The sequence below is a fragment of the Stenotrophomonas sp. YJH_SMC_8 genome, from assembly GCF_059371315.1.
Genome location: NZ_JCAFUL010000010.1, coordinates 1 through 210,550, shown reverse-complemented (window position 1 = coordinate 210,550; position 210,550 = coordinate 1). Strand labels below are relative to the sequence as shown.

The following is a 210,550-nucleotide window of genomic DNA, read 5'->3' as shown; positions in this document are numbered from 1 at the left end:
TTCTACCAGTCGCTGCGGGCCCGCGGCAAGGAAGGAAACGTGGCCATCGTGGCGGTGATGCGGAAGATGCTGGTGATTCTCAACGCCCGCGTACGCGACGCCCGAAGCAGACCGATCCCCGCCTAAGGACAGTCGCGGCGTTCCTCCGGAGGCTGCCGGCCAGCGGCCGGCACTACCGTGCCCGCTTGCCGGAGAGATCCAAGCCTCCCCAGCAACACAGTTGCTACAGGGACGTACTTGCGGCGTCCCCCGCGAACCCACCCCGCCCGGCCAAGCAAGGCTTTTGCTTTACACGACCCACCCCACCCACGAGGGGCTGCGCCGTTCGCCGGAAACTACGCCGAAGGCGCAGGCTTCTGCCGAAGCAGGCTGACCGCCAGGCCACCCACCACCAGCACACCCAGTCCCAGCAGCGCCCACAGCAACCACGACTTCCAGTCGTGCTGCGGCTTCAGCGCCGCGTCTCCCGCCAGCGGCTCCGGGCTGCCTTCCAGGCGCGCCAGCGTCGGTTGCCATGACGGGTCATTGCGCTGGCGCAGCTCCTCGATCAGCACACCGATCGGCGCCTCCATCCTGCGGGCAGTGGTGCTGCCCACCGCCAGTGCATAGGGCGCCGCGCCCTGGCTGAGGAACACCAGCACTTCCGGCTGGTAGCCCAGGCGCAGGGACGGCGCAGTCGCCGATTCGGCAGGATTCGCAACCAGCTTCCAGTAGCGGTCGCGATGCACGCCGCCCAGTGCCTGCGCGGCTGACTGCTGGCGCGGGCCCTGTGCGCCCTGCTGCAGCTGGTAGGCAATCCACGGCGCACTGCGGCGCTGCCACTCCGCACTCTCGTCGTCGCGGCTGAACAACGTCCACTGCACCAGGCTGTTGTCGGTGCTGGCCACGTCCGCACGGGCGACCGGGAAACGGCCATCCATCTCGAAGGTGTATTCACCCTTGCCCGTCGAGGTCGGCTCCAGCGACAGCCACTCCCATGGCAGTGTGGCCGGCGCCGGCGGCAGCTCGGCCAGTACGCTGCGCAGCGCCGGCAGGCGTGCATCGCCCTGCGCCAGCACGCGCAGGTAGCGCGCCTCGCCGTCCACCTGCAGGCGGCGCTGCAGCAGGCGCTTGCCAGCACGCTGCAGGTCGACCAGCGGGATATCACGCCCGATCGGACGCCAGTGCTGCAGGTCGTCGCTGGCATCCAGCTGCACCTGTGCCTGCAGCGGCTGTCCGCTGTCAGCCCAATCCAGTACCAGCGCCGCCACCGGCTGCTGGCCGAGCACGCTGGCGTCGATCAGCCAGCCACCCTGCCCGCTCGCCGCCGCACCGCCACTCACGCGTGCCTCGACGCGACGCACGCGGCCATCGGTATCGCGCTCGGTCAGCAACTGCAGATCGTTGCGCTGCGCTTCGGCCAGCGGCGGCAGTGCGAACCAGGGCAGTTCACGCTGCACCGGTGGCTGCGCCAGCGGCTGATCGGGCGCCAGCAAGGCGGACGGCAGCGATTGGCCTGCGGCATTGAACACCTGCAGATCGCTCAGGTCCGCGGTACCGGCGCGACGGTAGATCGCCGGCTCCAGCACGACGCGATAGGCACCGGACTGCGCGCTGGACAAGGTCAGCGGCCACTGTTCGGCGTACTGCGTACGGTAATCGGCGGCTTGTGCCGCGACGGCGGCCAGCAGGCCGAACATCGCCGGCAGCAGCGCCCTGCTCCACGTCTTCATTGTTTTTCCTCCACGGTCGGCGCCGCGCTGGGCGGTGCCGGTGCCAGATAACCCACGACGGTGCACAGCAGGCCGTAGGCGATGAACGATGCGATGCCCAGCAGGTTGCCAAGGTGCTGGCGATCGACAATGACCAGCTTGGCCAGCACCACGCCCATCAGCACGGCACCGACCATCCACAACACACGCTGGCCGCGGCGCGAACCCCATACCCAGGCGATCACGCCGAGCACGCTCCACAGCACGGTCAAGCTGGTCTGCGCCAGGCTGAAGCGCATCATCGACGCGTTCCACGACAGGCCGCCCCACTGGTGCACGCCATGCAGCACCACGCTGGTCAGCGCAACGAACGTTGCCAGTGACAGCAGCGGCATGCGGATACCCAGCAGGGCCTTCGGCGCCTGATCGCTGTACAGCCAGCGCGCGAGCAGCAACAGGCTCAGCCACTGTCCGATCTCGGCCGGGTTCAGCACCGGCAGCCACAGCAGCGGGGAAGCATCGCCCGGCAACAGCTGGCCCAGCAGCCAGCCGATCGACAGCAGGCCGAACAGCACGCACTGCAGCGGCGTGCGCACGCGGTCGAACGCTTCACCCAGCGGCCAGCGCAGCGTATTCCAGCGCCACAGCGACAGCGCCGCCATCAGCAGCCACGGCAGCGTGACCAGCAGCGTCGTCCAACCCTGCGCCAGACCTGCCTCGCCACCGCCCCACAGGGCCAGCAGCGAAAGCAGCGAGGGCCACAGCAGCCACCACAGGAACTGCGCGATGCGCGCCACGCTGTCACCGCCCTGGCGCAGGCACAGCAGTGTGCGCACACCGAGCACGGCGAATACCGCCCAGGCCAACGCGCCGTAGCCGGCGAACGGCTGGTGGTGCGCGTCGCTCTGCATCAGCGCCAGCGGGAAGCCCAGCGCCAGCATCGCCAGCGAGGTCACGCCCAGTGCGCGTGCTGGCTGGTGGCGCTGCGTTTCGGCCGCCAGCCATGCGGTGACCGCAGCCAGCACCAGCAGCGCATCCACTTCGATACGGTACGGGAAGAAGCGGGTGATCTCGTGCACCAGGCCGCCCAGCCACCACAGCAGGCCCCACAGGTAGTAGACCAGTGCGACCTCATGGCGCGGCCGGCGCTGGTAGCTCCAGGCGGAGGCGAAACCTGCCAGCGCCAGCAGCAGCGCGCCGATGGCAGTCGGGTTGAGCAGGAAGCGGGCATCTTCAAGCCAATGATCGGCGCCGGCCACGAAGGCGAACGCGGCGCCCATCTGCAGCAACGCGCCAGACACCTGCGGCAGCCAGCGCTTCTGGCGCAGGCCCAGCCAGGCCAGGCCAGCGCCTTCCAGCGCGAACACGGCACCCGTGGCGCGTGCCGACAGCGCCAGCGGCACTGCCAGCGTGGCAAAGCCCACCGCCAGCACCGCGTGCGACTGTGCCAGCACGGTGTACGACGCACGCCGGATCAACGCCCACGCCAGCACCGCGTAGATCGCGGCCAGGCCCAGCGCGCACAGTGCCAGCGTCATCGGCTGCTCATGCAGCATGCCCGCCTGCAGCGAGAACGCGACCAGCGGCGTACCGAACACCAGGCTGCCATCGACCAGGTCGCGGCGGCCGGCCGGCTGCCGGCGTGCGTACAGCAGCGGGATCAGCAGGTAGAAGGCAAAGAACAGCAGCAGGAACGGTTCGGTACTGCTGAACTTGTCCGGGGCGTACTGCAGCACGCCCCAGAACGTACCGATGCCGAAGGTGAAGGCAAAGCCCAGCAGGTTCAGCGCGCGCCACGGGCGGAACCAGGCGATGGCGAAGATGCCGGCGTTGAGGACCGCGTAGTAGCTGAACAACCCCACGTGGTTGCCGCTGCCGGTGGACAGCCACAACGGCGCCATGAAGCCGGCCAGGATGCCCAGCACCGCCAGGGTGCGCGAGTTCTGTACCACCGCCAGCACGCACAGGCCTGCCACCAGCGCGATCGAGCTGACGAAGGCAAAGCCCGGGGTGACCAGTTCGAATCGCTTGAAGGCGGCGAAGATGGTCAGCAGCAGCACGCCGATGGCACCGCCCTGCAGCGCAAGCGCGAACATGCGCCTGCGTTCGCGCTGGTGCCAGCCGAAGGCCAGCAGCCCCAGCGCGCCCACGGTGACCCCGGCCAGGCGCAGTTCGATCGGCAGCACCAGCCAGCCCTGGTCACTGACGTACTTCAGCAGCGCGGCGACACCGGCCAGCAGCACCAGCATGCCGATCTTGACCGGCACGTTGCCCTCGGTGAACCAGCGCTTGATCGCACCGATGCCGCGTTCGATGAAATTCGGCAACACCGGTTCTGGCGGCAACGGCGGCAGCACCGGCACCGGCGGTGGCGCAGCAGGACGAGGGGCAGGCGCCTCATCAGTGGACGCAGCCTCTCGCACTGGCGGCTGCGGGGGCTCAGGTGAGGGCGGCACAGCCGCAGCGACCGGCCGCAGGAACGGCGGATCGGCGCCGGCCGAGGGCGTGACCACAGGCCGTTCAGGCGCAGGCGCGGCGGCGGCAGGCCTGCCGGTGGCAGGCGCGGCGGCCATTGCGCTTTCCAGTGCGGCCACGCGGCGGCGCAGGCCGGCGATCATCACCAGTGCCACCACCAGCAGCAGCGGGATGGCCAGCAGGACCAGTACGACCAGGGCGATCAGAGCTTCCATTGCGTGCTTCCATTGCGTTCCCGCGCCCCAGCGGCAGCGGTCGACCGGCCCATGCTACGACAGGGCTGGCCCCATAAACGACGAACCCCGGCCAGGCCGGGGTCCGTATGCGATCTTCGCCGGCCTTACTTGGCGGCGATGACCTTGGCCATTTCCAGGCACTTGTTCGAGTAGCCCCACTCGTTGTCGTACCAGGTGACCAGCTTGACGAAGGTGCCGTCCAGGGCGATGCCGGCGTCGGCGTCGAACACCGAGGTGCAGGTCTCGCCGCGGAAATCGGTGGCCACCACCTTGTCTTCGGTGTAGCCCAGGATGCCCTTCAGCGCGCCTTCGCTCTGTGCCTTCACTTCGGCGCAGATCTCGGCGTAGGTGGCTTCCTTTTCCAGCTCGACGGTCAGGTCGACCACCGACACGTCCGAGGTCGGGACGCGGAAGCTCATGCCGGTCAGCTTCTTGTTCAGTTCCGGAATGACCACGCCGACGGCCTTGGCCGCACCGGTGGACGACGGAATGATGTTTTCCAGGATGCCACGGCCACCGCGCCAGTCCTTGTTGGACGGGCCATCGACGGTCTTCTGGGTGGCGGTGGCCGCATGCACGGTGGTCATCAGGCCGCGCTTGATGCCCCACTTGTCATTGATGACCTTGGCCAGCGGCGCCAGGCAGTTGGTGGTGCACGAGGCGTTGGAGATGATCGCCTGGCCGGCGTAGGTCTTGTCGTTCACGCCGTAGACGAACATCGGCGTGTCGTCCTTCGACGGGGCCGACATGATGACCTTCTTCGCGCCCGCATCGATGTGCTTCTGCGCGGTTTCCTTGGTCAGGAACAGGCCGGTGGCTTCCAGCACCACGTCGGCGCCGACTTCATCCCACTTCAGGTTGGCCGGGTCGCGTTCCTGGGTCAGGCGGATCTTCTTGCCGTTGACCAGCAGGTCGTTGCCCTGCACCGCCACGTCGGCCTTGAAGCGGCCGTGCACGGAGTCGTACTTGAGCATGTACGCCAGGTAGTCCGGCTCCAGCAGATCGTTGATGGCCACGATTTCGATGTCGTCGCCGAAGTTCAGCACCGCCGAGCGCAGGACGTTACGCCCGATGCGACCGAAACCGTTGATACCAACCTTGATTGCCATGTTCTCAAGCTCCTGCGGCCGCGACGGGTGCGGCGGGATGGATAGGGCCCACAAGTCTAGCAAACCGGGGCTGGCCACCGTGGGCCAGCCCCCGGGCCAGAGGGCCGGCGGACAGGATTTGATCCGGATCAAAGCGTTAGCGCGGCGTGAGGCCGAGACTGTCGCCATCCACCCAGCAACGAGATCACCCCCATGCGCAAGACCTCCCCCCTGATCCTGGCCGGCCTGGCCGCCGCCCTGTCCCTCGCCGCCACCCCGGCCATGGCCCAGTCCAAGGGTGACTGGACCGTCTCGGCCGGCATCCACCAGGTGGCGCCGAAGTCGAACAACGGCTGGCTGGCCGGCCACACCCTGAAGGTCGACGTCGACAACGACATCAAGCCGACCATCACCGGCGAGTACTTCATCGCCGACAACCTGGGCATCGAAGTACTGGCCGCGCTGCCGTTCAAGCACGACATCAACATCAACGGCCTGGGCCGCGTGGGCAGCACCAAGCAGCTGCCGCCGGTGGTGACCCTGCAGTACCACTTCAACAGCAAGGGCAAGGTCTCGCCGTTCGTCGGCGCAGGCGTGAACTACACGACCTTCTTCAGCGAAGACACCACCGGTGCGCTGGCCGGCAGCAAACTGAAGCTGCAGGATTCGTGGGGCCTGGCCGCGCATGCGGGCATCGACTTCGCGATCGGCGAGAAGGGCGCCCTGCGCGTGGACATGCGCTGGATCGACATCGACAGCAAGGTGAAGCTGAATGGCGAGAAGATCGGCACGGTCAACATCGATCCGCTGGTCTACGGTGCGTCGTACGTCTTCAAGTTCTAAGCGTGTGCTGGGGGCGGGGGCTTCGGCCCCCGCTCGCCCGCCACACGCAATACCCTCGCAGCATGTTGCCCCGGTCATTGCCGGGGCTTTTTTGGGGACGACGCCAGCTGGCTATGGAAATGCCGTGTCAGAACAAATTGACTGCGACCATCGCCTAGAGATGGCACACTCAAACCCCTGAAAAGAACGGACTCGATCATGAAGGGTATCTGGCTCGCACTCGCACTTCTGCTTGGATCACCTGCGGCCCTAGCAACGACCGTTGCAGACGGTACGTTTGTCATGATGTCTGGCGGGGCATGTGATGATTTTTCCCCAGATTGCTATCTGGAAGATCCCGTCATTGCTGAAAATGTGATCAAGCAGCTTGCGGCAGTTGGCGTGACGCGCTTCCTCGTGCCGTCGGCAACCTTGGACCAGCTGAGAGTCATTGCAGCTCCGATCAGTGCACGAGGTCTTGAGTTCTATACGTATGAGCGCTGGACCTTCGAAGCTGCAACCCAGACAGGGAAATTCAACTGCCAAAAATACACAGACGAACGAATTGATCCAGTCTTGGTCAAACTTCGCGCTGAATTTGGCAAGAGCTTTGCAGGACTTCACTTCAAGGACGAACCGCCAGAGATGGACATTTCGCCTCTCGCAGAAATGAGTCAGTGCGTGAAAGCCGAGCCTCGCTTGGCCGGCATGAAGATCTTTATCAATTTGTTCCCACTTCACGCCAATGCCGGCGCTTATGCAGGTTCTGACCATGCGGGCGCCATGCAGCCCACGGAGTATGGCGTCGATTGCACCACAGCAAACATATCTCAGCCAGAAAAAACAGTGAGTATGGTGGCTCGCTATTCCGAGTTTGCACGTCGGCTATCTGATGAAGTGCGCCCAGACTATTTGTCGTTCGACATTTACCCGTTCAGCCCATCACTCAGGAAGTGCCCGACGGCAAGAGATCTCTTGCTCTCCGAAAATATGTCGATTATTTCGAACCTCGCAAGATCCAGGGGCCAGACATCCATCGCCTATCTTCAGAACGTACAGTCTGCCCACCCATCGCTGAGTCAGGATCCGTTTGAATACGCCAGCTTTCACGACCTGAGATGGTTCACAGGCTGGGCTTTTGCGTTCGGGATGAGAGGCTTTTCGAACTTCATCAGCCACGATGCCAGCAATACGACTGGCATGCCAAATGGCGGTAACTTGCTCGGAATGCTCGACAAGCAGAACAATCCGCGAAATCTCTTGTCGGACCAGCAAAGCACTTTTGGCGTGACCAGGCAGGTTCAATCCACATTGAACAGCGTCAGGTACCTTGGCTTTGCGGACAACAAACTGGGAGTCCCATCTGGTCAGATTTCAGGATGGCTGTCCAATCCTTCGTTTCTTGTCGGCGAATACGGGAACGATGATCTTTCAATCGCCTACCTTGTCGTTGCCTCTCGTGCACCCAGACAGACAGCTACCGGGCGTATCGGCCTCAACAAATGGTGGCAGAACGTTGAAAAGCTCGACTTCGAATCAGGTCAGTGGCGACGAGTTGGTACTGGAACAAACGAGATCGGTGTCGCCATAGACACGATACCTCTCGAGCTTTACCGCCTCACCCCGTGAAATCGAGGGTTTCGATATTGGTCAGGGCACATCCACGCATAGCGTGGATCTACTGATCCGGCGCCACTTCCACCCGGTTGCGGCCGCTTTCCTTGGCGCGGTACAGCGCCGCATCGGCACGCGCCAATGCCTGTTCCAGCGTATCGCCACCATCGTCATGCCAGCGTGCCACGCCGATGCTCACGCTCACCACCGGGGCCGCATCCGAATCGGCATGCGCGATCGCCAGCGCCTGCACCTGTTGCCGAAGCTGCTCGAACGGCGCTGATTCCGGTTGCCCCGGCGCCCAGTGCCCCAGCGCCACGAACTCTTCGCCGCCGTAGCGTGCCACCACCGAGTCGCTACCACGCAGCTGAGCAGCCAGGGTCGTCGCCACCGCATGCAGCACGGTGTCACCGGCGGGATGGCCGTGGTGGTCGTTGTAGCGCTTGAAGTAGTCGATATCGATCATGGCGATGCGCAGTGCGCCACGCGCATGCGACGTACGCAGATAGCGCTGGAAGATCTGGTTGGCCTGGCGATCGAAGGCGCGCCGGTTCAGCAGTCCGGTCAGCCCATCATGGTTGGCCAATGCATCCAGGCGCTGCTCGGCCCGCCACGTAGCACGCGCCTGCCGTTCGGAAATGTAGCTGCCGACAATGCCGGCCAGGTTGCTGGCCAGCACGAACATCACGCTCTGCAGCATCTGCGCCCAGTGCCGGCCCACCTGCAGCTCGGCCAGCACGAACGCCAGCGCGATCAGGGTTCCGGTCAGCGTCGCCACCCCGAAACGCAGCCCGCACAGGAAGTAGTTCAGCAACAGGAACAGGCTGATGCCTTCGTAGGGGTAGTTCACGCCGGCACGGTGCGCGGTCCAGATCATGGTCACCAGCGCCAGCCCGCTGACCAGCACGACGCTGCCGCCCAGCCACTGCAGATGGCGCCGCAGCACCGGCACGAAGGTCAGCGCGACGCCCAGCAGCAGTGCCGGCAGCAGAACGCCCAGCCGCCAGCGCAGCACCGGCGCGTGCACGTCCGGCGGCAACCAGTAGGTATCGAGCACGGCAAAGCCCAGCGAGAACGCGCCGGCCACGGCGCAGGCCCAGCGCATGCGCCAGACCACCTGGGCATTGAACGCGTCGGCAAATCCGCCGTCATCCGGATGACCGACCATGATGCGCCTGTCCGTGATCGCCATCAGCCCCTCCCCCGCGTGTGCCCGGGTCACCCTAGCGGCCGATGCATCAAGACCGTGTGGCGAACACCCGGCCCGGTAAAGCCCGTGCCAGCCCCACACCGCTAGAATGTACGCATGAAAGCCCTGCACTCCCTGTTCCTCGCCGCCGCCCTGGCGCCGGCCCTGCTGTCCGCTTCCGCCCCGGCCCATGCCTGGGGCGCACAAGGCCACCGCCTTGTCGCCGAAGTCGCCGACGCCCGCCTCAATCCCACCGCCCGCGCCGAAGTGGACCGCCTGCTGGCCACCGAGCCAGACGCCACCCTGGCCAGTATCGCGCCCTGGGCCGACCAGCTGCGCGCCAAGGACCCCGGCCTGGGCCGTCGCTCGGCCGGTTGGCACTACGTCAACATCGCCGAAGACAACTGCCATTACGAAGCACCGAAGCACTGCAAGAGCGGCAACTGCATTGTCGAGGCGCTGAAAGCACAGAGCGCCATCCTCGGCGACCGCAACCTGACCGACGGCGAGCGCCTGCAGGCGCTGAAGTTCGTCGTGCACCTGGTGGGTGACATCCACCAGCCGATGCACGCCGGCTACGCCCACGACAAGGGCGGCAACGATTTCCAGCTGCAGTTCGGCAACCGCGGCACCAACCTGCACTCGCTGTGGGACAGCGGCATGCTCAACACCCGCAAGCTGGACGATGCCGGCTACCTGCCGCTGCTGCAGAGCCAGCGCGCGCCGAAGCTGGCGCGCCAGTCCAACCCGCAACGCGACCCGCAGACCTGGGCCGAGGCCAGCTGCCGCATTTCCACGCAAGCTGGCGTTTATCCGGCCACGCGTAAAATCGGTGATGAATACACCGAGCGCTACCGGCCGCTGGCCGAAGCGCAGCTGCGACTGGCCGGCGAGAACCTGGCGCAGTTGCTGAACCGCGTGCTCGGCACGCGCTGAGGAGCGTTCCAATGTCAGTCCAGGTGCAGTCGTTCTTCCACCGTGACAGCAATACCTTCAGCTACCTGGCCAGCGACCCGGCCAGCGGCGAGGCGGCGCTGATCGACCCGGTCCTGGACTACGACCCGGACACCGACGCCAGCAGCGAGTCACCGCTGCGCGAAGTGCTGCAGGCCATCGAACAGCAGGGCCTGCAGCTGCGCTGGCTGCTGGAAACCCACGCCCACGCCGACCATGTGTCGGCGGGGCGTCGGCTCAAGCAGCGCTTCCCGCAGGCCACGCTCGCCATCGGCGAAGGCATCCGTGCGGTGCAGGCGACGTTTGCACCGCGCTATGGCCTGCAGCTTCCTGCTGCGGATGAAATCTTCGACCACCTGTTCAGCGATGGCGAAAGCTTTGCCGTTGGCGAGCTGCATGGCCAGGTGATCGCCGTGCCCGGCCACACCAGCGACAGCATCGCCTACCTGATCGGCGATGCACTGTTCACCGGCGACTCGCTGTTCATGCCCGACGGCGGCACCGCCCGCTGCGACTTCCCGGGCGGCGATGCCGCGCAGCTGTACCGTTCGATCCAGCGCCTGCTGGCCCTGCCCGATGCGACCCGCGTATTCGTCTGCCACGACTACGGTCCGGGCGGTCGTGATTTCGCCAACGAAACCACCATCGGCGAACAGCGCGCGCACAACATCCACGTGCATGACGGCGTGGCCGAGGCGGAGTTCGTGAGCGTGCGCCAGGCCCGCGATGCGACGCTGGCCGAGCCGGCGCTGATGCAGCCGGCGGTGAAGGCCAACATCCAGGGCGGGGCGTAAGCCCTCGCCCCGGAGCCGGACATCACCCGCACACTGCAGGGCTGTTCTGTGCAGCAGTGGGCGCAATGCCACTGCGAATGCGCGCAATGACGACGCTGCGGCCGGTTGCCGGCGTGTTCTTCAGCAAGGTGCACACTGCAGGCCCCTGCCTGCGGTAGAGCGTCGCAGCCATCCCGCTGATTTCTTCACTGGCCATGCCATCGGCCACGATCATGAAATCGATCAGTGCCTGCAGCTGCGCCCGCGTCAGTCGACCACCATCGCGTTCCACCATCGCGTGTACGGCAGGGATCACACGGTCTTCGATGAAGGGTTCGTCTGCATTGCGCGCTGTGTCAGCACGCGCGTCGTGGACGGCGATGAACCGGGTTGCGATGACCACCATATCGGCGCCCTGGTCCCGCTCCATGGCCAGGCAAGGCGTCATATGCAGCCCCAGGTACACCAGGACGATGGTACCGAGCGCTCTGATCATTCGTAGATCACCTCGTGATAGACGGTTTCCTGCAGCAGGTCATCCTGCGCCGTGCCCACATACATCTGCCGTGACAGCACGTGCTGCGCATCGAAGCGGATACGCACGTTGTAACTCTCCGACGTGTCGCCGCCCTGCAGGTCCAGCACACCGCCGCCAGCATCCGCCTTCAGGGTTCCGCGATGCAGATCAAAGAGATCGCGGTACACCGAGTACGCCACGGGAACCGGCTGGCCGTCCACGCGCAGTTCCAGATGCGTGACCTCGCGGCAGGGCGAGGTGGTCCCGCCGCACGCAACACCGCTTGCGGCCGGTGCATCGGCCGTGCGCATGGCAAGCGTGGCTTCCACCTGCCTGGTCGGAGACGCGTCCGACAGGCTTACCTTCGACGTCTGCGTCAGTACACGCGAGGAAGGGTCCTTCAGTTCCTGCAAGGCCTGCCGCAGGCGCTGCAGCTGTTCCGCGCACTGCACCGGCGCTTCCGGTGAATCGGCACAGGCCGCCTGCAACTGCAGCGCATCCACCTGTGCAGCGGTGATTTCGCCGCGATCGACCTTCATTGCCACCGCGCCGACCAGAAGCGAAAGATCACCGCGCTCTCCCCCATCGAGGATCGCCTGCCGTGCAATCAGCAGGAAGGCCGGCGGCTGGGCGGCGAGCAGTTCGGCGATGCAGGGCGATCGCGGGCGGACCTGCAGCGCTCCCCGCAGATACGCCGCGCGTGCGGGCTCGCCCAGCGCTGCCAGGTAGCTGCCGGCCGAGCAGGCCGGCGGACCGTTTCGATACGCGTCCAGGTCATGGTTGTCCTGCCCATGCGGCGTGCAACCGGCCAGTACGCAGGAAAGCCCGGCCAGCATGATTGTCCAGATCTTCATCCCCAGCTTCCGTTGCCGTATCGCCCGCACTGTACGCCTGCGCGGGCGACGGCGCCTGCCTGGCCGCGCATGGCCGGGCACTACCGCCCCTGCGTACGCACCACATGCTGGCCCTTCACGACCTCGAAGGTGAAGGCGTACTGCAGGGTGACGGCCACCGGCTCAACCCGCTCGGCGCTGCGGCAGTCGCCGCGATCGGCCGGCACCTTGCCTGCTGCGAAGTGGCAGACCGCGGCGGACGAGTACTTCCACATCGCAATCGCCTCCTGCGCGGCCTGCAGCAAGGGCGCATTCTCCGGCGCGCCACCCGCACTGCATTCGCTGCGGTCGGTCAGCGGCATGCTGCGCTCAACGCGGCCCTGCGCGTCCACCACCACCTGCAGGCAGACCGTGGTCGGCGGCAGCGAGGTGCGTGGATCGCGCCCGCCCACTACCGGGTCCGGTGCCGTATGCAGCTGCGGCATGCGGTAGCCTTCGCTGGCGGCCAGCGCGTAAGGCTGGATCTGGCCGGCGCCTCCTCCTGCATCGGGCCGCAGGCGCTGGTGACCGACATTCTCGCTGCGGGTATCAACGGTGGTCAGGCGATCCTGGGTTGCACACCCCACCAGCAGCGCCGCCATCATCAGCAGCGGCGCCCGCTTCACTTCGCCTCCTCGGTCTCATCCATGGCGTAGGTGATCGGGACGCGTACGGCACCGGCCACCGGCTTGCCGTTCTTCACCGCCGGGCGATAGCTCCAGCTGCGCGCGGCAGCGATGGAGACGGCGTCGAACACCCCCGGATTGGTCGCACTGAGCACCTGCACATCGGTCGGATGGCCCTGTGCATCCACTTCGATGCGCAGATTGACCACGCCTACCTGCCGCTGCTCGACAGCCGACTTCGGATAGGACGGCGGCGGCATCTTGTCCACCTGGATGGGACGGTCCAACCCCGCCCTGGCCGCATCTTCCTGCGCATGTTCGAACGGCTCGACACCGATGCGGGTGCCACCGGCCGCACCGCCCTGGCTGGCCCACGCCACCGCGCCCATTCCCACGCACAACCCGACCACCAGCACCTGCCCCGACACCCACGGCAATGCCTTCCGCTTGGACTGCTTCAACATGGCGATACGCTCCTTCAACACGGGTTGGCTGCGCCAATGGCAGACCGCTGGCGCAACCGGGTGGACCAGCTGCGCCTTCAGCAGCGTGCTGGCATAGAGGCCACGCAGCGCAGGCTGCGGGCCGATGGTGCGGGCATCGCAGGCCAGTTCCTGGTCGCGCAGGAAGCGGCGCGCGGCCCACGGCAGCAGCGGGTGGAACCAGAACACCGCGCGCACCAGCAGCAACGCGCCGTTGGCCCAGTGGTCGCCATGGCGGCGATGGCTGCGCTCGTGCTGCAGGATCAGGTTCTGCTCCTGTGCGGTGAACTGCTGGTCGAATGCCGGGCCGACCACGATGCGCGGCCGCCACAGGCCGACCAGCGCCGGCAGCCCGGGATCGCCACTTGCCTGCCAGCTGCCATCGGCACGCGCACGCAGTGGGCCCATGCTGCGTTCGAAACGGCGCTGCGCACGCAGGTCGCGCAGCAGGCAGATGCCCGTGCCCAGCGCCCATGCCAGCAGCAACAGCAGAGCCCACGGCAGCGACTGCCCGGTCAGTCCATCCACGGCCCCCGGCACCACTTTCAGCGGCACTGTCGGCACGTGCTGCAACACCGCAGCCTGTGGCAATGGCAGCAGCAAGGTCATCAGCAGCAACGGCAGCAGCCACCAGCTGCGATAGGCCAGCCCGGCGCCGCCCAGGCTCACCAGCAGCGGTCGCAGCGCCGCCAGCAGCAGCACGCCCACCGCCAGCCACAGGCTGGCCCGCCACAGTCCGTCGAGCAGCTCAGTCATGGTCCAGCTCCTGGATCAGCTTCTTCAGTTCGGCAATGTCCTCCGCGCTCAGCTGCCCACGTTCGCTGAAGTGCGCCACCAGTGGCGCCACGCGGCCCTCGAAGACGCGTCCGATGAAGTCCTGGCTCTGCGCCTCCACCCAGGTCTGGCGCTGCAGCAGCGGCCGGTACAGGTAGCGCCGTCCATCGCGCTCGGCGGCAATCGCGCCCTTGGTCAGCAGGCGGTTGAGCAGGGTCTTGATGGTCGGCTCGGCCCAGTCGCGATGGGCCAGCGCGGCCACCACGTCATCGGCACTACGTGGCGCCTGCTGCCACAGCACCTCCATCACAACGGCTTCGGCTTCGCTGATCGGGGTCATGGTTTACATCCGTAATCGACGATCTGATTACGCGCGTAATCGACCTGGCTGTCAAGCCCCTCGACTCCGGGTTCATCCCGGCTGCGCCAGCATCGGTTCCTCCCACCCCTGGCATCGGATGAAAGCGCTGCCCAAGAAGGACTTCCCGGTCGAGCAGGCACGCCGCTTCCTCGAACCCGGCCCGATCGTGCTGGTCAGTACCGCGTGGCAGGGCCAGCGCAACCTGATGACGATGGGCTGGCACATGGTGATGGGCTTCTCGCCTTCCCTGGTCGCCACCTACCTGTGGAATGAAAACCACAGCCACGGCCTGGCCGTCGGCAGTGGCGAGTGCGTGATCAACGTACCCGGCGTGGAGCTGCTCGATACCGTGGTGGACATTGGCAACTGCAGCGGCCGCGAGGTCGACAAGTTCGCCCGGTTCAGGCTCGACGCGCTGCCCGCACGCGAGGTCGGCGCGCCGCTGGTCGGGCAATGCCACTCGAACTTCGAATGCCGCTTGTACGACGACAGCCAGGTGGCATCGAACAACCTGTTCATCTGGGAAATCGTGCGCGCACACGTGGCACCACGGCCGAAGCTGCCGCGCACGGTGCACTACCGCGGCGATGGGCAGTTCATGGTGGCCGGCGCCGAAGTCTCGCGTCGACGGCGGTTCAAGCCCGACATGCTGTAATGCCAGCACTCCCCCACACGCAGGACCGCCCCGCATGACCGAACACCTCACCGACCTGGACGCCGCTGTCGACTGGTTGTTTGCGCGCGTGGACGGGCCGTTGCGGATCGGGGCACCGCTGGCGCTGGGCAAGCCGCACCGGCTGCTCAATGCCCTGTATGCGCGCGTCGAGCACGACCCGTCGCGGCCGCTGCAGTTGTATACCGCGCTGTCGTTGAACCCGCCGAAAGCGCGCGGCACCGGCCTGGAGGCGCGCTTCATGGCACCGTTCGCGCAGCGTCACTTCGGCGACGATTTCCCGCGCCTGGCCTATGCCGACGCGATTGCGCGCGACGCGCTGCCGGCACATGTGCAGGTGGAGGAGTTCTACATGCAGTCCGGTGCGCTGCTCGGTTCGCGCCAGGCGCAGTCCAGCTATACCAGCCTGAACTACACCCACGCCGCCGATGCGGTCGCCCAGCGCGCGCCGCAGGTGATCGTGCAGAAGGTGGCGATGCGGCCGGATGATCGCCGGCTGTCGCTGTCGTGCAACAACGACATCACCCAGGACACGCTCGATGCCATCGCAGCCCGTGGCCTGCCGCGCCCCCTGCTGATCGCCGAGATCGACCCGCAGCTGCCCTACCTGGGCGGCTCGGCCACGGTCGATGTGTCGTTCTTCGATCTGGTGATCACCCCGCCGCCGCCGTACCCGGCGCTGTTCGGGCTGCCGCGGCAGCCGGTCGGCGATGCCGACTACGCCATCGGCCTGTATGCCAGCACGCTGGTACGCGACGGCGGCACCCTGCAGATCGGCATCGGCACGCTGGCCGATGCACTGAGCCATGCGCTGGTGCTGCGCCACACCGACAACGCGCGCTACCGCCGCGTGCTGCACGCGCTGGATCCCCAGCTGGCCAGCCACCCGCTGGTGCAGGAGATCGGTGGGCTGGATCCGTTCGAGGTAGGCCTGTATGGCTGCAGCGAAATGCTCAACGAAGGCTTCCGGCGGCTGGTGCAGACCGGGGTGATCAAGCGCAAGGTGCATGACGACCTGGCGCTGATGCAGCGCATCGAGAACGGCAGCACGTTGTCGATCGACCACGCCACCCTGGCGGCCGAGGGCGAGTACCTGCACGGCGCGTTCTACCTGGGCTCGCCGGAGTTCTACGAGTGGCTGCGCACGCTGCCGGAAGACGAGTGCCGCGCGATCGGCATGCGCCGCATCAGCGAGATCAACCAGCTGTACGGCGGCAACGAGACGCTGGAGCGCCTGCAACGCCGCCATGCGCGCTTCTTCAACTCGTGCATGATGGCCACCGCGCTGGGCGCGGCCGTCTCCGATGCGCTGGACGATGGCCGCGTGGTGTCCGGTGTGGGCGGCCAGTACAACTTCGTGGCGATGGCGCATGCCCTGCCCGAAGCGCGCAGCGTGCTGATGTTCCGCGCCGCACGCGATGACAAGGGCCGGCGCGAATCCAACGTGCGCTGGAACTACGGCCACACCACCATCCCGCGCCACCTGCGCGACATCTACCTCAACGAGTACGGCATCGCCGATCTGCGCGGGCTGACCGACGAGGACTGCGTGCAGGCGATGGCCGCGATCACCGAGGCGCCGTTCCAGGGCGGCCTGCTGCAACAGGCGCAGGCTGCACGCAAGCTGTTGAAGAGCACCCAGCCGGATCCCGAGCGCCTGCAGCGAAACACGCCGCAGGCATTGGCCGCCGCACTGGCACCGTTCCGTGCCGATGGCAGCCTGCCCGACTATCCGCTCGGCAGCGATTTCAACGAGATCGAACAGGTGCTGGTGAAGGCGCTGGGTTGGCTGAAGGCCAACACGCAGACCCGTAGCGACAAGCTGCGTACGGTCTGGGCAGCGCTGCGGCAACCGGCCGGCGACGGCGACGCGGTGTACCTGCAGCGCATGGGCCTGCAGGCGCCGAAGGATTTCGCCGAGCGCCTGGACGCGCGCCTGCTGCGGCTGGCGCTGGCGCGTACTGCGTAATCACGCGTGCGGTAGCGCCAGGCCATGCCCGGCGAAAAAGCATCAGTGCCAACCAAGGTTGGCACCTACCAGGGCACGGCGGCACGCTATCCTGTGGCGATGAACGATGATTCCCGTTTCCTGCATGATCTGCAGCAGCGCGAGGCTGCAGGCGAAGACCTGCGTTACCTCTGCTTCTGGGGCCACCAGCCGCCGCGCAGCGGAGTTTCTGCGTCCTGTTTCAGCCAGTGGTATGACGCCGGCTTCGAGATCGATGGCGTGCACTACCGCACCGCCGAGCACTACATGATGGCCGGAAAGGCGCGTCTGTTCGGCGCCACCGAGCTGCTTGAGAAGATCGTCGCCAGCACCACGCCGGACAAGGCCAAGGCTTTCGGCCGCCAGATCGAAGGCTTCGATGAAGCGCGCTGGACGCAGGCCCGCTACGACCTGGTGGTGGAAGGCAACAGGGCCAAGTTCGCGCAGAACCCGGAACTTGGGGCGTTCCTGCGTGCGACCGCAGGCTGGGTGCTGGTCGAAGCCAGCCCGGTGGATTTCATCTGGGGCATCGGCCTGGCCAAGGACCACGCCGACGCACACAACCCGGCGCAGTGGCGCGGATTGAACCTGCTTGGGTTTGCGCTGATGGACGTGCGCGACGCGATGTAACGCTCATCCACGCCTGGCGTGGATCTACTGGCACGGCGGCCGATTCGTTTCGCCCCACAGAAAAAGAGAAAGGCCGGCTTGCGCCGGCCTTTCCTTCATCACGCTGCGATGCTGCTTACAGCGCCTTGGCAGCTTCCACCACGTGCGCGGTGGTGATGCCGAAGTGCTTGTACAGCTGGTCGGCCGGGGCCGAGGCACCGAAGGTGTCGATACCGATCACGGCACCGTCCAGGCCGACGAACTGGCGCCAGAAACCGGTGACGCCGGCTTCCACGGCCACGCGCTTGCGCACGGCGTTCGGCAGCACCGATTCACGGTAGGCCGCATCCTGGCGCAGGAACACGTCGGTGGACGGCATCGAGACCACGCGGGTCTTGAGGCCGGCCGCGTCCAGCTGGGCCTTGGCTTCGGTGGCCAGCGAGACTTCCGAACCGGTGGCGATCAGGATCACGTCCGGGGTACCGGCAGCGTCGGCCAGCACGTAACCACCGCGCTCGATCTGGGCGATCTGCTCGGCGTTGCGCGGCTGGTGCGGCAGATTCTGGCGGCTGAACACCAGGCAGCTCGGGCCGTCCTGGCGGGTGATCGCGGCCTTCCAGCTCACTGCCGACTCGACCGCATCGCACGGGCGCCACACGTCGTTGTTCGGGATGTAGCGCAGCGAGGCCAGGTGCTCCACCGGCTGGTGGGTCGGGCCGTCTTCGCCCAGGCCGATCGAATCGTGGGTGTAGACGTGGATGGCGTGGGCCGGGATCAGCGCGCTCATGCGCACGCCGTTGCGGGCGTAATCGCTGAACACCAGGAAGGTGGCATCGAACGGAATGAAGCCACCGTGCAGGGCCAGGCCATTGGCGATCGCGGTCATGCCGAACTCGCGCACGCCGTAGTACACGTAGTTGGCGTTGGCGTCGTCGCTGGCGACCGACTTGCTGCCCTTCCACAGGGTCAGGTTGGAGTGCGCCAGGTCGGCCGAGCCACCGACGATTTCCGGCAGCAGCGGTGCGTAGGCTTCGATGGCCAGCTGCGAGGCCTTGCGCGAGGCAATCGTCGGGCCTTCAGCGGCGACCTGGGCGATGTAGGCATCGGCCTTGGCCACGAAGTCGGCCGGCAGTTCGCCGTGCGAGCGACGGGTCAGTTCGGCGGCTTCGCCCGGGTACTGGCTGGCGTACTTGTCGAACAGCTGTTCCCACTCGGCCTGGCGCAGGGTGCCGGCGCCATTGGCGCGCCAGCCGTCGTAGATCGCCTGCGGGATCTCGAACGGACCGTATTCCCAGCCCAGCTGCTTGCGGGTGGCTTCCAGTTCGTCCTTGCCCAGCGGGGCACCGTGGCTGGATTCCTTGCCCGCCTTGTTCGGCGAACCAAAACCAATGGTGGTGCGGCAGCAGATCAGGGTCGGCTTGTCGCTCTGCGACAGCGCGGCCTCGATGCCGGCCTTGATGCTTTCCGGGTCATGGCCGTCGACGTCGCGGACCACGTTCCAGCCATAGGCCTCGAAACGCTCCGGGGTGTTGTCGGTGAACCAGCCCTCGACGTTGCCGTCGATGGAGATGTGGTTGTTGTCCCAGAAGCAGACCAGCTTGTGCAGGCCCCAGGTACCGGCCAGCGACGCCGCTTCATGCGACACGCCTTCCATCAGGCAGCCATCGCCCATGAACACCCAGGTGCGGTGGTCGACCACTTCCAGCTCCGGGCGGTTGAAGCGCTGTGCCAGCAGCTTCTCGGCCAGGGCGAAGCCCACGGCATTGGCGAAACCCTGGCCCAGCGGGCCGGTGGTGGTTTCCACGCCCGGGGTCTCGTGGCGTTCCGGGTGACCGGCGGTGTGGCTGCCCAGCTGGCGGAACAGCTTCAGCTGTTCGATCGGCAGGTCGTAACCGCTCAGGTGCAGCAGTGCGTACTGCAGCATCGAACCGTGGCCGTTGGACAGCACGAAACGGTCGCGGTTGAACCAGTGCGGATTGCTCGGGTTATGGCGGAGGTAGTCGTTCCAGAGGACTTCGGCGATGTCGGCCATGCCCATGGGCATGCCGGGGTGGCCGGACTTTGCGGTTTCAACCGCATCGGCGGCAAGGAAGCGGATGGCGTTGGCCAACTGGCGACGGGTAGGCTGCGTCATGGTTCTGTCGGAATCGGGAGGCGGCCGCGGACGTGCGGGCGGCCTATTGTCCCATAGTCGCCGGGCCGGGTCAGGTCGGACCGGAAAACGAAAGGGGTCGGATCCCATTCCATGCGGAATGGGATCCGACCCCGATCAGGTCGCCGGCAGTGGCCTTGGACTCAGTCCTGGTGGGGCGTCAGTGCCGGGCCGTCGTGGGACTCGCCCTTGGCCACCAGGGTGGTCAGGGCCAGGTCGCCGGTCACGTTCAGCGCGGTACGGCACATGTCCAGGAAGTGGTTCACGCCCAGGATCAGGCCGATGCCCAGCGGATTGACGCCGACCATCGCACAGATCATCGCCACCACCGGCAGCGAGCCCGACGGCACGCCGGCGGTACCGATGCCGCCGAGGATGCAGACCGCCATCACCATGATCTGCTGGCCGATGCTCAGGTCCACACCGAAGAACTGGGCCAGGAAGATCACCGTCACGCCCTCGAACAGCGCGGTGCCGTTCTGGTTGGCGGTGGCGCCCACGGTCAGCACGAAGCGCGACACGCGCTGCGGCAGGCCCATCTGGTCGGCCACGCGCAGCGCGGTCGGCAGGGTGGCGTTGCTGGAGGCTGTGGAGAACGCCATCACCGTCGCTTCCTGGGTATCGCGGAAGAACGACAGCGGCGAACGGCCGGACAGCCACACAGCGGTGCCGTAGGTCACGACCATGTGCAGGCCCAGTGCCAGCACCACCACGCCCACGTAGGCACCGAGGCGGATGATCAGCTCGAAGCCGAACAGCGCGGCCAGGTTGAACATGAAGCAGGCCACGGCGTACGGCGCCAGGCGGATGACCAGGTTGATCAGGGTCATCGAGATTTCAAACACGCCTTCGATGGCGCGGCGCAGCGGGGCGACCTTCTCGTTGTCGGTCAGCACCATGCCGATGCCGAACATCAGCGCGAAGAACATCAGCGACAGGATCGCACCGTTGTCCGACGCGGCCTGCAGCACGTTGCTCGGCACGATCGACAGCAGCATGTCCATGCCCTTCGGCGTGCCATGGATGCCGGCAACGATTTCCTTGCTGCGCTCGGCGTTCTCCGAAAGCATCATGGCAGCGACCTGCGGATCGACGCCGGCGCCCGGCTTGAGCAGGTTGACCAGCACCAGGCCGATGCCCACGGCGATGCCGGACAGCAGCACGGTGTAGGCCAGGGTCTTCCAGCCGATGCGGCCGAGGGCGCGGATGTCGCCCATCTCCGACACGCCCATGATCAGCGCCGAGAAGATCAGCGGCACGATCAGCATGAAGATCAGGTTGAGGAACAGGCCCGAGGCCGGGGTGGTGACGTAGTCCATTACCCACTTGGCACCGGCCTGCAGACCATCGACGCTGCCACCCAGGGCGTGCACGATCAGTCCCAGGACCAGGCCGATCGCAAAGCCGATGCCCATCTTCCAATGCAGGGGCAACTTCTTCTTGTCGGCAGCAGCTGCTGTCATACGCGGGTTTCCTCGAAAAATGAATGCACTCTAACAAAGCCCGCAAGCGGCGCCGGTTCAGGTTCGCCGCGGTGGATACAGCGGCGCCAGGCCAGTGTCAGCGGCCCCCGCAGCCGTCGACCAGTGCGGTCCGTCACGGAAGACCTCGCGCAGACGCGCGCGCAGCGATGCCAGATCGCCCTGCCCGCCCCAGCGTGCCTGCTGCAGGTCCTGCAGCACCTGGCGCTGGGCCGGGTCATCCAACCGTGCGATGACCTGCTCGATGCGTTCGACGCCGGCCATCGCGCACAGCTGTGCCTCGACCTGCTCGAACCCTTCGCCATCCAGTGTGCGGCGCAGTTCGGCCAAGCCGGCACGTCCGCTCGCCACAGTCGGCACAGAGGGCGTGCCGGCTACCGGCGCCGCTGCACGCGGGCGGCGGCCACGCTGCCAGCCCCACAACAGGGTCAACAGCCACAGCAGCGCCAGGCCGATGGCCGCCGCCATCCACGGCCACGGACGCTCGGCCAGGCCACCGGCGCGCGGATCGGTCGCGGCGATGCGGCTGTCCTGGCCATTGCTGCCGGGCAGCGCGGCATCGGTGTCGATTGGCGGCAGCGGTGCCGGCGAGGTGTTACCAGCCCCATTGCCCGCCGCAACCGTCAGCGTCAGATCCGGCAGCTTCGCTTCCTGCGCCTTGCCTGCGCGCACATCCCACCATGGCAGGCGCGGCCCCGGCACCACCAGCGGGCCGGGCTGGCGCGGCACGATCGAATAGCGGCGGGTGATCTTCAGCCGCGGCGTGCTGCCATTGAACGATTCTTCGTACTGCGCAGGTTCGGCGAATACCTGCGCATGGGTGCCCAGATCCGGCACCGGCAGGTCGGTGAACTGTGCGCGGGTTGCCCCTTCGGCCGTCGCCTCGACCACTACATTTGCGGCCTCGCCCGTACGGGCGCTGGTCGGCGCACTGGTGTAGCGCAGCTGAAGGCTCTGCAGCGGCAACCATGGCTGCGGCGCCTGTGCCGGTTGCGCCTGCACCTGCAGGGTGCGGTCGGCGCCGGTGGCATTCATGCGGCCGTCCCCACCACCGAAGAAATCATCGAAGAAACCACCGGCGCTGCGGCCGTTGAAGCGCGCACCTGCAAGGCGCAGGGGGCCGCTGCGCTCCGGGATCAGCAGGAAGCGGCGCTCGACCATGTTGTAACGGCGGCCGTTGACCTGGCGCACATCGGTACGGTCATCGCCCACACGCTGCAGTGACGCACCGGCCGGTGTATCCAGCACCAGCTCGCCCGACGCCAGCTGAGATGCGAAGTACAGGCGCACCACCACGCCCACGCTCTGCTGCACATAGGGCGTCTCATCATCGACAACCGTCTCGATGAAGGCCATTGCATTGCTGTCGGGGCCGGCCACGGCAGCCGCGTCCACATGCAGGGTCAGCGGCGCGGTACGTGCACTGCCCACCTGCAGGCCCGGAATCACAAGCGCGCCGCTGCGCCGTGGCGTCAGTGCCACGCCGTACAGATTGCGCTGCTGCATGCTGCCGTTGCTCCACTCCACCTGGCGGCTGCTGGTCTGCCCGCTCAGGTCGAAGTCGTTGCGCAGCAGGGTGAAGTCCGGCGCGCCCTGGTCGCTCTCGACGTTGAGGGTGACCGTATCGCCCATCGCAATGCGGTCACGGTCAAGCCAGGCCCGCGGTTGCGCCCAGGCCAGCAGCGGCAGCCACAACAGCAGCGCCGCCAATACCTGCCGTAGCCAGCGCCCATGCATGTTGATCGCCCGCGTCATCGCCCTTCCCTCTTCCTGCGTTCGTTTTCCAGCTGGAACTTGGCCCGCAGCAGTGCGCCCGGATCGTCCGGAACACGCCGCATCCACGCTTCCACTGCCTGCTGCTCCTCGCGCTGGCGCGGGGTGCGGCCGTCACTGCCCTGCACCGGCTTGCCGTCCTTGTCCGCCCCGCCCTCGCGCGCCTGCTGCATCGCCCGCTGCATGCGCTGGCGCTGCTGCTCGTCGGCCTGTGCCTGGGCCTTGGCATCCTCAACCTGCGGCGGCGCCTGCTGGCCATCGCGGCTGCGCTCGCCGGACTGCGACTTCGATTGCGTGCTGTCGTCACCCGGCCTGGGCTGGCCCTGCTGCGACTGTGGCTGCCCTTGTCCCGGATCCTTCTGGCCCTGCTGCGGCTGCTGGCCTTGCGGGCTCTGCTGGCCCTGCGATGGGTTCTGCTGCTTCTGCTGCCCGTTCTGCTGCGGCTTCTGCTGGTCCTGGCCCTGCCCCCCCGACTGCTTGCGCTTGCGCGCGGCATCGACCACCGCGCGATTGGCCACCGCATCGGGCATGCCGGGATGCAACGCCAGTGCGCGGTCGTAGGCGGCGATGGCTTCATCGTAGCTGCCCTGGCGCGCCAGCGTGTTGGCCAGGTTGTACCAACCGGCATCGTTGTCGATGCCTTCGAACTGCTTGCGCGCGCTGGCGAAGTCGCCATTGCGATAGGCCTGCACTCCTTCCGCCAGTCGCTGGTGCTGCACCTGGTCAGCCCGCTTCCACAGGGTGCCCTGCGGCGGCTGCGAAGCGGGCGCGGCAGGCGCCTGCGCCTGCACATCACTCATCCACGGCAACAGGCCCACCGCCAGCACCGCCGCCAGCACCGCGCGGCGGCGGAAGGCCAGCAGCGCCAGCAGCATCACCGGTGGCAACAGCCAGAAGCCCTCGTCACGCCATTGCTTGCCTTCGCCCGGCCGTTGCGCGGCGCTGCCTTCGCGTGCATCGAGCACGCCCAGCGCACGCAGGTCACTGTCATCGGCGGCAATGCGCGCATAGCGACCGCCACCTGCCGTGGCAACGGCACGCAGGCTGCCCTCATCCAGTGCGGCCTGGCGGATCTGCCCACTGCCATCGCGGTACGCCGCACCCGCCGGTGTACCGAGCCCCAGCACCGACACCTGCAGGCCGAGACCACGTGCCTGCGCGGCTGCCAATGCAGCTTCGCCATCGGCTTGGTCGGTGACCAGCAGGATCTGTCCCTGCGCTGCAGCGATCTGCCGCATCAGTCGCGTGGCCCAGTCGATGCCACGGTCGGCACGCTGGCCATCACGCGGCATCACATCCGGCGACAAGGCATCCAGATACAGCGCGACGTTGCTGCCGTCATCGGTCAACGGCGCCACGGTGTAGGCATCTTCGGCGTACACCACCAGACCGACCTGTCCGCCCTTGCGTGCGCGCAGGAGCTCGCCGACCTTGGCCCGTGCCTGCAGCAGGCGCGACGGTGGCAGGTCGGTGGCAGTGATGCGGCTGGACAGATCCAGCACGACCAGCAGCGGTGCGCTGGGCTGGAACATCGGTTGTGCCTGCTGCCGCCAGCTCGGTCCCGCCATCGCCAGTGATGCCAGCGTCCAGCCCAGCAGCACCGCCAATGGCAGCCGCATGCGACGGCGCGTACCAGCCGCCAGCAGATGCGGCAACAGGTGTGCATCCACCGCCTGCCGCCACGCATCGCTGCGCCGCTGCCGGTACAGCGCCACGGCGAGAATCACCGGCAGCGCCAGCAATGACCACAGCCATTCCGGGCGCAGGAAGTGCAGCGCGTTCCAGTCCGGAAGATGGGAAGCGAACGCGATCATCGGCGACGCTCCGGCCACGCCCAGGCCAATGCGCCCAGCAGCAACGCCAGGCCCAGCGGCCATGCGTAGCGTTCCTCACGCGGGCGCAGGCTCGGTCCCTTCGCCGCGATCGGCTCCAGCCGGTCCAGTTCGGCGTAGATGCCGGCCAGCTGCGCGGTATCGCGTGCGCGGAAGAACTGGCCGCCGGTCAGGCTGGCAATCTTCTTCAACGTCGCCTCGTCGACCGGATCCTGGTCAGCGGAAATCGGAATGCCGAGGAAGCGCATGCTGCCATCGCCACCAAACGCAACGGTGTGGATGCGTACACCTTCGGCCTGCGCGACTTCGGCCGCACGCAGCGGTTCGAGCACGCCGGCATTGCTGACGCCGTCGGTCAGCAGGATCAGTACACGCTGCCCTTCGGGCTGGCTGCGCAGGCGCTTCACCGCCAGGCCGATGGCATCACCGATGGCCGTCTCGCGGCCAGCCAGGCCGACCACGCTGTCGCGCAGCTGGTCGCGCACGCTGGCCAGGTCGGCAGTGAGCGGGGTGAGCGTATAAGCGCGGTCGCCGAAGATCAGCAGGCCGATGCGATCACCGGCGCGACGATCCAGGAAGTCGGCCAGCACGGCCTTGGCCGCGGTGAGGCGATCCACCGCCTGCCCCCCCAGTACCATGTCGCCCTCGCCCATGCTGCCGGATACGTCCATCGCCAGCATCATCTGCCGCCCCTGCTGCGGTGGCGTGATGGCCTCACCTAGCTGCTGCGGGCGCGCGAGCGCGATGCACAGCGCGCACCAGCCCAGCCACAGCAGCAGCGTGCGCAGCCACGACACATCGACGCGGCCACCACCGGACAGCGCTTCCAGTTCACTCGCCGCGTACGGTACGCGCAGTGCCGCGCCCGGGTCGGCGCGGCGCTTCCACCACTGCATCAGCAGTGGCAGCGGCAACGCCAGCAGGGCCAGCGGCCACGCCAGCTGCAGGTCCGGCCACGGCCAGTAACTCGCCAGCAGGTTCATCGGCGGCGCTCCAGCAGCATCGCCAGGTAGCGCTCGCGGGCCCAACTGCGCACGGCCGCAACTTCGCTGGCGTCCACGCGGGGGCGATAGGCACCTTCGGCCAACAGGCTGCGGCGCGCGTCGGGCAACGTGCCCTTCGGATCCACGCGCTGCCACCAGGCATCGTCGCGCAGGGATTCACTGCCCGGCTGTGCCTGCCGCGCGGCGCGGCGCAGCAGGCCGGCGATCACCGCCAGTTCCGCGGTGGCATCGGTGGTGGCGGCCAGCTCCTGGTCGAACGCCTGCAACCAGCGTTGGCGACGGCGGCGGCGTTTCCACCACAGCAGGGCCAGAGCCAGGATCACCAGCAACACCGCGCCGCCGATCATCAGATAGCCGGGGGCCGGCGGCCACCACGACGGTGCCGGCGGCAGCTGTACATCGCGCAGCGGAAGGTTGGCGCTCATGCCGGTACCTCGGTCACCGACGGCGCCAACCAGGCATCGCTGGGCGCATCGGTGGACAACACCTGCACGTCAACGCGGCGTGCGCCGAGCTGGCGGCGCAGCGCCTGCAGCGGTTCGACGAAGTGCGCCTGCCAGTGCGACTGCACTTCGCTGCGCCGCAGATCAAGGCCAATGCGCTGCTGCGCGGTCTGGAACTGCAGGGCCGCCGAGGGTGGTTGCAGCTCGAGGGGATCGACCAGCAGCACCAGGCTGAGGTCATGGTGCTGGGCCAGCGCGCTCCAGCGCACGACGGGAATCTTCGCGGCCTGCTGCGGATCGGCCAGCACCAGCATGCGCGCCCCGGGACGCAGCACGCGGGCGGCATGGTCCAGCGCGCGCTCCAGGCCGAGATCGTCGGCGGGCGGCTGCGCGTACCAGCGGGTGAGTGCGTCGAGCACGCGCAGTACGCCACGCGGCCCACCCGCAGGTGCAATCGGCGCTTCGCGGTCGCTGCCGCGCAGGGCACCCACGCGATCACCGCGACGCTGTGCCGACCACGCGGCGACGGCGCCCGCGCGGGCCGCCTGCACCGACTTGAATCGCACGCGGGTGCCAAAATACAACGCCGGTGAAGTATCGGCCACGATCAGGCTGACCCGCTCGCGTTCGGCCTGGAAAAGCTTGGTATGGGCACGCCCGGTCCGCGCGGTCACGCGCCAGTCGATATGCCGGGCATCATCACCGGCCACGTACTCGCGTGACTCGGCGTACTCCATGCCACGCCCACGCAGCGGCGACGGCGCCTGCCCGGCATTGCCGGCGCGACCACGGCGCGGCGGCGGCGGCCGCTGTGCCAGCCGGCGCAGGGCCACCAGTTCGGACAGGTGCGGGCGCAATCCGTCGCCATCACTGACGGTGGATGCGGCTTCCAGGGATGGATCGGTCATGCGCAGGCTCAGGGTGCCGGCACCCGGGCCAGCAGCTCCTGCACCAGGCGCTCACCATCCCAGCCTTCGGCGGTGGCTTCGTAGCTGGGCAGCACGCGATGGCGCAGCACGTCGGCGGCGACCGCACGCACATCGTCGGGGGTGACGAAGTCGCGACCGGCCAACCAGGCACGTGCACGTGCGCAGCGTTCCAACGCGATCGAGCCACGCGGGCTTGCGCCCCAGGCGATGCGGCGCCCGAGGCCGGCGTCATAGCGCGACGGATCACGCGAGGCCAGCACAAGTTCGACCAGATAGCGTTCCAATGCCGGTGCCATATGCAGGTCCAGCACTTCGCGGCGGGCGTCGAACACATCCTGCATCGGCAGCTTCTCCGGTGCGGGTGCCGCTTCGCCCAGTGCGCCACGGGCACGCTCGCGGGCGAGCCGCAGGATCTCCGATTCGGCCGCCTGGTCCGGGTAGCCGATGCGTACGTGCATCAGGAAACGGTCCAGCTGTGCTTCCGGCAGCGGGAAGGTACCTTCCTGCTCGATCGGGTTCTGCGTGGCCATCACCAGGAACAGCGGCGGCAATGCATAGGTGTGGCGGCCAACGGTGACCTGGCGCTCGCCCATCGCTTCCAGCAAGGCCGACTGCACCTTGGCCGGCGCACGGTTGATTTCATCGGCCAGCAGGATCGGATGGAAGATCGGGCCGGGTACGAATTCGAAGCGCCCTTCCTGCGGGCGCCAGATCTCGGTGCCGGTCAGGTCGGCCGGCAGCAGGTCGGGGGTGAACTGCACGCGGGCGAAATCCGCCTCCAGGCGCGAGGCCAGCGCGCGGATGGCCGTGGTCTTGGCCAGGCCCGGCGCGCCCTCCACCAGCAGGTGGCCATCGGCCAGCAATGCGATCAACAGGCGTTCGACCAGGGCCGCCTGGCCGACGATTTCGGCCGACAGCGCGTCGCGCAGCTGGTTGAAGGCGCCATGCAGGCGGGAGGTGGCCGGCGCGGGCGGCGGCGAGACGGTTTCGGGCATCGGCGGTGGCAGGTTCATGGGGGCCTTTGACCGGCGCGGGACGGCACGGGTTCCCGACATCATCGCAGGGTGCCTTGCGATTGGCATCAAGAACGGCTGAACGGGCATCTCATCCACGCATGGCGTGGATCTACAGGGGCCATCCACGCATGGCGTGGATCTACCGGGTCGTCTGCGGATTACGTCCGGCATGAACGAAGAAGGGCCGCACATGGCGGCCCTTCTTCGTGTCGCGGGTGCGCTGGCTCAGTTCTGCTTGGCCACGCGCAGCACCTTCGGGGTGACGAACACCAGCAGCTCGGCCTTGTCCTTGCTGCGGCCACGCTTCTTGAACAGGTTGCCCAGGAACGGCACATCGCCCAGGAACGGAACCTTGCTGATGCTGTTGCGGTCGGTGAACTCGTACACACCACCGATGACCACGGTCTGCCCGTCCTCGACCAGCACCGCGGTGTTCACTTCGCGGCGGTTGATCGACGGCACGGTGCCATAGCCTTCCAGCTGGATCAGCCGATCCACTTCGTCCTTCTTCACCTGCATGTTGAGGAACACGCGGTTGTCGTTGGTGATGGTCGGGGTGACCTTCAGTTCCAGCACCACTTCCTTGAACTGCACGTTCGGCGTAGCGACACCGCCGGCACCGGCACTGATGGTCACATAGCCGATTTCCTTACCCTGCTTGATCAGGGCCTCGCGCTGGTTGGTGGTGACCACGCGCGGGTTGGAGATCACTTCACCACGCGATTCCTCCTGCATGGCCGACAGCTCCACGTCCAGCAGGTAGCCGGCATTGAGGATCGACAGCGCCAGCGAACCCGCCGGGTTGGTGGACGCCGCCGGCATGGCCCAGTTCAGGCCACGGGTGATCGTCGAACCAACCGGAATCGGCGCCGGGCCGGTGCTGCCGCCCGCCACCCAGTCACGGTACGCCTTGGCGTTGGTCGCATTGGCTTCGACCTGCGAGTCGTGGTTCTTGCCGTTGGCTTCCAGATTGCCGCTGAAGTAGGCATTGTCGCGGCTGCCGCTGATGCCGAACCGCGCACCCAGCTCACGTGCGAACGTATCGGTAGCGATGACGATGCGGCTCTCGATCAGCACCTGGTCGACCGGGCGGTCGATCACGCTGATCAGTTCACGCATGCGCGCGATCTTCTTCGGAATGTCGCTGATCATCAGCGTGTTGGTGCGCTCGTCGGCGACGATGCGGCCACGGCCGGACAGGAAGCCGCTTTCCTCCTGCGACGACCCACCGCCACCGCCACCTGAGCCACCACCGCCACCACCGCCGATGCCCTTGGCTTCGGTCAGGGCTTTGAAGATCTGGGTGGCGCTGTGGTAGTTGATCTGGACGTAATCGGTCACCAGGTCTTCGCGGTTCTCGATGGCGATGCGCGCGTCTTCCTTCTCCTGCTCGAACTTTGCCAGTTCGGCCTGCGGGCCGACCCAGATCACGCTGCCGTCGCGTCGCTTGTCCAGGCCCTTGGCACGCAGCACGATGTCCAGTGCCTGGTCCCACGGCACATTGACCAGACGCAATGTCACATTGCCCTGCACCGAGTCGGAGGCCACCACGTTGAGGTTGGACTCTTCGGCGATCAACTGCAGCACGGTGCGCACCGGCACGTCCTGGAAGTTGAAGGTCACCGGCTTGCCGGTGAAGCCACGCTGGCCGACTGCCTTTGCGGCCTGGGTGACGCTGCCGGCGGTCACTGCACCGACGGCGGCCGGAGCCTGCCGCGCGCTGATCTCGACCACGTATTCGTTGCCGCTCTGGTAGGCCAGCGACTCCACTGCACCGCCGGTGCTCAGCACCAGCTGGGTGCCGGCACCGGACGGCTTGGCGTCGATGCGCTGCACCGGGGTGGCGAAGTCGACGACGTTCAACGGCTTCTGCAGGTTGGCCGGCAGACGGGCATTGCCGACGTCGACCACCACGCTGTTGCCCTGCGTGCGCAGGTCCGGGATCGCGCCCTGGCCGTCAAACTGCACGATCAGGCGGCCCGCGCCATCATCGCCGCGCTTGAAATCGATCTTGGCCACCGACAGGCCGGCGGGTGCCGCGGCCGGTGCGACGGTGGTGCCCACCGGCTTCTCCGCCGGTGCGGCGGCCAGCGCCGGAGCGCAGGCCAGCATCAGCGCGACTCCCAACGCGCTGACACGGTTCAAGGTAGAGCGCCGGATGGGACGCAGCCCCTTGGCTTGGTGAAAGGTCATCGTGCTATCCCCAGTAAACGATCATTGATCTTCAAGCGAGAGCGTTGCCGGCCGTTCCAGCCAGCCACCCGCGCCATCCGGCACCAGTTCGATCAGCTCCACGCGGTCTTCGAAGACCGCAGTGACCCGCCCGTCGCTCTGCCCCAGGTAACCGCCCGGGCGCACCCGGTAGGTCACCTTGTCCGGCCCCATCACCAGCGCGACGGTGCCGCCGCCGGTGCCGATGGTACCGACCATGTCCAGTGCGTCCAGCGGGAAGCCCTCCAGGGGCTCCTTGCGCCGGTTCGGATCCGGCCGCAATCCGCCATTCCCCTGCGGATTGGTCCAGGCATCGGTGAACGGATCACGCAGGCCCTGCGCGGAGTACTCGAAGGTCTCGAACTGCTGCATCACAGGCAACGGTTCCAGCGGCTGCGCCGGCCGGGCACGTTCGCCTTCCACCCACTTCTCGAGATTCGGCGCGTCGCCCGGCGTGCTGGTCACGCCACGGCCGCAGGCGGCCAGCAGCAACACGGCAGCGACCATCCCGCAACGTGCAAAGAAGGAACGGATCACTTGCTGCCCTCCTTGCCGGCTTCAGCCTTCTGCTGTTCCTGCACCTCGGTCTCGTCGAGATACCGGTAGGTCTTGACCGTGCCGGACAACTCCAGCGCACCGGCACGCGAACCACCGCCAGCCTTGTCCGCCGGCTTCAGGTTGATGTCGTGCATGGTCAGGATCACCACACGCGGCAGCGAGGCCACGCCACTGACGAACGCACCGAACTGGTGGTAGCTGCCCACCATCTTCAGCTTGATCGGCTTCTCGGCGTAGAACTCCTTGACCTGCTCCTGTTCCGGTTCGAACAGCTGGCTGGTCAGGCCGCTGGACAGCGCGGTCTGCGAAATGTCGATGATCAGGTCCGGCATTTCGGTCTTGCTGGGCAGCTGCCGCAGCATCTGCTGCAGGACCTGCTCCATCTGCGCCAGCTGCTGCTTCAGCGGCCCCAGGTTCACCGCGCGTTCCTGCTGCTTGGAGAACTCGGTACGCAGATCGCTTTCCTTCGACTCCAGGCTGGCCAGTTCATCGCGCTTGCCGCTGATCAGCAGCATCCACGCAACGAACATGATGACCAGGGCCAGCAACGAACAGAAGACGATCTTGGCCTTCTGCGGCCAGTTGCCGATATCGTTGAAATCCAGGTTCTTCAGATCGATTTTCTGGCTCATGCGCGATCCCCCTGCAGCGGGGCGTAAGAGGCCTGCGGCGGCTGCGCCAGGCGGCTGCCCTCAGGCCTGGCGGCCGGTGCCGGTGCGGCGGGCTGGTTCGGCTTGGCCGGTGCAGGCGCCGGTGCAGGCGCAGTGGCCGGAGCGCTGGCGGGCGCTGCTGCCGGGGTCGCCACCGGTTGGGCCGGAGCCGGAGCCGGTGCTGATGCAGCGGCCGGGGCCGCGGCATCGGGGCCGGCGGCAAGCGGCGCCACGGCGGGCGTCGCAGCCGGCGTGGCCGCCACGCTGCCATCGGCGTTCAAACCGGGAGTGCCGGTCTCTTCACTCTGTGCAGGCAGCTTCACCGTGACCTTGAACATGTACGGCAGCGCCTTGATGTCCGATACCGGGCCGGCTGCACTCTTGTCTCCGGCACTGGCCTGGATGATCGACAGCTCCGGGTTGGTCATCCAGCCGGAGGTTTCCAGGTTGCGCATGTAAGCCGACACGCGGGCATTGGACTGGGTGCGTCCCTCGAGGGTGAGCATGTCCCCTTCCTGCTGCAGGGCGGTCAGCACCACGCCGTCAGGAATCGTGCGCACCAACGCATCGAACAGGTGGACCATCTGCGAGCGCTTGGCCTGCAGTTCCTCGATCACCTTCTTGCGGGCCAGCAGGCGGTCCTTCTGCGCGTCGAGGCGGTCGATCTCCTTGTTCTGTTCCTTGACCTTCTCGATCTCGGCTTCCAGATAGGCGTTGCGGTCCATCTGGCCGCTCACCTGCCGGTCGTAGTAGAACCAGATCAACAGCGACAGCAGCAGGCCACCGATGGCGGCCATGCCCAGCATTGCGTAGAACTCGCGCTGGCGTTGCTTGCGCCGCTCGGCGCGCCAGGGCAATAGATTGATGCGTGCCATCAGTCGAAGCTCCTCAGCGCCAGACCGGTGGCGATCATCAGCGCGGGGGCATCCTGGGCCAGCGCATGCGCGTTCACCTTCGGGCCCAGGGTCATCTGTGCCAGCGGATTGGCGACCACGGTCGGCACGCCCAGCTGTTCTTCGACCATCTCCGGCAGGCCACCCAGCACGGCGCAGCCGCCGGCCAGCACGATGTGGTCGACACGGTTGAACTCGCTGCCGGCATAGAAGAACTGCAGCAGGCGGCTGATCTGCTGGACCGTGGCTTCCTTGAACGGCTCCAGCACTTCCATCTCGTAGCTTTCCGGCAGCCCGCCCTGGCGCTTGGCCAGGCCGGCTTCCTCGTAGCTCAAGCCGTAGCGGCGCATGATCTCGTCGGTCAGCTGCTTGCCACCGAACACCTGTTCGCGGCTGTACAGGCTGCGGCCACCGCGCAGCACATTGAGCGTGGTCATGGTGGCGCCGATGTCGACCAGCGCGACCACGCCGTCGCTGGACACCGGCAGCTCACTGGCGACCAGGGCGTAGGCGTTCTCGACCGCGAAGGCCTCCACGTCCATCACCTTGGCCTGCAGGCCACCCAGTTCCAGCGCGGACTGGCGCAGTTCCACGTTCTCCGAACGCGACGCGGCCAGCAGCACCTGGACCATCTCCGGGTTGTTCGGGATCGCCCCGATCACCTCGAAGTCCAGGTTCACTTCCTCGATCGGGTACGGAATGTAGTTGACCGCTTCCAGCTCGATCTGGGCTTCCATGTCGTTCTCGTCGAGCTCGGCCGGCATCGGGATCACCTTGGTGATCACCGCCGACCCGGCGACGGCGGCAGCGGCCAGCTTGGCCTTGCTGCCTGAACGGTTCATCGCACGGCGGATGGCCTCACCCACGGCCTCCACTTCCACGATGTTCTTCTCTACCACCGCATTCGGCGGAAGAGGTTCCACAGCGTAATGTTCCACACGGAAACGATTGCCGCTGCGGGACAGCTGCAAAAGCTTTACCGCAGTCGAACTGATGTCGACGCCTACAAGCGGCGACTGACTTTTTGGGATGAGCCCCACGGTTTCTCCCCTGCCGACGGGCACTTGGACGCAAGACCTGCGCCCGAGCATTAATAACGTATTCTTAGCAAATGGCAACGGCCCTGCTGTGAAGTTCCTCACGGATTCACGATGCAGCCCCTGACTGTTCCCCTTGCGCTCCCCGGTGCCGACCCCAGCCGCCACCTTGCGTAATCTATACTCTGCGACCACGAAATTCGCAATCGGAATCTGAACCCGATGACTCGACTCCGCCGCTGGCTGCGCTGGATCTTCCTGATTGTCCTGGTCCTGGCGCTGATCGGCGCGGCCGCCGTGGGCGGTCTGTACTACGCTGTGTCCTCCAAGCTTCCCGACGTGCAGACCCTGCGCGACGTGGAAATGCAGGAGCCGATGTACGTCTATGCTGCCGACGGCAAGCTGATGGCGGTGTTCGGCGAGACCCGGCGCACCCCGATCACCATGAAGGACGTGCCGGAAAAGCTGAAGCAGGCGTTCCTGGCCACCGAGGATGCCCGCTTCTACGAGCATGGTGGCGTGGACTACATGGGCATCGGCCGTGCGGTGTGGCTGCTGGCCACCACCAGCGACAAGCGCGTGCCCGGTGGCTCCACCATCACCCAGCAGGTGGCCCGCCAGTTCTTCCTCAGCTCCGAGTACAGCTACACCCGCAAGCTGGCCGAGATCCTGCTGGCGCGGAAGATCGAGTCCGAGCTGAGCAAGGATGAGATCTTCGAGCTGTACCTGAACAAGAGCTTCTTCGGCAACCGCGCCTACGGCGTGGCCGCCGCGGCCGAGTTCTACTACGGCAAGAAGCTGAACGAGCTGGACCTGGACGAAATGGCCTCCCTGGCCGGCATCCCCAAGTTCCCGTCCTCGGGCAACCCGATCTCCAACCCGGAACGTGCCCGCCAGCGCCGCGACAACTATGTGCTGCAGCGCATGGCCGACCTGAAGTTCGTCAGCCAGGCCGAGGCCGACGCGGCCAAGGCCGTGCCGATGCATGCCACCGCGCATGAGCCGCCGGTGCAGGTCGATGCCCCGTACGTGGCCGAGCTGGTACGCCAGGAAATGATCGCCCGCTTCGGCGGTGATGTGGTCAACAAGGGTTACCACGTCACCACCACCATCGACTCCACCCTGCAGACCGCCGCCAACCAGTCGGTGCGCGACGGCCTGCTGCTGTACGACCACCGCCACGGCTGGCACGGTGTGGAGAAGCAGGTCCAGGTGGGTGCCGGCGAAGACGCCGCCGCCCTGGCCGAGCACCTGCGCGGCATGTACGGCCAGGCCGGCCTGCTGCCGGCCATCGTCGCCAGCACCGGCGCCGATGGCAGTGCCACCGTGGTGCTGGCCAACCGCAGCGAGATCGTGCTGCCGGCCGGTGCCGCCAAGTGGACCAACAAGACCCCGGGCAAGCTGGTGCAGCGCGGTGACATCGTGCGCGTGCGCGCCGGTGCCAAGGAAGGTGAGTGGCTGCTGGACCAGATCCCGCGCGGCCAGTCCGCGCTGGTCTCGCTGGACGCCCACAACGGCGCGCTGAAGGCGCTGGTCGGTGGCTTCAGCTTCTCCGGCAACAAGTTCAACCGCGCCACCCAGGCCCGTCGCCAGCCGGGTTCGAGCTTCAAGCCGTTCGTCTATGCGGCCGCCTTCGACAAGGGCTACAACCCGGCCTCGATCGTGCTCGACGCCCCGGTCGTGTTCCGCGACCGCCGCGGCAAGACCTGGGCCCCCCAGAACGATGGCGGCGGCTTCCGCGGCCCGATGCGCCTGCGCGAAGCCCTGGTGCAGTCGCGCAACCTGGTCTCGGTTCGCCTGCTCGACGGCATGGGCGTGGACTACGCGCGCAAGTACATCAGCGAATTTGGTTTCGCCGAATCGGAACTGCCGCCGAACCTGTCGATGTCGCTGGGTACTGCTTCGCTCACCCCGCTGTCGGTGGCCCGTGGCTACGCCGTGTTCGCCAACGGCGGCTCGCGGGTGGATACCTGGTTGATCGACCAGGTGAACGACCGCGACGGCAACCTGGTGTTCAAGGAAAACCCCGCCCTGGCCTGCCGCGACTGTGCCGGCAGCAGCGACCAGCCGGTCAACCAGGTCGTGGACGGCTTCAACTTCGGCGCCCCGGCCCCGAAGGTGGACCCGGCCGCTGCGGCAAAGGCCGAAGCCAAGACCGAAACCCCGGCCACGCCGGCCAACCCCGATGCCCGCACCGCGCCGCGCGCGATCGACGCCCGCACCGCCTACCAGCTGGTATCGATGATGCGCGACGTGGTCCAGCGCGGTACCGGCGTGCAGGCCAAGGTGCTCGGACGCGAGGACGTGGGCGGCAAGACCGGCTCCACCAACGACCACCGCGACGCCTGGTTCTCCGGTTTTGGCGGCCCGTACGTGACCACCGTGTGGGTGGGCCGCGACGACTTCCGCTCGCTGGGCTACCGCGAATACGGTGGCAAGGCCGCCCTGCCGATCTGGATCGACTACATGCGCACCGCGCTGAAGGACACCCCGATCGCCCAGAACGAGCCGCCGAGCGGCATGGTCCAGGCCACGCTCAACGGCGCGACCGAGTGGGTGAAGGTGGAAGACATGGATCGCCTGACCGACTACGACCTGAACCTCAATACGCCGCAGGCCGACGCCGCCGCGTTCGATATCTTCTAAGAGGCAGGTAGGGGTGGGTGACAACCTTGGTTGGTACCGCCTTTGTAGAGCCGAGCCCATGCTCGGCTCCGGGGGCCCGCGATAGAGCAGCCGAGCATGGGCTCGGCTCTACAGGATCAACGGCACCCGCACATACCCACGCAGATGTCACATCCGTGCGCTAGTCTGTAGCCAGGTCGCAACAGGGAGTCATCGCATGCATCGCGCCCGTCAGCATGCTGCCAGCCAGACCCGCGAGCGGCGCCACCGCCTCGCCCACGAAGCCGCCCGCCTGATGGCCGAAGGCGGCATCCGCGACTACCACCAGGCCAAGTTGAAGGCCGCCAGCCGGCTCGGCATCCACGACGATGCCTCCCTGCCCCGCAACACCGAGATCGAAGACGCCCTGCGCGAGTATCAGCGACTGTTCTCCGGGCCCCAGCACGGCAGCGAACTGCAGCGCCGCCGCGAGGCCGCCATGCGTGCGCTCGAGTTCCTGCACGGCTTCGCGCCGCGTCTGGCTGGCCCAGTGCTGGATGGCACCGCCGACGCCAACAGTCCCGTGCAGCTGCACCTGCACAGCGACGACCCGGAAGCTGTACATCGCTTCCTGGACGAGCATGGTATCCCCGCAGAATCGCGGGTACGCCGGCTGCGCATGGACCGCGAGCGCAGCCTGGATGTGCCGGTGTGGGTATTCACTGCCGAGGAACTGACCTTCGACCTGGCCGTGCTGCCGTACGACGCCCTGCGCCAGGCGCCGTTGTCGCCGGTGGATGAGAAGCCGATGCGGCGCGCGTCTGTCGCGCAGTTGCGGCAGGTGCTGGCGGAAGCGGAGATCACCGCGTACATCGGCGGATGACGACGGTAGCGCCGGCTCAAGGCCGGCGAGCGCAGCGTCACCTGCCTTGGGTGGGTTCGGGCTTCATGGATGCCTGAGCGAAGAGCAGCCGAGCGTGGGCTCGGCTCTACAGAATGCATGGATCCTGCCTTTGGTGGGTGCGGACCGTTGGTCCGCACTTTGCCGTGGGCATTGCGGTAGCTGGCCGAAGAGCAGCCGAGCGCGGGCTCGGCTCTACAGTGGCATTCCGGTGCCGCGCGGGGGCTCGGGCCCGCTCATCCACGTGGCCAGCCACGGTGCCGCAGCGCGCCTGGGATATTCCGCCATCATCCGTGCGTGCATGGTCTGCAGATCATTCAACAACCACGTCTGGTGGTAGATGTCGTTGAACGAGTCCGACCAGCCGCTCTTCACCCGCTGCCGGTCGCTGCTTTCCAGGCTCGGTACCAGGTCGCTCGGGCCATCCAGAATCCGCTGCAAGGCCTGGTTGATGCCCGTGTTCTCCGCCGCCGCCTCGCGCAGCAACACGATGCGGTCCTGCACCCGCGCGCAGCGGTAAGGCACACATCCGTTGGTGGCCTCGATGTAATCCGCGATGTCCGCCAGCAGATCCGCTCTCAGGCGCCATGCCACTTCGCCATCCAGCACCTGCCGCACCCGCATCGTGCGCACGGTGCTGGCCCGGATTTCCTGCGCCGTGGTGAACTCCTGCCCCGGCGTACTGCCACCATGGCGCACCAGCACGATGCGGTGGATCGCCTCGTTGGTGATGCCTTCCACCCGCAGGGCTGCGGCCTGAGGATGCATGCGGGGCGGTGGCACAGTGGTGAAGCGCCAGCAATACCAAAGCAGCATGACCGCACCCGAAAGGCACAGCAGACTGGAAAGCGTCCAGGCATCGAGGTGACGGGTGTAGTAGAAATACCGCGCCCGCCACAGGTAGAAGCTGCGATAGCTGATGAATCGGCTCACCCATCGGTACATAGCCATCTCCTCGGCCAGGGCCCCGGCGCGGCGGGGCGGATTACGCGCACCACGCCAGGGCGTCATGGCTTACCAGCCGATGCCCACACCCACGCCCACCGTGCGCTCGCCACTGTTGGTGAACGCGCCATTGAGGCTGAAGGTGGCTGAGCCCTTGTCGTTGAGCACGCGCTGGTAGCCGACCGCCATGGCCGACTCGCCATCGCTGTAGCCCACGCCCGCACCGAGGCGGTTGTAGGTGGCCAGGCCAGCGGTGTTCATCGCCATTGCGCTCTGTGCGCTGCTCATCGCCGCCATGCGGTTGAAGCGCTTGTCCATCTTGTCCAGGCGGCGCTCGAAGTTGCTGATGGCGCCATCGGTGTACTCGTTGGCACGGGCCAGCATCTTCTCCAGTTCAGCCGTATCGACCTGCGGCTTGGGTGCGGGGGTCTCGTCCTGGTTCGCCTTCGGTGCCGGCGCATCGCTTACCGATGCCACCGGCGGTGCCGCATCCACAGGTTCCTCCGCCTGCGGTGCGGGAGCGTTGGCGACCCGCGCCTGCATCTGTGGCTGCCCGTCCAGGCGCTGCTCCAGTCCATCCACGCGCCCATTGAGCTGCTGCTGCATCGCGTGCAGCTGGCCACCATTGACCGCATCGCGGCTGCCGGCGGCAATCGCACCATTGGCTACGTTGCCGAGCACCATGCCCTGCGCCCCGGCCAGCATCAGCTGATTCGCGCCATCGCTTCGGGTGGAAGGCGTGTTCTGGAACACCGAGCGCAGCTGGCCCTCGACACCATCCACTCGTGAGCGGGTGTTGATGACCGCACCGTCCAGCGCCGTCAGTGCGTCGTTCACCGTTGTCTGGGACCCGCCCTGGACGGAGAAGCGCGGTCCAACGATGTTGCCCTGGGCATCCACCTCACCGCCGAGCGCAGAGAGCGCGCCGCGCAGCTGGCCGACGGTGGCGGCGTTGTGGGATGCGGTGCCGTTGGCAACGTTGACTAGACGACGACGCAACGTGTCATTGCCAAAGGACGCCGTGTTGGACTCGCCACTGATCGAGTGAGCTCCCAAAGCGACTCCGTTCTGCGCTCCTTTTGCCACTTGCGAGAACGTACCAAGTGCCAATCCATCCGATTCCAAAACTCCCGAATAGGCCCCCAAAGCGAACCCGTGGGAACTGTCCTGATGGACAGCTGCGCCGCGCCCTAACGCAACAGAGTTCGACCCACCTGCAAAAGCATAGCTACCCACCGCCACGGCGCCGTCCGAGCTTAGTGAGGCGACAGCCGAATCACCTATTGCGATTCCCAAGCGCCCGGCCTGCGGTTGCACACCCTCAATCGAATCACCAAATGCCATGTAACGGGAATTCCTCTCGATCTCGCCAACCCGAAGATTCGTAGCATTCAGCTGACTACCACGTACTACATCAGTGCTTTCAGCAGACAATTCACCTTCAGCCACACCCGTCAGGCGTGCACCACCGAAGTCGATGACAGCGGAACCTGCATTGACCATCGGCTGCGATTGAACGTCGTGCCGTTCCTGCAGCGCATCGATGTCGCCGCGGTTCTTCAAGATTTTCTCTTCAACCTCATGCAACTGGTTACCGGTCACCGCGTCACGGCTTCCGGCGGCAATACGTCCGTCGGCCAGATTGGTCAGCACCATGCCGTTCATGCCAGCCAGGGCGATCTGACTCACGCCGCCGGCCAGCGCGGAGGGTGCGTCCTGGAACACCGAGCGCAGCTGACCTTCTACCTGATCAACGCGCGAACCCGCGGTCGTCACCGCACCATCAAGCGCCATCAGCGCGTCCTCGACGGTGCTGCGTGTTGCGCCCTGGATGGTGTAGGACGGTGCGATCACATTGCCGCTGGCGTCCATACCCGCACCGCCGCCCAGGGTTGCCAGCGCGTCTTTCAGCTGGGATACGGTTGTTGCGTTATGGTCGGCAGTCCCTCGGCCCACGTTGACCAGGCGACGCTTCAGCGAATCGTTGCCAAACGAGGCCGTCCCCGCCTCAGACGCAATCGATCCTGTGCCCACACCAACGGACATGTTTGCACCGGCAAGCACCCAGGCTCCCGCCCCAAGGGCGACACCTCCCGATGCGGCAACCTGCGAGCGCCCACCCAGGGCAAATCCATCTTCAGCACCTTCTTCGACATGCGAGGCACGCCCCAAGGCCACCGAGTTCTTTCCGCTGGCCGTTGCAAATGCGCCGAGCGCCGTAGCCCCTTCATGATTTGGAGAAGCTACCGCACCATCGCCAACCGCAACCCCGAGCAATCCAGCCTCTGCTGCGGCACTCAAGCCATCACTACCAACAACAAAGAAGCGACTCTGCTCCTCAATGCCATCAATCCGGGCATTCGTAGCGAAGAGCTGCCCGCCATTCACGGCTTCGGTACTGGTGGCGGAATTGATGTCACCGGCCGCTACGCCTCGTACGGTTGCGCCGTTGAGATCCACACTGGATTTGTCCGCACTGAACTTGACCATGGCATCCAGGTCCGACTCGATGCTGCCAAATGCATTACGCAGCGCAACGACCTCGTTCCGGTTTTCATTGATGCCCTGGCTTTGGACAAGCAGTTTCCTGGCGTGCTCATCCAGTGTGCTCATGCTCTGCGCCACCCGCTGATCGGTAGCATGCAACTGGCGGCCGGTCACAGCATCGGTACTGCTCGCATTCACAGCACCATCCGCGACGTTGACGATCCTGCGCTTGAGCGTGCTGCTGCCAACAGACACCTGTTCGGCAGCACTGGTCACCGAGCCACGGCCCAGTGCCACCGCTCCTTCGTGACTGGCCGTGCTGTTGGCGCCCAGTGCCATGGCGCCGGTAGCACCCGACGCAACAGCGCCATGGCCGATGGCCATCTGGTCGGCCTGCACACCGGTCTTGGCCTTGGTACCGATGGCAATGCTGTTGGTGGAAGCCGCCGAGCCGATGGCCGCTTCATAGCCGATGGCGACTGCGCCATTGGCGATGGCCTTGGCGAAGCGGCCCACCGCCGTGGCGCCGGTGCCGGTGGCGTTGCTGTTGCTGCCGACAACCAGCGCTCCCAGCCCGCTGGCAGCAGTGACACTGCCGATCGCCACGGCCTTGGTTCCACTGGCGGTGGCGTTCTCGGCGGCGCCGCTGGTGGCGAACAGGTTGCCCATGGCGGTCGCCTTGGTCATCGCGGCGTCTGCCGAGGTCTTGGCCGTGGTTGCAAGCGCACTGGCCGCCGTTGCCGCTTCCTGCGCCTTGGTCACCGTGGTGTTGGTCGCATGCAGCTGCTTGCCGGTCACCGCGTCGGTGCTGCTCGCGTTCACTGCACCGTCGGCGACATTGACGATCTTGCGTTTGAGCGTAGCGTTGCCAACCGAAACCTGGTTTCCGGCATTGGTGGCTGAATTGTGGCCCAGCGCCACCGAACTCGAGTTGGTCGCCTTCGCGTTGGCGCCCAATGCCAGCGAACCGCTCTCGGAGGTCGAGGCTCCCTTGCCGATGGCGATCTGGTTGACGGACTCGGCAACGCTGCTGGTACTTGCGCTGTCGCCGATGGCAATGCTGCCCTCCGTCCTGGCCTTGGCATTGACGCCGAATGCCGTTGCGCCAGCCCCCGTGGCCTGCGCCCGGTTGGTGGAGGTCATGCTCGTGCCAGATGCAGCAAGGTATCCGGCTGTCTCAACCTTCTGATTGGTTGCATACAACTGCTTCCCCGTTACCGCATCGGTGCTGGTGGCGGACAGCGCACCATCGGCCATGTTCACGATCTTGCGCTTGATCGTGTCGCTGCCGATCGACACCTGGTCCCTGGCGTTCGCCACCGAACCGCTGCCCAGGGCCACCGAATTGTTGTACTGGGCCTTGGCGTTGACACCAAGGGCTGTGGCACCTGCTGCGGTGGCCACCGCTTTGTTGGTGGCATTTGCAGCCGTGCCGGAAGCCGCAAGGTTGGCGGCGCTGTCAGCCTTCTGATGGGTTGCGTACAGCTGCCGGCCGGTCACCGCATCAGTGCTGGTGGCCGACAGTGTGCCATCGCCCACGTTGATGATCCTGCGCTTGGTGGTGTCGTTGCCGACCGAAACCTGGTTGGTTCCGGTGGTCACCGAGTGACTGCCCAGCGCCACCGAGCTGCTGTGCTTGGCTTGTGCGGAGGCGCCGAGCGCCATGGCGTTGCTTCCACCCGATGCTGCAGCACTCTTGCCGATCGCGATCTGGTCGGAGTAAGTAGTAGTGCTGGCTCCGTCACCAACGGCAATACTGCCGGCGGTCATCGCCTTGGCATTGATGCCCAGCGCCGTCGCGCCGGTACCACTGGCCTGGGCGCGGTTGCTGGTGGTTGCGGTACTGCCGGAAGCACTCAGGTAGGCCGCAGCCGCACCTGCTGCTGCGTCCCGCTGGGCCTGGATGGCCTTGCTCTCCGCCGTCAGCGCAATCATGCGCGCGTTGCCTGCGAGTTCATTGGTTTCATACAGCTGCTCGCCGGTGACGGCTTCGGTACTGCCCCAAGCGACTTCGCCACGGGCCACGTTGACAATCTTGCGCTGCAGTCGACTATTGCCTACCGAGACCTGGTTGCTGGCAGACGTCTGCGAATCGGTGCCGAGCGCGATGGAGTTCAGATGCTTGGCACTGGTATTCGCCCCCAGGGCCATCGCACCGGTGCCGTCGGCGCGCGAACCACTGCCCATCGCGATGGTGTTCTTTCCGAATGCTTCGCTGTCGTGCCCCAACGCCACGGCACCGAGGCCATGGCTTCGGGCGTAGACACCTACGGCAGTGGAATACCCTCCTGTCGCATTGGCGCGTACGCCCAGGCCCAGCGAGCTGTCGCCCTCCACGTATGCACCGGAACCCAGGACCAGGCCGTCCCTCCCATAGATTGTGGGTGCTGAGTAGTTGGCCGCGGTCGTCCAGGCGGCTTCCATCTGGGCAGCCGCCATCGTGCCGATGTTGCCACCCCCCACTGTCGCCAGCATGCCGACAAACGACTGCTGGGCCCACCACGCCCTCTCCTCCTCGGTCATTTCACTGGCCAGCGCAGATGCGGGTGCCGCCAATGCCAGGATGGCAATTGCGGTGGCAGTGCGGCCCACCGTCTGCGCGCGCTTGCCGCGGGCGGCGGTCAGTTCGCTGGCAACCACCCAGCACTGGCGGGCGTGGGACCACAGGCGTCGATAGATCTTGTTCATGGATTTCTCCTTAACAGGGCAGGCAAAGAGATCCACCGCGATCAATGAAGGCGGCGGATCGGATCAGTTCAGGGAGCGAGGGTGCGGACGTGTTCGCGGTAGCCGTCGCGGGTCAGCCGATAGCGCAGCTGCAGCGAGCTGCCCGGCTGCGGCTGGAATGGAAGCTGCAGCTGCGCGGCGGGGTACAGGCTGCGCGACACTTCATGCGCGGTGCAGGCGCCAGCGCTGGTGCACTCGGCCACGCTGGTGATGCCCAGCCTCAACGTACCCACGTTGTGCAGGGTGTCGCCCTGCAGGCGAACATCGACCACGCCGTCGGCGGGCACCACGTTGACCAGCGCCCCCCACACCAGGCTGACACCGACGTTGGCGCGTGACGCCTCATCACCGCCTTCCAGCACGCCCTCATCCGGGCCGCGCACACCTTCGAAGTAGACGCGGTAGGCGGTCTCCTGCTGCACGGGTTGCAACGGGATCACCCGGATCAGGCGATTGCCTCCGCCCGACAGGGCGAACTTGCCCGGCGTGATCGCGATTGCGGCCTCGCCGACATCAACCTCGCGCTCCTCCTCGCCCTGTGCGGCCGGGTTGACGATGCGCTGCACGCGGGTCTGCACGTACTGCGGCTGCGTGGACTGCGAGTAGACGCGGATCTGCGCACCGCGTTTGGCATCCACCGCCGCACGCATCGGGTGGATGGTCAGGTTGGCATGCGCCGGCGGCACCAGCAGCGCGCCCAGCGGCAGCAGACAGAACAGCAGTTTCTTCATGGCAGTCTCCAGGAATCAGGGTTTGGCCGTGGGCACGCGCAGCTCGACGGTCAGCTCGCCGTCGTAGCGGCCAGGACGCTTGCTGGCGATGGGCGTGGGCGGTGTTTCCAGCGTGAGTGGCGTGGGCACGCAATAGACCGGCTGGCTCATGCCGGGAAGCAGCACCAGCCGCAGCTGCGCACTGTCGATGCCGTGCAGCAGCTGCTCCACGCCGTGCTTCATGGCCAGACGATTGCCGCCGTAGTTCAGGCCGACCTGGTAATCCAGGCGTTGGCTGTCGTCGCTGCCACCGTCGGAATGCCAGACCGCGAAGTCGCTGCCGATGGGTGGCCGCGGCCCGCTGTCGCGCACGGTGACGCCAAGGAACTCGCTCTGCGAGCCCAGACCGTCGTACAGACACATCTGTAGTTCCTTGCGGCCCCCGACGACCTGGCGGATCGGGTCGTAACGCAGGTTCATGTTGACCAGCGGCGCGATGCTGTCGAACTCGGGGAAGTAGATCGAGATCGCGTCGTAGTCGGTAATGGTGAAATCGAGATTGAATACGTACGAACCTAGCGCAGTGCTTCCCGCACCCTGCCGTACATCCAGAATCAGTTGTGCTTTCCAGCGCCCCGCCACCAGTTTTGAGAGCTCAGACGCGCTGATAGACAGCGACACGCCTGTGCCAGAAGCGATGCTGGTAACACAGAGTTCGCTGAAGGTCGTCGAGATCGCGTAGTTTCTCTCGTCCCAGAAATCCAGGTAGCAGCGCCGATCATCGAAGGCGCGCTTCAACGCCCCGACAATCCGAACATCGGTACGCATCCCGCTTCGACGCTCTGCGAAGCTGAGCGGTATCTCAGTAACCGTTACGCCGGTAATTTCGCTACCAACCGTCGGGCAGCGTCCCATCGCCGAATCCGATTCAGACCGGCAGGTCATATGAAGGCGCCCATAGCCCTTGCTCTGATCGGTGTTGAATCCCAGCAACGTCTTTTCTGGAAGCAGGACGATCTCCCCCGGCACCGCAGAGCGGTCCCAGCTCATCACGATGTCCTGGGTGATCACGCCGGTAGGCGGATCGGTATCCGGCGGGCGCTGCGCCCATGCTTTCGGCACGGCCAGCGCCAGGGCGCACAGCTGCACCACAACCCACATCACACGCCGGTTCATGGCGTTCCTCCTGCAGCAGCGGTCTGGGGCGTAGCGGCAATCAGGGCGCGTTCCTGCAGCAGGCGGGTCACCCGGGCCTGCTGGCGGATGTCGGCGGGCAGCTGCGCCACCGCCATCGGCTCGCACTGCACGGCACCCACCAGCAGCACCACGCTGCGGCGCTCGCGCACCTGCAGCGGGCACTGCAGCAGGCGGGTGTCCTGCAGCAGGTACAGCGTCTGCTCGCGACGCGGGAAGTCGGCGACGAAGCCGCCGTTGGCAGCGGTGCCGGGCACCGGTGCATTGAGGATGCGGGCGCCGCCCAGCGGTGCCCCGGCAATGTCCTGCGCGTTGCCGATGAAGGTATAGGTCACCTCGATCGGTACCGGCAGGCGCACCAGCCGGCCCGGCGCCAGGAACAGCGGCCGTGCGCCACCGGCACCACTGACACGGATGGAGGCGATGCTGTCCAGCGTGCTGGCGTCCTGCACTTCGGCACGATGCGACTGGTAGGCCGACAACGGCAGCAACCGCCGCTCACCCAGCTGCAGCCGCTGCCGGCGCAGGCCACCCACCTGCAGTTCTGCGGCGACGCCACGCAGGTCCAGGTCGTCGGTGTCATCCACCTGCACCGCCAGGCCGGCATCGGCGCCATTGCTCCCGCTCCAGTACAGGCCTCGCGCGCCCAGCGCGAACCCCGAGCTGTGCGTGCCGCTGTAGGCCATTTCGCTGCGGCCGCGGTGCTGATAGCCGGAAACGGTGGCGCCGGTGTGGCCGATGCGGTTCTGCACCTGGCCGGACAGCGTGGCGCTGTAGCGCGTGTTGTTGTCGCCACGCAGCTCGCCGGTGATCTCGCGGTACTGGGCGTCCACTTCCTGCCGGAAGCTATGGCCCGCGCTGTAGTTGACGGTGGGTCGCTGATGCTGCGGCTGGCGCACGTCCACCGCGTAACGCCGCTGGCCACTGCCGCTGTCGGTGCGCAGCAGACGGGTCAGGCTGAGATTGAGGTAGATGCCACGGTCGCGACCGTCGGTGCCACGCAGGCTGTCGCGCGTCGTCTGCTGCCACACGCCGACGCGGCTGGACACGCTGAAATCCTGCCAGCGGTGGCTACGGCTGAAGCTGGCCTGCCAGGTGCGGCTGAGCTGCGGTTCCCGGCGAGGCTGCCACGGCGGCGGCGGCAACAACGGGTCCAGTCCGGCCATCGGATCCTCGTCGGCCCCCGTCAACGGCCAGCCGCTGCGCCAGGTCTGGCGTCGGGTGTAGGCCAGGTAGGCGCTGCCGCCGGCAAACGGCAGCGCCATCGATGCGCTCAGCGAATTGGCGCAGCCCAGCTGATCGCGTGCATCGGCCTCGAACTGGCAGGCCTTGCCGCGCATGCGCTGCTGGTACAGATTCCACGATGCCCTGCGGCGGTAGGAGAGCTGGTGCTGCTGGCCGCTGCTGCCATCGCTGCCGCGCAGTCCGCTGATGCTGGCGCGCAGTTCCTGGGTGACGTACAGGCGGCGCAGGTCCACGCGCAGTTCGCCGTAGCTGGCGCCACCGAGATCGGCCAGACCTGCGGTTACCGACACGTCGCGGCCCAGCGGCAGGCGCATGCCAGCCATTGCCACCGATTCGCCATCGAAGCGGTTGCTGCGGCGCTCGTTGCGGCGGCCGCCCTGCACGAACCATTGCCAGCGGCTGTCGGTCCAGTCACCGCCCTTGTCGAACGGCGCTTCTTCGGTGCGCACCAGCACACCGTCTTCGTAGATGCGCATGCGCACGCTGTAGCTGCCGAACGGAAAGTTGCGGGTGTCGATCTGGTTGATGCCGGCCTGCAGGTAGTAGGTCTGCAACAGGCGCTCGCCATCGAACACGTCCACGCGCGCATCGCGCGCCAGCAGCACGGTCAGCGGGGTGGCACGCACGGCTGCGTCGGCATCCACATAGGCCTGGGTGGTTCCCATGCGCAGGCCGTGCAGGCGGTCCAGCGGCAGCATGCTGAAGCCGAACGTGCCGCCCTGCGGGCTGGACAGGTTGCGACGGTCCATGCGCCCGGCCTGCAGGTAATGCTCGCGCCCCAGGTCGTGGCGGTAATAGACGTTGTCGAACTGGAACTCGCTGTCGCCACCGTGCTGGCGGTAGCGCTGGTGGTTGAAGGTCCAGTCCGCGACCGCGTGGCCTCGCTGGAACAGTCCCAGTGCCGCCGCGCCGCGCGCGGACAGCGCCTGGTAGTCGCGGCCACCACTGGCGCTGAGCGTCTGCTCGTGCAGGAACGCATTCTCGGCATTGGCGGTGACACGGTGCAGGCGCTCGGCGGCCGGCTCACCGATGATCCACTGTCGTGCCACATACAGGCGCACCGCACCTTCGCCTTCGTCATACAGTGCGCGCACCGCCTGCGGGTCGTCCGGCGGGTCCAGGTAGCCGCAGCCGGCACTGGCGCCGCCAAACCGGCAGGCCAGATGGCTGTTGCGTGCAAGCGGCTGCTGCAACGCAGGCAGCAGTGCGGCCTGCGCCTCGGCCGACAGCTCCAGCGCCTGCAGCACGCGCGCAGGATCTTCCAGCTGCACGTGCTCCAGCGTCACGCGCACCGGCGACAGCCCGGCCGAGCGACCGAACAGCTGGATGTCGAGTTGTTCGGTCTGGCCTTCGACCAGGTCCTCGAAACCGGCGGGGACGCCGCGTGCCACGGCCCACGGTGAGGCCAACGACAAGGCGAGCGCGACCGCCAGCCGGGTCACGGCGGGTGCGGGTGTTTTCATGGGAGGCAGCCGGATGCGGCCGGCCCGCAATGGCGGGCCGGCCCGGGGATTACGGCGTGGTCGCCTTCTGGTTCATGATGATGTGCAGCAGGCCTTCGTAACGGCCCTTGGCGGTCAGCGGTGCCGGTGTGGTCTGCGCCACGGTCAGCGGCATCGGGATCGACTCGCCAGGCATCGAGCCTGCGCCGGTGAAAAGATCGGCGGCCTTGAACTCCTCAACCGTAGTGCTCAGCGGGCGGTTGTTGAGGCTGACCGTCATCGGCACACGGTTGGCGCCGGTGCCATCGGTCAGCTCGAAGGCGCGGCCCACACGCACTTCGATGTCCGCGTCTTCATCGTTGGAGTGGATGCGCACGCGCTGGGTCGCCGGCAACAGGCCGCGCAGCGGGTCGTGGGTCAGGCTCAGGGTGTCGGGCAGCGCGCTGCCGTCATCACGCAGCAGGGCCAGGGTGGGATCGACGTCGGCATAGACGGTGATCCTGGTATCCACGGCGTGCGCGGACAGCGAAGCGGTGGCCAGCGCTGCAGCGAGCGCGGCCTTCTTGAGAATGGCGTGCATGGGTTGTCTCTCTCGGACAGGGGGAACATGAAAGCCCCCCTCCCCTAAGGAGAAAGGGAGGGAGGCGCCGCCCGCAGAGGTGGTTGCGGGCGACGGAGAGAATGTTAGGAATCCATTGCCATGCAGGCCATTCAAGCATTCCTAAAACGTTGGAGGTTAAGGAGGATTCTTGAAGGCGCTCAATGTTTGAGGGTTATGCAAACTCCCTCACTGCTTGAATGCAATAAACCTCATTGCCTTGGGTTTGTAGAGTCGACTGTTAGTCGACTGCTCTTCCGACACTGCGCGAAGCACACACGCTGCGCGCATGAGTCGAGTACGGCTCGACTCTACAGCGGGTCATCCACGCATGGCGTGGATCTGCTGGATGGCATCAGACCGCCCTTCGGCGGCCTGATGAGACATCGCGTTGGCGCACGATCAGAAGAAGATCGCGTACAGGATCAGCAGCGGAATCGGTACACCCAACAACCAGAGCAGAATCATTTTCATTGCAGGTCTCCTTGCGTGGAAGGCGGGTTACAGATCGCGGCGGTGGCCGCCCCAGGTGGCGCTGAGGCTGGCGAAGAACGCACCGATCAGCAGGGTGATGAACAGCCACAACGCGGCATAGGCGGTCGCCTTTCGGGCATCGTCGGCGGCCTGCTTGGCGGTGTTCCTGGCCTTCTCCAGCGCCGCACGCATGCGCGTCTGCACATCGGTCACGCGCGCCTGCGCTTCGGCCGGGCTCATGCCGGTTTCGCGCGCGATCAGCTGCGCCAGGTACTGGGTGTCGGCCGGATCCAGGCCATCGCCCTGCAGGCTGTTGACGATGATGCGGTTCACTTCGGCACGCACTTCGCGGCGGTCACCCATCGGGCCATTACCCGGCATCGGGCGCGGCGGCAGGCCTACGCGCACATCGCGCGGCCCGACGCTTGCAGCCGGTGGCGGTGGGGCCGGATCTGTCGCCGCCACGCCGGACGCTGCATCAGGCGCGCCCGGGGCCGGCGGCGCGCCTGCAGCTGCCGGACCCGCATCGGTAGCGTTGCGGAACAGTGAATCCACCCAGTAGTTGAGGTCGCCTTCCGGGGCCGCCGCGGCAGTGCTGCCCGCGCCCGCGGCAGCAACGCCGGCCGTGGATGCGGCAACGCCCGCGGCGGCACCGGCCACCTTTGCGCCGGCGCCCAGCACGCCACCGATTGCCGATGTGAGCAAGCCCGCGGTCAGCAGCGTGGCGACGGCCCACGACACGAAGCCATGCGCGGTATCGCGGAAATAGGTTTCATCGCCATGGATCTGCGTCCACTTGATACGCAGGCGGCCCGCCAGATAGCCACCCAGGCCGGACGCGGCCAATGCGGTGAAGGTGAGCCAGATGATGCTGGACCAACCGAAGGTCTCTTTGCTGACGCCTTCGAACGACCATGGCGACACCGACGACAGGCCGAGGCCAACACCGAGGATCAGCAGGATGAGGGAGAGTGCAGCGGCAGCGGTGGCGCCAGCGAAGATCGCGCCCCAGGAAACGGCGCTTTCGCTGGGAGGGGCGATGATCGGGGCGGTGACGACGGCGGCGACGTCAGGGCCGAGCGGTCCGCGCTCGGCTGGGTCGAATCGGGTACTCATCGGGATGGACGCTCCATTTCAGATGCTGCGGATGCAGCTGGCGTCCTGAGGCTGCGCGAGCGCTTGTGAAGCTGGCGAGACCCTTGAATCACACGGTCTTGGCGCGGTGAAGCGCGTGCCAACCAAGGTTGGCACCTACCGAAGGCGGATGCGGTGGTAGATCCACGCCATGCGTGGATGATTTTTCGCGAACGCCGCAGAGCGTGCCAACCAAGGTTGGCACCCACCACAAGCAAAAAAAGACGCCCCGCGGATGCGAGGCGTTTCATCACGAACTACGGCAGGCGATCAGCCCTGGTAGTCGCGCACGTCGCTGCCGGTGTAGACCTGGCGCGGGCGGCCGATCTTCATTTCCGGGTCGACCTGCTGTTCCAGCCAATGCGAGACCCAGCCGGAGGTACGGCCCAGGGCGAACATGACGGTGAACATCTCGGTCGGGATCTGCAGCGCCTTGTAGATGATGCCGCTGTAGAAATCGACGTTCGGGTACAGCTTGCGGGCGACGAAGTACTCGTCCTGCAGCGCGGCCTGTTCCAGCTTCACGGCCACGTCCAGCAGCGGATCCTGCACGCCCAGCTGCTTGAGCACCTTGCTGGTCATCTCGCCGATGACCTTGGCGCGCGGGTCGAAGTTCTTGTAGACGCGGTGGCCGAAGCCCATCAGGCGGAAGCCGGAGGTCTTGTCCTTGGCCTTGACCACGGCGGACTCGACGTTGTCGGCGGTGCCGATCTCTTCCAGCATCTTCAGCACGGCTTCGTTGGCACCGCCGTGGGCCGGACCCCACAGCGCGGTGACGCCAGCGGCGACCGACGCGTACGGGTTGGCACCGGTCGAGCCGACCAGGCGCACGGTCGAGGTCGAGGCGTTCTGCTCGTGGTCGGCGTGCAGGATGAACAGCAGGTCCAGCGCCTTCACCACGTCCGGGTTCAGATCGTACTGGCCGTCAGCCGACTCGAAGGTCTGCTTCAGGAAGCGGCTGACGTAGTCCAGCGAGGTGTCCGGCTTGTTGGCCGGCAGGCCCTTGCCGTGGCGGTAGATCAGCGCCGACAGGGTCGGCACCTTGGCGATCAGGCGCACGGCGGCCTGGCGGCGCTGTTCGGCGTCGGACAGGTCCAGCGAGTCGTGGTAGATGGCCGACAGCTGCGCGATGGCGGCTGCGAGGATCGCCATCGGATGGGCATCCTTGGCGAAGCTGCCGATCAGGGTGTTGATCGAATCGTCGACGTTGGCTTCGGCAGCCAGCTCATCGGTGAAGGCCTTCAGCTGCTCGGCGCTCGGGCGCTCGCCGTTGATCAGCAGGTAGGCCACTTCGACGTAGCTCGACTTTTCCGACAGCTGTTCGATCGGGTAGCCGCGATACAGCAGCACGCCCTTGTCGCCGTCGATGTAGGTGATGGCGGACTTGCAGCTGGCCGTCGCGGTGAAGCCGGAATCGTAGGTGAAATACCCCGTTTCCTTGGTCAGCTTCGCGATGTCGACGCAGTCGTTGCCAAGGGTGGGTTTGATGACGGGCAGAACGACCGACTTATCGCCGGCGTTGAGCGTGACCTGATCAAGATCGGACACTGTGTGCGCTCCTTCATGGGAAGGCGCCTGCCCAAGCGCATTGGTCAGGCACGTGAATGACGTCCTCGGCCTGTGCCGGGGATCAGGTCATTATCGCACAGCAGCATTTGTCGGGTGCTAGACGGAAGTCGTATACGACAGGCGGCCAGACGCCGGCCGTTGAGCGGCCCGGATCGGCAAAAGCGCTGTCACACGAACGCAGTGTTCCGTCCATCCAAACGCCCGTTGGGCAGGCGTTGGGGAAAAACAAACGGCCGCGCAGAGCGCGGCCGTCGGTTCGAAGCTGGATCGACAGATCAGCGCGCGTAGCGCTTCTGGAACTTGTCGATACGGCCCGAGGTGTCGATGACCTTGTGCTTGCCCGTGTAGAACGGGTGCGAAGCCGAGGAAATTTCAACCTTCACCAGCGGGTAGTCGTTGCCGTCTTCCCACTTGATGGTTTCCTTCGTCGCCATGGTCGAGCGGGTCAGGATCTTGAAATCGGAGGTGACGTCATGGAAGACGACGTCGCGGTAGTTCGGATGGATATCGGCCTTCATGGGCTCACACCGTAAATGGGCTGGTGGTCAAGAGCGGCATTATAAGCACCGGTTGCCGCCCGGGGCAACCGGTGCCGGGCAATTGACTTCAGTCCGCGCCAAGGGCCTGGCGCACCAGGGCCTCGAAACGCTGCTGGTCGTAGGCCATCAGCAGATCGCAGTTGTCCGGCTGGCCGGTCTGGCGGTTCCAGTCGACGATGGTGGCACCGCGGCTGAACGTGCCGTTCAGTTCCACGTTCAGCGGACGCGATTCGACCTGCAGCTGCCCTTCCGGGTTCAGCGCCCATGCCATGGCCACCGCATCGGCGGTGTACCAGCGACCACCCTTGGCGTCTTCCGACAGCGCGCGGGTCTTGCGCGAGATCAGCTCGTAGAAGCGGGCGCGATCGGAGTCGGCCTGCAGCCACGTCTCGGCATCTTCCAGCGGCAGACCGTGGGCGACGGTGGCTTCCCAGTCCGACACCAGCAGGTGCTTGAACGAGGTGAACACCACGTGCGCCGCTTCCGGGTCGAAGGCGATGTTGAATTCGGCCGCCGGGGTGATGTTGCCGTGGCAGGTGACCGCGCCGCCCATCACCACGATGCGCTTGATGCGCTGTGGCAGGGTCGGGTCCAGTTTCAGCGCCAGCGCCAGGTTGGTCAGCGGGCCGAGCATCACCAGCATCAGTTCGCCGGCGTGCTCGTGCGACAGGCGCAGGATGGCCAGCGCGGCGTGCTCGGCTTCGGCCTGGCGGCTGGGCGGCGGCAGGTCCACGTCGCCATAGCCGTCACGGCCGTGCACGTGGGCCGCGTCGACGGAGGGATGCAGCAGCGGATCCGGGCTGCCGGCAAACACCGGCACGTCGGTGCGACCAACGATGTCGCAGAGCTTGAGGGCGTTGCGCACGGTGTATTCGAGGCCGACATTGCCGGCGGCGATGGTCAGGGCGACCACGTCGTGCCGTTCATCGGCGAAGGCCATCAGCAGGGCCAGGGCGTCGTCCACACCGGGGTCGGTGTCGATCAACAGCGGGATCTTGTGGGTCATCGTTGCCGTCTTCAGATCGGCAACGAAGTGTGGACCGGGATGATGACCGTTGCAAGTACGGGGTGTTGGGGGTTCGGCAGGGCTGCGCCCTTCACCCGCCGAATCAACAGCAAACGCCAGAGCAACCGCAGAAGCTGGACTACTGAGATTGGCGGGGTGGGTCCGGTTGCGGGGGACGCCGTGAACCCGTCCATGGGGGCTTGGTCGCGGCATCCATGCCGCTCACACCCCCGCAACCGGACCCACCCCGCCTTCGACAGATCGCTACCGCTGTTGGTAGGTGTCGACCTTGGTCGACATATCCGCGAGATGATCGAAAAGGCTGTCTGTAGAGTCGAGCCATGCTCGACTCCCGCGCGCAGCGCGAACGGCAGCCGAGCATGGGCTCGGCTCTACAGTAGATCCACGCCATGCGTGGATGAGCGTGCCGGAAATGGGGTCAGATCCCTTTGCTGCGCAAAGGGATCTGACCCCGTGTCTTACGCCGAGGCGTAACGCACGGCGGTGCCGATCCAGCGCTGTACCACGCGGTCGGCCAGCGCGGGTTGCTGGTCCAGCAGGCGCTCGGCCAGGCCGTGCACGCCGGGCAGCAGGCCGGCGTCGCGGGCCAGATCCGCGATGCGGAAGCCGGCCAGGCCGGTCTGCCGCGTACCCAGCAGTTCGCCGGGACCGCGCAGCTCCAGATCTTTTTCGGCGATGACGAAGCCATCGTTGGTTTCGCGCATGGTCTGCAGGCGTTCGCGCGCCATCTGCGAAAGCGGCGCCTGGTACAGCAGCATGCAGCGCGATACCGCCGAACCGCGGCCAACACGGCCACGCAGCTGGTGCAGCTGGGCCAGGCCCAGGCGCTCGGCGTTCTCGATCACCATCAACGAGGCGTTCGGTACGTCCACGCCCACTTCGATCACGGTGGTGGCCACCAGCAGATCGATGTCGCCCGCCTTGAACGCCACCATCGTCGCCAGCTTCTCGGCGGCTTTCAGGCGGCCATGCACCAGCCCGACGCGTACGCCGGGCAGCAGCGCCTGCAGCGATTCGTAGGTTGCCTGCGCGGGGGTGGCATCCAGCTCTTCGCTTTCCTCGATGAGCGTGCACACCCAGTACACCTGCCGCCCTTCCTGGCAGGCCAGCGCAATGCGCTCGATCAGCTCCGGGCGACGGTCATTGTTCAGTGCGACGGTCTGCACCGGCGTGCGGCCCGGCGGCAGTTCGTCGATGGCCGACACGTCCAGGTCTGCGTACTCGGACATCGCCAGCGTGCGCGGAATCGGCGTGGCGGTCATCACCAGCTGGTGCGGCACGCTGTTGCCGCCCGCCCCCTTGTCGCGCAGCGCCAACCGCTGGTGCACGCCGAAGCGGTGCTGCTCGTCAACGATGGCCAGGGCCAGGTCCTGGAACACCACCGCTTCCTGCATCAGCGCGTGGGTGCCGACCACCACCTGCGCTTCGCCATTGGCGACCTGTTCCATCACCTTGGCGCGCGCCTTGCCGGTGACCTTGCCGGCCAGCCACGCGATGCGCACACCGAGCGGTTCCAGCCAGCCACGCAGGTTGTTGAGGTGCTGCTCGGCCAGCAGTTCGGTGGGGGCGGCCAATGCGACCTGCTTGCCCTGCTCCACCGCCAGCATCGCCGCCAGCGCGGCGACCACGGTCTTGCCTGAGCCGACATCGCCCTGCACCAGCCGCAGCATCGGGCTGGGCCGTGCAAGGTCCTCGCGGATCTGCTTGAACACGCGCGCCTGTGCGCCGGTCAGTGCGAACGGCAACTGCTTGAGCAGCGCCTTGGCCAGCTTGCCCGGACCTGCCAGCGGCGGCGCATGGTGCGCCTGCAACGCGATGCGCTGGCGACGCAGGCTGAGGTGGTGGGCCAGCAGTTCTTCCATCGCCAGGCGGCGCTGGGCTGGATGAGTGCCGGCCGCCAGCGCGGCCAGATCGGCATCCGGCGGCGGCCGGTGCACGGTCAGCAGCGCGCTGCGCAGCGACGGCAGGCCGAGGCCATCGAGCCAACCATTGGGCAGCAGTTCCAGCGTGCTTTCCTCGGGCAGGCGGTCCAGCGCCTGCCCGATCAGCTTGCGCATGGTCATCGGGCCGACGCCTTCGACGGTGGGATACACCGGGTCGAGGCGGTCGCCGAGTTCGGGATCGTCGTTGCGGCCCAGCACCTGGTAGCTGGGGTGGACGATCTCCAGGCCCAGGTGGCCGGGCTTGGGCGTGCCGAAGCAGCGCAGCCGGTTGCCGACCGCGAACTGGCCGACCTGCTGCTGGCGGAAGTGGAAGAAGCGCAGCACCAGGGTGCCCTGCCCTTCGTCTTCCACCGCCACCTTCAGCATCGGCCGGTAGCGCATGCCGCGCTCGACCGCGACCACCCGCCCTTCCACCTGCGCCGGCACGCCGTTGCGCAGGTCTTCGATGCGGGTCAGCCGGGTGCGGTCTTCATAGCGCAGCGGCAGGTGAAGCCAGAGATCCTGCAGGGTGGCCAGGCCACGCGCCTGCAGTTTGGCGGCCACGGCCGGACCGACGCCAGCGAGCATCGCCAGGGATGCTTCGCCGGACGGTGACAGGACCGGGGTGACCGCCGCCTTGCGTGCCACGTGGCGGTCAGTCGATGACCATCACCGCGTCGACCTCGAAGTTGGCGCCCTTCGGCAGGCCGGAGACTTCGATGGTGGAACGGGCCGGGTACGGGGCCTGGAAGTAGTCCTGCATGACCGCGTTGACCTTGGCGAACTCGCCCAGGTCGGTCAGGTACAGGCCCAGGCGCACGACCTTGTCCAGCGAGCCGCCGGCGGCTTCGGCCACGGCCTTGAGGTTGTCGAAGGCGCGGCGGGCCTGTGCCTCGACGTCACCGGCGCCGACGATGTCGCCGGTAGCCGGGTCGAGCGGGATCTGGCCGGAGAAGTACACGGTGTTGCCGGCGCGCACGGCCTGCGAGTACGGGCCGATGGCGGCGGGAGCCTTTTCGGTGTTGATGATCTGGCGGGACATGGGTCGCTCCGGTGCTTGGGGGAAAACAGAGCGGTGATTGTACCGGGTGGGGGCGCATCCACGCATGGCGTGGATCTACCGCGCCGCTTCGGTAGTGCCGGCCGCTGGCCGGCAACCTCATGAACGTCGGAAGCACCGCGAAGTTGCCGGCCAGCGGCCGGCACTACCGGGTTCGCGTTACTGGCGGCGTACCGACTGCACGACCGACAGGCGCCGCAGGCGGCGCATCACTTCGGCCAGGTGGTTGCGGTCGCGTACCTGGATGTTGAACGCCAGCACGGCGGCGTTGAAGTCGCGGTCCAGGTAGTCCACGCGCTCGATGTTGGAGTGGCTCTGGGCGATGGCGGCGGCCAGCTGCGCCAGCACGCCGGTGCCGTTCTCCACTTCCACCACCAGCGAGGTGTCGTAGTCGCCGGACACAGTGGTGTCCCAGCCGATCGGCACCCAGCGCTCGGGCGACTTGCGCAGCTCGGCCAGGTTCGGGCAGTCCATGCGGTGCACCACGATGCCCTTGCCGGCGGTGTGGTAGCCCATGATCTCGTCGCCGGGAATCGGCTGGCAGCAGCCGGCGAAGGTGACCACGCCACGCTCGCTGCCGTTGATCAGGATCTTTTCCTGCGAATGGTGGCGCGAATGCGGACCGCCACGCAGTTCGGCGTAGGCCATCAGTGCCTGCGCGGCCTGGGTCGGCATCCAGTTGCCCAGCGCGACCTCGGCCAGCAGGGCTTCCAGGCGCGGGAAGCGGTGTTCGGTGAGGAACGCATCCAGGCGTCCCTTCGGCAGCCGCTCCAGCGAGGAATCCATCGCTTCCAGCGCGCGGTCCAGCATGCGGTGACCCAGCTGCACGGCGTCCTCGTGTTCCAGCTGCTTGAGCTGGTGGCGGATGGCGGTGCGTGCCTTGCTGGTGACCACGAATTCCAGCCACTGCGGTTTCGGCGTGGCCGAGCGTGCGGTGATGATCTCCACCGACTGGCCCGACACCAGCTTGGTGCGCAGCGGCACCAGTTTCTTGTCCACGCGCGAGGCCACGGCCATGTTGCCGACGTCGGTATGCACGGCGTAGGCGAAATCGAGCGCGGTGGAGTTGCGCGGCAGGGCCAGGATCTTGCCCTTCGGGGTGAACAGGTAGACCTCGTCCGGGAACAGGTCGACCTTGACGTTGTCGAGGAACTCCAGCGAAGAACCGGCGGCGCGCTGCGAATCGATCAGCTCGACGATCCAGGCGTGCGCGCGGCTCTGCGCGCTGTTGGGCGAGTCGCCGCCGAACTTGTAGGTCCAGTGCGCGGCCACGCCGCGTTCGGCGATCAGGTCCATTTCCTCGGTACGGATCTGCACTTCGATCGGCGAGCCGTACGGCCCGAACAGTACGGTGTGCAGCGACTGGTAACCGTTGGCCTTGGGAATGGCGATGAAGTCGCGGAAACGGCCATCCAGCGGCTTGAAGGTGGCGTGCACCGAACCCAGCGCGTGGTAGCAGCTGGGCACGCTGCGCACGACCAGGCGGAACCCGAACACGTCCATCACCTGGTCGAAGGATTTGTTCTCGTCGCGCATCTTGTTGTAGATGCTCCACGGGGTCTTGATGCGGCTGATCAGCCGATGCTCGATACCCTCCTTGGCCAGGCGCTGCGACAGCTGCACTTCCACCTGCGCCATCGCCTCGCGGCGCACCACCGGCTGGCTGCGGATGTGCTTTTCGATGATGGCGTGGCGCCACGGATACAGCGCCTTGAAGCCCAGGTTCTGCAGCTCGCTCTTGACCAGGCTCATGCCCAGGCGCTGGGCGATGGGCGCGTAGATCTCCAGCGTCTCGCGGGCGATGCGGCCACGCGCTTCGCGGCTCTGTGCACCCAGCGTGCGCATGTTGTGCAGGCGGTCGGCCAGCTTGATCATGATCACGCGCAGGTCGCGCGACATCGCCAGCAGCATCTTGCGGAAGCTTTCGGCGGCCGCTTCCTGGCGGTCGCGGAACTTCAGCTTGTCCAGCTTGGTCACGCCGTCGACCAGCTCGGCCACGGCTTCGCCGAACTCGGCAGCCAGTGCCTCACGGGTCAGCGGGGTGTCTTCGATGGTGTCGTGCAGGATCGCGGCGATCAGCGCTTCCACGTCCAGGCCCAGCTCGGCCAGCACCTGCGCCACGGCCACCGGATGGGTGATATAGGGCTCGCCCGACTTGCGCGTCTGCCCAGCGTGCGCGGCGGCGCCGACTTCCCAGGCACGGCGCAGCAGGGGCAGCTGTTCCGGCGGCAGGTAATGGGCGGCGCGTTCAAGCTGGAGGACGTAGTCGGGTACGGCGGCAGCGGGGGCTGCGGCGACCTTGGCAGTGGGGCCTGGGTTCATGCCCGAAGCCTATTCCAGCGCGACGTTTACGGCAAATCCTGAATGCGAAACAGCCCGCACGGGGCGGGCTGCTCGGCGATCCAGCAATGACGTTGATCGATGCGATCAATCGTCGTTCTTGGACATGTCTTCGTCGGCGACCACTTCGGCGGCGGCCCACTCCAGCGCTTCGCGCTCGGCGCGCTCACGCTCGGCCTTCTCGACTTCGTCGATCAGCGCGTTGTCGATCTTGCGGGCGGCGATTTCGCGCAGCGCCAGCACGGTCGGCTTGTCCTCGGTCTCGCTGTTGTCCAGCGTGGCCTGCACGCCGTTGGCGAGCTGGCGGGCACGCTTGGAAGCCATCATGACCAGTTCGAAACGGTTGTTAACGACTTCCAGGCAATCTTCTACGGTGATGCGGGCCATACGGGCTCCCGGCGACCGGTCGGCCGCTCAGTCGAATGAGGGAAAGGGGACGGAGTGTACTGGCAGGGGCTGGACAAAATCAAGCCAACCCCCACCCGATTCTTTTGGAATCAGTCAGTTGCGCCCGGATCGGGGGTCAACAGGGCCTGGATCAGGCCGGCGTGGCGGACCTTCTGGGCCTCCCGGCGCAGGCGGCTGGCGGTGAAGATGGCGCACAGCTCGTCCACCGCGGTGTCGAACACCTCGTTGACGATGACGTAGTCGAACTCGTTGAAGTGCAGCATTTCATCGCGGGCCGCGCCCAGGCGCTGGGCGATGACCGCCTCGCTGTCCTGGCCGCGCTTGCGCATGCGGTCCTGCAGGGCCTGCTTGGACGGCGGCAGGATGAACACGGTGACCGTGCCCGGCACCAGCTGGCGCACCTGCTGCGCGCCCTGCCAGTCGATTTCCAGCAGCACGTCCTGGCCGGCGGCCAGCTGCGGCTCCACCGACTGCCGGGCGGTGCCCTTCCAGTCGCCGTGCACCCAGGCATGCTCGAAGAAGTCGCCGGCGGCGATCATTTCCTCGAACTTTTCCGCAGAGACGAAATGGTAGTGCTGGCCGTTCACTTCACCCGGGCGCATCGCGCGCGAGGTGAAGGAGATCGACAGGGCGATCTGCGGGTCGCGCGCCAGGGTGGCATTGACGATGCTGCTCTTGCCGGCACCGGACGGGGCGGCAACGATGTACAGCGTGCCGCGCGCAACGGCGTCCGACGGCTTCGACGGGGCGCTCATGCGCGGAACCCAACTGGTTGATTTCGCAAAATTTTTCCTCGGTGTTCCAGATCCGGCGCGGAGGATCGCGCCAGGACGGCGGGGGCTGCGCGGAACATCCTGGAACCAGGCCCGGCAGACGCTTCCCCGGGGTGCGGGCACGCAACTTTACCAGAGCGGCCCCTTTCCGCGCCCGTCCTGCGGGCGCCGGCCCTTGTGCCACATGGGCATCCGGGGGCCTGTGCTATAACCGGGCCGTACCTACCGACAGCCGGGTGGTCTGCCTGCCGCCCCGCCATCCAAGGAGAACGGCATGCCCTCGATGAGTCGCCGCCAGTTCCTGAAGGTCACCGGGACAACCCTGGTGGGCTCCAGCCTGGCCCTGATGGGCTTCGCGCCCGGCATCGCGCTCGCGGAGGTCCGGCAATACAAGCTGACCCGCGCGACCGAGACCCGCAACACCTGCACATACTGCTCGGTGGCCTGCGGCATCCTGATGTACAGCCTCGGCGATGGCGCCAAGAACGCCGAGCCGAGCATCTTCCATATCGAGGGCGACCCGGACCATCCGGTGAACCGCGGCACGCTGTGCCCGAAGGGTGCCGGCCTAGCCGACATCATCCACAGCAAATCGCGCCTGCTCTACCCCGAGTACCGCGCACCGGGCTCGAACGAGTGGAAGCGGCTGAGCTGGGACGATGCACTGGACCGCATCGCACGGCTGATGAAGGAAGACCGCGACGCCAACTTCGTGCAGAAGAACGAAGCCGGGCAGACGGTCAACCGCTGGCTGACCACCGGCATGCTGGCGGCCTCGGCCACCAGCAATGAAACCGCGGTACTGACCCACAAGGTCGTCCGCTCCCTCGGCATGCTGGCATTCGACAACCAGGCACGTGTCTGACACGGCCCGACGGTGGCAGGTCTTGCCCCGACGCTAGGCCGTGGTGCGATGACGAATCACTGGGTCGACATCAAGAATGCCGACCTGATCCTGATCATGGGTGGCAATGCCGCCGAGGCGCACCCGTGCGGGTTCAAATGGGTGACCGAGGCCAAGGCACACAACAAGGCACGCCTGATCGTGGTTGATCCGCGCTTCAACCGCTCGGCCGCGGTGGCCGACGTGTACGCGCCGATCCGCACCGGCACCGACATCGTGTTCCTGGGTGGCCTGATCAACTACCTGCTGACCGAGGACCGCATCCAGCACGAGTACGTGCTGAACTACACCGACATGTCGTTCCTGGTGAAGGACGAATTCGCCTTCAAGGACGGCCTGTACTCGGGCTACAACGCCGAGAAGCGCAGCTATGACCGCTCCAGCTGGGACTACGTGTACGGCGATGATGGCTTCGTGCGCAGCGACCCGACGCTGAAGGACCCGCGCTGCGTCTACAACCTGCTCAAGCAGCACTATGCGCGCTACACCGTGGAGATGGTCGAGCGCATCTGCGGTACGCCGGCAGACAGCATCCGCCAGATCTGGGACATGATCGCGTCCACCGCCGGCAAGGACAAGGCGATGACCATCCTGTACGCGCTGGGCTGGACGCAGCACTCCATCGGTGCGCAGAACGTGCGTGCCGGCACCATGGTGCAGCTGCTGCTGGGCAATATCGGCGTGGCCGGTGGCGGCATGAACGCACTGCGCGGGCACTCCAACATCCAGGGCCTGACCGACATCGGCCTGATGTCCGACCTGCTGCCCGGCTACCTGACGTTGCCGAAACAGGATGAGCAGGACTACGACGCGTACATCGCCAAGCGCACGCAGAAGCCGCTGCGCGCCAACCAGATGTCGTTCTGGCAGAACTACCCCAAGTTCCACGTCAGCCTGATGAAGTCGTGGTGGGGTGATGCCGCCACCGCCGACAACAACTGGTGCTTCGACTACCTGCCCAAGCTCGACAAGCCGTACGACATGCTGCAGGCGTACGAGCTGATGAACGAAGGCAAGATCCACGGCTACATCTGCCAGGGCTTCAACCCGCTGGCCTCGGCGCCGAACAAGGGCAAGCTGATCAGCGCATTCTCCAAGCTGAAGTTCATGGTCAGCATGGACCCGCTGGAAACCGAGACCATCGCGTTCTGGCAGAACCACGGTGCGTTGAACGACGTCGATCCCAGCGCGATCCAGACCGAAGTGTTCCGCCTGCCAACCACCTCGTTCGCCGAGGAGAACGGCGCGGTGGTGAATTCCTCGCGCTGGCTGCAATGGCACTGGAAGGGCGCCAATCCGCCGGGCGAAGCGCGCAGCGACATCGAGATCATGTCCGAGCTGTTCCATCGCATCAAGGCGATGTACGAGAAGGACGGCGGCGCCTGGTGGGAGCCCGTGCGCGACCTGGCCTGGAAGTATTCCAACCCCGAGGCACCGACGCCGGAAGAACTGGCGATGGAATACAACGGCAAGGCGCTGGTGGACGTGTTCGATCCGAAGGACCCGACCAAGCTGGTGCGCAAGGCCGGCGAGCAGCTGGCCGCGTTCGGCGACCTGCGCGACGACGGCAGCACGTCCTCCGGCTGCTGGATCTACATCGGCGCCTGGGGCCCGACCGGCAACATGATGGCGCGGCGCGACAACAGCGACCCGACCGGCATCGGCAATACCCTGGGCTGGGCCTGGGCATGGCCGGCCAACCGCCGCGTCATGTACAACCGCGCCTCCTGTGACGTGGCCGGGCAACCGTTCGACCCGCGGCGCACGCTGCTGGCCTGGAACGGCAAGAACTGGGGCAGCGTGGACGTGCCGGACTTCAAGGCCGACGAAGACCCGGCCGGCGGCATGGGCCCGTTCATCATGAACCCGGAAGGCATCGCCCGCTTCTTCGCCAAGGCCGGCATGGCCGAAGGCCCGTTCCCGGAGCACTACGAACCGTTCGATACGCCGCTGCGCAGCAACCCGCTCAGCCCCGGCCAGGTGCAGACGCTGAACAACCCGGCCGCACGCGTATTCGCCAGCGACCGTGCCCAGATCGGCTCGCCGGACGAGTTCCCGCATGTGGCCACCACCTACCGGCTCACCGAGCATTTCCACTTCTGGACCAAGCACGGCAAGCTCAACGCCATCATCCAGCCCGAGCAGTTCGTCGAGATCGGCGCCGCACTGGCCGACGAGCTGGGCATCAACAACGGCAGCCGCGTGCGCGTGAGTTCCAAGCGCGGCCATATCGAAGCCGTGGCAATGGTGACCAAGCGCATCAAGGCCCTGCAGATCGATGGAAAGACCGTGCACCAGGTGGGCATACCGATCCACTGGGGTTTCCTCGGTGCAGCCAAGCCCGGCTACATCGCCAATACGCTGACCAACGCCATCGGTGACGGCAACTCGCAGACGCCCGAATCGAAGTGCATCCTGGTCAAGGTCGAGAAGGTGTAGGAGACACGCCATGTCACTGCAATCGCTGGACATCATCCGCCGCTCGGCCACCACCACGCCTTCACCGGAAGCACGTGGCGCGCATACCGGACAGGTCGCCAAGCTGATCGACGTGAGCAAGTGCATCGGCTGCAAGGCCTGCCAGGTCGCGTGCATGGAGTGGAACGACCTGCGCGACGAAGTCGGCAGCTGCGTCGGCAGCTACGACAATCCGCCGGACCTCAGCGACCAGTCGTGGACGGTGATGAAGTTCCGCGAATACGAGGACGAGAAGGGCAAGCTGGAGTGGCTGATCCGCAAGGAAGGCTGCATGCACTGCAGCGACCCGGGCTGCCTGAAGGCCTGCCCGTCGCCCGGCGCGATCATCCAGTACGCCAACGGCATCGTCGACTTCCAGGAAGAGAACTGCATCGGCTGCGGCTACTGCGTGACCGGCTGCCCGTTCGATGTGCCGCGCATCTCCAAGAAGGACCACAAGGCCTACAAGTGCACGCTGTGCTCGGACCGGGTGGCGGTGGGCCAGGAGCCGGCCTGCGTGAAGACCTGCCCGACCGGCGCGATCACCTTCGGCAGCAAGCAGGCGATGACCGAACATGCCGCCGGCCGCGTCGAAGACCTGAAATCGCGCGGCTACGAGAATGCCGGCCTGTACGACCCGCAGGGCGTCGGTGGCACCCACGTGATGTACGTGCTGCAGCACGTGGACAAGCCCGAGCTGTACGCCGACCTGCCCAAGGACCCGCGGATCAGCCCGATGGTGGAGATCTGGAAGGGCGTGGCCAAGCCCTTGGGCGTGCTGGCGATCGCCGCCACCGCCTTCGCCGGGTTCCTGCATTACATCGGCATCGGCCGCAACACGGTCAATGACGAGGAGGAAGAAGAAGCCGAGCACGAGGCCAAGAAGATCGAAGAGGAGCAGCGGCCATGAAGTACGCACCGCACCCGCGACAGATCATCCGCTACCGCGCGCCGACCCGCATCAACCACTGGATCGTGGCGATCTGCTTCGTACTGACGGCCTTGTCCGGGCTGGCATTGTTCCACCCTGCCCTGTTTCCGCTGACCCAGCTGTTCGGCGGCGGACCGTGGACGCGCATCCTGCACCCGTTCATCGGCCTGGCGATGGTGGTGGGCTTTGCGTTGCTGGCGTTGCGGATGTGGCGCGACAACCTGCCGACCGCCGACGATGGCAAGTGGATGCGCGGCATGCGCGACGTACTGCGCAACGAGGACGAGAAACTGCCGCCCGTGGGCCGCTTCAATGCCGGGCAGAAGCTGCTGTTCTGGGCCATCATCGGATGCCTGTCGGCGCTGCTGCTGACCGGCTTCGTGATCTGGCGGCAGTATTTCAGTCATTTCTTCCCGATCGGGGTGATCCGCTTCTCGGTGCTTGCCCATGCGCTGTTCGGCTGGGTGCTGATCTGCGCGATCGTGGTGCACATCTATGCGGCGATCTGGATCAAGGGGTCGGTGCGGGCGATGACCCAGGGAAAGGTGACCTACGGGTGGGCGTACAAGCACCACCGGCAATGGTTCCGCGACATCCTGCGCGGGCGGCGGGGAGAGGGGTAGCGGCAGGGCCTGCGGCCCTGCACCCGCTTCAAGCCAAGGCAACAGCAACAGCAGTTATCGGTGGGATGGCGGGGCACCGTGGATTTGCGGGGACGCCGTGAACCCGTCCTTGGGGGCTTGGCCGCGGCATCCATGCCGCGGACACCCCGCAAATCCACGGCGCCCCGCCTTCGACAGTTTCCCGCTGCTGTTGGTGGGTGTCGACCTTGGTCGACACGATGAACACGGCAACAACCGATGGGGTCAGATCCGTTTTCCTGTGGAAAACGGATCTGACCCCAACCATTTCAAATGGCCGGCAGCACGCTGGACGCCAGCGCCGACAACGGCGAGGATGGAGCCTGGTTCTTCCGGCTGGCCCTGCATGGCGCAACGCATCCTTGAACCCGGTGAGATCGAGACGCTCGCCTCGCGCGATGTTCCGCGCATCATCTTGCCCGATGTCACTTCCCTGTTCGCCGAGCGCGCGGCGCGGCTACGCAGCCTGGCCGCGCACAGCGCCATCGGCGGCTACCTGCAGCTGCTGGCGGCGTTGGCCGATGCACAGCAGGCAGTGCTGGACGAGCTGACACCGCAGCAGTGCGAGGCGCTGCAAGCGCAGGCGCGCGCGCAGCAATCGAGTGCGGCGGCCAGTGCAGGCATGCCCTTGCGGCCGGCCAATACCCTGCAACTCGATGGCTGCTGGCGCAACTGGCTGCGCACGCTGTGCCAGCACTGTGCCGACGAAGCCGGGCTTCCGGTGGAAACCCGGCAGGAGCTGCAGCGCGTCGCCGCTGCCGACGATGCCTGGCTGGATGCGCAGGCCCATGCCGTGCTGGAGCGTGATGACGCGCCATCGGTGGACGCGGTTGCGGCGCTGCTGGTGATGAACGCACTGCAGGTCTACTGGGCAGTGCTCGCGGCCAGCTTCCGCCCCACCGACCTCAAGCCACTGGCGGATGCGCCGGGGCTGTGCCCGCTGTGTGGCACGCTGCCGGTGGCCAGCGTGGTGCAGGCGCGTCCGCCCTACGCCTCCTATCGCTACCTGTCGTGCTCGCTGTGCGCCTGCCAGTGGCACTACGTGCGCGTGCAGTGCAGCCAGTGTGGTGCCGCCGGCAAGGACATTGCCTATCGCGCCCTGGCCGAGGTGGACGGCGACAGCGGCGAGGCGGTGCGCGAGAGTGCGGTTCGCGCCGAGACCTGCGACCACTGCCACAGCTATCGCAAGATCCTGTATCTGGAGAAAGACCCGTCACTGGAGCCGGTGGCTGATGACCTCGGCACGCTGGCGCTGGATCTGCTGCTGGCCGAGGAAGGCTATGCGCGTGCCAGCCAGAATCCGCTGCTGTGGCAATCCGACAGCGACTGACCGATGGCTGCCATGTCCCCCACCCCGGCATCGGTCGCCGCCCTGCCCTCGCTGGACCGGTTGCTGCACCTGCCTGCACTGGCGGCACTGATCGAACGCCACGGCCGCAGCCGCATCACCCAGCTGCTGCGTTCGCACCTGCAGGGGCTGCGCGACCGTATCGGTGCCGGCCAGCTGTCGACCGCGCAGCTGCAGGAAGCCATCGACGGACCTGCGCTGGCCGCGGCACTCGATGCCGAACTGGCCAGCGACGCACGGCTGGACCTGCAGCCGATGTTCAACCTGACCGGCACCGTGCTGCACACCAACCTCGGGCGCGCCCTGTTGCCCGAGGCCGCGGTGAAGGCAGTGACCCGCGCGATGACCGCGCCGGTCGATCTGGAATTCGACATCTCCCGTGGCCGTCGCGGCGATCGCGATACGCGGGTGCAGGCACTGGTCTGCGAGCTGACCGGCGCCGAAGCCGCCACCGTGGTCAACAACAATGCAGCTGCGGTCCTGCTGCTGCTCAACAGCCTGGCCAATCGCCGTGAGGTGGTGGTGTCGCGCGGCGAGCTGGTGGAGATCGGTGGCGCCTTCCGCATTCCCGATGTGATGCGCAGCGCCGGTGCGCGGCTGCTGGAAGTGGGCACCACCAACCGTACCCATCCCGCCGACTTCACCAATGCCATCGGTGCGCGTACGGCGCTGCTGATGGAGGTGCATGCCAGCAACTACGCGATCACCGGCTTCACTGCCAAGGTCGACACTGCGGCGATGGCGGGCATCGCGCACGAACATGGCCTGCCGTTGGTCGTGGACCTGGGCAGTGGCAGCCTGTGCGACCTGGCGGCCTTCGGGCTGCCGCACGAGCCCACCGTGCAGGAAGCGCTGGCGGCTGGCGCCGATCTGGTTTCGTTCAGTGGCGACAAGCTGCTGGGTGGTCCCCAGGCCGGCATCATCGCCGGCCGCGCCGATCTGATTGCGCGGATCAACCGCAACCCGCTCAAGCGGGCACTGCGCATGGACAAGATGGGACTGGCCGCGCTGGAAGCGGTGCTGGCCCTGTACCGCGAACCGGAGCTGCTGGCACAACGGCTGCCGACCCTGCGTATCCTGTCGCGTACGCACGACGATGCTTCTGCGCAGGCGCAGCGTCTGCTGCCGCCGGTGCGCGCCGGGCTGGCAGCAGACTACAGCGTCGAATGTGCAGCGATGCACAGCCAGATCGGCAGCGGTGCGCAGCCACAGGCCCAGCTGGCCAGTGCCGGGCTGCGCATCACCTGCACGCGCCGCGGCGGGCTGGATCGCCTGGCCAGGCATCTGCGCCAGCTGCCCCAGCCAGTGCTGGGCCGCATCGCCGATGATGCGTTGTGGCTGGACCTGCGCTGCCTGGAACCCGCCGACGAAGCGCGCTTCGTCGACCAGTGGAGCATGCTGCAGGCATGATCGTCGGTACAGCCGGGCATATCGACCATGGCAAGACCAGCGTGGTGCGGGCACTGACCGGCATCGAAACCGATCGCCTGCAGGAAGAGCGTACGCGCGGCATTTCCATCGAACTGGGCTACGCCTATGTTCCGGTGGAAGCCGCGGACGGCGAAGCCCCTGCAACCACGCTGGGCTTCGTTGATGTCCCCGGCCATGAGCGCTTCGTGCACACGATGGTGGCCGGTGCGACGGGCGTCGATGTTGCCCTGCTGGTGATCGCCGCCGACGACGGCGTGATGCCGCAGACCCGTGAGCACCTGGCGATCCTGCAGCTGCTGGGCGTGGACCGCGGTGCGGTGGCCATGACCAAGATCGACCGCGTGGATGCCGCGCGCCTGGCCCGGGTCGAGATCGAGATCGCTGCCCTGCTGGCCGGCACGCCGCTGCAGGATTCCCCTGTATTCACCTGCAACAGCACCGCACCCAACGATGCTGGCATCAACGCACTGCGTGCCCAGCTGCATGCCTGGGCCGCAGCCGATGCCAGCGCGCGCCAGGCCAGACTGCGCGGCGAACTGTTCCGCATGCCGGTGGACCGCGTGTTCTCGCTGGCCGGCCACGGCACGCTGGTGACCGGCGCAGTGCACGGCGGCACCGCCACTGTTGGCGAGCATCTGCAGCTGATGCCAGCCGCCACCGACGTACGCGTGCGAAGCATCCACGCGCAGAACCAGGCCAGCGACCACGCGATGGCCGGGCAACGCTGCGCGTTGAACGTGGCCGCAATCGCCCGCGACGACATCCACCGCGGCGACTGGATCGCCGACCCGCGCGCACTGCTGGCCACCACCCGCGTTGATGTGCGCCTGCGGCTTTCCGCGCTGGCACCACCGCTGCGCGACTGGGCGCCGCTGCATATCCACTGGGGCACGATGCACCGGCAGGCCCATGCAGTGCTGCTGGAAGATCGTGACCACGGCGATGGACAGCTCGTGCAGCTGGTGTTCGACGCGCCGGTCTGCGCGATGTGCGGCGATCGCTTCATTGCCCGCGATTCAGCGGCAACCCGTACGCTGGGCGGCGGTGTGGTACTCGATCCGGATCCGCCACAACGGCGGCGGCGCAGCCCTGCACGCCTGGCGTGGCTGGTGGCGCTGGAACTGCTGGCCACCAGCGCAGATGTTGGCCCGCTGCTTCAGCAGGCGCCCACCGGAGTTTCATTGGCCGCGCTGCAGCGCTACTGCCGGCGCGCCGCCGAACAGATCGATCTTCCTGCAGGCGCGCAGCGCATCGCCACCCGCGACGCCACGGTGGTCATCCTCGCTGCGCACTGGCAGGTGCTGCGCGAACAGGTAGTCGCCTCACTGCGTGGCTGGCATGAACGACGCCCTGACGAACCCGGTGTCGACAGCGGGCGCCTGCAGCGCAGCACCCTGCCTGCGCTGGCAACGAGCCTGTGGAACGCGCTTCTCCAGGAGCTGCTGGACGACGGCAGCGTGCAGCGCGTGGGCGCCTGGTGGCGCCTGCCCGGCCATGACCACGCGCCACCGGAACGCGAGCGCCTGCTGCTCGAACGCGTACTGCCGCAGCTGCATGACGGCGGTTTCGATCCGCCATGGGTGCGCACCCTGGCCGCCGGCTTCGGTCTGGTCGAGGACGAGGTCCGCGCCGCGCTGCGTCGCGCCGCAGCGCGCGGTGAACTGTTCCAGGTAGTACCGGATCTGTTCTATGCGCCGGCCCGCATTGCCGAGCTGGCCGCGATCGTCGCGCAGCTGTCACAGGCCACCGGCACGGTGGATGCGGCCGCTTTCCGCGATGCCATCGGCCTGGGCCGCAAGCGCAGCATCCAGATCTTGGAGTTCTTCAATCGCGTTGGCTACACTCGACGCGTCGGTGACCAGCATCGGCCACGCGGCGACCTGCAGTGGAGCGCAGCCCGCGATTGAGCCCACCGGTACCGCGGTACCTTCGGAAGGCATGCGCATCCGGGCATGCGGCTGGGCTTCAAACCCAGTAGGGGGCGTCGATCGTTCCCTGGTAGGTTCGACTCCTGCTGCCTTCCGCCATTCGTGTTTCCGCAGGAGATGTCGGCATGGCCACGCACGCGCAGTCCCCCGCCCTTTCAACGGCCGATGCCCCGCAACGCCTGACCTCGCTGGCGCATGGCGGCGGCTGCGGCTGCAAGATCGCGCCGGGCGTACTGACGGAACTGCTGCGCGGCGCTCCAGCGCTTCCGGCACCGGCTGAACTGCTGGTCGGCCGCGAGACCAGCGATGACGCAGCGGTGTATCGGCTCGATGATCGCCAGGCGATCGTCGCCACCACCGATTTCTTCATGCCGATTGTCGACGACCCGTTCGACTTCGGCCGCATCGCCGCCACCAATGCGTTGTCGGACCTGTACGCGATGGGCGCACGGCCATTGTTCGCGCTGGCCATCGTCGGCATGCCGATCAACACCCTGCCGCAGGACACCATCCGCGGCATCCTGCAGGGCGGCGAACGTGCCTGCGCCGATGCCGGCATCGTGGTGGCTGGTGGCCACAGCATCGATTCGGTGGAACCCATCTATGGCCTGGCCGCGATCGGCGTGCTCGATCCACAGCGGCTCAAGCGCAATGCCGATGCCCGCACCGGCGATGTGCTGGTGCTGGGCAAGCCATTGGGCGTGGGCGTGTATTCGTCAGCACTGAAAAAAGAAGTGCTGGATGCCGACGGCTACCGGCAGATGATCGAGTCGACCACCCGACTTAACACCGTGGGCGTGCCGCTGGCCGCGCTGGACGGCGTGCATGCGATGACCGACGTGACCGGTTTCGGCCTGCTCGGCCACCTGCTGGAAGTGTGCCGCGCCAGTGGTGTCGCTGCCGAGGTGGACAGTGCACAGGTGCCGCTGCTGCCTCAGGCCCTGCAACTTCTGCAGCGCGGCTGCGTGACCGGCGCGTCCCACCGCAACTGGGCCTCGTATGGCGCCGACGTGCGCTTCGCCGACGGGTTGCCAGCACACTGGCAGCCACTGCTGACCGACCCGCAGACCAGCGGCGGCCTGCTGGTGTCCTGTGCCCCGGAAGCGGTGGATGCGGTGCTGGCCTGTTTCCACGACGCAGGGTTCGGCCAGGCAGCCGTGATCGGCCGCTTGAGCGCTGGAACACCGGGCGTCAGCGTGCGCTGATGCGCGGAAACGACAAGGGCGCCCGAAGGCGCCCTTGTCGTTTCGCTGGGTGCAGCATCACTCGATGTTCTGCACCTGCTCGCGGATCTGGTCGATCAGCACCTTCAGCTCGACCGCGGCATTGGACGTGCGGCTGTCCACCGACTTCGAACCCAGCGTATTGGCTTCGCGGTTGAACTCCTGCAGCAGGAAGTCCAGGCGGCGGCCGACCGGCTCGCGCTGCTTGAGCACGCGGCGGATCTCGACGATGTGGCTGCCGAGGCGGTCCAGTTCTTCATCCACGTCCAGCTTCTGCAGCCACAGCACCAGCTCCTGCTCCGCACGGCCCGGGTCGACCGGGTGCGGCAGGTCAGCCAGGCGTGCGGCCAGCTTGGCGCGCTGGCCGTCGCGAATGGCCGGAATCAGGGTGCGCACTTCGGTGGCGATGCGTTCGATGCCGTCCACCCGCTCGCTGATGGCGGCGGACAGCTTTCCGCCTTCACGCTCGCGGGCCTCGACGAAGCCGTCCAGCACCTGGTCCAGCAGGGCCAGTGCCTCGGCCTGCAGGGCAGCAGCATCGGTGGCCTCGCCACGGGTCACGCCCGGCAGCTGCAGCAGTTCGGTGAAGCTGACCTGCAGGTTGGGGAAATCCGAGGTCAGCCGGTGTGCCAGGCGTCCCAGCTGGCCCAGCAGGGCTTCATCCACCTGCAGGTTGGCCGCCGCTTCCGGCGCGCGCAGGCGCATCACCAGATCCAGCTTGCCGCGGCTCAGGCGCGCGGCGATGCGCTCGCGCAGCTGCGGTTCGAGCGCCCGCAGTTCCTCGGGCAGGCGGGTGCCGACCTCCAGGAAGCGGTGGTTGACCGAGCGCAGCTCGCAGCCCAGCGTGCCCCACGGGGTGACCCGCTCGCCGCCGGCATAGGCGGTCATGCTTCGAATCATGGAATGTGTCCGGTGCGTGCAAAGGGGGAATGGTACCCTAGCGCCCTCACCAGAGCCCCCTTGCCCGCCCCGTGAAGGCCGCGGGCGTGGCGGCGTACTCCCTCGCCATTACGGAACCCGCACCATGTCCGATTCCCGCCCCAGCGGCCGCCAGCCCGACCAGCTCCGCCCGGTCGTCATCCAACGCGGCTTCACCCGCCACGCCGAAGGTTCGGTGCTGGTGTGCTTCGGCGAAACCCGCGTGCTGTGCACCGCCAGTGTCGAGAACCGCGTGCCGGGCTTCCTGCGCGGCAAGGGCGAAGGCTGGGTCACCGCCGAATACGGCATGCTGCCGCGCGCCACCCACACCCGCAGCGACCGTGAAGCGGCCCGCGGCAAGCAGGGCGGCCGCACGCTGGAGATCCAGCGCCTGATCGGCCGCAGCCTGCGTGCCTGCGTAGACCGCAACGCGCTGGGCGAGCGCACCATCACCCTCGACTGCGACGTGCTGCAGGCCGACGGCGGCACCCGCACCGCCGCCATCACCGGCGCCTACGTGGCCCTGGTCGATGCGGTGAACGTGCTGATGAAGCGCGGCGACATCAAGCGCAACCCGATCCTGGGCGCGGTGGCCGCCGTGTCGGTGGGCGTGTACCGCGGCACCCCGGTGCTGGACCTGGACTACGCCGAAGACAGCGACTGCGACACCGACATGAACGTGGTGATGAACGACGGCGGCGGCTTCATCGAGCTGCAGGGCACTGCCGAAGGGCACGCCTTCCGCCGCGATGAACTGGACGCGCTGCTGGGCCTGGCCGAAAAGGGCGTGGGCGAACTGCTGGCCGCACAGCAGGCGGCGCTGTCGGCATGAACCGCCGCATCGCCCTGACCACCCTGGTGGTGGCCGATTACGACGAAGCCATCGCCTGGTACACCGGCAAGCTCGGCTTCGTGCTGCTGGAAGACATCGACCAGGGCCACAAGCGCTGGGTGGTGGTCGGCCCGACCGACGGCAGCGCCGCCGCCCTGCTGCTGGCCCGCGCCAGCAACGAGGAACAGCGCAGCCGCATCGGCAACCAGACCGGTGGCCGCGTCGGCTTCTTCCTCAACACCGACGACTTCCACCGCGACCACGCGGCAATGCTGGCCGCCGGCGTCGAGTTCCTGGAAGCGCCGCGCGAAGAACCCTATGCAACGGTTGCGGTGTTCCGCGATCTGTATGGCAACACCTGGGACCTGCTGGAGCCCCGTCAATGAAGAAACTGGTACTGGCCAGCCACAACGCCGGCAAGCTGGTGGAGATGCAGGAGATCCTTGCCGACCTGCCGCTGCAGATCACCTCGGCCGCCGAACTCGGCCTGGGTGACGTGGAAGAAACCGGCCTGACCTTCGTCGAGAACGCGCTGCTGAAGGCGCGCGCGGCCTGCGAAGCAACCGGCCTGCCGGCGCTGGCCGATGATTCGGGCCTGATCGTCGATGCCCTCGGCGGTGCGCCGGGCCTGTACAGCGCGCGCTATGCCGGCCACCCGACCAACGCGGCGGCCAACAATGCCAAGCTGCTGGACGCGATGGCCGATATTCCCGATGGCCAGCGCAGCGCCCGCTTCTATGCGGTGATCGTGCTGCTGCGCCACGCCACCGACCCGCAGCCGCTGATCTGCGAAGGCCGCTGGGAGGGCCAGATCATCCGCGAGCTGCGCGGCACGAATGGTTTCGGCTACAACCCGGTGTTCCTGGACACCACCCACGGCCTGACCGCCGCGGAAATGGAGCCGGCGCTGAAGAACGCCATCAGCCACCGCGCCCTCGCCCTGCAGCAGCTCAAGCAGCAGCTGGCAACGCTGTACTGACGCCCCACCTGATCGAACCAGGGAAGCCGGCCAGCGGCCGGCACTACCGAAGAAGCCCATGCCGCACGCCCACGACCACTGCAACCACCTGCCCGGCGAAGCCTGCTCCGCTGACCACGACAGCCCACCGCGGCTGGTGCCGCCGCCGCTGTCGCTGTACGTGCACCTGCCGTGGTGCGTGCGCAAATGCCCGTACTGTGATTTCAATTCGCACCAGGCCAAGGGCGAGCTTCCGTTCGATGCCTACATCGACGCGCTGCTGCGCGACCTGGACCAGGACCTGCCGCTGGTCTGGGGCCGGGTGGTGCACAGCGTATTCTTTGGCGGCGGTACACCCAGCCTGTTCCCGCCGGAAGCGATCGACCGCTTCCTGCAGCAGGCCAGCGCGCGCCTGCGCTTCGCGCCCAATGCCGAGATCACCCTGGAAACCAACCCGGGCACCGCCGAGCACGGCCGTTTCGACCGCTACCGCGCGGCCGGCGTGAACCGCCTCAGCTTCGGCATCCAGAGTTTCGACGACGCGATGCTCAAGCGCCTGGGCCGCATCCACGACAGTGGCGAAGCCGAGCGCGCGGTGAAGATGGCGCAGGACGCGGGCTACGACAACTTCAACATCGACCTGATGTACGCGCTGCCGGAACAGACCCTGGCCGGTGCAGAGGCCGACCTGGAGCGCGCCTTCGCGCTGCAGCCGGCGCACATCTCGCATTACCAGCTGACCCTGGAACCGAACACGGTGTTCTTCGCACGGCCGCCGCAGGGCATTCCCGATGAAGACAACGCCTGGGACATGCAGGAACACTGCCAGGCGCTGCTCGCGCAGGCCGGTTTCGGCCAGTACGAAGTCAGCGCCTACGCGCGCCCCGGCCGACAGAGCGCGCACAACCTGAACTACTGGCGCTTCGGCGATTACCTGGGCATCGGTGCCGGTGCGCACGGCAAGATCAGTTCAGGCGCCGAAGAACACGTGCTGCGGCGCTGGAAGCTGAAGCACCCGCAGGCCTACCTGGACAGCGCGGGTACCCCGGCCTCGTTCGGTGGCGACGATGTGATCGCGCCGGAGCGCCTACCGTTCGAGTACATGCTGAACCTGCTGCGCCTGCACGAAGGTTTCAGCCTGCGCGATTTCGAGTCGCGCACCGGTCTGCCGTGCAGCGTGCTGGACGCACCACTGGCCGAGGCCGTACAGCGCGGCTGGCTGCAGCTGGCGGATGGCCATGTGCAGCCGACCGAACTGGGTCGCCGCTTCACCAACGATGTGGTGAGCCTGTTCCTGGAGGATTGATCCTGCCGCCGTGCATGGTCCGGCGGATGCGGTTCACGTTCAGCCTAAAGTAGCGCCGACATCGGCCGACACGGTAGATTCACCAGATCGATCCGCGGGAATCCGGGTACCGCTCGCAGATGTCAGCTGTCTTTTCCCCAACCCCTGCCGACAAAGCCCGCCTGGCTGCAGCCGACCTGCCGCCGCGGGTGCGTGAACTGCTGGGCGCGTTGATCGGCCTCTGCCGGCAGACCCTGGCCGCGCCTCTGATCCTGACCGTTGAAGCGCTGGAACAAGCGCTGCTGCACGACGCGGATCGCGCGCGCAATCCCATGCAGCAGGCGGACCTGATGGCCCAGCGCGGCCAGTTGCACGCCTTCGCCGGCCATTTCCCTGATCGCATGCTCGACGCGGTCGCCGAATCTCTGGCACGCCTGCGTGACCCTGCGGCGGCGGCGCCGGTGCTTTCCACGCCACCACCGCTGCCCGGCATGCTGGGCCTGTCCCTGGTCGCCGAACACGATGTCGATCGCGATCTGCTGCTGACCGAGATGGTGCGGCGTGAAACCCTGCGTTCAACCAACTCGCTGAACCTGCTGGGCCAGCGGTTGGGCGTACTCGCCGCTGCGCCGGCATTCGAGACCGACGCCCTGCCCCTTGCACCGCAGGCCTTGTGTGCAATGGTGCGCAGGCTGGCCGAACAGGACGGCCTCAGCACCGAAGTGCAGTTGGCGCTGTACCGCAGCTTCGAACGCCAGGTACTGGAGCGCCTGGGCGATGTACTCGATCGCGCCAACGCCCTGCTGTCCCAGCAGGGCGTCCTGCCCGGGCTGGTCTACACCCCTTACCTGGCACGTTCGGCAAGCACGCGGCGCATCATCACCCAGTCAGTGGGTGGTGGCCGCGCGACGCAGCCCGCCAAACGTACCGCAGCGCCGCTGACCGGCTGGAACGGGCCGGCTCCCTCCGGCTCGTGGTCGAACCTGCTGCAGGATGCGGTCAGCGACAGTGGTAGCGTCGGCTCGGCCACCCCCGGGCTGACCACCTCCGCCGGCAGCGCCCTGCATGAACTGCTGCAGCAGGCCCGGCAGGCCAGCGCAGCGCCCGCGCAGAGCGTCGCCGTGCCCAGCGCCGCCGTGGATGCCGTACTCGCGCGACTGCAGGCCCAGTCCAGCGCCGCCACCGGCGTTGCCGATCTGCAGGCGGCCGTTGTCGCCCAGCTGCGCAGCGAACATGGCGCACAGGCGCAGCTCGGCAGCCATGACCGTGACAACCTCGACCTGCTGCGCCTGCTGATGCAGCAGGTGCAGCAGCAGCAACGCCCAGACCCGGTGCCGGCGGCCCTGCTGGCACGCCTGCAGGTGCCACTGGCGCGCGCCGCCATGGCTGACCCCGGCTTCTTCGTGCGTGACGAGCACCCCGCCCGCGAACTGCTCAACCAGGTCGCCGAAGCCGGCGCCAGCTGGCTGGGCGATGATGATGTCGATCCGCAGCTGCTGCAGCGCATGGCGCAGAGCGTGCAGGGCCTGCTGGGCCAGGACGTCCGTACCCCGGAAGCCTTCGCCACCGCCAGCGAGGACGTGCAGCAGCACCAGCGTGCGGCAGTTCACCGCGCCGAGCTGGCCGAGCGCCGCCACGTCGAAGCCGCGCGCGGCAAGGAACGCCTGGAACTGGCCCGGCGCCAGGCCAATGCACAGATTGACCAGTGCTGTGATGCGCAGTCACCGCCGCGCTTCGTGCAGACGCTGCTGCGCCAGGCCTGGGCCGATGCCCTCACCCTGACCCGCCTGCGCCACGGCGATGATTCACCGCAATGGCAGGAGCGCCTGCAACAGACCCAGCGCATTGCAGCGGTGACCGCGCAGGCCGTGGATGCCCCCGGTGGCACCGATGCCGCGCTGGCCGCCGATGTGGAAGCCGCGCTGGTGCAGGTGGGCTACCACGCCGAGGAAGCCGCTGCGGTCGCGCGCAGGCTGGCCACGCCCGGCGGCGAGGATGACAGCACCTCGCGTACCGAGCTCAGTGCGCGCCTGAAGGCGCGCGCGCGGCTGGGAGAACAGGCCGGGCCCACCACCACCGCACCGTCCAGCCCGCGCAACGCCGCCGAGGAAGCCGCTTACCAGCAGCTGTCCGCGCTGCCGTTCGGCAGCTGGTTCGACATCGACAATGGCGCTGGCACGCTGCGCCGCCAGCGCCTGTCCTGGTACAGCCTGCTGACCGGCCATGCCCTGTTCGTCAATCCGCGCGGACAGAAGATCGCCGATACCGACCTGGATACGCTGGCCCGGCAGATCAGCGCGGGCCGCGCGCAGCTGGTCACCGAAGACAAGGGGCGGCTGGTTGATCGCGCCTGGCAGGCCAGCCTCGACGCACTGCGTGCACTGGCCGACGGCCACGCCGGGGAGACATCCGCATGAACACCCAACCGCCCCAGGACACCCGCCGCGCGCCACGCCGCCAGGTCTCGGACCTGGTACCGGTCACCGACCAGATGCGCGACTGCGTGGTGGGTCGCCTTGGCAACGTGTCCGAAACCGGCATGCTGATGCTGGCCAGTACGCCATTGCGCGAGGACGCGCTGTACCAGCTGCGTTTCCCATTGCCGATGGGCGACGGCCGCCAGGAGGCCATCGACGTAGGCGTGCACCTGCTGTGGAGCGAGCCTGCGCACGCCCCTGGGCAGAGCTGGACCGGCTTCCGCTTCCTTACCCTGTCGCGCGAACATCGGCAGCTGCTGCGGCAGTGGGTAGGCGAGGACAGCGATGAGGGACCGGTTTCGACGGCCTGAGTGCCGGTTCCGGCACAGCGGTTTTCTGCGGTATGCGGCAGAATCTAGGGCCGTTTTCCGTGTCGAGCCACCGCAATGATCCAGCAAGACCCCGGCGCCCTGTATTCCGACCACCTGGCCGTGCTGTGCCGACGCGCCGAACAGGCGCTGGCCCGCGGCGGCTTCGACCACCTGGTGGTGCCCAGCGGCACCCTGCATTACCAGGTGTTCGATGATCGCGACTACCCCTACGCGGTAAATCCTCAGTTCAAGGCGTGGCTGCCGCTCACCCGCGTGCCCAACAGCTGGATCGTGTTCACCCCGGGCAAGCGCCCAGCGGTGATCTTCCACCAGCCCTTCGACTACTGGCACGTGGTGCCGGACGCGCCCAGCGGCTGGTGGGTGGAGCACTTCGATATCCACATCATCCGCAAGCCCGAAGAGGCGCTGGCCCTGCTGCCGGCCGATCCGGCGCGCTGCGCGATCCTGGGCGAGCCGCAGAGCGCGCTGGGTGCCTTCGTGCCGAACAACCCGGCGCCGGTGGTGAACTACCTGGAATGGCACCGCGGCAGCAAGACGCCGTATGAGATCGCGCTGATGCGCCAGGCGCAGGTGCTGGGCGTGCGCGGCCACCGTGCCGCCGAAGCCGCGTTCCGCAATGGCGCCGACGAATTCAGCATCCACATGGCCTATTGCCAGGCCGTCGGCCAGGATGCCAACGAACTGCCCTACGGCAACATCGTGGCCCTGAACGAGCACGCTGCGGTGCTGCACTACACCGAGCTGGGCCGCAAGGCACCGCAGCCGCTGCGCAGCTTCCTGATCGACGCCGGCGCCAGCGCGCACGGCTATGCCAGTGACATCACCCGCACGTACGCTGCGCACGGCCACGATGAATTCGCCGCGATGATCGCCGCCGTCGACGCCGCCCAGCAGCAGATGTGCGCAGCAGTGCGCCCGGGCTTCGACTACAAACAGCTGCATGTGGATGCACATCTTTCGCTGATGGGCGTGCTGAAGGACTTCGGCGTGATCAAGGTCTCGCCGCAGACTGCGCTGGAAACCGGCGTCAGCGCCGCGTTCTTCCCGCACGGCATCGGTCACCTGATCGGCCTGCAGGTGCATGACGTGGCCGGCTTCGCCGCCAGCGACGAAGGTGGCCGCATCGAGCGCCCGGCCGGTCATCCCTACCTGCGCCTGACCCGCGTGCTGGAGCCGGGCATGGTGGTGACCATCGAACCGGGCCTGTACTTCATCGACATGCTGTTGAACGAAGTGAAGGACGCCGGCCATGGCGACGCGATCAACTGGGAGCGCGTGGACTTCTTCCGCCCGTATGGCGGCATCCGCATCGAAGACGAAGTGCTGTGCACTGATGGCGAGGCTGACAACCTGACCCGGCCGGTGTTTGCTGCAGCGAACGGCTGAGCCCCTCGCGGTTGGCCACACAGGTAGAGTCGACTGTTAGTCGACTGGCATCATGCGTGATGCGCGCTTGGCGGGGCGGGATGGGTTCGCGGGGGACGCCGTGAACCCGTCCATGGGGGCTTGGCCGCGGCATCCATGCCGCGGACACCCCCGCGAACCCACCCCGCCCCACCTCTGACGGTTTCCGTGCGCGTCCAACCACGGAAAAGAAAAAAGAAAAGCAAAAGCGGGTCGCTCGCTGCGCTCGCTCTGTGTCGACCAAGGTCGACACCCACCAACAGCCGCAATTGCAAGTAGATCCACGCCATGCGTGGATGATTCATTCGATATCTGACAGATGTGCCGATCAACGGTCGGCACCCACCAACAGCCGCGTGAACCTATCGAAGGCGGGGCACTGTGGGTTTGCGGGGTGTGAGCCGCATGGATGCGGCGACCAAGCCTCCAGGGATGGATTCACGGCGTCCCCGCAAACCCACAGTGCCCCGCCATCCCACGGATAGCCCGCTGTTGCTGTTGCTGTTGCTCCAGCTGTTGCCTCTGCGGGTGCAGGGCCGCAAGCCCTGCAGAAGAACCCCTCAACCCGCCATCACCGCTTCGATCTCGTCGGCACTGCGCGCCAGGCCTTCGGTCAGCACCCGATGGCCATCATCGGTGATCAGCACATCATCCTCGGTACGGATGCCGATACCGCGCCAGCGCGGTTCCACCGTCGTGTCATCCACGCCGACGTACAGCCCCGGCTCGATGGTGAACGCCATGCCCGGCTCCAGCAGGCGCGAGTCGCCCGCCAGGCGGTAATCGCCCACGTCATGCACGTCCATGCCGATCCAGTGCCCGGTCTTGTGCCGGTAGAAGCGCTGGTACAGGCCTTCGGACAGGTTCTTTTCCAGCGTGCCCTTCAGCAGGCCCAGCCGCAGCAGGCCCTCGGTCAGGGTCTGCACTGCGGCGAGGTGGCCGGCCTCGTACGGCACGCCCGGCTTGGCCTGCGCCAGCGCCGCGGCCTGCGCCTCGCCCACCAGATCGTGCAGCGCGCGCTGCTCGGCACTGAAGCGGCCATTCACCGGGAAGGTGCGGGTGATGTCGCTGGCATAGCCGCGGTACTCGGCACCGGCATCGATCAGCACCAGCTCACCATCGCGCGAACGCGCGTTGTTGTCGCGGTAATGCAGGATGCAGCCGTTGCGGCCGGCGCCGACGATGCTGGAATACGCCGGCACCGCATCGTTGGCGCGGAACACGCGCTCCAGCTCGGCCTGCAGCTCGTATTCGTGGATGCCTGCCTTTGCTGCACGCATCGCCGCCAGGTGCGCACGCACGCTGATCTGCGCGGCGTGATGCATCAGCGCCACCTCCGCGCCGGACTTGAACAGGCGCTGCTCGTGCAGCAGGTGGCCCAGCTCCAGGAACTCGTGTGGCGGCTGCGCACCGTGGCGCACCTGCGAACGCACGCGGTTCACCCAGCCGATCAGCTTCAGGTCGAAGTCGGCATCGCGGCCGAAGTGGTAGTAGACCCGCGAACGACCTTCCAGCAGGCCCGGCAGGATGTCGTCCAGATCGTCGATCGGATAGGCATCGTCCATGCCGTACTGCGCCACCGCCCCTTCCTGCCCGGCACGGCTGCCGTCCCAGGCCTCGCGCTCGGCATCACGCTCGCGGCAGAACAGGATGGCCTCGCCGTGGCGGCGGCCCGGGATCAACACCAGCACCGCTTCCGGCTCCGGGAAGCCGCTCAGGTACTGGAAGTCCGAATCCTGGCGGAACGGATAATGGGTATCGAGGCTGCGCACCTTCTCGGCCGCGGCCGGCAGCACCAGGATCGCGTCCTCGCCGGCCATGTCCATCAGCTGGCGGCGGCGACGCTTGTATTCGCCGGCCGCGATGCCGGTGCGCTGCTTGATATCCATCAGTTCAGGCGCTGCCGATGGCGCGAGGCCAGCACCACGTCGCCGTGCAGCAGGAGCACCGCCACGCGGATGAATTCCTCGATCTCCGACAGAGCTTCGTCGTCATCATCGCCACCGGCCTCGAAATCCTCGCTGGAGGCACGCGCCAGGCTGGCCATGTCGGTCAGCGCTTCCTCGCCCTCTTCGGACAGGGTCGGGCGGCGGCCGCCGCTGCCCAGGCCGAAGCCGCCCAGGAAGGAACGGGTCCAGCTGAACATGGCATCGGCCTGCGCGGATACGTCGTCGCCGTCGGTCAGCAGCAGTTCGAAGGCGAAGTCGCGGTCTTCCAGCTGCTTGATGGTGACCTGCAGCAGCTGCCCCAGCACGCTGTCAGCGGCCACAGGCGGCAGGTTGTCGTCGGCCAGCACGCGCGCCGGCCAGTCGTTGCCGGCGGCGCCGCCAGCGGCCAGCCAGCCGCACAGCGCGCCATGCAGCTCGGCAGCGGTGGCGCCCAGGCCCAGTTCGTGGCTGGCGCGGGTAACGTCGTCGACGGAGGGAAGTTCGGTCATCGTGCGGCTCGTTCGGATAAGGAAACCCGGGACGCGCACGCGCGCGCCCGTGAGACCCGGTAGTGTAGCAACCCGACGGCATCCTCTCCGCAGCTGTCCAGCCTTGCTGCGACAACGCTTGACCGCCCTTACCCGGCTTGCCTATCGTGCCCGCATGGAACCCGCCGATCCCCTTGCCCAGCTGCAGGACTTCGCCGCCCGCGTGGAAGCGTTGCTTGAACGCAACCAGCGCCTGGCCGAGGAGAACCGCAGCCTGCGCCACCAGCAGGAACAGCTGGTGGCCGAGCGCTCGACGCTGCTGGCCAAGAACGAACAGGCGCGTTCGCGGGTGGAAGCGATGATCAGCCGCCTCAAATCCCTGGAGCAGCACACATGAGCGCCGAACCGGTCAGTGTCCGCATCCTCGATCGTGAATACACCGTGGGCGTCGGTGGTGACGAACGCGACAGCCTGATGGCCGCCGCGCGCCTGCTGGATGCGCGCATGCGCGAGATCCGCGGCAGCAACCGCATGGCCGCGGTTGATCGCGTTGCCGTACTGGCCGCGCTGAACCTGGCCCACGAACTGCAGCTGCTGCGCGACGAGAACGCCCGCCAGGCCGTTGCCCTGCAACAGACGCTGGCCGACCTGAACCGGCGCCTGGACCGCGCGATCGACGGCGGCGCCTGAAGATCGTGCAAAACACGTCTTCTCATATCTGAATTGGCACGGACTGTTGCCGACGAACGGCCTATCCAGAATCTGCGCGCTGGCTATAATGGCCACGCGTTCTCTGCGGTACTCGACGGCATGTGCAAACATTCGCCTTGTCCCTTAAGAACGACACCGGGAGCGCGACAGCGCCGGGAGTGCAGGTCCGCCTTGTAGCGGGAAGCCCGATGGTTCTCCAGCGTTCCCACTTGAGCCCCCGGGTTCAAGGTCGTTTCGCATGCATCGACATTGCGGAGAATGCAATATTCCAGCAAGGGCGGCGTCTTCGGGCGTCGCCCTTGTTCTTTGCGGCACAATGACGGCTGTTCCTTGCCGCACGCTGCCATGACCGACCCGCGCCAGGCCCTGCGCCACGACCTGCGGCAACGCCGCCGCGACCTTTCCGCCGCTGAGCGCATCGCCGCCGCCGAATCCCTTGCCGATGCCCTGCTGGCGCTGCCCTTCGCCCCGCGCCAGGGCGCCGTGGCCGGCTACTGGGCGCTGGATGGCGAAATCGCCCTGCACCGCTGGCAGCTGCAGTTGCCCGAAGGCGTTACCTACTGCCTGCCGGTGCTGGCCGGCGACGTGCTGCGCTTCGCGCCGTGGCGGCCGGGGCAGCCGCTGACCAGCAACCGCTATGGCATTCCCGAACCGGACGTGGCGCTGGCAGACACCCTGGAACCGGCACAGATGGCCCTGGTGGTGACCCCGCTGGTGGGCTTCGACCCGCAGTGCCGGCGGCTGGGCATGGGGGGCGGCTGGTATGATCGCAGCTTCGCCTTCCGCCATGATCGGCCGGCGCCGCCCTGGCTGGTCGGTGCGGCGTTCGCGGTGCAGCAGGTCGAGTCCTTGCCGGTGGCGTCGTGGGACGTGCCGGTGGATGCGATCTGCACCGAAGACGGCACCCTGTTCCCCTCCGCTGCCCCCGTGAACGCATGACCGCCCGCAAGCGCTACTGGCTGATGAAGTCCGAACCGGACGCCTTCTCCATCGATGACCTGGCCAAGGTCAAGGTCGAACCCTGGAACGGGGTGCGCAACTACCAGGCGCGCAACTTCATGCGCGATGGCATGCAGGTGGGTGACGGCATCCTGTTCTACCACTCCAATACCAAGGTGCCGGGCATCGTTGGCCTGGCCACCGTGGCCAGCCCGGCCTACCCCGACGACACCCAGTTCGACCCGGCGTCCGACTACCACGATCCCAAGAGCACGCGCGAGAACCCGCGCTGGATGCTGGTGGACGTGGGCTTCGACCGCAAGCTCAAGCAGGTGATCGCGCTGGACGAGATCAAGCTGCACGCTGATGAGCTCGGCGAAGGCTTCCCGCTGGTTGCCAAGGGCAACCGCCTGTCGGTGTTCCCGGTGACCGCTGCGCAGTGGAAGCTGCTGCTGTCGCTGGAAAAGAAATCCTGATTCCCTGCCTGAGAGTTCTTCCCATGTCCGAAGCCAAGCGCCTGGCCGCCGAGAAAGCCATCGAGTACGTTGAAGACGGCATGATCGTCGGTGTCGGCACCGGTTCCACCGTGGCCTATTTCATCGATGCGCTGGCCCGCATCCAGCACCGCATCAAGGGGGCCGTGTCCAGCTCCGAACAGAGCACCGCGCGCCTGAAGCAGCATGGCATCGAGGTGATCGAGCTGAACCACAGCGGCAACCTGTCGCTGTACGTGGACGGCGCCGATGAGTGCGATCCGAACAAGTGCCTGATCAAGGGCGGCGGCGCCGCGCTGACCCGCGAGAAGATCATCGCCGAGGCCAGCGAGCGCTTCATCTGCATCGTCGACCCGAGCAAGCAGGTGCCGGTGCTGGGCAAGTTCCCGCTGCCGGTGGAAGTGATCCCGATGGCGCGCAGCCTGGTCGCCCGCCAGATCCGCGACATGACCGGCGGCCAGCCGACCTGGCGCGAAGGCGTGGTCACCGACAACGGCAACCAGATCCTGGACATCCACAACCTGCAGATCACCGATCCGGAAAAGCTGGAGCGCGAACTCAACCAGCTGCCGGGCGTGGTCTGCGTCGGCCTGTTCGCACGCCGCCGCGCCGATGTGGTGATCGTCGGTGGCGAGCCGCCGGTCGTGCTCTGACCCTTTCGAAGGATCCTGACGATGTCGCTGTTGCGTTCGCTGCTGATGCTTCCGCTGCTGGCCCTGGCCGGCTGTGCCACCGACGCGGCCCGCCATTGGGTCGAACTGGATGGCGCCCGCTACCAGGTCGAGCTGGCCACCAACGATGAAACCCGCGCGCGCGGGCTGATGTTCCGCGACCAGATGGCGGCCGACCACGGCATGCTGTTCATCCACGACCGCGAGGAAATGCAGGCGTACTGGATGAAGAACACCAGGATCGCGCTGGACATCCTGTACTTCGACAGCGAGCGCAGGCTGGTCAGCCAGCAGCGCGACGTTCCGCCGTGCTCGGCCGGCGACATGTGCCCGCCGTATCCCAGCGGTGGTCCGGCCCGGTACGTGCTGGAGCTCAATGCGGGCCAGGCCGAGAAGCTCAAGCTGAAGGACGGCACCGCGCTGACCTTTGGCCCGGGCATCGAAAAATAACGGTAGTGCCGGCCGCTGGCCGGCAATCCGGCAGGGGTCAGATCCCTTTCGCAAGCGAAAGGGATCTGACCCCTGAATTTTTCACGCGACACTGCTTGAAACCGCCTGCAATTGCCGCCAGTCTGTGGTCATGCAGGACCGGATCACACTCCCCGACTGGGATGCACTGGCCGACCTCGAAGACGAGGCGCTGCCCTTGTTGCCGACCGCGCTGCTGATCGCGCGCGATGAATACCCCGATCTGCAGCCGTCCACCTACGACGCGCTGATCCAGAGCCATGTCGACCACCTGCGCTCGGAAGTGGAGAGCATCGACAACAGCCCCTTGAAGATGGCGGCGATCAACCGCCACCTGTTCGACGAGCTGGGCTACAGCGGGGACCACGACGAGTATTACGACCCGCGCAACAGCTACCTCAACCAGGTGTTCGAGCGGCGCCTGGGCAACCCGATCTCGTTGGCGCTTGTGCAGATGGAAGTCGCGCGCCGGCTGGGCATCCCGCTGGATGGCGTGTCCTTCCCCGGCCACTTCCTGGTGCGCCTGCCGGTGGACGACGGCGTGCTGGTGATGGATCCATTCAATGGTGGCCGTCCGTTGGACGTGGACGAGCTGCGCGAGCGGGCCAAATCACACCTGGGCGGGCAGATGCCCGACGACCAGGTGCTGGCGCAGATCCTCGACCCGGCGCCGGCGCGCGCCATCCTCATGCGCATGCTGCGCAACCTGCATGGTGTCTACGCCGAAGCCGGCGAATGGGACCGTGCCGCGCGCAGTGCCGACCGCCTGCTGAAGCTGGCCCCGGAGCAGGACGACGCGCTGCGCGACCGCGGCCTGGCCTACCTGCAGCTGGAGTACCTGGCCGGTGCCCGCCATGACCTGGGGCAGTACCTGAAGCGCAATCCCGAGGCCAGCGATGCGCAGTGGCTGCGCGAAAAGCTGATCGACCTGGGTGGACCGGTGCCGCGGCTGCATTGAAGGAGCCGGTGTGTGGACCAACGGTCCGCACCCACCGGTAGCGCCGGGCCATGCCCGGCGACCCTTGCGATCAGTCGACCTCGACCATCTCGAAATCGGCCTTGGTCACCCCGCAGTCCGGGCAGGTCCAGGTCTCGGGAATGTCCTCCCAACGCGTCCCGGGCGCGATGCCCTCTTCCGGCAAGCCTTCTGCTTCGCTGTAAAGAAAGCCGCAGACCACGCACATCCAGGTTCGCAGGGTGGTGGGGGTGGCGTCGCTCATCGGATAATCGGGGCTGGATTCACGGGCCGCCATTGTCCCATCGCGGCCCACGTACCGGTAGCCATCGATGACTTCTGCTTCCCCGGCGCCCCGCGGCGTCTACCTGATCACCCCGGACGAGCCCGATACCGCACGCCTGCTGGCCCGTACCGCGCCGCTGCTGGCTGCCGGCGCCACCTGGCTGCAGTACCGCAACAAGACCGCCAGCGAGGCGCTGCGGCAGGAGCAGGCGATCGCGCTGCAGGCGCTGTGCGCACACTACGGTGTACCGCTGATCATCAACGACGACCCGGTGCTGGCCCAGGCCGTGGGCGCGGCCGGCGTGCACCTGGGCGGCACCGACGGCGACATTCCCAGCGCGCGCGCCCTGCTCGGCCCTGACGCCATCATCGGCGCCTCCTGCTACGACCAGCTGGCCAATGCCGAGAAGGCCGTCGCGGCCGGCGCCAGCTACGTGGCCTTCGGCGCCTTCTTCCCGACCACCACCAAGGTCACCAGCAGCCGCGCCCACACCGACCTGCTGCGGCAAAGCGCCGCACTGGGCGTGCCGCGGGTGGCGATCGGCGGCCTGACGCCGGACAATGTCGGTCCCATCATCGACGCCGGCGCCGATCTGGTGGCCGTGGTCAGCGGTATCTATGCCGCACCGGACCCGGCCGCGACCCAGCGCGCCTACCTCGCCCAGTTCGCGTAATGCCCAGGAAAGCCCCATGAACCACGACCAGTCCCACGCCCTGTTCTCCCGTGCCCAGCAGCTGCTGCCGGGCGGCGTCAATTCGCCGGTACGTGCGTTCAAGTCGGTCGGCGGCGAGCCGTTCTTCGTCGAGCGCGCCGACGGCGCCTACCTGTACGACGTCGACGGCAACCGCTACATCGATTACGTCGGTTCCTGGGGCCCGATGATCGTCGGCCACAACCACCCGGCCGTGCGCCAGGCGGTGAAGAAGGCGATCGACAACGGCCTGTCGTTCGGCGCGCCGTGCTCCGCCGAAGTGACCATGGCCGAAACCATCACCCGCCTGGTGCCGTCGTGCGAGATGGTGCGCATGGTCAACTCCGGCACCGAAGCCACGCTGTCCGCGATCCGCCTGGCGCGCGGTGCGACCGGCCGCAACCGCATCGTCAAGTTCGAAGGCTGCTACCACGGCCACGGCGACTCGTTCCTGGTCAAGGCCGGCAGCGGCATGCTGACCCTGGGCGTACCGACCTCGCCTGGCGTCCCGGCCGGGCTGAGCGAACTGACCCTGACCCTGCCCTACAACGACTTCGAGGCTGCCACCGCGCTGTTCGAGCAGCAGGGTGACGACATCGCCGGCCTGATCATTGAACCTGTGGTCGGCAACGCCAACTGCATTCCGCCGCGCGACGGCTACCTGCAGCACCTGCGCGAACTGTGCACGAAGCATGGCGCGCTGCTGATCTTCGACGAAGTGATGACCGGATTCCGCGTCGCCCTCGGCGGTGCGCAGGCGCACTACGGCATCACCCCCGACCTGACCACCTTCGGCAAGATCATCGGCGGCGGCATGCCGGTGGGCGCCTACGGCGGTCGCCGCGAGCTGATGCAGCAGATCGCCCCGGCCGGCCCGATCTACCAGGCCGGCACGCTGAGCGGCAACCCGGTGGCGATGGCCGCCGGCCTGGCGATGCTGGAGCTGATCCAGCAGCCGGGCTTCCACGCCGACCTGGCCGAACGCACCGCGCGCCTGTGCGCCGGCCTGGAAGCCGCCGCCGCCGACGCCGGCGTGGCGGTGACCACCACCCGCGTGGGCGCGATGTTCGGCCTGTTCTTCACCCGTGAGAAGGTGGAAACCTATGCGCAGGCCACCGCCTGCGACATCCCGGCATTCAACCGCTTCTTCCACGCCATGCTGGACCAGGGCGTGTTCCTGGCACCGTCGGCGTACGAGGCCGGCTTCCTGTCCAGCGCGCACGACGATGCCGTGATCGAAGCCACGCTGGCCGCTGCGCGCGTCGCCTTCAAGGCTGCCAAGGGCTGAGCCCAGCTCTGGTAGGTGCCAACCTTGGTTGGCACAAAAAGGGGACGGAGGGGATCAAGTCGTTTGTGCACAAACGACTTGATCCCCTCCGTCCCCTTTTCTCATCCACGCATGGCGTGGATCTACCGGTAGAGCCACGCCATGCGTGGCTGCATCAACCGAAGACGAACTTGCCCTTCATCATCGCGAAGTGGCCGGGGAACGAGCAGAAGAAGGTGTAGTCACCCCCCTTCTGCAGGCCCTGGGTGGAGAAGCGCACGCGCGTGGTCTCACCGCCACCGATCACCTTGGTGTGCGCCAGCACGCGCTTGTCGGCCTTCGGCAGGTAGCTGTCGGCCAGGGTCATGCGCATGCCGGCCATCGCCACCGGCTGGTAATCGGCGGTGCGGGTCAGTACCCAGTTGTGGCCCATGGCAGTGGCGGCCAGCTTGCCGGTGTGGCGCAGGGTCAGGTCCACGGCGGTGCAGTCGGCGGCGACCTTGATCTCGCGGCTGCTGAAGCTCATCTGGTCGGTGCTGTCGATGCTCACCGCACACACCCGCGCCATCGCCGACGGCGCCAGCATCAGCGCCCCCAGTCCCACTGCCACCATCCAAGCCTTCATCGTTGCGTCTCCTGCAGGTTCAAGCGCCATTCTAGGCAGGCACCTGCAGCCGTGTCTGCGACCGTCTGTCGCACGCGCACTCCAGGGTTTCCGCACATCGGCCACGATGGCATGCTCGGCCGATGCGGATCGATCTGTTGCTGCTGGATGTGGATGGCGTGCTGGTGAAGTACCAGCGCGCGCAACGCGTGCTGCACCTAGCCCAGGCGCTGCAGGTTCCGGCGCAGGCCGTGCAGGCCGCGCTGTATGACAGCGGACTGGAAGCGGCGCATGACAATGGCACGCTGGATGGCCCGGCCTATCTGGCGCAGCTGGGGGAGCGTCTGGGCACGACTGTCGATGTGGCTGCATGGACAGCAGCGCGGCAAGCCGCCAGCCATCCGCAGCCCGCAGTACTGCAACGGCTGCAGGCCCTGCAGCTGCCGATGGCGGTACTGACCAACAATGGCGCGCTGATGAAGCAGGCGTTGCCTTCCCTGCTGCCGGAGCTGTTCCCTGCCCTGCTGGGGCGCGTGTTCTGCAGCGCCGATTTCGGCCTGCGCAAACCGGCGCCGGAGGTGTTCCTGCGCACGCTGCAGATGCTCGATGCAGCGCCTGCGCACACGCTGTTCGTTGATGACCTGTTCGCCAACGTACGCGGTGCACGCGCCGCCGGCCTGCATGCGGAAACCGTGCGCGATGGCCGGGGACTGGGCAAGGTGTTGAAGCGCTATCGGATCACGTGACGCGCTGTAGAGCCGAGCCCATGCTCGGCTGCTGTTGCCTGACATCGCGATGAGCCGAGCGTAGGCTCGGCTCTACAGATGCCTCTGCCGGCGTCAGCGCGCTGCGATGAACGCAGCAATCGCCGCGCGCAGGCGCTTCAGGCCTTCGGCCACTTCTTCGTCGGTGATGTTCAACGACGGCACGAAGCGAAGCACGTCCGGGCCGGCCTGCAGGGTCAACAGGCCCTGCTCGGCGGCGTGGTCGAGGATCGCGCCAGCCTGGCCGGCAAAGTCCTTGCTCAGCACTGCGCCCAGCATCAGGCCACGGCCACGCACGTCGCTGAACACGCCGAATTCTTCGTTGATGCGCGCAAAGCCATCGCGCAGCGCCTTCGACTGGCGGCTGACATTGGCGGCGATCTCCGCCGAGGCCAGCTTGCGCAGTGCCACGCGGGCGACCGCAGCAGCCAGCGGGTTGCCACCGAAGGTGGTGCCGTGCGCGCCGAACTGCATGGTCTCGGCCACCTTCGGGCCGGCCAGCATCGCGCCGATCGGGAAGCCGCCGCCGAGTGCCTTGGCCAGGGTGACCATGTCCGGCACCACGTCGTCCTGCCAGTGCGCGAACAGCGTGCCGGTGCGGCCCATGCCGGCCTGGATCTCATCCAGCACCAGCAGCGCGTTGTGCTGGTCGCACAGCTCGCGCACGCGCTTGAGGAAACCGGACTTGGCCGGCATCACGCCGCCCTCGCCCTGGATCGGCTCCAGCATCACTGCAGCCACATCGCCGGCGGCCATCGCGGTTTCCAGCTGCACTTCATCGTTGAAATCGATGTAGCGGAAGCCACCGGGCAGCGGCTCGTAGCCTTCCTGGTACTTCGGCTGGGCGGTGGCGGTCACCGCGCCCATGGTGCGGCCGTGGAAGCTGCCGCGGAAGGTGATGATCACCCGCTTGTCGGCCGGGCGGCCCTGGCTGGAGGCCCACTTGCGGACCATCTTGATCGCCACTTCGTTGGCTTCGGCGCCGGAGTTGCACAGGAACACGCGCTCGGCGAAGCGGCTGGCCTTCACCAGCTCCTCGGCCAGGTGCAGCGGCGGCGCGCTGTAGAACACGTTGCTGGTGTGCCAGAGCTTGCCGGCCTGCTCGACCAGCGCGGCCACCAGGTCCGGATCGTTGTGGCCCAGGCCGCACACGGCGATGCCAGCGGCCAGGTCGATGAACTCACGGCCCTGGCTGTCCCACACGCGGGCGCCCTGGCCTCGCTCCAGTACCACCTGGCGGGGCTTGTAGACCGGCAGGTAATAGTGCGAAAGGGAGATCAGCGGATCGGTAGCGGCGGTCATGGCAGTCGGCAGGGTTCAGGAATCCCCATTCTCGCGCCGGAACCCCTGCGGCACAATGCGCCCATGCGACCGTTTTCCGCCCCCCAGCTGAACCCCGCCACCGAGACCGGCTGGCGCCGCCGGTGGTTCGACATCATCTACCGCCATGACTCGCGGCCCTCGCGCAATTTCGACCTGATCCTGGTGGTGGCGATCGTCGCCAGCATCCTGGTGGTGATGATCGACAGCGTGCAGCACCTGCATGCCGAATGGTCCACCGGCCTGTACATCCTGGAATGGGCCTTCACCATCATCTTCACCGCCGAATACCTGCTGCGGCTGGCGGTGGTCAAGCGCCCGCTGCGTTACGCGGTGAGCATCTGGGGCATCATCGACCTGCTGTCGATCCTGCCCGCCTACCTGTCGATGTTCATCCCCGGCGCGCAGAGCCTGCTGGTGGTGCGAGCGCTGCGCATCCTGCGCGTGTTCCGCATCCTCAAGCTGACCCGCTACATCGAGGAAAGCGGCGTCCTGATGACATCGCTGTGGCGCAGCCGGCGCAAGGTGCTGGTGTTCCTGTTCACGGTGATCACCATCACCATCATCGCCGGTGCGCTGATGTACGTGATCGAGGGTCCCGAACACGGCTTCACCAACATCCCGGCCAGCATGTACTGGGCGGTGGTGACCATGGCCACGGTCGGCTTCGGCGACATCGTGCCGCAGACCGTGCTTGGCCGCTTCGTCACCTCGGTGCTGATCCTGATCGGCTACAGCATCATCGCCGTGCCCACCGGCATCTACACCGCCGAACTGGCCAGCACCATGCGCGAAGCCGAGCTGGCCGCGCGCCGTGATGCGCGCGGCTGCCCGCATTGCGGGCTGGAAGGCCACGAACCGGATGCACGGCACTGCCGCAAGTGCGGCGGTGAGCTGCCCGATGCGTTCAACCATTGAGGCACATGCCGGCCAGCGGCCGGCACTGCCGGACCAACCTGGTGCGCGCCGGGCATGGCCCGGCGTGGAACCAGCTCAACGCATGCGGTTGCTGGTGGTCACCAGGTCGTTGTAGGCCGCCAGGATCGTTGACTGTGCCCCTTCCGGGTCGGTCGTAAGCCAACTGCCCGATGCCTTGCGCTCTGCCGCCAGCGCCTCGGCGGTGATCGGCTTGTGCTGCTCCAGGCGCTCGACGCCGCGTCCCGCGGTACGCACCAGCTTGTCCGCCGAACGCTGCACGTGGCCCCACATCGGGTCGTCCTTGCCGACACCGCCGTTCTGGATCTCGGTCACCAATGCCTGGTAGTCGGCGAGCTGCTTTCGCAGGGCCGCTACCTCCGGTGCGTCGTCCTGGAACGCCATGGCCAGCTGCTTGCCATCACCCAGCAAACGAAGGTGGTAGTACGCCAGCGAACGGCCTTCGCTTTGCTCGATCTGCTTCAGCTGTGCGACGCGGCGATCGTTCTCATTCTGTTCCAGCGCCGCGTCCATCGCTTCGCTGGCCTTGAAGAAATCGGCATAGGCCTGCATCAGCGGGGCGTGCTGGCTGCGCATGCCTTCACCGCCATCGCGGCGATGATCTTCGCGGGTGAAGTAGCCGTCGGCGCGCTCGATCAGGGTATTCAATGCCTGGAACGACCGCTGGTAGTCGCGTGCGGGGCCATCCATCGGAAGCGCCGGACTCTTCGCCAGCGCTTCGGTCATCGCTTGGCCGCAGTATTCCACGCGGTGCGACAACACCTTGCCGGGCGAACGCGGCTGCGGTTCCTTGCCGGTCGGGCCGGCATCAGGGTCCTCCATCCATGCCGTGTAGGTCTGGAAGCCTTCGTGGATGGGCTGTTCGACGCCGTTGTAGCACTCGATGTAGGCGTTGACCTTCTCCAGGCCAGGATCGGCCACAGCCAGTCCAGCCGGCTTGCTGCAGCCTGACAGGCCGGTCACAGCGCCAACCAGCAGCAGCGGCGCGATACGCAGAGTGGAAGTCTTCATGGCCTCTCGCGGGGAGACTGATGCGCGGGTCACTGGCGGTTGCTCTGGAAAACGAGCGTGTTGTATTCCTGCATCAGCTTGCTGGCCGAACCGCGCGGTGCCATCGAGGGCGAGTCCAGCATGCGTCGCTCGAAATCGCTGTAGGGCGTCTTGGTACTGACCCGCTGCAGGCGCTCCTTGCCTTCCCGCCGGAAGTTCTCGGCCTCACGCTCGAAGCTGTTCCAGTCCAGCTTGCCCGGCTCCTGATCGGCCACCTTCGCATGCGCTTCGTCGGAAATGCGATTGAACGCATCCAGACGCTCGCGGGCCTTGGCCTGATCGAAATCATCCTCGCTCATCAGGTCCATGATGGCCTTGGCTTCCAGCATCATCGCCAGGCGGTAGTACTCACGCGTGCGACCCTCGGCCTGCTCCAGTGCCTTGAGCTGCTCGCGCTGGGCGGCGTCGTTCTGGCGCTCCAGCTCGGCGTTGAACGTTTCACTGGCAACGGCGAACTCCTTGAAGGCAGCCATCAATGGCCCATGCAGCTGCTTGCCCTTGGCGAACTGGTCGTCTTCGTAATCCTGACGATCGTAGTAGTCGTGCGCGTCCTTGCTGATCGGCACCAGTGCCTTCAGCGCCTGCTGATAACGGCCAGCAGCAGCATCGAGTTCGGCCAGCGCAGGCTTGGCCGCCATCGCCTCGGTCACGGGGCCATCGCACTGCTTCATGTCGTAGTCGCTGATCTCGAACGGACCGTACACCTGTGTCTCGCGACCGGTCGGGCCGGCGGCGACATCCTTGATCCAGCGCGTATAGGACTCGATGCTGCCTTGGGTCTTCGAATCAAGCGCGTTGAAGCACCCGATGTAGGCGTTGAGCTTTGCGGTCAACTGCTGCTGTGCGTCGGACGGCGCCGCGCTGGCGTCCGGCGTGCCGGAGGACGCGGCGCCGCCCGCAGCTGCGGGTGCCTTGGCACCGCAGGCGGTCAGGATCAACGACAGCGAAGCGGCCAGCGCCGCGACGGAAAGAGTACGTGACATGTGCTCACATCCTTGTTGGAAACGATTACAGCCGCGCATTCTAGCGCAGCAGGCCGAGGGCAGCAGCCCTCGGCCTCTTCCAGCGACGCGCGATCAATCCAGGAACAGATCCGGCAGCAACGGCCGCGACGGGTCCACCGCGTAGCCCGAAAGATCGGTGACGCCGGCCTGCGCCAGCACTTCATCATCGATCAGGAACTGGCCATGGAAACCGGCCGCTTCGCGCACCAGCACCGCATGCGCGGCGTCGGCCATGATCTGTGGCGTACGGCAACCGGCCGCATCCACGCCCGGAATCATGTTGATCGCATCGGTGGCGATCACCGTGCGCGGCCACAGCGCGTTCACCGCCACGCCCTGCGGACCGAACTCCGCAGCCAGGCCCAGGGTGACGAAGCTCATGCCCATCTTTGCCAGCGTGTAGCCGGTGTGCGGTGCCCACCACTTCGGCTCCAGGCTCGGCGGTGGCGCCAACGTGAGGATGTGCGGATTCGGCGCCTGCAGCAGGTACGGCAGGCAGGCCTGCGCGCAAAGGAAACTGCCGCGCGCATTGACCTGCTGCATCAGGTCGAAGCGCTTCATCGGCGTATCCAGCGTGCCGCGCAGCCAGATCGCGCTGGCGTTGTTGATCAGGATGTCGATGCCACCGAAGGTGTCGACCGTGGCCGCGACGGCCGCCTGCACCTGCTCTTCCTCGCGGATGTCGCACTTCAGCGCCAGGCCCTGCCCGCCTGCCGCCGTCACCGCTTCGGCGGCGGTGTGGATGGTGCCCGGCAGCTTCGGATTCGGCACCGACGACTTGGCCGCGATGGCCACATTGGCACCGTCACGCGCAGCGCGCAGTGCGATGGCCAGGCCGATGCCACGCGAGGCACCGGTGATGAAAAGCGTTTTGCCCTGCAGACTGCCCACGTTCCACACTCCAGCGTATGCAATGAGCCGCTAGTATGCCGCGCCGACGCGGAGTTCACCCGGCCTTGACGATACTCGGGCCTCCAGCCAACGCACGAGGTTCACGCCATGCGCCGTTCCCGCCTGTTGCTGCCTGCCTTGGGGCTTGCCCTGCTGACTGCCTGCCAGGGCCGTTCGCCGGAACCCGGCAAGGAGCCGCCCGCCGGTGACGCGCCCAGCGCGGAGAAGGCCGCCGCCGACGGAAAGATGCGCTGGAGCGAGGCCGTGGTCTGGGATGGCGATCTGAACGCATGCCGCCAGGGCGAGAATGCGGCCACCCGGGATTGCCTGCGCGATGCAATGCGAGCGGGCGGAGCGAGCGCCGAGGCGATCACCGCCGCCGAGCAACTGTCCAGCGCCGGGGAACTGGCGTACGTCACCGCGTGGCATGAGAACGAGGGGCTGGGCATTGCCACGGTCGAGTATCCCTTCCGGGCCAACACCAACGAAGGCACCCGCCTGGTCGACGCCAGCGGCAAGCGCATCGATGTGGATGCCGTGCAGCTGGACGACACGCTGCGTGCCGACCCGGCCGTGCAGGAACTGCTGAAGGCCAACCCGCAGGCCACGCCGTTCGCGCCTGCGCAGTCGGCCGGAGCGACACCGCTGGAGGGCGGCGGCATCCGCCTGCTGTACCGCACACCGCTGCGCGACTGCCACGCCTGCCCGGACGTGGGCCAGCTGCAGATCGCCTATGACTTCGATGCAAAGCGCAACTTCATCGGCCAGCAGGTGGTGCCGGCGACGCCGTAACGCGGAAGCGCCGCGTGTCGCCGGGCATGGCCCGGCGCTACCGATGCGAAACGTGCCGTCCAGGTAGCGCCGGGCCATGCCCGGCGGACGCAGTGGCGCGTCACCGGTAGGCCTGCACCTGCTTCTGCAGCAGATGCGGCACGATCAACCTGTGCACGGGCGCGACCGGCAGCATGTAGAGGCGCCCGAACGCGTTGTGCGTATGCACCACCGTCGCCACCTCCAGTACATCGCCCTGCCATTGCAGGGCCAGCTGTACCCGCAGGTGGCGATCATCGTCTTCCAGCACGATGGCATCGTCATCCAGCAACTGCAGGGTGAAGATGCCCAGCCGCTGGCCGGGCACCGGATCGACAGTGTCCTGCACCGCCCGCAACGAACCCAGATGCTTCATGCCCAGCAGGCGCATGCCGTGGTTGCGCAGTGCCATCAAGCCATCGAACCAGCCGGGAATGGTCGCCGCCATGTCGCGGTAGGCCTGCAGTGCGGTACGCCCGTCGCGCCGGGTGGTGGCCTGGCAGGCGTGCACGAAATCCGCACCGGGCAGCTGAGTGCGCAGCACGCTGCCCGCGCTCGGCGGGGCGCTCATCACCTGCGATGCACTCACGGCTTCGGTCCCTGCCCCTCGTTGTCTTCCCAGTGCAGGATCCGCCGGGTGACGAAGCGATAGACCGGCTTGCCGGTGGCGAACCACAGCTCACGCACCCACGAGGTACGCTTGAGCACGCGCTTTTCCACCGGAGTGAGCAATTCACGGCAGTACATGCGCTTGTGCTTGAGCAGGTGGCGCAGGTCCTCGCGGGCCAGCAGGCGCATCCAGCGCGAGCGCGGGTTGCCGATCACTGCCAGCTGGAAGTCGATCAGCGCCGGGCGGCCATCCTCGGTGACCAACCAGTTGGCCTCCTTGGCCAGATCGTTGTGGGCCACGCCACGGCGGTGCAGCTGCTGCAGCAGGCGCCGTGCGGAACGGAACCAGGCCACGTCGCCGCGCGGCGGACGCTGGTACATGGCATCGCCGGCCATGAAGCTGCGGTCGAGGTGGCGGCCATCCCAGGCCAGCAGCTGCGGCACATCGGTCATGCCATGGATATGGCGCAGCGCGCGTGCCTCGCGACGTGCAAGCCACCACGCAGGCAACCGCAGCCACAGCGGCGTGGCGCCCAGATCGCGGCGTACGAACGGGCCTTCGGGCCCTTTCACGAGAAGGATCCGGCCGAAGCTGTCGGCCTTCAAAGCATGGTGGGGAGCGTCTGGCGTATGCGGCATGACCCCATTCTAGGCGATGGCGCCGGTTGCAAACGGTCACGAAGCGGCTGGGAACCAGTCACCTTCACGCCCCTATAATCGGGCAATGGACTCTTCATGGATCGACGCCACGCTCGCGTGGATTGCCGCTCACCCCGTGCTGGCGGGTGCCGTTATCTTCCTCATCGCCTTCTGCGATGCGGTGATCATTCTCGGCGCCATCGTGCCGGCCCTGCCATTGCTGTTCGCGGTGGGCGTGTTCATTGGCCTGGGCCAGATCTCCGGGCCGTACGCGGTGGCGGCTGCGGCATTGGGCGCGTTTGCCGGCGACGGCATCAGCTACTGGATCGGCCGCCGCTGGGGCGACCGGCTGCGTGGCGTGTGGCCGTTCAGCCGCTATCCGCAGCTGCTCGACCGTGGCGAGAACCTGTTCCGCCGCAATGCATTCAAGAGCATCCTGGTGGCGCGCTACGTTGGCGCGATCCGCCCGTTCGTGCCGGCCATCGCCGGCATGATGAAGATGCCCGCCAGCCGCTACGTGCAGGCCAGCGGCATCGCCAGCATTTCCTGGGCAGTGCTGTTCCTGGCCCCGGGCTGGATTCTCGGCGAAGCGTATGACGCGGTGGCTGCCGTGGCAGGGCGGCTGGTGGTGGTGGTCGGCCTGCTGGCGGTGATCCTCGGCCTGGTCTGGGCCATCGTGCTGTACGGCTACCGCTGGTCGGCCGCACGCATGGACAACTGGCTGGCACGCTTGCTGGACTGGTCCAACCGCCACCCGACGCTGGGCCGCTACACCGTGGGCGTGCTGGACCCGAAGCGCCGCGAATCGGTGCCGCTGGCGATGCTGGCGTTGATGCTGCTCCTGCTGGGCTGGGGCTGGTTCGCGCTGCTGACCGTGGTGGTCGCACACGGCGAGCCGCTGGCCATCGACCTGCTGGTGCACCAGGCCATGCTGGCGCTGCGTAATCCACTGGCCGACTACCCGATGGCTGCGCTGGCGTCGCTGGGGGCGTGGCAGGTACTGCTGCCCGCCACCGCTGCGGCGATGGGCTATTTGATCTGGCGCCGGCGCTGGATGGCGGCCGCGCACTGGCTGGCCGCCCTCGCCTTCGGCCTGGCACTGACCATGCTGCTGGGCGCCACCGTGGATGTGGTGCGCCCGGTCGATGCCAGCAGTGGCTTCGGCTTCCCGTCGGTGTCGGTGACCATGGCCACCATCACCTTCGGCTTCTTCGCGGTGCTGATCGCACGCGAGATGCCCGGCCGCACCCGCGTCTGGCCATACCTGGTCTCGGGCATCGTGGTCAGCCTGATCGGCTTCTCGCGCCTGTACCTGGGCGCGCATTGGCTGAGCGACGTGATCGGCGGCATGCTGTTCGGCACGTTCTGGCTGCTGGTGCTGGGCATCGCCTATCGCCGCCGCTTCAACCGCTCGTTCTGGGTAAAGCCGGTCGCCTGGCTGTTCTACGGCGTCTTCGCCGTGGCGGCGATGTGGTACGCGCCGCGCCACATTCCGGTGAAGCTGGAACGCTTCGAACCGACCCTGCCGGCACCGCAGGCGATGGACATGCAGGCCTGGTGGCAGCACGACTGGGCGCAGTTGCCGGCACGCCGCAACGAATTCGACGACGATCAGCGCTGGCCGCTGGACGTGCAGGTGGCCGGCCCATTGGCACCGCTGCAGGCGCAGCTGGAAGCACGTGGCTGGAAGCGGCAGGAACAGGCCGGCTGGCAGCAGGCGCTGCTGATGCTGGACAAGAACACCGGTGCCGATGAACTGCCGGTGCTGCCGGCGACGCTGGAAACCCGCGTCGAAGCCCTGCTGATGGTGCGCCAGGGCGCGAAGCCGGATGAGCGCTATGTACTGCGGCTGTGGCCAGCACCGGCCCAGCTGCAGCCGGGCAACACGCCGCTGTGGCTGGGCAGCGCGCAGACCCTGCGTTACGAACGCCACTTCGAGTGGATCGGCATGTGGCACCCGCTGCGGGGTGTCGACCCGGCATTGAATGCCGTGAAGGACGCCGTGCAGGACCTGCCGCAGCGCGAGGATGTGCACAGCGAAACCGGCTTGCCGGTGCTGCGGTTGAAGACCACGCCGTGATGGAACCGCCGGGCATGGCCCGGCGCTACCGGAACACGGACGGGTAGCCCCGGGCCATGCCCGGCGGAAATGAAATCCCGGGTGGTAGCGCCGGGCCATGCCCGGCGGAGGTAGATCCACGCCATGCGTGGATGGCATTCACCGCATGCCCCAGCGTGTGCACCAAGGTGCACACCCACCCGAGGCAGGCTTCTACGGCATCCACCCCAGCAACTGCTGCAACCGCTGGTGCGGGTCATCCAGCTGCAGCAGCTGCAACCGCTGCTGCTCGCTCAGCGGCAGCAGCTCGGCCAGCCGCCAGCCGACCCAGCTGGCCTGGTCCAGCAACGCGGGATTGGCCGGCGCATAGGCCTCACCGGCCTGCTCGATGATGTGCCCCAGCACCGTGGCCAGCAGTGCATGCTGCGGCCGCAGTTCGTCATCGGGGTCTTCCTCGCACCAGCGCACATCGGCCACCACCAGCCCGTTGTCGCGCACGCGGGTGCGCTCGACATGGAAACGGCGGGTGCCGCGCAGGCGCAACTGCAGCACGCCGTCGGCGCCGACATCGAAGTCTTCGATGCGCACCTGCACGCCATAGGCCGCCGGTGTTGCCGGGGCTCCCACTTCCTGGCCGTCGAGGATCAGGCAGACACCGAAGCCTTCGCCACTGCGGCCGCTGTCGCGCACCAGATCAAGGTAGCGCCGCTCGAACACGCGCAGGCCCACCGCTGCACCCGGTACCAGCGTGGTGTGCAGCGGAAACAGCGGCAGTGACGTGTCGCTGCTCATCGGGCCTGCAGCGCGGCAAGGAAGCGGCACGGTGCGCCGTCGAAGCCACCATTGGACATGAACACCACGTGGTCGCCGCTGCGCGCGCTGGACTGCAGCTGCGCCAGCAATGCGTCGGTATCCGGCACCGCGTGCGCTTCACCACGCACCGCGGCGATCACAGCGGCGGCATCCCAGGCCAGTTCCGGGCGGTGCAGGAACACCACTTCATCGGCCAGTGCCAGCGAGGGCGCCAGCGCCTGCGCATGTGCGCCCAGCCGCATCGAATTGCTGCGCGGCTCCATCGCAACCACGATGCGCGCATCGCCGACCTTGGCACGCAGGCCTTCCAGCGTGGTGGCGATCGCGGTCGGGTGATGGGCGAAATCGTCGTACACGGTGATGCAGTCATGGCTGCCGATCACTTCCATGCGGCGCTTGACGCTGCGGAAGCGCGCCAGCGCCGGAATCACCTCGGCTGGTGCCACGCCCACGGCATGCGCGGCGGCCAGCGCGGCCAGGCCGTTGAGCACGTTGTGGCGGCCCAGCAGCGACCACTGCACATCACCCAGCGCCTGCCCGCGGTGGTACACGCGGAACGCGCTGCCATCGGCAACCAGCAGTTCTGCATGCCATTCCAGGGTCGGATCGAAACCGAAGCGCTCGACCGGGGTCCAGCAGCCCATCGCCAGCACCTCGGCCAGGTGCTGATCCTCGCCATTGACGATCAGGCGGCCTCGCGCCGGCACGGTGCGCACCAGATGGTGGAACTGGCGCTGGATCGCGGCCACGTCCGGGAAGATGTCGGCGTGGTCGTATTCAAGGTTGTTGAGGATCGCCACCAGCGGCCGGTAGTGCACGAACTTGCTGCGCTTGTCGAAGAAGGCGGTGTCGTACTCATCGGCTTCGACCACGAATTCGCGGCCCTGGCCCAGGCGCGCGGAAACGCCGAAATCCTCGGCCACGCCGCCGATCAGGAAGCCTGGCGAACGTCCGGCGCTTTCCAGCAGCCAGGTGAGGATGGTGGTGGTGGTGGTCTTGCCATGGGTACCGGCCACGGCCAGGGTGTCGCGGCCCGGCAGTACCTGTTCGGACAGCCACTGCGCACCCGAAATGTAGCGCTGGCCGGCGTCGAGCACAGCCTCCACCGCCGCATTGCCGCGCGAGAGTGCGTTGCCGATCACCACGTCATCGGTTCCGGCCGGCACGCTGTCGGCGCGATAGCCCTGGTCCAGGGTGATGCCCAGCTGTTCCAGCTGGGTCGACATCGGCGGATAGATGGCCTGGTCGCTGCCACTGACCGTATGGCCGAGTTCCCGCGCCAGGGCGGCCACGCCGCCCATGAAGGTGCCGGCGATTGCAAGGATATGTACGCTGCTCATGACCGGGGATTGTGACCGATGACGGCTGTATAGGGCCAATGTCCGCCCCCGGGTAAGACAAGTCCTACACGGGATGTGAGAAAACTCCAATCTTCTGTCAGGGAATTCCCGATAGCGATGTTCTGTGAACCCGGACACAATTCGAACTGCCAGCCGCAGTACCCGAACCGGTCCTACTCCCCAAGAGGCCATCCCCAAGGGAGCTCATGCTGCGGGGCCCTGAGCAAGCCCTCTGCTGGCGCCTATGAAACGACACAGGCCTGATCCTCGCGGACCAGGCCTGTGTTTTTTCGCCCGAAGGGCCGGCAGCAGGTCGGCCCCGCCGGATCAGGCCTTGATCGCCGCCAGGATGCGGGCTTCGATCTCGTCCAGTTCGCCAACGCCGTCGACGCGGGCCAGGGTGCCACGGCCGGCGTAGAAGTCGACCACCGGGGCGGTCTGGTCGTTGTAGACCTGCAGGCGCTGGCGCACCGCTTCCGGATTGTCGTCGGCACGACCCTGTTCCTTGGCGCGACCGGCGATGCGGTCGACCAGCAGCTCGGTGGCCACGTCCAGCTGCACCACGGCATCCAGCGGCTGGCCGATCTTGGCCAGCAGGCCGTCCATCGCATTGGCCTGGGCCACATTGCGCGGATAGCCATCGAGGATGAAGCCCTTGGCGACATCGGCCTGGGTCAGGCGCGACTCCAGCATGCCCAGCAGGATGTCATCCGACACCAGGTTGCCGGCATCCATCACCGTCTTGGCCTGCTTGCCCAGCTCCGTGCCCGCGGCGATTTCCGCGCGCAGCATGTCACCGGTCGAAATGTGGGCGATCCCCAGCTTTTCCTTCAGGCGCGTCGCCTGTGTCCCCTTGCCCGAACCGGGCGGTCCCAACAGAACCAATCGCATTGACCTGACTCCAACGTGTTGAAAACAAAGAAGGTTCGCGTCCCGGACGGACCGGTATCGCTGCACCGCAATAGCGCCACTTTACCGCATCCGGGTAATGTCCCTGCAATGTCCTTTCCCCCCGAGCAGGTAGACGCATGCGCAACGGTACTCTCCTCTACGCCCAATCCGGTGGTGTCACCGCCGTCATCAACGCCACGGCGGCGGCGGTGATCGAGCAGGCCCGGGCCAAGGGCATCAAGGTCCTGGCAGCGCGCAACGGCATCCTCGGCGCGCTGCGCGAGGAGCTGATCGACACCAGCAAGGAGAGCGCCGCCGCCATCCGCGCCCTCGCCCATACCCCGGGCGGCGCGTTCGGCTCGTGCCGGGTCAAGCTGAAATCGCTGGACGCCGACCGCGACCGCTACGACCGCCTGCTGGAGGTGCTGCGTGCCCATGACGTGCGCTGGTTCCTCTACAACGGTGGCAACGACTCGGCCGATACCGCGCTGAAGGTCTCGCAGCTGGCCAAGGCCTCCGGCTACGACCTGACCTGCATCGGCGTGCCCAAGACCATCGACAACGACCTGGCGGTGACCGACACCTGCCCCGGCTTCGGCTCGGCGGCCAAGTACACCGCAGTGTCGGTGCGCGAGGCAGCACTGGACGTGGCGGCGATGGCCGAGACCTCCACCCGCGTCTTCATCTACGAGGCGATGGGCCGCCACGCCGGCTGGCTGGCCGCGGCTGCCGGCCTGGCCGGCAACGGCGATGACGAGGCCCCGCACATCATCCTGCTGCCCGAGCGTGCCTACGACGAGGCGGCGTTCCTGGCCAAGGTAAAGGCGGTGGTCGAGCGCGTCGGCTACTGCGTGGTGGTGGCATCGGAAGGCATCGCCACCGCCGACGGCCGCTTCGTCGCCGACGCTGGCGGCGGCAAGGACTCGTTCGGCCACTCGCAGCTGGGTGGCGTGGCCGCGCACCTGGCCGGCCGGGTCAAGGACCAGCTGGGCCTGAAGGTCCATTGGGCGCTGCCCGATTACCTGCAGCGCTCGGCCCGCCACCTGGCCAGCAAGACCGACTGGGAGCAGGCGCAGGCGGTCGGCAAGGCCGCCGTGCAGCTGGCGCTGAAGGGCCAGAACGGGGTGATGCCGGTGATCGTGCGCAGCAGCGATGCACCCTATCGCTGGAAGATCGAGGCAGCGCCGCTGTCGAAGATCGCCAACCACGAGAAGAAGATGCCGGCCGGCTTCATCCGCCGCGATGGCTTCGGCATCACCGCCAAGGCACGCGCCTACCTGTCGCCGCTGATCAAGGGCGAAGCGCCGCTGCCCTACGGGGCCGATGGACTGCCCAAGTACGTCACCCTGAAGAACGTGGCGGTGAAGCAGAAGCTGCCGGCCTTCGAGGGCTGAGCCGATAAAGGGGACGGAGGGGATTAAGTCACATCTGCCCCTCCGTCATCTCCAACAGCGTCAGCAGTGGGTGGGATACGACTTAATCCCCTCCGTCCCCTTTTAATGGAGGAACACCATGGCACTGCGTGTTGTTCGACTGGGTACGCCGCGCGCCGCTGGCGAGGGGCTGCGTATCGGTACCGTGCGCCGCCCGCCCCGCGGCGTGCCACGCAGCGAGTTCGCCCGGCAGGACTGGTATGACGTCTGGTTCCCGACACTGTCACCCAGCGCGGCACTGGTGAAGCAGGCGCACGAGGCGAAGACGGCCGCCGACTGGAATGCGTTCTTCCGCCACTACAAGGCCGAGATGAGGGCGCCGGATGCGTCCCACGCACTGGACCTGCTGGCTGCGATGTCGCAGCACAGCGACCTCAGCGTGGGGTGCTACTGCGAGGATGAGGCGCACTGCCACCGCAAGGCGCTGCGCGAGCTGCTGATGGCGCACGGGGCGAAGCTGGCGGATTGATTGCAGGGTCGCCGGCCAGCGGCCGGATCTACCCGGTGCCGTGCCCGATGGCCTCAGTAGATCCACGCCATGCGTGGATCCGCACTGCCGGACGTCCTCAATTGCAGGCCTTGCCTTCCATCTGCAACTGCGCGGCAAACATCGTCACCTGCGGAATCTGGCCGGCCGCCGCCTGCCTCTTCGCCTCTTCCAGGTAGATGCGCGACTGGCCCTGCCCGTCCAGCTCGACCTTGTTGCTCGACGGCAGCCGCCACACGCGCACCACCGCCTGCTGCGCCGGGCACGCAGCGCTGGGCACGCGGATCACATCATTGAGCTTCCAGCCCTTGTCGGCACTCGGCTGGGCCTTGGTGTAGTCGACGAAGCGCGCGCGCGGCTGGCATTGTTCGCTGGTGCGCACCGCGGAGAAGCGATACGGCTCGGCAGCCTGGCCGGTGAATGCACCTTCCAGGCGCGCACAGGCCTCGGGGATCTGCCGCAGCGTATGCACCGCGCCTACCGCCTGTGGTGCACCCACGGCGCGCTGCAGTTCCGGGGTTTCCGCCGCGAAGGCCGGCAGCGCCGGGACCAGGGCGGCGAGCATCAACAGGGACAGGCGCATGGGGAATCTCCTTCAGGACTGTGCGCAGGCTTGCAGAGATTGGCTTAACGGGGTGCAAAGGCGCGTGGGTCGAGCAGCCGCTGCGCTCGCCGGGCACGGCCCGGCGCTACCATCCAGGCGCGGGTGCACGCATACTGCGGGCACCAGGGAATGCTGAACACCGCCATACGTCGGACGACCGCCAAGGTCGGTACGGGTTGGTTCCAGGCTGCAGCCCGTCGTCCCCCTCGTGGTGCCGTTCATCGCCACTGGATGCCTACATCCATTCTGCGGAGGGGTCTAATGCTGGAACGTCACGGGCTGTCATTGGCGCTGGGCTGCGCCATCCTCGCAATCCTGTTCGGAATCGTCTCGGCGCGCTGGATCCTGCGCCAACCCACTGGCAATGAACGCATGGTCGCGATCGCCACCGCGATCCAGGAAGGTGCGCGTGCCTATCTCAACCGCCAGTACCTGACCATCGGCGTGGCCGGCGTGGTGCTGTTCGTGCTGGTCGGGGTGTTCCTCAGCTGGTACACCGCGATTGGTTTCGCGGTCGGCGCAGTGCTGTCCGGTGCGGCCGGCTACATCGGCATGAACGTCTCGGTACGCGCCAACGTACGCACCGCCGAGGCCGCACGCCATGGCATCAGTGCGGCGATGGACGTGGCGTTCCGTGGCGGTGCGATCACCGGCATGCTGGTGGTCGGGCTGGGCCTGCTGGGCGTAGCCGGCTACTACGCGCTGCTGCTGCGCATGGGCCTGCCGATGGAACAGGCACTGCATGCGCTGGTCGGCCTGGCCTTCGGTTCGTCACTGATCTCGATCTTCGCGCGGTTGGGCGGTGGCATCTTCACCAAGGGCGCCGACGTCGGCGCCGATCTGGTCGGCAAGGTCGAAGCCGGCATTCCCGAGGATGACCCACGCAACCCGGCAGTGATCGCCGACAACGTCGGTGACAATGTGGGCGACTGCGCCGGCATGGCCGCCGACCTGTTCGAGACCTATGCGGTCACCGTGATCGCAACGATGCTGCTGGGCAGCCTGATGCTGGCCGAAGCCGGTGCCAATGCGGTGCTGTATCCGCTGGTGCTGGGCGGCGTATCGATCATCGCCTCGATCATCGGCGCGCTGTTCGTCAAGGTGAAGCCAGGCGGCTCGATCATGGGCGCGCTGTACAAGGGTGTGATCGTCTCCGGCGTGCTGGCCGCCATCGCCTTCTACCCGATCACCACCGGGTTGATGTCCGACAACGTGCACGGGCCGATGGCGCTGTATGGCTGCGCGTTGATCGGCCTGATGCTGACCGGCCTGATCGTGTGGATCACCGAGTACTACACCGGCACCCAGTACAAGCCGGTGCAGCACGTGGCGCAGGCCTCGACCACCGGCCACGGCACCAACATCATTGCCGGCCTCGGCATCTCGATGAAGTCCACCGCGCTGCCGGTGGTGGCGGTGTGTGCGGCAATCTGGGGCGCATTCGCGCTGGGTGGCCTGTACGGCATCGCCATCGCCGCCACCGCGATGCTGTCGATGGCCGGCATGATCGTCGCCCTGGATGCGTATGGGCCGATCACCGACAACGCCGGCGGCATCGCCGAAATGGCCGAACTGCCCTCGGAGATCCGCGACATCACCGACCCGCTCGATGCCGTGGGCAACACCACCAAGGCGGTGACCAAGGGCTATGCGATCGGCTCAGCGGCGCTGGCGGCACTGGTGCTGTTCGCCGACTACACCCACAACCTGCAGGCCGCACATCCCGGACAGGAATTCCGCTTCGATCTCAGCGACCACACGGTGATCATCGGCCTGCTGATCGGCGGCCTGATTCCGTATCTGTTCGGTGCGATGGCGATGGAAGCAGTCGGCCGCGCCGCCGGTGCGGTGGTGGAAGAAGTGCGTCGCCAGTTCCGCGAGATCCCCGGCATCATGCAGGGCACCGGCAAGCCGCAGTACGACAAGGCGGTGGACATGCTGACCCGCTCGGCGATCCGCGAAATGATCGTGCCCTCGCTGCTACCGGTGGCGGTGCCGGTGGTGGTCGGCCTGCTGCTGGGGCCGCGCGCGCTGGGCGGCCTGCTGATCGGCACCATCGTGACCGGCCTGTTCGTGGCCATTTCGATGACCACCGGCGGCGGCGCCTGGGACAACGCCAAGAAGTACATCGAGGATGGCCATTTCGGCGGCAAGGGCAGCGAAGCGCACAAGGCCGCGGTGACCGGCGATACCGTCGGTGACCCGTACAAGGACACCGCCGGTCCGGCGATCAACCCGCTGATCAAGATCATCAACATCGTCGCGCTGCTGCTGGTACCGCTGCTGTAATCCACGCCACGCGTGGATGGCGGCGCCGAATGGGGTCGGATCCCTTTCCTGCGGAAAGGGATCCGACCCCATCGTCAATCACCGCCCGCGCAGGAAGAACGACACCGGCACCATCACTTCCACCGGGTCGCCGGCCACTTCGGCCGGCGGCGCCGGTACCGGGCTGGCACGCCGCACGGTATCCAGCGTCTCCTGGTCGAGCAACGCGAAGCCACTGCTGCGGCCCAGCGCCAAAGCGGAGACCGCGCCATCTCGCGCCACGGCGAAGCGCACGTACGCCACACCCTGCTGGCGCAGCCGCTCGGCCTGGCGTGGATAGCGGCGATGCTTCTGCAGGTGCCCCAGCAGGCGACCTTCCCAGGTGGCTTCAGCGCGACTGCGCTCACCGGCGGTGGTCTGCGGTGCGGCATAGCGAGCAGCCGCATCGGCAGCGACCTGCGGCGGTGCGCTGGTCTGCGCGACATTGGCGTCGGCAGTATCCGGCGAGGGCGTCGGCTCAGGTGTGCGCGGCGGCGGCAGGTCACCCTGCGGCTGCACCGGCGCCTTCGGCTGCTCGCGTAGCGCCGGCTTCGGCGCCTGCCGCTGCTGTTGCTGCTGCAGGGGTCCGGTTGCCACCTCGCGCGGCGGCACCGGGGGCGCCTGTGCCATCGGCGCCAACTCCAGCATCAACGCTGCGGGCGGCGCTACGGCAGCCACCGCCGGAGCGCGCGCTGCCCACCAGCAGGCCACGCCAATCAGCAGCGCATGCACCAGCAGCACGATCGCCAGGCTGGTCGCCCAGCGCCGCAGTCCACTCATCGCGCGCCCTGCTCCAGTCCAACCAGTGCCACCTTCAGGTAGCCCGCAGCACGCAGCGCATCCAGCGTCGCCATCAGTTCACCGTAAGGCACGCGGGTATCGGCACGCAGGAACAGGCGCTGCGAGGTGTCCCCCTGGGTGGCTACCTGCAGCGCAGCGGCCAGCCCGTCGCGTGCCACCGCCTGCTCACCGACGCGCAATGACAGATCGGCCTGCACGGTCACATACACCGGCGCCTGGTCCGGCGGCGTGGCGCTGGCACTGCTGGCCGGCAGCTGCACCGGCACCGATACGGTGGCCAGCGGGGCCGCCACCATGAAGATGATCAGCAGCACCAGCATCACGTCGATGAACGGCGTGACGTTGATCTCGTGGGCTTCTTCCGGCGTGTCGTCGCGGTCGGACGCGGTCCTGATCGCCATCGTCGCGCCTCAGTGCACCGCGCGCAGCGGCGTCGCTGCGCTGCGCGGAACGGCACGATCAAGATCGCGCGAAACCAGCTGCTGCACCGCCGCCGACAGATCGCCGAGCAGGCCACGCAGGCCGGCCAGCACGCGGCTGAAGTGGTTGTAGACCAGGACCGCGGGAATCGCAGCGACCAGGCCGAGCGCGGTGGCCAGCAAGGCCTCGGCAATGCCCGGCGCGACCACCGCCAGATTGGTGGTGTTGCTGTGGGCAATGCCAATGAAGCTGTTCATGATGCCCCACACCGTGCCGAACAGGCCCACGAACGGCGCCACCGCACCGATGCTGGCGAGCACGCCGATACCACGCCGCTGCACGCGCGCCGTTTCCAGCTCGATGCGATCCAACCGCGACGCCACGCGTTCCTTGATGCCGTCGCGGCTGTCCAGCTCCTGCGACAGGCGCAGTTCGGTGCGTGCGGCGTCCAGCATCGCCAGCGCGGTGCCCTGCTGCAGGCTTGCCGCTTCGCTCTGCGCCGGCAACTGTGCGGACTGCAGCAACAGCGCGCGCGCCGCGCGCAGCTGCCGCGCCTGCCGGGCCAGCTCCCAGCCCTTGGCCAACAGCACGGTCCAGGTCGCGAGCGACGCCAGTGCCAGCGCGATCATCACCGTCTTCACCACCACGTCGGCGGCCAGGTACATGCCCCACGGGGTCAGTGCAGGGGCGGCCACGGGGGCCAGGTCAGCAGGCAGCATCGTCACGGGTTCCATCGCTATCGGGGGCTGCGCCACGGCGGCGGGCCGCGCGCGGATCGTTGGCATCGTCCAGTTCAACCATCGGAGTGGGTTCAATGCGTGGTGCGGGTCGACTGAGCACATAGCCGGCGCTGACCGCAAAGAACAGGCCCACGCCCAGCAGCAGGCGCCACGACGGATGCGCGCCCCAGCAGAACAGGGCAAAGCCCACCGCCATGCCGGCGCTGGCGAACGCCTTGCCCTTGCGCGACACCGCGCCCTGCTCGCGCCACAGCCGCAGCGACGGGCCGTAGCGTGGATGCGCCAGCAGGCGCTGCTCGAACTTCGGCGAGCTGCGCGCGAAGCAGCCCACTGCAAGGATCAGGAAAATGGTAGTCGGCATTACCGGCAGCAATGCACCGATCACGCCGAGGCCGACCATTACCCAGCCCAGCGCGAACCAGAGCCAGCGCATCAGCGCTGCACCCGCGGGCGGCGGGCGTTCATCAGGCGAATTCCACTTCAACGTGGCCGTGCACGCTGCGGAAGGCCGCATCGGCGGCGTCGATCACCTGCTGCTCCTGCTCGGCGCTCAACGGCACCGCGTCCAGCGCAGCGGTGAACTCGCGCCAGTGGCGGGCGGCGCCATCCGGATGGGCGGCCAGGTGGCGGGCGCCGAAGTCACGGTCCAGGCCGAGCTTGGCCGCCATCTTGTACAGCACGGTACCGCCCAGGTTGGAGCCTTCGGCCACGTACAGCCAGCCCAGCGCGGCGGGCAACGCCAGGTCCGACGGCAGCGCGGCGATGTCCGTACCCGGCAGCGTCTGCTCCAGGTCCTGCAGGTCACGTGCCACCTGGGTCAGGCGGCGGCGCTCGCCAAGATCGGGCAGCAATGCGTCCAGTGCAGGGTTGGCGTACAGCGCGTCGATGCTGCGGTGGAAGCGGTACTGCACGCGCAGGAAACGGGCGAAATTGCTGCGGTCGGCGAAGATGTCGCCGGCCATGATGCGCTTGTCCAGGGCGCCGTGGCTGTCGCGGGTGGCGGCCTTGAGCCGCAGGCTGCGGCTGTCTTCAGGAGCAATGTGTGCGTTCATGGGGGAATGCCAGGAGGGTCGTCGTGCTGTAGACGTTCGCCGCGGGGCTTTCCCCAAGCCCGTGTGCGCCGATAATGGGGCATTCCCTACTTCCACCAGGAACCGATGATGATCACCACCGAACCACGCATGACCAACCTGTTCCTGCAGCTGGGCCTGGATGCCAGTGCCGAGGGCATCGCCCGCTTCATCCGCGAGCACCAGCTGGCCACCGATGTGGAAGTGGTCGAGGCCCCCTACTGGAACGATGCCCAGCGCCAGTTCCTGTCTGAATCGCTGCAGGCCGATGCGGCGTGGAGCACCGTTGTGGATGAGCTGAACGAGTCGCTGCACGAAGATGCAGTGAAGGCCGCGACCGGGCTGTAAGCGTTCGCCGGGCATGGCCCGGCGCTACCGATTACGCGGCACGGTAGATCCACGCCATGCGTGGATGGCCGGACCCGATGGGGTCAGAGCCCTTTCCGCAGGAAAGGGATCCGCCCCCCGCAGGCAGGTCGCCCGCCGATCAGTACTTCCAGGTCAGCGCCAGGCGCGCGGTGCGGCCCGGGGCCGGCATCACGCCCAGGGCGAGCGGATCCAGGTAGTAGCGGTCGGTCAGGTTGTCCACGCCCGCTTCCACCGACCACTGGTCGTTGAAGTTCCAGCTGGCAAACAGATCCACCAGCGTGTTCGGCCGGTACAGCTGCTGGATCGCCGACAGGCCAACGTTCCATTCCTTGTCCAGCTTGCTGATCGGGCCGGCGTTGTGGATCACACGGGTACCGAAGGTCAGGCGTTCGTCGAACAGGCGCGAGCCCAGGGTCAGGTTGACCATGTAGCGCGGCGGGTTCTGCGTGTTGGTGTACGAACCCTCGAAGCCGCCATCCACGCAGTCCGGCGTGCCGGCCAGCTCCGCGTTCCTGCGCTGCACGCCATAGGCGCGGCGCTCGGCGGCGATGTCCGGCGCGCAGGTCTTGGCCTTGAAGTAGTAGTGCGCGGACAGATCGGCGAACACCTTGCCGCTGTCATAGCTCGACTGGAACTCCATGCCCGACACCTTGAACTGGTCGACATTGCGGATCAGGCCCGCCGACAGCGTGCGGTAGTCGCGGGTGATCAGATCGTCGATGCGGGTATCGAAGTAGGCCAGCTTCAGCGCCAGGCGATCACCGGCAGTGAACAGGTCGTAGCGGATGGTGCTCGCGCCGATTTCCCAGCTGCGCGCGCGCTCCGGCTTCAGCTCGCCCACCGGCTTGGCGGCAGTGAACAGGCCCAGCGTGGTCTCGAACAGGCTCGGCAGCTTGGTGCCCTCGGCGTACTTCACGTAGACCATGGTGTCTTCGCTGAAGCGGTAGGCGACGCTGGCGGTCGGCGAGAACGCGTTGTCGCGACGGCGGATCGGCTGCGACCAGGTCCAGCTGACCGGTACTTCCAGATCCTGCGGCTTGCCGGAGTCATAGAAGTTCCAGCCCGCGATGTCGGCCACGGTGCCCTTCTTGTACGGCGACGCCAGCAGCGAGGCCTGGGTGAAATTGCCGTTGGCGTCCGGATACCAGTTCAGCAGCGCGATGCGCTTGGCACGCCACGACGGCAGCGCCGGGTTGCCATTGAGCAGTTCGGTATAGCGGTACTGGCCCTGCACCTCGTAGGCATCCGGCGTTGCCAGGCGGTTGCGGTCGTGCACATCCACCCGGTTCCAGCGGCCACCGGCCAGCAGCTCCCAGTGTTCGTCAGGCTGCCACTTCAGCGACGCCACGGCACTGTATTCCTTGCGCTCGGCGTTGCGCAGGAAGCGGTTGTTGACGAGGTCATCGTGCATGGCCGGGCCGGAGCTGCCCGGTGCAATGTCCTCATCGCTGTAGGACAGGCCGTAGTCCAGCGTGAACGCGCCGGCACGGGTGTCGAACTTCGACGTGTTGCTGGCATCCAGGTTCAGGCGCTTCTGCCGCAGCGGGTTGCGATACGCATCCTTGTAACCGGGGTCACCGCTGAAGCTCGGGGCGTCATACCACTCGGTGCGGCGGTCGAAGTACCACGGGGTGATGCCGGTCAGGCTGTTGTACATCACGCTGTCGGTATCGGTGTACGCAGCATTGACACGCAGGTCGACCAGATCGCTGTCCGGGTTGAAGCGGTAGCGCAGGTTGTAGCTGTCCATGTCGACATGGCCCGGGTCCCACTGCGGAATGCGATCGCGGTCGACGCGGATGATCTGCGAGGCCATGATCTCGCCGGCGGTGCCTTCGTAGCGACGGTAACCGGCTTCCAGCGTCTGCGCGTCGTCGATGCGCCAGGTGCCTTTGAGCAGCGCCGACTTAGAGCGCGACGAGGTGTTGAACACTTCGGTACGCGGCGGATTCAGCGGCGCCAGCGTGCGACGGGTCTGCGGGAAATCATCGTAGCCGCGCTTGCCGGAGAAGTAGTTGCCGTTGTCACGGTAGGCATAGGCGGCGACCAGGTCGAAGCGGTCCCAGTGGCCGGCGCCGGCCACGTTGAAGAACTGGCTGCCGGTAGCGCTGCGATCGGTGCGCGGCGCGGCGCTGTAGGCCGGCAGGTTGTTGGCGCTGCCATTGGCCAGGCCGCCACGCACGCGCACGCCGAAGTCGCGCCCCTCGCGCAGCACGTCACCGGTCTTCAGCGTCTCCATCTCGACCACGCCACCGATGCCACCGGAGGCGTTGGCCTGCAGGCTAGGGCCCTTGGTGATGGTCAGGCTGGAGATCAGGTCCGGGTCGAGATAGGTGCGCTGCGACTGGCCGGCATAGCCACGGTAGGTGTCCATGCTGGACTGGCCACCGTCGATGATCACCGGCACGCGGCCCTGGCCCTGGATACCACGGATGTTGACGTCGAACCCGTTGCCCACGCGCGGGTCACCGGCGGTGACACCGGCCACGCCCTTGACGATGTCGCCGTTGGAGGTCCCGCGGAAACGCTCCAGCTGCGTGCGGTTGAGCGTCGTGGTGGAACCCACGCTGCGATAGCTGTCGAGCAGCCGCGCTTCGTCACTGCCTGCGCCGCCGTCGACACGGTCGCCGGCCACGCTGAGCGTATCGGTGACGATCACACCGCTGCCGGCCTGGACCGGCGTTGCCGCTTCCAGGGTCACCGCATCGGCACTGACCCGGCGCATCGCCAGCCCGCTGCCCTGCAGCAGCTGCTGCAGCGCCTCGTTGGCCGACAGGCTGCCGTTGACTGCGCGCGAGGTCACTCCCTGGGCGAGGGTGGCCGGATACACGACCTGCACGCCGGACTGGCGCATGAAGCTGCGCAGTGCTTCGTCCAGCGGCTGCGCGGGGATGTCGAAGCGCTGCACGGCAGCGTGATTGCCGGTGGCGCTCTGTGCCAGCACGGACGGTGCGGCGCTGGCCAGGCCGGCGGCCAGCAGGGCGATGCACAGGCGGGACGGGCGCAGCACGCGGCCCGGGCGGTGGGAGTCGAACATGGGGAACCTGTCAGGTAATCGGTGCCGCAGGCGCGGCGTCATCCGCAACACAGGCGGACACGGCGACGTACGTGGCGGCGGCGGGTACGTTCGCGGGGTAAGACGGGTGGCGCGGCAGGAACCCCAAGAGGGATTTGCGATCGCGGTGGGTGCCGACCGTTGGTCGGCACAATGGGATCACCGCGACGATCATCCACGCATGGCGTGGATCTACTGGACGATGGCGACGCCGAATGGAAGGCGGGTAACCTGCAATCCCGCCGTTGCCGCCAACGCGTCCAGCGCCTGTTCCGGGCGATCGATGCGCAGCGCCGCACTGACCGCCGGCAGCCGCGACAGATCGCCGCGCACGAAGGTCGGGCCGGCGCGGTAACGCCCCACCCATTGCACGGCGTCGGCGACGCTGGCCTGCTCCAGCAGCAGTTCGCCCTGCCGCCACGCGCCGACACTGTCGGCAGCCACGTCCTGCAGGCGCGTCACGCCACTGTGTTCGCCATAGATGGCACGCTGGCCCACCTGCAGATACGTCCAGCCACCGTCAACCGGGCTCGCCACGCGCACCCTGCCCTGTCCGACCTGGGTTTCCACCTGGTCGCTGTCGCGTGCGACGGAAAACGCGGTCGAGATGTCCTCGACCACGCCATTGCCCGCACGCACGCTGAAACGCCGCTGCGCATCCGGGCTGACCTCGAACCAGGCGCGCCCGCGCAGCAGCTCGATCTGGCGTGCATCCGCATCGAACCGCACGGCAATCGCGCTGTCCGCATCCAGCACCGCGCGGCTGCCATCGGGCAGCCGTACGTCCTGCACGGCATGCGTACTACGGTGATCGGCCTGCAGGCGCAGCCAGGCTTCCGGCCATGCCACCAGCATCGCCAGTGCCGCCGCAGTGGCCATTGCCCATCGCAACCGCTTCGGGCGCCGGCGCTCGGTGCGGGCAGACTGCGGACGCGGCCCCACACTGCGCCACAACGCACGCTCGTGCTCGAAGGCGCGACGGTGCCCCGGCTGTTGCAGCCAGTGTTCGAACTCATCCATGCGCACATCGCTGATATCGCCTGCGGCCAGCCACGCGATCCAGCCCCGGGCCTGTTCGGCCAGGGCATCGTCATTGGCGGCGGGCAGCATGTTCGGCGGGCTCATCGGCTGGCAGACAGGCGCATTCAAGCGCGGGCGGGGGAACTAGACCGCATCCTCGGTCCAGTTATCAAGACGTTTCAGCGCGGGCCAGCCCCAAGCCGGGGCGATCATCGGCCGCTGCGCGCCCAGGCCAGGCGTTGCAACGCGGTGCGTACATGGTTCTCGACCGTGGTCACCGACACGCCCAGGCGGCGTGCGATCTCGGCCTGGGTCAGGCCCTGCAGGCGGTTGAGCCGGAAGATGGTGCGGGTCGGCTCCGGCAGGTGCCCCGCCGCGTCGAGCACCCGCTGCAGCTCGTCCTGGGCCATCGCCTGTTCCTCGGTCGAGATCACCTCGTCCGGCCCCCACAGGTAATGGTCGGCCAGCAGGCGGTTGCGCCGGGTCGATTCGCGGCCATGGTCGGTCGCCAGGTTGGCGGCCAGCCGGTAGAGATAGGCGCGCGGATTGTCGATGGCCTGGCTGTCGTCAACACCGCGGGCCTTGAACCACACGGCCTGGATCACGTCCTCGGCGCCATTGTCGCCCCCAAGGATGCGCTGCACCCGGCGCAGCAGCGCAGGGCGCTCGCGGATCAGCAGTTCAGTGAGGGAGGCGGCATTGGAGGACATGCGCGGAACCGGGACGACTGACGGATGGCGCCGCGCATGCTACTCCGTTAATGAGAATCAGTCACGTTCGCATCAGTGGATGCAGCCGGTCAGCCCGTCATAGACGCTCTCCGAGGTGCCGGGCAAGGGATCGTGCAGCGGATTGCGGGCCGCCAACGCCGCATGGAAGTCCTCCACCGGAGTGCCAGGCACCAGCGGCAGCCGGCACAGCCAGGTCGGCTGCCGGGCCACGATCGCCCCGTCATGCCGCGACACGGCCAGGTCACTGGCGGCAAATGCCCAGAGGCACTCATGCACCGTGCCGCGCACCGCGTCCACCGAACACCGCAGGCGCAGCGCACGGATGTCGCTGTACTCACCCTCGCAGAAGGTGTCTCCGCAGATCCTGTCGAAGCCGTGCTGCAGGCGGCCCTCCAGGGCAAAGAAGCGATCCCAGTTGGCTTCCTGCCGCGGGTAATCGATCAGGTCGACGTAGGGGAAAGCCTGTACTGCGGGGGCAATCAGCAGCGCGCAGAACAGGCCGGAAGACAGGGCAGAAAGTCTCATGCGGCAACTCCTCGGGAAGGTGCATCCAGCCTGCGCCCGCATGCCTGCCGGCCCCATCGGTCTACCCCGGCCTGCAGCGTCGGCCCCTGCCTCGACCTGCCGTCAGCCCCCTCCCCTGCACAGCGCCCGGCAAAGGCATAAAATGGGGGGCTATCCGTCTATATCCCCCACCTGGAGCACGACCATGGGTCTGGAACTCGTCTCGCCCGGCAAGAACCCGCCGGAAGAAATCAACGTCATCATCGAGATCCCGAAGGACTCGGAGCCGGTGAAGTACGAAGTGGACAAGGAAACCGGCGCGATCTTCGTCGACCGCATCCTGTCCACCCCGATGCGCTACCCGTGCAACTACGGCTACGTGCCGAGCACCCTGTGCGGCGACGGCGATCCGGCCGACGTGCTGGTGGTGCTGCCGCTGCCGCTGGTGCCGGGCTCGGTCGTGCGTTGCCGTCCGGTCGGCGTGCTGAAGATGAGCGATGAGGCAGGCAGCGACGAGAAGATCCTGGCCGTGCCGGTGTCGAAGATCTTCAGTGGCTACGCCCACGTTGAAGACATCGCCCAGGTCTCGAGCCACTGGCTGGAGCGCATCGGCCACTTCTTCGAGCACTACAAGGACCTGGAGAAGGGCAAGTGGGTCAAGCTCGATGGCTGGGGCGGCGCCGCTGAGGCCAAGCAGATCCTGATCGAGGCGCACCAGCGCCATCTCGACAGCAAGGCCTGAGCCTGAACCGGATCGCTCCGGCATGCCCTGCCGGAGCGATGCGGGTCACGTTTCATGATGACGGCACATCACTCTTGCCGTCGTATTAGGTAAATTGCGTCACTTCACACGTCATCGACATCCACCGTCGAGACAGCCAGGGGAATGTGTCGTGCGTATTCTGCTTGTAGGGGATGCAGCCAGCCTGCCGGCTGAGCTGACCGAATTCATTGCCGATCTTGGGGAAGACTGGCAGCCGCTGACCGCCACCGATGGCCAGGCCGCGATGACCGCGGTTGCCACCCAGGGCGTGGACGCGGTGATTGTCTGCCCGCAGCTGCCGGACCTCAATGCCACCACGCTGCTCGGCCAGATCCGGACCCTGCGTCCGGAAACCATCCGCATCGCGCTGGTGGATGCACAGCATGGCAACCGGCCGCCGCCGGCGCGCCTGATCGGCGTTGCCCATCGCTTCCTGCCGCTGCCACTGGCGCCGGAAGTGCTTCTGGAAGCGCTGACCAGCCTGGAAGAGCTGCGCGAAGTGCTGGACAGCCCGCGCCTGCGCGATGCCATCGGCCGCATCGAGAAACTGCCGTCGCCGCCGCACCTGTACCTGAGCCTGACCCAGGCGCTGGAGCATGACGACGATGCCGACAGCGCCGACGTCGCCAAGCTGGTGGCCGCTGATCCGGCCATCGCCGCCAAGGTGCTGCAGCTGTCGAATTCGGCGTTCTTCAGCCAGGGCCGCACCATCGCCGACCTGCGTACCGCTGTGACCCGGCTGGGCCTGGCAACACTGCGCGACCTGGTACTGGCCAGCGAAGTGTTCTCGGCGCCGACGCTGTCGACCGCCGAACGCAACTCGCTGCAGCAGCGCGCCCTGCTCGCCTCGCGGCTGGCCGCACGCCTGCTGCCCGAATCCAGCGCCGAACTGGGCGCAACCGCAGCACTGCTGGCCGACATCGGCCTGCTGCTGCCCGGCGTACGCAACGAGCGCACCGAGCCGTCGCTGGCTGGTGATACCCGCCCGGGCCATGCCGAAGCCGGCGCCTACCTGTTGGGGCTGTGGGGCCTGCCGATGCCGATCATCGAGGCGGTGGCGTTCCACCTGCAGCCACAGCGCGCCAACACGCGCAGCTTCTGGGTAACCGGTGCGGTGCACGTGGCGCTTGCGCTGGTCAACGGCGATCCGGTGGATGAGGACTACCTGCAGCGCGCGGGCGTGCTCAACAAACTGCCGCAGTGGCGCGATCATGCCAACAGCCTGATGGGGCTTACGCCCAGCGAAGCCTGAGCACACCGGCCATGCATGCGATGAAGGCGCGCCCGCAAGGACGCGCCTTCGTTGCATCAGGGCTGCGCGCAGTGGTCGTACACGCAACGTTCGAAGAGAAGCTGGCAGTACGCCGCATCTTCGCCGGCCTTGATGCAGTCGCTGCGCACTTCGGCGCAATAGCGTCCATTGGCACACACCAGCGGGCCGGCCGACACACTACCGGCCAGGCTCAGGACGGCAAGAACTGCAGCAGCGAACATCCGTGGCATCGCATTTTTCATTTCGCGCTCTCCTTGGTCCGGAATGGACCTCCGCGACCGTACCAGCGGTCCAATTGCGACAAGCGTGACCCCTGTCGCTGAACCGCCCGATTCAGAGTTTCCCGACCCGGCTCTGCCAAACGCAAAGAGGGCGGGCCTTGCGGCCCGCCCTCCTCGTCTTGCCTTCAGGCTTCGATGGATCAGAAGCGCTGGTTGTACTGGATGAACAGGAAGCGGTCGTAATCCAGCATCGGGTCCAGCTGCACGGCACTGGCGTTGGTCACCGCGTAGGTGATCGGCGGGGTCTTGCCGAACACGTTGCGGGCACCGACGGTCACGCTGCCGTTCCACGGGGCCTGCCAGGTGGCCGAGATGTCGTGATAGACGATCGCGCCCTTCTTGTTCGCACCCTTGCCGCCGGTCCAACCGCCGTTCTCGGTCACGTAGCCCGGGTCGTTGCACTCCAGACCTGCCTTCTGGTCATAGCAGAAGTCACGGAAGCCGCCGTAGTAGCGCATGGTCCAGGTGGCCGACAGGTCACCCTTGGTCCAGCTGGTGGCCAGGGTGCCGCGAACGCGCGGATAGTTCCAGTAGCCTGCGTAGTCATCCCATGCAGAACCCTTGGTGGCCTGCTGGCGGAAGCTGGACAGGTAGTTGGTGTCCAGGTTGAACGACAGGGTACCGAAGCTGTATTCCGGCAGGCGGTAACGAACGCCGAAGTTGTAGCCTTCGGTTTCCAGCGAGCCCAGGTTCGCGTTGCCGCGGCTCAGGCTGTTGACCTGGCCGGTGACCGCGTCACGACCGTACTGGCCGCAGAACTGGTCGACGCCATTCTGGTAGCACTGGTTCAGCACGTAGTTCGCATTGACCGCAGTGATCACGTTGTCGACGGTGATCTTGTACCAGTCCAGCGAGACGTTCAGGCCGCTGACGAAGCTCGGGCTCCAGACCAGGCCTGCGGTGCGGGTCTTGCTGGTTTCCGGCTGAAGGCTGTCGTTGCCGACGCCCGACTGGAACGGGGCATTGCCCTGGGTGTCACGCGCAGCAACCGGACGGCCAGCGGCGTCGGTCTGGCGGAAGCCCGGGGACAGGCCTTCGGCGGCACAGCGGGCGGCGACAGCGCCGTTGCTGCGCTGGCCGAACACGGCATCACACGGATCGGTGAAGTTGTCGAAGGTCTGCGAGCCGCCACCGAAGGTGTCGCTCAGGGTCGGGGCACGGAAGCCCTCGCCGTAGGTGGCACGCACCAGCAGGTCGTCGATCGGCTTCCAGGTCACGCTGAACTTGCTGTTGATCGTGTTGCCGAACTTGTCGTAGTCCGAGTAGCGGCTGGCGACATCCAGCGACAGTTCCTTGGCACCCGGCAGGTCACGCAGCAGCGGCACCATCAGTTCCAGGTAGAACTCGTTGGTCTTGTACTTGCCTTCGGTCGGCTGTGCGGCCAGGTCGGTGGTGTAACCGGCGGCCGACAGTGCGTCCGGATGGTCGTAGCCCGACACTTCGCGGTGCTCATAGCCAGCAGCGAAAGCGAACTCGCCCGCATTGCCCGGCATGTCGAACAGCGAACCGGTGATGTTGGCGAAGTACTGCTTGCTCTTGCTCTGGCCGGTCGAGTTCAGCAGGGTGTTGATGTACTTCAGTGCATCCGGGGTCGCGGCGCTGGCGCCGCCCAGCAGATCGAACGGGGTGCAGCGGCCCGGGCCGATGCCCAGGTCGATCGGGTTGGCGGCGGTGCCGCACTGTGCAACACCGTTGCTGTTGATGAACGACGGGCCCAGCGCATTCTTCAGTGCCAGCAGGTTGATGTTGCCGGTGCTGGTCTGGGTCACGTCGTACTGGTTGTAGTTGATGCCCACATCCCAGTCGAACGGACGGTTGTTGAAGTCGAAGTTGCCTTCCAGGGCCGCATCGAAGTGCAGCGACTTCACGTTGTTCTGGGTAACGCGCGGCAGCTCGAAGATGCGGCGGCCCCAGCTGGTGAGATCAACGCCGGCACCCGGGTTGGCCCAGTTGCCCATCGGGTTGTAGATGCTGTCCTTGCTGATCGCGACCGGGAAGGTCGGCTGCGAGGTGCCGGTCAGCGGATAGCCGGCGATCTGGCGCTTGGAATCGCGCTCGGAGTACATCGCCGTCGACTTCAGACGCAGGTTGTCGTTGATGTCGTAGCTGGCCGAGGTGAACATCGACTTCGACTCACCGCCCTGGTTCAGCATCATCTGCTGCGAGGCGTTGTAGTAGTCGTCGGTGTTGATGGGGTGGTAGTTGTCCATGTTGTTGGACGGCTGACCCACGCCCACCGGGGTGTTCCACGAACCGGTGTGGTTGACCACCCAGGTGGTGGGTTCCCAGTCACCATCTTCGTTGTACTCGCCCGCACCCGGGGTACCGGCAGCGCGCGGATCGGTGAAGCGGCCCCACGGGCCGGCCGGGCTCAGGCCGTCCGTCGGATGGCCCTGGCCATAGGTGTAGCGGGTCAGGCCACGGTCCTTGGCCCACACCGGATCTTCCTTGGTGTAGTTGGCGCCGAAGACGATCGAGGAACGCTCGCCGCTGGCACCCAGGGTCAGGCTGTACTGGGTCTTGGCACCGTCGCCGTGGCTGTTCTGGCCGTAATAGGCACTGGCCTCGGCGCCGTCGAAGTTCTTGCGCAGGATGATGTTGACCACGCCGGAGATGGCGTCGGAACCGTAGATCGCCGAGGCGCCGTCCTTCAGGACTTCAATGCGCTCGATCAGCGAGGTCGGGATGGTCGACATGTCGGTGAAGCCGGCCAGGCTGGTGCTCCAGCGCTTGCCGTTGACCAGCACCAGCGTGCGCTGCTCACCCAGGTTGTACAGGCTGACGTACTGGCCGCCCTGTTCCGGGTTGGACGCCAGCACGGCCGCCTTGCTGAAGGTCTGGGTGCCTGCCACGGACAGGTTCTGCAGCAGGTCGCCGACGCTGACCAGGCCCGAACGCTGGATGTCCTCATGGCTTACGGTGAGGACCGGCTGGGAGGTTTCCACATCCACCGAGCGGATGCGGGAGCCGGTGACTTCCAGGCGATCAAGGGTGGTCGGGGCACTGGCTTCCTGTGCGGAAGCAAATGCCGGTGCCAGCGCCAGCGCAATGCCGGCGGGCAGCAGGCCCAGCCGCACGGCAGGGGTGCGAACGTTCATCAATCTCTCCAAGGTACGTGTTAGTAGCGTGTTAAAACGCTCCAGCACGTTACGATTGCGTTGCGATGCTGTATTTGCGCGACCCAACCGGAGACTTTGCAGAGTGTGGCGGGAGCAAGCCGCCGTTTTCCCTGAACCGGGAAGCAGACTGCCCGTAACGGGCGCGGAAGGCCCGGGCGAAGCTGCAGCAGTTGTCGAATCCGCTGGCTGCGGCGACCTCGCCCACCATCATGTCGGTGTCGCGCAGCAGATCGGCGGCCCGTTCCAGGCGCAACCGTGCCGAAAGCGACTGGGGGCTCTCTTCATACAGGCTTTGGAAGGTCTTGGAGAGGTACCAGCTGGAGAAGTTGGTCAGCTCGGCGAGTTCGCCGATCCGCACCACGCGGTGGCTGTTGCCCTCCAGATAGAGACGGGCACGCTGCATGCGGCCGAACACCTGGCGCTTGCGGCTGCGCGAGCGACCGGGGCAGCGCTGCACGTTGTCGGCCAGGTCACGCTGCAGGCCGGCCAGATGCAACAGCAGCGGGCGCAGCGCCTGCGCAGGCAGGCCGCTGTCGAGCGCATCGCGCCACAGGCGCAGGGCAACGCGGGCGTCGCCGCGGCTCATGCGACCACGACCGGCATACAGGCCGCAATCGGCCATCTCGGACAGCACCCGCATCGCCTCCGCATTCAGGCTGAGGCCCACGCACAGTCCGTTACGGCCGGCCTGCACCAGCGGGCGCGACTCCTTCTCGAAGGCGATCCACTCGCCATGGCGCAGGCGGAAACGCCCTTCCTTGGCTTCCACCCAGGAACTGCCCCGGACCTGCAGCCAGACCGTGAAGCTTGACCCTGCCGTCTGCAGGCTGCCGAGCCGGGCCACGCCCATGCAGGTCGGCGCGAGATCGTCGAGCGCCTTGTCGAGGGAGACGGTTTGGCCACGATCGGCCAGCGAGAGTTGACGCATGGGGCACCACGGGTTTGCCTGATACAGGCTTCCGTTTTGCCTAATCAGGCGTCAGCCCGTCAGGAAAATCCGCCGAGATCGCCACGAATTCGCGGCGAGAACTCCACGAAGAAATCACGAAGAGATATTTTTCTTAAGTATCAATGACTTGAGAAACGCGGGAAACAGGACTGGCGTCGACCGGGGCAGCTGCATGACGCCGATGTCGGCACCATCGCTGACGGCCAGGGCGACGTACAGATCCCGGCCATCGGCGCTGGCACTGATGCCGTTGCCCGCGCTGAGCCGCTGCCGGTCCAGGCAGCGCTCGGGGGCTTCGGTCCCGGCCTGGATATGGATCAGGGTCGTACCGCACTCGGTCGAGTTGCCGAGATACCCGATGCCACCGGTGCCTGCCACCGTCCAGGTGCGATAGCGCCATCGGCTGGGCCGGTCTTCACTGACCTGCTGCACGCTGGCCGGCGACAGTGCCGCATCCACCGACCACAAGCCGCCGGACGCCAGGCGGGTGAACAGCACGCGGCCATCGCCCCGATCGAAACGTGCCTGGGAGACGCCGTCGATGCTGGCCAGGCGACGCCAGGGGGTCACGCTGCGATCGAACAGGCTCAACCGGGTGCGCTGCTCTGCATCGCGCTCGACCACCAGCAGCTGTTCCGGGGTTGCCCCGTACAGGGCCTGCAGGGGCTGATCCACCGGAACCGGCAACGGTTGCAGGTGTTCGTCGCGCGGTGCGATCTCGTAGACCACGGTACGCCCATGCTCATCGCGCCCGACCACCAGCAGCTGGCGGCTGTCGGCCGACCAGTCCGGCGCCTGCCGTCCCTCCGGGCGCAGGCCCTCGATCGGCCGCAGTGAATCGGGCCGCTGCATGTCCGCCCACCACAACGCGAAACTGCCGGAACGATCGGAGGTGAAGACCAGCTGGCGACCGTCGGGCGCCGCCATCGGTTGCCCGTCACGGCCGCTGGACGCGAACAGCCGCTCGGCGCTGCCGCCGGCCATCGGCACCTTGAACACGCCGAACTGGGCACGGCGGTGAACGAAGGCCAGCACGTCGCCGTGGCGTGACACCGCAGGCCATTGTGCGTCGTCGAGGCCGGCATCACGCAAGGTGCGGCGCTCAACGTCCAGGTAGTACAACCGCACCTCGCTGTCCACGCGCCGGCCGAACACGATGCTGCGCCCATCGCCCAGCCAGGCCCAGCCACGCTGTTCGGCCGATTCGTTGGTCAACTGCTCCAGCTCACCGCCCCCGGCCGGCATCCGCCACAGGTCACCCATCTGCGGATTGCGCACGAACACCAGCCACTTGCCATCGGGGGAGTAGCGTGGCGCGTAGTCAAAATCATCCTGGTCGACCGCATAGTCCAACGCCCGCCACTGGCCGCTGGCCAGGTCGAGCACACGGATGCCGCGATGGGCATAGCGGCCCACCATGCTGCCAAAGACCAGGCCGCGGCCATCCGGTGTCCAGTCGAAGCTGAGCAGCTCGGTTCCGTCGCAACGGGTCGCCTGGCGCACACCGCCGCCGGTAGCGCTGGCGATCAGCACCTGGCAACCGCCGTCGGCTCCAAAGCGGGCAAACGCGATCTCGCGCCCATCCGGTGACCAGCTCGGGAAGCGGTCACTGGCCCCCTTCGGCGGCAGCGCCAGCTGCCGGGCCGGCGCATTGCCCGAGGTCTGCACCTTGATCGCACCACCACCGGCGCCGTCCTCGTTGGCGCCTTCATAGGCAACCTGGGAGCCATCCGGCGAAAGCGTGGGATAGGTTTCAAAACCACTGGTGGCGGTGATCAGGCGATAGGGACGCTGCGGGCTGCCGATCACCCGCACGCCGTTCTCGACCGCTGCATCCACCGGTGAGCTCGGCTCCGGCCCGCGCCGGAGCAGCAATGTGGCCATGACCAGCAGCGCGGCCAGCATCATCACACCCAGCACCCACAACAGCTGGCGGCGCAGCTGGCGCCAGCCACGCCGGCGTGAAGGCGCTGCCGGCACGGCTGCGAGCGGATGCCCGCTGCCACCGGCCACCGCCGGCATGACCTCTGCGACCACATCGGCGTCCAGCACCGGCTCAAGATCCTCCAGCGCCTGCACCGGTACCAGCAGCCGATAACCGCTCTTGGCGATGGTCTCGATGTAGGCCTGGCCATTGTCGTCGTCGTTGGCGAACGCCTTGCGCAGCTGGGTGACGGCCTGGGTCAGCACGTCATTGGTCGGCAACGTATCGGGCCAGACCTCGGCAAACAGCTCTTCACGGGTGACCACGCGCCCAGGCTGACGCATCAGCACGCGCAGCACGCCCAGCGCTTTCGGCGTCAGCCGCCGCGGACGGCGCGCGCCTTCAACCTCGACCTCACGTGAGGACAAGGTAATGACGCAGTCGCCGACCCGCACGCGGTCGGCCTCAATGGGCGTGAGTTCGCTGCTGTTCATTTTCCGCTATACAGTAGGGACGGGACCTGGGCAGGGCTCACCAGCAATACCGTCCCCACCGTCCCTGGACAGGGTCATCGAAAAGCCAGATTCCGCACAAAGCATCGGCGCATACCGCAAAAACAATAACGCCCCCGGATATTAGCCTAAGCCGGTTACCCCGCCTATGACGGGGTCGACACTCAGGCTCTCTCTCGCCGACGCATTCACATAATCTGCATCACTATTCGCGCCCTTTTGGGCGCGAAATTTTTATCTGGCGTTCATTTTCACATGCGCCGAAGCATGGTCAATCCGACCAGACGCGACACCACCAGGCCGATATACATGACGCCTGCGAACTGTTCGAGCATCACCAGGGCCCGTGCCTGCGGGTGCAGCGGCACGACGTCGCTCAATCCAACACCGGACAACAAGCTGAAGCTCAGATAAAGCAGCTCCATCCAGCTGCGCTCGGGGCCAGCAGTCGTACCCTGGAAACTGCCTGGATACCACTGCTGGCACACCGCGAACGCAAAGGCGAACGCCCAGGCCAGCAGCGTGAAGGTTGCCCCGGCCGCGAACAGCTCGTCGCGGGTCACTCTATGGTCCTGCAGCATGTAGGCGATCAACGCTCCCGCCGTATAGAAGTACAGCAGGCTTTCCAGCAGCTGCGCCGTGGTCAGCAGCGCGCTGCGGTCCAGCAGAGCGCCAGCCAGCGAGAACACCACCGAAGGAATGGCCAGCAGCAATGCCAGCCAGGTTCCCAACGGACTGCGCTGGACCACCCACAGCGCCAGGCCGAGCACCGCCATGCCGAACATGCCCAGCGCCGCCCGGCCAGCGGCGGTGTCATCGAGCGCCGGGTACAACAGCACCGCCAGCAGCTGGGCCCCCAGCAGCCATGCCGAGGGGTGGCGGCGGGCGATTGCCAGCCAGCGGGTGGTCAAGGCAACAGGCATGGCGTCCTTTCCGCGGGGCAATGGCCGGAGCATAACGGGTAGCGCCGGGCCACGCCCGGCGCTTTTCCTGGACCGCTGCGCCCGCCGGGCATGGCCCGGCGCTACCGGTGCGGCATCATCCCTGGTGGTAGACCTCGGCACCGGCAGCACGGAACTCCTGCGACTTCTCCTTCATGCCGGCCTCTGCGTAGTCGCGCACGTCCTGGGTGATCTTCATCGAACAGAAGTGCGGGCCGCACATCGAGCAGAAGTGGGCCAGCTTGTGCGCGTCCTTCGGCAGCGTCTCGTCGTGGAATTCCTTGGCCTTCTCCGGATCCAGCCCGAGATGGAACTGGTCCTCCCAGCGGAACTCGAAGCGCGCCTTGCTCAGCGCGTTGTCGCGCACCTGCGCGCCCGGGTGTCCCTTGGCCAGGTCGGCCGCGTGCGCGGCAATGCGGTAAGCCATGATGCCGTCGCGCACGTCCTGGCGGTTGGGCAGGCCGAGGTGCTCCTTCGGCGTCACGTAGCAGAGCATGGCCGTACCGAACCAGCCGATCATCGCCGCACCGATCGCGCTGGTGATGTGGTCGTAGCCCGGCGCGATGTCGGTCGTCAGCGGCCCCAGCGTGTAGAACGGCGCTTCGCCGCACTCGCGCAGCTGCTTGTCCATGTTCTCCTTGATCAGCTGCATCGGCACGTGGCCGGGGCCTTCGATCATGGTCTGCACGTCGTGCTTCCAGGCAATCTTCGTCAGCTCACCCAGCGTCTCCAGTTCACCGAACTGCGCTGCATCGTTGGCATCGGCGATGCAACCCGGGCGCAGGCCATCGCCCAGCGAGAAGGTCACGTCGTAGGCCTTCATGATTTCGCAGATCTCTTCGAAATGCGTGTAGAGGAAATTCTCCTTGTGGTGCGCCAGGCACCACTTGGCCATGATCGAGCCACCGCGGCTGACGATGCCGGTGACCCGCTTGGCGGTGAGCGGCACATAGCGCAGCAGTACGCCGGCGTGGATGGTGAAGTAGTCCACGCCCTGCTCGGCCTGCTCGATCAGCGTGTCGCGGAAGATTTCCCAGGTGAGCGCCTCGGCACGGCCATCGACCTTTTCCAGCGCCTGGTAGATCGGCACGGTACCAATCGCCACCGGCGAGTTGCGGATGATCCATTCACGGGTTTCGTGGATGTGCTTGCCGGTGGACAGATCCATCACCGTATCGCCGCCCCAGCGGATCGCCCACACCAGCTTCTCCACTTCCTCGGCGATGCCGGAAGACACGGCGCTGTTGCCGATGTTGGCGTTGATCTTGGTAAGGAAGTTGCGGCCGATGATCATCGGCTCGCTTTCCGGATGGTTGATGTTGTTGGGCAGCACCGCACGACCACGGGCGATCTCATCGCGCACGAACTCGGGGGTGATGATCTTCTGGATCGAAGCACCGAACGCTTCGCCCGGGTGCTGCTGCAGCAGGCCGGCATCGCGGATCGCGTCCAGCCGCTGGTTCTCGCGGATGGCGACGAATTCCATTTCCGGGGTGATGATGCCGCGCCGCGCGTAGTGCATCTGGGTGACGTTGGCACCGGCGCGTGCACGGCGCGGCAGGCTGCGTGCGGGGAAACGCACCGCGTCCAGCTTCGGGTCATGTTCGCGGTCGCGGCCGAACGAAGAGCTGAGGCCGTCGAGCTGCTCGGTATCGCCACGTTCGTCCACCCAGCCACGGCGCAGTGCCGGCAGGCCTGCGGACAGATCAATATGCACGTCGGGATCGGTGTAGGGGCCCGACGTGTCATAGACCGTCACCGGCGCATTCTCTTCGCCGCCGAACAGTGTCGGCGTGCGGGTCAGCGCGATCTCGCGCATCGGAACCAGCAGGTCCGGGCGTGAACCGGGCACATGGATCTTGCGCGAGCCGGGAATCGGCCGGGTCACGGATTCGGAGAGTTGCTGGGCCTGTTGCTGCAGGGCGGAGAGCTGTGCGTTCATCGGGCATCGTCCAGGAAGGTCAGGGACGAAGCGGCGGCGCACGGCACCCGCGCACGGACGGTCCTAGGGCGGAGTCCGGGCACGGCTGCATTGCAAAGCTTCCCTACGCCGGTATGAGCCGGATCAGGTTCCAAGGGACTGTCTCAACCGCGGCCACATGGCCCGGTACCCCCGCTTCTTGCTGCGCATTAGAGCATAGACCGCCACCTCCGGGGTCGGATCGTCATTCGTTAACAGAACCGTGACGTCGCGTTCAGTAACGTGCACGCCCAGCGCGTCGCTGAGATCGATGCGTCCCTCGCCGCCTCTGCGGCCCCTGCCCGGTTCGCGCTGCATGCCGCCGGCCCTTCGCTGCAAGCTCTGCTCGCTCCCCTCAATCCCCTTGATCGGAGAAGCTCCTTCATGGTGTTTCGCGTTTCCATCGCACTGGTTCTGCTGCTGGTGCTGCTGGCCGGCATCGCCCCCGGCCCCTTCAATACCGTTGTGCAGTCCATGCTGGCGGAGGTCATCCGCAGTGTCGGCTGGCTGTACCTGCTGGTGGTGTTCCTGGCGCTGGTATTCCTGATGTACCTGGCGTTCGGCCGCTTCGGCAACCTGCGCATCGGCGGCGAGGACGCCGAACCCGAATTCTCGCGCGCCAGCTGGATGTCGATGCTGTTTGCTGCCGGCATGGGCATCGGCCTGGTGTTCTGGGGTGCGGCCGAACCGATCTCGCATTTCAGCAAGCCACCGGAAGGACTGGCGCCGCAAAGCATGGATGCCGCGCGCGCCTCGATGCGCTACGCGTTCTTCCACTGGGGCCTGCACCCGTGGGCGATCTATGCGCTGATCGGCCTGGCGATGGCCTGGTTCCAGTTCAACCGCAATGGCCGCGGCCTGGTCAGTGACATGCTGCAGCCGATCATCGGCCGCCACCATCGCGGCTGGATCGGTCGGGTGGTCAACATCGCCGCCGTGGTCGCTACGGCGATCGGTGTCGCCACCACGCTCGGCTTCGGCACCATCCAGATTGCTGCCGGCATGGAGCGCGTGTTCGGCGTGCATACAGGGCCGCCGCTGCAGCTGGTGATCATCGCGGTGGCGTTCGTGCTGTACATGGCGTCCACGCTCAGCGGCGTCGACCGCGGCGTCAAATGGCTGTCCAACTTCAACCTGGCATTGGCCGCCGTGCTGTTGCTGCTGGTACTGGTGCTCGGACCGACCGGCGCGATCTTCAACACCTTCACCACCACGCTCGGCTCCTACCTCAACCAGCTGGTGACGATGAGCCTGCGCATGTCGCCGTTCTCGTCCAGCACCTGGGTGGCCGACTGGACGATCTTCTACTGGGCGTGGTGGATTTCCTGGGCCCCGTTTGTCGGTTCGTTCATCGCGCGCATCTCGCGCGGGCGCAGCGTGCGCGAGTTCGTCATCGGTGTGGTGCTGGCGCCGACCCTGCTGGGATTCTTCTGGTTCTCGGTGTTCGGTGGTACTGCCATCTGGATGCAGATCTTCGGCCACGCCGATCTGGTGCAGGCGCTGGGCAACGGCTACGAGACGGTGTTGTTCACCCTGTTCGACAGCATGCCGCTGCCGTTGCTGCTGTCGTCCATCGCACTGGTGCTGCTGATGATCTTCTTCGTGACCTCGGCCGATTCGGCGGTGCTGGTGTTGGCCAGCATGTCCACCGATGAGGCGGGTGATCCGCCGCCCAGGCGCAAGCTGGCCTGGGGCGTGGGTGTGGCGCTGATCGCCGGCGCATTGCTGCTGGCCGGCGGGCTGGATGCGCTACAGGGGATGATCACGATCACGGCATTGCCGTTCGCGTTGCTGATGGTGCTGGTGATGGTGTCGCTGTACCGGGTGCTGGACCAGGAATATACGCGCGAGCGGCGGCAGGCGCAGCGCCAGCGGCACATGATCGATGCGTGGATCGCGCGCGAGATGGCGGCGCAGGAAGAGACCCAGGCGGAGGCGGCGCGCGCGCAGGATCGGGATTGAGGGTTGTTTTGCAGCCTGCGGCTGCACCGCCTTTTTCAAGCAACAGCAACGGCAACAGCAAAAGCGGCTCTGGGTTTCTGCTGGCTGGGCGGGGCGGTGTGGGTGGGCAGGACACGCCGTAAACCCGTCCATGGGGGCTCGATGGCGCCATCCATGGCGCCAACGGTCCTGCCCACCCACACCGCCCCACCCCCGACAGATTTCCGGTGACGGTGGTAGATCCACGCCATGCGTGGATGAGGTGTATCGGAAAACAAGATGGGGTCGGATCCGTTTTCCTTCGGAAACCGGATCCGACCCCAACCCACAGCGCGCGGCTGTTGCTGTTGCTGTTGCTGTTGCTTTTGATCTTCTTCTTTCTGTTCCTGCGGTGGCGGCCCCAGGAAACTGTCAGGGGCCGGGCGGGTGGGCTGGGCGGGGGTGTCAGCCGCATGGGCCCGAGGCATGCCTCGGGCGGGTTGGGCAGGACGCCCAACCCCGGTCTTGCCGTGTGCGCAGGACAGCGCACACGAGCAAGCGGCTGCCAAGCCTCCAGGGACGGATTCACGGCGTCCCCCGACCAGCCCACCCGCCCGGCCCAATCACATGATCCCGCTTCCCGGAATCCACCGCAGAGGGGGCTCAGCCCGGTGGCCGGGAAACTCAGTACCCCGCCGCCTGCCCATCCTTGCGGCTCTCCGACGCGCCGTAATACACGCCCGTCTCCGGATCGCGCATGATCGCCTGGTACCCACCATACGGGCCGTCGGCGAACACGATGCGATGCCCCTTGCGCATCAGCGCGCGCACCGTCTCGTACGGGAAGCCGGTTTCCAGATTCACTTCGCCACCGTCGGTCATCGCCGTCGCCTGCCCGGTCGGTTCGGTGGAACCTTCGTGCTGGATGCGCGGTGCGTCACCGGCTTCCTGCAGGTTCATCCCGAAGTCCACCAGGTTCATCACGATCTGCGCATGACCCTGCGGCTGCATCGCACCGCCCATCACGCCGAAGCTGGCGTACGGCTTGCCGCCCTTGGTGATGAACGCCGGGATGATGGTCTGGAACGGACGCTTGCCCGGCGCATAGCCATTGGGATGATTCTTCTGCAGCACGAACATCTCGCCGCGGTCCTGCAGGATGAAACCCAGTCCTGGAGGTGCCATGCCACTGCCCATGCCACGGTAGTTGGACTGGATCAGCGACACCATCATGCCGTCGGCGTCGGCCACGGTCATGTAGATGGTGTCGCCCTCTTCCAGCTGTTTCGGCGTGCCCGGCTGCACTTCCTTCAAGGCCTTGTCCATCGAGATCAGCGCGCGGCGCTGCGCCGCGTACTCCTTGGAGATCAGCTTCTGCACCGGCGCCGGCTGGAACGCCATGTCGGCGTAGAAGCGCGCGCGGTCGGCGAACGCCAGCTTCTTCGCTTCCACGAACAGGTGCACATGCTCCGGTGAACCAAACGGAATCTTCGAGAAATCGTAGCCTTCCAGCACGTTGAGGATCTGCAGCGCGGCGATGCCCTGGCTGTTCGGCGGCAGCTCCCACACGTCGTAGCCGCGGTAGTTGCTGCTGACCGGCTCAACCCATTCGCCGTGGTGGTCGGCCAGGTCCTGGTAGCTCAGGTAGCCGCCGTTGGCCTTGAAGTAATCGCCGATGGTGTGGGCGATCTCGCCCTTGTAGAACGCATCACGACCACCGTCAGCGATCTTCTGCAGGGTGCTGGCCAGGTTCGGGTTCTTCCACATCTCGCCCTTGCGCGGGGCATGGCCGTTGATCGTGAACTGCTCCTTGAAGCCCGGGTACTGCGACAGCTTCGGCACCGAGCGGTCCCAGTAGTAGGCGATCACTTCGGCCACCGGGTGCCCTTCGCGGGCATAGCGAATGGCCGGCGCGAGGTTGTCGGCCATCGGCTTGCGGCCGAAGCGGTCGTGCAGGGCGAACCAGCCATCGACCGCGCCGGGCACCGACACCGGCAGCGGGCCGGTGGCCGGGATGTCCTTCAGGCCGCGGCGCTGGAACTCAGCCAGGGTGAGCGATTTCGGCGAGCGGCCCGAGCCGTTGTAGCCATAGAGCTTCTGCGTCTTCGGGTCCCAGACGATGGCGAACAGGTCGCCGCCGATGCCGTTGCCGGTGGGTTCCATCAGGCCGAGCGCGGCGTTGGCGGCAATCGCCGCGTCCACTGCCGAACCGCCGCCCTTCATCACGTCCAGCGCGATCTGGGTGGCCAGCGGCTGCGAGGTCGCGGCCATCGCGTGCGGGGCGATCACCTCCGAGCGGGTGGCGAAAGTCTGGCCGGTGATGCGGTCGGCGGCGAAAGACAGTGCAGGCACGGCGGCGAGCACGGCGGCGGCGAGCAGGGAACGGGCAAGGCGTCGGGACACGGTCGGGTTCCGATGGAAGGGTGGTTCCCCGATCTTCGCCGCTGTGGCCTTCACGCGGTATCGGGCAGAGGTCATGGGCCAGGCGGGCAATCCGCCAGGCATGGCCCGGCGCTACCCGCACGGGCCCTGGCAGCGCCGGGCCATGCCCGGCGACCGAACCGGTAGAGACGCCCTCATTCCCGCGCAGAAAACGCGCTGAAAAGACTGAATTCCGGTTCACCAAAACACTTTCAGCGGCAACCATCCTTGTGCCGCAAGCGATTGCGCTGGATGCAGCGGAAACCGATAAAAAATCCGTCGCCAGGGTTGACACCGCCGAAACGGCTGTGTTTTTCTCGACCACATGTTGCATCACAACACGCCACCGCGAACCCACATTGAAGCCGCCGACACCGGCGCCGCCTCGCTGCGTTCGATTCTTGTGCTCGTACTTATTACCCAACCAACAGGTGCGGGACGAGCCAGCGTGTAAGCAACAAACACACCGGAACTCATCAAAACCCGCACCCGCCCCGGTGCGGGTTTTTTCATTTCAGGACCTGGTTTCAGACGCAACCACCATGCATACCGCCAACTTCAAAACCCGGACCCACACCACCACGACGCCTCGTGGCGGGTGTTCGCGTGCGATGCATGGCGCCTCCCCCACCGCTTTCCCCTGACCGGCCGGCACGTCACCTCGACGACCGGCCGTTCTTTTTTCTTCCCACCGCAAGGAACCTCCCCCATGAGCACCAACGACCTGCCCCAGACCAAGATCGCCGTCATCGGCTACGGCAGCCAGGGCCGCGCCCACGCACTGAACCTGCGCGAATCCGGCTTCGACGTGGTGGTAGGCCTGCGCCCGGGCGGCCCGACCGAGGTCAAGGCGCAGGCCGATGGCTTCACCGTCAAGGCCCCGGCCGATGCAGTGAAGGACGCCGACCTGGTTGCCGTGCTGACCCCGGACATGGTGCAGAAGAAGCTGTACGACGACGTGCTGGCGCCGAACATGAAGCAGGGTGCGGTGCTGTTGTTCGCGCACGGCCTGAACGTGCACTTCGACATGATCAAGCCGCGTGACGACCTCGACGTGGTGCTGGTCGCACCGAAGGGCCCGGGCGCGCTGGTGCGCCGCGAGTATGAAATCGGCCGCGGCGTGCCGTGCATCTGGGCGGTCTACCAGGACAAGAGCGGCAAGGCCGCCGACTACGCGCTGGCCTATGCCGGTGGCCTCGGCGGCGCCCGCGCCAACCTGATCCAGACCACGTTCAAGGAAGAAACCGAGACCGATCTGTTCGGTGAGCAGGCGGTGCTGTGCGGCGGTGCCTCGGCGCTGGTGCAGGCCGGTTTCGAGACCCTGGTCGAAGCCGGTTATCAGCCGGAAATCGCCTACTACGAAGTGCTGCACGAGCTGAAGCTGATCGTGGACCTGTTCTACGAAGGCGGCATCTCGCGCATGCTGGAATTCATCTCCGAGACCGCGCAGTACGGCGACTACGTCAGCGGCCCGCGCGTGATCGATGCCGGCACCAAGGCACGCATGAAGGAAGTACTGAAGGACATCCAGGACGGCACCTTCACCAAGAACTGGGTGGCCGAGTACGAAGCGGGCCTGCCGAACTACAACAAGTTCAAGCAGGCCGACCTGGAACACCCGATCGAGAAGGTAGGCAAGGAACTGCGCGCCAAGATGGTCTGGTTGCAAGGTCAAGCCGCGTAACAACGCGGCACCCCCACCCGCTCTGCAAGGTTCCCCCATGAACTCTCCCACACACCGCAGCACGCCGCCCAACGGCGCGCGCTGGCTGACCCAGGCGCTGGAGGCCGAGGGCGTCCGCACGCTGTTCGGCTATCCCGGCGGCACCATCATGCCGTTCTACGACGCGCTGGTGGATTCGTCGCTGAAGCACATCCTGGTACGCCATGAGCAGGGTGCGGCGTTGGCGGCCAATGGCTTCGCCCGCGCCAGCGGCCAGGTCGGCGTCTGCGTGGCCACCTCCGGCCCGGGCGCGTCGAACCTGGTCACCGGCATCGCCGACGCGATGCTGGATTCGGTGCCGATGGTCTGCATCACCGGCCAGGTCGGCACGCCGCTGCTGGGCACCGATGCCTTCCAGGAACTGGATGTGTTCGGCCTGACGATGCCGATCGTCAAGCACAGCTGGCTGGTGCGCAGCGTCGATGACCTGCCGCGCGTGGTGGCCGACGCCTTCCGCATCGCCCGCGAGGGCCGCCCCGGCCCGGTGCTGATCGACCTGCCCAAGGACGTGCAGCTGGCCGATGCCAGCCATCTGCCGGTGCACGTGCCGAGCAGCGTCGAACCACCACCGGCACCGGCCGACGCGGCCATCGCCGAGGCCATTGCCGCGCTGGCGGCAGCCGAGAAGCCGGTGGTCTACGCCGGTGGTGGCATCGCGCTGGGTGATGCCGTGCAGGACCTGCGCGACTTCGTTGAAGCCAGCGCGATTCCCACCGTGATGACCCTGCGCGGACTGGGTGCACTGCCGGCCAACCACCCGCAATCGCTGGGCATGCTGGGCATGCATGGCACCCGCGCGGCCAACATGGCGGTGCAGGAAAGCGACCTGCTGCTGGTGCTGGGTGCCCGCTTCGATGACCGCGCCACCGGCAAGCTGGCCGAGTTCGCGCCGTTCGCCCGCGTAGTCCATATCGACGCTGACGCCTACGAGATCTCCAAGCTGCGTAGTGCCGATGTTGCCGTGCCCGGCAATGTCGGCCATGCGATCCGCGCCCTGCGTGCGGCCTTCCCCTCCCCCAAGGCCCACCAGGACGCATGGCGCAGGCGCTGTGCACAGCATCGCGATCGTTTCGCTGCGCGCTACGATGCGCCAGGCCAGCACATCTACGCGCCGGCCATGCTGAAGCGCCTGAGCGAACTGGCCCCGGCCGATGCGGTGATCGCCTGCGACGTTGGCCAGCACCAGATGTGGGTGGCGCAGCACTGCCGCTTCAACCACCCGCGCAACCACCTGACCAGTGGCGCGCTGGGCACCATGGGCTTCGGCCTGCCGGCCGCGATGGGCGCGCAGTTCGCCTGCCCGGACCGCACCGTGGTGCTGGTCTCCGGTGATGGCAGCTTCATGATGAACGTGCAGGAACTGGCCACCATCGCGCGCTGCCGCCTGCCGGTGAAGATCGTGCTGCTGGACAACAGTTCGCTGGGCATGGTGCGGCAGTGGCAGGAGCTGTTCTTCGCCGAGCGTTACAGCGAGATCGATCTGTCCGACAACCCGGACTTCGTGGCATTGGCGCAGGTGTTCGGCATTGCCGCCACCCGCATCGACGCGCGCGACGACGTCGAGGGCGGCCTGGCCGCGCTGCTGGCCGAGCCGGGCCCGGCGCTGCTGCACGTGGCCATCGATGCACGCGCCAACGTGTGGCCGCTGGTGCCACCGAACACCGCCAACAGCACCATGCTGGAAAGCAACCCTGCCCACGCCCGCCAGGAGACCCCCAATGCAATACCGGCTTGACCTGGTGCTGCACCCGGCCGAAGGCGCGCTGCTGCGCGTGATCGGCATGGCCGAGCGTCGCGGCTTCGCGCCGCGCGCGATCAGCGGTGCGCCGGTGGCCGCCGATGACGGCCGCTGGCACCTGCAGCTGGTCGTCGATGGCCAGCGCCCGGCGGAAACGCTGTGCCGGCAGATCGAGAAGATCTACGACTGCGTGTCCGTGCAGGTCACCGCCGTGGAAGGAGTATCGCCATGAACACCCGTACCGTAGCGACCACGGTGCCGGTACGGAGGCGTCTTCTTCGCTGCCCGTGCCCGCATGCGGCGGTCGACCGCACCCCGCTGGTGGCCCATGCCGGCCGCTGATGCCAGCCAGGAAAGCGATGTCGGCGACGTAAGCGTCGCCGACGTCCTGGCCGCGCAGGCCCGCCTGCGCCGCTTCCTGCCGCCCACCCCGCTGCACCATGCCGAGCGCTTCGGTACCTGGCTGAAGCTGGAGAACCTGCAGCGCACCGGTTCCTACAAGGTGCGCGGCGCACTGAATGCTCTGCTGGCCGGCCGCGAGCGCGGCGACACCCGGCCGGTGATCTGCGCCTCGGCCGGCAACCACGCCCAGGGCGTGGCCTGGGCCGCCTACCGCCTGGACGTACCGGCCATCACGGTGATGCCGCATGGCGCGCCCGCCACCAAGATCGCCGGCGTCGCCCATTGGGGTGCGACCGTGCGCCAGCACGGCAACAGCTACGACGAGGCCTACGCCTTCGCGGTCGAGCTGGCGCAGCGCCACGGCTACCGCTTCCTGTCCGCGTTCGATGATGCCGACGTGATCGCCGGCCAGGGCACGGTCGGCATCGAGCTGGCCGCACACGCACCGGACGTGGTGATCGTACCGATCGGTGGTGGTGGACTGGCCTCCGGCGTGGCCCTGGCACTGAAATCACAGGGCGTGCGCGTGGTTGGTGCACAGGTGGAAGGCGTTGACTCGATGGCGCGCGCGATCCGTGGCGATGTCCGCGAGATCGCACCTGTCGCCTCGCTGGCCGATGGCGTGCGGGTGAAGATCCCCGGCTTCCTGACCCGCCGCCTGTGCACCTCGCTGCTGGACGATGTGGTGATCGTGCGCGAAGCCGAACTGCGCGAAACCCTGGTGCGGCTGGCACTGGAAGAACACATCATCGCCGAGGGCGCCGGTGCGCTGGCGCTGGCTGCCGGCCGCCGCGTCGCGGGCCGCCGCAAGTGCGCGGTGGTCTCCGGCGGAAACATCGATGCCGGCGTGCTGGCCGGCCTGCTTACCGACATCCGACCGCGCCCGCCGCGCAAGCCGCGGCGACGGCGCAGCGAAACACCCCGCTCGCCCGCCAAGGCCAGCGCGCCGCCCTCCCCCACCTCTTCCCCTTCCCACCTGCAAGCCGCAACGCCCGCTGTCGAGGAGATTTCCCTGTGACCACCATCGAACGAATTACCACCCCGCGCATCCGCATCTTCGACACCACCCTGCGTGACGGCGAGCAGTCCCCCGGCTGCAGCATGAGCCCGCCGCAGAAGCTGGTGATGGCGCGTGCGCTGGACGAACTGGGCGTGGACATCATCGAGACCGGCTTCCCGGCCAGCTCGCAGTCCGACCGCGAGGCGATGGCACTGATCGGCCGCGAACTGCGCCGCCCGAGCCTGAGCCTGGCGGTGCTGTCACGCTGCCTGCAGGCCGACATCGAAACTTCCGCACGTGCGCTGGAAGCAGCGGCCAATCCGCGCCTGCACGTGTTCCTGTCGACCAGCCCGCTGCACCGCGAGCACAAGCTGCGCATGACCCGCGAGCAGGTACTGGAGTCGGTACGCAAGCACGTAGCGCTGGCGCGTTCCTACATCGACGATGTCGAATTCTCGGCCGAGGATGCCACCCGTACCGAGCTGGATTACCTGATCGAGGTCTCGCGCGTGGCGATCGCCGCTGGCGCCACCACCATCAACCTGCCCGACACCGTCGGCTTCACCACGCCGGAGGAGATCCGCGCGATGTTCCAGCAGGTCATCGCCGGCGTCGCCGACGTGCCCAATGCCGCCAACGTGATCTTCAGCGCGCACTGCCACAACGACCTGGGCCTGGCCGTGGCCAACTCGCTGGCCGCCATCGAAGGGGGCGCGCGCCAGGTCGAATGCACCATCAACGGCATCGGTGAACGCGCCGGCAACTGCTCGCTGGAAGAAATCGCCATGGTGCTGAAGGTGCGCCAGGCCTTCTACGAGCAGGACAGTGCGATCAACACCCCGCGCATCGTCGGCACCTCGCAGCTGCTGCAGCGCCTGGTCGGCATGCCGGTACAGCGCAACAAGGCCATCGTCGGTGCCAATGCCTTCGCCCACGAATCGGGCATCCACCAGCACGGCATGCTGCGCCATCGCGGCACCTACGAAATCATGCGTCCGGAAGACGTGGGCTGGGAGGACTCGCAGATGGTGCTGGGCCGCCACAGTGGCCGCGCCGCTGTTGAAGCACGCCTGCGTGCGCTGGGCTTCTGGCTGGACGAAGACGAACTGAAGCTGGTGTTCGAGCAGTTCAAGGGCCTGTGCGAACAGCAGCGCGTGGTCACCGATGCCGACCTGCAGACGTTGATGCAGGGCGGTTCCAACGCACAGGGCTACCGCCTGGCGTCGATGACCATCAGCGATGTCGGCAGCCGTGCCAACGCGCTGGTTGAACTGTCCGACCCGGATGGCAACCGCGTGGCCGAGACCGCGCAGGGCGACGGCCCGGTCGATGCGCTGTTCGGCGCACTGTCGGCCGCCACCGGCGTGCAGCTGATGCTGGACAGCTACCACGTGCACAGCGTCGGCATCGGCGCCGATGCGCGTGGCGAAGCCAACCTGAGCGTGCGCCACGAGGGCGTGGAGTACGACGGCACCGGCACCAGCAAGGACATCATCGAAGCCTCCGCGCTGGCCTGGCTGGATGTTGCCAACCGCCTGCTGCGCCAACGCCAGGCCGCCGCCCACAGCAGCACCGACGTTGCCACCCCCGCCACCGCCTGAGGAAGCCGAGATGAGCGCCTTCGACACCCCCACCCCGACCAGCACCGCTGGCCAGCAGTGGAACGCCCAGGACTATGCGATCGATGCCGGCTTCGTGCCGCTGCTCGGCGGCGCCGTGGCGCGCCTGCTCGATCCGCGCGCCGGTGAGCGCATCCTCGACCTGGGCTGTGGCGATGGCGTACTCAGCACCGAGCTGGCGCTGAGCGGCGCACGCATCCACGGTGTGGATGCCTCCCCGGAACTGGTGATCGCCGCCCGTGCGCGCGGTGTCGACGCGCAGGTGATGGACGGCCACGCGCTGTCGTTCGACAGCGAGTTCGATGCGGTGTTCAGCAATGCCGCACTGCATTGGATGGGCAACCCCGACCAGGTGCTGGAAGGTGTGCGCCGCGCCCTGCGCCCTGGCGGCCGCTTCGTCGCCGAGTTCGGCGGCCATGGCAACGTGGCCACGATCATCGCCGCAGTACAGGCCGCACGCGTGGCCCACGGCCACGGCGCCAGCGCCTTCCAGTGGTACTTCCCCACGGCCGATGCCTACGCCGACCGCCTGCGCCAGCATGGCTTCCACGTGCAGCTGATCGAATGCACGCCGCGCCCGACCGCGCTGCCGACCGGCGTCGCCGGCTGGTTGCGCGTGTTCGCCGCGCCGCTGCTGGATGACCTGCCCAGCGAGGCCCGCGCCACCGTGCGCGAAGCCGCCGCCGCGCTGCTGGCCGATCTGCCACGCAATGCCGCCGGCCAGCCACTGGCCGACTATGTGCGCCTGCGCGTGCTCGCGCGACGCCGCTGACCTGCCCCTGTTACTTTCCCATTGATGTCCGCTACTTCGTACTCCTGCCAGGCAAACGCATGACTTCCGCACCCCGCACCCTGTACGACAAACTGTGGGACGCCCACGTGGTGGTTCCCGAATCCGACAGCGCGCCCGCCGTGCTGTACATCGACCTGCACCTGATCCACGAGGTCACCTCGCCGCAGGCCTTCACCGAACTGCGCGAGCGCGGCCTGAAGCCGCGCCGCCCGGATCGGACCAAGGCAACGATGGACCATTCCACCCCGACTCTGCCGGCCGGTGCCGACGGCAGGCTGCCCTATGCCAGCGCCGCCTCCGAAGCGCAGGTTGCCACGCTGGCACGCAACTGCGCCGAGCACGGCATCGAGCTGTTCGACATGGCCTCGGACAACCGCGGCATCGTCCACGTGATCGCGCCGGAACAGGGCTTCACCCAGCCGGGCATGACCATCGTCTGCGGCGACAGTCACACCTCCACCCATGGTGCCTTCGGTTCGCTGGCCTTCGGCATCGGCACCAGCGAAGTCGGCCACGTGCTGGCCACGCAGTGCCTGCTGCAGCGCAAGGCGAAGACCTTTGCCATCACCGTCGATGGCCCGCTGGCGCCGGGCGTCGGCGCCAAGGACGTGGTGCTGCACATCATCGGCGTGATCGGCGTCAACGGTGGCACCGGCCACGTCATCGAGTTCCGTGGCAGCACCATCGAAGCGATGGACATGGAACAGCGCATGACTCTGTGCAACATGTCGATCGAGGCCGGCGCGCGTGCCGGCATGGTCGCTCCGGACCAGGTCACCTTCGACTTCGTGGCCAATACCCCGCGTGGCCCCAAGGGTGCCGAGTTCGACGCCGCCGTCGCACGCTGGCAGCAGCTGCGCAGCGATGACGGCGCACGCTTCGACAGCGAAGTACGCATCGACGCCGCCGACATCCGCCCGACCCTGACCTGGGGCACGCATCCGGGTACCGCCATCGCGGTGGATGCGCCGATTCCCGCCGCCAACGATGCGGCCGCACAGAAGGGCCTGGACTACATGCACTTCCAGGCCGGCAAGGCACTGGCCGGTACGCCGGTGGACGTGGTGTTCGTCGGTTCGTGCACCAATGGCCGCCTGAGCGACATGCGCGAAGTCGCGCAGGTGCTGCGCGGCCGCCGCGTCGCCGAGCGGGTACGCATGCTGGTGGTACCGGGCTCGGAGATCGTCAAGCGCGAGGCCGAGGCCGAAGGCATCCACGAGATCGTGCGCGCCGCGGGTGCCGAATGGCGCGAGCCCGGTTGCTCGATGTGCATCGCCATGAACGGCGATCTGGTCGCGCCCGGCCAGCTGGCCGTGAGCACCAGCAACCGCAATTTCGAGGGCCGCCAAGGCCCCGGTTCACGTACGCTGCTGGCCTCGCCGATGAGCGCGGCGTGGGCCGCTGTGAACGGGCACGTTGCCGATACCCGCGAACTGTTCGCACAGGAGGTGGCGTAATGGCCGGTTTCCGTACCCTGACCTCGTCCAGCGTGGTGCTGGCGCAGACCAACATCGACACCGACCAGATCATTCCGGCGCGGTTCCTGTCCACCACCGAACGTGCCGGCCTGGGCCGCAACGCCTTCAATGACTGGCGCTGGCAGGCCGACGGTTCGCCGGTGGCCGACTTCGCCTTCAACCAGCCACACAATGCGGGCCGCAGCATCCTGCTGGCGGGTCGCAACTTCGGCTGTGGTTCCTCGCGCGAGCATGCGCCGTGGGCGCTGACCGACCTCGGCCTGCGCGCCATCGTCAGCAGCGAGATCGCCGACATCTTCCGTGGCAACTCGCTGAAGAACGGCCTGCTGCCGATCGTGCTGGACGAGGCCGATGTGCAGGCGCTGATGCAGCGCCCGGACGATGAGCTGACCATCGATGTGGCCGCGCGCGAACTGCGCACTCCGGATGGCCGCGTCTATTCCTTCCCGCTGGATGGCTTCTCGCAGACCTGCCTGCTGGAAGGTGTCGACCAGTTGGGGTATCTGTTGGGCCGTGTCCCTGAAATCGAACGTTACGAGAGTGAGCATGCACGCTGAAATTGTTGTCCTGCCCGGTGATGGCATCGGCCCGGAAGTGGCCGCCGCCGCGGTTGCCGTCCTGAAGTCCGTCGCCGAACGCTTCAACCACAGCTTCACCTTCAGCGAGCACGATATCGGTGGCATCGCCATCGACCGCCACGGCGAGCCGCTGCCGGCGTCGACCCTGGCCGCCTGCCAGGCCGCCAATGCGGTGCTGCTGGGCGCGGTCGGTGGCCCGAAGTGGTCCGACCCGAATGCCAAGGTGCGTCCGGAACAGGGCCTGCTGGCAATCCGCAAGGCGCTGGGCCTGTATGCCAACCTGCGCCCGGTGCGCACCCATGAAGCCGCGTTGCATGCCTCGCCGATCAAGCCCGAGCTGCTGCAGGGCGTCGACTTCGTGGTGGTGCGTGAACTGACCGGCGGCATCTACTTCGGCGACAAGACCCGCGATGCCGACAGCGCCAGCGATCTGTGCCGCTACACCGTGGCCGAGATCGAGCGTGTGCTGCGCAGCGCCTTCCGCCTGGCCCAGCAGCGTCGCGGCAAGATCACCTCAGTGGACAAGGCCAACGTGCTGGAGACCTCGCGCCTGTGGCGTGACGTGGCCGCGCGCATCGGCCGCGAGGAATTCCCGGACGTTGCGCTGGAGCACCAGCTTGTCGATTCGATGGCCATGCACCTGCTGGCCAAGCCGCGCGAGTACGACGTGATCGTGACCGAGAACATGTTCGGCGACATCCTCACCGACGAAGCCTCGATGCTGGCCGGTTCGCTGGGCCTGCTGCCGTCGGCTTCGCTGGGCGAGCCGGGTGCGGTCGGTATCTACGAACCGATCCATGGTTCGGCACCGGACATCGCCGGCAAGGGCATCGCCAATCCGTACGCGACGATCTTCAGCGCAGCAATGCTGCTGCGCCATTCGCTGGGCCTGGAAGCGGAAGCCGCGGCGGTGGAAGCGGCGGTTCACGCAGTGCTGGATGAAGGCGTATTCACTGCCGATCTGGCCGCCAAGGGCTCGGCAGTGAGCACGGCAGCCGCCACCGACGCGGTGCTGGCAAAGTTGCGCTGACCCATCGGGAAACACCTGTAGAGCCGAGCCATGCTCGGCTCATTCAACAGCAGTCGAGCATGGCTCGACTCTACAGGTAGCCGGCAGCCACGCCATGCGTGGCTTTGCTTACTTGGTGGTGTACCCACCATTGACCAGAATCGTCTGCCCGGTCATCCACCAGCCATCGGTCACCAGGAAGCGGATCCACGGCACGATATCGGCGATGTCGGTCAGGCCGGTGCGGGTGAATGCCGACAGCGCCGCCGCGGTCTTGTGATACGCCTGCGCATCGGCACTCTCGGCCGGGTAGAAGAACGGCGTGTCCATCGGACCGGGGCCGATCGCGGTCACCGAGATGCCGCGCTCACCGAACTCCTTCGACGCCGCGCGGGTGAAGTGCTCGACCGGCGCCTTGGTTCCGGCGTAGCTGGAATAGAACGGCGTGTAGGCACCCAGCAGCGAGGTCACCAGGGTGCAGATGCGGCCACCGTCGTTGACGTGGCGACCGGCTTCCTTGAGGAAGAAGAACGCGACCTTCGCGTTGACCGCACTCATCTCGTCGTACTCCGCTTCGCTGATCTCCAGCAGCGGCTTCTTCAGCACCTTGCCCACCGTGTTGATCGCGATGTCAGGGCGACCGACCGCTGCCACGGCGTCTGCGAACAAGCGCTCCATCGCTGCCGCCGACGTCAGGTCGCCCTGCAGGGCAACGGCTTTGCTGCCGGCGGCCTGCACCGCAGCGACGGTGGCTTCGGCGTCGGCGTGGGTGGCGGCACTGTTGTAGTGAACCACGATGGCCCTGGCACCCTGCGCGGCGAAGTCGCGGGCGATCAGCCCACCCAGGTTCTTGGCGCCACCGGCGATCAGCACGGTCTTGCCCTTGAGGGAATGGTCGGTCATGGCTTCGATCTCGGGAGGGGGCTGCCCGGGGTGGCAACCCTGCCCTGACGACGATATCGTGCAGAAAATGCGGATAAAGCCCGCCACATTGACTTAACTTTCCAGAGCCAGCGAACAATGGACCGGATCGATCGCTTCCGCATCTTCACCCGGGTGGTGGAGTGCGCCAGCTTCACGCGCGCCGCCGACCAGCTCGGCCTGCCGCGCTCCACCGTCTCGGCAGCCATTGCGGAGCTGGAGCAGCGGCTCGGCACCCGCCTGCTTCAGCGCTCCACCCGTCGCGTCTCCACCACCCACGATGGCGACGTGTTCCATGCGCGCTGTCTGCGCCTGATCGCCGAAGTCGAAGACGTCGAAGCCCTGTTCCGCCAGGACGACGCGCAGCCTACGGGCCTGCTGAAGATCGACGTGCCCAGCCGCATCGGCCGCCGCATCATCGCCCCGGCCCTGCCGGATTTCTTCGCGCGGCACCCCCAGGTGGAAGTGGATCTGGGCATGACCGACCGCGCGGTGAACCTGATCGAAGACGGTTGCGATGCGGTACTGCGGGTCGGCCAACTGGGTGATTCCAGCCTGGTGGCGCGCACGCTGGGCCAGCTCGACTTCGTCAACGTCGCCGCGCCGGCGTACCTGCGTGAACACGGCATGCCGCAGCAGCCTGCCGACCTGCAGCAGCACCGTGCAGTGAACTACGCCTCGCCGACCACGGCACGGGTGGAACCGTGGGAATGGCTGGAGGGCGCGCAGCTGCGCACATTGCCGATGCCCGGCTGGGTGCGGGTGAACAGTGCAGAAGCGTCGATCGCGTGCTGCGTGGCCGGGCTGGGGTTGCTGCAGATTCCGCGTTACGACGTGCAGGCGGAACTGCAGTCAGGCGAACTGGTGGAAGTGATGCCGCAGTACGTGGCGCAGCCGTTGCCGGTGACCCTGCTGCAGCCGCATCGGCAACACCGCGCGCAACGCGTGCAGGTATTTCTGGAATGGCTGCTGCCAGTGCTGCGAACGGGTCTGCAATTGCGGTAGATCCACGCCATGCGTGGATGGATGCATCCGTGCCAACCAAGGTTGGCACCCACCACATCATGGATGGGGTCAGATCCCTTTCCCTCCGGGAAAGGGATCTGACCCCGGTCGTGACCCCGGTCGGGCGTTACGCCCCGGATTCGTCCGGCTTGACCCGGAACCACGCCGCGTAGAGCGCCGGCAGGAACACCAGGGTCAGCACGGTGCCCACGATCAGGCCGCCCATGATCGAGATCGCCATCGAGCCGTAGAACGCGCTGCGCGACAGCGGAATCATCGCCAGCACGGCGGCAAGCGCGGTCAGCACGATCGGGCGGAAGCGGCGCACGGTAGCATCGATGATCGAATGCCAGCGGTCATGCCCGGCATCGATGTCCTGCTGGATCTGGTCGATCAGGATCACCGAGTTGCGCATGATCATGCCGGCCAGTGCGATCGTGCCCAGTAGTGCAACGAAGCCGAACGGCGCACGGAACAGCAGCAGGAACAGGGTCGCACCGATGATGCCCAGCGGCGCGGTCACCAGCACCATCGCCGCGCGCGAGAAGCTGCGCAGCTGCAGCATCAGCAGCGTCGCCACCACCACCAGGAACAGCGGCATGCCGGCCTTGATCGAGTTCTGGCCGCGGGCCGAGTCCTCCACCGTACCGCCGGTTTCCAGCAGGTAGCCGCTGGGCAGTTCGGCGCGGATGCCATCCAGCGTCGGCAGGATCTGGTGCACCACGTCCAGTGGCTGCATGCCATCGCTGATGTCGGCGCGCACGGTCACCGTCGGCAGGCGGTTGCGATGCCAGATGATGCCGTCCTCGAAGCCGTACTCCATCGTCGCCACCTGCGACAGCGTGATGCTGCCGCCGTTTGCAGTCGGCATCGACAGGCTCGACAGCAGCTCCAGCTGGTTGCGCTCATCGGCCGGGCCACGCAGCAGCATCTCGATCTGGCGGTTGCCTTCGCGGTACACGCTCACCGACTGCCCGGCCAGCGAACTGGACAGGAACTGGCTGACCTGGGCACTGCTCACGCCCAGTGCGCGGGCACGCTCCTGGTCGATCACCAGGCGCACCACCTTGCTCGGCTCACTCCAGTCCAGGTTGACGTTCATCACGTGCGGGTTCTCACGCACCTTGGCCTCGACCTGGCGTGCGATCGCCTGCACCTTCTCGATGTGCTCGCCGGAAATGCGCATCTGCACCGGATAACCGACCGGCGGGCCGTTCTCCAGGCGGGTCACGCGCATCTGCACATCCGGGAACTTCGGGATCACCTCGTGCAGCAGCCAGTCGCGGGTGCTTTCGCGCGACTTGATGTCCTTGGCCAGCACCACGAACTGGGCGAAGTTGGTGGCCGGCAGCTGCTGGTCCAGTGGCAGGTAGAAGCGCGGCGAACCGGTGCCAACGTAGGACACATAGTTGGCGATGCCCTCGCGGCTGGACAGCAGCTTCTCCAGCTTCTCGGCCTGGGCCTGGGTCGAGCGCAGCGAGGCCCCCTCGGCCAGTTCGATGTCCACCATCAGCTCCGGCCGGGTCGAATCCGGGAAGAACTGCTGCGGCACGAAGCGGAACAGCATCAGCGAACCGATGAACAACGCGATGGTCGCGGCGATCACCCACCAGCGCCGGCGCAGGCAGGTATCCAGGAAGCGACGGAAGCTTCGATAGAACGGGCGCTGGTACGGATCATGGTCATGCCCGTGCTGCGGCGGCGCGATCAGGTTGGCCAGCGCCGGGTAGCGGTCGGCCCACTGCTGGCGCTTGGCATGCCAGCGCGCGGACAGGCTGCCCGGCTTCGGCGGCTGCGGGTTGAACAGGTCCGGCAGCATCTTGTCGCCCAGGTACGGGATGAACAGCACCGCCGCGATCCACGACACTACCAGCGCGATGGTCACCACCTGGAACAGCGAGCGGGTGTACTCACCGGTGCTCGAGGCGGCCGTAGCGATCGGCAGGAAGCCGGCCGCGGTGATCAGGGTACCGGTCAGCATCGGGAACGCGGTCGACTCCCAGGCGAAGCTGGCCGCGCGCAGGCGGTCGTAGCCCTGCTCCATCTTGGTGGCCATCATCTCCACCGCGATGATCGCGTCGTCCACCAGCAGGCCCAGCGCCAGCACCAGCGCGCCCAACGAGATCTTGTGCAGGCCGATGTCGAAGTAGTGCATGACGAAGAAGGTCATCGCCAGCACCAGCGGGATGGTCACGCCCACCACCAGGCCGGTGCGCAGGCCCAGCGAGAAGAAGCTGACCAGCAGCACGATCACCACCGCCTCGGTCAGCACCTGCACGAACTCGCCGACCGACTCCTCCACCGACTGCGGCTGATCGGACACCTTGCGCAGCTGCATGCCCGCCGGCAGGGTCTTCTGCAGGCGCTCGAACTCGGCATCCAGGTTGGCGCCGAGCTTGAGGATGTCACCGCCATCCTTCATCGCCACCGCCAGGCCGATTGCCTCTTCGCCCATGAAGCGCATCTTCGGCGACGCCGGATCGGCGAAGCCGCGCTTGACCTCGGCGATGTCACCCAGGTGCACGGTGCGCTCTCCGGCGCGGATCGGGAACTGGCGGATCGCTTCGATATCATTGAACTGGCCGGTCACGCGCAGCTGCACGCGATCGGTGGCGGTCTCGAAGAAGCTGGTGCCGGTCACCGCATTCTGATCGGCCAGTGCCTGCTGCACCTGCTGCATCGATACACCCAGCGTCGCCAGGCGGGTGTTGGACAACTCGATCCACACCTTCTCGTCCTGCAGGCCGACCAGGTCGATCTTGCCGACGTCGGGCACGCGTTGCAGTTCCAGCTGGATGCGGTCGGCGTAGTCACGCATCACCGCATAGTCGAAGCCTTTGCCGGTCAGCGCGTAGATGTTGCCGTAGGTGTCGCCGAACTCGTCGTTGAAGAACGGGCCGACGATCTCGCGCGGCAGGGTCGCCCGGATGTCGCCCACGCGCTTGCGCACCTGGTACCACAGATCCGGAATCTGCTTGGAACGCAGGCTGTCACGGGCCATGAAGATCACCTGCGATTCGCCCGGGCGCGAGTACGAGCGGATGAACTCGTACTCGCCGGTGTTCATCAGCGCCTTCTCGATCGGCTCGGTCACCTGCCGCGAGACCTGCTCGGCGGTGGCGCCCGGCCACAGCGTGCGCACCACCATCGCCTTGAAGGTGAACGGCGGGTCTTCGGACTGGCCCAGATGCTTGTACGACCATGCGCCGATCAGGGCGAAGGCGAGCATCGCGAACAGCACCAGCGGGCGATTGGCCAGCGCCCACTCGGAAAGATTGAAGCGGCGCACCGGCTTACTCCTTGGCCTTGGCGGCAGCGGGCGGCGCGGCCGGCTTCAGCACCGGGCGGTTCTGTCGGTCGACCGCGATCACCGGCTGGCCGGCGCGCAGCAGATGGCCACCTGCGGCAACCACCCAGTCACCGGGACCGACGCCGGACAGCACCGGCACTGATTCGCTGCCATAGGCTCCGGTGGTGACCGGCGCGGCCTTCAGCGTGCTGTTGGCCGGATCGACCACCCACACGCTGGCGGCACCATTGGCACCGCGCTGCAGCGCGCCCAGCGGCAGCTGCAGGGTGCCGTGGCGGCCGGCGCTGCTGTAGACGCGCGCGCTCTGGCCCAGTTCGACATCGGCCAGCGCATCGGCGGCCAGGCTGACGCGGGTGGCATAGGTGCGTGCCTGCGGATCGGCGGCGGCAGCGATCTCGCGGATCGTGCCCGGCAGGCGCTGGCCCGGGCGGTTCCACAGTTCCACCTCGACCGGCTGGCCGACCGCGTAGTCGCGGATGGTGGCTTCGGGCAGATCGATCAGCACTTCGCGGCCACCATCGGCGGCCAGATTGAAGATGGTCTGCCCGGCGGACACCACCTGCCCGGCCTCGGCTTCGCGGCTGGCGATCACGCCATCGGCCGGTGCGCGCAGCTGTGCGTAGTCGGCCTGGTTGCGCAGCACATCGAGGTTGGCGCGGGCGGCATTGGCCTGGCCCTGTGCAGCCTTGAACGCCGCGGACTGCTGGTCCAGCTGCGAGCGGCTGACCAGTTGCTGGTCAGCCAGCACCTGGTAGCGCTTGAGATCGTCACGGGCACGCACCAGGTCGGCTTCCGCCGCCGCCAGCTGGGCCTGCGAGGCACGCGCCTGCAGCGCGAAGTCGGCCACGTCCAGTTCGGCCAGCACGTCGCCCTTCTTCACCCGCTGCCCGGCATCGACATGGCGCTTGACCAGGTTGCCGCCGACGCGGAACGACAGCGGGCTTTCCTGGCGGGCACGCACCGTGCCCGGGAACGCCGCCGGCGCCTGTCCGGCCTGTTCGCCGGGGTGAACCACCAGTACCGGCACGGCCGCCTGCGGCGCCTGTTCCTGTCCCGAACAGGCTGCCAGCGCAGCCACCCACACCATACCGCCCATCCAGCGCACGATCTTCATCGGTCAACGTCCTGAAAACGCAGGGTTGCAACAAGGGGGAGCCGCGACTGCCGGCCCAATTTAATAAACCGGCCGGTATAGTATAAATATCGAACCGCTTGGTCTAGTATTGTTGCGATGAGTTCTTCCACTTCCCGCAAGCCGTCGGCCAAGCCTGCTGCCAAGGCCGCCGGACCCGGGCGCCCCAAGGATCTGGGCAAGCGCGCGGCGATCCTTGAAGCAGCCAAGGTACTGTTCATCGAACAGGGCTATACCGGCGTGAGCATGGACGCCATTGCCGCCCAGGCCGGCGTCTCGAAGCTGACCGTGTACAGCCACTTCGGCGACAAGGAAACCCTGTTTTCCGAGGCCGTGCAGTCCAAGTGCATTGAAATGCTGCCCGATGCCCTGTTCGTGGCCGACGCGGACGGCCCGCTGCGCGACCAGCTGATCGGCATCGGCCTGGCCTTCTTCGAGCTGATCACCTCCGATGCGGCGATCTCGATCCAGCGCATGATGATGGCGCCGGAGACCGACGAACGCCTGCGTGAGCTGTTCTGGCAGGCCGGTCCGGAACGCACCTGCGAGGCCCTGGCCGACTTCCTGCGCGCCCGTGGCGAACGCGGTGAGCTGGCGATCCCCGACTACTACCTGGCCGGCCAGCAGTTCCTGACCCTGGTAAAGGGCGAAGTGCACATGCATATGATGTGCGGCATGCCACTGTCACCGGTGGAGTGCGACCCTCTTGCCCATGTGACCGCCAGCATCGACTTCTTCCTGCGCGCCTATGCGCCGCGAGGGGCCGGGACGGCTGAATAACCAAAACTGAACGAACCGGAGGTCGCGATGACTTCCGGCACTGCGACCCCGGCCACCCGGCAGCTGATGCTCTGGGCGCGCCGCCGGCCTCCGGCACCGGTAAAATGGCCGGCCCACTGCGCTGGATTTGAACCTCATGACGATTGATTACGCCCACGCCCGCGAACTGATGGTGGAACAGCAGATCCGTCCCTGGGACGTGCTGGACATCAAGGTGCTCGACGTCCTGGCCCGCCTGCCGCGCGAGGCCTTTGTCGCCGATGCACACCGGGCGCTGGCCTACGCCGATGTCGAACTGCCGATCGGCCATGGCCAGAAGATGATGAAGCCGGTCATCGAGGGCCGTACCCTGCAGGCACTGGATCTGCAGCCGGGTGACGAAGTGCTGGAAATCGGCACCGGCAGCGGCTTCCTGTCCGCCTGCATCGGCGCGCTCGCGCGCGACGTGCTGAGCCTGGAGATCGACCCGGAGCTGGCCGCCGCCGCGCGTGCCCGCCTGGACGCCTCCGGCCTGGGCACCAACGTCCGCGTGGAAGTGGCCGACGCCCTGTCCTGGCAGACCGAACGCCGCTTTGACGTGATCTGTGTCACTGGTGCCGTCGACGTGGTGCCGTCACAGTTCGCCTCGTGGCTGCGTCCGGGTGGTCGCCTGTTCGTGATCCACGGCCGCTCGCCGGCGATGGAGGCCCTGCTGGTCAAGGCCGACGGCAGCACCGAGTCCCTGTTCGAGACCGATATCGATTACCTGCGCGGTGCCGCCCCGGCACCCCAGTTCCACCTCTGAGTCCAAGGAAGCCGCAATGATCCGCCGATCCCTCGCTGTTGCGCTGGCCACTGCCCTGCTGCCGTTGTCCGCCCATGCCGCCGACCTGCTGCAGGTCTACGAGATGGCGCGCAACGGCGATCCGCAGCTGTCCGCTGCCGAATCGACCCGGCTGGTCGACAAGGAAGGCGCCGTGCAGGCGCGCGCCGCTCTGCTGCCGCAGATCGACGGTACTGCCACGCTGAACCGCTCGCGCAGCGAAGCTGACCATGATGCCAACTCCGGCACGATCACCAGCAAGCGCCGCAACTACACGATCAATGGCAGCCAGACGCTGTTCAACTGGACCCAGATCAACAACCTGCGTTCGCAGCGTGAACTGAGCAAGGCGGCGGACTTCACCCTTGATTCGGCCAACGACAGCCTGATCGTGCGTACCTCGGCGGCCTACTTCAACGTGCTGGTGGCGATCGAATCGCTGAACGCCGCACAGACCAATGAAGCGGCCGCGAAGAAGCAGTTCGACTTCGCCGACAAGCGCCTGGAAGTGGGCCTGGCGCCGATCACCGACGTGCACGAAGCGCGCGCCCAGTACGACCAGGCGCGTGCCAACACCATCGTTGCGCAGAACACCCTGGCCGATAACTACCAGGCCCTGACCGAACTGACCGGCCAGCCGGTGGTCAACCTGCGTGGCCTGCCGGCGGACTTCCGCCCGGAAGTGCCGGCCAACCGCGGCAACATCGACGAGCTGGTGCACCAGGCCACCACCCAGAATCCGGCGCTGAAGGCGCAGGAGCTGAAGGTCAGTGCCGCCGAAGCCGGTGTGCAGGCGGCCCGTGGCGGCCACTACCCGACCCTGTCACTGGGCGGCAGCTGGGGCAAGAGCGCGACCTGGGGTGACAGCACCGGTGCCGGCTCGCTGTCGCCGGATGCACGCACCAACAGCATCGGCCTGACCCTGAGCGTGCCGATCTTCTCCGGCGGCGCCACCCAGTCCGGCGTGCGCCAGGCACTGGCCCAGCGTGACATCGCCCAGGACGGCTACGAGCAGCAGAAGCGTGCCCTGGACCGCAACACCCGCAATGCCTACCAGACCCTGGTGCAGGGCATCAGCGAAGTGGAAGCCCGCCGCCTGGCGGTGGTCTCGGCGCAGAGCGCGTACGACGCGTCGCAGGTCGGCCTGGAAGTCGGTACCCGTACCGTGCTGGACGTGATCCAGAACCAGCGCATCCTGTTCTCGGCGCAGCTGGACTATGCCCAGGCTCGTTACACCTTCCTGCAGAACCGCCTGCTGCTGAGCCAGTCGCTGGGTGCACTGGACGTGGCCGAGTTGCAGGACGTCAACCGCCTGCTGACCCAGGACGCGGGCAACCCGGCAACGACCACGCACTGAGTCGTCAGCCTGCCGGTCACGAAGAAGCCACCCGCGAGGGTGGCTTTTTTGTTGGTCGCGCGTACGGAAGCATGCATCCAGCGACCGTCAGCCGGGCCAGACCCGCATCCGTTCGACTGCGGCCAGCAGACACAGTGCGATGGCGACGGGCGCCAGCACCGGCAGGGCGCGTGACCGCGGTGCCCGTCCACGCAGCACGGCCAGGCACACGGCCCCCATCACCAACAGGGTTGCCGGGCCAGGCAATACCGGCAGGCTGCCCATTGGCGCCCACAACGCCAGCAATGCCGCCGACAGGACGACGGCGACCGGCACCAGCCTCTCCCGGAATTCCAGGGATTCGCCACCTGCCGTCGGCCACAGCTGTATCGCCAGCCGCGCAGCCAACATCAGCAGCACCAGAACGAGCGCCCCCAACCCTGCCACCCCTGCCAACGGCAGCAAGGGCATCATCCAGTACAGCTGCGGGTGATGTTGCAGGGCCACCGACAAAGGCCGCGTGCTGGCCAAGGAAGGAAATTCGACCAGGCCAGCCTGCAACGCGGCCAGTACGATCAGCAGCACCATGGCCAGCAGCACGCACGCCAGCAGCAGCCGTGGCCGTGCCTTCGCCTGCCTGCCGATGCCAGGGAATCCCAGCGCCAGGCCAACGGTGGCGAACACACCGGACAGCGGCACGCTCGCCGCCAGTACACCGCCGATCCCGAAGCGATAGGGTGCCGTTGCCGGCGGCAGCCATGGAATCCAGTACGCGTAGTGCACATGGCGGGCTGCCAGCACCAGCAACAGCAGGCCGACGCCGATCTTCACCGTCAGCAGCACGCAGGCAACCAGCACCACACGGTGTGGCCGCAGCAATCCGACCACTGCAAGCAGCAGCAGGCTGGCAGCAGCCATCAGTTGATCCGGCATCCCGTTGCCTGTCTCGATTCCACAACCAGCCAGCAGCGCATGCAGATGGCTGGCGATGGACTGCGCCACGCCAGCGGCAGTCACCACCAGTTCCAGCAGCAGCGCGCCACCGAGCAGAACGGCCGGCACGCTTCCCAAGCGGTCCCGCAACACGCCGTTCAGGCCGTCGGCAGCGGGCCATTGCTGGTTCAGGACGTGCAGGCAGTACAGCAGCGGACCCGTGCCCAGCGCGGCCAGCAGCAGGCTCAGGACGATGGCCGGGCCGGTCTGGGCTGCGGTGTGCTGGCCGACCAGCGCGACCACGCTGCCTCCCAGCAGCAAGGTCAGTGCCACCACTACAAGGCGATCGCCGTACCCGGGCTCATCAATGCCGTCGGGGCTGCTGTCGCTGTCCATCGCAAGTTCCCTTGATATCCGCCCAAGCGCGGTCGACAGCAGACTGACAGCCTGTGCCGGGAGGCGGTATCGGAATACGCGCCCTGCGCACCACGATGTGACGGCAGGCACGTTGACAAGGAAGTTCCCGGTCCGGCTACGACAGGTTCGCGGTCGCTAAGCAGAATTGACGCGGTCTTTCACGACAGTCGCGTCGCGCGCGCCGGCCCTTCGAACTCAGCGGCAAGGTGGCGGCAGGTGCGGTCCGACCAGCGCCAGCGTACGCTGCAGGGCACCGCGTCCATTGCTGATCAGCGTGCAGCCTGCCCGCGCCATGTCCTCGCGTGCCTGCGGGTCTTCAAGCAGGTGCTGCAGCAGTTCGCCGACCGCCTGCACGTCTTCGCCGATCAACAGCGCGCCGGCCTCGCGCATGCGCCGGGAAATCTCCGAGAAGTTGTGCAGGTGCGGGCCTGTCACCGCAGCGGTGCCCATCGCCGCCGGCTCCAGCAGGTTGTGGCCACCGATCGGCTGCAGGCTGCCACCGACAAACGCCACCTGCGCGCAGGCATAGAACGGCATCAGCTCACCCAGGGTATCGATGACGAACACATCGGTTTCAACCTCCGGCCACTGCTTCGCGCGCCGGGTTGCCACGTTCCAGCCCTGCTCCCGCGCCAGTGCCTCCACCTTCGGGAAGCGCTCGGGATGCCGCGGCGCCCACAGCAACAACAGGTCGGGGTGCTGCTGGCGCAGGCGCCGGTGCAGATCGATCACCGCCTGTTCTTCGCCATCGTGGGTACTGGCGGCGATCCACACCGGCCGCCGGGCCGGCACGCAGGCATGGAACTGCTCGACGAAGCCCTGCACGTCCGGCGTGGTGATGTCGAACTTCAGGTTGCCCAGCGCCTGCACCTGCTCCGGCGCAGCGCCCAGCTGCACGAAACGCTCGGCATCGTCCTGCGACTGCGCGGCCACGCAGGTGACCGTGCGCAGCGCGCGGCGGATCAACGCCGCCAGCAGCCGGTAGCCCCGCAGCGAACGTGCCGACAGGCGCGCGTTGAGGATGTAGACCGGAATGCTACGGTCACGGCAACCGAACAGCATGTTCGGCCACAGTTCGGTTTCCAGGATCAGCGCCAGGCTGGGCTGGAAGTGGCCGAGGAAGCGGTTGACGCTGCCGGGCACGTCATACGGCAGGTAGACGTGGTCCAGGGCATCGCCCCACAGCGCACGCACGCGCTCGGAGCCGGTCGGGGTGATGGTGGTGATGACCCAGCGGATGTCCGGGCGCTCCTTGCGCAGCGCGTTCACCAGCGGCGCAGCGGCATTGACTTCGCCCACCGAGACCGCGTGCAGCCAGACCCGCGGTTGCCCGGTGGGTTGCGGATAGGAGGCATAGCGCTCGTCCCAGCGCCGGAAGTATTCACGGACCCGGAAGCCGCGCCAGACCAGGTGGTACACGGTGATCGGCAGCAGGATGTAGAGCACGACCGAGTACAGGCCGCGCAGGATCCATTCGACAGGGTCTTTACGCATGCGGCAAGGATACGGGAGCCCCCCGGGAAAGACACGCGGCCGCCTTGGTAGAATGGGCCAATGTCCGATGCCACCACCGCCGTCCGCCCGTCGCTGCGCGATCCCCGCAACTGGCCGATGTTCGCCGCCATGCTGGGCGCCTTCACCATCGCCCGCCTGCCGTGGATGCTGCAGCGTGCGCTGGGCCGGGGCGTCGGCTGGATCACCTGGCGCCTGCTCGGCAGCCGTCGCCGCGCCGCCGAGGTCAACCTGCAGCTGTGCTTCCCCGAGAAGGACGAGGCCTGGCGCCAGCGCCTGGTGCGCGACAGCTTCGATGCCCTGGGCGTGGGCGTGTTCGAGTGCATCCGCGCCTGGTGGGGCAGCATCGACAGCATCCGCCCGCAGGTGCAGATCGAAGGACTGGAACATCTGCGGCAGATGCAGGCGGAAGGTCGTGGCGTGCTGCTGGTGTCCGGCCACTTCATGACACTGGAAATGTGCGGGCGCCTGCTGTGCGACTACGTTGATCTTTCGGGCATGTACCGCAAGCACAAGAACCCGGTGTATGAGTGGGCGGTGAAGTTCGGCCGCCTGCGCTATGCCAAGGCAATGTTCGCCAATGAGGACATCCGCGCTACCGTGCGCCACCTGAAGAAGGGGGGCTTCCTCTGGTATGCGCCGGACCAGGACATGCGCGGCAAGGACACCGTGTTCGTACCGTTCTTCGGCCATACCGCCTCGACCATCACCGCTACCCACCAGCTGGCGCGGATGACCGGCTGCGCGGTGATCCCGTATTTCCATCGCCGCGAAGGCGGGAAGTACTTCCTGAAGATCGGCGCGCCGCTGGAGAATTTCCCCAGCGAGGACGTGGAAGCCGATACCACGCGGGTCAACCAGGCCATCGAAGAGATGGTGCGCGAGGCGCCTGACCAGTACCTCTGGATCCATCGCCGATTCAAGCGGCAGCCGGGTGGCCGGAGCGATTTCTACAAGTAACGCGGGTGCGGGTTGGCTCTATCCACGCATGGCGTGGATCTACCGGCGCGGATGGATTCATCCACGCATGGCGTGGATCTACCGGCGTGGATGGATTCATCCACGCATGGCGTGGATCTACCGGCGCGGATGGATTCATCCACGCATGGCGTGGATCTACCGGCGCGGATGGATTCATCCACGCATGGCGTGGATCTACCGGGCGTTCTGAAGTAGATCCACGCCATGCGTGGATGCTCTTCGATCCCGTGCCAGAATTCACAACGGCCAACGGCACCATGCATGCGGGTACTCACCCACCACGCACGCCAGGCCCGCGCGGACCGGGTTGGCCACGATGTACATCGCCTTCTCGTGAAGTGATTCGTCGGTCCGCACTGCATGGTCGTGATAGCCGTGCTGCCACAGCGCGCCGCGTCGGCCCAGATACTGGTTCAACACGCGGCCGCTGCGGGATTTGAGCAGGGACATGCACTCGGCCAAGGTTCCACTGCGCAGTTCCATCAACCAGTGCAGGTGGTCGGGCATCACCACCCATGCCAGGCTGTGGCTGAAACCGCTGCGTTCGACGAAGCGCAGCGCATCTACCAGGATCGCCACACGGGTGGCATCGGCGAAGAACGGTTCCCGGCCAAGGGTTGCCGTGGTCAGGAGGTACACGTTCCCCGGGTGGGAACAACGACCGTAGCGGAGTCTGGGGCTGGCCATGGCCCCAGCGTGCGATACGGAGGGAAGCACCGGTAGCGGAGGTTGGCGCGTGCTTGCGTCGGGAAAGCCCCATCCACGCATGGCGTGGATCTACCAGGGTGGCGTTTGTTCGGTGAACGCCAATCAGTGTTCGTCCGGCGATTCCTGTAGATCCACGCCATGCGTGGATGCGCCGTTATTTCAGCGCCGGTGATTCATCCGCGTCGCGGGCCAGCAGGCTGCCGGCGAACAGCGCGGCCAGCAATACGGTCAGGCCACCCCAGAAGGCCGAATAGAACGCCAGATGGGTGTTCAGCGGGAACACGGTCACCGCCAGCGCCAGCATCGCCGGACGCGCGCGTTCGCGGGCAATCGCCGGCGCGTAGCGCCATGCACGCCAGGCCTGGGCCACGGCCGCCAGCCACAGCAACAGGCCAATCACTCCGGTCTCTGCGAGGATTTCCAGCACGATCTGGTGGGCGTGCAGCGCCGGGGCATTGCCCCACACCGCCGGCCCTTCCTCCGCCACGCAGGCAGGATAGGCATCGCGGAAACCACGTGCACCCACGCCATTGATCGGGTGCGCTTCAATCATGCAGGCGGCAGCTTCCCATATCCGCGCGCGCCCTGACAGGGCCTCGTCGACACCACGCTCGCCCCCATCCAGCGCCATGGCCGTACGCGCGAAGCGCTCGCGCAGCTGCGGCACGCTGGCGGTCAGAGCGCCCGCGCCGAGCACCGCCACCAGCGCCAGCGCGGCCAGCCGTTTCCAGCCGAACTGGCGCACGCCGCTGTAGGCCAGCACCAGCGCGAAGGTGATCCACGAGGCGCGCGAACCGGCCAGCAGCAGCACGCTGCCCAGCGCTGCCGCAGCCAGCAGCCAGCCCGCATTGCCAAAGCGCCGCGCGACAGGCAGCAGCAGGAACGGCGACAGGCTGGCCAGCACCTGGCCGAACTTCAGGTTGCAGGGTCCCAGTGCGCCGCTGAGGCGGTCGGCCAGGGCGGCCTCATCGGCCGGGCACAGCGCGTGGCCACTGACCGCCAGCTTCAGCTGTTCCAGTGACCAGAACCATGGGCTGGTACCGGCCACGGCCTGCACCAGCGCATCCAGCGTCCATGCGCCGGTGATCAGCGCCAGACCTGCGAAGGTCAGCCGCCGCCGCTCCGGCGTGGCCACCGCGATCGCCACCAGCCACATGAAGGGCAGATAGCGCAGGCCCGCTGCAGCTTTGGTCCACGAGGCCGCCGGGTCGATCGCATCGAATGCGGAAAATGCCTGCGGCAGCCAATAGCCGAGGAACAGGATCGAAGTCAGTGCCCAGGCCGCCGTGCTCAACAGATGCGGGCGGCGCTGCAGGCGGCGCATCACCATGCGCGCCGCGGCGTACAGCGCACCCAGGCCCAACACGGTTTCGGCGATGCCCGGCAACGGCCACATCGCCACGTACGCCAGCACCCACCAGGGCGCCCAGCGCCCGGCGCGGTCGTCGCGCACGATGACGGCAGGGTCAGCCGGCGAGGTCGGCATAGAGGCGGAGGGTATCGCGCTGCATGGCCTGCAGGGTAAACGGGATGCGGGTCGGCAAGGACGGAGGCTGGGCCAGCAGGGCCAGCGCACGTTCACCCAATGCGCGCGCATCGCCGAGCGGCACGGCACCTGCGGGTTGCAGCTGCCGAAGCAGTTCACCGACGCCACCATGGTCCCAGCCCAGCACCGGTCGGCCCACCGACAGCGCTTCGACCACGGTGCGGCCGAACGCTTCGGGCTTGTCCGACAGTTGCAGCACCAGGTCGCTGGCCGCGTAAGCCTGGGCGATGCGCGCGGTCGGTGTGCTGATGTGCACGGCCTCGGCCACGCCGAGCGCGGCCGCCTGCCGGCGCAGATCGGCCACGTAGGCTTCACGGCCGGGTTCATCGGTGCCCAGCATCCACAGCTGCGCCGGCACACCGGCGGCGCGCACATCGGCAAGCAACTGCAGCGCATGTGCGTGGCCCTTCAGACGGGTGCCCCGCCCCGGCAACAGCAGCAATGGGCCTTCAACCTGCGCCAGCCACGGGTAATCGGCTGCCAGCGCCATCCGCGGACGGCGATCGGCACGCGCCACGCGCGGGAACTGGGCCACATCAACGCCGCGCGGAATCACCTGCAGCGCCTGTTCGGGCACGGTCGGGTAGTGCCGCTGCACGTAATCGCGCACGGTGTTGGACACGCAGATCACGCGCTCGCCGCTGGTCATCACTGCGCTGTAGCGGCTGGGCGAATTCAGCCCGTGCACGGTGGTCACCCAGTGCGGGCGCTGCGCGGCAGGCAGGGCGCGGATCGCGTACAGGCCCAGCCATGCCGGCAGGCGCGAGCGCGCATGCACGATGTCCGCGCCAACCTCGGCGAACAAGCGGCGCAGGGTCGGCAGATGGCGCAGGGTCAGCAGCGACTTGCGGCCGATGTCCAGGGTGAGGTGCTCGGCACCGCTATCGAGCAGCGGCTGCACCAGGCGGCCACCGGCGGAAACCACCAGCGCCCGATGGCCGGCGGCGACCAGGGCCGCAGCGATTTCCAGGGTCGAGCGCTCGACACCACCGGAGTGCAGCGCCGGCAGCAACTGCACCACGGTCAATCGGCGCATCGAGGGGGCAGCCGCTTAGTCGGCCAGCACGAACACGGAACCGCAGTACGGGCACTGCGCTTCGCCATTGGGCTCGTCTTCGATCGGCAGGTACACGCGCGGATGCGAGTTCCACAGCGCCATTTCCGGGGTCGGGCAGCTCAGCGGAAGATCGCTGCGGTGCACGGTGTAGCGCTTCTCGGCGTTGGCGGGCGCAGTGGCGGTATGGCTCATGGCGGATGTCGATGAACGGGTTGCGAGGCCTGTGATTCTAGCATCCGGGCCGCCCCGACATGGCGCCGCAACAGGTCTTTGGGCGCCGCGGGCCGATTCCGCGTGGCGTTGCACGGCACCAGGGCCGGTCTGTCTGCGTGGAATCCCCGGTCGCCCGTACGGGTTGGTGCTGAAATCCTGCCGACCGCGATATTTCCCGCATTTGGATCGAACTAAATGGCACTTGTCAGGTCGCGGCGGCTGTTGCAGGATCGGGCCCGGGTCGCGAATCGACCCGTCCAATCGACCCGATCGCATGGCCCGCCCCCACCGGACCGGCATCGCCTCTTCCACCGCCATCCCGGCGGGCGGAGCGATGCTGCCCGTGGTGTCCGCCGATGCGGGTTCTGCCCGCCGCCTGCCCTTCCGGGAGACTTCTGCATGACCCTGTCCGATCCACGCCGCGCCCTGCTTCCGCTTGCCCTGGCCCTGGCCTGTGCGACCACTGCGATGCCGGTGCTGGCACAGGAACTGCAGACCTCGTTCGAACCCGGCGAACCTGCGCCGGCGCAGGCCGCTGGCGCCCTGCAGGCAACGATCGGCAACGGCCCTGCCGCGCCTTACACGGCCAAGCGCAACGCCGGCTACAGCGGGCTGCATGCCCTTCGCTACAGCAGCGCAGGAGGCAACGCGCGGCGCGAACTGTTCAAGACCAACCTGCCGATCGAGGCCGACACCACGCTGTCGTGGCTGGTGCTGCCGGAAATCGTGGGCAAGGACACCGTGGCCTCGACCTATGTCTCGCTGGACCTGCGGCTGGACGATGGCAGCCGCGTTTCGGCCGGCCCGGCACGCGACCAGCACGGCGTAGCCCTTGGCGCACGCGCGCAGGGCGAGTCGAAGACGCTGTACCCGCAACAGTGGGCACGCAAGGCGGTGCGACTGGGCGACGTGCCCGCGCTGAAGGGTCGCCGCGTGGTAGCGATCGAACTGGAGGTGGCCAGTGCCGACGGTGCGCCGGTGTCCGGCTGGATCGACGACGTGCGCCTGGATGCTCAGCCGCGGCAACAGCCGCAGCGCGTCTCCGACTGGGTGCTGACCACCCGCGGCACCCAGGCCAACGGCACCTTCTCGCGCGGCAACAATTTCCCGGCCACGGCGGTGCCGCACGGCTTCAATTTCTGGACCCCGGTGACCGATGCCGGCGCGCTGAACTGGCTGTACCGCTGGAACGAGCAGAACGACGCACAGAACCGCCCGCAGCTGCAGGCGCTCGCATTGAGCCACCAGCCCAGCCCGTGGATGGGCGACCGCCAGACCTTCCAGGTAATGCCCTCGGCCAGCCGTGGCGTGCCGGAGGCTGATCGCCGCAAACGTGCCTTGTCGTTCGACCGCAGCCACGAAAGCGCCCGCCCCTACCGCTACGACGTGCGCTTCGACAACGGCGTCGCGGCATCGATCGCGCCGACCGACCATGCCGCGCTGTTCCGCTTCGACTTCCCGGAGGGCAGCGACGCCAACCTGCTGTTCGACAACGTCGATGCACGTGGCGGCCTGAGCCTGGATGCCGCCACGCAGACGCTGTCCGGCTATACCGATACGCGCAGCGGCCTGTCCAACGGTGCCAGCCGCATGTACGTGGTCGCCAGCTTCGACAAACCCTGGCGCAGCAGCGGTCGCCTCGACACCGGCCGCCCGACCGGCTACATCAAGTTCGATGCCGGCAGCGAGCGACGGGTGACCATGCGCATCGCCACTTCGCTGATCTCGGTGGAGCAGGCACGGCACAACCTGGCGCTGGAAATCGCCGCCACCGATACGCTGGAGAGCGTGGCCGGGCGCGCGCAGGATGCGTGGGATGCGCGCTTGGCCCGCTTCGACATCGGCACGGCCAGCGACGACCAGAAGACCACGCTGTACTCCAGCCTGTACCGGCTGTACCTGTACCCCAACTCAGGCCACGAGAACGTGGGCAGCGCGGCCGCACCCGACTGGCGCTATGCCAACCAGGCCAGCGCCAGCGATGACAACACCGATGGCAGCGCGACCCGCAGCTTTACCGCCGTGCGCGACGGCAAGGTGTTCGTCAACAATGGCTTCTGGGACACCTTCCGCACCACCTGGCCGGCCTATGCGCTGTTCACGCCCGACGATGCCGGGCAGATGGTGCAGGGCTTCATCGAGCAGTACCGCGCTGGCGGCTGGATCGCGCGCTGGTCGTCGCCGGGCTACGCGGACCTGATGGTCGGCACCAGTTCGGATGTGGCGTTTGCCGATGCGTGGCTGAAAGGCATCGGCGGCTTTGATCCGGCCGAGGCCTACGCCGCCGCAGTGAAGAACGCGACCGTGGTACCGCCGGACCGCCACGTCGGCCGCAAGGGCATGGACCGCTCGACCTTCCGTGGCTATGCCAGCGCCGACGTGCATGAGGGCATGTCATGGACGATGGAAGGCGCGCTCAATGACTTCGGCATCGCCAACATGGCCGACGCCCTGGCCAAGCGTGCGACCACGCCGGCCGCACGCGAACGCTACAGCACCGAGGCCGACTACTTCCGCCACCGCGCCGCCAGCTACGCGACGATGTTCGATCCGGCGGCAGGCTTCTTCCAGGGCCGCAAGGCCGATGGCCGCTGGCGCGTGGACGCCAAGGACTACGACCCGCGCGTATGGGGCCACGACTACACCGAATCCAATGGCTGGACCTTCGCCTTCACCGCGGCCCACGACGGTGAAGGCCTGGCCGCACTGTACGGCGGCCGCGACAAGCTGGCCGCCAAGCTGGACACCTTCTTCGCCACGCCGGAAACCGCCGATGCGGCGTTCGCCGGCTCCTACGGCGGCACCATCCATGAGATGACCGAAGCGCGCGATGTGCGCATGGGCATGTACGCGCACAGCAACCAGCCGGCGCACCACATCCCGTGGATGTACCTGTACGCCGGGCAGCCGTGGAAGACCCAGCAGCACGTGCGCGAGATCCTGTCGCGGCTGTATGTGGGCAGCGAGATCGGCCAGGGCTATCCGGGCGATGAGGACAACGGCGAGACGTCGGCCTGGTACGTGCTGGCATCGCTGGGCCTGTACCCGCTGCGCATGGGCGCGCCGGAGTACGTGATAGGTTCACCGGCCTTCGAACATGCGCGGGTGGAACTGCAGGGCGGTGCCGTGCTGACCGTGAACGCGGCCAACAACTCGCGTGAGAACGTCTACGTGCAGTCGCTGAAGATCAACGGCAAACCCTGGACCAGGACCTGGGTGCCGCACGAGCTGATCGCCAAGGGCGCGACCCTGGACTTCGTGATGGGCCCGCAACCGTCGCGCTGGGGCAGTGGTGTGGACGACGTGCCGCGCTCGCTGACCGCGCGTGGCCAGCGCCCGCAACTGCTGCACGACCTGCTGGGCAGCGGTGCGAAGGCAGTGCTGGCCGATGGCCGTGCCCTTCCCGCGCTGGTCGATGACGATGCCGGCACGACAGTGGGCCTGGGCGGCGGCGCAACCATCGCGCTGACCGGCCTGGCTGATGGCACCGCGACGATGTACACGCTGACCAGTGGCGATGGCCGCATCCATGGCGGTGAATGGACGCTGGAGGCGCGCAATGGCAGCGGCAGCTGGACCGTGCTCGACCAGCGCAGTGGCGAAGACTTCGAATCTGCCCGCCAGACCCGTCCGTTCCGCATCGCAAAACCCGGCCGCTACAGCGAGTACCGCCTGCGCCTGGCGGCACCAGGGCGACTGCCGCTGGCCGAGATCGAACTGCTGGCAGCCGGCACCGTACAATGATCCGCATGCGCTACCGTCTTCTGCCCCTGGCCCTTGTTGCCCTGTCCTTCTCCAGCTTCGGCCAGACCCAGGCGTTCGATACGCAGCTGACCCGCGACGGCGTGACACTGAACTACCAGGACGCCCGTGGCGCCCTGGCTGCACCGCAGCGCAAGCGGGTGATCGATACGTTCTTCTTCGCCTATCTGCGCGAGCGGGCTGACTTCCACCCCGCCGCGCCGTCGTTGGTGCGCATCGTGATCGATCCGGCCTACACCGGCATCGCCTTCGTCGGCGACAAGGACCAGGCGGCGACGATCACCATCAATCCCGGCTGGTTGGCGCAGCACCCGAACGACATCGACCTGGTCACCCACGAGGCGATGCACATCGTGCAGGGCTATCCCGGTTACGGCGATGCACGGGTACCGGGCTGGCTGGTGGAAGGCATCGCCGACTACGCACGCGATCGCTACGGCATGGACAACGCCGCCGCGGGCTGGGCGTTGCCGGTCAAGGTCGAGAAGGGCCAGAACGTCGACAGCGGCTACCGGGTGACCGCTGCGTTCCTGAAGTGGGCCGAGGCTGAGCATCCCGGCCTGGTGCTGGCGCTGGACAAGGCCCTGCGCGAGGGCCGCTATACGCCAGCGCTGTGGCAGAAGCACACCGGCAAGGCATTGCCGGCGCTGTGGACGCAATACGCCAAGCCGCGTTCGGATGCACCGCCGCCGGCCCCTGCGCGGCGCGGCAAGCGGCACTGACTGGGTGGTCAACTGGGTATCGGGGCGCCTGGGTATCGGGGCGCCTGGGTATTGGGGCGACTGGGTAGAGTCGACTGTTAGTCGACTGCTCTTCGTACAACCATCCAAAACCCCGCGCTTCGCGCGATAGTCGACCAACGGTCGACTCTACCTCGCTGCCTTCTACGCCTCAGCGCGACCGCACGAAACCGGCGTACAGCGCGAACAGTTGCTGGAAGTAACGCCGCGTCACTCGATTGCGCATGACACCCTCGCCGATGGAAAGTTGGTCGGGCCCAGGGTGGGAAGGCCGGTCCGGTCCCTTCCCACGGCCGGGCCGCGTGGGCGTATTGGGCCGTAGCGGCGTTGCAGGCAAATGACTGCCGGACTGCAATTCATCTGGTAGCGCCGGGCCATGCCCGGCGAGCGCGCAGCGCGGCGCTTCTCGCATTCCGCCGGGCATGGCCCGGCGCTACCCGATCCGGTTTCCGCTGCGCGGAAACAGAAACGCGCCCCGTGGGGCGCGTTTCTGCAGCTGTCGCTGGAAAGAAGGCTTACGCCTTCTTTTCCGCTTCCAGCTGCTTCCTGATCTGCGCATCAACTGCGGCAATCGCGGTCATGTTCAGGATCCGGCGCGAGGTCGCGCTGGTGGTCAGGATGTGCACCGGCTTGTTCACGCCCATCAGGATCGGGCCGATCGCCACGCCGTCGGTGAACACACGCACCAGGTTGTAGGCGATGTTGGCCGCTTCCAGGTTCGGCAGCACGAACAGGTTGGCGCGGCCCTGCAGGGTCGAGCCCGGCAGCAGCTTCTGGCGCAGCGCTTCATCCCACGCGGTGTCGCCCTGCATTTCGCCGTCCACGTTCAGACGCGGGTTGCGCTTGAGCAGCAGCTCGCGCACCTGGCGCATCTTCAGCGCGTCCTTGGAGTCGTGGCTGCCGAAGTTGGAGTGCGACAGCAGCGCCACCTTCGGCTCGATGCCGAACAGCTTCATGCGGTAGGCCGCCTGCAGGGTCGCTTCGCACAGCTGCTCGGCGGTCGGGTCTTCCTGCACGTGGGTATCGACGAAGAAGAACACGCCCTGCTGGTTGATCACGCCGGTCATGGCCGAGGTCGAGGTGACCTTCGGCTCCAGCGGCAGCACGCTGCGCACGTAACCCAGCTTCTTGTGGAAGCGGCCGACGATGCCGGTCAGCATCGCGTCGGCTTCGCCACGGGCCACCATCACCGCGGCGATCAGGGTCGGGCGCGAACGCATCAGGTTCTTCGCTGCGGCCACGGTCACGCCACGACGGCCGGTCAGGCCGTGGTAGTACTGCCAGTACTCGTTGAAGCGCGGGTCGTCGTTGATGTTGGTGACTTCAACGTTCTCGCCGATCTTCAGGCGCAGGCCCAGACGCTCGATGCGCGATTCGATCACTTCCGGGCGGCCGATCAGGATCGGGTGTGCCAGGCCGTCATCAACCACGTTCTGCACCGCCTGCAGCACCACTTCCTCTTCGCCTTCGGCGTACACCACGCGCTGCTTGTCGCTGCGCGCGCGGTCGTAGACCGGCTTCATCATCAGGCTGGTGCGGTAGACGAACTGGGCCAGCTTGTCGCGGTAGGCGCCCATGTCGTCGATCGGGCGCGAGGCCACGCCCGAGTCCATCGCGGCCTGGGCCACGGCGGCCGACAGCTCCACCAGCAGGCGGCGGTCGAACGGGCGCGGGATCAGGTATTCACGGCCGAAGCTCGGGGTTTCACCGCCGTAAGCCGAGCCCATGTCGGTGGCGGCACGGCGTGCCAGCGCGGCGATGGCGCGCACGCAGGCGATCTTCATTTCTTCGTTGATCGCGGTCGCGCCCACGTCCAGCGCACCGCGGAACAGGTACGGGAAGCACAGCACGTTGTTGACCTGGTTCGGGTAGTCCGACCGGCCGGTGCCGATGATCGCGTCCGGACGCGCGGCGCGCGCCACTTCCGGCATGATTTCCGGGGTCGGGTTGGCCAGCGCGAAGATCACCGGATCCGGCGCCATGGTCTTGACCATCTCGGCGGTCAGGATGCCCGGCGCCGACAGGCCCAGGAAGATGTCCGCGCCGTTGACGATCTCGGCCAGGGTGCGCTTGTCGGTGTCGCGCGCATAGCGCTGCTTTTCCGGGTCCAGGTCGGTACGGCCGGTATGGATCACGCCCTCGCGGTCGAAGGCCAGGATGTTTTCCGGCTTCAGGCCCAGCTGCACCAGCATGTTCACGCAGGAAATGCCAGCCGCGCCCATGCCCGTGGTCGCCAGCTTCACTTCCTCGATCTTCTTGCCGGTGATCGCCATCGCGTTGAGCACGGCCGCGCCGACGATGATCGCCGTGCCGTGCTGGTCGTCATGGAACACCGGGATCTTCATGCGCTCGCGCAGCTTGCGCTCGACCACGAAGCATTCCGGCGCCTTGATGTCTTCCAGGTTGATGCCGCCGAAGGTCGGCTCCAGCGAGGCGATGATGTCGACCAGCTTGTCCGGGTCGGTTTCATCCACTTCGATGTCGAACACATCGATGCCGGCGAACTTCTGGAACAGAACGCCCTTGCCTTCCATCACCGGCTTGCCGGCCAGTGCGCCGATGTTGCCCAGGCCCAGCACTGCGGTGCCGTTGGAGATCACCGCCACCAGGTTGCCGCGCGCGGTCAGCTCGCTGGCCTGCTGCGGGTCGGCCTTGATCGCTTCACAGGCGTACGCCACGCCCGGCGAATACGCCAGCGACAGGTCGCGCTGGGTCAGCATGGGCTTGGTAGCGGAAACCTTGATCTTGCCGGGCGGAGACATCCGGTGGTAATCGAGGGCGGCCTGTTTGAAATCTTCGTTGGACATCGATGTGGGTTACATGAATGGGCAGAAGGGACAGGGGATGATACCCCCGTTGGAGCGTCCGGACCTGTCGCTATCCTGTCGCAGGCATGCTGCGACCGCACAATTCCGTGCCGTATGCGACGGTACCGGGATACCAGCTTCGGCGTCTGCCATGACAGCCATGGGACGCCCTGAAACGCCGCGGGGCCGTACCACTGTCGTGATCGGCCCCGCGGTACCACACACCTGGATCAGCCCTTGGCCGGCAGCGCCTCGGGCAGCGCGTCCACCGGCGGCGGCAGCTCGCTTTCGCGGCCATCCAGCGCCAGCTGCAGGCGGTTGCGGTCCAGCGCGCCTTCCCAGCGCGAGACCACCACGGTGGCCACCGCATTGCCGATGAAGTTGGTCAGCGAGCGGCATTCGCTCATGAAGCGGTCCACGCCCAGGATCAGCGCCATGCCGGCCACCGGCACTTCCGGCACCACGGCCAGGGTCGCGGCCAGGGTGATGAAGCCGGCACCGGTGACACCGGCTGCACCCTTGGAGCTGAGCATGGCGACCAGCAGCAGGGCGATCTGGTGGCCCAGGGTCAGTTCGGTATTGGTGGCCTGGGCGATGAACAGTGCCGCCAGGGTCATGTAGATGTTGGTGCCGTCCAGGTTGAACGAGTAGCCGGTCGGGACCACCAGGCCCACCACCGACTTGCTGCAGCCGGCGCGTTCCATCTTCTCCATCAGCGACGGCAGCGCCGACTCCGACGAGGAAGTGCCCAGCACCAGCAGCAGTTCGGCCTTCAGGTAGCGCGCCAGCTTGAACACCGAGAAGCCACACAGTCGGCAGACCAGGCCCAGGATCACCGCCACGAACAGGAAGGCGGTGAGGTAGAACGAGCCCACCAGCCATGCCAGGTTGACCAGCGAACCAACGCCGTACTTGCCGATGGTGAAGGCGATTGCGCCGAAGGCACCAATCGGGGCGGCCTTCATCAGGATGTGGACCAGCTTGAACACCGGGGCGACCAGCGCCTCCAGGAAGTTCAGGATCGGCTTGCCCTTCTCGCCCACCGATGCCAGCGCGATGCCGAACAGCACCGCGATGAACAGCACCTGCAGGATGTTGCCGTCGACGAAGGCGCTCACCAGCGTCTTCGGAATGATGTCCATCAGGAAGCCGACCAGGGTCAGGTCGTGCGACTTCTCGACGTAGCTGTGCACCGCGGTCTGGTCCAGCTCGGCCGGGTTGATGTTCATGCCGGCGCCGGGCTGCACCACGTGCGCCACGATCATGCCGACGATCAGCGCCAGCGTGGAGAAGAACAGGAAGTACGCCATTGCCTTGGCAAACACGCGGCCCACCGTGCGCAGATGGGTCATGCTGGCGATGCCGGTGACGATGGTCAGGAAGATCACCGGCGCGATGATCATCTTCACCAGGTTGATGAAGGCATCGCCGAGCGGCTTCATCTTCTCGCCGATCAGCGGTTCGTAGTGGCCGAGGATGGCGCCCAGGACGATCGCCACGATCACCTGGAAGTACAACTGGCGATAGATCGGCAACGGCTTTGCAGGCGCCGGGGCTGCGGTCGGGATGTGCATGGCGGACTCCGGAAGGGGCGTTTTCAGGCACGTACGGCCCCGGGACAGCGCGGGAACCGTTACCGTGGAAACTGATCGCAGGCCCTGTGCTGCACGCGCAGGGGGTGCGACCAATGGACGCCTTTGTACGCGCCGGGCACGCCGGCGCAGATAACCTATTGGTACTAGCCCCCCGGTTCAGGTGGCCGTGGTGCCTACACTGGCGCCGCACCGCCCGATCACGGGGAGGCCGGTGGCCCGGGCTGAACAGCTGGGCGCGTCATTGCGAAAGTTTCGGCCCCCGCGGCCGTTGTTGTCCTGTCCACACGCAATCTGAGAGAGCCGCACCCAACATGCGCCCGATTCCCACCTTGCTGGCCCTGTCCCTGGCCGCCCTTCCCGCCTTCGCCTCGGCTGCCGATTTCGACAACTGGCCGACCAAGTACGCCTTCGGCGACGGTACCGAGTTGGCCGCGACCGCCAACATCGCCTACGACTACAACGATTTTTCCTCCGGCAGCGGCCTTGAGGACGATGATGCCGTGCGCCGCAAGGAGTTCGGCGCGACGCTGAAGAAGAAGGGCGTCTACGACGCGATGGTCTACTACGACTTCCAGTCCGACACCTGGCTGGACGTATTCGTGCGCTTCGAGAGCAAGGCTTTCTTCGGCCGTGACATCGGCCGTTTCCGCTTCGGCTACATGAAGACCCCGGTCGGCCTGGACGCCAACACCTCGTCGCGTGCGGGCAGCTTCCTGGAGACCGCGCTGCCCGTGCAGGCCTTCTACGCAGGCCGCCGCACGGGCGTGGAATGGGTGCTGGAGCGCCCGCAGTACCTGCTGCAGGCCGGCGCCTATGGCGGCAAGGACCTGCAGGGTGACAACCCCGGTACCACCCAGGCAGTACGTGCAGTCTGGACGCCGGTGAAGGCGCCGGGTGACGTGATCCACCTGGGCCTGGCCTACTCGCAGGAAAATCCGCGCGGCTACAGCGATGGCCGTGACGTGCACCACGAGGCCAGCGCGCGCCTGCGCGCGCGCCCGGAAGCCGGCCTGACCGACATCCGCTACGTCGATTCCGGCGCCCTGGTCACCGCCGACCAGATCCGCCGCACCGGCCTGGAAGGCATCTGGATCCGCGGCCCGTTCTCGCTGCAGGCCGAAGCCCTGCAGGCCACCGTCACCCGCAAGGGCCTGCCGGATTACACCGGCAGCGGCCAGTACGCGATGGCCAGCTGGGTACTGACCGGCGAATCGCGCCCGTACAACGCCGGTGCGGTGGCCAACATCAAGCCCGCGCACGACTACGGCGCGGTGGAACTGGTGGCCCGTTACAGCCGCATGGACCTCGACGATGGCAGCATCCTTGGTGGCCGCCAGCACGACCTGACCCTGGGCGCGAACTGGTACCTGACCAGCCACTTCAAGTTCCAGGCCAACTACGTGAAGGTCGACGCCAGCCGTCGTGGCGTGCACAGCACGCCGGAGATCTTCGAACTGCGCGCGCAGATGCACTTCTGACCCCTTCCACGTCAGATCCCGGCGGGCGTGCATGCCACGCCCGCCGGCCCTGCGTAGACTGCCGCCATGTACTGGCTCAGCCGCCACCGGATGCTGTTGCTGACCATCGCGGTGATGGTCGGTGGCACCGTGCTGTGTGCCGTGGCCGCCGGCCACTATGCCTGGCGACGTGCCCTGGGCGACGAAAGCAGCCAGGTGCAGCGCCAGCTGCAGTTGTATGGCCAGGGCCTGCAGCAGCGCATCGACCGCTTCGGCACGTTGCCGCAGGTGCTGGCACTGGATCCGGACCTGCTGCACGCGCTGCGCGTGCCGCCCTCGCCCACCGAACGGCAGCGGCTGAACCTCAAGCTGCAACGCGCCAATGAGGTCACCCGCGCCTCGACCCTGACCCTGGTCGGCCACGACGGCGTGGCGGTGGTGGCCAGCAACTGGGACCAGCCGACCACCAATGTCGGCGAGAACTACAGCTACCGCCCGTACTACCGGCAGGCACTGGCCAAGGGCCGGGGTCGCTTCTACGGCATCGGCATGACCACCGGCGTGCCCGGCTATTACCTGTCGCAGGCCATCGAGGAAGGTGGCCAGCGGCTGGGCGTGGTGGTGATCAAGGTCGAGCTGTCGGCGCTGGAACAGGAATGGCTGAGCAGCCCGGACGTGGTGCTGGCCAGTGACGACCACGACGTGGTCTTCCTGGCCAACCGGGACAGCTGGCGTTACCGCCTGCTGCGCCCGTTGGGCGCCGACGAGCGCCGCGAGATGCTCGATGCCCGCCAGTACGCCGACCGCGCGCTGCAGCCACTGCGTGCGCGTACCGAGGACGTGCTGGCCGACGGCGGCCGCATGGTGCGCCTGCTGGACCCGGCCTTGCCGCAGCCGATGCTGTGGCAGAGCCTGGCGCTGCCTGCCGAAGACTGGAACCTGCATCTGCTGCACGATGCCAGTGCAGCCACCTCTGCCGGTCGCGCGGCCGCACTCACCGGCGGTGCTGCGTGGCTTGCACTGGGCTTCCTGGTGCTGTTCGTGCAGCAGCGCCGGCGCCTGGCCAAGCACCGCCTGCGCAGCCGCCGCGAACTGGAAACCCTGCTCAAGCAGCACGCGCAGGAACTGCGCACCGCACAGGATGGCCTGCTGCAGGCCGCAACCGACGCTGACAGCGGCCTCAGCCGCAGCCTCGAACACCTGCCCCAGGGCGTGGTGGTCATCGATCGCGAACTGCGCCTGGTCGCGTGGAATTCGCGCTACCTGGAACTGTTCCGCTTCCCGGTGGACCTGGTGCGCGTGGGCCGGCCGATCGAGGAACTGTTCCGCTTCAACGCACGCCGTGGCCTGCTCGGTCCCGGCCCGGTGGACGAGGCCATCGAGCGTCGCCTGAACCACCTGCGCAGCGGTCGCCCGCACATGCGCGAGAGCGAGAAGGACGACGGCACGGTGCTGGAGATCCGTGGCAATCCGCTGCCCGACGGCGGTTTCGTCACCAGCTATGCCGACATCACCAGCTACAAGAATGCCGCGCGCGAACTGCGCTCGCTGGCCGATGCGCTGGAGCACCGCATCGCCGAGCGCACCCATGATCTGGATGAGGCGCGCCGCGAGGCCGAGCAGGCCAACCGCTACAAGACCCGCTTCGTCGCCTCGGCCGTGCACGACCTGCTGCAGCCCCTCAATGCAGCGCGCATGTTCGTCTCGGTGCTGCGCGGCAAGCTGAGCGACCCGGCGCAGCAGCAGACCAGTGACCACATCGACGCTGCACTGGCCGCGCAGGATGCCATCCTCAACAGCCTACTGGATATCGCGCGCCTGGAATCGGGCAGCCTGCCGACCCGTGTGCAGGCGTTCCGGCTGGGCCCGCTGCTGCAGACGCTGGCGCGCGAGTTCGGCATCGCCGCGCAGTCACGCGGGCTGGTGGTCGACTGGGTCGATACCGCTGCGGTGGTGGTCAGCGATGAAGCGCTGCTGCGGCGCATCCTGCAGAACTTCCTGTCCAACGCATTGCGCTACAGCGAACGCGGCCGCGTGCTGCTCGGCTGTCGCCGCCGCGACGGTCTGCTGTGGATCGAAGTGCACGACCAGGGCCCGGGCATTCCCGATGCGCTGCAGGGCGAGATCTTCGAGGAATTCCGCCGCCTGCACGACGGCCAGCAGCGCGGCGCCGGCCTTGGCCTGGCGATCGTCGACCGCATCGGCCGCCTGCTTGGCCATCCGATCCGGCTGCGCTCGCAGCTGGGCCAGGGCAGCGTGTTCGCGGTGGGCGTGCCGTTCGGCGAAGCCAGCGCGATTCCCGCTACTGCTCCTGCGCCGGTGCTGGTGCAGGAACCGGCGGCGGACAATCCGCTGCGCGGGCGCCGTGTGTGGGTGATCGATGATGATCCGCACGTCTGCGCGGCCAGCCGCGCGCTGCTGGAACGCTGGGGCTGCGAGGTGATGCTGGCCGATGGCCCGCAGTCCGCCTTGCAGCTGGCCAGTGCCGGGACGGTACCGGAACTGGTGCTGCTGGATGTGCGCATGGGCGATCACCATGGCCCGGTGCTGTACGAGACGCTGGCCGAGCTGTGGCAGGCGCGCCCACCGGTGGTGCTGGTGACCGCCGAGCGTGATGCGGGGCTGCGCGAGATGGCCGCGGAGCGCGGCTGGGGGATGATGGCCAAGCCGGTGAAGCCGCCGGCGCTGCGGGCGTTGATGAGTCAGTTGCTGATCCGCCATCGCGGGTGATTCCCAGCCAACGGCGCAGCCCCTCGTGGGTGGGCGGTTGGTAGAGTCGACTGTTAGTCGACTTGTGTCGCGCCATGCGGTGTCTGGCCGGGCGGATGGGTAGTGCGGGGACGCCGTAAACCCATCCATGGGGGCTTGGCCGCGGCATCCATGCCGCGGACACCCCGCACTACCCATCCACCCGGCCGCTGACAGGTTCCGGGTTCGTCCACCCACGGAGAAGAAAAAGAAGATCAAAAGCGGGCCGCTGCGCTTCGCTTGCTCGTGTAGAGCCGAGCCCATGCTCGGCTTCGCGGGCTGGCCGGAAAGCAGCCGAGCGTAGGCTCGGCTCTACAAAAGGCGGCCTGCCAGGCTGCTTTTGCTTTTGATCTTCTTTTTCTTATCCGTGGGTGACAGGCCACCGAAATCTGTCAGCGGCCGGTCGGGTTGGGTGCGCGGGGGTGTCAGCCGCATGGATGCGGCTGCCAAGCCTCCAGGGACGGATTCACGGCGTCCCCCGCGCACCCAACCCGACCGGCCCACTCGCAGCTTTTGCTTTCAACGCCCCCAAACCACCCACGAGGGGCTGCGCCGTTGGCTGGAACTACAGCCCGGCGCCGGCGTCGCCTTCCGGCTCCAGCGCCTTCACCAGCACCGCCGCCTGTGTGCGGCTGTGGCATTCGAGCTTCTTCAGGATCGCGGTGACGTGCACCTTCACCGTGTTCTCGGCCAGGCCCAGCGTGTAGGCAATCTGCTTGTTGAGCAGGCCATCGGCCAGGCACAGCAGCACCCGGAACTGCTGCGGCGTCAGCTGCGCCAGGCGGCTGGCCAGCAGCGCATCCGCCTCCGAGCGTTCGGCGGCCATCGCCGGGAACCACAGCCCACCGTCGAGTACGGCCTGCACCGCCTCGCCGATGGTCTCGGCTGGGGCCGACTTCGGGATGAAACCGGCGGCGCCGAACTGCTGGGCGCGGCGGATCACCCGTGGATGGTCGTTGGACGAGAGGATCACCACCGGAATGTCCGGATGCGAGCCTCGCACGTGCAGCAACGCGGAGAAACCGTGCGCGCCTGGCATGGTCAGGTCGAGCAGCACCAGGTCCACATCCGGATGCGCGTCGAGGGCGGCGGCAAGCGCATCGGCGCTGGCGACCTCGCGCACCTGCGCCAGCGGCAGGCTCTGCCGCAAGGACTGCACCACCGCCGAACGCAGCAGCGGATGGTCATCGGCGATCAGGATGGTGTATTCGCTCATGCCCACATTGTACGGGCAGCACACCGCATCCGCCGGGCATGGCCCGGCGCTACCAGCACATCAGCGCCCCGCCGGCTCCACGCTGCTGCGCCAGGCATCGAGGAACTGGCGGCGCTTGAGCGCATCGAGGTAGACCAGCAGGCCCGGGCCCAGCTGGATCGGACGACGGCTACGACCCGGTGCGTCTTCGCCCCGTGCGTTGCCTGTCACGATCGGCATCAGCCGCGCCTCGCGCGACAGCACCTGCTGGCCGCGTGGTGACAGCAGGTAGTCGAGGAAACGCCGGGCTTCTTCCGGGTGCGGGCCGGTGCGCGGAATTACCGCGGTGCGCAGCACCACCAGCGTGTAATCCTCGGGCTCGACGATGGCCAGCGGCGCGCCGGCATCAATGCGCGCCTGCGCGTAGGAGCCGAGCACGTTGTAGACCAGTGACAGCTGGCCGCTGGCCACCTGGTCCAGCAACACGCCGGTGCGTTCCTCGCGCACCACGTCGTTGTCACCGAGCGCACCCAGCAACGCACCGGCGATACTGCCGCGCTGTGCGTCCTGGGTGGCCAGCAGGTAGCCGACGCTGCTGCGTTCGATGTCATAGGTGCCCACCCTGCCGCGCAGCGGCGCGCCTTCGGCGCGCAAGCGATCGAGCAGCTGGCGGCGCGTGTGCGGTACCTTCGCCGCAGCCATCGCGCGGGTGTTGTAGACCATCACCACCGGCTCGTAGCTGATGCCGAAGGCCTCGTTGCGCCACTGCGCCCAGGCCGGCAGCGCGGCAGTCTGCGCCGAGCGATGCGGCAGCGCGTGGCCATCGTTGACCAGCTTGGTCTGCAGGTCCATGCCACTGGAGATCAGCAGGTCCGGCGACGCCGGCCCGGCGCGGTCATGCAGGTAACGCGCATACAGATCCTGGGTGATGATGTCCTCGTACACCACCTCGGTGCCCGGGTGCAGGCGCTGGTAGTCGGCGATCACCACCGCGAATACTTCGATATCGGTGGTGCCATGGATGCGCAGCTGCGCCGTGGGCTTTCCCTGTGCCGGGAAGCGGCGGACCTCGCCGGGTGCAGCCAGCACCGGCAGCGCCAACATCAGGGCAAGGGCAACAGCAAACAGGCGGATCATGTACTGCTCCGGGGCAGGCGGATGGTGGCGATCAGGCCGCCCTGCGGACGGTTGCTGAGATCGATGTGACCGCCGTGGCTGTCGACCACCCGCTTGACGATGGCCAGGCCCAGGCCTGCACCTCCAGACGGTGCGCCGTCGCCACGTGCGAAGCGTTCGAATACGCGCTCGGCGTCGGCTGCGGCGATCCCCGCACCATGGTCGGCGATGGTCAGCACCGCCTGCCCACCGTCGACCGTCAACGCGATCTGCAACGGACCGTCGCCGCCGTACTTCAGTGCGTTGTCGACCAGGTTCTTGATTGCCTCGCGCAGCAGCAACGCGTCGCCGTGCACCTGCACCGGCTCGGCGGTCATCGCAAGTTGCACGCGCGGTGCCGGACCGGCCTGCGGCAGGGCTTCATGCAGGGCCTGGTGCACGGTTTCGGCCAGATCCACCGCCGCAAAGCGCTGCAGGTGCGAACGATGGATCACGCTGGCATCGCTGAGCAGCTGGTTGAGCAGGCGGCTCATATGGGTGGCATTGCGCTCGATCGCCTGCAGGCTGCGCCGCATGTCTTCCGGATCGTCATCATCCAGCGCCAGCTGTGCCTGCGCGCGCAGTGCGGCCAATGGCGTGCGCATCTGGTGCGCGGCCTCGGCCATGAACGCGCGCAGCGTTTCGTTGCTGCTGGACAGGCGCTCCATGAAGCGGTTCAGTGCCGCCACCATCTGATCCATCTCGCGCGGCACACGGGCGTCCAGCGGCTTAAGGTCGGACGGTTCGCGCCGCGACAGTTCGCGCTCCACCCGCACCAGCGGACGAAACGCACGGTGCACGCCGAACGCCACCAGCGCGAGCAGCAGCAGCGACAGCACACCGATCGCCAACAGCGCACGGTTGACCATGTCCTGCGCCACGGCTTCGCGGGCACGCCGGGTCTGGCCCACCTGCACCTGCACCTCGCCCTGCGCCGAGGCCGCGGCGAAACTGCGGCTGACCACCACGAAGCGCACCGTCTCACCGCTGTAGGCAGCATCGAACAACTGCGGCTGCGTACCGGGCCGACGCGGCGGCGACGGCAGATCGGCATAACCGGTGATCAGGTTGCCGCGGCTGTCGGCGACGCGATAGAACACGCGATCTTCCGGCGCCATCGCCAGCAGGTCCAGCGCCGCATACGGCAGATCCACCTGCCACTGCCCATCGACCAGCGCCACCGAATCGGCGATGGACAACGCCGAAGACACCAGCAGGTGATCGTAGGAACGATTTGCCGCACGCTGGCCATAGTCGCGCGCGGCGAACAGCAGCGCCACCGCGAACACCGCCAGCAACGCACCGAGGTAGAGCAGCAGCGTGCGCCGCAGCGAGCCCGGCGCCGCGTTCGCAGCGCGTACGTCAGCCATCGGCGTCGGCGCTGCCATCACTGGCTTCCAGCAGGTAGCCGACACCGCGCACGGTGGTGATGCGCAGCGGTGCGCCCGCCAGTTTCTTCCGCAGGCGACCGACGTACAGTTCGATGGCATTCGGACCGGCTTCGTCGTCGAAGCCGAACAGGCCGTTGCCGATCTCGTCCTTGCCCACTACCTGGCCCATACGGCCGACCAGGATCTCCAGCAGGCGGTATTCACGGTTGGGCAGCTCGATCGGTTCGCCATCGAGCGTGACCCGGTGCGCCGCGTTGTCGAACTGGAAGCCACCGACCTGCACCACCTCGCTCGCCTGGCCACGCGCGCGCCGCAGCAGCACGCGGCAGCGCGCCTCGAATTCGCGGAAATCGAACGGCTTGCCGAGGTAGTCGTCGGCGCCGACATCCAGCGCCTGCACGCGGTCCTCGATGCCGTCGCGTGCGGTCAGCATCAGCACCGGCGTGCTGTCGCCGCGCTCACGCATGCCGGCCAGCACGCGCAGGCCGTCGAGTTTGGGCAGGCCGATATCCAGCACCACCAGGTCGAAGCTCTGGTAGCGCAGCACGCTGGCGGCGGCCAGGCCATCGGCCTGCCAGTCCACGGCATGGCCACTGCGACGCATGCGACGGATGATCGCATCGGCCAGATCCGGGTTGTCTTCGACCAGCAGCAGGCGCATGGGCACGACGGTGGGAGGGGAAGCGAATGCTACCGCATGACGCCGGGGCCGCCCGCCGGTCATGGACCGGCGCTACCGGGATACACCGCATGGGTAGCGCCGGGCCGCGCCCGGCGGTCTTTTACGCTGCACCGCACAATCCGTTGACAGGACGATGACAGCTACGGCGACCCAGACTGCGGCCGCGCACCGTCCGGTGCCCACGATTGCCGCGCGCCTGGCGCGCACCTGGGAGGGTTTGTGGAATTCACGTTTGCCTGGCGGCGTCCTGCCGCCATGATGGCGCTGGCTGCCTTGTCGGCGCCGGCCTTCGCTGCCGAAGACGACCGTCCGGTCACCGCCACCCTCGGTGGCCGCCTGCACCTGGACTTCGCCACCTTCGACAACGACAACCGCGGCACCCCGAACAAGGACGACACCGAAATCCGCCGTGCGTGGGTTGACGTGTCCGGCAAGTTCTTCGTGGTCGACTACAAGCTGGAGGCCGATTTCTCCGGCGACCGCGTCGAGGCCAAGGACGTGTACCTGGCGCGCAGCTTCGGCAAGGCCGGCAAGCTCACCGTCGGCCAGTTCAAGCAGTACTTCTCGCTGGATGACCGCACCAGTTCCAACTACGGCAGCTTCCTGGAGCGCGGCAATGCCGGCACCACGCTGGCGCCGCTGTACCGCCTGGGCGCGTCGTGGCAGGCCAATCCGGGTGACTTCACCTGGGCCGCCAGCATCTACAGCCTGGAAAGCATCGACGCCTGGCAGGTGAAGGGGCGTGCTGCCGGTGGCCGTGTCACCTGGGCGCCCTCGCCCGCCGATGGCAACGTGCTGCACCTGGGCCTGTCGCTGGCCCGCGAGGCCTATGACAACCCTGGCGCGAACGGCGTTCCGGGCCTGAAGATCCGTCCGCGCCCGGCCGGCCATCTGTCCGATGAAAGCCGCCTGACCCTGGTCGACTTCTCCGCCGGCCGCGATACCGACGTCAACAAGTGGTCGCTGGAGTACGCCCAGGTGCGCGGCCCGTTGTCGTGGCAGGGCGAGTTCAGTGGCGCCACCTTCGATGACGGTTCACAGCGCGGCGACGTGATGGCCGCCTACGGCATGGTCAGCTGGTTCGTCACCGGCGAAAGCCGCGCCTACGACCGCAAGACCGGCCGCTTCGCGCGGGTGAAGGATATCCGCCACAAGGCCGGCGCGTTCGAAGTGGCGCTGCGCTACGACCAGATGTGGGGCGCGCAGCATCTCGATGGTGCGCCGGACCTGCGCCGCGGCAGCACCGAGGCGTGGACGCTGGGTGGCAACTGGTACCTGCGCGACAACCTGCGCTTCATGCTCAACGTGATCGAAAGCCGCAACCGCGACCGCCTTGCAGGGGTGACGGTGGACCGCACGCGCGCGGTCACCGGCCGCCTGCAGTACGACTTCTAAGCCCGGATTCCCGGGCATGCCGCCCGGGCCCCTTCCACTCCCCCACGTCCTGTATTCGCAAGGAGTCCGCAGATGATGCTGAGCATCCTCGGCTTTGGCATGGTCATTACGTTCATGTACTTGATCATGAGCAAGCGGCTGTCGCCGCTGGTGGCCCTGATCACCATTCCCATTCTGTTCGCGCTGATCGGCGGCTTCGGCGCCGGCATCGACGAGATGATGCTGGAAGGCATCAAGAAGATCGCGCCGACCGGCGTGATGCTGATGTTCGCCATCCTGTACTTCGGCGTGATGATCGATGCCGGCCTGTTCGATCCGCTGGTGCGGGTGATCCTGCGCTTCGTCAAGGGCGATCCGATGAAGATCGTGCTCGGCACCGCGGTGCTGGCGATGCTGATCTCGCTGGACGGCGACGGCTCGACCACCTACATGATCACTGTCTCGGCGATGCTGCCGCTGTACCAGCGCCTCGGGATGAACGCGCTGAACATGACCTGCGTGACCATCCTGGCCGGCGGCGTGATGAACCTGACCCCGTGGGGCGGCCCGACCGCACGTGCGGCCACCGCGCTGCACGTGGATCCGGCCGATGTGTTCGTGCCGCTGATCCCGTCGATGGTGATCGCCTGTGCCGGCGTGCTGCTGCTGGCCTGGTACCTGGGCCTGAAGGAGCGCCGCCGCCTCGGCGTGGTGACCCTGCCCAAGGGCGGCAGCTGGATGGACAACAGCGTGTCCGACGACAGCAATGCACTGCCTACCGTGGAAGACGCCGAAGACATCAAGCGCCCGAAGCTGCTGTGGGTGAACCTGGCGCTGACCGTGGCGCTGATGACCGCGCTGATCATCGGCGTGCTGCCGATGCCGGTGCTGTTCATGGTCGGCTTCGCCATCGCGCTGGTGATCAACTACCCGAACCTGGCCGAACAGCGCCGCCGCGTGGTCAACCACGCCGGCAACGTGCTGTCGGTGGTGTCGCTGATCTTCGCCGCAGGCATCTTCACCGGCATCCTCAACAACACCGGCATGGTGGAGGCGATGTCGCACAGCTTCCTGGCCGTGATTCCGGAATCGTGGGGCCCGTACCTGGCGGTGATCACCGCCGTGGCATCGATGCCGTTCACCTTCTTCATGTCCAACGACGCCTTCTACTTCGGCGTGCTGCCGATCCTGTCCGAGGCGGCCAGCAACTACGGCATCACCCCGGTGGAAATGGCGCGCGCCTCGCTGGCCGGGCAGCCGGTGCACCTGCTCAGCCCGCTGGTGCCATCCACCTACCTGCTGGTGGGCCTGGCCAAGGTCGAATTCGCCGACCACCAGAAGTTCACCCTGAAGTGGGCCATCGCCATCTCGATGCTGCTGATGATCGGCAGCCTGCTGTTCGGCCTGTATCCCCTCGCCGCCTGACCCTTTGCCAAGGAGCCTTCTGCAATGACGCTTCGAATCGCTTACGTCACCAGTGGAATGGGCAGTGTCGGCACTGCCATCTGCCAGAGCCTGGCCCGCAGCGGCCACACCGTGGTTGCCGGCTGCGCGCCGAACTCGCCGCGCAAGGCCAACTGGCTGCGCGAGCAGCGCGAACAGGGCTTCGACTTCATCGCCTCCGAAGGCAACGCCACCGACTGGGCTTCGACCAGTGCCGCGTTCGCCAAGGTCCGCGCCGAAGTCGGTGAGGTGGACGTGCTGGTCAACAACTCCGGCGGCAGCCGCGACCTGCTGTTCCGGCAGATGACGGTGGAAGACTGGAACGCGGTGATCGCCTCCAACCTCAATGCGCTGTTCAACCTGACCAAGCAGGTGGTCGATGGAATGGCCACGCGCGGCTGGGGCCGCATCATCAACATCGGTTCGGTCAGCGCCCACAAGGGCCAGATCGGCCAGGTGAACTACGCCACCGCCAAGGCTGCGATGCATGGTTTCAGCCGTGCACTGGCTGCCGAGGTTGCGTCGCGCGGCGTCACCGTCAACACGCTGTCGCCGGGCTACATCGCCAGCCAGGCGATCAGCAGCTTCCCGCCGGATGTGCTGGACCGGCTGGCGGCCTCGGTACCGGTGCGCCGCCTGGGCCGTCCCGAGGAAGTGGCCGGCCTGTGCGCATGGCTGGCGTCGGATGAAGCCTCGTATGTGACCGGTGCTGACTACGCCGTCAATGGTGGCCTGTACATGGGTTGAGCCCGTCTCCACGCGACGCGTGGACCGCCTCCCCCACGGAGTGCGCGGGGCCGGTGAACCTTCGCTTGCGAGGGTGATCCGGCCCCTTTTTTCATCCGGCTGCCGGACCTGCGCCGGTGCCCTGCATCGTTCGTTGGTTTTTCGTAAAGAAGGTTTCATGTTCCGTTCGCATAGTGGCCATGCACCGCGCACGCGTGCCGGTGACCACCCCCAATGCAACGGACCACCATGCAGACCCGACACCTGACGATCGCCGTGGCGATCGCGCTCTCCGCCGCCGCCAGCGCACATGCCGCCACCGCCGCCGATACCGGCGCCAACGCCAGCACCGATGCCGCGCTGAGCGCGCAGACGCTGGATACCGTCTCCGTGATCGGCCAGGGCGAGACCCGCCAGGTGCAGCGCATCACCGTAGTCGACAAGCAGGTGCTGCCGCCGGGCACCAGCGGCCAGAAGATCCTCGACCGCCTGCCGGGCGTGTCGGTGCAGTCCAACGACGCCTTCGGTGCCAACGAGGAATCGCAGACCATCAGCCTGCGCGGCTTCGACAAGAGCCGCCTCGGCTATACGCTGGACGGCATCCCGCTGGGTGACAACAGCTACGGCAACTACAACGGCCTGAGCATCGCCCGCGCGATCATCGCCGAGAACCTGGCCGGCGCAGAGCTGTCGCAGGGCATCGGTTCGCTGGGCGTGGCCTCGACCAGCAACCTGGGTGGCACCATCCAGTACTTCTCGATGGACCCGTCCACCGAATTCGGCGGCCGCGCCAGCGTCACCGTTGGCGACGACAGCCAGCGCCGTGGCTACCTGCGCGTGGATACCGGCGACATCAACGGTTTCTCGGCCTACGTGTCCGGCGTGCACCAGGACCAGGACATGTGGGCCGCGCCGTACCAGAACCAGACCACGCGCCAGTTCAACGCCAAGGCGGTGTGGAATGTCGGCGACCACCGCTTCGGCGCGTTCGTGGCCACCTCGCGCGCCAGCCAGGCCAACTACGCCTACCTGTCCAAGGACATGCTGGCACGTGGCCTGGGCTACGACTGGAACATCTATGCGCCGGACTGGGATCGCGCCGTCGCTGCCGCGTACTGCGCACCGGGCACCTACAACAAGGCACGCTGCAAGTTCAGCGGCGGCGTCAACAGCATCGACGATGCCTACTACCAGAGCCGCGCGCTGCGTGACGACAACCTGTACTCGGTCGACGCCGACCTGCGCCTCGGTGAGCAGGGCCGCCTGAAGCTGCTGGCCTATCACCATGACAACCGTGGCCAGGGCCACTGGTGGGCACCGGGCCAGCCGTCCTACCCGGGCACCGACAAGATGCTGCCGATCTCCATCCGCAGCACCAACTACACGATCAACCGCGATGGCCTGACCGCCGCGCTGTCGTGGACGGTGGGCATCCACGAACTGGAAGCCGGCCTGTGGTACGAGCAGAACGACCATAACGTGTCGCGCAACTTCTACTACATCAGCGGCCCGTTCCTGGACGACCTGTACCTGAAGAACCCGGACCGCCTGCTGTTCAACCAGGACTTCGACATCCGCACGCGCCAGTTCTACGTGCAGGACCGCATGCGCTTCCTCGACCAGCGCCTGACCGTTGATGTCGGCATCAAGAGCCCGAACACCCGCATGCGCGCCACCGCCCAGCCGGGCGTGGAAACCAGCATCGCCTCGGGCACGCTGACCGCCAAGAAGTCGGTGCTGCCGCAGGTGGGCCTGGGCTTCAAGCTCAACGCCAACAACGAGTTGTTCGCCTCGTACGCCGAGAACATCGCCGCCTTCGTCGGTGGCGGCAGCGGTGGCCCGTTGCAGGTGTCGCCGGAATCGTTCGCGGCCAGTGCCGGCCTGGAGCCGGAGAAGTCCAAGAGCCTTGAAGCCGGCTTCCGTACCTTCGGCGAGAAGTACCAGGCCTCGATCGCCGCCTACAACGTGAAGTTCGACAACCGCCTGCTGTCGCTGAACCCGTGCTCGAGCATCGAAGTCGGCACGCGTCCGGAGTGCGTGACGCGCTTCATCAACGTCGGTTCGGTGAAGAGCCACGGCGCGGAGCTGACCTTCATCCTCAAGCCGATCGACGGCCTGCAGTGGTACAACGCGCTGTCCTGGAACAAGACCACCTACGAGGATGACTACACCTCGGGCGGCGCGATCGTGCCGGTGGCCGGCAAGATCACGGTGGATACGCCGCAGCGCATGGCCTCCAGCGAGATCAGCTGGAACCGCGACGGCTTCTTCGCCAGCCTGCGTGCCAAGTACACCGGCAAGCGCTACTACACCTACACCAACGACCAGTCGGTGCCGGGCGTGACCACCTTCGACGCCGGTGCGGGCTACGACTTCGGCCCGGGCCTGGGCCTGCGCAACGTGCGGGTGTCGTTGAATGCGACCAACCTGACCAACAAGCGCTATGCGGGCCAGCTGAGCTCGTTCGCACCGACCGATCCGAAGGGCACGCGCTATGCGATCCATGCCAGCGCGCCGCGACAGCTGTTCATGACGGTGGCGGCGGAGTTCTAAGTCAGAAGCAGGCGCTGCGGCGCATTGAGTATTCCTGCATGGCGCGGGTAGGCAGCCCATGCAGGACACGCCGTAAACCCGTCCTTGGGGGCTCGATGGCGCCATCCATGGCGCCAACGGTCCTGCATGGGCCTGCCTACCCGCGCTCGACAATTCCCCGCGCCGGCGCGGAGGCAATGGAAAGCAAGAGCAAGAGCAAAGAGCCGGGCATTGCCCGGCTCTTTGCTTTTCAAGCGCAATCCCTTCGGCGCGGTGATGTGCTGCCGCCCGCGCGGGAATCTGTCTGGCGGCGGTGGGGCACCCTGGCCAGGACCGTGAGGCGCATGGATGCGCCGACCGAGCCCCCATGGATGGGTTTACGGCGTGTCCTGGCCAGGGTGCCCCACCGCCGCCCAGCGATATCAATCAAGGCGCCAGCGCTTCATCCCGCCAACGCATTTCATTCCGGCGCCAGCTGGTCCATCCGTATCCGGTTGGCGAACAGCGAAAACGCCAGCATGCCGGCCAGCCCATTCGCCCGGCTCACCCAGTGCGGCAGCCAGCGCGGCGGCTTCAGCACGCCCGCTTCGAACAGTGGCGCGAACGCGATCGCATCGGTCAGGCTCATCTTGCCGGCAAACAACCAGCGGCAGACCTGCAGGCGGTCCTCGGCCAGCATGTGGCGGAAGAAGGTGTGCACCGACACCAGGCCGCGCAGGTACACCGTGTCCTTGGTGAAGGCCAGGCCGCCACTTGGCGGTACCCCACGGAACACGCGCTGTGCCGACGCAAAGCTCTCTTCGGCGTTCTGCCCGGCAGCGCAGAAGTAGCGGAACACTTCGATGAAATCGGCGCCCTCGCGGGCCATCGCGATCGCTTCGGTGCGCAGGCTGATGCGCTTCAGGCGCTCGATGTCGATGCTGCCAGTGATCTGCTCGGCAAACGTCGCCAACCCTTCCTGGGTCGCGGTCACCCGCGGCGACGACAATGCCAGGCTGGGCAGCACCGGCTGTTCGCGGCCATTCAATGCGGTCAGCGAATGCACCAACGCTTCATGGTGGAACAGCTGCGCACGGTCGTAGGCACTGAAGCGCGCGCTGGTGCGCAGGCGGATGCGGGTCGGGCCGGCGGCGGCCTTGGACACCAGCTCCGGATCGAGCTGCACCTGGATGATGCGCGATTCGAAGAACGCATCGAGGTCATTCTGCAGCTGCAGCTGCAGGGCAATGGCCGAGACCGGCACCTGCTCTTCCGGCGCCAGCAGTTCATGATCGAGTTCGGCAGCAATCTGGATGAAGTGACGCGCCGCTTCGCGCGTGCTTGGGCCATTGCCAGGCAGCGGCTGCTCTGGGGCGCCGAACAGCTGCACCGAACAGGTATCGACCGCAGCCGTGCCCAACCCTTCCAGCAGCTGCGCGGCCAGGTCCCAGCTCTGCGCCGACTGCCGCACGTAGTGGCCCAGCGGATGAGTGTCATCGCAGTCGGCGGCGATCGCGGCCAGCGCGCGGCGCTCCTCGCTGAAATCGAGCCTCGGGTAGTCCACCTTCGGCAGCACTGGTTGCCCACGTGCCACGCTTTCCAGGAACGGCGCCTGCAGCGTTGCCGGCCAGCTGGTCAGGCCCAGCAGGCGGATGCCTCCCACGGCCTCGACCAGGCGCGCGTCGAGCGCTGCATGGTGGGCCACGTCACGGTCCAGCGTCGCGGTCGGTTCCATGGGCGGACTATAGCGCCCTGCCGTGTCCGGCGCCGTGCGCCGCCGCCCGAGCATCGGCTCGGGCGCTACAGGGAATGACTCCACCGCGAACCAAGTGTAGAGCCGAGCCCATGCTCGGCTGCCTTGTTACCGCCTACGCGGCTTTCCGGCCGGGCGGAACTGCTGGCCCTTGCCCTTCCTGCCACCACGCTCCTGCGCGGTCTCGGCCTGGCGAACGGCCAGCTTGGCAGCGGCGGCGGCCACTTCTTCCTTCAGCTTGAAGTAGTTCAGCAGCCGGCTCTCCTCGATCTCGCCGGCTTCGATCGCTGCACGCACGGCACAGCCCGGTTCCTGCTGATGCTTGCAGTCGTTGAAGCGGCACTGTGCGGCCAGCGCTTCGATATCGGCGAAGCCACCTTCGGACAGCGTCTCTTCACCGGTCGGCTTCAGCTCGCGCATGCCGGGGGTGTCGATCAGGCAGGCGCCCGTCGGCAGCGGCATCAGCGCGCGATGGGTGGTGGTGTGTCGTCCGCGCGAATCGTTGGCACGCACCGCGTTGGTCTTCATCCGCTGCTCGCCGAGCAGCGTGTTGGTCAACGTGGACTTGCCGGCACCCGAGGAGCCGACCAGCACCACGGTGCGGCCCGGGCCCAACCACGGTTGCAGCACGGCAACGCTGTCGGCATCCAGGCCGTTGATCGCATGCAGGGCGATACCCTGCATCTCCAGCTCTTCCAGCACCGCCAGTGCGTCTTCGCTGTACTCGGTCTGGTCGGCCTTGGTCAGCACCACGACCGGCTCGGCACCGCCACCGCCGACCAGCAGCAGGTAGCGCTCGATGCGGCGCGGGTTGAAGTCGGCATCCAGCCCACAGACGATGAACACCGTATCGATGTTGGCCGCGATCACCTGCTGGTGGTAATGCTCGCCTGCCGCACCGCGCTTGATCGCGGTACGTCGCGGCAGCAAGGCGACGATGCGGATGCCGTCGAGCAGCACCCAGTCGCCCACCGCCGGCCGTTCATGGCTGGGGAAGCGCGGGCGCTGCCATTCGGGCAGCGACTCGGCCTTGATCGAGGCGTCCGGGCCATCGGCCACCACGTAGTGGGTGCGGTGCTGTTCGATCACCCGTGCCGGGCGGGCCTGCGGGTGCGCGGCCATCGCGGCCTGCCAGTCGGCCTGCTGTGGCGGGCCCGGCCAGGGCCAGCCGATGGTCTGCAGGGCGATGAAATCGGGGGTCTGGGTCATCGCCGCCATTCTACCTGTGCCAGCGCCCTGCCAGCCCAGCAGTGACGGGCCCGGAGCCCTTGCCATGCATTGCAGCAATTCCGGTAGGATGGAAGCCCCATGCCTTTTGACGGCCCAGCTCCCATGTCCACCAACTCGCCCAAGCCCCTGGCCATCCGCGAGCGCCTTTCCGAAGTGCGCTACGAAATCCGCGGAGAACTGGCGCGGCGAGCCCGGGAGCTGGAGGCGCAGGGCCGCAAGCTGATCAAGCTCAACATCGGCAATCCGGGTGCTTTCGGTTTCCGCGCGCCCGAGCACCTGCAGCGCGCGATCGCCGACGACATGGGCCGCACCGACCCGTACACCCACCAGCAGGGCCTGCCGGTGGCGCGCGAAGCCATCGCCAGCTACTACGCCCGTCGTGGCGCGCCCGATGCACATCCGGACCGCGTCTTCCTCGGCAACGGCGTCAGCGAGCTGATCGACCTGTCGCTGCGTGCGCTGCTCAACCCGGGCGATGAAGTGCTGGTGCCCTCGCCCGACTACCCGCTGTGGTCGGCTTCGACCATCCTCAACGATGGCCGCCCGGTGTACTACCGCTGCGCGCCGGAGAACGGCTTCCAGCCGGACCCGAGCGAGATCGAGACGCTGGTCTCTTCGCGCACCCGCGCCATCGTGCTGATCAATCCGAACAATCCCAGCGGCGCCAGCTACCCGCGCGAACTGCTGGAGCGCGTGGTCGAAATCGCACGCCGCCACAACCTGCTGCTGCTGGTCGATGAGATCTACGACCAGATCCTGTACGACGACGCGGTGTTCCAGCCGGTCGCGCCGCTGGCCGGCGACCATCCGTGCCTGACCTTCAGCGGCCTGAGCAAGGTGCACCGCGCCTGCGGCTGGCGCGTGGGCTGGGCCCACCTCAGCGGCGACGATGCCCGCCTCGGTGACTTCCGCGCCGCGCTGGACCTGTTGGGCGCGCTGCGCCTGTGCGCCAACGTGCCGGGCCAGTACGCCATCGAGGCGGCGGTGAACGGCCCGGACACCATCTCCGAGCTGTGCACGCCGGGCGGCCGCCTGTATGAAACCCGCCGCGCGGTGATCGAGGCCTGCGAAGCCAGCGAGCACCTGTCGCTGGTCGCGCCGGCCGGCGCGCTGTACGCGTTCCCGGCCGTGGTCGGCGCCGCTGCCAAGGGCTTCGACGACCACAATTTCGCGCTGGACCTGATGAACAACGAAGGTGTGCTGGTGGTGCCGGGCTCAAGCTTCAACGTGCCCTACCGCCATCATTTCCGCGTGACCCTGATGCCGGAAGCCTCGGTGATGCGCGATGTGTTCGCCCGCATCGACCGTGTGCTGGCGCGCCGTGCCGAGGATGCGACCAAGGTCGTGCCGCTGAAGCCGCGCCGTTCGGTGGCCTGAGCCGTGGCGTTGTCCTACCTGGCGCTGGGCGATTCGTACACCATCGGTGAAGCGGTTGCAGTCGAAGGCCGATGGCCGCACCAGCTGGCCGCCGCGCTGCGCGCGCAGGACGTAGCGCTGGCCGACCCGCAGACCATTGCGACCACCGGCTGGACGACCGACGAGCTCGATGCGGGTATCGACGCGGCTGCACCGCAGGGCCCGTTCGATTTCGTCAGCCTGCTGATCGGCGTCAACAACCAGTACCGCGGGCGTCCGCTGGACGAGTACCGCAGCCAGTTCCAGGCCCTGCTGCAGCGGGCGATCGGCTTCGCCGGCGGTGATGCCGGCCGCGTGCTGGTGCTGTCCTTCCCCGATTGGGGCGCCACCCCGTTCGGTGCCGGCAGTGGCCGCGACCTGGCCGCGATCGAGATCGAGACCGACGAGTTCAATGCCGCCGCCGAGGTGATCAGTACCCGGCACGGCGTGGCCTTCGTCGACATCACCGACATCAGCCGCGCGCAGGGCGAAGACCCGACGATGATCGCCGAGGACGGCCTGCATCCTTCAGCGCGGATGTACGCGCTGTGGAGCGCGCGCGCGCTACCGGTTGCCGCGCATCTGCTTGGCGGCGCGGACTGAGGCGATGGACGGCACGCCACGGAACGGCCCGCCCCTGCCCTGTGCTCCCCTGGCGGCCCCGCAGGCCCGCTTGATCGCCGAAGCGTTCCGCCCGGCGCAGGCCTGGGGCAGCCGCCGCGACTACTACTACACCCGCGGCAAGCTCGGCAGCGATCCGCTGTACGACGGCGTGCTGCAGCATCTGCCTGACGACGGGCAGCCGGTGCTGGACCTCGGCTGCGGGCTGGGCCTGTTCGCCCATGTACTGCGCCAGCGCGGCGGCACCCAGCGCTACCTGGGCGTGGACGTGGACGCCGGCAAGATCGCCCGCGCGCAACGTGCCGCCGTCGAGCTGCATGACGTGCGCTTCGACTGCGTGGACGTGCAGGCGCCGCTGCCGGCGCAGGCCGGGCACGTCCTGCTGCTGGACGTGCTGCAGTACCTGGACGCGGGCCCGCAACAGGCACTGCTGCGCGCGGCCAGTGCACGGGTGGCCCCCGGCGGCCGCATGCTGCTGCGCACGCCGCTGGCCACCGGCGATGGCCGCGACCGCACCACGCGGGTGGCGGACCGGCTGGCCTGGCTGGTCGGCTGGATGGGCACGCGGCCGCGCCACTACCCCGATCCACTGGTACTGCAGACGACGCTTGCCGAAGCGGGATTACAGGTGACCGCTCCCCGGCCACTGCACGGGCGTACGCCGTTCAACAGCTGGCTGCTGGTGGCCGAACGCCCTGAGGTGTAGAGCCGAGCCCACGCTCGGCTGCTCCACGCGGCCAGAACCCGGTGCTACGAGTCAGGCAGCTGCGCCTTCAAGCCGCGCTCGTCCAGCGCCTGCAGCACGCGCTCGATGATCGCCAGATTGTGGCCGTGGGCGGCGCCCTCGTGCAGCAGCACGATGGCCCCTGGCCGCAGGTCCGGCAGCAGCCGCGCCAGCACGCCCTCCGGGGTGCAGCCGACGCCGTCGTAACCGCGCGCGCTCCAGCCCACGCGCACCAGGCCCAGCGCCTTCAGCACCGGCGCCACGAACGGGTTTGTCATGCCCACCACCGAGCGATACCAGCGCACCGGATGCCCGCTCAGGGCCTGCAGTGCATGCTGGCAGCCTTCGATCTCGGCCCGCATCGCCGCTGGGCCCAGGCGCCAGAAGCGGGCCTGCGGGTGGCTGAGACTGTGATTGCCCAGATCGTGACCACGGCGCAGGATCTCGGCCACCAGTTCCGGCTGCGCCAGCGCACGGTCCCCCACCAGGAAGAAGGTCGCACGCGCCTGATGGCGGTCCAGCAGATCGAGCACAGCACGGGTTTCCGGGCCGGGGCCGTCATCGATCGTCAGCCAGACACTGTTGCCGGCGTCCGGCACCCGGCTCAGTACCGGCGCGTAGAAACGGCTGTTGGGCAGGAACACCGGCACCATGAACAGCGCATGGCTGGCCACCATCAGCGGCAGCCCCCAGTGCCACCCAGCCTGTACCCAGACCAGGATCACGGCCAGCTGCGACGCCACCAGCCAGGGCAGCCAGCGCCAGGGGCGGGCCGGGATGCGATGCAATGTTCCTGCGTTGCTCATCCCCCATGATGCCATGGGGGTTAGAATTGATGATTCGAATTCCCGGAACCCCGACGTCCATGTCCCTCGATCCCGCCCTGCGTTCGCGCATCGAATCCATCCTCAACGCCAACCGCGTCGTGCTGTTCATGAAGGGCCAGCCGTCGATGCCGCAGTGTGGTTTCTCGGCCAAGGCCGTGGGCGCGCTGCAGGACCTCGGTGTCGAGTTTGCCCACGTCAACGTGCTGGCCGACCAGGAAATCCGTGAAGGCATCAAGGCCTACGGCGACTGGCCGACCATCCCGCAGCTGTACATCGACGGCGAACTGGTCGGCGGCAGCGACATCGTGCTGCAGATGGCCGCCAGCGGCGAGCTGAGCAGCGTGCTGGGCCTCGCCGCACCGGACCGCACCCCGCCGAGCATCACCGTCACCCCGGCCGCCGTGGAAATGCTCAAGGGCGCGCTGGCCGACGCCCCGGGCGCTGCCCTGCAGCTGACCATCGACGCCGGCTTCCAGCCGAACTTCCAGCTGGCCCCGCATGACGAAGGCGCGATCGCTGCCGAGTCCAATGGCCTGCGCGTGCAGTTCGACCTGTCCAGCGCCCGGCGCGCCAACGGCATCACCATCGACTGGGTGGACGACATCCGCGGCAAGGGCCTGGCGATCGACAACCCGAACGCGCCGAAGCCGGTACAGGAAATCAGCGTGCGTGATGCCGACGACCTGGTGCGCGCCGGCAACATCACCCTGGTGGACGTGCGCCCGGCCGACGAGCGCGCCATCGCAGCCGTCGGCGTGCCGTTCAGGAGCTTCGACGGCAACGGCCGTGCGGAGCTGGAAGCCCTGCCGAAGGACACCGCGCTGGCCTTCATGTGCCACCACGGCGGCCGCAGCGCACAGGCTGCCGAGCAGTTCCGTGCACTGGGCTTCACCAAGGTGTTCAACGTCACCGGCGGCATCAATGCCTGGTCCGAAGACGTGGACAACGGCGTGCCGAAGTACTGATCGGCCCCGGCATGGGGTCGACTTGGGGTCGGATCCCTTTCCGCAGGAAGCGGCTCTGACCCCAGCACAGAAAACGCCGGCATTCGCCGGCGTTTTCTGCATCCACGCATGGCGTGGACCTACCCGGCAAACCCGCCTTCGGCCAGGTAATCCAGCTCTTCCGCCGTGGGCAAGCGACCGAGCACGGCATTGCGATGCGGGAAGCGCCCGAAGCGGCGGATGATGTCGCGGTGCAGTTCGGCGTACTGCAGGTACTCCTTGTCACCCAGCACGTCGAACATCGCCACCGAACGGTCCTGGTCCATCGGATCCTCGGAGTGCTCGAACGGCAGGTAGATGAAGGCGCGCAGCTTCGGTACCAGCTGCAGGTCCAGGCCTTCCTCGATGGCGCGCATGGCGTAGTGCCGGGCCAGGCCATCGGTGGCGTAGGAATGGGCGGTCCCACGGAAGCAGTTGCGCGGGAACTGGTCCAGCAGCAGCATCAGCGCCAATGCCCCTTCGGCACTGCCCAGCCAATGCTCGCGCGCGCGCGAAGCAGCGGCGAAATGCTCATCCAGGAACAACTGGCGGAACTGCGCGTCGAACGCATCGTCGCGGGCGAACCACTTCGCAGGGCCCGCTTCTTTCCAGAATTCCACCACTTGCGCGGCAACGTCCATCACCTACTCCCCAGGGCCGGCGCGCCGCGCCAGGCCATCATCATCATTCGTCGAAGCGCAGGTGGCGGACCGACTTGCCGTTGCGCCGGATAAGCTTAAGCGCCTCGATACCGATCTGGATATGGTTTTCCACGAACTGGGAGCTGACCTTGGCATCGGAGGCCTCGGTCTTGACCCCATCGGGGATCATCGGCTGGTCCGAGACCAGCAGCAGCGCGCCACTGGGAATGTGGTTGGCGAAGCCGGCGGCGAACACCGTGGCCGTTTCCATGTCGATGGCCATGCAGCGCATCGCCCGCAACCGCTCCTTGAAGGCCTCGTCGTGCTCCCAGACCCGGCGGTTGGTGGTGTAGACCGTACCCGTCCAGTAGTCGTGGCCGAGGTCGCGGATCATGGTCGAGACCGCACGCTGCAGCGCGAACGCAGGCAGCGCCGGTACTTCCGGCGGCAGGTAATCGCCCGAGGTGCCCTCGCCACGGATCGCGGCGATCGGCAGCACCAGATCACCCAGCTGGTTCTTGCGCTTGAGGCCACCGCACTTGCCCAGGAACAGCACCGCCTTGGGCATCACTGCCGACAGCAGGTCCATGATGATCGCGGCATTGGGGCTGCCCATGCCGAAATTGATCATGGTGATGCCGTCGATCGTGGCGCTGGCCATCGGCCGGTCCAGGCCGATGACGGGCGCACCGGTCAGCTCGGAAAAGGTGTGCAGGTAGCCACCGAAGTTGGTCAGCAGGATGTGCTGGCCGAACTGGTCCAGGGGCACGCCGGTATACCGGGGCAGCCAGTTGTCGACGATTTCCTGCTTGCTCTTCATGGGCGGTCCGGTACGGCGGGGGGACCGGGTATTTTCAGCCACCCGGCCGGTGCAGTCGAGCCGCCGTCGACCGCCCTGTGAAGAAGGTCACTTGGCAAGCCCGCCACCACCGGGCTAGCGTCGGCGGTTGGACCAGGCTGCAAGGGGAACTGCATGGCATCGACGTTGTTGCGCGCCGGGGTGGCCCTGGCACTGCTTTCATTGAGTACGGCTCCGGCGGTGGGCGCCTCGCGCTTCGTCGCCGATCCCTACCCCAGCACCTACCAGGCCCATCCTGATGCGCCGGTGCTGATCCAGAACGCCACGGTGCTGACCGGTACCGGCCAGCGCCTGGACAACGCCGACGTGCTGCTGCGCGACGGCCGCATCGTCGCCGTTGGCCGCCAGCTGCAGGCCGATGCGGGCGTCACCCGCATCGATGCACAGGGCAAGTGGGTCACTCCGGGCCTGATCGACGTGCACTCGCACCTGGGTGTCTACCCCAGCCCGGGCGTTGGCGCGCACAGCGACGGCAACGAGGTCACCGCACCGGTTACTGCCAATGTCTGGGCCGAACACTCGGTGTGGCCGCAGGACCCGGGCTTCGCCACGGCGCTGGCCGGCGGCGTGACCAGCATGCAGGTGCTGCCCGGCTCGGCCAACCTGGTCGGCGGCCGCGGCGTGACCCTGAAGAACGTACCGGCCATCACCTACCAGGCGATGAAGTTCCCCGGCGCACCGTGGGGCCTGAAGATGGCCTGCGGCGAGAACCCCAAGCGGGTCTACGGCGAAGGCAAGGGCGTGGCCCCGGCCACGCGCATGGGCAACGTGGCCGGCTACCGTGCTGCCTTCATCGATGCCGCCGACTACATCGCCAAGACCAAGCCCAAGCCGGCCAAGCGCAAGGGCTGGTTCGGCAGCGACAAGGGCGACAGCGCCGGTGATGCCGGCGGCAAGCGCGATCTCAAGCTGGACACGCTGGCCGGCGCCATCGAAGGCGACATCCGCGTGCACATCCACTGCTACCGCGCCGACGAAATGGCCACCATGCTCGACCTGGCCAAGGAATTCGGCTTCAAGGTGGCCGCCTTCCACCACGGCGTGGAGGCCTACAAGCTGGCCGACCGGCTGGCCGCCGACGGCGTCTGCGGTGCGTTGTGGGCCGACTGGTGGGGCTTCAAGATGGAAGCCTTCGACGGCATCCAGGAGAACATCGCGCTGGTCGACCGCCCGAAGGACAGCTGCGCCATCGTCCATTCCGATTCACCCGAGGGCATCCAGCGCCTGAACCAGGAAGCGGCCAAGGTGATGGCCTCGGCGCGACGTGCACGCATGCCGGAGATCACGCCCGAACATGCCATTGCCTGGATGACCGCCAACGCCGCCAAGGCGCTGGGCATCGAGGGCCAGACCGGCACCCTGGAGGCCGGCAAGATGGCCGACGTGGTGGTGTGGAACGGCAACCCCTTCAGTTCGTACGCGCTGGCCGAGCAGGTCTTCATTGATGGCCGCCGGCTGTATGACCGCAGCGCGCCGGCGAGCACGCCGCGTTCCGATTTCCAGCTTGGCCAGGAGGTGCGCTGATGGGCGCGTTGAACAAGCGTCGCCGGGCATGGCCCGGCGCTACCGTGGTGGCATTGCTGTTGCTGGCAACCACGGCATCGGCGCAGGACCTGCTGGTGCGCAACGCGACGGTGCACACCGCCAGCGCACGCGGCAGCCTGCACAACGCCGATGTGCTGGTGCAGGGCGGCGTCATCCGCGCAGTCGGCACCGGCCTGTCCGCACCGGCCGGAGCGACTGTGGTCGAAGCCAATGGGCGGCCGCTGACCCCGGCCCTGTTCGGGGGCATCACCGAGACCGGCATCGAAGAGGTCTCGGGTGAATCAAGCACGGTGGACAGTTCGCTGAAGCTCGGCGAGCAGCCGTTGCGCCCGGAATTCGACGTCACCCTGGCCTACAACCCGGCCTCGGTGCTGATCCCGGTGACGCGGCTGGAGGGCTTTGGCTTCACCGCACTCGGCGCGGCCACCGGTGGCGGCTTCGTGGCCGGCCAGGGCGGCGTGATGCGGCTGGATGGCAGCGTCGACCCGATCGGCCCGCGCGCGCTGTTCCTGCGCCTGGGCTCGGCGGCATCGGAGCTGACCGGGCATTCGCGCGCCGCGCAATGGATGCTGCTGCAGCAGATGGTCGACGAAGCACGCGGCCAGGTCGCTGCGGATTCGCCGCACGCGCTGTTGACCCCGGCCGGGCGCCGCACGCTCAGCCGCTACCTGGCCGGCCAGGGCCGCATCGTGGTGGAGGTCGATCGTGCCTCGGACATCCGCCAGCTGCTGCGCTGGGCCGCGCGCGAGAAGGTGAAGATCGCGATCGCCGGTGCCGGCGAAGCCTGGCAGGTCGCGCCGGAGCTGGCCGCCGCACAGGTGCCGGTGTTCGTTGACGTGCTGGCCAACCTGCCGGCCAGCTTCGACCAGATCGGCGCCACCCTGGAAAACGCCGCACGCCTGCAGCGCGCCGGCGTGCCGGTGTCGTTCGTGCAGCGCGGCGACGCCACCCACAACGCGCGCAAGATGCGCCAGCTGGCTGGCAATGCAGTGGCCAACGGCCTGCCCTGGGCCGACGGCCTGGCCGGGCTGACCCGGGTGCCGGCACAGGCGTTCGGCGTGGCCGACCAGATCGGCAGCATCGAGCCAGGCAAGCGCGCCGACCTGGTGCTGTGGGAGGGCGATCCGCTGGACGTGGCGCACTATGCCGAACAGGTCTGGCTGGGCGGCCGTGCGATGCCGATGCGTTCGCGCCAGACCGAACTGCGCGACCGCTACCTGCAGCGCAACGCGCAGCCCTGACCGCACACGAGGACATACGGATGGCAACGCTGCGCTGGTACTTCGATTTCGTCTCGCCCTACTCCTACCTGCACTGGCAGAAGCTGAAACAGCTGCCGCAGTTCGCGCAGATCCAGACCGTGCCGATCGCCTTCGGCGCGGTGCTGCATCACCTCGGCAACCTGGGCCCGGCGGAAATCCCCGCCAAGCGCCGCTTCGCCTACCGCCACATGCAATGGACCGCACAGGCCGAGGGCACCCCGATGCGCTTCCCGCCCGGCCATCCGTTCAATCCGTTGTCAGCACTGCGCCTATGCCTGGCTGCCGGGGCCAGCGCTCAGGCGGTGGACGTGCTGTTCGACTGGATCTGGCGCGAGGGCCACGCCGGTGACAGCGCCGAGGCCCTGCGCGAACCGGGTGCGCAGCTGGGTATCGAGGATGTCGCGACCGCCATTGCCGATCCGGCGGTGAAGGAGCAACTGCGGCGCAACACGGAGGCCGCCATCGGCGCGGGCGTGTTCGGGGTCCCGACCCTGGCCATCGACCAGGAACTGTTCTGGGGCAACGACGCCCACCCACTGATGGCCGCCGTGCTGGCCGATCCCGCCCTGCTGCAGCAGCCCGAATGGCAACGCCTGGACAGCCTGCCGGTGGCGGTGCAGCGCAATCGCTGAACAGGGCGTGGCGCGTTTCCCTCGCGCGCCCGGCCAGGTTTTGAGATAGTTTTCACATTTCCGAACCTACAACCGCCCTGGAGGGGGAGCCGCGGATGCGCATCGGAATCGTCGTCGACTCGGCCTGCGACCTGCCGCAGGACTTCATTGCCGAGCACAACATCGTGCTGCTGCCGATCACCGTCCGCATCGGCGAAGCCGTGCTGGCCGATCACCGCGATGAGCAGGCCACGCTGAGCTTCCTGCACGCGCACGTGGCCGAGCATGGCGCTGAAGCGGAAACCATCCCCTTCAGCGTCAACCAGATCCGCGACCTGTTCCTGCAGCAGCTGGTGATCGATTACGACCACGTGTTCTGCATGACCATCACCAAGACCCGCAGCCCGATCCATGACAACGCGCTGCAGGCCAGCTTCGCCATCCTCAACGACTACAAGCCGGTGCGGCAGGCGGCCGGCTACAACTCACCGTTTGCGCTGCGCGTGCTCGATACCCAGAACCTGTTCGCTGCCCAGGCGGTGACCGCGGTGGAGGCCGTGCGCCTGCGCGAGAGCAACGCCAGCGTGCAGCAGATCCGCGAACGGCTGGAGGAACTGGCCGGCAACGTGCACGGCTACATGGTGACCCGTGACCTGTACTACATGCGTGCGCGCGCACGGCACAAGGGCGACCGCAGCGTTGGCCTGCTCAGCGCGGCGCTGGGCAGCGCACTGGACATCAAGCCGGTGCTGCACGGCTACCGCGGCGAGACCGGTCCGGTGGCCAAGATCAAGGGCTTCGACAATGCCGTGCAGAAGCTGTTCGCGGTGGTCGGCCAGCGCGTACGTGCCGGGCTGATGACGCCGACGGTGTGCGTCAGCTACGGCGGAGAACTGGACGAGCTGCGCACCCTGCCCGGCTACGCCCAGCTGAAGGAGGTCTGCGCCACCCACGGCGTGGCCGTGTACGAATCGGTGATGAGCCTGACCGGCATGGTCAATGTCGGCAAGGGCGCGGTCACCGTGGGCTTTGCCGATGGGCCGCATCGGTTTGAATGAAGGCCGACCGTGGCTGGAATCTGCACATCGATTCCACCGCCACTGTGCCAGCCTTGCCGCACTTCAAGGAGAACTCCATGCCTGCGCAGTACCACATCAGCCTGCCCGATCCCTCCAAGGCCCGCGGCAACGACCCTGACCTGTCCTTCCATTCGCAGGGCGCCGCCGGCTTCGCCGAGGAACTGCAGGACGCCCTGCGCAGCGGCACGCTGTTCGAGCGCTGGAAGGCCAAGCAGCCCGATCCCGATGCAGTGGAAGTGCAGTGGGGCGCAACCGATCCGGATGCCACCGTGACCGGCGAGCAGAAGGATCTGCGCATCAACCTGGTGGCCACCACCCGCATCGACAGCGACGTGTTCAAGCAGCGCCTGCGCCTGCTGGCCGGCCACCACTGGGAACTGCGCGACGTGCGTTGAGGTGCCCGCCGGGCATGGCCCGGCGCTACCGCCGCGATGGGTAGCGCCGGGCCATGCCCGGCGTTTCCATTTCCCTACCAGCCACCGCCCAGCGCGCGGTACAGCTCCACCCGTGCGATCGCGGCCGTGGCCTGGCTGTTGGCCAGCGCTGCCTGGTTGTCCAGCGCGATGCGCTGGGTGGTCAGCACGTCCAGCATGTCGACCACGCCGGCCTGGTACTGCCGGCGCGCCGCACCCAGCGCGGTCTCGCTTTCGTCCACCGCCACGTGCAGCTGCACGGTGCGCTGCTGTTCGGCGGCGTAGCCATCGATGGCGTCGTCCACTTCATGCCAGGCCTGCAGCACCGTGCGCTGGAACTGCAGCGACGACTGCTGCTGCTGCAGCTTGCTCAACGCGAGGTTGGCCTTCAGCCGGCCGCCCTGGAAGATCGGCAGGCTGATCGACGGCCCGATGCTGAAGCGGTGTGCGTTCCAGCCATCCAGATCATCCAGCTGCTTGGCCTGGAAGCCAGCGTCGCCATTCAAGGTGATGCGCGGCAGGAAACTGGCCTTGGCCACGCCGATGCCGGCCGTTGCGGCATGCAACGCCGCTTCGGCACGACGGATGTCCGGGCGACGCTCGGCCAGTTCGCTGGGCAGCCCCACCGCCACGGCCGGCAGTGCGGGCCAGTCACGGCGTGCATTCTGCAGCTGCGTATCCAATGCCTGCGGAGGCTGCGCCAGCAGGAACGCCAGTGCATTGCGCAGCTGCGACTCACGGTGCCGCAGCGGTGCGATGCGTGCCTGCAGCGATGCCACCTGCGCTGATGCGCTGGACACCTGCAGCGTACTGGCAACGCCCTGCTGCTGGCGTGCCTCGGTCAGGCGCTTGATGTCGAGGGCGATGCTGAGGTTGTCCTCGGTGATCGCCAGCAACTGCCGCGTTGCACGCAGCTGCAGGTAATCACGCGCGGTTTCCGCCAGCAGCGCGATACGCACTGCATGTGCGTCCTCCTCGGCCATCTGCACACGCGCATCGGCGGCTTCCACCTGACGGCGCACGCGGCCCCACAGGTCCAGCTCCCAGCTCAGGCCGATGCCGGCCTGGAACAGCCCGTAGTCATCACGACCGCCGTTGCCGGATGGATCGTTCAAGCCCACCTCGCTGTTCCGTGCGCGTGCGCCGCTGGCGGTTGCGCTGACGCTGGGCAGACGGTCGGCGGCGCTGATGCCACGCGCGGCGCGGCTCTGCTGCACGCGGTTGGCCGCCAGCTGCAGGTCCAGGTTGGCCTCCAGCACCTGGCTGGCAAGCTGTCCCAGCAGCGGGTCGTCGAAGCCGGCCCACCAGGCGGCATCCTGATCGATCGCGTTGCCCGCGACGGCCTCACCCTGCCAGTGGCTGGGCAGTTCCGCCTGTGGGCGTACGAAGTCCGGGCCCATCGTGCAGGCAGCCAGCGCCGTGCACAGGCTGGCCGCAACAAGGGTGCTGCGGAACACGGCGAGCGCGCTCATGCTCCCTCCCCGGCCGCATGGCCCGGACTGTGCTGCACGCTCTGCGCGCGTGCGCGGCTGCCCAGGTCCACGCTGGCTTCCACCGACATGCCGGCACGCAGCTGGTCCAGCAGCGGCTGGCCCGGCTCCAGCACGATCTTCACCGGAATGCGCTGCACCACCTTGGTGAAGTTGCCGGTGGCGTTCTCCGGTGCGACGGCGGCGAAGGTGACGCCGGTGGCCGGCGCGATGCTGTCGATGTGCCCGCGCAGTGGCTTGCCCGGGAACACGTCCACCTTCAGTTCGACCTGCTGGCCGGCCTGCATGCGGGTCATCTGTGTTTCCTGGAAGTTGGCGACCACGAACGCCCGCTTCAGCGGCACCACCGCGGCCACCGGCGTGCCCGGGGTCAGGTAGGCACCTACGCGCACTGCACGACGACCAACCATGCCGTCGATCGGTGCACGCAGCACGGTGTGCGACAGATCCAGCTCAGCGCGCGCCTGCGCCGCTTCCGCGCGTTGCACGGCAGCCTGCGCGGCCTGCACGCCGGCCGTCAGGATGTCGGTGCGCTGGCGCGCGGTCGACAGCGCCGCCTGCCCTTGCTGCAGATGGGCACTGGCTACGGCCTGCTTCGACTGCGCCTGCTGCGCGTTCTGCACGGTTCCGGCGCCGTCACGGGCCAGTTCGCGGTAGCGCTGCTGGTCGGCACTGGCCAGGGTCAGTTCGGAACGGCTGACATCGACACTGGCCCTGGCCTGCTCGATCAGCGAATCCTGCTGGGCCAGTGCGGCCTGCGCGTTGGCCAGCTGTGCGCGGGCATTGGCAAGGTCGGCACGCGCTGCCTGCAGTGCCACCTGGTAGTCACGGTCGTCGATGCGGGCGAGCACGTCGCCGGCCTTCACCGACTGGTTGTCCTCCACCTCCACGGCGCTGACGAAGCCGGGAATTTTCGGGGCCACCAGAGTGTAGTCAGCCACGACGTACGCATTGTTGGTGGTCTGGTGGCCGCCATCGCGCAGCAGCAGCCAGGCGCCGATGGCCAGGGCCAGTACGCCCAGGCCCAGGCCGGTGTGGAGAGTGGTTCGATTGATCGTCATGAGGGATTCCTGCGAGAGGTTCAGGCCACGGCACGTGGCGGATGGATGCGGGTGGGCATCCAGGCAATGAGGGGAATGAAGGCCAGCGCTACCAGCGCGACCACCCAGTACAGGTCAGCCGAGGCCAGCGCCTGCACCTGTGCATGCAGGCGCGCGCCGAGCTGCGGGCCATCGGCCAGCCACGGTTGCTCGCCCAGGCGGTCGACCAGCACGGTGGAATGGAAATGACGGCGGCCCTGGGCGACGGCATCCAGTACGCCGCTGGCGAGCACCGCAGCGAAACCCTTGACCGTGTTGAACCACGCCGAGGCGAACGGGCCGTCCTGCGGCGCCAGGCCGCCGGTGGCCAGCATCAGCAGCGGCAGCACCGCCATCGGTTGTGCGAACACCTGCAGCAGCTGCACCCACAGGAAGTTGTCACGGATCCAGGCCACGTCCAGGTGCGAGCCCAGCCAGCAGGCCAGCGCCAGCATCGCCAGGCCGGTGGCCTGCACCCAGCGGCAATCCACCGCGCGGATGTTCAACAGGGCCGCCACCAGCGGCAGCGCGATCACCTGTGGCAGTGCCACCCACAGCAGCATCGGTGCCGTCTGCAGCGGCCGGTAGCCCTGCACGCTGGCCAGGAAGCCGGACGGGATCGAGATCACCGCCAGCAGCACGAACAGCACGCCGCCCAGCGTCACCAGCGAGTAGCTGAGATTGCGGTTGGCCAGCAGTTGCAGCTTGAAGAACGGCAAGGGGTGGAACCATTCATTGATCATGAACAGCACCATCAGGCCGGCACCGCCGCCGATCATCAGCGTGATCATCGGCGAGTCGAACCAGTTCAGGCGCGGGCCCTGCACCAGGCCCAGCACCAGCAGCACCAGCGCTGGCAGGCCGAGCAGCAGGCCGACCGTATCGAACTGGGCGAAGCGTTCGAGCCGCAGCGGGTCCTGCGGCAGGCCCCAGCCGACCATCGCCATTGCAGCCAGGCAATACGGCACGATCTGCCAGAACGCCCAGTGCCAGCCCACCTGCTCGACCCAGAATGCAGCCAGCGGCGTGCCCATGCTCGGCCCGAACGTTGCCGTCAGCGCATAGCCGGCCAGGCCGTACAGCTTGATGCCCGGCGGCAGGAAGCGCAGGGCCACGCTCATCAGCAGCGGCGGCAGTGCACCACCGCACAGCCCCTGCAATGCACGCAGCAGCAGGAAGACCTGCAGGTTCGGGGCCAGCGGGCACAGCACGCCCAGCACCATGAAGCCACCGATCATCGCCAGCGCGAAGCGGCGCAACGAGAAGGTGGCGGCACACCAGGGCGCGAAGGCCATCGCGCTGACCGACATCGCGCTGTAGAGGGCGACGATCCAGCTGCCGTCATCGACGCTGAAACCCATCGCGCCACGGATGTCGGCCAATGCGACCTTGGTGATGTTCTCGTTGAAGCCCGACACCAGCACCGCCAGCAGCACGCCACACAGGCCGACCAGGACGCGGCGGTCGAGCCCGGGGGCGGCGGCAGGACGGGGGGCTGCAGCGACCGGGACAGCGGCGGCCGGCGTACTCATCGCCGGGCACCGATCCGTGCAGTGCACGGCATGTTGAGGGTCATTGGAATGCGCTCAGTGAAACTCCGGGGAGCGCAGTCTAGGGAGCCGGTACCCTGTGAAAAATGGCGTCGCCGGCATCCCAGGCGTGCGTCCGGCGCACGCCTGCGGACATCAGCGGTGGGCGTCCTCGACGCGCTCGCACATGGTCTTGATCGAGCGGCGCAGCCACTGGTGCGCGGCGTCGTTGTCCAGCCGCGGATGCCAGGCCTGCACGATGGCCGCGGTACGCACCGGGATCGGCAGCGGGAACAGGCGCAACGGCAGGCGCATGCTGACGATCCGCTCCAGCATCACGCTCGGCATCTGCGGCAGGATCAGGTCCGATTCGGCCGCCGCGAAGATCGCACCATGGAAGGTCGGGCTGATCAGCGCCACGCGGCGCTGCAGGCCGAGCGAGGCCAGGTCATCATCGATCGGCCCACGTGGCAGGCCACGGCGCGACACCGCGATGTGGTCGCACGCGGCAAAGCGCTCGGCGCTGATCTCCTCATCGAACAGTGGATGGTCCTCGCGCGCGGCGCCCATGAACGAGGTACTGAACAGGTTCTGCACCTTGGTATCGGGCGCGTGCTTGCCGGCGGTGCTGATGTACAGGTCGATCCGGCCCTGCGCCATCGCATCGTCGTCGGTATCGCCCTCGGGCACGAAGCGCAGCACCGCGCGCGGCGCCTGCTGGCGGAACAGTTCACGCAGGCGTCCGCCGAATCCGCCGATGAAGACATCATTGGCGCGGACATTGAAGGTGCGCTCCAGGGTGCGCAGGTCGATCTCGCGACCGGCATTGAAGACGCGGTGGGCCTGCTCGATCACGTCGCGGACCTGCTCACGCAGCTGCAGGGCACGCGGCGTGGGCGCCAGCCCGCGGCCGGCACGCACCAGCACCGGGTCGCCCAGGGCGGTGCGGATCCGGCCCAGGGTACGGCTCATCGCCGGCGCGCTCAGGTTCATCCGCCGCGCGGCGGCGGCCACGCTGCATTCGTCGATCAGCACGTCCAGTGCCAGCAACAGGTTCAGGTCCGGCAGGGGCATGACAGTCTCCAGTAAATCAGATGACTCTACGGCACTCCTGGCCTCAATGGATTGCGTCTGACGCATTCATTGACTGCCGCGCACGGCATGGGTGCGCGCGATGACATCGGCGACCATCCCCGGCCTGCAAAGGAGACATCCATGTTCAATACCCTGCTGGTCGCCCTGGACGGTGGCCCCCAGCACGCGCGCGTGCTGGACCTTGCCGCGGCCATTGCCGGACCCCGCAGCCGCCTGCACCTGCTGTGCGTGCTCGACCCCGAGTTCGCGCTGGCCGCCGATGCCAGCGAAGCCGACCGCATCGAGTATCCGGAAGCCGCCCGCCAGCGCTCCCGCGCCGAGGCGGTGCTGGCCGAAGCCCTGGCCGAACTGCGCGAGCGCGGCGTCGATGCCATCGCGCAGATCCCCTCAGGCGACCCCGGCGAAGTCATCAGCGACCAGGCCCGGCGCCTGAAGTGCGACCTGATCGTGATCGGCCACCGCCACCTGTCCCGGCTGGAGCGCTTGTTCGAACCCTCGATCGGGCAATGGACCATCGATCACGCCCCCTGCCCCGTGCTGGTGGAAACCCGCGACCCACAACCCTAGCTGCCATGGCCTCCCGTTCCCCCTTGTTTCCCACGCGGGTCAGCTACCGTGCCTTCGGCCGCCAGTTCGGTCGTGGCGAGCAGGCGCTGCTGGCGGCGATACGCCAGCTGCGTGACCCCGATCTCATGGCCGATGGACTCGCACAGCTGAGCGGCCTCGGCCTTGATCCTGAAGGCTGCGACGCGTTCATCAACCTGCTGCCACTGCTGGCCGCGCCCGCGGCGCCGATCGACCTGCTGCCCGCCGGCTCTCCCTTCGTTGCCGCCAGCGAACTGGACCTGCTGGTCTGCCTGCTGCGCATCGCCCAGTGGCGGCATGCACGGCCCCGCGAAGACGACACGCTGGCACCGCTGCGGCAGCAGCTGGCACGCTGTGCTGTGGCCGTGCAGGCAGCGAAGCTGCCGTTGCGGCAGCGATCATTGTCACCTGTCGGGCTGAGGCTGCTCGATCCCACCGGTTGGCTGCGGCAACGATGACCGCTCGGCACCACAGGTGCGCGATGCTGCATCAGGGCTGATCACGCGTCGCCCTCAGCAGTCCATCGTGCCATGTGCACTGCCTTCGTCGTCGAGCACATGCGCATGCAGGATCACCTGGTTGCGGCCGGCACGCTTGGCCGCATACAGGCCCGCGTCGGCGTCTGCCAGCAGCTGGTCGGCGCTGGCCAGGGCCGGCGGATGCAGGTAGCCCACACCGACGCTGATGCTGACCGAACCTTCAGGCAACGGCAGCGCTTCCACTGCCTCGCGCAGGCGTTCGGCCAGCGCCAGTACGCCCGACAGCGGGCTTCCCGGCACGATCACTGCGAATTCCTCGCCGCCATAGCGCGCAACGCTGTCGCCTGCACGGCCGGCGCTGACCTTCAGGACCGCCGCTACGGCCTGCAGGCAGCGGTCCCCGGCAGGATGACCGTGCCGGTCGTTGAAGGCCTTGAAATGGTCGATGTCCAGCAGCAACAGGCCCAGTTCGCTGCCACTGCGCCGCGCACGGTTCCATTCGGCCAACAGCAATGCGTCGAACTCGCGCCGGTTGGCCACGCCGGTGAGGCCATCCTGCCGTGCCAGCTGGTCCAGCGATGCCTGCCGCTCCATCAGGTCCACCTGCAGCAGGATGCTGCGCAGGCCGAAGCCCAGCGTCGCGACCACGAACCCTGCGACCGCCAGTGGTCGGGCATGGTCGACCACCAGTGTCCCGACCACCAGCAGCAGCAGCGGCAGGATCATCGGGCCGGCCGCCTGCACCGTGCGTGCCAGCCGTGGGTGCAGCACGAAACTCGGCGCCGGTGCCCGGCTCAGCGCCAGCAGTGCCAGCAGCAGGAACGGCAGGTCGATCAGCAGGTCGTTGTAGGCACCGAACGACTGCTCTGCGGTGTAGTGGTTGATGTAGTAGGCCACCAGCAGATAGGCCACCGCGTACTTCGCCAGGGCGCGGAAGAAGTTGCGCCGCTCCGGAACGTCGCCGACCAGCCAGCGCACCACAGCGAACGCAGCGATGCACAGGTTCTGGATGTCGAACATGCGCTGCATGTTGGCCATCGCGTGGTCATCAACATCGATGCGGGCGGCAAACGACTGCGCGTGCACGAAGAACAGGACACCCAACAGCGCAGCCATGGCTGCGTCGATCAGGCTGATGCTCAGCCGTTCGCGGCGTGCACGGGCCAGGATGAACACCAGCGGCACGCCGTAAAGCACATACAGGAACAGACTGACCTGCGGCGTGACATCGGCACGGCCGGCGCCCAGCGCATCGACCATGTTGAAGGCCATGCCTCCGCCCCACAGCAGCAGGGCCAGCGCGGTGGCACGCCAACCCAGCGCGGCGCCATCGCGGCGGGCCCGCCACAGGCAGGCGGCGGCGGCCAGCAGCGGAGCGCCGGTCAGGAACACGAAGGAACCCACACCGACGGGCCCCGGCCACAGGGCCAGGACCAGGCCGTGGCACAGCACATACAGCAGCGCCAGCACTACCGGCATGCATCCCCCGATCGGCAAGGCCGTATGGGCGCACGATAGCCCGGGGCGGCGCCACGATGGTGTGATCCACCACCGGAAAAGCAGCGTGCAACCATAATCCGAGCCCATGCTCGGCTGCCGTCCGGTCGGAGGCCAAGGGAGAGCCGAGCGTGGGCTCGGCTCTACAGGGGGTCAGTCCTGCAGCGCGCGGGCGTGGTGGGCGATGTGCTCGCCGATGAAACTGGCGATGAAGTAGTAGCTGTGGTCGTACCCCGGCTGCAGGCGCAGGGTCAGCGGGTGGGCGGCGGCATCACAGGCCTGCTGCAGGCGCTCGGGTTGCAGCTGGGTCTGCAGGAATTCATCGGCCCCGCCCTGGTCGACCAGCAGCGGCAGGCGCTCTTCGGCGGTGGCCAGCAGCGCGCAGGCATCCCACGCAGCCCAGTCGGCGGGGTTGTCGCCCAGGTAAGCGTGGAAGGCCTTTTGACCCCACGGCACGTGGCTGGGCGCAACGATGGGCGAGAACGCCGACACGCTGCGGTAGCGCCCCGGGTTGCGCAGTGCGATCACCAGCGCACCATGGCCGCCCATCGAATGGCCACTGATGCTGCGCGCTGCGGTGGCCGGGAAGTTCGCTTCGATCAATTCGGGCAGCTCCCGCGCAACATAGTCATGCATGCGGTAGTGCTTTGCCCACGGCGTGCGGGTGGCATTGAGGTAGAACCCTGCCCCCTTGCCCAGATCGTAGCCCTCGGCGTCAGCCACATCCTCGCCGCGAGGACTGGTATCGGGCGCCACCAGGATCACCCCATGCTCGGCCGCATAGCGCTGTGCGCCGGCCTTGGTGATGAAATTCTGCTCGGTGCAGGTCAGGCCGCTCAGCCAGTACAGCACCGGCAACTTCTGCGCTTCCGCCTGCGGCGGCAGGTACACGGCGAACTGCATGTCGCAGCCCAGCGTGGTCGAATGATGGCGGTAGACGTCCTGCCAGCCACCGAAACAGGCGCGGTGTTCAATGCGTTCCATGGAACTCTCCTGCGTGCCGGCGTCAGCCGTCACGTGTGTTGATCAACTCATCCAGCTGCGACAGCAGGCGCAGCAGCGGCTCGACGCCGGGCTGGCCATCCAGGTTGCGGTACGCGGCCACCGCCACATCGCTGCGCGGTGGCCATCGGCCGTCGGCGCGGGCCTCGTGCAGCCGCGGCAGGAAGACCTGCGCCAGCCAGTGCTCGAACGGCATCTCATCGATGCCGAACGGTGAATCCACCGGCCGCGGTGCACCGACTTCGCCTTCGACCCAGCCCAGCGCGCGCAGCGCCTGCTCGATCGGGGCGACCAGGGCCGCGCGCGGGTCTTCCGCACGCGGCCGGCGCAGGGCATCCAGCCAGCCCATGCCGTGGCTCAGTAATGCACGACCGAACGGATCGACTTGCCTTCATGCATCAGGTCGAAGGCTTCGTTGATCTTGTCCAGGTCCATGGTGTGGGTGACGAACGGGGCCAGTTCGATATCGCCCTTCATCGCGTCTTCCACCATGCCCGGCAGCTGGCTGCGGCCCTTCACGCCACCGAAGGCGGTGCCCATCCACTTGCGGCCGGTCACCAGCTGGAACGGACGGGTGGAGATCTCCTGGCCCGAACCGGCCACGCCGATCACCACGCTCTGGCCCCAGCCACGGTGCGCGCATTCCAGCGCCGCGCGCATCACGTTGACGTTGCCGATGCACTCGAAGCTGTGGTCCACGCCCCAGGTGGTCATTTCCACGATGACCTGCTGGATCGGCTTGTCGAAGTCCTTCGGATTGATGCAGTCGGTGGCACCGAATTCGCGCGCCAGTTCGAACTTGGACGGGTTGGTGTCCACCGCGATGATGCGGCCGGCCTTGGCCTGGCGCGCACCCTGGATCACCGCCAGGCCGATGCCACCGAGGCCGAACACCGCCACGCTGTCGCCTTCCTGCACCTTGGCGGTGTTGTGCACCGCGCCGATGCCGGTGGTGACACCGCAGCCAAGCAGGCAGACGTGTTCCGGGTTGGCGTCCGGGTTGATCTTGGCCAGCGAGACTTCAGCCACCACGGTGTACTCGCTGAAGGTCGAGCAACCCATGTAGTGGTACAGCGGCTCGCCGTTGTAGCTGAAGCGGCTGGTGCCGTCGGGCATCACGCCCTTGCCCTGGGTGGCGCGCACGGCAACGCAGAGGTTGGTCTTGCCACTCTTGCAGAACAGGCACTCGCCACACTCGGCGGTGTACAGCGGAATCACGTGGTCGCCCGGCTTGACGCTGGTCACGCCCTCGCCCACTTCCACCACGATGCCGGCGCCTTCATGGCCCAGCACCACCGGGAACAGGCCTTCCGGATCATCGCCGGACAGGGTGAACGCATCGGTGTGGCAGACACCGGTGTGGGTGATCCTGACCAGCACTTCGCCCTTCTTCGGCGGGGCGACATCGATCTCGACGATCTGCAGCGGCTGGCCGGGACCAAAGGCGACGGCGGCACGGGACTTCATGGTGGATTCTCCAGGAAAACAAGGGAAACAGGATGCGCGGCGCTACGTTGCGCCAACGTTTACTTCAGGTACGAGCGGATCAACGCGCTCATGTCGCGCACGCGCTCGGCGCGTTGTTCATCAGAGGCCGCGGGCTGGCCGAACTCCTCGCGCAGATGGGCCTCCATCACCTCGGACATCAGGCCGTTGACCGCGCCACGGATGGCCGCGATCTGCTGCAGCACCGGCCCACAGTCGGCACCGGCTTCCAGCGCGCGGTCCAGCGCATCGCACTGACCGCGGATACGGCGCACGCGGGCCAGGACCTTCTTTTTCTCTTCGGGGGAGTGCGGCATGGCGAGGCCACCTCGGAACTATACTGGGGGATAGTATACACGCGCGATTTCCGGGCTCAATCCCCGGGCCTCAGTCGAACGCTCCCTGACCCGCCAGCCGCGCCAGTTCATCCACCACATAGCGCACCTTCGGCCGCAGGTGGCGCGTCGGCGGCCACAGCGCGTGGATGTCGATATGCCGCTGCATGTGCGCATCCAGCACCGAGTGCAGCGCGCCGGACTCCAGATGACGGCGCACCAGTGAAATGGGCATCTGGCAGATACCCAGCCCGGCGATGGCCGCGTCGATCACCGCGTCACCGTCGTTGAGCTGGTAGGCCGCATTTGGAATGAAGGTTCCTTCCGCATCATCACTGCCGATCCGCCACGCCACCGGCTGGCCGTGGCGGAAGCCGACGATGCTGCGGTGCGGTGCCAGTTCCTCAACGGTGTGCGGGGTGCCATGTGCCTGCAGGTACGCTGGCGATGCACAGGTGACCAGCCGCTGGCGCCCCAGCCGGCGTGCCACCAGATGCTCGGCCTGGTGCAGCCCACCGAAGCGGATCAGCAGGTCGATGCCTTCCTCGACCGGATCGATGAAGTGATCGGTGAAGGTCATCGTCAACTGCAGGTCCGGGTACTGCCGGCACAGCCGCAGCAGCACCGGCAGCACCACCAGCCGCCCGAACGAGGACGGCATGTCGATGCGCAGCCGCCCGCTGGGCAGCCCGGCCGACCCCAGGCAGGCCTCGGCCGCGGAAATCTCTTCCAGCGCCGCCGCGCAGGAGGCGTAGTACGCCTCGCCGTCGCTGGTCAGCGCGATGCGCCGCGTGGTGCGATGGAACAGGCGCACGCCCAGTCGCGCTTCGAGCCGCGCGATGGCCTTGCCCACCGCCGAGCGCGAAATGCCCAGCGCATCGGCGGCTTCGGTGAAGCTGCCCGAGCGTGCCGTGGTGACGAAGGTCACCAGGCCATTCAAGGATTCCAGTGGCAACATCTTTCACGCTCCATTGGGGACAAACAGTCCCGCTCAATGGGAAATCGAAGCGCTTTATGCACCCGCATGTCAACGCCATCCTGTGTCCATCGCGCCGCTGGCGCCTCCCCGCACCGAGATGACCGACATGACCGCCGCCCTGTTCCGCCCCTTCGATCTGGCAGGCATCGCCCTGCGCAACCGCATCGCGATGGCCCCGATGACCCGCGCTCGCAACCCCGGTTCGGTCGCCAATGAGCTCACCGCGCAGTACTACCGGCAGCGTGCCAGCGCCGGCCTGATCATCAGCGAAGGCACGCCGGTCTCGCCGCAGGGCCAGGGTTACATCGACGTGCCGGGTATCTGGTCGGCCGAGCAGGTGGCCGGTTGGACGCTGGTCACCGAGGCAGTGCATGCCGCCCAGGGCACGATCTTTGCCCAGCTCTGGCACGTGGGCCGCATGTCGCATTCCTCGCTGCAGCCCGATGGTGGGCAACCGGTCAGCGCCGGCACGCGCCCGGTGGCCAGCGCACCGAAGAACACCTCGTTCGTCTATCTGGAAGACGGCAGCCGCGGCCACGCAGATCCCACCCCGGCACGTACGCTGGCCACCGACGAAATCCCCGGCATCATTGCCGACTTCGCACGGGGCGCCGACAACGCGATCGCCGCCGGCTTCGACGGCATCGAGCTGCATGCCGCCAATGGCTACCTGTTCGAACAGTTCCTCAACCCGCTCATCAACCAGCGCGACGACCGCTACGGCGGCTCACTGCCCAACCGTGCGCGGCTGATCCTGGAGACGGTCGATGCGATGGCCGAACGCATCGGTGCACACCGCATCGGCGTGCGCCTGGCGCCGAACAACCTCACCTTCGACATGCCGTTCTACCCCGACAACGAGGCCACCTATCTGTACCTGGCTGAAGAACTGGGCAAGCGCGGGCTGGCCTACCTGCACCTCAACGACAACCTGCAGCAGGGTGAATCGGTGCTGGGCAGCGCGTTCCTGAAGCAGTTCAAGCAGGCCTACGGTGGCACCGTGATCCTGGCCGGTGGCATGACCCGCGAACGCGCCCTTGAACTGGTCGAAGCGGGCACCATCGACCTGGCCGCGTTCGGCCAGCCCTTCATCGCCAATCCGGATCTGGTCGAACGCCTTCGGCACGACGTCGCGCTGGCCACGCCTGACCGCAGCACCTATTACGGTGGCGGTGAGGCGGGCTACCTCGATTACCCACGCGCACAGTAGATCCACGCCATGCGTGGATGGGGGCATACACTGCCCACCCGCATCCACCGGATCTGATCATGGACACGCCCACCGCAGCGTTCATCGTCAACCTCGACGTCCCCGACCTCGCCGCTGCCGAAGACTTCTACATGCGAGCCTTCGGCCTGCGCATCGGCCGCCGCCTCGGCCCGGGCGCCGTGGAACTGCTCGGCGGACCCACGCCGCTGTATCTGCTGCAGAACGAGGCCGGCAGCGCCGCCACCGAGGACGGTGACGTGCGCGACTACGAGCGCCACTGGACGCCGCTGCACCTGGACTGGGTCGTGGATGACATCCAGGCCGCACTGGCCCGTGCGGTTGCGGCCGGGGCCACGCTCGAACAATCCGTGCGCGAACGTCGCTGGGGCAGCATTGCCGTGCTGGCCGATCCATTCGGCCACGGCTTCTGCCTGATCCAGTTCAGTGCTGAAGGCTACGACGCGCTGGTCGAATGACCGGCGCGTCGTTCACCATGGCAGTGGCACCGCCTCGCCATTGGCGCGTTCGCCGTAGTACAGCGATGGCAGCAGACGCGACAGGAAGCTGAACTCCGTATAGCAGTGCTTGAGCAGGCCAAGGCCGACCGCATCGCTGGCATCGCGGTGCGGATCGGCGCTGTCCAGGCCGAGCACGAAGCGGCTGCGCAGCACGCAGCCAAACGGCGTATCGCGCGCCACGTGCAGCATCTGCCCATCGCAGGGATCACCGTTTGCATCCAGGCGCACGTGGTCACCGAAGCCGATGCGCGCGGCGATCACCGCCGACAGGTCACCTGCATCCTGCGCCGCCTGCAGGTGCTCGGGCACCAGCAACGTGCGCGGGTCATGGAACTTCAGGCGCGCCGCCACCGGCGGGATGTCAGCCAGCGATTCCACCGCATGGATGCTGGCGCCGTGGTAGCTGCGTCCACGCTGCCAGGCCGCGTCCCAGCCGCGATGCTCGACATGATCGACCGGATGCCACCAGCGGATGTGCTGGGTGGTTTCGAAGAAGGTGAACCACCAGTCCAGCATGCGGCCCTTGCAGCCGTGCAGATCGGTTCGCACCGCCACCAGCAGGGTGCCGTCTTCGCGACGCTGGATACCCGTCTCCAGGTGCATCGGTGCCGGGTCCAGCAGATCGTGGTGGTCCAGCCAGGCACGGGCGTTCACAGCGGTATCCATTGGGGGGCTCCTGCGGTTGGGAGACTAGACAATACGGAAACGTTAAACGTTTCGCAATTGCTCGGGTGCGGTAAGATGGGGGCAATGAACAGCACCGCCCTGCCCGATCCCGTCGCCCCCGCCCGCCGCCGTGGACGTCCCGCGCGACCGGAAGCCGAAGTCCGCCACGCCGTGCTGCAGGCCACGCTGGAGCTGCTGCTGGCACAGGGTTACGAGGCGACCACGATCGAAGCGGTGGCGGCGCATGCCGGGGTGGCGAAGAAGACCGTTTACCGCCACGCCAGCAACCGCGAGGAACTGGTCGGGTTGGCGGTGCGCGAGTGGACCGACGGCTTCGCGCCGCAGCTGCAGCGCGATGCGCACGACACTGACGAGGTGCTGCCGTTGCTGCAGGACATCCTGCAGGCGGTGTGTGCGCAGGCGCTGTCGGCGCAGGCGGTGCAGGTGGTCCGGCTGCTGGCCACCGACTTTCCCGGCAAGCAGGCGCTGCTGCAGGCCTACCTGGACAACGGCATCGAGCGCGGCCGTGCGCTGCTGGCCGACTGGCTGGAACGGCAGCAGCAGCGTGGGCTGCTGCGTGAGGGGGATTCCCCGCGCATGGCACGACTGATCCTGGCAATGGCCGTGGCCGAACCGCTGCGCGAGCGCGTGATCGGTGTGGTGGCCGAGGATGCGCCGGTGGATGTGCACCTGCGTGAGTGCCTGGCGTTGTTGGCGCCGGTGTTGCGGGTGCCGTAGCGTTGTCCCATCCATGCATGGCGTGGATCTACCACGGCATCCCTGCATCGCGGGGGTCAACATGTCCTTGCGGCGATGGTCAGTAGCAACTGTCTTGTCAGGGGCAGCCGAGGGCCACCTCGGCGTCTCGCTTACGGGCGTTGAGGATCACCAGCATTTTGCGCATGACCGCCACGAGCGCCACCTTGCTTGCTTTGCCCTTGGCCTTCAGGCCAGCGT

At 67.2% G+C, this 210,550-nt stretch carries 178 protein-coding genes, 1 tRNA gene, 1 other RNA gene, 2 pseudogenes and 1 riboswitch; of the genes and pseudogenes, 82 read left to right on the top strand and 100 right to left on the bottom strand.

The genetic code is table 11. From position 1 onward, the window contains the following. A pseudogene (locus AC5P88_RS14520) lies at positions 1-126 on the top strand (IS110 family transposase); the annotation flags it as partial. A gap of 209 nt (positions 127-335) precedes the next feature. Here AC5P88_RS14520 and AC5P88_RS14515 read toward each other — a convergent pair. The 3 genes from AC5P88_RS14515 to gap form a co-directional block, all read right to left on the bottom strand. Beyond that, positions 336-1,712 (bottom strand): DUF3999 domain-containing protein, encoded by a 1,377-nt coding sequence (locus AC5P88_RS14515; protein WP_495225372.1) that lies wholly within the window; start codon positions 1,710-1,712, stop codon positions 336-338. Then, on the bottom strand, positions 1,709-4,381 hold the full coding sequence (locus AC5P88_RS14510; protein WP_495225371.1) for a DUF2339 domain-containing protein: 2,673 nt from the start codon (positions 4,379-4,381) through the stop codon (positions 1,709-1,711). The genes AC5P88_RS14515 and AC5P88_RS14510 overlap by 4 nt, the downstream gene beginning before the upstream one ends. Positions 4,382-4,506: 125 nt before the next feature. Further along, positions 4,507-5,511 (bottom strand): type I glyceraldehyde-3-phosphate dehydrogenase, encoded by a 1,005-nt coding sequence (gene gap / locus AC5P88_RS14505; protein ID WP_495225370.1) that lies wholly within the window; start codon positions 5,509-5,511, stop codon positions 4,507-4,509. Between the two features lie 192 nt (positions 5,512-5,703). Here gap and AC5P88_RS14500 point away from each other — a divergent pair, with 192 nt between their 5' ends. Continuing rightward, positions 5,704-6,333, top strand: coding sequence for an OmpW/AlkL family protein (locus tag AC5P88_RS14500; protein WP_495225369.1), 630 nt, complete (start codon positions 5,704-5,706; stop codon positions 6,331-6,333). 198 nt (positions 6,334-6,531) lie between these two features. Next, complete coding sequence (locus tag AC5P88_RS14495; protein WP_495225368.1) at positions 6,532-7,941, top strand: hypothetical protein; 1,410 nt, start codon at positions 6,532-6,534, stop codon at positions 7,939-7,941. Between the two features lie 49 nt (positions 7,942-7,990). Here the strand turns inward: AC5P88_RS14495 and AC5P88_RS14490 are convergent, their stop codons facing one another. Further along, positions 7,991-9,118: a GGDEF domain-containing protein gene (locus AC5P88_RS14490; RefSeq protein WP_495225367.1), complete on the bottom strand. Its 1,128-nt coding sequence runs from the start codon at positions 9,116-9,118 to the stop codon at positions 7,991-7,993. 114 nt (positions 9,119-9,232) lie between these two features. Between AC5P88_RS14490 and AC5P88_RS14485 the strand changes: the two genes are divergently transcribed. Next, a complete protein-coding gene (locus AC5P88_RS14485; RefSeq protein ID WP_495225366.1) occupies positions 9,233-10,051 on the top strand; it encodes a S1/P1 nuclease in 819 nt (272 codons plus the stop codon). A gap of 11 nt (positions 10,052-10,062) precedes the next feature. Next, positions 10,063-10,863 carry an MBL fold metallo-hydrolase gene (locus AC5P88_RS14480; RefSeq protein WP_459048054.1) on the top strand — a complete coding sequence of 267 codons (801 nt, stop codon included), beginning with the start codon at positions 10,063-10,065 and terminating at the stop codon, positions 10,861-10,863. Positions 10,864-10,885: 22 nt separating this feature from the next. Here the strand turns inward: AC5P88_RS14480 and AC5P88_RS14475 are convergent, their stop codons facing one another. The 5 genes from AC5P88_RS14475 to AC5P88_RS14455 all read right to left on the bottom strand — a co-directional run bounded on the left by AC5P88_RS14475 (position 10,886) and on the right by AC5P88_RS14455 (position 14,453). Further along, entirely contained in the window at positions 10,886-11,338 is a 453-nt protein-coding gene (locus AC5P88_RS14475) for a hypothetical protein (RefSeq protein ID WP_495225365.1), read from the bottom strand. Further along, on the bottom strand, positions 11,335-12,213 hold the full coding sequence (locus AC5P88_RS14470) for a hypothetical protein (protein WP_495225364.1): 879 nt from the start codon (positions 12,211-12,213) through the stop codon (positions 11,335-11,337). The genes AC5P88_RS14475 and AC5P88_RS14470 overlap by 4 nt, the downstream gene beginning before the upstream one ends. Positions 12,214-12,293: 80 nt before the next feature. Continuing rightward, complete coding sequence (locus AC5P88_RS14465; RefSeq protein WP_495225363.1) at positions 12,294-12,857, bottom strand: hypothetical protein; 564 nt, start codon at positions 12,855-12,857, stop codon at positions 12,294-12,296. Further along, positions 12,854-14,095, bottom strand: coding sequence for a M56 family metallopeptidase (locus tag AC5P88_RS14460; protein ID WP_495225362.1), 1,242 nt, complete (start codon positions 14,093-14,095; stop codon positions 12,854-12,856). Before AC5P88_RS14460 ends, AC5P88_RS14465 begins: the two co-directional genes overlap by 4 nt. Beyond that, a complete protein-coding gene (locus tag AC5P88_RS14455) occupies positions 14,088-14,453 on the bottom strand; it encodes a BlaI/MecI/CopY family transcriptional regulator (protein WP_495225361.1) in 366 nt (121 codons plus the stop codon). Before AC5P88_RS14455 ends, AC5P88_RS14460 begins: the two co-directional genes overlap by 8 nt. A gap of 118 nt (positions 14,454-14,571) precedes the next feature. Here AC5P88_RS14455 and AC5P88_RS14450 point away from each other — a divergent pair, with 118 nt between their 5' ends. The 3 genes from AC5P88_RS14450 (at position 14,572) to ybiA (ending at position 17,764) form a co-directional block, all read left to right on the top strand. Continuing rightward, a complete protein-coding gene (locus tag AC5P88_RS14450) occupies positions 14,572-15,129 on the top strand; it encodes a flavin reductase family protein (RefSeq protein WP_495225360.1) in 558 nt (185 codons plus the stop codon). 34 nt (positions 15,130-15,163) lie between these two features. Then, the gene (locus tag AC5P88_RS14445; RefSeq protein WP_495225359.1) at positions 15,164-17,116 is read left to right on the top strand and encodes an acetyl-CoA hydrolase/transferase C-terminal domain-containing protein; all 1,953 of its coding nucleotides are present in this window, start codon (positions 15,164-15,166) and stop codon (positions 17,114-17,116) included. A 99-nt stretch (positions 17,117-17,215) separates the two neighbouring features. Further along, a complete protein-coding gene (gene ybiA / locus AC5P88_RS14440) occupies positions 17,216-17,764 on the top strand; it encodes a riboflavin biosynthesis intermediates N-glycosidase (RefSeq protein ID WP_495225358.1) in 549 nt (182 codons plus the stop codon). 115 nt (positions 17,765-17,879) lie between these two features. Here the strand turns inward: ybiA and tkt are convergent, their stop codons facing one another. From tkt to AC5P88_RS14375, 13 genes are all read right to left on the bottom strand, one after another. Continuing rightward, a complete protein-coding gene (gene tkt, locus AC5P88_RS14435) occupies positions 17,880-19,877 on the bottom strand; it encodes a transketolase (RefSeq protein WP_010484072.1) in 1,998 nt (665 codons plus the stop codon). A gap of 161 nt (positions 19,878-20,038) precedes the next feature. Further along, positions 20,039-21,358, bottom strand: a complete 1,320-nt coding sequence (locus tag AC5P88_RS14430) for a dicarboxylate/amino acid:cation symporter (protein ID WP_099555164.1) — start codon at positions 21,356-21,358, stop codon at positions 20,039-20,041. Positions 21,359-21,415: 57 nt separating this feature from the next. Further along, the gene (locus AC5P88_RS14425; RefSeq protein ID WP_459048061.1) at positions 21,416-23,131 is read right to left on the bottom strand and encodes a BatD family protein; all 1,716 of its coding nucleotides are present in this window, start codon (positions 23,129-23,131) and stop codon (positions 21,416-21,418) included. Further along, positions 23,128-24,963, bottom strand: a complete 1,836-nt coding sequence (locus tag AC5P88_RS14420) for a VWA domain-containing protein (RefSeq protein WP_495225377.1) — start codon at positions 24,961-24,963, stop codon at positions 23,128-23,130. The genes AC5P88_RS14425 and AC5P88_RS14420 overlap by 4 nt, the downstream gene beginning before the upstream one ends. Further along, positions 24,960-25,964 carry a vWA domain-containing protein gene (locus tag AC5P88_RS14415; RefSeq protein ID WP_106550227.1) on the bottom strand — a complete coding sequence of 335 codons (1,005 nt, stop codon included), beginning with the start codon at positions 25,962-25,964 and terminating at the stop codon, positions 24,960-24,962. Before AC5P88_RS14415 ends, AC5P88_RS14420 begins: the two co-directional genes overlap by 4 nt. Continuing rightward, positions 25,961-26,410 (bottom strand): DUF4381 family protein, encoded by a 450-nt coding sequence (locus AC5P88_RS14410; RefSeq protein WP_495225357.1) that lies wholly within the window; start codon positions 26,408-26,410, stop codon positions 25,961-25,963. Before AC5P88_RS14410 ends, AC5P88_RS14415 begins: the two co-directional genes overlap by 4 nt. Beyond that, positions 26,407-27,336: a DUF58 domain-containing protein gene (locus AC5P88_RS14405; protein ID WP_495225356.1), complete on the bottom strand. Its 930-nt coding sequence runs from the start codon at positions 27,334-27,336 to the stop codon at positions 26,407-26,409. Before AC5P88_RS14405 ends, AC5P88_RS14410 begins: the two co-directional genes overlap by 4 nt. A gap of 8 nt (positions 27,337-27,344) precedes the next feature. Further along, positions 27,345-28,370, bottom strand: coding sequence for an AAA family ATPase (locus tag AC5P88_RS14400; RefSeq protein ID WP_049432649.1), 1,026 nt, complete (start codon positions 28,368-28,370; stop codon positions 27,345-27,347). Between the two features lie 228 nt (positions 28,371-28,598). Further along, positions 28,599-30,566: a type IV pilus secretin PilQ gene (locus tag AC5P88_RS14395; RefSeq protein WP_106550230.1), complete on the bottom strand. Its 1,968-nt coding sequence runs from the start codon at positions 30,564-30,566 to the stop codon at positions 28,599-28,601. Positions 30,567-30,587: 21 nt separating this feature from the next. Then, positions 30,588-31,091, bottom strand: coding sequence for a pilus assembly protein PilP (locus tag AC5P88_RS14390; protein ID WP_043035665.1), 504 nt, complete (start codon positions 31,089-31,091; stop codon positions 30,588-30,590). A gap of 26 nt (positions 31,092-31,117) precedes the next feature. Continuing rightward, positions 31,118-31,774 carry a type IV pilus inner membrane component PilO gene (locus AC5P88_RS14385; RefSeq protein WP_005410857.1) on the bottom strand — a complete coding sequence of 219 codons (657 nt, stop codon included), beginning with the start codon at positions 31,772-31,774 and terminating at the stop codon, positions 31,118-31,120. Beyond that, the gene (locus AC5P88_RS14380) at positions 31,771-32,667 is read right to left on the bottom strand and encodes a PilN domain-containing protein (RefSeq protein ID WP_495225355.1); all 897 of its coding nucleotides are present in this window, start codon (positions 32,665-32,667) and stop codon (positions 31,771-31,773) included. Before AC5P88_RS14380 ends, AC5P88_RS14385 begins: the two co-directional genes overlap by 4 nt. Continuing rightward, entirely contained in the window at positions 32,667-33,725 is a 1,059-nt protein-coding gene (locus tag AC5P88_RS14375) for a pilus assembly protein PilM (RefSeq protein ID WP_099552984.1), read from the bottom strand. Before AC5P88_RS14375 ends, AC5P88_RS14380 begins: the two co-directional genes overlap by 1 nt. Positions 33,726-33,944: 219 nt before the next feature. On the opposite strand from AC5P88_RS14375, the gene AC5P88_RS14370 reads away from it, so the two are divergent. Both AC5P88_RS14370 and AC5P88_RS14365 read left to right on the top strand, forming a co-directional pair. Continuing rightward, the gene (locus AC5P88_RS14370) at positions 33,945-36,368 is read left to right on the top strand and encodes a penicillin-binding protein 1A (protein WP_459048065.1); all 2,424 of its coding nucleotides are present in this window, start codon (positions 33,945-33,947) and stop codon (positions 36,366-36,368) included. A 196-nt stretch (positions 36,369-36,564) separates the two neighbouring features. Further along, positions 36,565-37,209 carry a hypothetical protein gene (locus AC5P88_RS14365; protein ID WP_495225354.1) on the top strand — a complete coding sequence of 215 codons (645 nt, stop codon included), beginning with the start codon at positions 36,565-36,567 and terminating at the stop codon, positions 37,207-37,209. 213 nt (positions 37,210-37,422) lie between these two features. On the opposite strand, the gene AC5P88_RS14360 is transcribed toward AC5P88_RS14365, so the two are convergent. From AC5P88_RS14360 to gmk, 15 genes are all read right to left on the bottom strand, one after another. Next, entirely contained in the window at positions 37,423-38,172 is a 750-nt protein-coding gene (locus AC5P88_RS14360; protein WP_495225376.1) for a hypothetical protein, read from the bottom strand. 69 nt (positions 38,173-38,241) lie between these two features. Then, positions 38,242-43,347, bottom strand: a complete 5,106-nt coding sequence (locus AC5P88_RS14355) for an ESPR-type extended signal peptide-containing protein (protein ID WP_495225353.1) — start codon at positions 43,345-43,347, stop codon at positions 38,242-38,244. A gap of 68 nt (positions 43,348-43,415) precedes the next feature. Next, entirely contained in the window at positions 43,416-44,117 is a 702-nt protein-coding gene (locus tag AC5P88_RS14350) for a fimbria/pilus periplasmic chaperone (protein WP_106550236.1), read from the bottom strand. Between the two features lie 15 nt (positions 44,118-44,132). Continuing rightward, entirely contained in the window at positions 44,133-45,272 is a 1,140-nt protein-coding gene (locus AC5P88_RS14345) for a CblD like pilus biogenesis initiator family protein (protein WP_495225352.1), read from the bottom strand. Next, positions 45,269-47,998, bottom strand: coding sequence for a TcfC E-set like domain-containing protein (locus AC5P88_RS14340; protein WP_495225351.1), 2,730 nt, complete (start codon positions 47,996-47,998; stop codon positions 45,269-45,271). The genes AC5P88_RS14345 and AC5P88_RS14340 overlap by 4 nt, the downstream gene beginning before the upstream one ends. Before the next feature lie 49 nt (positions 47,999-48,047). Next, positions 48,048-48,557, bottom strand: a complete 510-nt coding sequence (locus AC5P88_RS14335; protein WP_106550239.1) for a CS1 type fimbrial major subunit — start codon at positions 48,555-48,557, stop codon at positions 48,048-48,050. A gap of 519 nt (positions 48,558-49,076) precedes the next feature. Continuing rightward, positions 49,077-50,165 carry a hypothetical protein gene (locus tag AC5P88_RS14330; RefSeq protein ID WP_495225350.1) on the bottom strand — a complete coding sequence of 363 codons (1,089 nt, stop codon included), beginning with the start codon at positions 50,163-50,165 and terminating at the stop codon, positions 49,077-49,079. 288 nt (positions 50,166-50,453) lie between these two features. Continuing rightward, positions 50,454-51,731 carry a citrate synthase gene (locus AC5P88_RS14325; RefSeq protein WP_049404024.1) on the bottom strand — a complete coding sequence of 426 codons (1,278 nt, stop codon included), beginning with the start codon at positions 51,729-51,731 and terminating at the stop codon, positions 50,454-50,456. Between the two features lie 296 nt (positions 51,732-52,027). After that, the gene (locus AC5P88_RS14320) at positions 52,028-52,270 is read right to left on the bottom strand and encodes a type B 50S ribosomal protein L31 (RefSeq protein WP_010484049.1); all 243 of its coding nucleotides are present in this window, start codon (positions 52,268-52,270) and stop codon (positions 52,028-52,030) included. A gap of 88 nt (positions 52,271-52,358) precedes the next feature. Further along, positions 52,359-53,297: a nucleoside hydrolase gene (locus AC5P88_RS14315; protein ID WP_106550242.1), complete on the bottom strand. Its 939-nt coding sequence runs from the start codon at positions 53,295-53,297 to the stop codon at positions 52,359-52,361. A gap of 479 nt (positions 53,298-53,776) precedes the next feature. After that, entirely contained in the window at positions 53,777-55,888 is a 2,112-nt protein-coding gene (recG, locus tag AC5P88_RS14310; protein ID WP_495225349.1) for an ATP-dependent DNA helicase RecG, read from the bottom strand. A gap of 7 nt (positions 55,889-55,895) precedes the next feature. Then, complete coding sequence (locus tag AC5P88_RS14305; protein ID WP_005410875.1) at positions 55,896-56,282, bottom strand: RidA family protein; 387 nt, start codon at positions 56,280-56,282, stop codon at positions 55,896-55,898. A 177-nt stretch (positions 56,283-56,459) separates the two neighbouring features. After that, positions 56,460-58,622 carry a RelA/SpoT family protein gene (locus tag AC5P88_RS14300; protein ID WP_106551287.1) on the bottom strand — a complete coding sequence of 721 codons (2,163 nt, stop codon included), beginning with the start codon at positions 58,620-58,622 and terminating at the stop codon, positions 56,460-56,462. A gap of 105 nt (positions 58,623-58,727) precedes the next feature. Then, positions 58,728-59,027: a DNA-directed RNA polymerase subunit omega gene (gene rpoZ / locus AC5P88_RS14295; protein ID WP_005410877.1), complete on the bottom strand. Its 300-nt coding sequence runs from the start codon at positions 59,025-59,027 to the stop codon at positions 58,728-58,730. Positions 59,028-59,137: 110 nt separating this feature from the next. Then, a complete protein-coding gene (gene gmk, locus AC5P88_RS14290; RefSeq protein ID WP_014038334.1) occupies positions 59,138-59,803 on the bottom strand; it encodes a guanylate kinase in 666 nt (221 codons plus the stop codon). A 292-nt stretch (positions 59,804-60,095) separates the two neighbouring features. Here gmk and fdnG point away from each other — a divergent pair, with 292 nt between their 5' ends. The 8 genes from fdnG (at position 60,096) to selD (ending at position 70,666) form a co-directional block, all read left to right on the top strand. Continuing rightward, the gene (gene fdnG, locus AC5P88_RS14285; protein ID WP_495225348.1) at positions 60,096-63,164 is read left to right on the top strand and encodes a formate dehydrogenase-N subunit alpha; all 3,069 of its coding nucleotides are present in this window, start codon (positions 60,096-60,098) and stop codon (positions 63,162-63,164) included. A gap of 10 nt (positions 63,165-63,174) precedes the next feature. After that, a complete protein-coding gene (gene fdxH, locus AC5P88_RS14280) occupies positions 63,175-64,092 on the top strand; it encodes a formate dehydrogenase subunit beta (RefSeq protein WP_495225347.1) in 918 nt (305 codons plus the stop codon). Next, positions 64,089-64,736 carry a formate dehydrogenase subunit gamma gene (locus AC5P88_RS14275; RefSeq protein WP_495225346.1) on the top strand — a complete coding sequence of 216 codons (648 nt, stop codon included), beginning with the start codon at positions 64,089-64,091 and terminating at the stop codon, positions 64,734-64,736. The genes fdxH and AC5P88_RS14275 overlap by 4 nt, the downstream gene beginning before the upstream one ends. Before the next feature lie 364 nt (positions 64,737-65,100). After that, a complete protein-coding gene (fdhE, locus tag AC5P88_RS14270) occupies positions 65,101-66,084 on the top strand; it encodes a formate dehydrogenase accessory protein FdhE (protein ID WP_495225345.1) in 984 nt (327 codons plus the stop codon). Between the two features lie 3 nt (positions 66,085-66,087). Then, entirely contained in the window at positions 66,088-67,512 is a 1,425-nt protein-coding gene (gene selA, locus AC5P88_RS14265) for an L-seryl-tRNA(Sec) selenium transferase (protein ID WP_495225344.1), read from the top strand. Further along, positions 67,509-69,440, top strand: coding sequence for a selenocysteine-specific translation elongation factor (selB, locus tag AC5P88_RS14260; RefSeq protein WP_495225343.1), 1,932 nt, complete (start codon positions 67,509-67,511; stop codon positions 69,438-69,440). Before selA ends, selB begins: the two co-directional genes overlap by 4 nt. Before the next feature lie 24 nt (positions 69,441-69,464). Continuing rightward, positions 69,465-69,560: transfer RNA gene (locus tag AC5P88_RS14255), tRNA-Sec, on the top strand. Between the two features lie 26 nt (positions 69,561-69,586). Next, entirely contained in the window at positions 69,587-70,666 is a 1,080-nt protein-coding gene (gene selD / locus AC5P88_RS14250; RefSeq protein WP_495225342.1) for a selenide, water dikinase SelD, read from the top strand. 57 nt (positions 70,667-70,723) lie between these two features. Here selD and AC5P88_RS14245 read toward each other — a convergent pair whose 3' ends face one another. Next, complete coding sequence (locus tag AC5P88_RS14245) at positions 70,724-71,584, bottom strand: YicC/YloC family endoribonuclease (protein WP_072168451.1); 861 nt, start codon at positions 71,582-71,584, stop codon at positions 70,724-70,726. A 124-nt stretch (positions 71,585-71,708) separates the two neighbouring features. Between AC5P88_RS14245 and rph the strand changes: the two genes are divergently transcribed. The 7 genes from rph (at position 71,709) to pepQ (ending at position 78,872) form a co-directional block, all read left to right on the top strand. After that, on the top strand, positions 71,709-72,434 hold the full coding sequence (rph, locus tag AC5P88_RS14240) for a ribonuclease PH (RefSeq protein WP_005410889.1): 726 nt from the start codon (positions 71,709-71,711) through the stop codon (positions 72,432-72,434). Then, a complete protein-coding gene (locus AC5P88_RS14235; RefSeq protein ID WP_495225341.1) occupies positions 72,431-72,820 on the top strand; it encodes a VOC family protein in 390 nt (129 codons plus the stop codon). Before rph ends, AC5P88_RS14235 begins: the two co-directional genes overlap by 4 nt. Beyond that, a complete protein-coding gene (rdgB, locus tag AC5P88_RS14230) occupies positions 72,817-73,413 on the top strand; it encodes an RdgB/HAM1 family non-canonical purine NTP pyrophosphatase (RefSeq protein WP_111113199.1) in 597 nt (198 codons plus the stop codon). Before AC5P88_RS14235 ends, rdgB begins: the two co-directional genes overlap by 4 nt. Before the next feature lie 58 nt (positions 73,414-73,471). Continuing rightward, a complete protein-coding gene (hemW, locus tag AC5P88_RS14225) occupies positions 73,472-74,698 on the top strand; it encodes a radical SAM family heme chaperone HemW (protein ID WP_495225340.1) in 1,227 nt (408 codons plus the stop codon). 119 nt (positions 74,699-74,817) lie between these two features. Then, positions 74,818-77,094: a DUF1631 family protein gene (locus AC5P88_RS14220; protein WP_111202677.1), complete on the top strand. Its 2,277-nt coding sequence runs from the start codon at positions 74,818-74,820 to the stop codon at positions 77,092-77,094. Then, the gene (locus tag AC5P88_RS14215; RefSeq protein ID WP_049426705.1) at positions 77,091-77,465 is read left to right on the top strand and encodes a PilZ domain-containing protein; all 375 of its coding nucleotides are present in this window, start codon (positions 77,091-77,093) and stop codon (positions 77,463-77,465) included. The genes AC5P88_RS14220 and AC5P88_RS14215 overlap by 4 nt, the downstream gene beginning before the upstream one ends. A gap of 75 nt (positions 77,466-77,540) precedes the next feature. Beyond that, positions 77,541-78,872 carry a Xaa-Pro dipeptidase gene (pepQ, locus tag AC5P88_RS14210; protein WP_495225339.1) on the top strand — a complete coding sequence of 444 codons (1,332 nt, stop codon included), beginning with the start codon at positions 77,541-77,543 and terminating at the stop codon, positions 78,870-78,872. A 578-nt stretch (positions 78,873-79,450) separates the two neighbouring features. Here pepQ and AC5P88_RS14205 read toward each other — a convergent pair. Next, the gene (locus AC5P88_RS14205) at positions 79,451-80,773 is read right to left on the bottom strand and encodes an aminopeptidase P N-terminal domain-containing protein (protein ID WP_495225375.1); all 1,323 of its coding nucleotides are present in this window, start codon (positions 80,771-80,773) and stop codon (positions 79,451-79,453) included. Positions 80,774-80,778: 5 nt separating this feature from the next. Then, the gene (locus AC5P88_RS14200) at positions 80,779-81,327 is read right to left on the bottom strand and encodes a UPF0149 family protein (RefSeq protein WP_495225338.1); all 549 of its coding nucleotides are present in this window, start codon (positions 81,325-81,327) and stop codon (positions 80,779-80,781) included. 154 nt (positions 81,328-81,481) lie between these two features. Here AC5P88_RS14200 and AC5P88_RS14195 point away from each other — a divergent pair, with 154 nt between their 5' ends. The 8 genes from AC5P88_RS14195 (at position 81,482) to AC5P88_RS14160 (ending at position 85,547) form a co-directional block, all read left to right on the top strand. Beyond that, the gene (locus AC5P88_RS14195) at positions 81,482-81,703 is read left to right on the top strand and encodes a TIGR02449 family protein (protein ID WP_005410898.1); all 222 of its coding nucleotides are present in this window, start codon (positions 81,482-81,484) and stop codon (positions 81,701-81,703) included. Then, complete coding sequence (locus AC5P88_RS14190; RefSeq protein ID WP_006467013.1) at positions 81,700-81,996, top strand: cell division protein ZapA; 297 nt, start codon at positions 81,700-81,702, stop codon at positions 81,994-81,996. The genes AC5P88_RS14195 and AC5P88_RS14190 overlap by 4 nt, the downstream gene beginning before the upstream one ends. 97 nt (positions 81,997-82,093) lie before the next feature. Beyond that, positions 82,094-82,279: non-coding RNA, 6S RNA (gene ssrS, locus AC5P88_RS14185), on the top strand. 83 nt (positions 82,280-82,362) lie between these two features. Beyond that, a complete protein-coding gene (locus tag AC5P88_RS14180) occupies positions 82,363-82,956 on the top strand; it encodes a 5-formyltetrahydrofolate cyclo-ligase (RefSeq protein WP_106551406.1) in 594 nt (197 codons plus the stop codon). Further along, the gene (locus AC5P88_RS14175; protein ID WP_106551405.1) at positions 82,953-83,432 is read left to right on the top strand and encodes an EVE domain-containing protein; all 480 of its coding nucleotides are present in this window, start codon (positions 82,953-82,955) and stop codon (positions 83,430-83,432) included. The genes AC5P88_RS14180 and AC5P88_RS14175 overlap by 4 nt, the downstream gene beginning before the upstream one ends. A 23-nt stretch (positions 83,433-83,455) precedes the next feature. After that, a complete protein-coding gene (rpiA, locus tag AC5P88_RS14170) occupies positions 83,456-84,103 on the top strand; it encodes a ribose-5-phosphate isomerase RpiA (protein WP_005419003.1) in 648 nt (215 codons plus the stop codon). Between the two features lie 21 nt (positions 84,104-84,124). Beyond that, complete coding sequence (locus AC5P88_RS14165) at positions 84,125-84,571, top strand: DUF192 domain-containing protein (protein WP_099552956.1); 447 nt, start codon at positions 84,125-84,127, stop codon at positions 84,569-84,571. Between the two features lie 130 nt (positions 84,572-84,701). Further along, the gene (locus AC5P88_RS14160; protein WP_005410904.1) at positions 84,702-85,547 is read left to right on the top strand and encodes a SirB1 family protein; all 846 of its coding nucleotides are present in this window, start codon (positions 84,702-84,704) and stop codon (positions 85,545-85,547) included. Between the two features lie 70 nt (positions 85,548-85,617). Here AC5P88_RS14160 and AC5P88_RS14155 read toward each other — a convergent pair whose 3' ends face one another. Next, entirely contained in the window at positions 85,618-85,842 is a 225-nt protein-coding gene (locus AC5P88_RS14155; RefSeq protein WP_014038358.1) for a rubredoxin, read from the bottom strand. A 34-nt stretch (positions 85,843-85,876) separates the two neighbouring features. Between AC5P88_RS14155 and thiE the strand changes: the two genes are divergently transcribed. Further along, positions 85,877-86,503, top strand: coding sequence for a thiamine phosphate synthase (gene thiE / locus AC5P88_RS14150; protein ID WP_495225337.1), 627 nt, complete (start codon positions 85,877-85,879; stop codon positions 86,501-86,503). A 16-nt stretch (positions 86,504-86,519) separates the two neighbouring features. Beyond that, entirely contained in the window at positions 86,520-87,809 is a 1,290-nt protein-coding gene (gene hemL, locus AC5P88_RS14145; protein ID WP_495225336.1) for a glutamate-1-semialdehyde 2,1-aminomutase, read from the top strand. A gap of 154 nt (positions 87,810-87,963) precedes the next feature. Here the strand turns inward: hemL and azu are convergent, their stop codons facing one another. Then, positions 87,964-88,413, bottom strand: a complete 450-nt coding sequence (gene azu, locus AC5P88_RS14140) for an azurin (protein WP_033834481.1) — start codon at positions 88,411-88,413, stop codon at positions 87,964-87,966. Between the two features lie 122 nt (positions 88,414-88,535). Between azu and AC5P88_RS14135 the strand changes: the two genes are divergently transcribed. Then, positions 88,536-89,138 carry an HAD-IA family hydrolase gene (locus AC5P88_RS14135; RefSeq protein WP_495225335.1) on the top strand — a complete coding sequence of 201 codons (603 nt, stop codon included), beginning with the start codon at positions 88,536-88,538 and terminating at the stop codon, positions 89,136-89,138. 93 nt (positions 89,139-89,231) lie between these two features. On the opposite strand, the gene AC5P88_RS14130 is transcribed toward AC5P88_RS14135, so the two are convergent. Then, the gene (locus AC5P88_RS14130) at positions 89,232-90,458 is read right to left on the bottom strand and encodes an acetylornithine transaminase (protein WP_010484016.1); all 1,227 of its coding nucleotides are present in this window, start codon (positions 90,456-90,458) and stop codon (positions 89,232-89,234) included. A 63-nt stretch (positions 90,459-90,521) separates the two neighbouring features. On the opposite strand from AC5P88_RS14130, the gene AC5P88_RS14125 reads away from it, so the two are divergent. Continuing rightward, complete coding sequence (locus tag AC5P88_RS14125; RefSeq protein ID WP_478446315.1) at positions 90,522-91,394, top strand: ion transporter; 873 nt, start codon at positions 90,522-90,524, stop codon at positions 91,392-91,394. 75 nt (positions 91,395-91,469) lie between these two features. Here the strand turns inward: AC5P88_RS14125 and AC5P88_RS14120 are convergent, their stop codons facing one another. From AC5P88_RS14120 to AC5P88_RS14110, 3 genes are all read right to left on the bottom strand, one after another. Further along, positions 91,470-92,423 carry a YiiG family protein gene (locus tag AC5P88_RS14120; protein ID WP_478446316.1) on the bottom strand — a complete coding sequence of 318 codons (954 nt, stop codon included), beginning with the start codon at positions 92,421-92,423 and terminating at the stop codon, positions 91,470-91,472. Between the two features lie 29 nt (positions 92,424-92,452). After that, the gene (locus AC5P88_RS14115; protein WP_111202748.1) at positions 92,453-93,445 is read right to left on the bottom strand and encodes a YiiG family protein; all 993 of its coding nucleotides are present in this window, start codon (positions 93,443-93,445) and stop codon (positions 92,453-92,455) included. 93 nt (positions 93,446-93,538) lie between these two features. Then, complete coding sequence (locus AC5P88_RS14110) at positions 93,539-94,357, bottom strand: SDR family oxidoreductase (protein ID WP_049427294.1); 819 nt, start codon at positions 94,355-94,357, stop codon at positions 93,539-93,541. Positions 94,358-94,465: 108 nt separating this feature from the next. Between AC5P88_RS14110 and AC5P88_RS14105 the strand changes: the two genes are divergently transcribed. Next, on the top strand, positions 94,466-95,149 hold the full coding sequence (locus AC5P88_RS14105) for a hypothetical protein (protein ID WP_005414380.1): 684 nt from the start codon (positions 94,466-94,468) through the stop codon (positions 95,147-95,149). A gap of 100 nt (positions 95,150-95,249) precedes the next feature. Here AC5P88_RS14105 and AC5P88_RS14100 read toward each other — a convergent pair whose 3' ends face one another. Then, on the bottom strand, positions 95,250-95,738 hold the full coding sequence (locus AC5P88_RS14100; RefSeq protein ID WP_428993038.1) for a DUF2867 domain-containing protein: 489 nt from the start codon (positions 95,736-95,738) through the stop codon (positions 95,250-95,252). A gap of 14 nt (positions 95,739-95,752) precedes the next feature. Continuing rightward, entirely contained in the window at positions 95,753-96,415 is a 663-nt protein-coding gene (locus tag AC5P88_RS14095; RefSeq protein ID WP_495225334.1) for a serine/threonine-protein kinase, read from the bottom strand. Between the two features lie 85 nt (positions 96,416-96,500). Here AC5P88_RS14095 and AC5P88_RS14090 point away from each other — a divergent pair, with 85 nt between their 5' ends. Next, positions 96,501-98,495, top strand: coding sequence for a bifunctional DedA family/phosphatase PAP2 family protein (locus AC5P88_RS14090; RefSeq protein WP_106550703.1), 1,995 nt, complete (start codon positions 96,501-96,503; stop codon positions 98,493-98,495). Positions 98,496-98,687: 192 nt separating this feature from the next. Here AC5P88_RS14090 and AC5P88_RS14085 read toward each other — a convergent pair whose 3' ends face one another. The 3 genes from AC5P88_RS14085 to AC5P88_RS14075 all read right to left on the bottom strand — a co-directional run bounded on the left by AC5P88_RS14085 (position 98,688) and on the right by AC5P88_RS14075 (position 101,518). Beyond that, positions 98,688-99,266, bottom strand: a complete 579-nt coding sequence (locus tag AC5P88_RS14085; protein WP_106550702.1) for an LON peptidase substrate-binding domain-containing protein — start codon at positions 99,264-99,266, stop codon at positions 98,688-98,690. Further along, a complete protein-coding gene (gene mpl / locus AC5P88_RS14080) occupies positions 99,263-100,627 on the bottom strand; it encodes a UDP-N-acetylmuramate:L-alanyl-gamma-D-glutamyl-meso-diaminopimelate ligase (protein WP_495225333.1) in 1,365 nt (454 codons plus the stop codon). Before mpl ends, AC5P88_RS14085 begins: the two co-directional genes overlap by 4 nt. A gap of 327 nt (positions 100,628-100,954) precedes the next feature. Next, the gene (locus AC5P88_RS14075; protein ID WP_014038375.1) at positions 100,955-101,518 is read right to left on the bottom strand and encodes an adenylate kinase; all 564 of its coding nucleotides are present in this window, start codon (positions 101,516-101,518) and stop codon (positions 100,955-100,957) included. 137 nt (positions 101,519-101,655) lie between these two features. Here AC5P88_RS14075 and AC5P88_RS14070 point away from each other — a divergent pair, with 137 nt between their 5' ends. Both AC5P88_RS14070 and AC5P88_RS14065 read left to right on the top strand, forming a co-directional pair. Continuing rightward, entirely contained in the window at positions 101,656-102,912 is a 1,257-nt protein-coding gene (locus tag AC5P88_RS14070) for a 6-phosphofructokinase (RefSeq protein ID WP_495225332.1), read from the top strand. A gap of 118 nt (positions 102,913-103,030) precedes the next feature. After that, a complete protein-coding gene (locus tag AC5P88_RS14065) occupies positions 103,031-103,420 on the top strand; it encodes a DUF488 domain-containing protein (protein WP_106550699.1) in 390 nt (129 codons plus the stop codon). Between the two features lie 97 nt (positions 103,421-103,517). Here the strand turns inward: AC5P88_RS14065 and AC5P88_RS14060 are convergent, their stop codons facing one another. After that, entirely contained in the window at positions 103,518-104,021 is a 504-nt protein-coding gene (locus AC5P88_RS14060; RefSeq protein WP_495225331.1) for a hypothetical protein, read from the bottom strand. A gap of 282 nt (positions 104,022-104,303) precedes the next feature. Between AC5P88_RS14060 and AC5P88_RS14055 the strand changes: the two genes are divergently transcribed. Further along, on the top strand, positions 104,304-106,331 hold the full coding sequence (locus AC5P88_RS14055; protein WP_495225330.1) for a sodium-translocating pyrophosphatase: 2,028 nt from the start codon (positions 104,304-104,306) through the stop codon (positions 106,329-106,331). A gap of 78 nt (positions 106,332-106,409) precedes the next feature. Here the strand turns inward: AC5P88_RS14055 and AC5P88_RS14050 are convergent, their stop codons facing one another. Genes AC5P88_RS14050 through AC5P88_RS14030 form a run of 5 tightly spaced genes read right to left on the bottom strand, consistent with a single transcriptional unit; the run spans position 106,410 to position 109,362 of the window. Next, positions 106,410-107,129, bottom strand: coding sequence for an energy transducer TonB (locus AC5P88_RS14050; protein WP_106550696.1), 720 nt, complete (start codon positions 107,127-107,129; stop codon positions 106,410-106,412). After that, complete coding sequence (exbD, locus tag AC5P88_RS14045) at positions 107,126-107,551, bottom strand: TonB system transport protein ExbD (RefSeq protein WP_286074140.1); 426 nt, start codon at positions 107,549-107,551, stop codon at positions 107,126-107,128. Before exbD ends, AC5P88_RS14050 begins: the two co-directional genes overlap by 4 nt. 9 nt (positions 107,552-107,560) lie before the next feature. Beyond that, the gene (gene exbB, locus AC5P88_RS14040; RefSeq protein WP_111112898.1) at positions 107,561-108,289 is read right to left on the bottom strand and encodes a tonB-system energizer ExbB; all 729 of its coding nucleotides are present in this window, start codon (positions 108,287-108,289) and stop codon (positions 107,561-107,563) included. Beyond that, positions 108,276-108,743 (bottom strand): YbaN family protein, encoded by a 468-nt coding sequence (locus tag AC5P88_RS14035; protein WP_286074141.1) that lies wholly within the window; start codon positions 108,741-108,743, stop codon positions 108,276-108,278. The genes exbB and AC5P88_RS14035 overlap by 14 nt, the downstream gene beginning before the upstream one ends. A gap of 31 nt (positions 108,744-108,774) precedes the next feature. Then, complete coding sequence (locus AC5P88_RS14030; RefSeq protein WP_111202761.1) at positions 108,775-109,362, bottom strand: biliverdin-producing heme oxygenase; 588 nt, start codon at positions 109,360-109,362, stop codon at positions 108,775-108,777. Positions 109,363-109,470: 108 nt separating this feature from the next. On the opposite strand from AC5P88_RS14030, the gene AC5P88_RS14025 reads away from it, so the two are divergent. Next, entirely contained in the window at positions 109,471-109,728 is a 258-nt protein-coding gene (locus tag AC5P88_RS14025; protein WP_010483993.1) for a DUF2789 domain-containing protein, read from the top strand. A 139-nt stretch (positions 109,729-109,867) separates the two neighbouring features. Here the strand turns inward: AC5P88_RS14025 and AC5P88_RS14020 are convergent, their stop codons facing one another. The 4 genes from AC5P88_RS14020 to AC5P88_RS14005 all read right to left on the bottom strand — a co-directional run bounded on the left by AC5P88_RS14020 (position 109,868) and on the right by AC5P88_RS14005 (position 115,080). Further along, complete coding sequence (locus tag AC5P88_RS14020) at positions 109,868-112,786, bottom strand: TonB-dependent receptor (RefSeq protein ID WP_495225329.1); 2,919 nt, start codon at positions 112,784-112,786, stop codon at positions 109,868-109,870. Positions 112,787-112,996: 210 nt separating this feature from the next. Next, complete coding sequence (locus tag AC5P88_RS14015; protein ID WP_286074142.1) at positions 112,997-113,929, bottom strand: FecR family protein; 933 nt, start codon at positions 113,927-113,929, stop codon at positions 112,997-112,999. A gap of 104 nt (positions 113,930-114,033) precedes the next feature. Further along, positions 114,034-114,534, bottom strand: a complete 501-nt coding sequence (locus AC5P88_RS14010) for an RNA polymerase sigma factor (protein WP_014038389.1) — start codon at positions 114,532-114,534, stop codon at positions 114,034-114,036. 72 nt (positions 114,535-114,606) lie between these two features. Further along, positions 114,607-115,080 (bottom strand): hypothetical protein, encoded by a 474-nt coding sequence (locus AC5P88_RS14005; RefSeq protein WP_111112903.1) that lies wholly within the window; start codon positions 115,078-115,080, stop codon positions 114,607-114,609. Positions 115,081-115,264: 184 nt separating this feature from the next. On the opposite strand from AC5P88_RS14005, the gene ppa reads away from it, so the two are divergent. Both ppa and AC5P88_RS13995 read left to right on the top strand, forming a co-directional pair. After that, positions 115,265-115,801 (top strand): inorganic diphosphatase, encoded by a 537-nt coding sequence (ppa, locus tag AC5P88_RS14000; protein ID WP_005410935.1) that lies wholly within the window; start codon positions 115,265-115,267, stop codon positions 115,799-115,801. A gap of 151 nt (positions 115,802-115,952) precedes the next feature. Beyond that, positions 115,953-117,074 carry an HDOD domain-containing protein gene (locus AC5P88_RS13995; protein ID WP_099484127.1) on the top strand — a complete coding sequence of 374 codons (1,122 nt, stop codon included), beginning with the start codon at positions 115,953-115,955 and terminating at the stop codon, positions 117,072-117,074. A gap of 56 nt (positions 117,075-117,130) precedes the next feature. Here the strand turns inward: AC5P88_RS13995 and AC5P88_RS13990 are convergent, their stop codons facing one another. The 6 genes from AC5P88_RS13990 to thiC form a co-directional block, all read right to left on the bottom strand. Further along, positions 117,131-117,337: a hypothetical protein gene (locus tag AC5P88_RS13990; RefSeq protein ID WP_049429946.1), complete on the bottom strand. Its 207-nt coding sequence runs from the start codon at positions 117,335-117,337 to the stop codon at positions 117,131-117,133. Between the two features lie 179 nt (positions 117,338-117,516). Then, complete coding sequence (locus tag AC5P88_RS13985) at positions 117,517-120,474, bottom strand: TonB-dependent receptor plug domain-containing protein (RefSeq protein WP_099484128.1); 2,958 nt, start codon at positions 120,472-120,474, stop codon at positions 117,517-117,519. Between the two features lie 49 nt (positions 120,475-120,523). Continuing rightward, the gene (locus tag AC5P88_RS13980) at positions 120,524-121,423 is read right to left on the bottom strand and encodes a helix-turn-helix transcriptional regulator (protein WP_049429948.1); all 900 of its coding nucleotides are present in this window, start codon (positions 121,421-121,423) and stop codon (positions 120,524-120,526) included. A gap of 114 nt (positions 121,424-121,537) precedes the next feature. Next, on the bottom strand, positions 121,538-123,862 hold the full coding sequence (locus AC5P88_RS13975) for a winged helix-turn-helix domain-containing protein (RefSeq protein ID WP_099484129.1): 2,325 nt from the start codon (positions 123,860-123,862) through the stop codon (positions 121,538-121,540). Between the two features lie 269 nt (positions 123,863-124,131). After that, on the bottom strand, positions 124,132-124,803 hold the full coding sequence (locus tag AC5P88_RS13970) for an ion channel (RefSeq protein ID WP_099552986.1): 672 nt from the start codon (positions 124,801-124,803) through the stop codon (positions 124,132-124,134). 115 nt (positions 124,804-124,918) lie between these two features. After that, positions 124,919-126,763 carry a phosphomethylpyrimidine synthase ThiC gene (gene thiC, locus AC5P88_RS13965; RefSeq protein WP_495225328.1) on the bottom strand — a complete coding sequence of 615 codons (1,845 nt, stop codon included), beginning with the start codon at positions 126,761-126,763 and terminating at the stop codon, positions 124,919-124,921. An 82-nt stretch (positions 126,764-126,845) separates the two neighbouring features. Further along, positions 126,846-126,946, bottom strand: a riboswitch (TPP riboswitch). 219 nt (positions 126,947-127,165) lie between these two features. Here thiC and AC5P88_RS13960 point away from each other — a divergent pair. Further along, positions 127,166-128,743 (top strand): BCCT family transporter, encoded by a 1,578-nt coding sequence (locus tag AC5P88_RS13960; protein ID WP_495225327.1) that lies wholly within the window; start codon positions 127,166-127,168, stop codon positions 128,741-128,743. 642 nt (positions 128,744-129,385) lie between these two features. On the opposite strand, the gene ggt is transcribed toward AC5P88_RS13960, so the two are convergent. Continuing rightward, a complete protein-coding gene (gene ggt / locus AC5P88_RS13955; RefSeq protein ID WP_495225326.1) occupies positions 129,386-131,104 on the bottom strand; it encodes a gamma-glutamyltransferase in 1,719 nt (572 codons plus the stop codon). A 727-nt stretch (positions 131,105-131,831) separates the two neighbouring features. Here ggt and ilvC point away from each other — a divergent pair. The 9 genes from ilvC to leuB all read left to right on the top strand — a co-directional run bounded on the left by ilvC (position 131,832) and on the right by leuB (position 141,483). Beyond that, positions 131,832-132,806, top strand: a complete 975-nt coding sequence (ilvC, locus tag AC5P88_RS13950; protein WP_049435305.1) for a ketol-acid reductoisomerase — start codon at positions 131,832-131,834, stop codon at positions 132,804-132,806. Between the two features lie 37 nt (positions 132,807-132,843). Beyond that, positions 132,844-134,580, top strand: coding sequence for an acetolactate synthase 2 catalytic subunit (gene ilvG / locus AC5P88_RS13945; protein ID WP_111111485.1), 1,737 nt, complete (start codon positions 132,844-132,846; stop codon positions 134,578-134,580). Beyond that, positions 134,564-134,815 carry an ACT domain-containing protein gene (locus AC5P88_RS13940; RefSeq protein ID WP_005410947.1) on the top strand — a complete coding sequence of 84 codons (252 nt, stop codon included), beginning with the start codon at positions 134,564-134,566 and terminating at the stop codon, positions 134,813-134,815. The genes ilvG and AC5P88_RS13940 overlap by 17 nt, the downstream gene beginning before the upstream one ends. 96 nt (positions 134,816-134,911) lie before the next feature. After that, a complete protein-coding gene (locus tag AC5P88_RS13935; protein ID WP_164137857.1) occupies positions 134,912-136,003 on the top strand; it encodes a threonine dehydratase in 1,092 nt (363 codons plus the stop codon). Further along, positions 136,000-137,586, top strand: coding sequence for a 2-isopropylmalate synthase (locus tag AC5P88_RS13930; protein WP_197633314.1), 1,587 nt, complete (start codon positions 136,000-136,002; stop codon positions 137,584-137,586). The genes AC5P88_RS13935 and AC5P88_RS13930 overlap by 4 nt, the downstream gene beginning before the upstream one ends. A gap of 10 nt (positions 137,587-137,596) precedes the next feature. Next, positions 137,597-138,376, top strand: coding sequence for a class I SAM-dependent methyltransferase (locus AC5P88_RS13925; RefSeq protein ID WP_495225325.1), 780 nt, complete (start codon positions 137,597-137,599; stop codon positions 138,374-138,376). 59 nt (positions 138,377-138,435) lie between these two features. Further along, the gene (leuC, locus tag AC5P88_RS13920; RefSeq protein WP_295549921.1) at positions 138,436-139,854 is read left to right on the top strand and encodes a 3-isopropylmalate dehydratase large subunit; all 1,419 of its coding nucleotides are present in this window, start codon (positions 138,436-138,438) and stop codon (positions 139,852-139,854) included. Further along, a complete protein-coding gene (gene leuD, locus AC5P88_RS13915) occupies positions 139,854-140,432 on the top strand; it encodes a 3-isopropylmalate dehydratase small subunit (RefSeq protein ID WP_006390726.1) in 579 nt (192 codons plus the stop codon). Before leuC ends, leuD begins: the two co-directional genes overlap by 1 nt. Further along, a complete protein-coding gene (gene leuB, locus AC5P88_RS13910) occupies positions 140,422-141,483 on the top strand; it encodes a 3-isopropylmalate dehydrogenase (RefSeq protein ID WP_495225324.1) in 1,062 nt (353 codons plus the stop codon). Before leuD ends, leuB begins: the two co-directional genes overlap by 11 nt. A gap of 108 nt (positions 141,484-141,591) precedes the next feature. Here the strand turns inward: leuB and AC5P88_RS13905 are convergent, their stop codons facing one another. Further along, positions 141,592-142,365 carry an SDR family oxidoreductase gene (locus tag AC5P88_RS13905; RefSeq protein WP_106550760.1) on the bottom strand — a complete coding sequence of 258 codons (774 nt, stop codon included), beginning with the start codon at positions 142,363-142,365 and terminating at the stop codon, positions 141,592-141,594. A 117-nt stretch (positions 142,366-142,482) separates the two neighbouring features. Between AC5P88_RS13905 and AC5P88_RS13900 the strand changes: the two genes are divergently transcribed. Continuing rightward, positions 142,483-143,388 carry a LysR family transcriptional regulator gene (locus AC5P88_RS13900; RefSeq protein WP_495225323.1) on the top strand — a complete coding sequence of 302 codons (906 nt, stop codon included), beginning with the start codon at positions 142,483-142,485 and terminating at the stop codon, positions 143,386-143,388. Positions 143,389-143,515: 127 nt separating this feature from the next. Here AC5P88_RS13900 and AC5P88_RS13895 read toward each other — a convergent pair whose 3' ends face one another. Next, entirely contained in the window at positions 143,516-146,677 is a 3,162-nt protein-coding gene (locus AC5P88_RS13895; protein WP_106550762.1) for an efflux RND transporter permease subunit, read from the bottom strand. 4 nt (positions 146,678-146,681) lie between these two features. After that, positions 146,682-147,812, bottom strand: a complete 1,131-nt coding sequence (locus AC5P88_RS13890; protein WP_495225322.1) for an efflux RND transporter periplasmic adaptor subunit — start codon at positions 147,810-147,812, stop codon at positions 146,682-146,684. Positions 147,813-147,929: 117 nt separating this feature from the next. Here AC5P88_RS13890 and AC5P88_RS13885 point away from each other — a divergent pair, with 117 nt between their 5' ends. From AC5P88_RS13885 to AC5P88_RS13875, 3 genes are all read left to right on the top strand, one after another. Beyond that, the gene (locus AC5P88_RS13885) at positions 147,930-148,610 is read left to right on the top strand and encodes a TetR/AcrR family transcriptional regulator (protein WP_106550764.1); all 681 of its coding nucleotides are present in this window, start codon (positions 147,930-147,932) and stop codon (positions 148,608-148,610) included. Between the two features lie 136 nt (positions 148,611-148,746). After that, positions 148,747-149,394 (top strand): protein-L-isoaspartate O-methyltransferase family protein, encoded by a 648-nt coding sequence (locus AC5P88_RS13880; RefSeq protein ID WP_005414414.1) that lies wholly within the window; start codon positions 148,747-148,749, stop codon positions 149,392-149,394. Between the two features lie 16 nt (positions 149,395-149,410). After that, complete coding sequence (locus AC5P88_RS13875) at positions 149,411-150,769, top strand: TolC family outer membrane protein (RefSeq protein WP_106550765.1); 1,359 nt, start codon at positions 149,411-149,413, stop codon at positions 150,767-150,769. A gap of 87 nt (positions 150,770-150,856) precedes the next feature. On the opposite strand, the gene AC5P88_RS13870 is transcribed toward AC5P88_RS13875, so the two are convergent. Beyond that, on the bottom strand, positions 150,857-152,077 hold the full coding sequence (locus AC5P88_RS13870) for an amino acid transporter (protein ID WP_495225321.1): 1,221 nt from the start codon (positions 152,075-152,077) through the stop codon (positions 150,857-150,859). A 216-nt stretch (positions 152,078-152,293) separates the two neighbouring features. Next, positions 152,294-153,592, bottom strand: coding sequence for a lipid IV(A) 3-deoxy-D-manno-octulosonic acid transferase (waaA, locus tag AC5P88_RS13865; protein WP_495225320.1), 1,299 nt, complete (start codon positions 153,590-153,592; stop codon positions 152,294-152,296). A gap of 60 nt (positions 153,593-153,652) precedes the next feature. Here waaA and AC5P88_RS13860 point away from each other — a divergent pair, with 60 nt between their 5' ends. Then, positions 153,653-154,570, top strand: a complete 918-nt coding sequence (locus AC5P88_RS13860) for an LpxL/LpxP family Kdo(2)-lipid IV(A) lauroyl/palmitoleoyl acyltransferase (RefSeq protein WP_106550768.1) — start codon at positions 153,653-153,655, stop codon at positions 154,568-154,570. Between the two features lie 258 nt (positions 154,571-154,828). Here the strand turns inward: AC5P88_RS13860 and AC5P88_RS13855 are convergent, their stop codons facing one another. The 4 genes from AC5P88_RS13855 to AC5P88_RS13840 form a co-directional block, all read right to left on the bottom strand. After that, complete coding sequence (locus tag AC5P88_RS13855) at positions 154,829-155,278, bottom strand: REP-associated tyrosine transposase (RefSeq protein ID WP_495225319.1); 450 nt, start codon at positions 155,276-155,278, stop codon at positions 154,829-154,831. Positions 155,279-155,453: 175 nt separating this feature from the next. Beyond that, on the bottom strand, positions 155,454-156,785 hold the full coding sequence (locus AC5P88_RS13850) for an O-antigen ligase family protein (protein WP_495225318.1): 1,332 nt from the start codon (positions 156,783-156,785) through the stop codon (positions 155,454-155,456). Then, the gene (locus AC5P88_RS13845; protein WP_111113850.1) at positions 156,766-157,881 is read right to left on the bottom strand and encodes a glycosyltransferase; all 1,116 of its coding nucleotides are present in this window, start codon (positions 157,879-157,881) and stop codon (positions 156,766-156,768) included. Before AC5P88_RS13845 ends, AC5P88_RS13850 begins: the two co-directional genes overlap by 20 nt. A 15-nt stretch (positions 157,882-157,896) precedes the next feature. Beyond that, complete coding sequence (locus AC5P88_RS13840; RefSeq protein WP_005410967.1) at positions 157,897-158,094, bottom strand: zinc-finger domain-containing protein; 198 nt, start codon at positions 158,092-158,094, stop codon at positions 157,897-157,899. 420 nt (positions 158,095-158,514) lie between these two features. Here AC5P88_RS13840 and AC5P88_RS13835 point away from each other — a divergent pair, with 420 nt between their 5' ends. Together AC5P88_RS13835 and AC5P88_RS13830 are read left to right on the top strand one after the other, a co-directional pair. Then, positions 158,515-161,859 carry a GH92 family glycosyl hydrolase gene (locus AC5P88_RS13835; protein WP_495225317.1) on the top strand — a complete coding sequence of 1,115 codons (3,345 nt, stop codon included), beginning with the start codon at positions 158,515-158,517 and terminating at the stop codon, positions 161,857-161,859. Next, entirely contained in the window at positions 161,856-162,599 is a 744-nt protein-coding gene (locus tag AC5P88_RS13830; RefSeq protein WP_495225316.1) for a basic secretory protein-like protein, read from the top strand. The genes AC5P88_RS13835 and AC5P88_RS13830 overlap by 4 nt, the downstream gene beginning before the upstream one ends. A 533-nt stretch (positions 162,600-163,132) precedes the next feature. On the opposite strand, the gene AC5P88_RS13825 is transcribed toward AC5P88_RS13830, so the two are convergent. Together AC5P88_RS13825 and AC5P88_RS13820 are read right to left on the bottom strand one after the other, a co-directional pair. Continuing rightward, positions 163,133-165,424 carry an NADP-dependent malic enzyme gene (locus AC5P88_RS13825; RefSeq protein WP_495225315.1) on the bottom strand — a complete coding sequence of 764 codons (2,292 nt, stop codon included), beginning with the start codon at positions 165,422-165,424 and terminating at the stop codon, positions 163,133-163,135. A gap of 230 nt (positions 165,425-165,654) precedes the next feature. Then, complete coding sequence (locus AC5P88_RS13820; protein WP_111204121.1) at positions 165,655-166,998, bottom strand: dicarboxylate/amino acid:cation symporter; 1,344 nt, start codon at positions 166,996-166,998, stop codon at positions 165,655-165,657. 332 nt (positions 166,999-167,330) lie between these two features. Here AC5P88_RS13820 and AC5P88_RS13815 point away from each other — a divergent pair, with 332 nt between their 5' ends. Together AC5P88_RS13815 and AC5P88_RS13810 are read left to right on the top strand one after the other, a co-directional pair. Beyond that, complete coding sequence (locus AC5P88_RS13815) at positions 167,331-168,497, top strand: OprO/OprP family phosphate-selective porin (protein WP_106551402.1); 1,167 nt, start codon at positions 167,331-167,333, stop codon at positions 168,495-168,497. A gap of 66 nt (positions 168,498-168,563) precedes the next feature. Next, positions 168,564-171,206 (top strand): hybrid sensor histidine kinase/response regulator, encoded by a 2,643-nt coding sequence (locus AC5P88_RS13810; RefSeq protein ID WP_495225314.1) that lies wholly within the window; start codon positions 168,564-168,566, stop codon positions 171,204-171,206. Positions 171,207-171,789: 583 nt separating this feature from the next. Here the strand turns inward: AC5P88_RS13810 and AC5P88_RS13805 are convergent. Genes AC5P88_RS13805 through AC5P88_RS13790 form a run of 4 tightly spaced genes read right to left on the bottom strand, consistent with a single transcriptional unit; the run spans position 171,790 to position 175,626 of the window. Further along, the gene (locus tag AC5P88_RS13805) at positions 171,790-172,440 is read right to left on the bottom strand and encodes a response regulator (protein WP_106551256.1); all 651 of its coding nucleotides are present in this window, start codon (positions 172,438-172,440) and stop codon (positions 171,790-171,792) included. Positions 172,441-172,500: 60 nt separating this feature from the next. Continuing rightward, positions 172,501-173,556: an ABC transporter substrate-binding protein gene (locus tag AC5P88_RS13800; RefSeq protein WP_495225313.1), complete on the bottom strand. Its 1,056-nt coding sequence runs from the start codon at positions 173,554-173,556 to the stop codon at positions 172,501-172,503. Next, entirely contained in the window at positions 173,553-174,944 is a 1,392-nt protein-coding gene (locus tag AC5P88_RS13795; RefSeq protein ID WP_495225374.1) for a sensor histidine kinase N-terminal domain-containing protein, read from the bottom strand. Before AC5P88_RS13795 ends, AC5P88_RS13800 begins: the two co-directional genes overlap by 4 nt. Then, positions 174,937-175,626: a response regulator transcription factor gene (locus tag AC5P88_RS13790; protein ID WP_049426910.1), complete on the bottom strand. Its 690-nt coding sequence runs from the start codon at positions 175,624-175,626 to the stop codon at positions 174,937-174,939. The genes AC5P88_RS13795 and AC5P88_RS13790 overlap by 8 nt, the downstream gene beginning before the upstream one ends. 276 nt (positions 175,627-175,902) lie before the next feature. Here AC5P88_RS13790 and AC5P88_RS13785 point away from each other — a divergent pair, with 276 nt between their 5' ends. The 4 genes from AC5P88_RS13785 to AC5P88_RS13770 all read left to right on the top strand — a co-directional run bounded on the left by AC5P88_RS13785 (position 175,903) and on the right by AC5P88_RS13770 (position 181,743). Further along, positions 175,903-177,042: an OprO/OprP family phosphate-selective porin gene (locus tag AC5P88_RS13785; protein WP_495225373.1), complete on the top strand. Its 1,140-nt coding sequence runs from the start codon at positions 175,903-175,905 to the stop codon at positions 177,040-177,042. Between the two features lie 75 nt (positions 177,043-177,117). Next, a complete protein-coding gene (locus AC5P88_RS13780; protein ID WP_049411738.1) occupies positions 177,118-178,446 on the top strand; it encodes a CitMHS family transporter in 1,329 nt (442 codons plus the stop codon). A gap of 24 nt (positions 178,447-178,470) precedes the next feature. Beyond that, positions 178,471-179,211, top strand: coding sequence for an acetoacetyl-CoA reductase (gene phbB, locus AC5P88_RS13775; protein ID WP_005414435.1), 741 nt, complete (start codon positions 178,471-178,473; stop codon positions 179,209-179,211). A gap of 228 nt (positions 179,212-179,439) precedes the next feature. Then, the gene (locus AC5P88_RS13770) at positions 179,440-181,743 is read left to right on the top strand and encodes a TonB-dependent receptor (protein ID WP_495225312.1); all 2,304 of its coding nucleotides are present in this window, start codon (positions 179,440-179,442) and stop codon (positions 181,741-181,743) included. Between the two features lie 439 nt (positions 181,744-182,182). On the opposite strand, the gene AC5P88_RS13765 is transcribed toward AC5P88_RS13770, so the two are convergent. Together AC5P88_RS13765 and rsgA are read right to left on the bottom strand one after the other, a co-directional pair. Further along, a complete protein-coding gene (locus tag AC5P88_RS13765) occupies positions 182,183-183,436 on the bottom strand; it encodes a flavohemoglobin expression-modulating QEGLA motif protein (RefSeq protein WP_106550725.1) in 1,254 nt (417 codons plus the stop codon). Positions 183,437-183,562: 126 nt separating this feature from the next. Continuing rightward, a complete protein-coding gene (gene rsgA / locus AC5P88_RS13760) occupies positions 183,563-184,672 on the bottom strand; it encodes a ribosome small subunit-dependent GTPase A (protein WP_106550726.1) in 1,110 nt (369 codons plus the stop codon). 114 nt (positions 184,673-184,786) lie between these two features. On the opposite strand from rsgA, the gene AC5P88_RS13755 reads away from it, so the two are divergent. The 3 genes from AC5P88_RS13755 to AC5P88_RS13745 are packed head-to-tail and all read left to right on the top strand — an operon-like array spanning position 184,787 to position 187,406. After that, positions 184,787-186,061 (top strand): pyridoxal phosphate-dependent aminotransferase, encoded by a 1,275-nt coding sequence (locus AC5P88_RS13755; RefSeq protein WP_005414441.1) that lies wholly within the window; start codon positions 184,787-184,789, stop codon positions 186,059-186,061. A gap of 3 nt (positions 186,062-186,064) precedes the next feature. Continuing rightward, positions 186,065-186,682 carry an SGNH/GDSL hydrolase family protein gene (locus tag AC5P88_RS13750; protein WP_495225311.1) on the top strand — a complete coding sequence of 206 codons (618 nt, stop codon included), beginning with the start codon at positions 186,065-186,067 and terminating at the stop codon, positions 186,680-186,682. 4 nt (positions 186,683-186,686) lie between these two features. Then, complete coding sequence (locus AC5P88_RS13745; RefSeq protein ID WP_111112419.1) at positions 186,687-187,406, top strand: class I SAM-dependent methyltransferase; 720 nt, start codon at positions 186,687-186,689, stop codon at positions 187,404-187,406. Between the two features lie 44 nt (positions 187,407-187,450). On the opposite strand, the gene AC5P88_RS13740 is transcribed toward AC5P88_RS13745, so the two are convergent. Further along, complete coding sequence (locus AC5P88_RS13740; protein ID WP_495225310.1) at positions 187,451-188,230, bottom strand: polysaccharide deacetylase family protein; 780 nt, start codon at positions 188,228-188,230, stop codon at positions 187,451-187,453. Between the two features lie 59 nt (positions 188,231-188,289). On the opposite strand from AC5P88_RS13740, the gene grxD reads away from it, so the two are divergent. Then, positions 188,290-189,216 (top strand): Grx4 family monothiol glutaredoxin, encoded by a 927-nt coding sequence (gene grxD / locus AC5P88_RS13735; RefSeq protein WP_024956044.1) that lies wholly within the window; start codon positions 188,290-188,292, stop codon positions 189,214-189,216. Positions 189,217-189,335: 119 nt separating this feature from the next. On the opposite strand, the gene AC5P88_RS13730 is transcribed toward grxD, so the two are convergent. Both AC5P88_RS13730 and AC5P88_RS13725 read right to left on the bottom strand, forming a co-directional pair. After that, entirely contained in the window at positions 189,336-189,875 is a 540-nt protein-coding gene (locus AC5P88_RS13730) for a DUF924 family protein (protein ID WP_024956045.1), read from the bottom strand. 43 nt (positions 189,876-189,918) lie between these two features. Further along, the gene (locus tag AC5P88_RS13725; protein ID WP_005414446.1) at positions 189,919-190,695 is read right to left on the bottom strand and encodes an AMP nucleosidase; all 777 of its coding nucleotides are present in this window, start codon (positions 190,693-190,695) and stop codon (positions 189,919-189,921) included. A gap of 153 nt (positions 190,696-190,848) precedes the next feature. On the opposite strand from AC5P88_RS13725, the gene AC5P88_RS13720 reads away from it, so the two are divergent. From AC5P88_RS13720 to AC5P88_RS13700, 5 genes are all read left to right on the top strand, one after another. Continuing rightward, complete coding sequence (locus AC5P88_RS13720) at positions 190,849-192,258, top strand: amidohydrolase (RefSeq protein ID WP_495225309.1); 1,410 nt, start codon at positions 190,849-190,851, stop codon at positions 192,256-192,258. After that, positions 192,258-193,520, top strand: coding sequence for an amidohydrolase family protein (locus AC5P88_RS13715; protein ID WP_495225307.1), 1,263 nt, complete (start codon positions 192,258-192,260; stop codon positions 193,518-193,520). Before AC5P88_RS13720 ends, AC5P88_RS13715 begins: the two co-directional genes overlap by 1 nt. A 20-nt stretch (positions 193,521-193,540) precedes the next feature. Next, positions 193,541-194,173: a 2-hydroxychromene-2-carboxylate isomerase gene (locus AC5P88_RS13710; protein WP_495225306.1), complete on the top strand. Its 633-nt coding sequence runs from the start codon at positions 193,541-193,543 to the stop codon at positions 194,171-194,173. A gap of 95 nt (positions 194,174-194,268) precedes the next feature. Next, complete coding sequence (locus AC5P88_RS13705; protein WP_049428227.1) at positions 194,269-195,210, top strand: DegV family protein; 942 nt, start codon at positions 194,269-194,271, stop codon at positions 195,208-195,210. A gap of 77 nt (positions 195,211-195,287) precedes the next feature. After that, positions 195,288-195,626, top strand: coding sequence for a hypothetical protein (locus AC5P88_RS13700; RefSeq protein WP_106550751.1), 339 nt, complete (start codon positions 195,288-195,290; stop codon positions 195,624-195,626). Between the two features lie 74 nt (positions 195,627-195,700). Here the strand turns inward: AC5P88_RS13700 and AC5P88_RS13695 are convergent, their stop codons facing one another. The 4 genes from AC5P88_RS13695 to AC5P88_RS13680 all read right to left on the bottom strand — a co-directional run bounded on the left by AC5P88_RS13695 (position 195,701) and on the right by AC5P88_RS13680 (position 200,816). Continuing rightward, a complete protein-coding gene (locus AC5P88_RS13695) occupies positions 195,701-197,116 on the bottom strand; it encodes an efflux transporter outer membrane subunit (RefSeq protein ID WP_106550734.1) in 1,416 nt (471 codons plus the stop codon). Further along, complete coding sequence (locus AC5P88_RS13690; protein ID WP_106550735.1) at positions 197,113-198,195, bottom strand: HlyD family secretion protein; 1,083 nt, start codon at positions 198,193-198,195, stop codon at positions 197,113-197,115. Before AC5P88_RS13690 ends, AC5P88_RS13695 begins: the two co-directional genes overlap by 4 nt. Before the next feature lie 20 nt (positions 198,196-198,215). Beyond that, a complete protein-coding gene (locus AC5P88_RS13685) occupies positions 198,216-199,745 on the bottom strand; it encodes an MFS transporter (RefSeq protein WP_495225305.1) in 1,530 nt (509 codons plus the stop codon). A gap of 153 nt (positions 199,746-199,898) precedes the next feature. Then, positions 199,899-200,816 carry a LysR family transcriptional regulator gene (locus AC5P88_RS13680; protein ID WP_106550737.1) on the bottom strand — a complete coding sequence of 306 codons (918 nt, stop codon included), beginning with the start codon at positions 200,814-200,816 and terminating at the stop codon, positions 199,899-199,901. Between the two features lie 141 nt (positions 200,817-200,957). On the opposite strand from AC5P88_RS13680, the gene AC5P88_RS13675 reads away from it, so the two are divergent. Next, complete coding sequence (locus AC5P88_RS13675) at positions 200,958-201,404, top strand: universal stress protein (protein ID WP_043400104.1); 447 nt, start codon at positions 200,958-200,960, stop codon at positions 201,402-201,404. A gap of 5 nt (positions 201,405-201,409) precedes the next feature. Continuing rightward, positions 201,410-201,880, top strand: coding sequence for a hypothetical protein (locus AC5P88_RS13670; RefSeq protein ID WP_106550738.1), 471 nt, complete (start codon positions 201,410-201,412; stop codon positions 201,878-201,880). A 54-nt stretch (positions 201,881-201,934) separates the two neighbouring features. Here the strand turns inward: AC5P88_RS13670 and AC5P88_RS13665 are convergent, their stop codons facing one another. The 6 genes from AC5P88_RS13665 to AC5P88_RS13640 form a co-directional block, all read right to left on the bottom strand. Then, positions 201,935-203,380, bottom strand: coding sequence for a GGDEF domain-containing protein (locus AC5P88_RS13665; RefSeq protein ID WP_495225304.1), 1,446 nt, complete (start codon positions 203,378-203,380; stop codon positions 201,935-201,937). A 171-nt stretch (positions 203,381-203,551) separates the two neighbouring features. After that, complete coding sequence (gene fghA / locus AC5P88_RS13660; protein WP_495225303.1) at positions 203,552-204,382, bottom strand: S-formylglutathione hydrolase; 831 nt, start codon at positions 204,380-204,382, stop codon at positions 203,552-203,554. Between the two features lie 22 nt (positions 204,383-204,404). Next, a complete protein-coding gene (locus AC5P88_RS13655; RefSeq protein ID WP_106550741.1) occupies positions 204,405-204,749 on the bottom strand; it encodes a YqcC family protein in 345 nt (114 codons plus the stop codon). Positions 204,750-204,757: 8 nt separating this feature from the next. Next, positions 204,758-205,867 carry an S-(hydroxymethyl)glutathione dehydrogenase/class III alcohol dehydrogenase gene (locus tag AC5P88_RS13650; protein ID WP_495225301.1) on the bottom strand — a complete coding sequence of 370 codons (1,110 nt, stop codon included), beginning with the start codon at positions 205,865-205,867 and terminating at the stop codon, positions 204,758-204,760. A gap of 59 nt (positions 205,868-205,926) precedes the next feature. Further along, positions 205,927-206,202 (bottom strand): formaldehyde-responsive transcriptional repressor FrmR, encoded by a 276-nt coding sequence (frmR, locus tag AC5P88_RS13645; protein WP_005411009.1) that lies wholly within the window; start codon positions 206,200-206,202, stop codon positions 205,927-205,929. A gap of 70 nt (positions 206,203-206,272) precedes the next feature. Continuing rightward, positions 206,273-207,178: a LysR family transcriptional regulator gene (locus tag AC5P88_RS13640; RefSeq protein WP_495225300.1), complete on the bottom strand. Its 906-nt coding sequence runs from the start codon at positions 207,176-207,178 to the stop codon at positions 206,273-206,275. A 127-nt stretch (positions 207,179-207,305) separates the two neighbouring features. On the opposite strand from AC5P88_RS13640, the gene AC5P88_RS13635 reads away from it, so the two are divergent. Together AC5P88_RS13635 and AC5P88_RS13630 are read left to right on the top strand one after the other, a co-directional pair. After that, complete coding sequence (locus tag AC5P88_RS13635) at positions 207,306-208,409, top strand: alkene reductase (protein ID WP_495225299.1); 1,104 nt, start codon at positions 207,306-207,308, stop codon at positions 208,407-208,409. Positions 208,410-208,468: 59 nt separating this feature from the next. Continuing rightward, a complete protein-coding gene (locus tag AC5P88_RS13630) occupies positions 208,469-208,885 on the top strand; it encodes a VOC family protein (protein WP_111112410.1) in 417 nt (138 codons plus the stop codon). A 12-nt stretch (positions 208,886-208,897) separates the two neighbouring features. Here AC5P88_RS13630 and AC5P88_RS13625 read toward each other — a convergent pair whose 3' ends face one another. After that, complete coding sequence (locus tag AC5P88_RS13625; RefSeq protein WP_495225298.1) at positions 208,898-209,593, bottom strand: DAPG hydrolase family protein; 696 nt, start codon at positions 209,591-209,593, stop codon at positions 208,898-208,900. Positions 209,594-209,668: 75 nt separating this feature from the next. Here AC5P88_RS13625 and AC5P88_RS13620 point away from each other — a divergent pair, with 75 nt between their 5' ends. After that, positions 209,669-210,331 carry a TetR/AcrR family transcriptional regulator gene (locus AC5P88_RS13620; RefSeq protein ID WP_495225297.1) on the top strand — a complete coding sequence of 221 codons (663 nt, stop codon included), beginning with the start codon at positions 209,669-209,671 and terminating at the stop codon, positions 210,329-210,331. Between the two features lie 97 nt (positions 210,332-210,428). Here the strand turns inward: AC5P88_RS13620 and AC5P88_RS13615 are convergent. Continuing rightward, positions 210,429-210,550: pseudogene (locus tag AC5P88_RS13615) on the bottom strand (IS110 family transposase); the annotation flags it as partial.

What these genes read in the sequence shown, in the direction of transcription:
- AC5P88_RS13715 (WP_495225307.1), top strand. Translation starts at nt 192,258, where the DNA reads ATGGGCGCGTTGAACAAGCGTCGCCGGGCATGGCCCGGCGCTACCGTG.
- AC5P88_RS14190 (WP_006467013.1), top strand. Translation starts at nt 81,700, where the DNA reads ATGAGCGCCGAACCGGTCAGTGTCCGCATCCTCGATCGTGAATACACC.
- ppa (WP_005410935.1), top strand. Translation starts at nt 115,265, where the DNA reads ATGGGTCTGGAACTCGTCTCGCCCGGCAAGAACCCGCCGGAAGAAATC.
- AC5P88_RS13880 (WP_005414414.1), top strand. Translation starts at nt 148,747, where the DNA reads ATGACGATTGATTACGCCCACGCCCGCGAACTGATGGTGGAACAGCAG.
- AC5P88_RS13780 (WP_049411738.1), top strand. Translation starts at nt 177,118, where the DNA reads ATGCTGAGCATCCTCGGCTTTGGCATGGTCATTACGTTCATGTACTTG.
- AC5P88_RS14430 (WP_099555164.1), bottom strand. Translation starts at nt 21,358, where the DNA reads ATGACAGCAGCTGCTGCCGACAAGAAGAAGTTGCCCCTGCATTGGAAG.
- AC5P88_RS14475 (WP_495225365.1), bottom strand. Translation starts at nt 11,338, where the DNA reads ATGATCAGAGCGCTCGGTACCATCGTCCTGGTGTACCTGGGGCTGCAT.
- AC5P88_RS14035 (WP_286074141.1), bottom strand. Translation starts at nt 108,743, where the DNA reads ATGCGCTGGCTCTGGTTCGCGCTGGGCTGGGTAATGGTCGGCCTCGGC.
- AC5P88_RS14425 (WP_459048061.1), bottom strand. Translation starts at nt 23,131, where the DNA reads ATGACGCGGGCGATCAACATGCATGGGCGCTGGCTACGGCAGGTATTG.
- AC5P88_RS14175 (WP_106551405.1), top strand. Translation starts at nt 82,953, where the DNA reads ATGACCGCCCGCAAGCGCTACTGGCTGATGAAGTCCGAACCGGACGCC.
- phbB (WP_005414435.1), top strand. Translation starts at nt 178,471, where the DNA reads ATGACGCTTCGAATCGCTTACGTCACCAGTGGAATGGGCAGTGTCGGC.
- AC5P88_RS13770 (WP_495225312.1), top strand. Translation starts at nt 179,440, where the DNA reads ATGCAGACCCGACACCTGACGATCGCCGTGGCGATCGCGCTCTCCGCC.
- AC5P88_RS14135 (WP_495225335.1), top strand. Translation starts at nt 88,536, where the DNA reads ATGCGGATCGATCTGTTGCTGCTGGATGTGGATGGCGTGCTGGTGAAG.
- AC5P88_RS14305 (WP_005410875.1), bottom strand. Translation starts at nt 56,282, where the DNA reads ATGTCCCGCCAGATCATCAACACCGAAAAGGCTCCCGCCGCCATCGGC.
- AC5P88_RS13710 (WP_495225306.1), top strand. Translation starts at nt 193,541, where the DNA reads ATGGCAACGCTGCGCTGGTACTTCGATTTCGTCTCGCCCTACTCCTAC.
- AC5P88_RS14300 (WP_106551287.1), bottom strand. Translation starts at nt 58,622, where the DNA reads ATGAACCCAGGCCCCACTGCCAAGGTCGCCGCAGCCCCCGCTGCCGCC.
- AC5P88_RS13665 (WP_495225304.1), bottom strand. Translation starts at nt 203,380, where the DNA reads ATGCCGGTAGTGCTGGCGCTGCTGTATGTGCTGTGCCACGGCCTGGTC.
- AC5P88_RS13630 (WP_111112410.1), top strand. Translation starts at nt 208,469, where the DNA reads ATGGACACGCCCACCGCAGCGTTCATCGTCAACCTCGACGTCCCCGAC.
- AC5P88_RS13820 (WP_111204121.1), bottom strand. Translation starts at nt 166,998, where the DNA reads ATGCACATCCCGACCGCAGCCCCGGCGCCTGCAAAGCCGTTGCCGATC.
- AC5P88_RS13695 (WP_106550734.1), bottom strand. Translation starts at nt 197,116, where the DNA reads ATGAGCGCGCTCGCCGTGTTCCGCAGCACCCTTGTTGCGGCCAGCCTG.
- AC5P88_RS14070 (WP_495225332.1), top strand. Translation starts at nt 101,656, where the DNA reads ATGCGCAACGGTACTCTCCTCTACGCCCAATCCGGTGGTGTCACCGCC.
- AC5P88_RS14180 (WP_106551406.1), top strand. Translation starts at nt 82,363, where the DNA reads ATGACCGACCCGCGCCAGGCCCTGCGCCACGACCTGCGGCAACGCCGC.
- AC5P88_RS14350 (WP_106550236.1), bottom strand. Translation starts at nt 44,117, where the DNA reads ATGAAGAAACTGCTGTTCTGTCTGCTGCCGCTGGGCGCGCTGCTGGTG.
- selA (WP_495225344.1), top strand. Translation starts at nt 66,088, where the DNA reads ATGGCTGCCATGTCCCCCACCCCGGCATCGGTCGCCGCCCTGCCCTCG.
- leuD (WP_006390726.1), top strand. Translation starts at nt 139,854, where the DNA reads ATGGCCGGTTTCCGTACCCTGACCTCGTCCAGCGTGGTGCTGGCGCAG.
- AC5P88_RS14405 (WP_495225356.1), bottom strand. Translation starts at nt 27,336, where the DNA reads ATGACCGATCCATCCCTGGAAGCCGCATCCACCGTCAGTGATGGCGAC.
- frmR (WP_005411009.1), bottom strand. Translation starts at nt 206,202, where the DNA reads ATGCCGCACTCCCCCGAAGAGAAAAAGAAGGTCCTGGCCCGCGTGCGC.
- fghA (WP_495225303.1), bottom strand. Translation starts at nt 204,382, where the DNA reads ATGGAACGCATTGAACACCGCGCCTGTTTCGGTGGCTGGCAGGACGTC.
- AC5P88_RS14010 (WP_014038389.1), bottom strand. Translation starts at nt 114,534, where the DNA reads ATGTCCTCCAATGCCGCCTCCCTCACTGAACTGCTGATCCGCGAGCGC.
- AC5P88_RS14130 (WP_010484016.1), bottom strand. Translation starts at nt 90,458, where the DNA reads ATGACCGCCGCTACCGATCCGCTGATCTCCCTTTCGCACTATTACCTG.
- AC5P88_RS13620 (WP_495225297.1), top strand. Translation starts at nt 209,669, where the DNA reads ATGGGGGCAATGAACAGCACCGCCCTGCCCGATCCCGTCGCCCCCGCC.
- AC5P88_RS13725 (WP_005414446.1), bottom strand. Translation starts at nt 190,695, where the DNA reads ATGAAGAGCAAGCAGGAAATCGTCGACAACTGGCTGCCCCGGTATACC.
- rsgA (WP_106550726.1), bottom strand. Translation starts at nt 184,672, where the DNA reads ATGGCGGCGATGACCCAGACCCCCGATTTCATCGCCCTGCAGACCATC.
- AC5P88_RS14330 (WP_495225350.1), bottom strand. Translation starts at nt 50,165, where the DNA reads ATGAGTACCCGATTCGACCCAGCCGAGCGCGGACCGCTCGGCCCTGAC.
- fdxH (WP_495225347.1), top strand. Translation starts at nt 63,175, where the DNA reads ATGTCACTGCAATCGCTGGACATCATCCGCCGCTCGGCCACCACCACG.
- AC5P88_RS13825 (WP_495225315.1), bottom strand. Translation starts at nt 165,424, where the DNA reads ATGTCCAACGAAGATTTCAAACAGGCCGCCCTCGATTACCACCGGATG.
- AC5P88_RS13700 (WP_106550751.1), top strand. Translation starts at nt 195,288, where the DNA reads ATGCCTGCGCAGTACCACATCAGCCTGCCCGATCCCTCCAAGGCCCGC.
- AC5P88_RS14470 (WP_495225364.1), bottom strand. Translation starts at nt 12,213, where the DNA reads ATGAAGATCTGGACAATCATGCTGGCCGGGCTTTCCTGCGTACTGGCC.
- AC5P88_RS13960 (WP_495225327.1), top strand. Translation starts at nt 127,166, where the DNA reads ATGGTGTTTCGCGTTTCCATCGCACTGGTTCTGCTGCTGGTGCTGCTG.
- AC5P88_RS13640 (WP_495225300.1), bottom strand. Translation starts at nt 207,178, where the DNA reads ATGTTGCCACTGGAATCCTTGAATGGCCTGGTGACCTTCGTCACCACG.
- ilvC (WP_049435305.1), top strand. Translation starts at nt 131,832, where the DNA reads ATGAGCACCAACGACCTGCCCCAGACCAAGATCGCCGTCATCGGCTAC.
- AC5P88_RS13635 (WP_495225299.1), top strand. Translation starts at nt 207,306, where the DNA reads ATGACCGCCGCCCTGTTCCGCCCCTTCGATCTGGCAGGCATCGCCCTG.
- selB (WP_495225343.1), top strand. Translation starts at nt 67,509, where the DNA reads ATGATCGTCGGTACAGCCGGGCATATCGACCATGGCAAGACCAGCGTG.
- AC5P88_RS14355 (WP_495225353.1), bottom strand. Translation starts at nt 43,347, where the DNA reads ATGAACAAGATCTATCGACGCCTGTGGTCCCACGCCCGCCAGTGCTGG.
- AC5P88_RS14015 (WP_286074142.1), bottom strand. Translation starts at nt 113,929, where the DNA reads ATGAGCCCGCCGAACATGCTGCCCGCCGCCAATGACGATGCCCTGGCC.
- AC5P88_RS13755 (WP_005414441.1), top strand. Translation starts at nt 184,787, where the DNA reads ATGTCCACCAACTCGCCCAAGCCCCTGGCCATCCGCGAGCGCCTTTCC.
- ybiA (WP_495225358.1), top strand. Translation starts at nt 17,216, where the DNA reads ATGAACGATGATTCCCGTTTCCTGCATGATCTGCAGCAGCGCGAGGCT.
- AC5P88_RS14005 (WP_111112903.1), bottom strand. Translation starts at nt 115,080, where the DNA reads ATGAGACTTTCTGCCCTGTCTTCCGGCCTGTTCTGCGCGCTGCTGATT.
- AC5P88_RS13885 (WP_106550764.1), top strand. Translation starts at nt 147,930, where the DNA reads ATGAGTTCTTCCACTTCCCGCAAGCCGTCGGCCAAGCCTGCTGCCAAG.
- rpiA (WP_005419003.1), top strand. Translation starts at nt 83,456, where the DNA reads ATGTCCGAAGCCAAGCGCCTGGCCGCCGAGAAAGCCATCGAGTACGTT.
- AC5P88_RS14400 (WP_049432649.1), bottom strand. Translation starts at nt 28,370, where the DNA reads ATGAACCTGCCACCGCCGATGCCCGAAACCGTCTCGCCGCCGCCCGCG.
- ilvG (WP_111111485.1), top strand. Translation starts at nt 132,844, where the DNA reads ATGAACTCTCCCACACACCGCAGCACGCCGCCCAACGGCGCGCGCTGG.
- exbB (WP_111112898.1), bottom strand. Translation starts at nt 108,289, where the DNA reads ATGCTGCCTGCTGACCTGGCCCCCGTGGCCGCCCCTGCACTGACCCCG.
- AC5P88_RS13990 (WP_049429946.1), bottom strand. Translation starts at nt 117,337, where the DNA reads ATGAAAAATGCGATGCCACGGATGTTCGCTGCTGCAGTTCTTGCCGTC.
- hemL (WP_495225336.1), top strand. Translation starts at nt 86,520, where the DNA reads ATGAACCACGACCAGTCCCACGCCCTGTTCTCCCGTGCCCAGCAGCTG.
- AC5P88_RS13855 (WP_495225319.1), bottom strand. Translation starts at nt 155,278, where the DNA reads ATGGCCAGCCCCAGACTCCGCTACGGTCGTTGTTCCCACCCGGGGAAC.
- rpoZ (WP_005410877.1), bottom strand. Translation starts at nt 59,027, where the DNA reads ATGGCCCGCATCACCGTAGAAGATTGCCTGGAAGTCGTTAACAACCGT.
- AC5P88_RS14485 (WP_495225366.1), top strand. Translation starts at nt 9,233, where the DNA reads ATGAAAGCCCTGCACTCCCTGTTCCTCGCCGCCGCCCTGGCGCCGGCC.
- AC5P88_RS14060 (WP_495225331.1), bottom strand. Translation starts at nt 104,021, where the DNA reads ATGCGCCTGTCCCTGTTGATGCTCGCCGCCCTGGTCCCGGCGCTGCCG.
- AC5P88_RS13870 (WP_495225321.1), bottom strand. Translation starts at nt 152,077, where the DNA reads ATGGACAGCGACAGCAGCCCCGACGGCATTGATGAGCCCGGGTACGGC.
- AC5P88_RS14115 (WP_111202748.1), bottom strand. Translation starts at nt 93,445, where the DNA reads ATGTCACGTACTCTTTCCGTCGCGGCGCTGGCCGCTTCGCTGTCGTTG.
- AC5P88_RS14360 (WP_495225376.1), bottom strand. Translation starts at nt 38,172, where the DNA reads ATGTACCGATGGGTGAGCCGATTCATCAGCTATCGCAGCTTCTACCTG.
- AC5P88_RS14480 (WP_459048054.1), top strand. Translation starts at nt 10,063, where the DNA reads ATGTCAGTCCAGGTGCAGTCGTTCTTCCACCGTGACAGCAATACCTTC.
- AC5P88_RS14065 (WP_106550699.1), top strand. Translation starts at nt 103,031, where the DNA reads ATGGCACTGCGTGTTGTTCGACTGGGTACGCCGCGCGCCGCTGGCGAG.
- AC5P88_RS14075 (WP_014038375.1), bottom strand. Translation starts at nt 101,518, where the DNA reads ATGCGATTGGTTCTGTTGGGACCGCCCGGTTCGGGCAAGGGGACACAG.
- AC5P88_RS14220 (WP_111202677.1), top strand. Translation starts at nt 74,818, where the DNA reads ATGTCAGCTGTCTTTTCCCCAACCCCTGCCGACAAAGCCCGCCTGGCT.
- tkt (WP_010484072.1), bottom strand. Translation starts at nt 19,877, where the DNA reads ATGACGCAGCCTACCCGTCGCCAGTTGGCCAACGCCATCCGCTTCCTT.
- rph (WP_005410889.1), top strand. Translation starts at nt 71,709, where the DNA reads ATGTCCGATTCCCGCCCCAGCGGCCGCCAGCCCGACCAGCTCCGCCCG.
- AC5P88_RS14340 (WP_495225351.1), bottom strand. Translation starts at nt 47,998, where the DNA reads ATGAAAACACCCGCACCCGCCGTGACCCGGCTGGCGGTCGCGCTCGCC.
- leuC (WP_295549921.1), top strand. Translation starts at nt 138,436, where the DNA reads ATGACTTCCGCACCCCGCACCCTGTACGACAAACTGTGGGACGCCCAC.
- waaA (WP_495225320.1), bottom strand. Translation starts at nt 153,592, where the DNA reads ATGCGTAAAGACCCTGTCGAATGGATCCTGCGCGGCCTGTACTCGGTC.
- AC5P88_RS13890 (WP_495225322.1), bottom strand. Translation starts at nt 147,812, where the DNA reads ATGAAGATCGTGCGCTGGATGGGCGGTATGGTGTGGGTGGCTGCGCTG.
- AC5P88_RS14275 (WP_495225346.1), top strand. Translation starts at nt 64,089, where the DNA reads ATGAAGTACGCACCGCACCCGCGACAGATCATCCGCTACCGCGCGCCG.
- AC5P88_RS14025 (WP_010483993.1), top strand. Translation starts at nt 109,471, where the DNA reads ATGATCACCACCGAACCACGCATGACCAACCTGTTCCTGCAGCTGGGC.
- AC5P88_RS13900 (WP_495225323.1), top strand. Translation starts at nt 142,483, where the DNA reads ATGGACCGGATCGATCGCTTCCGCATCTTCACCCGGGTGGTGGAGTGC.
- AC5P88_RS13625 (WP_495225298.1), bottom strand. Translation starts at nt 209,593, where the DNA reads ATGGATACCGCTGTGAACGCCCGTGCCTGGCTGGACCACCACGATCTG.
- AC5P88_RS14515 (WP_495225372.1), bottom strand. Translation starts at nt 1,712, where the DNA reads ATGAAGACGTGGAGCAGGGCGCTGCTGCCGGCGATGTTCGGCCTGCTG.
- AC5P88_RS14195 (WP_005410898.1), top strand. Translation starts at nt 81,482, where the DNA reads ATGGAACCCGCCGATCCCCTTGCCCAGCTGCAGGACTTCGCCGCCCGC.
- AC5P88_RS14160 (WP_005410904.1), top strand. Translation starts at nt 84,702, where the DNA reads ATGCAGGACCGGATCACACTCCCCGACTGGGATGCACTGGCCGACCTC.
- AC5P88_RS14410 (WP_495225357.1), bottom strand. Translation starts at nt 26,410, where the DNA reads ATGAGCGCCAACCTTCCGCTGCGCGATGTACAGCTGCCGCCGGCACCG.
- AC5P88_RS13685 (WP_495225305.1), bottom strand. Translation starts at nt 199,745, where the DNA reads ATGAGTACGCCGGCCGCCGCTGTCCCGGTCGCTGCAGCCCCCCGTCCT.
- AC5P88_RS13840 (WP_005410967.1), bottom strand. Translation starts at nt 158,094, where the DNA reads ATGAGCCATACCGCCACTGCGCCCGCCAACGCCGAGAAGCGCTACACC.
- AC5P88_RS14165 (WP_099552956.1), top strand. Translation starts at nt 84,125, where the DNA reads ATGTCGCTGTTGCGTTCGCTGCTGATGCTTCCGCTGCTGGCCCTGGCC.
- AC5P88_RS13745 (WP_111112419.1), top strand. Translation starts at nt 186,687, where the DNA reads ATGGACGGCACGCCACGGAACGGCCCGCCCCTGCCCTGTGCTCCCCTG.
- AC5P88_RS14335 (WP_106550239.1), bottom strand. Translation starts at nt 48,557, where the DNA reads ATGCACGCCATTCTCAAGAAGGCCGCGCTCGCTGCAGCGCTGGCCACC.
- AC5P88_RS13805 (WP_106551256.1), bottom strand. Translation starts at nt 172,440, where the DNA reads ATGAGCGAATACACCATCCTGATCGCCGATGACCATCCGCTGCTGCGT.
- thiC (WP_495225328.1), bottom strand. Translation starts at nt 126,763, where the DNA reads ATGAACGCACAGCTCTCCGCCCTGCAGCAACAGGCCCAGCAACTCTCC.
- AC5P88_RS14085 (WP_106550702.1), bottom strand. Translation starts at nt 99,266, where the DNA reads ATGAGCAGCGACACGTCACTGCCGCTGTTTCCGCTGCACACCACGCTG.
- AC5P88_RS14495 (WP_495225368.1), top strand. Translation starts at nt 6,532, where the DNA reads ATGAAGGGTATCTGGCTCGCACTCGCACTTCTGCTTGGATCACCTGCG.
- AC5P88_RS14445 (WP_495225359.1), top strand. Translation starts at nt 15,164, where the DNA reads ATGACCGAACACCTCACCGACCTGGACGCCGCTGTCGACTGGTTGTTT.
- AC5P88_RS13970 (WP_099552986.1), bottom strand. Translation starts at nt 124,803, where the DNA reads ATGCCTGTTGCCTTGACCACCCGCTGGCTGGCAATCGCCCGCCGCCAC.
- AC5P88_RS13835 (WP_495225317.1), top strand. Translation starts at nt 158,515, where the DNA reads ATGACCCTGTCCGATCCACGCCGCGCCCTGCTTCCGCTTGCCCTGGCC.
- AC5P88_RS13790 (WP_049426910.1), bottom strand. Translation starts at nt 175,626, where the DNA reads ATGCGCCTGCTGCTGGTCGAAGACAACCCGGATCTGGCCGATGCGATC.
- AC5P88_RS13655 (WP_106550741.1), bottom strand. Translation starts at nt 204,749, where the DNA reads ATGGGCTGGCTGGATGCCCTGCGCCGGCCGCGTGCGGAAGACCCGCGC.
- AC5P88_RS13845 (WP_111113850.1), bottom strand. Translation starts at nt 157,881, where the DNA reads ATGCGCCGATTGACCGTGGTGCAGTTGCTGCCGGCGCTGCACTCCGGT.
- AC5P88_RS14095 (WP_495225334.1), bottom strand. Translation starts at nt 96,415, where the DNA reads ATGCCGCATACGCCAGACGCTCCCCACCATGCTTTGAAGGCCGACAGC.
- AC5P88_RS14390 (WP_043035665.1), bottom strand. Translation starts at nt 31,091, where the DNA reads ATGGTCGCTGCCGTGTTGCTGCTGGCCGCCTGCGGCCGTGGCGTGACC.
- AC5P88_RS13765 (WP_106550725.1), bottom strand. Translation starts at nt 183,436, where the DNA reads ATGGAACCGACCGCGACGCTGGACCGTGACGTGGCCCACCATGCAGCG.
- selD (WP_495225342.1), top strand. Translation starts at nt 69,587, where the DNA reads ATGGCCACGCACGCGCAGTCCCCCGCCCTTTCAACGGCCGATGCCCCG.
- AC5P88_RS13680 (WP_106550737.1), bottom strand. Translation starts at nt 200,816, where the DNA reads ATGCCCCTGCCGGACCTGAACCTGTTGCTGGCACTGGACGTGCTGATC.
- AC5P88_RS14345 (WP_495225352.1), bottom strand. Translation starts at nt 45,272, where the DNA reads ATGAACCGGCGTGTGATGTGGGTTGTGGTGCAGCTGTGCGCCCTGGCG.
- AC5P88_RS13785 (WP_495225373.1), top strand. Translation starts at nt 175,903, where the DNA reads ATGATGGCGCTGGCTGCCTTGTCGGCGCCGGCCTTCGCTGCCGAAGAC.
- AC5P88_RS14490 (WP_495225367.1), bottom strand. Translation starts at nt 9,118, where the DNA reads ATGGCGATCACGGACAGGCGCATCATGGTCGGTCATCCGGATGACGGC.
- AC5P88_RS13985 (WP_099484128.1), bottom strand. Translation starts at nt 120,474, where the DNA reads ATGAACGTTCGCACCCCTGCCGTGCGGCTGGGCCTGCTGCCCGCCGGC.
- AC5P88_RS13720 (WP_495225309.1), top strand. Translation starts at nt 190,849, where the DNA reads ATGGCATCGACGTTGTTGCGCGCCGGGGTGGCCCTGGCACTGCTTTCA.
- AC5P88_RS13850 (WP_495225318.1), bottom strand. Translation starts at nt 156,785, where the DNA reads ATGCCGACCTCGCCGGCTGACCCTGCCGTCATCGTGCGCGACGACCGC.
- AC5P88_RS13740 (WP_495225310.1), bottom strand. Translation starts at nt 188,230, where the DNA reads ATGAGCAACGCAGGAACATTGCATCGCATCCCGGCCCGCCCCTGGCGC.
- AC5P88_RS13705 (WP_049428227.1), top strand. Translation starts at nt 194,269, where the DNA reads ATGCGCATCGGAATCGTCGTCGACTCGGCCTGCGACCTGCCGCAGGAC.
- AC5P88_RS14215 (WP_049426705.1), top strand. Translation starts at nt 77,091, where the DNA reads ATGAACACCCAACCGCCCCAGGACACCCGCCGCGCGCCACGCCGCCAG.
- pepQ (WP_495225339.1), top strand. Translation starts at nt 77,541, where the DNA reads ATGATCCAGCAAGACCCCGGCGCCCTGTATTCCGACCACCTGGCCGTG.
- azu (WP_033834481.1), bottom strand. Translation starts at nt 88,413, where the DNA reads ATGAAGGCTTGGATGGTGGCAGTGGGACTGGGGGCGCTGATGCTGGCG.
- AC5P88_RS14120 (WP_478446316.1), bottom strand. Translation starts at nt 92,423, where the DNA reads ATGAAGACTTCCACTCTGCGTATCGCGCCGCTGCTGCTGGTTGGCGCT.
- AC5P88_RS14510 (WP_495225371.1), bottom strand. Translation starts at nt 4,381, where the DNA reads ATGGAAGCTCTGATCGCCCTGGTCGTACTGGTCCTGCTGGCCATCCCG.
- AC5P88_RS14105 (WP_005414380.1), top strand. Translation starts at nt 94,466, where the DNA reads ATGCGCCGTTCCCGCCTGTTGCTGCCTGCCTTGGGGCTTGCCCTGCTG.
- AC5P88_RS14125 (WP_478446315.1), top strand. Translation starts at nt 90,522, where the DNA reads ATGCGACCGTTTTCCGCCCCCCAGCTGAACCCCGCCACCGAGACCGGC.
- rdgB (WP_111113199.1), top strand. Translation starts at nt 72,817, where the DNA reads ATGAAGAAACTGGTACTGGCCAGCCACAACGCCGGCAAGCTGGTGGAG.
- AC5P88_RS14450 (WP_495225360.1), top strand. Translation starts at nt 14,572, where the DNA reads ATGAAAGCGCTGCCCAAGAAGGACTTCCCGGTCGAGCAGGCACGCCGC.
- AC5P88_RS14235 (WP_495225341.1), top strand. Translation starts at nt 72,431, where the DNA reads ATGAACCGCCGCATCGCCCTGACCACCCTGGTGGTGGCCGATTACGAC.
- mpl (WP_495225333.1), bottom strand. Translation starts at nt 100,627, where the DNA reads ATGAGCAGCGTACATATCCTTGCAATCGCCGGCACCTTCATGGGCGGC.
- AC5P88_RS13860 (WP_106550768.1), top strand. Translation starts at nt 153,653, where the DNA reads ATGTCCGATGCCACCACCGCCGTCCGCCCGTCGCTGCGCGATCCCCGC.
- AC5P88_RS14500 (WP_495225369.1), top strand. Translation starts at nt 5,704, where the DNA reads ATGCGCAAGACCTCCCCCCTGATCCTGGCCGGCCTGGCCGCCGCCCTG.
- AC5P88_RS14455 (WP_495225361.1), bottom strand. Translation starts at nt 14,453, where the DNA reads ATGACCCCGATCAGCGAAGCCGAAGCCGTTGTGATGGAGGTGCTGTGG.
- AC5P88_RS13975 (WP_099484129.1), bottom strand. Translation starts at nt 123,862, where the DNA reads ATGAACAGCAGCGAACTCACGCCCATTGAGGCCGACCGCGTGCGGGTC.
- AC5P88_RS14100 (WP_428993038.1), bottom strand. Translation starts at nt 95,738, where the DNA reads ATGAGCGCCCCGCCGAGCGCGGGCAGCGTGCTGCGCACTCAGCTGCCC.
- AC5P88_RS13670 (WP_106550738.1), top strand. Translation starts at nt 201,410, where the DNA reads ATGGCCTCCCGTTCCCCCTTGTTTCCCACGCGGGTCAGCTACCGTGCC.
- AC5P88_RS13675 (WP_043400104.1), top strand. Translation starts at nt 200,958, where the DNA reads ATGTTCAATACCCTGCTGGTCGCCCTGGACGGTGGCCCCCAGCACGCG.
- AC5P88_RS13935 (WP_164137857.1), top strand. Translation starts at nt 134,912, where the DNA reads ATGCCGGCCGCTGATGCCAGCCAGGAAAGCGATGTCGGCGACGTAAGC.
- AC5P88_RS14155 (WP_014038358.1), bottom strand. Translation starts at nt 85,842, where the DNA reads ATGGCGGCCCGTGAATCCAGCCCCGATTATCCGATGAGCGACGCCACC.
- grxD (WP_024956044.1), top strand. Translation starts at nt 188,290, where the DNA reads ATGTCCCTCGATCCCGCCCTGCGTTCGCGCATCGAATCCATCCTCAAC.
- AC5P88_RS13795 (WP_495225374.1), bottom strand. Translation starts at nt 174,944, where the DNA reads ATGGCTGACGTACGCGCTGCGAACGCGGCGCCGGGCTCGCTGCGGCGC.
- AC5P88_RS14385 (WP_005410857.1), bottom strand. Translation starts at nt 31,774, where the DNA reads ATGAGCCAGAAAATCGATCTGAAGAACCTGGATTTCAACGATATCGGC.
- AC5P88_RS14030 (WP_111202761.1), bottom strand. Translation starts at nt 109,362, where the DNA reads ATGAACGCACACATTGCTCCTGAAGACAGCCGCAGCCTGCGGCTCAAG.
- hemW (WP_495225340.1), top strand. Translation starts at nt 73,472, where the DNA reads ATGCCGCACGCCCACGACCACTGCAACCACCTGCCCGGCGAAGCCTGC.
- AC5P88_RS13810 (WP_495225314.1), top strand. Translation starts at nt 168,564, where the DNA reads ATGTACTGGCTCAGCCGCCACCGGATGCTGTTGCTGACCATCGCGGTG.
- AC5P88_RS13925 (WP_495225325.1), top strand. Translation starts at nt 137,597, where the DNA reads ATGAGCGCCTTCGACACCCCCACCCCGACCAGCACCGCTGGCCAGCAG.
- AC5P88_RS13830 (WP_495225316.1), top strand. Translation starts at nt 161,856, where the DNA reads ATGATCCGCATGCGCTACCGTCTTCTGCCCCTGGCCCTTGTTGCCCTG.
- AC5P88_RS14460 (WP_495225362.1), bottom strand. Translation starts at nt 14,095, where the DNA reads ATGACTGAGCTGCTCGACGGACTGTGGCGGGCCAGCCTGTGGCTGGCG.
- AC5P88_RS13730 (WP_024956045.1), bottom strand. Translation starts at nt 189,875, where the DNA reads ATGGACGTTGCCGCGCAAGTGGTGGAATTCTGGAAAGAAGCGGGCCCT.
- AC5P88_RS13650 (WP_495225301.1), bottom strand. Translation starts at nt 205,867, where the DNA reads ATGAAGTCCCGTGCCGCCGTCGCCTTTGGTCCCGGCCAGCCGCTGCAG.
- AC5P88_RS14200 (WP_495225338.1), bottom strand. Translation starts at nt 81,327, where the DNA reads ATGACCGAACTTCCCTCCGTCGACGACGTTACCCGCGCCAGCCACGAA.
- AC5P88_RS14415 (WP_106550227.1), bottom strand. Translation starts at nt 25,964, where the DNA reads ATGAACCTGCTGGCGAGTTACTGGCCGTGGCCGGACCTGCAGCTGGCG.
- gap (WP_495225370.1), bottom strand. Translation starts at nt 5,511, where the DNA reads ATGGCAATCAAGGTTGGTATCAACGGTTTCGGTCGCATCGGGCGTAAC.
- AC5P88_RS14055 (WP_495225330.1), top strand. Translation starts at nt 104,304, where the DNA reads ATGCTGGAACGTCACGGGCTGTCATTGGCGCTGGGCTGCGCCATCCTC.
- AC5P88_RS13980 (WP_049429948.1), bottom strand. Translation starts at nt 121,423, where the DNA reads ATGCGTCAACTCTCGCTGGCCGATCGTGGCCAAACCGTCTCCCTCGAC.
- fdhE (WP_495225345.1), top strand. Translation starts at nt 65,101, where the DNA reads ATGGCGCAACGCATCCTTGAACCCGGTGAGATCGAGACGCTCGCCTCG.
- AC5P88_RS13800 (WP_495225313.1), bottom strand. Translation starts at nt 173,556, where the DNA reads ATGATCCGCCTGTTTGCTGTTGCCCTTGCCCTGATGTTGGCGCTGCCG.
- leuB (WP_495225324.1), top strand. Translation starts at nt 140,422, where the DNA reads ATGCACGCTGAAATTGTTGTCCTGCCCGGTGATGGCATCGGCCCGGAA.
- exbD (WP_286074140.1), bottom strand. Translation starts at nt 107,551, where the DNA reads ATGGCGATCAGGACCGCGTCCGACCGCGACGACACGCCGGAAGAAGCC.
- AC5P88_RS14050 (WP_106550696.1), bottom strand. Translation starts at nt 107,129, where the DNA reads ATGAGTGGACTGCGGCGCTGGGCGACCAGCCTGGCGATCGTGCTGCTG.
- AC5P88_RS14380 (WP_495225355.1), bottom strand. Translation starts at nt 32,667, where the DNA reads ATGGCACGCATCAATCTATTGCCCTGGCGCGCCGAGCGGCGCAAGCAA.
- AC5P88_RS14370 (WP_459048065.1), top strand. Translation starts at nt 33,945, where the DNA reads ATGACTCGACTCCGCCGCTGGCTGCGCTGGATCTTCCTGATTGTCCTG.
- AC5P88_RS14020 (WP_495225329.1), bottom strand. Translation starts at nt 112,786, where the DNA reads ATGTTCGACTCCCACCGCCCGGGCCGCGTGCTGCGCCCGTCCCGCCTG.
- AC5P88_RS14090 (WP_106550703.1), top strand. Translation starts at nt 96,501, where the DNA reads ATGGACTCTTCATGGATCGACGCCACGCTCGCGTGGATTGCCGCTCAC.
- AC5P88_RS14245 (WP_072168451.1), bottom strand. Translation starts at nt 71,584, where the DNA reads ATGATTCGAAGCATGACCGCCTATGCCGGCGGCGAGCGGGTCACCCCG.
- AC5P88_RS14320 (WP_010484049.1), bottom strand. Translation starts at nt 52,270, where the DNA reads ATGAAGGCCGATATCCATCCGAACTACCGCGACGTCGTCTTCCATGAC.
- AC5P88_RS14365 (WP_495225354.1), top strand. Translation starts at nt 36,565, where the DNA reads ATGCATCGCGCCCGTCAGCATGCTGCCAGCCAGACCCGCGAGCGGCGC.
- AC5P88_RS14315 (WP_106550242.1), bottom strand. Translation starts at nt 53,297, where the DNA reads ATGACCCACAAGATCCCGCTGTTGATCGACACCGACCCCGGTGTGGAC.
- AC5P88_RS13875 (WP_106550765.1), top strand. Translation starts at nt 149,411, where the DNA reads ATGATCCGCCGATCCCTCGCTGTTGCGCTGGCCACTGCCCTGCTGCCG.
- AC5P88_RS13690 (WP_106550735.1), bottom strand. Translation starts at nt 198,195, where the DNA reads ATGACGATCAATCGAACCACTCTCCACACCGGCCTGGGCCTGGGCGTA.
- AC5P88_RS13905 (WP_106550760.1), bottom strand. Translation starts at nt 142,365, where the DNA reads ATGACCGACCATTCCCTCAAGGGCAAGACCGTGCTGATCGCCGGTGGC.
- gmk (WP_014038334.1), bottom strand. Translation starts at nt 59,803, where the DNA reads ATGAGCGCCCCGTCGAAGCCGTCGGACGCCGTTGCGCGCGGCACGCTG.
- AC5P88_RS13815 (WP_106551402.1), top strand. Translation starts at nt 167,331, where the DNA reads ATGCGCCCGATTCCCACCTTGCTGGCCCTGTCCCTGGCCGCCCTTCCC.
- AC5P88_RS14395 (WP_106550230.1), bottom strand. Translation starts at nt 30,566, where the DNA reads ATGACCTTTCACCAAGCCAAGGGGCTGCGTCCCATCCGGCGCTCTACC.
- thiE (WP_495225337.1), top strand. Translation starts at nt 85,877, where the DNA reads ATGACTTCTGCTTCCCCGGCGCCCCGCGGCGTCTACCTGATCACCCCG.
- AC5P88_RS13940 (WP_005410947.1), top strand. Translation starts at nt 134,564, where the DNA reads ATGCAATACCGGCTTGACCTGGTGCTGCACCCGGCCGAAGGCGCGCTG.
- AC5P88_RS14420 (WP_495225377.1), bottom strand. Translation starts at nt 24,963, where the DNA reads ATGATCGCGTTCGCTTCCCATCTTCCGGACTGGAACGCGCTGCACTTC.